General features: G+C 64.0%; 219 protein-coding genes and 7 tRNA genes (2 of these 226 cut by a window edge). 53 read left to right on the top strand and 173 right to left on the bottom strand.

Annotated features, from left to right (window positions below):
- The 27 genes from tpiA to pyrR all read right to left on the bottom strand — a co-directional run.
- Window positions 1-322: the 5' portion of a triose-phosphate isomerase gene (tpiA, locus tag CAPI_RS05330; protein WP_018017010.1), read on the bottom strand. The gene continues 470 nt to the left of window position 1, outside the view; 322 of the gene's 792 nt are visible here — the first part of the coding sequence; the start codon lies at window positions 320-322; its stop codon lies off the left edge, out of view.
- A 13-nt stretch (window positions 323-335) separates the two neighbouring features.
- Window positions 336-1553: a phosphoglycerate kinase gene (locus tag CAPI_RS05325; protein ID WP_018017009.1), complete on the bottom strand. Its 1218-nt coding sequence runs from the start codon at window positions 1551-1553 to the stop codon at window positions 336-338.
- 77 nt (window positions 1554-1630) lie between these two features.
- The gene (gene gap, locus CAPI_RS05320) at window positions 1631-2644 is read right to left on the bottom strand and encodes a type I glyceraldehyde-3-phosphate dehydrogenase (RefSeq protein ID WP_018017008.1); all 1014 of its coding nucleotides are present in this window, start codon (window positions 2642-2644) and stop codon (window positions 1631-1633) included.
- A gap of 103 nt (window positions 2645-2747) precedes the next feature.
- On the bottom strand, window positions 2748-3728 hold the full coding sequence (gene whiA / locus CAPI_RS05315; RefSeq protein ID WP_018017007.1) for a DNA-binding protein WhiA: 981 nt from the start codon (window positions 3726-3728) through the stop codon (window positions 2748-2750).
- Window positions 3729-3764: 36 nt separating this feature from the next.
- Window positions 3765-4730, bottom strand: a complete 966-nt coding sequence (locus CAPI_RS05310; RefSeq protein WP_018017006.1) for a gluconeogenesis factor YvcK family protein — start codon at window positions 4728-4730, stop codon at window positions 3765-3767.
- Between the two features lie 33 nt (window positions 4731-4763).
- Window positions 4764-5639 (bottom strand): RNase adapter RapZ, encoded by an 876-nt coding sequence (gene rapZ / locus CAPI_RS05305; RefSeq protein WP_018017005.1) that lies wholly within the window; start codon window positions 5637-5639, stop codon window positions 4764-4766.
- 26 nt (window positions 5640-5665) lie between these two features.
- Window positions 5666-7672, bottom strand: coding sequence for an excinuclease ABC subunit UvrC (gene uvrC / locus CAPI_RS05300; RefSeq protein ID WP_018017004.1), 2007 nt, complete (start codon window positions 7670-7672; stop codon window positions 5666-5668).
- Window positions 7673-7679: 7 nt separating this feature from the next.
- Window positions 7680-8201: a PH domain-containing protein gene (locus CAPI_RS05295; RefSeq protein ID WP_018017003.1), complete on the bottom strand. Its 522-nt coding sequence runs from the start codon at window positions 8199-8201 to the stop codon at window positions 7680-7682.
- Complete coding sequence (ribH, locus tag CAPI_RS05290) at window positions 8201-8674, bottom strand: 6,7-dimethyl-8-ribityllumazine synthase (RefSeq protein ID WP_018017002.1); 474 nt, start codon at window positions 8672-8674, stop codon at window positions 8201-8203. Before ribH ends, CAPI_RS05295 begins: the two co-directional genes overlap by 1 nt.
- 16 nt (window positions 8675-8690) lie before the next feature.
- Window positions 8691-9956 (bottom strand): bifunctional 3,4-dihydroxy-2-butanone-4-phosphate synthase/GTP cyclohydrolase II, encoded by a 1266-nt coding sequence (locus CAPI_RS05285; protein WP_018017001.1) that lies wholly within the window; start codon window positions 9954-9956, stop codon window positions 8691-8693.
- A gap of 11 nt (window positions 9957-9967) precedes the next feature.
- Window positions 9968-10564: a riboflavin synthase gene (locus CAPI_RS05280; protein WP_018017000.1), complete on the bottom strand. Its 597-nt coding sequence runs from the start codon at window positions 10562-10564 to the stop codon at window positions 9968-9970.
- Window positions 10565-11536 (bottom strand): bifunctional diaminohydroxyphosphoribosylaminopyrimidine deaminase/5-amino-6-(5-phosphoribosylamino)uracil reductase RibD, encoded by a 972-nt coding sequence (gene ribD / locus CAPI_RS05275; protein ID WP_018016999.1) that lies wholly within the window; start codon window positions 11534-11536, stop codon window positions 10565-10567.
- Window positions 11536-12195 (bottom strand): ribulose-phosphate 3-epimerase, encoded by a 660-nt coding sequence (gene rpe / locus CAPI_RS05270; RefSeq protein WP_018016998.1) that lies wholly within the window; start codon window positions 12193-12195, stop codon window positions 11536-11538. Before rpe ends, ribD begins: the two co-directional genes overlap by 1 nt.
- Before the next feature lie 10 nt (window positions 12196-12205).
- Window positions 12206-13609, bottom strand: a complete 1404-nt coding sequence (locus CAPI_RS05265) for an RsmB/NOP family class I SAM-dependent RNA methyltransferase (protein WP_040356553.1) — start codon at window positions 13607-13609, stop codon at window positions 12206-12208.
- The gene (gene fmt / locus CAPI_RS05260) at window positions 13606-14538 is read right to left on the bottom strand and encodes a methionyl-tRNA formyltransferase (protein ID WP_018016996.1); all 933 of its coding nucleotides are present in this window, start codon (window positions 14536-14538) and stop codon (window positions 13606-13608) included. Before fmt ends, CAPI_RS05265 begins: the two co-directional genes overlap by 4 nt.
- A gap of 45 nt (window positions 14539-14583) precedes the next feature.
- Window positions 14584-16599, bottom strand: coding sequence for a primosomal protein N' (locus CAPI_RS05255; protein ID WP_018016995.1), 2016 nt, complete (start codon window positions 16597-16599; stop codon window positions 14584-14586).
- Window positions 16600-16679: 80 nt separating this feature from the next.
- On the bottom strand, window positions 16680-17897 hold the full coding sequence (gene metK / locus CAPI_RS05250) for a methionine adenosyltransferase (RefSeq protein WP_018016994.1): 1218 nt from the start codon (window positions 17895-17897) through the stop codon (window positions 16680-16682).
- 61 nt (window positions 17898-17958) lie between these two features.
- Complete coding sequence (gene coaBC, locus CAPI_RS05245) at window positions 17959-19173, bottom strand: bifunctional phosphopantothenoylcysteine decarboxylase/phosphopantothenate--cysteine ligase CoaBC (RefSeq protein WP_018016993.1); 1215 nt, start codon at window positions 19171-19173, stop codon at window positions 17959-17961.
- 12 nt (window positions 19174-19185) lie between these two features.
- Window positions 19186-19440, bottom strand: coding sequence for a DNA-directed RNA polymerase subunit omega (rpoZ, locus tag CAPI_RS05240; RefSeq protein ID WP_425393249.1), 255 nt, complete (start codon window positions 19438-19440; stop codon window positions 19186-19188).
- A gap of 57 nt (window positions 19441-19497) precedes the next feature.
- Window positions 19498-20085, bottom strand: coding sequence for a guanylate kinase (gmk, locus tag CAPI_RS05235; protein ID WP_018016991.1), 588 nt, complete (start codon window positions 20083-20085; stop codon window positions 19498-19500).
- A 4-nt stretch (window positions 20086-20089) separates the two neighbouring features.
- Window positions 20090-20413, bottom strand: coding sequence for an integration host factor, actinobacterial type (mihF, locus tag CAPI_RS05230; protein WP_018016990.1), 324 nt, complete (start codon window positions 20411-20413; stop codon window positions 20090-20092).
- Window positions 20414-20563: 150 nt separating this feature from the next.
- Window positions 20564-21370: an orotidine-5'-phosphate decarboxylase gene (pyrF, locus tag CAPI_RS05225; RefSeq protein ID WP_018016989.1), complete on the bottom strand. Its 807-nt coding sequence runs from the start codon at window positions 21368-21370 to the stop codon at window positions 20564-20566.
- Window positions 21371-24718 (bottom strand): carbamoyl-phosphate synthase large subunit, encoded by a 3348-nt coding sequence (carB, locus tag CAPI_RS05220; RefSeq protein ID WP_018016988.1) that lies wholly within the window; start codon window positions 24716-24718, stop codon window positions 21371-21373. It abuts the gene before it with no gap.
- Window positions 24719-24732: 14 nt separating this feature from the next.
- Window positions 24733-25878 (bottom strand): glutamine-hydrolyzing carbamoyl-phosphate synthase small subunit, encoded by a 1146-nt coding sequence (gene carA, locus CAPI_RS05215; protein WP_018016987.1) that lies wholly within the window; start codon window positions 25876-25878, stop codon window positions 24733-24735.
- Between the two features lie 9 nt (window positions 25879-25887).
- Window positions 25888-27165: a dihydroorotase gene (locus tag CAPI_RS05210; RefSeq protein WP_018016986.1), complete on the bottom strand. Its 1278-nt coding sequence runs from the start codon at window positions 27163-27165 to the stop codon at window positions 25888-25890.
- Entirely contained in the window at window positions 27165-28085 is a 921-nt protein-coding gene (locus CAPI_RS05205) for an aspartate carbamoyltransferase catalytic subunit (RefSeq protein ID WP_018016985.1), read from the bottom strand. The genes CAPI_RS05210 and CAPI_RS05205 overlap by 1 nt, the downstream gene beginning before the upstream one ends.
- On the bottom strand, window positions 28082-28663 hold the full coding sequence (pyrR, locus tag CAPI_RS05200) for a bifunctional pyr operon transcriptional regulator/uracil phosphoribosyltransferase PyrR (RefSeq protein ID WP_018016984.1): 582 nt from the start codon (window positions 28661-28663) through the stop codon (window positions 28082-28084). The genes CAPI_RS05205 and pyrR overlap by 4 nt, the downstream gene beginning before the upstream one ends.
- A gap of 108 nt (window positions 28664-28771) precedes the next feature.
- On the opposite strand from pyrR, the gene CAPI_RS05195 reads away from it, so the two are divergent.
- On the top strand, window positions 28772-29230 hold the full coding sequence (locus tag CAPI_RS05195) for a YbjN domain-containing protein (protein ID WP_018016983.1): 459 nt from the start codon (window positions 28772-28774) through the stop codon (window positions 29228-29230).
- Window positions 29220-29627, top strand: a complete 408-nt coding sequence (locus CAPI_RS05190; RefSeq protein WP_018016982.1) for a YbjN domain-containing protein — start codon at window positions 29220-29222, stop codon at window positions 29625-29627. Before CAPI_RS05195 ends, CAPI_RS05190 begins: the two co-directional genes overlap by 11 nt.
- Here the strand turns inward: CAPI_RS05190 and CAPI_RS05185 are convergent.
- The 19 genes from CAPI_RS05185 to aspS all read right to left on the bottom strand — a co-directional run bounded on the left by CAPI_RS05185 (window position 29624) and on the right by aspS (window position 48804).
- A complete protein-coding gene (locus CAPI_RS05185; RefSeq protein WP_018016981.1) occupies window positions 29624-30388 on the bottom strand; it encodes an ATP-binding cassette domain-containing protein in 765 nt (254 codons plus the stop codon). The genes CAPI_RS05190 and CAPI_RS05185 overlap by 4 nt on opposite strands.
- Window positions 30389-30397: 9 nt before the next feature.
- Window positions 30398-31393, bottom strand: coding sequence for an ABC transporter permease (locus tag CAPI_RS05180; RefSeq protein WP_018016980.1), 996 nt, complete (start codon window positions 31391-31393; stop codon window positions 30398-30400).
- Window positions 31390-32388 (bottom strand): substrate-binding domain-containing protein, encoded by a 999-nt coding sequence (locus CAPI_RS05175; protein ID WP_026157044.1) that lies wholly within the window; start codon window positions 32386-32388, stop codon window positions 31390-31392. Before CAPI_RS05175 ends, CAPI_RS05180 begins: the two co-directional genes overlap by 4 nt.
- 97 nt (window positions 32389-32485) lie before the next feature.
- The gene (locus CAPI_RS05170; RefSeq protein ID WP_018016978.1) at window positions 32486-33334 is read right to left on the bottom strand and encodes a PPK2 family polyphosphate kinase; all 849 of its coding nucleotides are present in this window, start codon (window positions 33332-33334) and stop codon (window positions 32486-32488) included.
- Complete coding sequence (gene nusB, locus CAPI_RS05165) at window positions 33315-33809, bottom strand: transcription antitermination factor NusB (protein WP_018016977.1); 495 nt, start codon at window positions 33807-33809, stop codon at window positions 33315-33317. The genes CAPI_RS05170 and nusB overlap by 20 nt, the downstream gene beginning before the upstream one ends.
- Window positions 33809-34372 (bottom strand): elongation factor P, encoded by a 564-nt coding sequence (gene efp, locus CAPI_RS05160; protein ID WP_018016976.1) that lies wholly within the window; start codon window positions 34370-34372, stop codon window positions 33809-33811. Before efp ends, nusB begins: the two co-directional genes overlap by 1 nt.
- A 53-nt stretch (window positions 34373-34425) precedes the next feature.
- Window positions 34426-35517 carry an aminopeptidase P family protein gene (locus CAPI_RS05155; protein WP_026157043.1) on the bottom strand — a complete coding sequence of 364 codons (1092 nt, stop codon included), beginning with the start codon at window positions 35515-35517 and terminating at the stop codon, window positions 34426-34428.
- Complete coding sequence (gene aroQ / locus CAPI_RS05150) at window positions 35504-35962, bottom strand: type II 3-dehydroquinate dehydratase (RefSeq protein WP_018016974.1); 459 nt, start codon at window positions 35960-35962, stop codon at window positions 35504-35506. Before aroQ ends, CAPI_RS05155 begins: the two co-directional genes overlap by 14 nt.
- Entirely contained in the window at window positions 35955-37010 is a 1056-nt protein-coding gene (gene aroB / locus CAPI_RS05145; protein ID WP_018016973.1) for a 3-dehydroquinate synthase, read from the bottom strand. The genes aroQ and aroB overlap by 8 nt, the downstream gene beginning before the upstream one ends.
- A gap of 42 nt (window positions 37011-37052) precedes the next feature.
- A complete protein-coding gene (locus CAPI_RS05140; RefSeq protein ID WP_018016972.1) occupies window positions 37053-37592 on the bottom strand; it encodes a shikimate kinase in 540 nt (179 codons plus the stop codon).
- Window positions 37585-38802 (bottom strand): chorismate synthase, encoded by a 1218-nt coding sequence (gene aroC, locus CAPI_RS05135; protein WP_018016971.1) that lies wholly within the window; start codon window positions 38800-38802, stop codon window positions 37585-37587. Before aroC ends, CAPI_RS05140 begins: the two co-directional genes overlap by 8 nt.
- Before the next feature lie 13 nt (window positions 38803-38815).
- Complete coding sequence (locus CAPI_RS05130) at window positions 38816-39223, bottom strand: prepilin peptidase (RefSeq protein ID WP_018016970.1); 408 nt, start codon at window positions 39221-39223, stop codon at window positions 38816-38818.
- A gap of 2 nt (window positions 39224-39225) precedes the next feature.
- Window positions 39226-40038: a shikimate dehydrogenase gene (locus tag CAPI_RS05125; protein WP_018016969.1), complete on the bottom strand. Its 813-nt coding sequence runs from the start codon at window positions 40036-40038 to the stop codon at window positions 39226-39228.
- 9 nt (window positions 40039-40047) lie between these two features.
- Window positions 40048-41205 carry an endolytic transglycosylase MltG gene (mltG, locus tag CAPI_RS05120; RefSeq protein WP_018016968.1) on the bottom strand — a complete coding sequence of 386 codons (1158 nt, stop codon included), beginning with the start codon at window positions 41203-41205 and terminating at the stop codon, window positions 40048-40050.
- The gene (gene ruvX / locus CAPI_RS05115; RefSeq protein WP_018016967.1) at window positions 41202-41693 is read right to left on the bottom strand and encodes a Holliday junction resolvase RuvX; all 492 of its coding nucleotides are present in this window, start codon (window positions 41691-41693) and stop codon (window positions 41202-41204) included. The genes mltG and ruvX overlap by 4 nt, the downstream gene beginning before the upstream one ends.
- 87 nt (window positions 41694-41780) lie before the next feature.
- A complete protein-coding gene (gene alaS / locus CAPI_RS05110; RefSeq protein WP_018016966.1) occupies window positions 41781-44465 on the bottom strand; it encodes an alanine--tRNA ligase in 2685 nt (894 codons plus the stop codon).
- 71 nt (window positions 44466-44536) lie between these two features.
- Window positions 44537-45868 carry a replication-associated recombination protein A gene (locus tag CAPI_RS05105; RefSeq protein ID WP_018016965.1) on the bottom strand — a complete coding sequence of 444 codons (1332 nt, stop codon included), beginning with the start codon at window positions 45866-45868 and terminating at the stop codon, window positions 44537-44539.
- Between the two features lie 13 nt (window positions 45869-45881).
- Window positions 45882-47006: a phosphotransferase gene (locus tag CAPI_RS05100; protein ID WP_018016964.1), complete on the bottom strand. Its 1125-nt coding sequence runs from the start codon at window positions 47004-47006 to the stop codon at window positions 45882-45884.
- A gap of 4 nt (window positions 47007-47010) precedes the next feature.
- Window positions 47011-48804 (bottom strand): aspartate--tRNA ligase, encoded by a 1794-nt coding sequence (gene aspS / locus CAPI_RS05095; RefSeq protein WP_018016963.1) that lies wholly within the window; start codon window positions 48802-48804, stop codon window positions 47011-47013.
- Between the two features lie 129 nt (window positions 48805-48933).
- Between aspS and ypfJ the strand changes: the two genes are divergently transcribed.
- From ypfJ to CAPI_RS05080, 3 genes are all read left to right on the top strand, one after another.
- Window positions 48934-49818 (top strand): KPN_02809 family neutral zinc metallopeptidase, encoded by an 885-nt coding sequence (ypfJ, locus tag CAPI_RS05090; protein WP_018016962.1) that lies wholly within the window; start codon window positions 48934-48936, stop codon window positions 49816-49818.
- A gap of 91 nt (window positions 49819-49909) precedes the next feature.
- Window positions 49910-50503, top strand: coding sequence for a CE1759 family FMN reductase (locus CAPI_RS05085; RefSeq protein WP_018016961.1), 594 nt, complete (start codon window positions 49910-49912; stop codon window positions 50501-50503).
- A 10-nt stretch (window positions 50504-50513) separates the two neighbouring features.
- Window positions 50514-51908 (top strand): L-serine ammonia-lyase, encoded by a 1395-nt coding sequence (locus tag CAPI_RS05080; RefSeq protein ID WP_018016960.1) that lies wholly within the window; start codon window positions 50514-50516, stop codon window positions 51906-51908.
- On the opposite strand, the gene hisS is transcribed toward CAPI_RS05080, so the two are convergent.
- Entirely contained in the window at window positions 51909-53195 is a 1287-nt protein-coding gene (gene hisS / locus CAPI_RS05075; protein ID WP_018016959.1) for a histidine--tRNA ligase, read from the bottom strand.
- Window positions 53196-53206: 11 nt separating this feature from the next.
- Window positions 53207-53854, bottom strand: coding sequence for an MBL fold metallo-hydrolase (locus CAPI_RS05070; RefSeq protein ID WP_018016958.1), 648 nt, complete (start codon window positions 53852-53854; stop codon window positions 53207-53209).
- Window positions 53855-53968: 114 nt separating this feature from the next.
- On the opposite strand from CAPI_RS05070, the gene CAPI_RS05065 reads away from it, so the two are divergent.
- Window positions 53969-54916: a peptidylprolyl isomerase gene (locus CAPI_RS05065; RefSeq protein ID WP_018016957.1), complete on the top strand. Its 948-nt coding sequence runs from the start codon at window positions 53969-53971 to the stop codon at window positions 54914-54916.
- Window positions 54917-55065: 149 nt separating this feature from the next.
- Window positions 55066-55371, top strand: a complete 306-nt coding sequence (locus CAPI_RS05060; RefSeq protein ID WP_018016956.1) for a hypothetical protein — start codon at window positions 55066-55068, stop codon at window positions 55369-55371.
- A gap of 50 nt (window positions 55372-55421) precedes the next feature.
- On the opposite strand, the gene CAPI_RS05055 is transcribed toward CAPI_RS05060, so the two are convergent.
- From CAPI_RS05055 to CAPI_RS04925, 27 genes are all read right to left on the bottom strand, one after another.
- Window positions 55422-57710, bottom strand: coding sequence for a RelA/SpoT family protein (locus tag CAPI_RS05055; RefSeq protein ID WP_018016955.1), 2289 nt, complete (start codon window positions 57708-57710; stop codon window positions 55422-55424).
- 20 nt (window positions 57711-57730) lie between these two features.
- Window positions 57731-58333, bottom strand: coding sequence for an adenine phosphoribosyltransferase (locus CAPI_RS05050; RefSeq protein ID WP_051059689.1), 603 nt, complete (start codon window positions 58331-58333; stop codon window positions 57731-57733).
- Between the two features lie 7 nt (window positions 58334-58340).
- Complete coding sequence (locus CAPI_RS05045; protein WP_245531612.1) at window positions 58341-59915, bottom strand: ABC transporter substrate-binding protein; 1575 nt, start codon at window positions 59913-59915, stop codon at window positions 58341-58343.
- 22 nt (window positions 59916-59937) lie between these two features.
- A complete protein-coding gene (secF, locus tag CAPI_RS05040; protein WP_018016952.1) occupies window positions 59938-61080 on the bottom strand; it encodes a protein translocase subunit SecF in 1143 nt (380 codons plus the stop codon).
- 3 nt (window positions 61081-61083) lie between these two features.
- On the bottom strand, window positions 61084-62877 hold the full coding sequence (gene secD / locus CAPI_RS05035) for a protein translocase subunit SecD (RefSeq protein ID WP_018016951.1): 1794 nt from the start codon (window positions 62875-62877) through the stop codon (window positions 61084-61086).
- 115 nt (window positions 62878-62992) lie between these two features.
- Window positions 62993-64069: a Holliday junction branch migration DNA helicase RuvB gene (gene ruvB / locus CAPI_RS05030; RefSeq protein ID WP_018016950.1), complete on the bottom strand. Its 1077-nt coding sequence runs from the start codon at window positions 64067-64069 to the stop codon at window positions 62993-62995.
- Window positions 64070-64080: 11 nt separating this feature from the next.
- Entirely contained in the window at window positions 64081-64686 is a 606-nt protein-coding gene (ruvA, locus tag CAPI_RS05025) for a Holliday junction branch migration protein RuvA (RefSeq protein ID WP_018016949.1), read from the bottom strand.
- Between the two features lie 16 nt (window positions 64687-64702).
- Window positions 64703-65218, bottom strand: coding sequence for a crossover junction endodeoxyribonuclease RuvC (ruvC, locus tag CAPI_RS05020; RefSeq protein ID WP_018016948.1), 516 nt, complete (start codon window positions 65216-65218; stop codon window positions 64703-64705).
- Between the two features lie 72 nt (window positions 65219-65290).
- A complete protein-coding gene (locus tag CAPI_RS05015; protein WP_018016947.1) occupies window positions 65291-66043 on the bottom strand; it encodes a YebC/PmpR family DNA-binding transcriptional regulator in 753 nt (250 codons plus the stop codon).
- A gap of 77 nt (window positions 66044-66120) precedes the next feature.
- Window positions 66121-66990, bottom strand: coding sequence for an acyl-CoA thioesterase (locus CAPI_RS05010; RefSeq protein ID WP_018016946.1), 870 nt, complete (start codon window positions 66988-66990; stop codon window positions 66121-66123).
- Between the two features lie 10 nt (window positions 66991-67000).
- A complete protein-coding gene (locus CAPI_RS05005; protein WP_245531610.1) occupies window positions 67001-67516 on the bottom strand; it encodes a hypothetical protein in 516 nt (171 codons plus the stop codon).
- Window positions 67517-67521: 5 nt separating this feature from the next.
- On the bottom strand, window positions 67522-68628 hold the full coding sequence (locus CAPI_RS05000) for a glycosyltransferase family 4 protein (protein ID WP_018016944.1): 1107 nt from the start codon (window positions 68626-68628) through the stop codon (window positions 67522-67524).
- Window positions 68629-68634: 6 nt separating this feature from the next.
- Window positions 68635-69528 (bottom strand): phosphatidylinositol mannoside acyltransferase, encoded by an 894-nt coding sequence (locus CAPI_RS04995; RefSeq protein WP_018016943.1) that lies wholly within the window; start codon window positions 69526-69528, stop codon window positions 68635-68637.
- A gap of 10 nt (window positions 69529-69538) precedes the next feature.
- Complete coding sequence (gene pgsA / locus CAPI_RS04990) at window positions 69539-70177, bottom strand: phosphatidylinositol phosphate synthase (RefSeq protein ID WP_018016942.1); 639 nt, start codon at window positions 70175-70177, stop codon at window positions 69539-69541.
- Complete coding sequence (locus CAPI_RS04985; protein ID WP_026157042.1) at window positions 70170-70748, bottom strand: ATP adenylyltransferase; 579 nt, start codon at window positions 70746-70748, stop codon at window positions 70170-70172. Before CAPI_RS04985 ends, pgsA (CAPI_RS04990) begins: the two co-directional genes overlap by 8 nt.
- A gap of 19 nt (window positions 70749-70767) precedes the next feature.
- Window positions 70768-72837, bottom strand: coding sequence for a threonine--tRNA ligase (gene thrS, locus CAPI_RS04980; protein ID WP_018016940.1), 2070 nt, complete (start codon window positions 72835-72837; stop codon window positions 70768-70770).
- Window positions 72838-72928: 91 nt separating this feature from the next.
- Complete coding sequence (locus CAPI_RS04975) at window positions 72929-74143, bottom strand: Dyp-type peroxidase (RefSeq protein WP_018016939.1); 1215 nt, start codon at window positions 74141-74143, stop codon at window positions 72929-72931.
- Window positions 74144-74152: 9 nt separating this feature from the next.
- Window positions 74153-74761, bottom strand: a complete 609-nt coding sequence (locus CAPI_RS04970; RefSeq protein ID WP_018016938.1) for a copper chaperone PCu(A)C — start codon at window positions 74759-74761, stop codon at window positions 74153-74155.
- Window positions 74762-74795: 34 nt separating this feature from the next.
- Window positions 74796-75392, bottom strand: a complete 597-nt coding sequence (locus tag CAPI_RS04965; protein ID WP_018016937.1) for a copper resistance CopC family protein — start codon at window positions 75390-75392, stop codon at window positions 74796-74798.
- A gap of 216 nt (window positions 75393-75608) precedes the next feature.
- Window positions 75609-76091: a peptide-methionine (R)-S-oxide reductase MsrB gene (msrB, locus tag CAPI_RS04960; RefSeq protein ID WP_018016936.1), complete on the bottom strand. Its 483-nt coding sequence runs from the start codon at window positions 76089-76091 to the stop codon at window positions 75609-75611.
- Entirely contained in the window at window positions 76088-77350 is a 1263-nt protein-coding gene (locus CAPI_RS04955; protein ID WP_245531609.1) for a glycosyltransferase family 87 protein, read from the bottom strand. Before CAPI_RS04955 ends, msrB begins: the two co-directional genes overlap by 4 nt.
- Before the next feature lie 51 nt (window positions 77351-77401).
- A tRNA-Gly gene (locus tag CAPI_RS04950) sits at window positions 77402-77477 on the bottom strand.
- Window positions 77478-77505: 28 nt separating this feature from the next.
- Window positions 77506-77580: transfer RNA gene (locus CAPI_RS04945), tRNA-Val, on the bottom strand.
- 21 nt (window positions 77581-77601) lie between these two features.
- Window positions 77602-77672, bottom strand: a tRNA-Cys gene (locus tag CAPI_RS04940).
- 32 nt (window positions 77673-77704) lie between these two features.
- Window positions 77705-77780 (bottom strand) — tRNA-Gly (locus tag CAPI_RS04935).
- Between the two features lie 24 nt (window positions 77781-77804).
- Window positions 77805-77876, bottom strand: a tRNA-Val gene (locus tag CAPI_RS04930).
- A 26-nt stretch (window positions 77877-77902) separates the two neighbouring features.
- Window positions 77903-77975 (bottom strand) — tRNA-Gly (locus tag CAPI_RS04925).
- A gap of 281 nt (window positions 77976-78256) precedes the next feature.
- Between CAPI_RS04925 and CAPI_RS04920 the strand changes: the two genes are divergently transcribed.
- Window positions 78257-78328: transfer RNA gene (locus CAPI_RS04920), tRNA-Val, on the top strand.
- A gap of 66 nt (window positions 78329-78394) precedes the next feature.
- On the opposite strand, the gene hemQ is transcribed toward CAPI_RS04920, so the two are convergent.
- A complete protein-coding gene (gene hemQ / locus CAPI_RS04915) occupies window positions 78395-79105 on the bottom strand; it encodes a hydrogen peroxide-dependent heme synthase (protein ID WP_018016934.1) in 711 nt (236 codons plus the stop codon).
- 107 nt (window positions 79106-79212) lie between these two features.
- Here hemQ and CAPI_RS04910 point away from each other — a divergent pair, with 107 nt between their 5' ends.
- Both CAPI_RS04910 and CAPI_RS04905 read left to right on the top strand, forming a co-directional pair.
- Window positions 79213-79863: a DUF3000 domain-containing protein gene (locus tag CAPI_RS04910; RefSeq protein ID WP_018016933.1), complete on the top strand. Its 651-nt coding sequence runs from the start codon at window positions 79213-79215 to the stop codon at window positions 79861-79863.
- 9 nt (window positions 79864-79872) lie between these two features.
- Window positions 79873-81060: an HRDC domain-containing protein gene (locus CAPI_RS04905; protein ID WP_018016932.1), complete on the top strand. Its 1188-nt coding sequence runs from the start codon at window positions 79873-79875 to the stop codon at window positions 81058-81060.
- On the opposite strand, the gene dxs is transcribed toward CAPI_RS04905, so the two are convergent.
- From dxs to dut, 4 genes are all read right to left on the bottom strand, one after another.
- Window positions 81057-83021: a 1-deoxy-D-xylulose-5-phosphate synthase gene (gene dxs, locus CAPI_RS04900; RefSeq protein ID WP_018016931.1), complete on the bottom strand. Its 1965-nt coding sequence runs from the start codon at window positions 83019-83021 to the stop codon at window positions 81057-81059. The genes CAPI_RS04905 and dxs overlap by 4 nt on opposite strands.
- Before the next feature lie 136 nt (window positions 83022-83157).
- A complete protein-coding gene (locus tag CAPI_RS04895) occupies window positions 83158-84399 on the bottom strand; it encodes a class I SAM-dependent RNA methyltransferase (RefSeq protein WP_018016930.1) in 1242 nt (413 codons plus the stop codon).
- Window positions 84396-85268, bottom strand: coding sequence for a DUF3710 domain-containing protein (locus CAPI_RS04890; protein WP_018016929.1), 873 nt, complete (start codon window positions 85266-85268; stop codon window positions 84396-84398). Before CAPI_RS04890 ends, CAPI_RS04895 begins: the two co-directional genes overlap by 4 nt.
- A gap of 80 nt (window positions 85269-85348) precedes the next feature.
- The gene (gene dut, locus CAPI_RS04885) at window positions 85349-85840 is read right to left on the bottom strand and encodes a dUTP diphosphatase (RefSeq protein WP_018016928.1); all 492 of its coding nucleotides are present in this window, start codon (window positions 85838-85840) and stop codon (window positions 85349-85351) included.
- An 84-nt stretch (window positions 85841-85924) separates the two neighbouring features.
- Between dut and CAPI_RS04880 the strand changes: the two genes are divergently transcribed.
- Window positions 85925-86437, top strand: a complete 513-nt coding sequence (locus CAPI_RS04880) for a DUF3093 domain-containing protein (protein WP_342662599.1) — start codon at window positions 85925-85927, stop codon at window positions 86435-86437.
- A gap of 37 nt (window positions 86438-86474) precedes the next feature.
- On the opposite strand, the gene CAPI_RS04875 is transcribed toward CAPI_RS04880, so the two are convergent.
- Window positions 86475-86768: a DUF4193 domain-containing protein gene (locus tag CAPI_RS04875; RefSeq protein WP_018016926.1), complete on the bottom strand. Its 294-nt coding sequence runs from the start codon at window positions 86766-86768 to the stop codon at window positions 86475-86477.
- A gap of 210 nt (window positions 86769-86978) precedes the next feature.
- Here CAPI_RS04875 and ppgK point away from each other — a divergent pair, with 210 nt between their 5' ends.
- Together ppgK and CAPI_RS04865 are read left to right on the top strand one after the other, a co-directional pair.
- A complete protein-coding gene (ppgK, locus tag CAPI_RS04870) occupies window positions 86979-87812 on the top strand; it encodes a polyphosphate--glucose phosphotransferase (RefSeq protein ID WP_083893899.1) in 834 nt (277 codons plus the stop codon).
- Window positions 87813-88046: 234 nt separating this feature from the next.
- Window positions 88047-89519, top strand: coding sequence for an RNA polymerase sigma factor (locus CAPI_RS04865; protein ID WP_018016924.1), 1473 nt, complete (start codon window positions 88047-88049; stop codon window positions 89517-89519).
- Between the two features lie 49 nt (window positions 89520-89568).
- Here the strand turns inward: CAPI_RS04865 and CAPI_RS04860 are convergent, their stop codons facing one another.
- Together CAPI_RS04860 and CAPI_RS04855 are read right to left on the bottom strand one after the other, a co-directional pair.
- Window positions 89569-91212, bottom strand: a complete 1644-nt coding sequence (locus CAPI_RS04860; protein WP_051059701.1) for a DEAD/DEAH box helicase — start codon at window positions 91210-91212, stop codon at window positions 89569-89571.
- A 59-nt stretch (window positions 91213-91271) separates the two neighbouring features.
- Window positions 91272-91517: a DUF3039 domain-containing protein gene (locus CAPI_RS04855; protein ID WP_026157038.1), complete on the bottom strand. Its 246-nt coding sequence runs from the start codon at window positions 91515-91517 to the stop codon at window positions 91272-91274.
- Window positions 91518-91609: 92 nt separating this feature from the next.
- Here CAPI_RS04855 and CAPI_RS04850 point away from each other — a divergent pair, with 92 nt between their 5' ends.
- The 5 genes from CAPI_RS04850 (at window position 91610) to galE (ending at window position 96680) form a co-directional block, all read left to right on the top strand.
- Window positions 91610-92176 carry a DUF3099 domain-containing protein gene (locus CAPI_RS04850; protein WP_018016921.1) on the top strand — a complete coding sequence of 189 codons (567 nt, stop codon included), beginning with the start codon at window positions 91610-91612 and terminating at the stop codon, window positions 92174-92176.
- A gap of 61 nt (window positions 92177-92237) precedes the next feature.
- Window positions 92238-93740 (top strand): DUF7782 domain-containing protein, encoded by a 1503-nt coding sequence (locus tag CAPI_RS04845; RefSeq protein WP_051059700.1) that lies wholly within the window; start codon window positions 92238-92240, stop codon window positions 93738-93740.
- Between the two features lie 104 nt (window positions 93741-93844).
- A complete protein-coding gene (locus tag CAPI_RS04840) occupies window positions 93845-94840 on the top strand; it encodes a sigma-70 family RNA polymerase sigma factor (protein WP_018016919.1) in 996 nt (331 codons plus the stop codon).
- A 158-nt stretch (window positions 94841-94998) separates the two neighbouring features.
- The gene (locus CAPI_RS04835) at window positions 94999-95703 is read left to right on the top strand and encodes a metal-dependent transcriptional regulator (protein ID WP_018016918.1); all 705 of its coding nucleotides are present in this window, start codon (window positions 94999-95001) and stop codon (window positions 95701-95703) included.
- Window positions 95700-96680, top strand: coding sequence for a UDP-glucose 4-epimerase GalE (gene galE, locus CAPI_RS04830; protein ID WP_018016917.1), 981 nt, complete (start codon window positions 95700-95702; stop codon window positions 96678-96680). The genes CAPI_RS04835 and galE overlap by 4 nt, the downstream gene beginning before the upstream one ends.
- Window positions 96681-96699: 19 nt before the next feature.
- Here the strand turns inward: galE and CAPI_RS04825 are convergent, their stop codons facing one another.
- Window positions 96700-97806: a DUF4192 domain-containing protein gene (locus CAPI_RS04825; RefSeq protein WP_018016916.1), complete on the bottom strand. Its 1107-nt coding sequence runs from the start codon at window positions 97804-97806 to the stop codon at window positions 96700-96702.
- Window positions 97807-98044: 238 nt separating this feature from the next.
- Between CAPI_RS04825 and CAPI_RS04820 the strand changes: the two genes are divergently transcribed.
- The 4 genes from CAPI_RS04820 to hrpA all read left to right on the top strand — a co-directional run bounded on the left by CAPI_RS04820 (window position 98045) and on the right by hrpA (window position 106672).
- Complete coding sequence (locus CAPI_RS04820) at window positions 98045-99133, top strand: PAC2 family protein (RefSeq protein ID WP_018016915.1); 1089 nt, start codon at window positions 98045-98047, stop codon at window positions 99131-99133.
- Window positions 99134-99179: 46 nt separating this feature from the next.
- Window positions 99180-101708, top strand: a complete 2529-nt coding sequence (locus tag CAPI_RS04815) for a DEAD/DEAH box helicase (RefSeq protein ID WP_040356641.1) — start codon at window positions 99180-99182, stop codon at window positions 101706-101708.
- Between the two features lie 89 nt (window positions 101709-101797).
- The gene (locus CAPI_RS04810) at window positions 101798-102754 is read left to right on the top strand and encodes a hydrogen peroxide-inducible genes activator (RefSeq protein ID WP_026157036.1); all 957 of its coding nucleotides are present in this window, start codon (window positions 101798-101800) and stop codon (window positions 102752-102754) included.
- A gap of 15 nt (window positions 102755-102769) precedes the next feature.
- The gene (hrpA, locus tag CAPI_RS04805) at window positions 102770-106672 is read left to right on the top strand and encodes an ATP-dependent RNA helicase HrpA (protein ID WP_018016912.1); all 3903 of its coding nucleotides are present in this window, start codon (window positions 102770-102772) and stop codon (window positions 106670-106672) included.
- A gap of 34 nt (window positions 106673-106706) precedes the next feature.
- Here the strand turns inward: hrpA and nrdR are convergent, their stop codons facing one another.
- Together nrdR and CAPI_RS04795 are read right to left on the bottom strand one after the other, a co-directional pair.
- Window positions 106707-107165 carry a transcriptional regulator NrdR gene (gene nrdR / locus CAPI_RS04800; protein WP_018016911.1) on the bottom strand — a complete coding sequence of 153 codons (459 nt, stop codon included), beginning with the start codon at window positions 107163-107165 and terminating at the stop codon, window positions 106707-106709.
- 78 nt (window positions 107166-107243) lie between these two features.
- Window positions 107244-107597 (bottom strand): hypothetical protein, encoded by a 354-nt coding sequence (locus CAPI_RS04795; RefSeq protein ID WP_018016910.1) that lies wholly within the window; start codon window positions 107595-107597, stop codon window positions 107244-107246.
- 287 nt (window positions 107598-107884) lie between these two features.
- On the opposite strand from CAPI_RS04795, the gene lexA reads away from it, so the two are divergent.
- From lexA to CAPI_RS04770, 5 genes are all read left to right on the top strand, one after another.
- Entirely contained in the window at window positions 107885-108574 is a 690-nt protein-coding gene (gene lexA / locus CAPI_RS04790) for a transcriptional repressor LexA (RefSeq protein WP_018016909.1), read from the top strand.
- 68 nt (window positions 108575-108642) lie between these two features.
- Window positions 108643-109455 carry a transcriptional regulator SugR gene (gene sugR, locus CAPI_RS04785; RefSeq protein ID WP_018016908.1) on the top strand — a complete coding sequence of 271 codons (813 nt, stop codon included), beginning with the start codon at window positions 108643-108645 and terminating at the stop codon, window positions 109453-109455.
- A 62-nt stretch (window positions 109456-109517) separates the two neighbouring features.
- Window positions 109518-110498, top strand: coding sequence for a 1-phosphofructokinase family hexose kinase (locus CAPI_RS04780; protein ID WP_018016907.1), 981 nt, complete (start codon window positions 109518-109520; stop codon window positions 110496-110498).
- 25 nt (window positions 110499-110523) lie between these two features.
- Window positions 110524-112590, top strand: a complete 2067-nt coding sequence (locus tag CAPI_RS04775) for a PTS fructose transporter subunit IIABC (RefSeq protein WP_018016906.1) — start codon at window positions 110524-110526, stop codon at window positions 112588-112590.
- 60 nt (window positions 112591-112650) lie between these two features.
- Complete coding sequence (locus tag CAPI_RS04770; RefSeq protein ID WP_018016905.1) at window positions 112651-112917, top strand: HPr family phosphocarrier protein; 267 nt, start codon at window positions 112651-112653, stop codon at window positions 112915-112917.
- An 8-nt stretch (window positions 112918-112925) separates the two neighbouring features.
- Here the strand turns inward: CAPI_RS04770 and CAPI_RS04765 are convergent, their stop codons facing one another.
- A complete protein-coding gene (locus tag CAPI_RS04765; RefSeq protein WP_026157035.1) occupies window positions 112926-114215 on the bottom strand; it encodes a uracil-xanthine permease family protein in 1290 nt (429 codons plus the stop codon).
- A gap of 47 nt (window positions 114216-114262) precedes the next feature.
- Entirely contained in the window at window positions 114263-115741 is a 1479-nt protein-coding gene (hflX, locus tag CAPI_RS04760; protein ID WP_051059699.1) for a GTPase HflX, read from the bottom strand.
- A 116-nt stretch (window positions 115742-115857) separates the two neighbouring features.
- Here hflX and CAPI_RS04755 point away from each other — a divergent pair, with 116 nt between their 5' ends.
- Complete coding sequence (locus CAPI_RS04755; RefSeq protein WP_018016902.1) at window positions 115858-116604, top strand: hypothetical protein; 747 nt, start codon at window positions 115858-115860, stop codon at window positions 116602-116604.
- 27 nt (window positions 116605-116631) lie between these two features.
- Window positions 116632-117147, top strand: coding sequence for a hypothetical protein (locus CAPI_RS04750; RefSeq protein WP_018016901.1), 516 nt, complete (start codon window positions 116632-116634; stop codon window positions 117145-117147).
- On the opposite strand, the gene dapF is transcribed toward CAPI_RS04750, so the two are convergent.
- Both dapF and miaA read right to left on the bottom strand, forming a co-directional pair.
- The gene (gene dapF, locus CAPI_RS04745) at window positions 117144-117968 is read right to left on the bottom strand and encodes a diaminopimelate epimerase (RefSeq protein WP_245531607.1); all 825 of its coding nucleotides are present in this window, start codon (window positions 117966-117968) and stop codon (window positions 117144-117146) included. The genes CAPI_RS04750 and dapF overlap by 4 nt on opposite strands.
- On the bottom strand, window positions 117965-118891 hold the full coding sequence (gene miaA, locus CAPI_RS04740; RefSeq protein WP_018016899.1) for a tRNA (adenosine(37)-N6)-dimethylallyltransferase MiaA: 927 nt from the start codon (window positions 118889-118891) through the stop codon (window positions 117965-117967). Before miaA ends, dapF begins: the two co-directional genes overlap by 4 nt.
- Window positions 118892-119040: 149 nt before the next feature.
- Between miaA and CAPI_RS04735 the strand changes: the two genes are divergently transcribed.
- Window positions 119041-120393, top strand: coding sequence for a DUF349 domain-containing protein (locus CAPI_RS04735; RefSeq protein ID WP_051059698.1), 1353 nt, complete (start codon window positions 119041-119043; stop codon window positions 120391-120393).
- Window positions 120393-121430, top strand: a complete 1038-nt coding sequence (locus CAPI_RS04730; RefSeq protein ID WP_018016897.1) for a GNAT family N-acetyltransferase — start codon at window positions 120393-120395, stop codon at window positions 121428-121430. The genes CAPI_RS04735 and CAPI_RS04730 overlap by 1 nt, the downstream gene beginning before the upstream one ends.
- A gap of 45 nt (window positions 121431-121475) precedes the next feature.
- Here CAPI_RS04730 and CAPI_RS04725 read toward each other — a convergent pair whose 3' ends face one another.
- From CAPI_RS04725 to CAPI_RS04700, 6 genes are all read right to left on the bottom strand, one after another.
- Entirely contained in the window at window positions 121476-122774 is a 1299-nt protein-coding gene (locus CAPI_RS04725) for a metallophosphoesterase family protein (RefSeq protein ID WP_026157032.1), read from the bottom strand.
- A 167-nt stretch (window positions 122775-122941) separates the two neighbouring features.
- A complete protein-coding gene (locus CAPI_RS04720) occupies window positions 122942-123574 on the bottom strand; it encodes an Rv2732c family membrane protein (protein ID WP_018016895.1) in 633 nt (210 codons plus the stop codon).
- Window positions 123575-123640: 66 nt separating this feature from the next.
- Complete coding sequence (miaB, locus tag CAPI_RS04715; RefSeq protein ID WP_018016894.1) at window positions 123641-125113, bottom strand: tRNA (N6-isopentenyl adenosine(37)-C2)-methylthiotransferase MiaB; 1473 nt, start codon at window positions 125111-125113, stop codon at window positions 123641-123643.
- A gap of 138 nt (window positions 125114-125251) precedes the next feature.
- Window positions 125252-125839, bottom strand: a complete 588-nt coding sequence (locus tag CAPI_RS04710) for a regulatory protein RecX (protein WP_018016893.1) — start codon at window positions 125837-125839, stop codon at window positions 125252-125254.
- Between the two features lie 8 nt (window positions 125840-125847).
- Window positions 125848-126984: a recombinase RecA gene (gene recA / locus CAPI_RS04705; protein ID WP_018016892.1), complete on the bottom strand. Its 1137-nt coding sequence runs from the start codon at window positions 126982-126984 to the stop codon at window positions 125848-125850.
- A 187-nt stretch (window positions 126985-127171) separates the two neighbouring features.
- Entirely contained in the window at window positions 127172-127387 is a 216-nt protein-coding gene (locus tag CAPI_RS04700; RefSeq protein ID WP_083893890.1) for a DUF3046 domain-containing protein, read from the bottom strand.
- Between the two features lie 72 nt (window positions 127388-127459).
- On the opposite strand from CAPI_RS04700, the gene CAPI_RS04695 reads away from it, so the two are divergent.
- From CAPI_RS04695 to CAPI_RS04685, 3 genes are read left to right on the top strand one after another with little or no spacing between them, the layout of a single operon-like run.
- Complete coding sequence (locus CAPI_RS04695; protein WP_018016891.1) at window positions 127460-128053, top strand: biotin transporter BioY; 594 nt, start codon at window positions 127460-127462, stop codon at window positions 128051-128053.
- 4 nt (window positions 128054-128057) lie between these two features.
- Window positions 128058-128756, top strand: a complete 699-nt coding sequence (locus CAPI_RS04690) for an energy-coupling factor ABC transporter ATP-binding protein (RefSeq protein WP_018016890.1) — start codon at window positions 128058-128060, stop codon at window positions 128754-128756.
- Between the two features lie 14 nt (window positions 128757-128770).
- Entirely contained in the window at window positions 128771-129367 is a 597-nt protein-coding gene (locus tag CAPI_RS04685; protein ID WP_040356637.1) for an energy-coupling factor transporter transmembrane component T family protein, read from the top strand.
- A gap of 7 nt (window positions 129368-129374) precedes the next feature.
- On the opposite strand, the gene CAPI_RS04680 is transcribed toward CAPI_RS04685, so the two are convergent.
- The 11 genes from CAPI_RS04680 to dapB form a co-directional block, all read right to left on the bottom strand.
- The gene (locus CAPI_RS04680) at window positions 129375-130220 is read right to left on the bottom strand and encodes a PspA/IM30 family protein (protein WP_018016888.1); all 846 of its coding nucleotides are present in this window, start codon (window positions 130218-130220) and stop codon (window positions 129375-129377) included.
- Between the two features lie 87 nt (window positions 130221-130307).
- Window positions 130308-130691 carry a helix-turn-helix domain-containing protein gene (locus tag CAPI_RS04675; protein WP_018016887.1) on the bottom strand — a complete coding sequence of 128 codons (384 nt, stop codon included), beginning with the start codon at window positions 130689-130691 and terminating at the stop codon, window positions 130308-130310.
- Between the two features lie 8 nt (window positions 130692-130699).
- On the bottom strand, window positions 130700-131257 hold the full coding sequence (locus CAPI_RS04670) for a CinA family protein (RefSeq protein ID WP_018016886.1): 558 nt from the start codon (window positions 131255-131257) through the stop codon (window positions 130700-130702).
- Window positions 131250-131801 (bottom strand): CDP-diacylglycerol--glycerol-3-phosphate 3-phosphatidyltransferase, encoded by a 552-nt coding sequence (pgsA, locus tag CAPI_RS04665; RefSeq protein WP_026157030.1) that lies wholly within the window; start codon window positions 131799-131801, stop codon window positions 131250-131252. Before pgsA (CAPI_RS04665) ends, CAPI_RS04670 begins: the two co-directional genes overlap by 8 nt.
- A gap of 38 nt (window positions 131802-131839) precedes the next feature.
- Complete coding sequence (locus CAPI_RS04660; RefSeq protein ID WP_018016884.1) at window positions 131840-133012, bottom strand: TerC family protein; 1173 nt, start codon at window positions 133010-133012, stop codon at window positions 131840-131842.
- A gap of 153 nt (window positions 133013-133165) precedes the next feature.
- Window positions 133166-136138, bottom strand: a complete 2973-nt coding sequence (locus CAPI_RS04655) for a DNA translocase FtsK (RefSeq protein ID WP_026157029.1) — start codon at window positions 136136-136138, stop codon at window positions 133166-133168.
- A gap of 63 nt (window positions 136139-136201) precedes the next feature.
- On the bottom strand, window positions 136202-136825 hold the full coding sequence (locus CAPI_RS04650) for a TIGR03085 family metal-binding protein (RefSeq protein ID WP_018016882.1): 624 nt from the start codon (window positions 136823-136825) through the stop codon (window positions 136202-136204).
- A 41-nt stretch (window positions 136826-136866) separates the two neighbouring features.
- Window positions 136867-138867: a ribonuclease J gene (locus CAPI_RS04645; protein WP_018016881.1), complete on the bottom strand. Its 2001-nt coding sequence runs from the start codon at window positions 138865-138867 to the stop codon at window positions 136867-136869.
- A 2-nt stretch (window positions 138868-138869) separates the two neighbouring features.
- Window positions 138870-139778 carry a 4-hydroxy-tetrahydrodipicolinate synthase gene (dapA, locus tag CAPI_RS04640; RefSeq protein WP_018016880.1) on the bottom strand — a complete coding sequence of 303 codons (909 nt, stop codon included), beginning with the start codon at window positions 139776-139778 and terminating at the stop codon, window positions 138870-138872.
- 48 nt (window positions 139779-139826) lie between these two features.
- Window positions 139827-140579 carry an FAD-dependent thymidylate synthase gene (gene thyX / locus CAPI_RS04635; protein ID WP_018016879.1) on the bottom strand — a complete coding sequence of 251 codons (753 nt, stop codon included), beginning with the start codon at window positions 140577-140579 and terminating at the stop codon, window positions 139827-139829.
- A 14-nt stretch (window positions 140580-140593) separates the two neighbouring features.
- Window positions 140594-141340 (bottom strand): 4-hydroxy-tetrahydrodipicolinate reductase, encoded by a 747-nt coding sequence (gene dapB / locus CAPI_RS04630; RefSeq protein ID WP_018016878.1) that lies wholly within the window; start codon window positions 141338-141340, stop codon window positions 140594-140596.
- Between the two features lie 97 nt (window positions 141341-141437).
- On the opposite strand from dapB, the gene CAPI_RS04625 reads away from it, so the two are divergent.
- Window positions 141438-142112, top strand: coding sequence for an AMIN-like domain-containing (lipo)protein (locus CAPI_RS04625; RefSeq protein WP_026157028.1), 675 nt, complete (start codon window positions 141438-141440; stop codon window positions 142110-142112).
- A 43-nt stretch (window positions 142113-142155) separates the two neighbouring features.
- Here CAPI_RS04625 and CAPI_RS04620 read toward each other — a convergent pair whose 3' ends face one another.
- The 4 genes from CAPI_RS04620 to CAPI_RS04605 all read right to left on the bottom strand — a co-directional run bounded on the left by CAPI_RS04620 (window position 142156) and on the right by CAPI_RS04605 (window position 146974).
- A complete protein-coding gene (locus tag CAPI_RS04620) occupies window positions 142156-144441 on the bottom strand; it encodes a polyribonucleotide nucleotidyltransferase (RefSeq protein WP_018016876.1) in 2286 nt (761 codons plus the stop codon).
- A 182-nt stretch (window positions 144442-144623) separates the two neighbouring features.
- Window positions 144624-144893 (bottom strand): 30S ribosomal protein S15, encoded by a 270-nt coding sequence (gene rpsO / locus CAPI_RS04615; protein ID WP_018016875.1) that lies wholly within the window; start codon window positions 144891-144893, stop codon window positions 144624-144626.
- Window positions 144894-145010: 117 nt separating this feature from the next.
- Window positions 145011-145970 (bottom strand): nucleoside hydrolase, encoded by a 960-nt coding sequence (locus tag CAPI_RS04610; protein WP_018016874.1) that lies wholly within the window; start codon window positions 145968-145970, stop codon window positions 145011-145013.
- Complete coding sequence (locus CAPI_RS04605; protein WP_018016873.1) at window positions 145970-146974, bottom strand: bifunctional riboflavin kinase/FAD synthetase; 1005 nt, start codon at window positions 146972-146974, stop codon at window positions 145970-145972. Before CAPI_RS04605 ends, CAPI_RS04610 begins: the two co-directional genes overlap by 1 nt.
- Before the next feature lie 49 nt (window positions 146975-147023).
- Between CAPI_RS04605 and truB the strand changes: the two genes are divergently transcribed.
- Entirely contained in the window at window positions 147024-147950 is a 927-nt protein-coding gene (gene truB / locus CAPI_RS04600; protein WP_018016872.1) for a tRNA pseudouridine(55) synthase TruB, read from the top strand.
- On the opposite strand, the gene CAPI_RS04595 is transcribed toward truB, so the two are convergent.
- The 9 genes from CAPI_RS04595 to rimP all read right to left on the bottom strand — a co-directional run bounded on the left by CAPI_RS04595 (window position 147947) and on the right by rimP (window position 157308).
- Window positions 147947-148627, bottom strand: coding sequence for a 4'-phosphopantetheinyl transferase family protein (locus CAPI_RS04595; RefSeq protein WP_018016871.1), 681 nt, complete (start codon window positions 148625-148627; stop codon window positions 147947-147949). The two genes, truB and CAPI_RS04595, sit on opposite strands and share 4 nt — an antisense overlap.
- On the bottom strand, window positions 148624-149427 hold the full coding sequence (locus CAPI_RS04590) for a metallophosphoesterase family protein (protein WP_018016870.1): 804 nt from the start codon (window positions 149425-149427) through the stop codon (window positions 148624-148626). The genes CAPI_RS04595 and CAPI_RS04590 overlap by 4 nt, the downstream gene beginning before the upstream one ends.
- Window positions 149424-150740, bottom strand: a complete 1317-nt coding sequence (locus CAPI_RS04585; protein WP_018016869.1) for an MATE family efflux transporter — start codon at window positions 150738-150740, stop codon at window positions 149424-149426. Before CAPI_RS04585 ends, CAPI_RS04590 begins: the two co-directional genes overlap by 4 nt.
- A complete protein-coding gene (locus CAPI_RS04580) occupies window positions 150737-151705 on the bottom strand; it encodes a DHH family phosphoesterase (RefSeq protein ID WP_018016868.1) in 969 nt (322 codons plus the stop codon). The genes CAPI_RS04585 and CAPI_RS04580 overlap by 4 nt, the downstream gene beginning before the upstream one ends.
- Window positions 151706-151713: 8 nt before the next feature.
- Window positions 151714-152148 (bottom strand): 30S ribosome-binding factor RbfA, encoded by a 435-nt coding sequence (gene rbfA / locus CAPI_RS04575; RefSeq protein WP_018016867.1) that lies wholly within the window; start codon window positions 152146-152148, stop codon window positions 151714-151716.
- Between the two features lie 111 nt (window positions 152149-152259).
- A complete protein-coding gene (gene infB / locus CAPI_RS04570; RefSeq protein WP_040356547.1) occupies window positions 152260-155196 on the bottom strand; it encodes a translation initiation factor IF-2 in 2937 nt (978 codons plus the stop codon).
- Between the two features lie 95 nt (window positions 155197-155291).
- Window positions 155292-155561, bottom strand: a complete 270-nt coding sequence (locus CAPI_RS04565) for a YlxR family protein (protein ID WP_245531604.1) — start codon at window positions 155559-155561, stop codon at window positions 155292-155294.
- 188 nt (window positions 155562-155749) lie between these two features.
- Window positions 155750-156766, bottom strand: a complete 1017-nt coding sequence (gene nusA / locus CAPI_RS04560; RefSeq protein ID WP_018016865.1) for a transcription termination factor NusA — start codon at window positions 156764-156766, stop codon at window positions 155750-155752.
- Window positions 156763-157308 (bottom strand): ribosome maturation factor RimP, encoded by a 546-nt coding sequence (gene rimP / locus CAPI_RS04555; RefSeq protein WP_018016864.1) that lies wholly within the window; start codon window positions 157306-157308, stop codon window positions 156763-156765. Before rimP ends, nusA begins: the two co-directional genes overlap by 4 nt.
- A 31-nt stretch (window positions 157309-157339) precedes the next feature.
- Here rimP and CAPI_RS04550 point away from each other — a divergent pair, with 31 nt between their 5' ends.
- The gene (locus CAPI_RS04550; RefSeq protein ID WP_245531603.1) at window positions 157340-158185 is read left to right on the top strand and encodes a hypothetical protein; all 846 of its coding nucleotides are present in this window, start codon (window positions 157340-157342) and stop codon (window positions 158183-158185) included.
- Here the strand turns inward: CAPI_RS04550 and CAPI_RS04545 are convergent.
- Window positions 158182-159960: a proline--tRNA ligase gene (locus CAPI_RS04545; protein WP_018016862.1), complete on the bottom strand. Its 1779-nt coding sequence runs from the start codon at window positions 159958-159960 to the stop codon at window positions 158182-158184. The two genes, CAPI_RS04550 and CAPI_RS04545, sit on opposite strands and share 4 nt — an antisense overlap.
- 30 nt (window positions 159961-159990) lie before the next feature.
- On the opposite strand from CAPI_RS04545, the gene CAPI_RS04540 reads away from it, so the two are divergent.
- Together CAPI_RS04540 and CAPI_RS04535 are read left to right on the top strand one after the other, a co-directional pair.
- Window positions 159991-160701 carry a YaaA family protein gene (locus CAPI_RS04540; protein ID WP_018016861.1) on the top strand — a complete coding sequence of 237 codons (711 nt, stop codon included), beginning with the start codon at window positions 159991-159993 and terminating at the stop codon, window positions 160699-160701.
- Between the two features lie 85 nt (window positions 160702-160786).
- Window positions 160787-161890: an ATP-binding protein gene (locus tag CAPI_RS04535; protein WP_026157027.1), complete on the top strand. Its 1104-nt coding sequence runs from the start codon at window positions 160787-160789 to the stop codon at window positions 161888-161890.
- Here CAPI_RS04535 and CAPI_RS04530 read toward each other — a convergent pair.
- The gene (locus CAPI_RS04530) at window positions 161887-162867 is read right to left on the bottom strand and encodes a class I SAM-dependent methyltransferase (RefSeq protein WP_018016859.1); all 981 of its coding nucleotides are present in this window, start codon (window positions 162865-162867) and stop codon (window positions 161887-161889) included. The two genes, CAPI_RS04535 and CAPI_RS04530, sit on opposite strands and share 4 nt — an antisense overlap.
- Window positions 162854-163591 (bottom strand): uroporphyrinogen-III C-methyltransferase, encoded by a 738-nt coding sequence (gene cobA / locus CAPI_RS04525; RefSeq protein ID WP_083893888.1) that lies wholly within the window; start codon window positions 163589-163591, stop codon window positions 162854-162856. Before cobA ends, CAPI_RS04530 begins: the two co-directional genes overlap by 14 nt.
- A gap of 24 nt (window positions 163592-163615) precedes the next feature.
- Between cobA and CAPI_RS04520 the strand changes: the two genes are divergently transcribed.
- A complete protein-coding gene (locus CAPI_RS04520) occupies window positions 163616-164752 on the top strand; it encodes a protein adenylyltransferase SelO family protein (RefSeq protein ID WP_018016857.1) in 1137 nt (378 codons plus the stop codon).
- On the opposite strand, the gene mqo is transcribed toward CAPI_RS04520, so the two are convergent.
- Window positions 164749-166242: a malate dehydrogenase (quinone) gene (gene mqo, locus CAPI_RS04515; protein WP_018016856.1), complete on the bottom strand. Its 1494-nt coding sequence runs from the start codon at window positions 166240-166242 to the stop codon at window positions 164749-164751. The two genes, CAPI_RS04520 and mqo, sit on opposite strands and share 4 nt — an antisense overlap.
- A 154-nt stretch (window positions 166243-166396) precedes the next feature.
- Here mqo and CAPI_RS04510 point away from each other — a divergent pair, with 154 nt between their 5' ends.
- Window positions 166397-167410: an alpha/beta hydrolase gene (locus CAPI_RS04510; RefSeq protein ID WP_156806769.1), complete on the top strand. Its 1014-nt coding sequence runs from the start codon at window positions 166397-166399 to the stop codon at window positions 167408-167410.
- Between the two features lie 10 nt (window positions 167411-167420).
- Window positions 167421-168836 (top strand): mycothione reductase, encoded by a 1416-nt coding sequence (mtr, locus tag CAPI_RS04505; RefSeq protein WP_018016854.1) that lies wholly within the window; start codon window positions 167421-167423, stop codon window positions 168834-168836.
- A gap of 5 nt (window positions 168837-168841) precedes the next feature.
- On the opposite strand, the gene map is transcribed toward mtr, so the two are convergent.
- From map to dxr, 5 genes are read right to left on the bottom strand one after another with little or no spacing between them, the layout of a single operon-like run.
- Entirely contained in the window at window positions 168842-169708 is an 867-nt protein-coding gene (gene map, locus CAPI_RS04500; RefSeq protein WP_040356545.1) for a type I methionyl aminopeptidase, read from the bottom strand.
- Window positions 169709-169718: 10 nt separating this feature from the next.
- On the bottom strand, window positions 169719-171566 hold the full coding sequence (locus CAPI_RS04495) for a penicillin-binding transpeptidase domain-containing protein (protein WP_018016852.1): 1848 nt from the start codon (window positions 171564-171566) through the stop codon (window positions 169719-169721).
- A 9-nt stretch (window positions 171567-171575) separates the two neighbouring features.
- Window positions 171576-172739 carry a flavodoxin-dependent (E)-4-hydroxy-3-methylbut-2-enyl-diphosphate synthase gene (ispG, locus tag CAPI_RS04490; protein ID WP_018016851.1) on the bottom strand — a complete coding sequence of 388 codons (1164 nt, stop codon included), beginning with the start codon at window positions 172737-172739 and terminating at the stop codon, window positions 171576-171578.
- 20 nt (window positions 172740-172759) lie between these two features.
- Window positions 172760-173965, bottom strand: coding sequence for a M50 family metallopeptidase (locus CAPI_RS04485; RefSeq protein WP_018016850.1), 1206 nt, complete (start codon window positions 173963-173965; stop codon window positions 172760-172762).
- Entirely contained in the window at window positions 173965-175113 is a 1149-nt protein-coding gene (gene dxr, locus CAPI_RS04480) for a 1-deoxy-D-xylulose-5-phosphate reductoisomerase (protein WP_018016849.1), read from the bottom strand. Before dxr ends, CAPI_RS04485 begins: the two co-directional genes overlap by 1 nt.
- A 123-nt stretch (window positions 175114-175236) precedes the next feature.
- On the opposite strand from dxr, the gene CAPI_RS04475 reads away from it, so the two are divergent.
- A complete protein-coding gene (locus CAPI_RS04475) occupies window positions 175237-175656 on the top strand; it encodes a DUF2631 domain-containing protein (protein WP_018016848.1) in 420 nt (139 codons plus the stop codon).
- Here CAPI_RS04475 and rlmN read toward each other — a convergent pair.
- From rlmN to rpsB, 6 genes are all read right to left on the bottom strand, one after another.
- Window positions 175653-176759, bottom strand: coding sequence for a dual-specificity RNA methyltransferase RlmN (rlmN, locus tag CAPI_RS04470; protein ID WP_018016847.1), 1107 nt, complete (start codon window positions 176757-176759; stop codon window positions 175653-175655). The two genes, CAPI_RS04475 and rlmN, sit on opposite strands and share 4 nt — an antisense overlap.
- Before the next feature lie 43 nt (window positions 176760-176802).
- On the bottom strand, window positions 176803-177666 hold the full coding sequence (locus tag CAPI_RS04465) for a phosphatidate cytidylyltransferase (RefSeq protein ID WP_018016846.1): 864 nt from the start codon (window positions 177664-177666) through the stop codon (window positions 176803-176805).
- Between the two features lie 34 nt (window positions 177667-177700).
- Window positions 177701-178258, bottom strand: coding sequence for a ribosome recycling factor (gene frr / locus CAPI_RS04460; protein WP_018016845.1), 558 nt, complete (start codon window positions 178256-178258; stop codon window positions 177701-177703).
- A gap of 58 nt (window positions 178259-178316) precedes the next feature.
- The gene (gene pyrH, locus CAPI_RS04455; protein ID WP_051059697.1) at window positions 178317-179000 is read right to left on the bottom strand and encodes a UMP kinase; all 684 of its coding nucleotides are present in this window, start codon (window positions 178998-179000) and stop codon (window positions 178317-178319) included.
- A 222-nt stretch (window positions 179001-179222) separates the two neighbouring features.
- Window positions 179223-180041 carry a translation elongation factor Ts gene (gene tsf, locus CAPI_RS04450; RefSeq protein ID WP_018016843.1) on the bottom strand — a complete coding sequence of 273 codons (819 nt, stop codon included), beginning with the start codon at window positions 180039-180041 and terminating at the stop codon, window positions 179223-179225.
- Between the two features lie 181 nt (window positions 180042-180222).
- Window positions 180223-181080 (bottom strand): 30S ribosomal protein S2, encoded by an 858-nt coding sequence (rpsB, locus tag CAPI_RS04445; RefSeq protein WP_018016842.1) that lies wholly within the window; start codon window positions 181078-181080, stop codon window positions 180223-180225.
- Between the two features lie 290 nt (window positions 181081-181370).
- Between rpsB and CAPI_RS04440 the strand changes: the two genes are divergently transcribed.
- Complete coding sequence (locus CAPI_RS04440; RefSeq protein WP_026157024.1) at window positions 181371-181853, top strand: M23 family metallopeptidase; 483 nt, start codon at window positions 181371-181373, stop codon at window positions 181851-181853.
- Window positions 181854-181858: 5 nt separating this feature from the next.
- Here the strand turns inward: CAPI_RS04440 and xerA are convergent, their stop codons facing one another.
- The 11 genes from xerA to rimM all read right to left on the bottom strand — a co-directional run bounded on the left by xerA (window position 181859) and on the right by rimM (window position 191987).
- Window positions 181859-182755, bottom strand: a complete 897-nt coding sequence (gene xerA / locus CAPI_RS04435; protein ID WP_018016840.1) for a site-specific tyrosine recombinase/integron integrase — start codon at window positions 182753-182755, stop codon at window positions 181859-181861.
- Window positions 182756-182787: 32 nt separating this feature from the next.
- Window positions 182788-183972 carry a DNA-processing protein DprA gene (locus CAPI_RS04430; protein ID WP_018016839.1) on the bottom strand — a complete coding sequence of 395 codons (1185 nt, stop codon included), beginning with the start codon at window positions 183970-183972 and terminating at the stop codon, window positions 182788-182790.
- Window positions 183969-185486, bottom strand: a complete 1518-nt coding sequence (locus CAPI_RS04425) for a YifB family Mg chelatase-like AAA ATPase (protein ID WP_018016838.1) — start codon at window positions 185484-185486, stop codon at window positions 183969-183971. The genes CAPI_RS04430 and CAPI_RS04425 overlap by 4 nt, the downstream gene beginning before the upstream one ends.
- Window positions 185473-185847 carry a YraN family protein gene (locus CAPI_RS04420; RefSeq protein WP_018016837.1) on the bottom strand — a complete coding sequence of 125 codons (375 nt, stop codon included), beginning with the start codon at window positions 185845-185847 and terminating at the stop codon, window positions 185473-185475. Before CAPI_RS04420 ends, CAPI_RS04425 begins: the two co-directional genes overlap by 14 nt.
- A gap of 87 nt (window positions 185848-185934) precedes the next feature.
- Window positions 185935-186243 (bottom strand): DUF2469 domain-containing protein, encoded by a 309-nt coding sequence (locus CAPI_RS04415; protein WP_018016836.1) that lies wholly within the window; start codon window positions 186241-186243, stop codon window positions 185935-185937.
- On the bottom strand, window positions 186240-186881 hold the full coding sequence (locus CAPI_RS04410) for a ribonuclease HII (RefSeq protein WP_018016835.1): 642 nt from the start codon (window positions 186879-186881) through the stop codon (window positions 186240-186242). The genes CAPI_RS04415 and CAPI_RS04410 overlap by 4 nt, the downstream gene beginning before the upstream one ends.
- Window positions 186882-187616 carry a signal peptidase I gene (gene lepB, locus CAPI_RS04405; protein ID WP_040356543.1) on the bottom strand — a complete coding sequence of 245 codons (735 nt, stop codon included), beginning with the start codon at window positions 187614-187616 and terminating at the stop codon, window positions 186882-186884.
- Window positions 187617-187661: 45 nt separating this feature from the next.
- Window positions 187662-188009, bottom strand: a complete 348-nt coding sequence (gene rplS / locus CAPI_RS04400) for a 50S ribosomal protein L19 (RefSeq protein ID WP_018016833.1) — start codon at window positions 188007-188009, stop codon at window positions 187662-187664.
- Between the two features lie 115 nt (window positions 188010-188124).
- Entirely contained in the window at window positions 188125-190392 is a 2268-nt protein-coding gene (locus tag CAPI_RS04395) for a Tex family protein (RefSeq protein ID WP_018016832.1), read from the bottom strand.
- Between the two features lie 10 nt (window positions 190393-190402).
- Entirely contained in the window at window positions 190403-191488 is a 1086-nt protein-coding gene (gene trmD / locus CAPI_RS04390) for a tRNA (guanosine(37)-N1)-methyltransferase TrmD (protein ID WP_018016831.1), read from the bottom strand.
- A complete protein-coding gene (rimM, locus tag CAPI_RS04385) occupies window positions 191481-191987 on the bottom strand; it encodes a ribosome maturation factor RimM (protein WP_018016830.1) in 507 nt (168 codons plus the stop codon). The genes trmD and rimM overlap by 8 nt, the downstream gene beginning before the upstream one ends.
- 164 nt (window positions 191988-192151) lie before the next feature.
- Here rimM and CAPI_RS04380 point away from each other — a divergent pair, with 164 nt between their 5' ends.
- Entirely contained in the window at window positions 192152-192646 is a 495-nt protein-coding gene (locus CAPI_RS04380) for a hypothetical protein (RefSeq protein WP_156806765.1), read from the top strand.
- A 459-nt stretch (window positions 192647-193105) separates the two neighbouring features.
- On the opposite strand, the gene rpsP is transcribed toward CAPI_RS04380, so the two are convergent.
- The 13 genes from rpsP to gdhA form a co-directional block, all read right to left on the bottom strand.
- Entirely contained in the window at window positions 193106-193600 is a 495-nt protein-coding gene (gene rpsP / locus CAPI_RS04375) for a 30S ribosomal protein S16 (RefSeq protein ID WP_018016828.1), read from the bottom strand.
- 151 nt (window positions 193601-193751) lie between these two features.
- Window positions 193752-195332: a signal recognition particle protein gene (ffh, locus tag CAPI_RS04370; RefSeq protein WP_040356541.1), complete on the bottom strand. Its 1581-nt coding sequence runs from the start codon at window positions 195330-195332 to the stop codon at window positions 193752-193754.
- Between the two features lie 61 nt (window positions 195333-195393).
- Window positions 195394-195732, bottom strand: coding sequence for a P-II family nitrogen regulator (locus tag CAPI_RS04365; protein WP_018016826.1), 339 nt, complete (start codon window positions 195730-195732; stop codon window positions 195394-195396).
- Complete coding sequence (locus tag CAPI_RS04360) at window positions 195729-197075, bottom strand: ammonium transporter (protein ID WP_156806763.1); 1347 nt, start codon at window positions 197073-197075, stop codon at window positions 195729-195731. The genes CAPI_RS04365 and CAPI_RS04360 overlap by 4 nt, the downstream gene beginning before the upstream one ends.
- Window positions 197076-197306: 231 nt before the next feature.
- Window positions 197307-198731 (bottom strand): signal recognition particle-docking protein FtsY, encoded by a 1425-nt coding sequence (gene ftsY / locus CAPI_RS04355; protein WP_018016824.1) that lies wholly within the window; start codon window positions 198729-198731, stop codon window positions 197307-197309.
- Window positions 198732-198751: 20 nt separating this feature from the next.
- The gene (gene smc / locus CAPI_RS04350) at window positions 198752-202189 is read right to left on the bottom strand and encodes a chromosome segregation protein SMC (protein WP_018016823.1); all 3438 of its coding nucleotides are present in this window, start codon (window positions 202187-202189) and stop codon (window positions 198752-198754) included.
- 62 nt (window positions 202190-202251) lie between these two features.
- A complete protein-coding gene (locus tag CAPI_RS04345) occupies window positions 202252-202536 on the bottom strand; it encodes an acylphosphatase (protein ID WP_018016822.1) in 285 nt (94 codons plus the stop codon).
- On the bottom strand, window positions 202529-204013 hold the full coding sequence (locus tag CAPI_RS04340; RefSeq protein WP_018016821.1) for an alanine/glycine:cation symporter family protein: 1485 nt from the start codon (window positions 204011-204013) through the stop codon (window positions 202529-202531). Before CAPI_RS04340 ends, CAPI_RS04345 begins: the two co-directional genes overlap by 8 nt.
- Window positions 204014-204037: 24 nt before the next feature.
- Window positions 204038-204859, bottom strand: a complete 822-nt coding sequence (gene mutM, locus CAPI_RS04335; RefSeq protein WP_018016820.1) for a bifunctional DNA-formamidopyrimidine glycosylase/DNA-(apurinic or apyrimidinic site) lyase — start codon at window positions 204857-204859, stop codon at window positions 204038-204040.
- The gene (gene rnc / locus CAPI_RS04330; RefSeq protein ID WP_018016819.1) at window positions 204859-205626 is read right to left on the bottom strand and encodes a ribonuclease III; all 768 of its coding nucleotides are present in this window, start codon (window positions 205624-205626) and stop codon (window positions 204859-204861) included. The genes mutM and rnc overlap by 1 nt, the downstream gene beginning before the upstream one ends.
- A complete protein-coding gene (locus CAPI_RS04325; protein WP_018016818.1) occupies window positions 205623-206141 on the bottom strand; it encodes a YceD family protein in 519 nt (172 codons plus the stop codon). Before CAPI_RS04325 ends, rnc begins: the two co-directional genes overlap by 4 nt.
- A gap of 23 nt (window positions 206142-206164) precedes the next feature.
- Window positions 206165-206893, bottom strand: a complete 729-nt coding sequence (locus CAPI_RS04320; protein WP_018016817.1) for a DivIVA domain-containing protein — start codon at window positions 206891-206893, stop codon at window positions 206165-206167.
- Between the two features lie 26 nt (window positions 206894-206919).
- A complete protein-coding gene (gene gdhA / locus CAPI_RS04315; protein ID WP_018016816.1) occupies window positions 206920-208266 on the bottom strand; it encodes an NADP-specific glutamate dehydrogenase in 1347 nt (448 codons plus the stop codon).
- Between the two features lie 196 nt (window positions 208267-208462).
- On the opposite strand from gdhA, the gene CAPI_RS04310 reads away from it, so the two are divergent.
- Window positions 208463-209608: a glycerate kinase family protein gene (locus tag CAPI_RS04310; RefSeq protein WP_018016815.1), complete on the top strand. Its 1146-nt coding sequence runs from the start codon at window positions 208463-208465 to the stop codon at window positions 209606-209608.
- Here the strand turns inward: CAPI_RS04310 and CAPI_RS04305 are convergent.
- Window positions 209578-209970 (bottom strand): hypothetical protein, encoded by a 393-nt coding sequence (locus tag CAPI_RS04305; protein WP_018016814.1) that lies wholly within the window; start codon window positions 209968-209970, stop codon window positions 209578-209580. The two genes, CAPI_RS04310 and CAPI_RS04305, sit on opposite strands and share 31 nt — an antisense overlap.
- Before the next feature lie 31 nt (window positions 209971-210001).
- Between CAPI_RS04305 and CAPI_RS04300 the strand changes: the two genes are divergently transcribed.
- The 6 genes from CAPI_RS04300 to CAPI_RS04275 are packed head-to-tail and all read left to right on the top strand — an operon-like array spanning window position 210002 to window position 218048.
- Window positions 210002-211333, top strand: a complete 1332-nt coding sequence (locus CAPI_RS04300; RefSeq protein ID WP_026157020.1) for a DUF4921 family protein — start codon at window positions 210002-210004, stop codon at window positions 211331-211333.
- Between the two features lie 17 nt (window positions 211334-211350).
- Window positions 211351-212604, top strand: coding sequence for an amidohydrolase (locus CAPI_RS04295; protein ID WP_018016812.1), 1254 nt, complete (start codon window positions 211351-211353; stop codon window positions 212602-212604).
- Window positions 212605-212615: 11 nt separating this feature from the next.
- Window positions 212616-214994, top strand: a complete 2379-nt coding sequence (locus tag CAPI_RS04290) for a glycogen/starch/alpha-glucan phosphorylase (RefSeq protein ID WP_018016811.1) — start codon at window positions 212616-212618, stop codon at window positions 214992-214994.
- A gap of 29 nt (window positions 214995-215023) precedes the next feature.
- Window positions 215024-215476 (top strand): nucleoside deaminase, encoded by a 453-nt coding sequence (locus CAPI_RS04285; RefSeq protein ID WP_018016810.1) that lies wholly within the window; start codon window positions 215024-215026, stop codon window positions 215474-215476.
- The gene (pabB, locus tag CAPI_RS04280) at window positions 215473-217356 is read left to right on the top strand and encodes an aminodeoxychorismate synthase component I (RefSeq protein WP_018016809.1); all 1884 of its coding nucleotides are present in this window, start codon (window positions 215473-215475) and stop codon (window positions 217354-217356) included. The genes CAPI_RS04285 and pabB overlap by 4 nt, the downstream gene beginning before the upstream one ends.
- The gene (locus CAPI_RS04275) at window positions 217347-218048 is read left to right on the top strand and encodes an aminotransferase class IV (RefSeq protein ID WP_018016808.1); all 702 of its coding nucleotides are present in this window, start codon (window positions 217347-217349) and stop codon (window positions 218046-218048) included. The genes pabB and CAPI_RS04275 overlap by 10 nt, the downstream gene beginning before the upstream one ends.
- On the opposite strand, the gene pyk is transcribed toward CAPI_RS04275, so the two are convergent.
- From pyk to hisD, 13 genes are all read right to left on the bottom strand, one after another.
- Window positions 218045-219457, bottom strand: a complete 1413-nt coding sequence (gene pyk, locus CAPI_RS04270) for a pyruvate kinase (RefSeq protein ID WP_026157019.1) — start codon at window positions 219455-219457, stop codon at window positions 218045-218047. The two genes, CAPI_RS04275 and pyk, sit on opposite strands and share 4 nt — an antisense overlap.
- Before the next feature lie 78 nt (window positions 219458-219535).
- Window positions 219536-220396, bottom strand: coding sequence for a prolipoprotein diacylglyceryl transferase (gene lgt, locus CAPI_RS04265; protein WP_018016806.1), 861 nt, complete (start codon window positions 220394-220396; stop codon window positions 219536-219538).
- Between the two features lie 19 nt (window positions 220397-220415).
- The gene (locus tag CAPI_RS04260; protein ID WP_018016805.1) at window positions 220416-221246 is read right to left on the bottom strand and encodes an indole-3-glycerol phosphate synthase TrpC; all 831 of its coding nucleotides are present in this window, start codon (window positions 221244-221246) and stop codon (window positions 220416-220418) included.
- A 75-nt stretch (window positions 221247-221321) separates the two neighbouring features.
- Window positions 221322-221969, bottom strand: coding sequence for a TIGR02234 family membrane protein (locus CAPI_RS04255; protein WP_018016804.1), 648 nt, complete (start codon window positions 221967-221969; stop codon window positions 221322-221324).
- Entirely contained in the window at window positions 221966-222358 is a 393-nt protein-coding gene (hisI, locus tag CAPI_RS04250; RefSeq protein WP_018016803.1) for a phosphoribosyl-AMP cyclohydrolase, read from the bottom strand. Before hisI ends, CAPI_RS04255 begins: the two co-directional genes overlap by 4 nt.
- On the bottom strand, window positions 222355-223128 hold the full coding sequence (gene hisF, locus CAPI_RS04245; RefSeq protein ID WP_018016802.1) for an imidazole glycerol phosphate synthase subunit HisF: 774 nt from the start codon (window positions 223126-223128) through the stop codon (window positions 222355-222357). The genes hisI and hisF overlap by 4 nt, the downstream gene beginning before the upstream one ends.
- 15 nt (window positions 223129-223143) lie before the next feature.
- Window positions 223144-223932 (bottom strand): inositol monophosphatase family protein, encoded by a 789-nt coding sequence (locus tag CAPI_RS04240; protein ID WP_018016801.1) that lies wholly within the window; start codon window positions 223930-223932, stop codon window positions 223144-223146.
- A gap of 27 nt (window positions 223933-223959) precedes the next feature.
- Complete coding sequence (gene priA, locus CAPI_RS04235) at window positions 223960-224709, bottom strand: bifunctional 1-(5-phosphoribosyl)-5-((5-phosphoribosylamino)methylideneamino)imidazole-4-carboxamide isomerase/phosphoribosylanthranilate isomerase PriA (protein ID WP_018016800.1); 750 nt, start codon at window positions 224707-224709, stop codon at window positions 223960-223962.
- 9 nt (window positions 224710-224718) lie between these two features.
- On the bottom strand, window positions 224719-225366 hold the full coding sequence (hisH, locus tag CAPI_RS04230; protein ID WP_018016799.1) for an imidazole glycerol phosphate synthase subunit HisH: 648 nt from the start codon (window positions 225364-225366) through the stop codon (window positions 224719-224721).
- An 11-nt stretch (window positions 225367-225377) separates the two neighbouring features.
- Window positions 225378-226685 carry an MFS transporter gene (locus tag CAPI_RS04225; protein ID WP_018016798.1) on the bottom strand — a complete coding sequence of 436 codons (1308 nt, stop codon included), beginning with the start codon at window positions 226683-226685 and terminating at the stop codon, window positions 225378-225380.
- Window positions 226686-227288: an imidazoleglycerol-phosphate dehydratase HisB gene (hisB, locus tag CAPI_RS04220; RefSeq protein ID WP_018016797.1), complete on the bottom strand. Its 603-nt coding sequence runs from the start codon at window positions 227286-227288 to the stop codon at window positions 226686-226688.
- Entirely contained in the window at window positions 227281-228399 is a 1119-nt protein-coding gene (locus tag CAPI_RS04215; protein ID WP_018016796.1) for a histidinol-phosphate transaminase, read from the bottom strand. Before CAPI_RS04215 ends, hisB begins: the two co-directional genes overlap by 8 nt.
- A 5-nt stretch (window positions 228400-228404) precedes the next feature.
- Window positions 228405-229727 carry a histidinol dehydrogenase gene (gene hisD / locus CAPI_RS04210; RefSeq protein WP_018016795.1) on the bottom strand — a complete coding sequence of 441 codons (1323 nt, stop codon included), beginning with the start codon at window positions 229725-229727 and terminating at the stop codon, window positions 228405-228407.
- A 212-nt stretch (window positions 229728-229939) separates the two neighbouring features.
- Between hisD and CAPI_RS04205 the strand changes: the two genes are divergently transcribed.
- Window positions 229940-230686, top strand: the 5' portion of a protein-coding gene (locus CAPI_RS04205; protein ID WP_018016794.1) for a YbjN domain-containing protein. 312 nt of this gene lie beyond the right edge of the window; the window shows 747 of its 1059 coding nt (coding positions 1-747); the start codon lies at window positions 229940-229942; the stop codon falls past the right edge of the window.

The raw sequence follows: 230686 nt of genomic DNA, 5'->3' as shown, positions 1-230686 counted from the left end.
CATGGTACTGGCGCCGCTCGGAGTGCCCGACGACAACCCATGAGCACCCGAGTTTGGCGAGCATCGTCGCGGAAATGTCCCCGGTGTACGCGCCGTTGTCGTGCTCGGAGACGTCTTGGGCGCCGTAGGTGATGGCCAGCTTGTCGCCGTCGACAAGCGTCTGCACGGAGCGCAGGTCGGTAAAGGGCACCGTCAAGGCGATGTCGACGTGCTCGTACCCGTCTTTCGGGAACGCGAAGGCGAGCTTCTGCACGTTTGCGATCGCCTCGAGGTGGTCCAAATTCATCTTCCAGTTACCCGCGATGAGGGGGGTGCGTGCCATAATTGCGTCCTTCCTACTCGCTGACGACCGTGACGCCGGGCAGCTCTTTGCCCTCGATGAGTTCGAGGGAAGCGCCGCCACCGGTAGAGATGTGGGAGAACCCGTTCTCGTCGAGCCCCAGAGCTCGTACCGCGGCCGCGGAGTCGCCGCCGCCGACGACAGTAAAGGAGTCGTTGGCGCTCGTCGCTTCAATCATCGCTTCCGCAACGGCCTTCGTGCCATCGGCGAAAGCCGGGAACTCGAACACGCCCATGGGGCCGTTCCAGAACACGGTCTTGGAGTCCGCGATGACGGCACCGAAGGATTCTGCGGTGCGGGGGCCGATATCCAGGGACATCCACCCGTCTGGGATCTCGTCGAGCCCGACGATTTTCCTCTCGGCGTTCTTATCAAACTCTGGCGCTGCGGCTAGGTCCTCCGGCAGCACGAGCTTGTCGCCGTAACGCTCGATGAGCTGGGCGCAGGTGTCAACCATGTCCTCTTGGAGTAGCGACTTTTGCACGTTGTGGCCGAGCGCAGTGAGGAAGGTGTAGCACATGCCGCCACCGATGATGACCTTGTCGGCCTTTTCGGCCAGCGCCTCAATGACGCCGAGCTTGTCTGAGACCTTCGATCCGCCCAAGACGACGACGTAGGGGTGTTTGGGGTCGTCCTTCACGCTCTGCAGCGTGTTCACTTCTTTTTCCACCAGGTAGCCCGCGTACGCCGGGAGCTTGCGTGCCACGTCGTAGACGGATGCCTGCTTCCGGTGAACCACGCCGAACCCGTCGGACACGAACGCGCCGTTGTCCGCCGCAAGCGCTGCGAGCTCGGCGGCGAAGGACTCGCGTTCCGCCTCATCCTTGGACGTTTCGCGCGCGTCGAAACGCACGTTTTCGAGCAGGAGAATGTCGCCTTCTGTCAAGCCGTTGGCGCGTTCGTGGGCGTCCTCCCCGGATACATCACCGGCGAGAGCTACGAACCGCCCGAGGCGCTCAGACAGGGATTCGGCGACCGGACGCAGCGAAAACTCGGGCTTGAACTCGCCCTTCGGCCGCCCGAGGTGAGCCATCACGATGACCTTTGCGCCGCCGTCGAGGAGAGCCTTAAGCGTGGGCAGGGACGCATCGATGCGCCCGGCGTCCGTGATCGTGCCGTTGTCATCCAGGGGGACGTTGAAATCGGAGCGGACGAGGATGTGGCGGCCGCGGACCCCCTCGTCGAGGAGCTGCTGAAGAGTCTTAAGGGGCATTGTTTCTCCTTCAATCTAGATTGAAAACACCCGAGCGCGCCGAAGCACGCACCGGGTGTTCACAGGGGTGGAAGCACTTACTGCAGCTTGTCGGCGACGGTCTTGGTCAGACGAATGAGCTGGGAGGTGTAGCCACGCTCGTTGTCGTACCAAGACACGACCTTGAGGACGTTGCCGCCGATGACCTTGGTCAGGCCGGCGTCGAAGATCGCGCCCTCGTTCGCGCCGAGGATGTCGGAGGAGACGATGGGGTCCTCGGTGTAGCGCATGGCCTGCCCGAATCGCGGGTCGGACACGGCCTCCTTGACAGCCGCGTTAACTTCTTCGACGGCGACCTCGCGGTTGACAACCACGGTCAGGTCGGTCGCGGAGCCCGCGATTGTCGGAACGCGCATTGCGAAACCGTCGAGCTTGCCCTCGAGGTTCGGCAGGACAAGGGAAACGGCCTTTGCGGCACCCGTCGTGGTGGGCACGATGTTCTGGGCCGCGGCGCGGGCGCGACGCAGGTCGCGGTGGGGGGCGTCCTGCAGGCGCTGATCGCCGGTGTAGGCGTGGACGGTGGTCATCAGGCCGGAGGTAATGCCGAACTTCTCATCGATGACCTTCGCCAGCGGCGCAAGAGAATTGGTGGTGCACGATGCGCCGGAGATGACCGTCTCGGAACCGGTGTACGCGTCATCGTTGACACCCCACACGTAGGTCCCGTCAACGTTCTTACCGGGGGCGGAGATAATTACCTTCTTGGCGCCAGCGTCGATGTGCGCCTTCGCCTTCTCGCCGTCGGTGAAGAAGCCGGTGCACTCGAGAACGATGTCGACGTTAGCGTCGCCCCATGCGACGTTGGCGGGGTCCTTCTCAGCGGAGACAGCGATGTGGTTGCCGTCGATGATGATCGAGCTGTCGTCGAAAGACACCTCACGGTCGAGCGGGCCGAACGCGGTATCGTACTTCGTCAAGTGAGCGAGGGTCTGGATGTCGGTCAAGTCATTGATCTTGACGACCTCGAGCTCTCCCTCGTACTTTTCCAAGATGTCGCGCAGTGCGGCGCGTCCAATTCGTCCGAAGCCATTGATGCCGATGCGGGTGGTCATTCAGTCACTCCTTGTCGTTGAGATCAGGCCAAGGGTCTTGGGGGTCTTGGGGTCTTGGCCCATCCCCGTCCAGTGTAGCCACGCGCGTCCTCGGCTGCAGGGACTACTTTTCGACGTCGACCGCGTGCGTGTCTGGCACGCCCAGCTCTGCCGCCCGCCGGTCTGCCAGGGACAACAGCCTGCGGATTCGCCCCGCCACCGCGTCCTTCGTCATCTGCGGATCGGCCAAGCGTCCGAGCTCCTCTAAGGACGCAAGCCGGTGTTCGACCCGGAGAATGCCGGCCTCGGCGAGGTGCTCTGGCACGTCGTCACCGAGGATATCCATGGCCCGTTCCACCCTGGCAGCCGCGGCGGCGGCAGCCTGTGCCGAGCGCCGCGTGTTTGCGTCGTCGAACGTCGCCAGCCGTTGCGATGTCTTGACCCCGGCGTCGAGCACAGCCCTCTTCTCGTCCCATTCCAACCGGGCGCGGTGGGCGCCCATCCGACTCAGCAAGACCCCAATGGCTTCGCCGTCGCGCAGGCACACGCGCTCGACTCCGCGGGTTTCTTTGGTCTTTGCCGAAACTGACAGCCGGCGAGCCAATCCGACGAGAGCCAGCGCCGCTTCTTGGCACGGGCTGGTCACCTCTAAGCCGGTGCTGCGGCCGGGCTCCGTGAGGCTTCCCCGCGCGAGAAACGCGCCTCTCCATGCCCCCTCTACCTCCGCCACGTTGCCGGAAATGATATGACGCGGCATTCCAACGACCGCGTTGCCCGCGGGCGTGACGAGCTTGAGTTTGCGCACCACGTCCACCGCGCCACTTCCGAGGAGGACCTCGAACCTAGGCTCCCGCTGGCTCGACGTCGGAGGCGCCGTCGTGATAGAGGCTTGGACATCACACACCGAAAGCAACAACGACACCAAACGCTGCGCAACCTCGCGCTCGGCGAAATCAGCGACGATCGCGAGTCCCACCGGGCCGGGGCGCAACTCTGCGCCAAACCGGATTAGCGCGGCCGCCTCGGCTGCGCGGACATCCGCCGCAGCAGCGTCAATGCCCAGCAACTCATCTTTCGCTAGCGCGGTCAACGCGGATTGCGACACGTGGCACCCTCCCTCTTACACAAAACTCCGCACAGTTTAGCGGCCGCGGTAGACCTCAATGAGGGCGGCAGCTAACTTCTCTGGGTCGTGACTGTTCAGAGGCAGCCCGCGGGAGTCGGCGAGGCGAACGTCCCGGTACTCGATCTGCCCCCCCACTCCGAATGCGGCCCGGCGCAGGTGGCGCCGCTCGCCCTCGGTCGGGCTGAGCTCCTGCTCTGCGATGAAGCGATCGACCTTCACCGCGGGGGCGTGCTGGGAGAGCATGTGTATGTGGCGCTCGGTGGTAAAACCTTGCGTCTCCCCCGCCTCGGGGGACAGATTTAGCACGACCACCACCATTGCCTCAGTTTCGTTCAACGCGGCGACGATCTCAGGGACCAGAAGATGGGGTATCACTGAGGAAAACCACGACCCCGGCCCGATCGTCACAATGTCAGCACCGAGAATGGCATCGATGGCGCGGGGGTTGACCCGAGGAGAATCCGGCAGCAGGCGGACGCGTCGGACCGTGCCGGGGGTGGTCGCCACCGCCACCTGGCCACGAACCGTGCGGAGGACGCGGGGGTCGTCGTCAAGTCCTGCGACTTCCGCCTCGATCTCGAGGGGCTCGGTACACACTGGGAGAACGCGACCGGCCGAGCCTGTCCAGCGGGAAACGACATCGAGCGCATCTTGGACGTCTCCGAGTTCCTCCGTCAGGGCGGCGATGAGGAGATTACCAAGGGCGTGGCCGGCCATCGCCCCGTTCCCCCCGAAGCGATGCTGGAGCGTCTCGCGCCACAGGGCACCGTCCGCGGCGTCCCCGCACAGCGCGGAGAGAGCCATGCGCAGATCCCCTGGGGGGATGATCCCCAGTTCGCGGCGTAGGCGCCCAGACGAGCCGCCGTCGTCGGCAACCGTAACGACGGCGTCGATCGAGCGCGCCCCGGCCTCCCGGGCTGCCAGAAGCGTTTGATACAGGCCGTGGCCGCCGCCGAGGCAGGCGAAGGAAGGTTGGTTCATCGCTCTATTCCGGTTCGTCGTGCGGTCGTTATTTCAGGATCGGTCGAGGTCCCGGTGGAGGACCCTCACCTCGAGGTCGCCGCGTTGTTTGAGCTTATCCCCGACGGCCTCGGAGACCGCGACGGACCTGTGGTGTCCCCCCGTACACCCTATTCCCACCGTGACAAAGTCTTTTCCTTCGTGGCGGTAACCCCGCAGCATCGACGCCAGGAGCTCCACGACCTTGTCGACGAACTCACTGGCGCCGGGTTGAGACAACACGTACTGCGCGACGGGCTCGTCAGTTCCCCGGAACTGCCTCAATCCTTCGACCCAATACGGGTTGGGGAGGAACCGGACATCAAAGATGATGTCAGCGTCCCGCGGGGATCCGTGTTTGAACCCGAACGATTCGACGGTGACATGCTGGCGGTCCGCGGGGAGCTCCCCGACCGATGCCTCCACGGCCCGCCGCAGGTCGTGAACGGACAAGTTCGAGGTGTCGATGATGACGTCGGCGCGATCGCGCACATCCGCCAGCTCGATCCTTTCGCGCTCGATTCCCGCGTGCAGCGTTTCCCCGAGCTGCAGGGGGTGGGTGCGCCTCACGCTGTCGAACCTGCGGATGAGAACGTCGTCGCGCGCCTCGAGGAAGAGAACAAACGGGTCGTAACCGCGCGCCTTAATCTCCTCGATCGTTCCGAGGAGGGAGCCGTTGAACATCCGCGCACGCACGTCCGTCACGAAAGCGATACGGTCGACGGGCGACTCATCTGAGGCCGCCAGATCTATCATTTCCAAAATGAGCTGCGGCGGGAGATTCTGGGACACAAAATACCCCTTGTCCTCGAACACCTTGGCCGCGGTGGACAACCCGCCCCCTGACAGACCTGTGATGATGACTGGCCGGGCGGCGGCTTGACTCAACATGGCGCCTATCCTAGCGGCCTTTCCCGTCATTCTTCGGCGAGATGCAGAGCAATTGCCTCTGCCAGCTTGGGACCGATCCCACTTACCTGCTGAATTTCTTCTACGGTCGCTTCGCGGATCTTCTTCACGCTGCCGAAGTACTTGACCAGGTCCGTGCGCCGCGCTGGGCCGAGCCCGGGGACGCCGTCGAGCGCCGAGGCGCGCATCCGGCGGGAACGCTGGTGGCGGTGGTAGGTGATAGCGAATCGGTGGGCTTCGTCGCGAATCTGCTGGAGCAGGTACATGCCCTCGGAGTTACGCGGCAGGATGACGGGTTCGTCGTCATCGGGGACCCACATTTCCTCGAGGCGCTTCGCCAGTCCGACGAGAGCGACGTCGACAATGCCGAGCTCCTCAAACACGCGCTGTGCGGCGGTGACCTGGGGCTTTCCACCGTCGACAATAAACAGCTGTGGCGGGTAGGCGAAGCGTTTCGCGCCCGTCGTTTCGACTTCGTCTTCGAAAGCGTCGTCATCCGGGTTGGCCAGCTTGTCTTCGTTGTAGCGCTTGAAACGCCGCCGAGTCACCTCGGCGATTGACCCGACGTCGTCGGAACGACCCTCTCCCGCGGCTTCCTTGATGCGGTAACGCCGGTAGTCGTTCTTCTTGGGCAGGCCGTCTTCGAAAACGACGAGAGACGCTACGACATCCGTGCCTTGGATATGGGAGATGTCGGTGCACTCGATGCGCAACGGGGCTTCTTCCAAGCCCAGCGCCTCCTGGATATCCTGAAGGGCCTGCGAGCGCGCCGTAAGGTCCCCAACTCGCTTGAGTTTGTGCTGATGGAGGGCCTCGGCTGCATTGCGGTGCACGGTGTTCATCAGCGCGGCTTTGTCTCCTCGGACGGGCACCTTGACGTGGACAGGGCCGCCGCGCAATTCGCCGAGCAGTTGGGCCACGTCGGCCGCTTCGTCGGGCGCCGTCTCTACGAGAATCTCCCGCGGCACCGGTTGGGAGGGGTGGGCGAGCGCGTGGGACTCTTGGTCTACTCCCCTGCGCCTGATCTTGCTTTCCCGCAGCGCCTCATCCTCAGCCTCTTCCTGCGCCGCACGCTCGACCGCGTCCGAGTAGTACTGCACGAGGAAATCCTGCATGAGAGTCGCATCGGTCTCCTCACCCGTCTTTTCAACGACCCATCCCCGCTGCGCTCGGATCCGACCGTTACGGACCGTGAAAATCTGGACGGCAGCCTCCAACTCGTCGGATTCTATCGCGATGACGTCCGCGTCGGTATCGGCGCTAAGCACGACCGTCTGGCGCTCCATGACCTTGGTCACGGCGCCGAGGTCGTCGCGAAGTCGTGCGGCCTTCTCGAACTCGAGGTTTTCCGCCGCGTCGTTCATGCGGTTCGTCAACTCGCGTACAACCTGGTCGGTGCGCCCCGACATGAACGCCACGAATTCGCGCACCGTGTCGTCGTACTCGCTCTCGCTGACGCGCCCGACGCACGGCGCCGAACACTTGTCGATGTACCCCAGCAGGCAGGGCCGCCCCAGTTTTTTGTGACGGTTGTAGACGCCGTTCGAGCACGTCCGAATGGGGAAGACCCGCGTGAGCAGGTCAAGCGTTTCGCGGACTGCCCACGCGTGAGAAAAGGGGCCGAAGTACCTCACGCCTTTGCGCCGCGGTCCGCGGTAGAAAAACGCCCGCGGGAATTTCTCTCGCACGCTCACGGCCAGCATCGGGTACGTCTTGTCGTCCCGGTACATGACGTTGAACCACGGGTCGAAACGCTTGATCCACGTGTATTCGAGCTGCAGGGCTTCGACTTCCGACGAGACAACCGTCCACTCGACGGACGCCGCGGTGAACACCATCTGCCGGGTGCGGGGGTGGAGCTGGTGGGGTGGCTGGAAGTAGTTATTCAACCGGGCGCGGAGGTTTTTCGCCTTGCCCACGTAAATGACGCGGCCTGTAGCGTCTCGAAACTTGTAGACGCCCGGGCTCGTTGGGATAGTTCCGGGAGCCGGGCGGTAACTGGCGGGGTTGGCCACGAGCCTGCTAATCCTCCGGCATGTACTGAGCTTCGATGCGGCGGAACTGCTCGACAGCCGCAAGCGCTTTCTCGCCGTCTGCGGACTGGATAGCCCAGAGCGGAACGTACTCGAAATCGGGCAACTCCAGCCGAGCCATCCGCGCACCGCGGGGGAACGACAGGCCGTAGATGACCAGCCACGGGTAGAAGCGGGTACCGATGATATTGCGCACCTCCACACCGTCTTCGTTCGCCCGAACGCGCGGTCGCGTCAGCGCGATCCAGGACAGGACGCTGATGATGGCTCCGATTCCAGGGAACGCGAATTGGTCAAGCGTAGTGATGGTGAGGCCGGTGTACCCGACGTTGACAACCGCGCCCATGAAAATGTGCACGGCCATCACCACGGCCACCCATGCCACGGCGACCTTTTTCAGGAAGGGTGAGCGGATCTCCAGTTCCCACGGCTTCATCGACGTCGACGCGTGCGGGTCCGCCGCGTTGAGATCGGCGAGTTCCCGGTCACTGAGTTTGCGACCTTCCCCCACTACTTGCCAACCACCTTGCGCAGCTCGGCTGCCGCTCCGAGGGCGGCGCGCACGGAATCGGCGCCTTTGTCCTCTTTGGCGTCTTCTCCTCCCGCGCGTTCGAAAGCCTGGTCCTCCTCTTCGACGGTGAGGACCCCGTTGCCGACGGGGGTGTTCTCATCCAACGCGACGCGTGTGAGGCCGGCCGTGACGGAGTCACAGACGTAGGCGAAGTGCGCCGTCTCCCCCTTGATGACGCACCCGAGAGCCACAACCGCGTCGTAACGTTGCGCGCATGCCTGCACGACGACGGGGAGCTCCAAAGCCCCGGCGACGAAGTATTCGTCCGGATTAACCCCCAGCTCGCCGGCGGTGGCTACCGCGCGGTCCCTCATCTGGTCGACGATATCGGCGTTCCACCTCGTCGAAACGATGGCGAGAGAAAGCCCCTCGGCCTCTATGTCATACGGCTCGGGTGCTCCGCGGTGTGCCATGGGACGTGTTGCTCCTTTAACGTTGTCGTTCAGATGTGCTGGCGGTGTGGTCCGTCCACTCCTCCACGAGGGGTAGATCGTGTCCAAGCCGGTCCCGCTTCGTGCGGAGGTAGCGGATGTTGTCGTGCGACGGGACAATTTCGATCCTAACCCTGCCCGAAACGCGGGGCCCGTAGCCATGCAGGGCATCGACCTTTTGCGGGTTGTTGGACAGGATTTGCAGGGACGCCACTCCTAGGTCGGCCAGAATTTGACCCGCCACGGAGTACTCACGGGCGTCGACTGGCAATCCCTGCTCTAGGTTCGCGTCCACGGTATCGAGCCCCTGATCTTGCAGGTGGTACGCCTTGAGCTTGGCGAGTAACCCGATGCCGCGCCCCTCGTGGCCGCGCACGTAGACAATGACTCCGCGACCGGCCTCCTGGATTCGCCGCATGGATTCGTGCAGCTGGGGGCCGCAATCGCATCTTTTCGACGCGAATACGTCTCCGGTGAGGCACTCCGAATGCACACGGACCAGGACGTCCTCGCCCTTGTCCACGTCCCCTGCGACTAGGGCGACGTGCTCGGTTCCGTCGACCGTGTTGCGGTACCCGTAGGCAGTAAACTCGCCGAACTCTGTGGGCAGGCGGGTGACCGCGATTCTCTGGATGAGCGGCTCGTGGTGCCGTCGAAAAGCGATGAGCTGCTCAATAGAAATCATCTTCAGCCCGTGGGTATCAGCGAACCGCCGCAACTCGGGGCCGCGGGCCATGTCGGTCGGGTCCTCTTCGGAAACGACCTCGCACAGTGCCCCGACGGGGGCGAGTCCGGCCAGCCGGGACAGGTCGACGGACGCTTCCGTGTGACCGTCGCGGGTGAGCACGCCGCCGCGTCGCGCGCGCAGCGGGACGACGTGTCCAGGACGGGTAAAATCCGCCGGCCCGAAGCCGGGGTCTGCAAGCCGGTAGATGGTCTCGCAGCGGCTCCGGGCCGAAATCCCGGTCGAACCGGTTGCTGCGTCGACCGTGACGGTGTAGGCGGTGGACCGCGCGTCCTCGTTGCGGGCGACCATCGGCGGAAGGTTCAAGTCGTCGGCGCGCTCGTCTTCCATCGCGACACAGATGTAGCCCGACGTGTAGCGAACCATGAAGGCGACGAGTTCCGGGGTCGCCTTTTCCGCGGCAAAAATGAGATCACCCTCGTTTTCCCTGCCTTCGTCATCGACGACGATAACCGCCTCACCGCGACCAATGGCGGTGATGGCGTCTTCGACTGGGTCGAGCGCAATCGCTTCTTTCATGGGAGGTAATGCTAGCCCATTGGTTTCGCAACGAGTTTTTCGATGTACTTGGCCACAATGTCGACCTCGAGGTTGACACCGTCGCCCACTTCGAGTGCCCCCGCTGTGGTATCCCTCAGGGTCGCGGGGATGAGGGAGACCTCGAACCAATCATCGCCGACGGCCGACGCTGTCAAAGATGTGCCGTTGACCGTGATCGAGCCCTTCTCGACAACGTAGTGACTCAGGCCCTCCGGCAGGCTAAACCTCACAACCTCCCAGTGCTCCGACGGGGTGCGGGAGACAACGTTTGCGACCCCGTCGACATGACCCTGCACGATGTGGCCGCCCATCCGCTGTCCAGCGGCGAGGGCTCGCTCGAGGTTGACCGACCTGCCCGGGCGGTAACCGCCGAGCGTGGAGCGGCTCAGCGACTCCGCCATGACGTCCGCGGTAAATACTCCCCCCTCGCTCGACACGACGGTGAGGCAGACCCCGTCGACGGCGATCGAGTCACCGAGCCGGGCATCCTGGGTCACGAGAGGCGCGCGCACGCTGAGGCGAACGGCGTCACCGACATCCACGATCTGCTCGACCCGACCTACCTCTTCCACCAAACCAGTGAACATTTACCTCTCCATTTCAACAAGCACATCATCACCGAGGCGGCGCAGATCAGTCAGAGTGTAGCGCTGCGCGTCCCCGAGGGTTTCCGCCAGCGCCCGGTCCACGACGCCGCGCCCCCCGCCGAGCACCACGGGCGCGAGGTACGCCTGGATCCGGTCGACAACTCCCAGCTCAAACACGCTGCTAAGAAGTCTCGCCCCGCCCTCCACGAGGACATCGCGCGCCCCGCTCTCCCACAAGGCGGCCAGCGTATCTTCCGGCGTGCCATATTGCTCGAAACCGAGGTCGTGCAGGTTTCCGGGGGGCACATCCCGCTTGCCGACGACGACCCGCCGCGGCTGGGTCGCATACAGCGAACCGTCGTTCCGGCGCGCCGTCAGAGAGGGGTTGTCGGCCAACACAGTCCCGCTCCCCACGACGATCGCGTCCCGCTTCGCTCGGTCTCGGTGAACGTAGTCGCGGGCCGCGGCGCCTGTTATCCATTGGCTTGTCCCATCAGGTGCGGCGGTGAAGCCGTCGATAGTAGAGGCGAACTTGGCGGTCACGGATACCCGCTCGTGGCGGACCGACGCCAGCCACGGCTCGAGGGCCGCTACGCGAGACGGCACGTGCGTGGTTTCAACGCCATGGCTACGCAGGAACTCCGCACCACCCGAGGCGAGGGGGTGTGGATCCCGAGCGAGGTAGATGACCGCGCGAATCCCGGCGTCGAGCAAGGCGACCGTGCACGGACCCGTCCGCCCCACGTGGTTACACGGCTCGAGCGTAACGACGGCCGTGGCGCCCCGGGCCGCGGAGCCCGCGGCGCGCAACGCGTTAACCTCCGCGTGGGGTCCGCCGACTGGCGACGTCGATCCCGTTGCGATGACCTTCCCGTCCGGCGAGACGATGGCGCACCCCACAGGGGGATTCGGGCTCGTCGTGCCGCGGGCTCGTTCGCCCGCGGCGAGGGCCTCTTCGACACCCGCGAGCATCAACGCGCGGCTTCGCTTGCCAAAGCGCGCAGCCGTTCAACCGCCTCAGCTGGGTTAGCGGCGCCGAACACTGCAGAACCCGCAACGAACGCGTCGACCCCCGCTTGGGCAGCCTGCGCGATTGTGCTCTCCGCGATCCCGCCGTCGATTCCGATAAGCGTTGCCGCGCCCGTCTGGGCAATCCGATCGCGGAGTGCGAAGACTTTGGATAGGACCTGCGGCATGAACTTCTGGCCCCCGAACCCGGGTTCGACGCTCATGATCAGCACTTCGTCGAAGTCCTCGAGGTCGTCCAGGTAGGGCTCGACCGGCGTCGCCGGTTTAATCGCGATGCCTGACTGCACCCCCACCTCGCGGCACTGTCGGGCGGCCACGCGTGGATCTGCCACCGCCTCCACATGAAACACCAATCTGTCACCCCCTGCAGCGGCGTAGGTGTCAAACCATCTTTCCGGTTGCTCGATCATCAGGTGCATGTCGAGGAACAGGTCGGAGACCCGGTCGACCGCCTTCGTCACATTCGGGCCGAACGACAGATTGGGGACGAAGTGCCCGTCCATGATGTCGACGTGGAGCATGTCCGCGTTGGACACGGCGCGGACGTCCCGCCCGAGCTCCGCATAATCTGCCGCCAGGATGGAGGGCGCGATGTACATCATGCGCTCCACCCTAACGTTCCGCGGGTTTCCGCAGGACGGCGAAGAACATCGCGTCGGTCCCGTGGCGGTGAGGCCACATCTGGACGGACGGGCCAGGACCGACATTGTCCATCCCGAGAACGAAGTCGCGCGCGTCCACCTCTTCCACCTCACCGCCAGCGAGCACCGCATCAACGACGGCTCGCGTTTCGCGCAGATCCGGTGAACACGTCGAATACACCACCACCCCGCCGGGTTTCACCAGCCGGAGCGCAGAGGCGAGTAGTTCGCGCTGCAACTGAGTCAGCCCGACGATGTCACCCTCACTCTTGGTCCACCGGGCTTCCGGGCGGCGGCGCAGGGCACCGAGACCGGAGCAGGGAGCGTCGACAAGAATGCGGTCGTACCCTGGTTCCAGCCCTGGGACGCGGCCGTCGGCCACCCGCACGGCGACGGGCAGCCCGGCCACGGCTTCGCGGACTAGCTCAGCTCGGTGGTCGCTGACCTCGACGGCGTCCACACGTGCGCCGTCGATGCGCGCTAAGGCCCCAATGAGGGCGGCCTTTCCGCCGGGCCCTGCGCAAAGGTCGAGCCAGCGGCCGGAATCACTGTCGACGGGTACCTCGACAAGCGCTCTCGCGATGAGCTGCGAGCCCTCGTCTTGGACAGCGGCTAACCCGTCCCGGACAACGTCGAGCTTGCCTGGATCCCCCTCCGTCAGATAGACGGCGTAGGGCGAGTAGTGTCCCACCTCCCCACCGGTGGCGAGCGCTAGCTCTTCTGCGGTGATCTCACCGGGGCGCGCGACGAGATGAACGATCGGTCGTTCCGAGTCAGCAGTGAGCGCTTCGTCCAGCTCGACTCCGCCCAGCGCGGTATCGAAGGAACGGGCAATCCACTCTGGGTGTGCTGTACGGAACGCGGCCCGGGCAACGCGACCACTCGGGGAAAGCCTCGACATCCACTGCTCAAACGGTGTCCGCGCAATTGTGCGGAGGATTCCGTTGGCAAACCCCGTCGCCTTTTCGTTCCCGCTGGCACTGACGAGACGCACCGACGTATCGACGGCGGCGTGATCGTCTACCCGCGTATACAGCAGCTGGTACGCACCGAGGCGGATAGCCGCCAACACCGCGGGCTCGATGTTGTCCAGCGGACGGGATGAACAGTGGCCTATCACGGCATCAAGCACACCTAACGCGCGCAGCGTCCCGTATGTCAGCTCCGTGGCAAACGCAGCATCTCTGCCGGTAATCGAGCGCTCCCTCAGCAGCTTTGGAAGCACCAGGTTCGCGTATGCGCCCTCTTCGGCGACTCGCAGGACCACGTGCCAGGCTGCTTCGCGGGCGGCGTCGCCTATGGGCGCCTTCCTTGGCGGGGCTTCGGCCGGTTGCGTACGGCGTCTCGCCGACCTAGAACGAAACCCTCCGCTCATTCGAACATCATCCCTTCTCCAGCACTTGGTTTGCCCAACCCCCGGCCCCAGTCTGCGGCAGCCATCATCTTCTTCCCCGGCGGTTGCACGCCACCGAGCTGAACGTCTTTTGTAGCGGTACCGACGGTCACGGCGTGCTTTTCCACTCGAAGCTGGCCCGCGCCTAGCGTGTCAGAGTCGGTCACAGTGACGGGCCCCAGCTTGACGCGCTGGCCGTGGAACGTCGTCCAAGGCCCAGGCGCCGGCGTGTATGCACGCGCCATGCGGTCGATGTCTTCGGCTGGCGAGCCCCAGTGCACACGAGCGTCGTCTTGCGACACTTTCGGGGCGTACGTGCCTTCGGCCGGCTGTGGCTTCGGCGAAGCGCTCCCCCGTTCGAGAGCCGTCATCGTCTCGACAAGCAGGTCTCCTCCCACTCCGGCTAGCCGGTTCAGCAAATCTTCTGCCGTGTCCGTGGGCCGGATCGGGTGCTCCACCGCCCCGAGCACGTCACCGGTATCGAGTCCCTCGTCGATGCGGAATGTTGTCACCCCGGTCGCGGGCTGGCCGCTGTGAATCGCCGACTGAACAGGGGCCGCTCCGCGCCACTCCGGCAGCAGGGAAAAGTGCAGATTGACCCACCCGTGGCGGGGGATTTCCAGCATGTCTGCGGGCACGAGGTTGCCGTAGGCGACAACAGGAATTGCGTCGGGTTGCAGGTCTCGAAGCTGGGTACGGATACGTTCATCGGTCTTGAGCGACTCTGGCGTCAGCACGGGGATTCCTCGCGCCACCGCCAGCTCCTTGACCGGCGATGGGTGGTACGACCGGCCCCGGCCCCGCCGCGCGTCCGGGCGCGTCACAACGCCCACAACGTCGTGCTCGGAAGCGAGGAGCTTGTCTAAAGCCACCGCAGCCGGCTCGGGGGTTCCCGCGAACACAAGTCGCATCCAATTTCCTCTCCGTCGTCAGATTAGGCGCAGGTCAGTCTACCCTCAGCCGATCTGCAGGGGATCCACCTGGATCCGCAGCGGAAGAGCATTCCTTCTCGACGCCCTCCCCACCGCCCCGGCCCGCAGCGCCCGCCCAAGGTCGGAACGCCCCGTCAGCGGCGACCGGACCAGCACGCGCTGGGCCGGACCGAACTCCGTCTTGTCCCACTCCCCCGGCAGATCCACCCCGGCAGGAAGGTCGACCGGGCCGAGGACCTCGGTGTTCTGCGGTAGTTCGACGTGCGCCATGAAGTCGTCGAGTGCGGACCTCGGGCTATCGATCACCGCGATATGCACCGCGGGAGGAAAACGCGCATCCCTCCGCTGAGCGAGCTCCCCCGCCGCGAAACCGGGGGCGTCCCACCGAATCAAGTGCTGGACCGCGGGAATTCCGGGGTCCGCTACGACAACGACCTCACCGTGCTGAGACTGCGACGCCACGAGGGCGCTAGCTGCCATCCATGTGGTGAACGCCTCCTCGGTTGCGCGAAGGTCGGGTCGCCGGAGCAGCGCCCAGGTGTCCAAGAGGATCGCCGCGCCGTAGGAACCGTCCTCGACGTCTGGCTCCGCCCCCGGCGACGCCACGATGAGAGCCGGCTCGTGCGCAATGGTGGAAATGATGCGTTCCCCCCACGACGTCTTCACCGGGGTGCGAGGGAAAGCCCGGCCCAGCTCCTCGGCTGTTCGTTCCGAACCCACGACGACAGCGCGTAGACGTCGGGATCCGCATTCGGGGCACACGTGGACAGGGTCAACGCGACCGCACCACCCGCAGGTGGGAACGACTTGTTCGCCACCGGAGGGCAAGCCCAGCGGCCCATTGCAGGCACGGCAGCGCGCCGGACTGCGGCAAACCCCACACGCCAGAGCGCGCACGTAACCCGTGCGCGGAACCTGGAAAAGGACGGGCGCCCCGCGTTCGAGGGCGGCGGAGGCAGCGCGGAACGCCGCCGACGGGAGCCTCGCGTCACGCGCGCGCGGATCGCGCTCGAGTTCGAAGTCCGAATCCCCCGCCGCGTGGATGCGGGGCGCGCGTCGCCGTAACACCTCCCGGGAAGCGAGTAACTCGTGCATCCACCCGGACTCCACGAGGAGCTGGGTCTCTGCCGTCCGGGCGTACCCCCCAATGAGGATGGAGGCCTGCTCGATCGCGGAGCGGGTCGTGAGAACCTCTCGGGCGTGGAGGTAAGGCGCGCGGGGATCGACAAGGCTCGAGTCCCCGTCGTGTAGGAGGACAACGAGCCGCAGATCAACGACCGGCGCAAAAGCCGCCGAACGCGTCCCCACCACGAGACGCCCTTGGCCGTGGAGCACGGAAAGATACCGGGAGTACCGGGCTTGTGGCCCCTGGGCAGCGGTAAGCGTCGTAATCTGGCGCTTCCCGACGAAGTCTCGCAGCGCCTTTTCACACTTGTCGACGTCCCTCTGATCCGGGACGACGACCAGCACACCGCCGCCATCCGCGGCCACCTTTGTGGCGAGTGCCGCCACGGCCCCCGCCCAGTGTTCCCCCGGCGCTATCTGCCACGCAGCGCGTGCGACTTTGCGAGACAACACCGCGTCGACGTACGACGGGCCCAGCTGGTACGAAGCCCACGGCGAAAGGTCGGGTTCCGCCGCGTCGCCCAACTCGTCCCACGGGGTAGTAGTGTCCGATTCCTCGGCGCGTGCGTGGCGTGCGGGAATAGCGGAACGATAGATGTCGGAGCGCACCCCTGCGTAGCGCTGCGCCAACGCATCGACGAGCGCACGTAACGTGTCCGGGGCCACGACCTCTGGAGAGATCACGCGTTCGATGAATCGGAGGTCACCGTCGTGCTCCGAGGCGGGCTGGCGGGCCAGCACGATGGCGTCGACAAGCCTCCCTGCGAATCGCACGCGAACGCGCACGCCGGGTTGCACCACAGGGCCATCGGCCTCGGTGACTAGGTAGTCAAAGGGCCGATCCAAGTGTGGTAGGCCGAGCATGGGTAAGACGCGCACGACCGGCAGGTTCGTAGCGGCTGGGGATGTCGGCATGGCGCACATTGTAGCGAGAGCCCCGGCCTACTCAGGCGCCGGTTGTGTGTGTACCAGCCAGGCCAGACACGTATCCCCCGCTACAACCCCGCGACACGACGCAGCTCTTCCGCCTTATCTACGTTCTCCCAAGGAAGATCGATGTCCGTGCGCCCAAAATGCCCATACGCTGCAGTTTGGGAATAGATCGGGCGCAACAGATCTAGCTCTTGGATAATCGCAGCCGGGCGTAAATCAAAGACCTTTTCGACAGCCTGCTGAATCGTCTCGTTAGTCTGCCCCTCCGCGGCCGTGCCGAACGTCTCGACGTAGAGACCTACGGGACGGGCGCGGCCGATGGCGTAGGCCACTTGAACCTCCACCCGGTCCGCCAACCCCGCAGCCACGATGTTTTTGGCGACCCACCGCATTGCGTATGCACCCGACCTGTCCACCTTCGATGGATCCTTGCCCGAGAACGCGCCCCCGCCGTGGCGGGCCATTCCGCCATACGTATCGACGATGATCTTTCGCCCAGTCAATCCGGCATCGCCCATCGGCCCGCCAAGCACGAAGGAGCCAGACGGGTTGACCAGCAGCGTTGTATATGCGTCGTAGTACTGCCCAAGACCGGCGTCTTCGATGACCCATTCCACCACGTGGGTACGAACCGCCGCCTCGAGTTCCTCGCCACTGAAACCCTCGTCGTGCTGCGTCGAGATGACGATCGTGTCAAGGTGCACGGGCGTGTCGCCGTCGTACGCGAAGGTGACCTGGGTCTTACCGTCGGGCCGCAGTCCGACCACCTCACCCAGCTTGCGTACTTCGGTAAGCCGACGGGCGAGCCTGTGCGCCGTCGAAATGGGTAAAGGCATGTACTCCGGAGTTTCATTGGTGGCGTAACCAAACATCAGGCCCTGATCCCCCGCACCAGCCTGATCACGCTCTTCGGCAGATGTCTTTTCCCGGTGCTCCTGGGAGGTCGTCACGCCCTGGGAAATCTCCAGCGACTGCTCGCCGATCGCGATGTTGACCCCGCAGGTCCGCCCGTCAAAGCCCACCTCCGAGGACGTGAAGCCAATGCCGCGTAGCTTCTCGCGCACGATCTTTGCGATGTTGGAGTAGGCGGTAGTAGACACCTCCCCCACGACGTGCACCTGACCTGTCGTAACGAGAGTCTCCACCGCAACACGGGCCCACGGGTCCTGGGAAATAATGTCGTCGAGGATCGCATCCGAGATCGCGTCGCAGATCTTATCGGGGTGCCCCTCGGTGACGGATTCGCTGGTGAATAACCGATAGAAGGTGTCGCTAGACAAAGCAGTCAATCCTCACTGAAGTAACGTACGTGTAGTCTGCGACAAATATAGACCAAGCGGTCTAATTTAACAATGTGGATTCAACCGCATCCCAGATGCGTGCGGCAACCACGTGCTTGTACCCGTCGGCAATCTCCGTCACGGAGCCGTCGCGGCCGAGGAGCCATCCCCCGTTCCGCGGCTCGCCAAAGACCTTCCCGCCCGCCACGGAATTCACCATGAGCATGTCCGCGCCTTTGCGCTCGAGTTTGGCGCGACCGTACTCGAGGGGGGTGTCCGTCTCCGCTGCAAAACCAACGATTACAGCATCGGTCTCACCGGCACGTCGCTTATCGACGAGCCCCCGCAACACATCCGGATTTTCCACCAGGTCGATGGCGGTGAGGTCGGTGACCCCTTTCTTCATTTTGGAGGTCGCCTCCATCGCCGGGCGGTAATCTGCCACGGCGGCCGCCATGATGATCACGTCGGCGCCAGCGGCGCGCGCATTCATCTCGGATTGCAGCTCGCGGGCCGAACGCACCCGAACGACCGTCGCCCCGGCAGGAGTGTCCAAATGGTCGGTCGCCCCGGCCACCAGGGTCACATTGGCGCCCTTGTGGGCGGCGATATCCGCAAGCGCGAACCCCTGGCGACCCGAGGAGCGATTGCCGAGGTATCGCACAGGGTCCACGTTCTCCTGAGTGCCACCAGCGCTAATCAGCACGTTGACACCCTCGAGAGTGCGCGGTAGAGCGCCCACCGTGTGGACGGTCCGCGCGAGTTCCGCGATCGTGCTCGGCTCCAGTAACCTACCCGGGCCGGAGTCGGCCCCCGTCAGCCTTCCGTGCGCCGGCTCGAGCACAGTCATCCCCCGCCGCCGGAGAGTGGCCACGTTTTCTTGGGTCGCCTGGTTGAGCCACATTTCGGTGTGCATCGCCGGGGCGAAGACGATCGGGCAGGTGGCCACAAGGATCGTGGCGGCAAGGAGGTCGTCCGCCCTACCCGCAGCCACACGCGCAAGGAGATCCGCCGTTGCTGGGGCGACGACTATGAGATCCGCCTCTTTCCCCACGCGCACGTGCTGCACATCTTCGACGCGCTCAAAAACACCTGTGTCCACCGGGTGCCCAGAAAGCGCCTCAAACGTAGCGGCACCCACAAAACGCAAGGCGTTTTCGGTGGGGACGACACGGACACTATCGCCGCGCTCCGTAAAGTCGCGGATCACATGGCATGCCTTATATGCGGCAACGCCGCCGGACACCCCAACGACGATCGTGCGAGATTCGCTCATGGCGGAAGTGGCCTATTGCCCTTCTTCGTGCTCGAGAAGACCCGCCTGGATTTCCCGCAGGGCGATTGACAAGGGCTTCTCGCCCGCCTCAGGGTTGACCAACGGGCCGATGAACTCGAACACTCCCTCGTCCTGCTCCTGGTAGAAGCTGTTGATCTGGCGAGCGCGTTTGGCCGCAAAGATGACCAAGGCGTACTTGGAGGAGACCTTCATCAGCAGCTCGTCGATAGGCGGGGCCGTGATTCCGTCCGGGGTGTCGTAGACCATCTCCTCGGCGAGGCCGGTGGTCGAGTTGTCAGTTTGGTTGCTCACGTGCACCTGTCCTTATTCATCATTGTTTGTTGTGCCGGAAAGTATCCCTGCGATTTCCGCCACAGCGTCCTCAACGTCCTCGTTGACCACGACGTGATCGAACTCGCCCTGCGCTTGTAATTCCAAGCGAGCGGTCTCCAGCCGCCTCGCGATCACCTCGGAGGGCTCCGTATTCCTCCCTGTCAACCGCTCGACGAGGGTCTCCCACGACGGAGGCGCCAGGAAGACCAAGGTGGCCTCCGGCAGGAGAAGTTTGATGTTTCTCGCACCCGCGAGGTCAACCTCAACGAGGACCGGGCGCCCCTGCTCAAGCGATTCTTTCACGGGGCCTGCAGGGGTACCGGAGCGCTGCAATCCACCGTGGATGTCGGCCCACTCGAGCATCTCACCGGCGTCAATGCGCCGCTGAAACTCTTCGGGGCTCACGAAGTAGTAATCGACGCCGTCTATCTCCCCAGGCCGGGGTTGACGCGTCGTCATTGACACGGAGAAATAGAGGTTCGGCACGTCGGTGCGCAGACGGCTCACGACCGTTGATTTGCCGACAGCGGAGGGGCCGGCCAAGACAACGAGCCGGCCCCGAGTCGCCACGTCCGACACCGATTTAATCCTCGGTGTAGTTGAAACGCTCGAGCAGTGCGCGACGCTGGCGCTCACCGAGCCCGCGCAGCCGGCGAGTCTGAGCGATCTCAAGTTCTTCCATGATTTCGCGGGCTTTGACCTTGCCCACCTTCGGGAGCGCCTCGAGGAGTGCGGATACCTTGGTCTTGCCCACGATCTCGTCAGACTCGGCCTTCGCCAAAACATCCTTCAGCGTGGTGTCTCCGCGCTTCAGGGACGCCTTGAGCTCCGCACGCTGCTTGCGCGCCTCGGCAGCCTTCGCAAGCGCTTCCTTGCGCTGCTCATCCGTCAACTGTGGAAGGGCCACGGTTCCTCCATTGGGTAGTAGTAATTTTCTCCGGATCAGTGTAACACCGGGTCGGACACGTTACGATGACGCCGGTTGCATTTCGGCACGTCATCGCGGTGACGCACCTAAACTACCAACTAAACGTCCAGATAGGAAAAGCGACGCGGGCTATGCGCGCGACAGGCAAGTGGCCACCCGTTTACGCAGGTCGGCAACAGACGGGCCCGCGCTCAGAACGGAACGCGACACGCTGGGGAACACGAGGTCACGGACCCGCCCCGCGACGCGGTCGACGTCCGCGAAGGTTGCCCCCTGTGCTCCCACTCCCGGCATGAGAACAGGCCCGTTAAGGCTTTCGAGGTCGGGGGGCGTCCTGACGGTCGCTCCCACCACGACGCCCACGTCCCCGACACCGCTCTTCCCGGTGTTATACGCAGAGCAGGCATCAACCATGAACTGGGCGATGGTGGTCCCCCCAATCTCCTGGGACTGGAAGTGCTCCGCCTCCGGGTTGGAATTGGCGGCCATCACGAACACCCCCTTGCCCGACACCTGTGCGCGCTCAATTGCTGGCGCCAAGGATCCAACCCCGAGGTAGGCAGTCAGCGTGAGCGCGTCCGCCTCCAGGGGTGAGCCCGGTTCCAACCACGCGCGGGCGTACCCCTCCATCGTGGAGCCGATATCACCGCGTTTCGCGTCCGCGATGCTCAAGCAGTGCGATTCCCGCAGCGCGGCAAGCGTTTCCTCCAAGACGAAGAAGCCGGCGGCCCCGTAGCGTTCGTAAAACGCTACCTGAGGCTTGACTACAGCCACGCGGCCGGCAAACGCCTCCACGCATCGCAGGGAAAAGGCGCGTAGGCCATCGACGTTGTCTCCGACGCCCCAGCTGTCGAGAAGCGCAGGATGCGGGTCGATGCCCACGCAGAGGCGGCCGAGCCGCTGACCGGCGTCGACAAGAGCCTGCCCGAATCCCATCTAGTGGTCCCCCACCGCGTGATCGAGTTCCTGGAGGCTGAGCACGCTGATCGCCGCTGTATCGGGCGCGCGGTAGGCCTCAATAGCCTGCACAGCTGCGGTCGCTCCCTGGACCGTGGTGATGAGCGGGACCCCGCTGGCTGCTGCGGCAGCGCGAATCTCATAGCCGTCGTGGCGAGCACCCGAGGACCCGGCGGGTGTGTTGAGGATGAGGTCAACGTCGCCCTCCTTGATGCGTTGGACGATAGACACCCCTGTGGCCCCGTCGCGCACCTCAGACGCCTTCAACGCGACCTCACACTCGATGCCGTTGCGGCGCAGCATCGAGGCCGTGCCCGCCGAGGCAAGAATGTCAAAGCCCATGGTGTAGAGGCGATGGATCGGAAGGATCAGCGAGCGCTTGTCCCTGTTGGCGACTGAAACGAACACCGTCCCTCCTGTCGGCAACGCCCCGAATGCAGCCGCCTCTGCCTTGGCGTACGCCTGGCCAAACGACGGCGCCAAGCCCATGACCTCGCCTGTGGACTTCATCTCGGGGCCGAGAATGGTATCAAGCACCTCTCCCGCCGGGGTGCGGAAGCGGGTAAAGGGCAGGACCGCCTCCTTCACCGCGATCGGGTGATCGAGAGGCAACGAGCCGCCGTCGTAGGTGGTCGGGATGAGCCCCTCGTCCTTCAGCTCCGCGAGAGTCGCGCCCATCATGATGCGCGAGGCCGCCTTGGCCAGGTGGACTCCGGTCGCCTTGGACACGAAGGGGACCGTGCGCGACGCCCGTGGGTTGGCCTCGATGACGTAGAGCGTGTCGTCTTTCAACGCGAACTGCACGTTCATCAAGCCGCGCACGCCGATGCCGTGGGCCAGCGCCTCCGCGGAGCGGCGCACCTTTTCGACGTCACCCGGGCCGATGGTCATCGGCGGCAAGGCACACGCCGAGTCACCGGAGTGGATTCCGGCTTCCTCGATGTGCTCCATCACGCCGCCAAGGTAGACCTCCGTCCCGTCGCACAGCACGTCGACGTCGATCTCGATGGCCGAATCCAGGAATCGGTCGACCAAAACGGGGTGGTCCGGGGACAGTTCGGTGGCCCTGTTGATGTAATCTTCCAGGCTCGCCTCGTCGTAGACGATTTCCATACCCCGCCCGCCAAGGACGTAGGAGGGTCGGACCAGCACGGGGTACCCGATTCGCTCGGCCACCTCACGCGCCTCAGGGAAGGAAATGGCTGTGCCGAAAGCGGGGGCCGGGAGACCGGCGGCCTCGAGCACGGTGCCGAAAGCTCCGCGGTCCTCCGCTAGGTCGATGGCTTTGGGGCTCGTGCCGACGATGGGTACGCCGGCGTCGGCAAGCTTCTGAGCAAGACCGAGCGGGGTTTGGCCACCTAGCTGAACAATGACACCGGCGACGGTGCCTGACGCCGACTCCGCGCGGTACACCTCCATCACGTCTTCGAAAGTCAGTGGCTCGAAATAAAGACGATCGGCGGTGTCGTAGTCGGTGGATACCGTCTCCGGATTGCAGTTGACCATCACGGTTTCATAGCCCACGCGCGACAGTTCCAATGCCGCGTGCACGCAGGAGTAATCGAACTCGATGCCCTGGCCGATGCGGTTCGGGCCCGAACCGAGGATGATGACCTTCTCCCGGCCGGTGACCGCGATCTCGCTTTCCGCGTTGGGGTCGAACTCGTAGGCCGAATAGTGGTACGGGGTTTGTGCCTCAAACTCACCCGCGCACGTGTCCACTGTCTTGTACACCGGGTGAATATCCAGCGACCAGCGCAGCGAGCGGACTCCGTCCTCCCCCGCGAGCTCCGGGCGCAGGGCCGCGATCTGGGCGTCCGATAGGCCATACACCTTGGCCTCGCGGAGGAGGTCTGCGTCCAAGACGGGGGCGTCGGCAAGCGCGGCCCGAAACTCGACGAGGTCTGCCAACTCGGCGAGGAACCACGGGTCGATGCCGGAGGCCTCGTGAACCTCATCGACGCTGGCCCCGAGGCGGAGGGCGAGCTCAACGTCGTACATGCGCTTATCTGTGGGCGTGGTGAGGTCGCGGAGGACAGCGTCCACGTCCGACTCGCGTCCTGCGGCGAAAGAGGAATCGGGGCGGGTCCAGAAGCCGTTCGGCTTGTCCTCCATCGAACGCATGACCTTATTCAAACCCTGAATGTAGGTTCGCCCAATGCCCATCGCCTCGCCGACGGCCTTCATGGAGGTGCCCAGCGTCTCATCGGAGCCCGGGAACTTCTCGAAGGCGAAGCGCGGCATCTTCACGATCACGTAGTCAAGCGTCGGCTCGAAGGCGGCAGGGGTCACCCCGGTGATGTCGTTGGTGATTTCATCGAGAGTGTAGCCGATCGCCAGCTTGGAGGCGATCTTGGCAATCGGGAAGCCGGTCGCCTTCGACGCCAGCGCCGAGGAGCGAGACACGCGCGGGTTCATCTCGATCGTGATGATGCGACCGTCGACGGGGTTGACGGCGAACTGGATGTTGCATCCGCCGGTGTCCACACCGACCTCACGGATAATCGCGATGCCCTGGTCGCGCATGGTCTGGTACTCGCGGTCCGTGAGCGTCAAGGCGGGTGCCACTGTTACCGAGTCGCCGGTGTGGACGCCGAGCGCATCGACGTTTTCGATCGAGGCGATGACCACGACGTTGTCATCGCCGTCGCGCATAAGCTCGAGTTCGAACTCTTTCCAGCCCAGGATCGACTCTTCGATTAAGACGTTTGCCTCGGGCGAGGCCTCCAAGCCACCGCCGGCGATGCGGTCGAGGTCCTCCATGCTAAAGGCGAGGCCAGAGCCGAGCCCGCCCATGGTGAACGACGGGCGCACGACCACCGGCAGGCCCAGCTCGGCGACGGTGTCGTGGACCTCGTCCATCGTGTGGCAGACCCGCGAGCGGGCGGATTCCCCGCCGATCTTGGCCACGATGTCCTTGAACTTCTGGCGGTCCTCGCCGCGCTCGATCGCCTCGATGTTCGCGCCGATGAGCTCCACGCCGTGCTTTTCTAGGATGCCCCGGCGATCTAGCTGGATCGCCGCGTTCAGGGCCGTTTGCCCGCCGAGGGTAGCCAGGATTGCGTCGACAGGCGTGCCCTGCTCCGCCTCGCGGCTGAGGATTCGGTCGATGTAATCGGGCTCGATCGGTTCGACGTAGGTGTGGTCGGCGAACTCCGGGTCCGTCATGATGGTCGCGGGGTTGGAGTTAATCAGGGTGACGCGCAGGCCCTCCTCCTTGAGCACGCGGCACGCCTGGGTGCCCGAGTAGTCGAACTCGCAGGCTTGGCCGATGACGATGGGGCCGGAGCCGATAACCAGGACGTGGTTGATGTCTGCTCTTTTCATGGGACTCCTCCTGGTTACTTGTTGTTCGGGCTGTGCGTGGTCATGAGCTCGATGAACTGTTCAAAGAGCGGGTTTGCGTCGTGCGGACCTGCCGCGGACTCCGGGTGGTATTGCACTGAATAAGCCATCCCGTTTTCCAATGCCACGCCTTCGACGACGTCGTCGTTGAGGCAGGTGTGGGTCACAACAGCGGGACCGAATTCGGTGTCGAACGTCTCACCCGCCTTGCCTTTTAGAGCGAACCCGTGGTTCTGGCTGGTGATGTCGATCTTGCCAGTGAGGTGGTTCTTCACCGGCACGTTGACACCGCGGTGCCCGAATTTCAGTTTGTACGTTTCCATGCCGAGCGCGCGACCCAGGATCTGGTTGCCGAAGCAGATGCCAAACAGCGGAATTTCGTGCCTGATCACCTCGCGTGTGGCGGCCACCATCTCATCAGCCGTCGCCGGGTCGCCCGGCCCATTCGAGATGAACACGCCGTCGGGTTTGTACTCCGCCACCTTCTCGAACGGCGTATTCGCGGGCACCACGATGGTCTCAATGCCCCGGTCGGCGAAGTGGCGCGGGGTGGCGGTTTTGATCCCCATGTCGTAGGCGACCACGGTGAACCCCTTCTCCCCGCGCGGCTCAACCGTATAGGGCTGCGCGGTAGTGACCTCACCGGCGAGGTCCGCACCAGCCATATCCGGTTGCGCGTTCACCTTTGCAACTAGCGTGTCGACGTCGTCACGCGCCGCCTCTCCAGAGAAGAGACCGGCCGCAATCGAACCGCGCGAGCGGAGGTGACGAACGACGGTGCGCGTATCCACACCCCGGATACCGATGATGCCCTGGTTGGCCATCTCTTCTTCCAGGCTGCGGTCGGCACGCCAGCTGGACACGCGCTTTGCTAGGTCGCGGATGACTAGGCCAGCCACCCAGATCTGCTTGTTGCGGGACTCGTCGTCCTCATCATTCCACCCGGTGTTGCCGATCTGCGGGGCTGTCATGACCACAATCTGGCGGTGGTAGGACGGGTCGGTCATCGTCTCCTGGTAGCCGGTCATCGCGGTGGTAAACACCGCCTCTCCCAGCACCTCTCCCTCGGCACCGAAGGCGTAACCGGGGAAGGTGGTTCCGTCACCGAGAACGAGGACGGCGGGGGTCTTCTTATTCGTCATGTTGGGTCCTTAGTTCTCGAGGAGGTGGGTCACGGTGCCACGCAGCATCGTCAGGGCTACGCGAGCTGAAAAATCGGATCCCTCAAAGGGGGTGTTCGACGCCTTGGAGGCGAGGTCGTTGCCGCGCACGGTCCATGGGGCGCGCGGGTCGACAATGGCGAGATTTGCCGGTTCCCCCACTGCAAGGGGGCGGCCCTGGTCCTGTAGCCCGAGAATCTCAGCAGGCCGTTCGCTCATGACCTTCGCCACGAAACGCCAGTCTGCCAACCCGGATTCAACGAAGACCTTGGCAACCACCGCCAGCGAGGTCTCCAACCCGAGCATGCCCGGCTTGGCGTGCTCGAATTCCACGCACTTATCCTCCGAACCGTGAGGCGCATGATCTGTGGCGACGACGTCGACGGTGCCGTCGAGAAGTGCGTCGCGCAACGCACGGGCGTCGCGGGACTCGCGGAGGGGCGGGTTCACGCGGAAGACGCCGTCGTAGCTCTCCAACACTTCATCCGTGAGAAGGAGGTGGTGGGGGGTGACCTCGGCGGTGACGGAGATGCCCTGCGCCTTCGCCCAGCGCAGCAGCTCGACCGTGCCCTCGGTGGAGGCATGGCAGATGTGCAGGCGGCCGCCGTAGTCTCGGGTGAGCAGCACGTCGCGGGCGACGATCGACTCTTCGGCGACGCGTGGCCATCCGCGCAGGCCCAGCCGCGCGGCAACGTCTCCCTCGTGAGCGGACGCCCCCTCGGTCATCCGGTGGTCCTCCGCGTGCTGAGCGATGACAACACCGTGGGCCGAGGCATACTCAATGGCCCGGCGCATGAGTTGCGGATCCACCACGCAGCGCCCGTCGTCGGAGAACATACGCACATGGGATTGGCTCATGAGGCCGATTTCCGACAGCTGCGTCCCCGCGAGGCCCTTTGTAATCGAACCGACCGGGTACACGTCGCACGCGCCGTACGTCTGCCCCTTGTTCCAGACCGCGTCGGCGAGAATGGGCTGATCGATTACCGGGTTGGTGTTTGCCATCGTGAAGACGGCGGTGAAGCCACCACGCGCGGCAGCGTCAGAGCCACTCGCGATGGTCTCGGTGTCTTCCCTCCCGGGCTCACGCAAATGCACGTGCATGTCAACAAGACCCGGCAAAAGCACCTTGCCCTCGGCATCGTAACCGTTGTCCGCGCTGCGGGCGTCGACGTCTGCACCCAGCGCGGCGATGATCCCGTCCTGAATGAGTACGTTAACTTCGTCTCCGCCGTAGGGCCGGACGTTTGAAAGACCGAATGTGGACACTAGTGCTCCTCTCCCGCCAGCAGCGTGAACAAAACCGCCATGCGGGTGTACACGCCATTTGAGACTTGTTGCAGGACGGCCGTATTCGTCCCGTCTGCGACCTCGAAGTTGATTTCCATCCCCCGCAGCATCGGACCGGGGTGCATGACGAGGGCGCCGGCTTTCATCCGCGCGGCGCGGTGGGCGCTCAACCCGTAAAGGGCTGCATACTCCCGGCTGGAGGGGAAGAACCCGCCGTTCATCCGCTCGGCTTGAACGCGCAGCATCATCACCACGTCAGCCTCCGGCAGCTCCGCGTCGAAGCTGTCACCCACGCGCGCGGGCCAAGAGTCGACCCCGAGCGGGAGGAGCGTGGGAGGCGCGATGAGAACGACCTCGACACCGAGTTTCGAGAGCAGGTCCACGTTTGAACGCGCCACCCGGGAGTGGAGGATGTCGCCGACGATGAGGACGCGGCGCCCCGCTACTTCTCCGAGCTTTTGGCGGATCGTGACGGCGTCAAGAAGCGCTTGCGTCGGGTGCTGGTGAAGGCCGTCGCCTGCGTTGACGATGGACACGTCGGGAAGCCATCGGCTCAGCAGCCGCGGGGCGCCGGAGGAGGGATGGCGCATAATAATCGCGTCGGCACCGAGCGCAGCGAGAGTCGACGCGGTGTCTTTCAGAGATTCGCCCTTTTGCACGCTGGACGAGGACGCCGAAATGTTGATCACGTCGGCGCTCATCCACTTGCCAGCCGTCTCGAAGGAGGCACGAGTTCGCGTCGAATTTTCGTAGAAGAGGGTGAAGATCGTTCGCCCGCGCAGCGTGGGGAGTTTCTTAATCTCCCTGCCCTCGAGCGCTTCGCGGAAGCGGTCCGCTTCATCCATAAGGCCCGAGATGTCCTCGGCGGTGAGGTCATTGATATCGATAAGGTGTTTCACGCACCTGTCTCCTGCCTGGTCAGGGACACCGCGTCCGTCGCGTCGATCGGGGCGAGGGTGACAACGACATCCTCCCCCTTTGCGGTGGGGATATTCTTGCCGACGTAATCCGCGCGGATCGGCAGCTCTCGGTGGCCCCGGTCCACGAGAACCGCCAGTTGGATGGCCTGGGGGCGCCCGATGTCGCGTAACGAATCGAGAGCGGCCCGGATGGTGCGGCCAGAGTACAAGACATCGTCGACAAGAATGACCACGCTGCCGGTGATGTCCGCGGGAATCCGCGTGGGCAGCAGCGCCCTGTGTGGGCCGACCCGCAAATCGTCACGGTAGAGGGTGATATCGAGGCTGCCCGTCGGTACCTGAACCCCGGAAAACTGCTCGATGGCCGTGGCGATGCGCTGAGCCAGAGGGACTCCCCCCGAGGGGATGCCCAGAAGAATGACGCGGGGAGCGCCTTCCGAATCCAACGCCGTCTTTTCAATAATTTGGTGCGCGATGCGTGCGATTGTGCGCGCGACATCCCGGGCGGACAGCAGCTCTACTGCCTGCCCCGTTGCCACGTTTCCAACTTCACTCATCGGACCTCCTTCCCCGCCTCTCTGTGCGGAATTTAAAGGATGCCGAAACTTCTCCCGCTGACTGTACCACCCCGCACCGCGCGGCGGACGGACGGTATTGTCGCCTGAGTGACAGTAGACGAGAAGCGCGACAACCTCGCGCCCGCGGACATCGAAGCGGTTGCCGGAATCCTCCGCGAGGAGGGCCTGGAATACCGGCTAGAAGAAGGGGTGCTTCGCACCGGGTTTGTCAACGCAGCAATTGTGTGCGCCCGCGACGGCGATTCCCTCATTTTCGAGGCGATCTGGCGAGGTGCGATTCCCCGTGACCTCGCCGCGACGGCCATGTTCGCGTGCAACGAGTACAACCAGACGCACTTCGCGCCCACCCTGCGCTTCTTCGAGCGGGGTGACGAGCACCTCGCCGTAAGCGCTGTGCGCGCCCTGAATGTAACCCACGGCGCGTCTTTCAACCAGCTGGGCTCGTTTGTGGTCAGCTCTATTCAGGCAACGTTGGAGGCCTTCGACTTCCTTGCCGCCACTTTCCCCACCCTGATCACATGGGAGGATCCGCACGATGAGCACTAATGCGCCCGTTACGGTTGACCGCATCATTGCGGCCGCCTCAGACCAGGGCATCTCGCTTGTCGACGACCCCACTGGACGCGTCGCCCGCGGGCGCGAGAACGACCTCGATTTGCTGTTCGTTTTGCTCGATTCGGTGCTGATTGTTCGCGCCGACACGTCCACGGAGGTGCCGTCGAACTCCGCACAGGCGCAGTTCTATCTCGCCGCGAACCAGATCAACTCTGGCCGCCCGGGACCGCGGGCTATCGTTGCTAATCGGGGGGACACGCTGGTGATGCGCGCCGAGGCCGAGCTGCCGGTGACCGCCGGTCTCACCGACGAACAGCTCGCCACGGCTCTCAGCGAGGGGGTCGGATCCGTGGTTCGGACGCAGGACGGTTTCCGCGCCCTGCTCTAGGGTTCCCGCCGCAGCTCGTGGCTGAGCTCCTCAAGCTCGCCGCCGCCGGCCATGCGCAGCGTGAGGTTGTCCAGCGATACCTCCCTGCGGGGAACATCGAGCTCTTGACGGCCTAGCTTGAGGATGGTGAAGTGGTCCCCCACCAAGTATGCGTGATGGGGATTGTGGGTAATAAGCACCACTCCCACCCCTCTGTCGCGTGCCGCCGCGACAAAACGCAGGACCACGCCGGACTGCTTGACCCCCAATGCTGCGGTGGGTTCGTCGAGAATGAGCACCCGCGCCCCGAAGTACACGGCGCGAGCGATGGCCACAACCTGGCGCTGGCCACCGGACAGGGTGCCCGCCTCGACGTCAACGTCGGGGATGGAGATACCCATTTCTCGAAGCTGCTCGCCGCAGATCCTGCGCATCGACTCTGCCTTGAGCGTTCCCAGCGGCCCGGTGATTTCCTGGCCGAGGAAGAAGTTACGCCACACGCTCATCTCGTTGACGATGGCCAAATTTTGGTGCACGGTTGCAATCCCGCGCGCGATCGCGTCGCGGGGGCTGGAGAAGCGGACGGCGCTGCCGTCGACAAGAATCTGTCCGCTCGTCGGCTCGTGCAGGCCCGACAGGACCTTGATCAGGGTTGACTTGCCCGCTCCATTGTCACCTAGCACACACGTCACCTCGCCCTCGTTAATGCTGAGGTTGATGCCCTGAAGCGCCTGGAAGCTGCCGTAGGACTTGGAAATGTCCCGCAGTTCAATGATTGCCATACGTGCGCCTTACCTGCTGTGTGTGTACTTCTGGAACGCCGTGTTGGTGAACACCGCGAAGAGCAGCATCACCCCGAGGAAGAACTTAAACCAGTCGGGGTTCCAGCCTGCGTAGACGATGCCTTGATTAGTTAGCCCGAAAATGAGCGCGCCGATCGCAGTGCCAACAGCCGTTCCCCGGCCGCCGGTGAGCGCGCAGCCACCGATAACTGCCGCGATGATGTAGAGGAACTCATTTCCGACGCCTTGGCCAGCCTGAATAGAGTCGAACGCGAAGAGGGTGTGCATTCCGACAAACCAGGCCGCGAAACCGACCGTCATGAAGAGGATGATCTTCACTCGTCGAACCGGCACGCCGACAGCGCGCGCGGCTTCTTTGTCCCCACCCACGGCAAAGACCCAGCCGCCAAAACGCGTCTTAAACAATACAAAGGTGGCGATCGCCACGAAGAGAACCCACCACAAGACTGTGACGCGCAGGTGGACCCCGCCTACGGAAAGGGTCCCTGCAAAGAACGCGTGGGCGGAGTCAAACCCCTCCATGTTGGAGATGCTGGGGGTGGCCACGCCACCCGTCACCAGCTTGGTCACCGCAAGGTTGAGCCCCTGCAGCATGAGGAATGCGGACAGAGTAATAAGGAAGCTGGCAATGCCGGTGCGGGTGACAAGGACGCCGTTTAGGGCACCGATGCCCAGCGAGATGGCCAGCGCCAGCGCGGCGCCAACCCACGCATTGAGGTGCAGGTTGTAGTTGAGCATGGTCGCTGCAAGCGCCGAGGTGGTGACAGCGACACCCGACGACAGGTCGAACTCGTCGCCGATCATCAGGAGGCCGACAGCCAAGGCCACGATGCCCAGCGTCGAGCTGGCGTAGAGAACCGTTGCGAAGGCATCCAGGGAACGCAGCGCGGGGGCAACCAGCAGGAAGAAAACAAGGATGGCCACGAAGCCAAGCAGGCTAGCGAGCTCGGGGCGCCGGGCCAGCCGGGTGAGGCCACCCGTCATCGCAGGCCAGCTTTCGCGGCCTCGGAGATGTTCGCCACGTTAGACGAATCGACGAAGCTAGGCCCCGTATAGACCGGCCGGCCCCCGCCGAACGTCCCCCCGTTGCGCTTAGCTACCCATAGGGAATCTACTGCGAGGTAACCCTGGAGGTAGGGCTGCTGATCCACCGCCCACGACACGCGCCCGTCCGCAATAGCGTCCACCAGTTCGGAGTTCGTATCAAATGTGACAATCGACGCCTGTGAGCTAGCCTCCTCGACGGCTGCCGTCGCACGCATCGCGACGGGGGCCTGCAGCGCGAGAAGAGCGTCGTAGCTCGCATCCTGCGCAAGCTTCGACTTGATAGTCGCCTGCACCGACGTGAGGTCCTGCCCGTTGACGTAAAGCAGCTCTACCTGCCCGGTGGCACCCAACCCCTGCTGGGCGCCCGCGCACCGCGCCTCCTGGGAGGAGTTGCCCTGCTCGTGGATGACGCACAATACGTGCTTCTTCCCCTCGTTTTTGAGGCGCTCGCCGGCGGCGGTGCCCGCCACAGTCTCGTCCTGTCCGAAGAAACCGGAAATGCCGTAGGTGGCGTAGTCGTTCATACCTGAGTTCAGTCCGACAACGGGGATGCCCTTATCGACGGCTGCCTTTGCGGCGGGCCCGATCGCATCGGCGTTGGGTAGCGTCACCGCGATGCCGTCCACATCGGAGTCGATCGCGGATTGGACGAGGTTAGCCTGGTTCGGCGCCTGGGGGTCCGAGGAGTAGCGCAACTCAATGTTGTCTTTGCGCGCCGCGTCCTCAGCGCCCTTGCGCACCAAATCCCAGTAGGTGTCACCCGGTGCCCCGTGCGTCACCATGGACACGACGTAACGGGGGGTGTCTACCCCGCCGGCCGACGAGCCTGAACCCGAAGTTTCGGGTGACCCGCCCGTAGACGAGCACGATGTGAGAGCGGCCGCGGTCGAAAACGCGACGAGGAGAGCTGAAGCCTGAAGATTTTTTCGCACCCGTCGATAGTGGCTTACCCCCTGTGACCTCGTCAAATAGGGGTGTCCCTACGTGAATCGATACAGTAGCGATACACTGCGCGGATGCCGGCAGAATCTACGCGTTTTCTAGGCGGCGCAGCTCAACTTCGGGGTCGAAATCGGCTTCTGGCCACGCGAGGTCTAGCGACGAGAGGGCGTCGTAAAGCAATGTCTTGACAACGGTCCTGCAGTAGCGCTTGTTGTCGGACGGGATGCAGTACCACGGCGCCTCGTCGGTCGAGGTCCGCCGCACTGCGATCTCGTAGGCCTCCATGTACTCGGGCCACAACGCGCGGTCCTCGATGTCGCCAGGGTTGTACTTCCAAAACTTCTCCGGGTTACACAGACGCTCCCGGAGGTTCTCGGCCTGGTACTCGCGGGAAATGTGGGGCATGACTTTGATCACTCGAGTGCCCGAGCGCGCAAGACTGCGCTCGAACTCGACTATCGCGTTGTAGCGCCGATCGATTTCCTCCGGCGGCGCCATCTTTTTCACGCGTTGAACCAGCACGTCTTCGTAGTGGGAACGGTCCCACACCGCGACCTGCCCGGGGCGGGGCAGGTGAGGCTGGAAGCGCCACAAAAAATCGTGACGCGCCTCCTCCTCTGTGGGGCGGCCGAATGAGGCGAGGTGCACGCCTTGGACGTCCATAACCTCCCCCACGACGTGGCGGACAATTCCTCCCTTTCCGCTGGTATCCATCCCTTGGAGCACCAGGAGTACCGCGCCTGCGTCGTCGTCCCCGGCCCGACCGCGCGCGTAGAGCATTTCCTGCAACCGCGCGATGTCCTCGTCGTAATGACTAAAGGCATCCTCGAGGCCGTCGGCGTCCACACCGGGCGTGGCAGCGGGGTCGATTGACCCGATGGCGAAGTCTTCACCGGCCCTAAACCGGCGGGCCTCCTCAACCGAGATCTTCGCCACTGTTCGCCTCCTCGTGCTCCTCCTGCTCGCCGGCCGGAGATTTGTTCTCCTGGGCGATGTCGTCGAGCACAGCGTGGATGTAGGGGGGCGCCGCATCCCCCGCGTAGTCGGTAGCGAGGAGCAGCGCGTTGGAAATCGCGATTGGCGCGTCGACCTCGTCGTTGAAAGAGATCTCCCAAGCCGCCACGCGCAGGATCTGCCGGTCAACGACCGGCAGGCGATCAAGCTGCCAATTTTCGGCCAAGTAACGCTCAATCGAGTCATCGACGTCGTCGAGCCGCTCCGCTACGCCCGAGACAATCTGGCGGGTGTATTCGGCGACGGGGGCTACGGCATTCTGCGGGTTCAGGGATAGCTCCGTCCTGTCCGCGACGATTTCCACGGGGTCGATGTCGCGAGTCTCCGCCTCGAAGAGAATGTCCACCGCCCTGCGCCGGGCACCGTACCGCGCCCCACGGCGCTTGTAGTCAACCATTAGTTGTTAACGCGGGAGAGGTAGTCACCCGTCCGGGTATCCACCTTCACCACGTTGCCGGTCTCGAGGAACAGTGGCACCTGGATCTCAGCGCCGGTCTCAAGCGTTGCGGGCTTGGTGCCACCCGTTGAGCGATCACCCTGCAGACCCGGCTCCGTGTGCTGGATGGCCAAATCCACCGACACTGGCAGTTCTGCGAACAGAGCGTCGCCGTCGTTGAACGACACCTGGAGGCGCATGTTCTCCAGAAGGAAGCGCGCCGCGTCACCGAACTTTTCCGCGGGCAGCTCGTACTGCTCGTAGGTCTTATCGTCCATCACGACGTAGTTGGTTCCGTCGTTGTACAGGTAGGTCATGTCGCGCCGATCAACGGTGGCCGTTTCCACCTTCACGCCGGCGTTCCAGGTCTTGTCCACGGTCTTGCCCGAGACAACGTCCTTCAGCTTCGTGCGCACGAAGGCCGGGCCCTTACCCGGTTTGACGTGCTGGAATTCGACGATCTGCTGCAGCTTGCCGTCAACCTTGAGCACGAGGCCGTTCTTGAAATCAGCTGTGGATGCCACGCGAAATTTTCCTTCTCGGGTAGATGGACGTGATCAAACACAGCAATGCTACATCAGAGAGTGACAAGCTCCCGCGTCCACTCGGTAATGGCACGCGGCGCACCGGCCGTAATGACCAAAGTATCCTCAATCCGCACACCACCCCGCCCGGGAACGTAAATCCCCGGCTCGATGGTGAGCGTCATGCCCTCCTCTAATTCACCGGTCCCGGATGTCGCGGCGTAGGGGGCCTCGTGGACCTCCAGCCCGACCCCGTGGCCCGTCGAGTGGACGAAGTACTCTCCGTACCCCGCGTCCTCGATGAGGCTTCGGCACGCCTTATCGACGTCGACGAGCGCCGCCCCAGGCCGCGCCGCGGCCATACCTGCCGCCTGCGACGCCTTGACGACGTCGTAAATCTCGCGCAGGAAAGGGTCGATCTCTCCGACAGCGAAGGTGCGGGTCATGTCCGAGTTGTACCCGCGCCGGTGCGCCCCGAAATCAATCGTGACCAGGTCGCCCTGTTCGATAACGCGGTCGGATGCGCCGTGGTGGGGCATCGCGGAATTCGGGCCGGAGGCGACGATGGTGTCAAAGCTCACGCGCTCAGAGCCCAGGGTACGCATGCGGTACTCCAGGTCCGCAGCAACCTGCCGCTCTGTTCGCCCCGCGCGGAGTTCTCCGGCGTTCAGCAAGCCCTGCAGTGCCTCCACTCCGAGCTGGGCGACGTCCTCCAACCTGCTTACCTCGGTTGCGTCCTTAGTTAAGCGGATGCCTTCGATCACGCCACTGACGGGAACGAGGGTGACGCCCTCCGGGCAGGCGGCTTGCAGGGATTCCAGCTGACTGACGGTCACATGGTCTGCTTCGTAACCGACACGGTGGCCGTCGACAACCGTGCCCAGAAGAGCGTTGGCGACCTCTCGGGTGATCGTCGCCTCGATATCGGGTACCTCTTGGGCGATCTGGGTGATGTAGCGGCCGTCCGTGGCGATACGGGCGGTCCTGTCCTTGGAGACGAGCAGCGCGCCGTTGGACCCGCTGTAACCCGACAGGTAACGCACGTGAATCAGGTTTGTCACCACCATGTCGTCGATTCGCTTCGCGGCCAGGGTGCTCGCCAGCGTGCGCCGACGCGTTTCGAATCGAGTGTCAGCCATTCCCATTGTTCCTCCTCGCAAAATATTCGAGAGCTAGCTCGTAACCGAGCGTTCCCAGACCCGCCACGACCCCTTCCGCGATCTCCGAAAGATAGGAGTGTTGCCGGAACTCTTCCCGGGCGTGGACGTTTGAAATGTGGACTTCGACAAAACCCGCGCCGTCGGCTACTTCCGCCAGCGCATCCCGCAACGCGACGGACGTGTGGGTCCAGCCGCCGGGGTTGATAACCACGGCCCATCTGTTGTCGGCCGCCTCATGCACCCAGTCGAGCAGGTCGCCCTCGTGGTTGGATTGTCGGAAGTCAACGCCAAGCCCGAGGTTGCTCGCGCGAGTACGCACTCGCTTCTCGACGTCCGCGAGCGTCTCAGCCCCATACACCTCGGGCTGCCTCTTCCCCAGCCTGTTGAGGTTCGGCCCGTTCAAGACGAGGACGTGGTGCACGTTAACCACGGTTAACCTCCTCGTAGGCCGCCCGCATCTCCTCCACCGACGCGTCCTCGAGTCGAGCACACTGGCCCAGCCCGCTGAGGACGACGAATCGGATCCGGCCGTCTCGGTTCTTCTTGTCGTGCTTCATGGCGGCGAGGAGGTCATCGAAGGCTCCGGGGTCATAGGTCGTCGGTAGACCAGCACCCGCGAGGACTGTCCGGTGAAGACTGACGAGTTCGTCATCGATGAGCCCCCGGTTGCGGGCGAGGTAGGCGACGAACATCATCCCCACGGCCACGGCGTTGCCGTGGCGCCACTGGTAGTTCTCCCGGCGCTCAATCGCGTGTCCGAGGGTGTGCCCGTAGTTGAGGATTTCGCGCAGCCCCGATTCCCGCAGGTCCTGGCTGACCACGCCCGCCTTGACTCGTACGGAACGGGTCACAAGCTCCTCCCAGTGGCTCTGCGGATCAGCTCGGTAAAGGTCAAGGATTCGGGGGTCCGCGATAAAGCCCGTCTTGATCAGTTCAGCGGATCCCGACACGATCTCTTCTTCGGGTAGCGTGTAGACGCGGTCAAGATCGACTAAGACGGAATCGGGTTCGTGGAACGCCCCGACCAAGTTTTTCCCCGCAGGCGTGTTGATTCCGGTTTTCCCCCCGACTGCGGCGTCCACCATCGCGAGAAGGGTCGTGGGCACCTGAATCACCCGTATCCCGCGCATCCAGGTGGCAGCGACGAACCCGGCCAGGTCCGTAGCTGCTCCCCCTCCGAGACCGACGATCACGTCTTGTCGGGAGAAGTTGTGGGTTCCGAGCACGTCCCACAGCTCCGCCGCCACCTCACGCGTTTTCGCCTGCTCGGCATCCGGGACTGGAGCTAGGACGTATTCGAGGTTTGCCACCTCCAACTCGCGCGCGATGTGGCGCGCCACGGCGGCGAGGGGCTTCTGGTGGATGATCGCCACCTTGCGCGCACCCAACGACGCCGCCCGCTCAGCCACCTGCCCCGTTACCCCGTGGCCAATCGTGACCGTATACGGGTTGGGGCCGGTGACCTCTACGACTGACATTGGCTGCTTCCTCTCGTTGTTAGCGGGTGTATGTCCCGGCCGCTACTGAGCCTCGATGATGCCGAGCACTTCGGCGACAACCCGCTGCGGGGGGCGCTCGTCCGTTCGCACACGGTAGTCGGACACCTCGCGGTAAAAGGGCTCGCGTGTGGCGAGCAAGTCGCGGTAGTGCTGCGCAGGGTCCGCGGCGGCAAGGACGGGACGCGTCGTCTCGTTCGCGGTGCGACGGATGCCCTCCTCCGCCGTCACGTCAATCCAGACGACCGTGTGGTTGGCCAGCAGCTGCCGGGTTGCGGAATTAAGAACGGCCCCTCCCCCGAGGCTCGCAATGCCGCCTGAGGCAAGGGCTTCTGCGACGTAAGCCGCCTCCAGCTCCCGGAAGGCTTCCTCACCCCGCTCGGCGTAGACCTGCCCGCATGGTTTGCCCTCCCCCGCTTCGATGAGCAAATCGGAGTCCACCAGCGGGAGGTTGAGGGCGCTGGCCAGCCGCCGACCGATCGTCGATTTGCCGGCGCCCGGAGGGCCGACAAGGACGACCCGAGGGCGGGTGTGAACGACCTTGACCGAGGTGGACTCAGCCATCAAGACCTCCGAAGCTCAAGCGGCGGGAAACGTATTCATTGTACGAGAATATGTTCCGCTTCACTTCCGCGAGGCTGTCGCCTCCGAATTTTTCCAACACGGCCCGCGCCAAGACCAAGGCGACCATCGCCTCAGCCACGACGCCACCGGCCGGAACCGCGCAGACGTCCGAACGCTGGTGAATGCCGGTTGCCACCTCGCCGGTGGCCATGTCTACGGTTTTCAGCGCGCGCGGCACCGTCGAGATCGGCTTTAACGCCGCGCGCACTCGCAGCTGCTCACCGTTTGTCATGCCCCCCTCGAGTCCGCCCGCCCGGTTGCTCAGGCGGTGCACTCCGCGCCCGTCGCGCACCATCTCGTCGTGAGCCTGGCTGCCCCTGCGACGCGCCTCCTCGAAACCGTCTCCGACCTCCACTCCCTTCACGGATTGGATTCCCATGAGCGCCGCGGCGAGCTGGGCGTCAAGGCGGTGCTCGCCCGAAATGTGAGAGCCGAGGCCGACCGGCAAGCCATTGACGACGACCTCGACGACGCCCCCTAGGGTGTCGCCGTCTTTTTTTGCTGCGTCGATGCACGCCACCATGTCCGCCTCCGCTTCCTTATGGAAGGCACGAACGGGCGAGGAGTCAATCGCGTCGATATCGGCGGCGGCGGGAGCCGGCCCGGTATACGTTGCCGACTCACCTATCGAGATGACGTGCGAGATGACGTCGACACCGAGCGCTTCGCGCAGGAAGGATCGCGCCACGGCACCCGCGGCGACGCGTGCGGCTGTCTCGCGCGCGGAGGAACGCTCGAGGATCGGCCGGGCGTGGTCGAAATCGTATTTGATCATTCCTGCGAAGTCAGCGTGCCCCGGGCGGGGTCGGGTCAGCCGCGCGCCGCGCCCAGAATTCAGGGTCTGCGCGACATCCGGATCCGTCTCGTCTACTTCTTCGGGGGACATGATCGTGGTCCATTTCGGCCACTCGGTGTTGCCGATCATCAGCGCAATGGGGCTACCAAGCGTCGTGCCGTGCACCACCCCGGACAGGAGCGTGAGCTCGTCTGCCTCAAACTTCATTCGCGCTCCGCGGCCGTACCCGAGCCGGCGCCGCGCAAGTTGGTGGGCAATGTCGTCTTTACTGACGGGCACGCCCGAGGGCATGTTCTCGACAAGCGCGATGAGAGCCTGGCCGTGGGACTCCCCGGCCGTAGTCCAGCGAAGCATGGCGCTCATTGTGTCACAATGGCCAGGCTTCGCTGCCTACTAGCCCAGCGATCCACGCCGCGCCACTCATCGCTGGCCCGTGTGGGAGGGAGTGCCTCCCCGTCAGCCGCCCGACACCATAGGTAAGCAGGGCAGCGACAAAGATGGCGCCAATGACGCCGCCCGCGCCGGAGGCGAGGGCGACGCCCACCCCGAGCGGGACAGCCAGCTTGACATCTCCCCCGCCGATTCCGCCTGGCAGCGCGATGTAGAGGGCCGGCCACATAAGGCCCCAGAGCCCGGCGGGGTGGACTACGCAGAAAGCGAGGGAAAGCGCGGCCGCGGGAAGGGTGAGGAGGTTGGGAAGGCGGCGCGTCGTGGCGTCGATAAGCGAAAGCGCACAGCTCCACGCCGCTGCCGCCAGTATCCCCCCGGTGAGCACACCTACAGCATATGGCGCAACAGCGCGTCGCGCATCGCGTCTCGTGGTGCGGCGACGCCGGTGAATTGTTCGAACTGCGAGTAGGACTGCGCGGCCAGCATGGACAACCCTCCAACCGTGCGGTACCCGTTGGCGGCTGCGGATGTGGCAAGCGCGGTGGGCCAAGGGTCGTAGATGACATCGAAAACTGGGGCGTGTCCGAGCGCGGAAGCGTGGGCGTTGAGCGCGGCGGCCGGCACCGTGGAGACGATGACGTCGGTAGAGACGGCTAGCGCCCGAAGATCCGCGTCGTAGCTGACAAATTCCAGCTCGGCGGCGCCCACCACGGGGGCGATGTCCTCCGCCCGATCAGTGCGGTTGAGCACAGTGAGCTTTTCGACGCCCCTTTTCTGCAACGCCCACAGCGCTGGTCGCGCCGTCCCCCCGGCCCCGATTACCAAGGCGGAGGACACCGGGGAGCCACCCAGCAGCTCGTCTAACGCGGCGTCTACTCCCTCACAATCGGTGTTGTCGGCGCGCCACCCGCCTGCTGTGCGCACCAGCGTGTTCGCGGAACCGATGGCCGCGGCGCGAGAACTTACCTCATCCGCGAACTCGAGTGCGGCGAACTTCGCGGGCATTGTGACGGAGAAGCCTCGGAACGACTCGTCGGCGCCGCGCACGACGTCCGCGAGCTGGTCCGCGGTGCATTCGATACGCGTGTACTCCCAGTTACGTAACCCTGCGGCGGCATAACCCGCGGCATGCAGCACGGGCGAAAGCGAGTGCGCAACCGGGGAGCCAAGAACCGCCGCGCGGCGGGTGATCGCGTCCACTTCTGCCACCTAGCGGTTGGAATCGAGGACGCCCGCCTCTTGGGCGCGTTGGACGTCGGCGAGGTGTTCTTCGAAGGAGTTGTTAAACACCGTCGTGCCGTTCTTGTCCACCGTGACGAAGAAGAGCCAGTCGCCCTGAGCCGGGTTTTCCATGGCTTCGATGGCCTCCAATGAGGGCGAAGCAATGGGCGTCTCAGGCAACCCGTCCTTGGCGTAGGTGTTCCAGGGGGTCACGCGCTGACGGTCCTCGTTGGTCGTGGCCACTTCGACCGAGGTGAGACCGTAGTTCACCGTCGAGTCGAACTCGAGGCGCATCGGGGCAGCGAGCCGGTTGAGGATCACGCGCGCGACCTTATCGAACTCACCCGCCGGAGACTCCCGCTCCACCAGGGACGCCGACGTAAGCAACTCGTAGGGCGACAACCCGATCGCCTGTGCGCGTCCAGTGATGTTCGTGGATTCGTACAACGACGCTGAGCGGGTGATGAGGTCGGTCAAGATCGATTCCGCTGATGCCTGGGGGTCCACGATGTAGTCACCCGGAGCAATGAGCCCCTCGAGGCGTTTTGCGTCACCCGCTTTGGCGGTCACCGCAGCGCGCGCCCACTCGGGCACGCCCAACGTTGCCGGGTCGGCCGTCGAGGCGACACGAGTGAGGTCGTCCATGGTCACGCAGCTGGACGAACCGCTGGTGTCGCAGGCGACCTGACGAATCAACGAAAGAATGCCAGAGCGGGTCTGACCACCAACCACGGTGACGTCCATCAGCGTCGCGCCGCCGTAGACCTGAAGCGGGGTGACGCGGTTTGCCGGGTCGAGCAGTGCCGTGACCGCCGCCTGAGCACTCATTCCCTTCTGCAACCGATAGAAACCGGGCTGGATGTCGTCGTAGTCCGAGCTGGATAGCGCGGCCGTTTGAAACGCCGCGTTCGTCTTTACCACGCCCAGCTGCTCCAGGTTGGGACCGAGCTCAGAGACAGAGGATCCCTCCGGGACCTCCACGATCTGCTCCTCGCCTGTTCCTTCTCCGTGAAAGTCCCCGCCAGCGCCGTTGGAACGCGCAACCGCAATCCACGCAACGAGGCCGATTATCAGCAAGACAGAGACGACGAGCACTGCTGTGCCGCGGGTTCGCGCTCTTGAGGACTGACGTGCAGATGCGTTCACTTCGTCTCCTTCAGGTAGTTCGTCCGTCCGTCGAGCCAGGACTGGAGGATTTCGACGGCGGCAGCCTGGTCTATAACCCGTCTCCCGGCTTTCTGCTTGACGCCCGCGCTGCGCATCGCCCGCGTTGCTACGACAGTGGTGAGACGCTCGTCGGCGAAGCGAACCGGCGCCTCGCACCGCTTTGCCAAGCGGGAAGCAATGTCCTTGGCATCCCGGACGCTCGCCGAGCCGTTGCCTTTAAGGTCACGGGGCAGGCCGACAACGATCTCGACGGCTTGGTACTCCCGCACGAGCTGCGCGAGCCTGTCAACATCCGCCCCGTCTGGGTCGCGGTGCCGCGTCACCCGCGGCACCGTCTCGACGGGCATCGCCAGCGTGGCGTCCCGATCGGACGCGGCCACCCCGATGCGTGCGGTGCCGACATCGATTCCAAGACGTCGCCCCGCTCCCGGGTCGTCAACCCCCGGAGTATCAGGCTGCACCTTCATCGGCTGGTCGTCGCTCCTTCGGGGATTTCGGGGGTGAGGAAGAAACAGGCCGGGCGATCCAGCCCATTTTGTTTCCGTTTTGTTACCTTACCTGCTCCCCCCTTCACGTGCCTGCAGGTCCCCTCGAACAGCCTGGAGCGCGGCGTGGATCCCGGCAGCGTCAGTTCCAGAGCCCTGCGCCATGTCGGGCTTTCCGCCACCACGACCCGCCACGTGAGTACCGATCACTTTGACCAGTTCACCGGCCTTGACGCCGAGCTCTACCGCCGGGGCGGTGACCCCGACGACGAAGGGGACTTTGTCCCCCTCCTGGCTGATCAGGGCGACTACGGCCGGGCGGGTGCCGAACCGCCCGCGCAGATCCGTCGCGATCGAGCGAACGTCGGCGGCCGCGGTGCCGTCGGGAAGAGCGACGGCGAGCAACGTGACCTCACCGATTCGCTCGGCCTTTTCGACGAGCGCAGCCGTCGCCCCCGCGAGCTGCTCGCGGCGCAGCGCCGCCACTTGCTTTTCCGCGGCGCGCAGGCGCTCCGTTAGCTGGGCGATGCGGTCCGGAAGCTCGGCGGTGGGCGCCTTCAGCTCGGCGGCGAGTCCAGATGCCAAAGCCGCTTCTTTGGAGAAGTAACGGAAGGACTCCATGCCCGAGTACGCCTCAATGCGGCGCGCACCCGAGCCCACCGAGGATTCCCCTAGCACCGCAACCGGGCCGATCTGCGATGAGTGTTCGACGTGGGTTCCGCCACACAATTCGATAGAGAAAGGGCCCCCGATCTCCACAACGCGGACGCGCTCGCCGTAGTTCTCGCCAAACAGCGCCAGCGCACCCATCGCCTTCGCACGGTCAAGAGAGGTCTCGATCGTGTTGACGGTGAAATCAGCGTCCACAGCTTGGTTGGTGATCGTGGCGATGTCGTCGAGCTGCGCGGGAGTGAGCGCCTCGGTGTAGTTGAAGTCGAAACGCAAGTACCCGGGCTTGTTTAGGGATCCCGCCTGCACGGCAGTCGGGCCCAACACCTGCCGCAGCGCCCCGTGAATGAGGTGCGTGGCGGTGTGGGCTTGGCGGGCTCCGTGACGCCACGCAGCGTCTACCTCGGCGGTAAGTGACGTGCCGAGGTCAATCGCCCCGCTGCGAACGGTCGCCTTGTGCACCCAGAGCTTCTTGCCTACCTTTTGCACATCGCTGACCTCAACGAGGGTGTCTCCCACCACAAGGCGCCCGCGGTCACCCATCTGGCCACCCGCTTCGGCGTACATCGGGGTGACGTCGAGGATGACCTCGACGTCCTCACCCGCTTCAGCCTCGTTCACCTTCGCTCCGTCGCGCACGAGGCCCACCACCGTCGCTCCGTGAGTCAGGTCCTCGTAGCCCACGAATTCGGTGGCGTTGTTGTCAATCCACTCGCGGTACAGGGACTCGTCGACGTTGCGGTGCTTCTTCGCTTTGTTATCGGCCTTAGCGCGGGCGCGCTGCTGATCCATTTCCAAACGGAAGGCCGCCATATCGACCTCCAGGCCCGCTTCGCGCGCCATCTCCAACGTGAGGTCGATGGGGAAACCGTAAGTGTCGTGCAGCTCAAATGCTTTCTCACCCGGCACCACGGACGCGCCCGCGGCCTTCAATTCGCTCGCTGCCTCGTCGAAGCGGTTGGTCCCCGACTCAAGGGTTTTCAGAAACGCCCGCTCCTCAGCCGCAGACACGCGGAGGATGCGTTCGCGGTTGTCGGCGATTTCGGGGAAAGAGGGGGTCATCGTGTCCATGATCGTGGTCATGAACACCTCTAGGACGTTGCCGCGCGCACCGAGCAGGTGGGCGGAGCGGATGATGCGTCGCATCAGGCGGCGGAGGATGTACCCGCGCCCCTCGTTCGACGGAGTGACGCCATCGAGAATGATCATCATCGCGGTGCGGGAGTGGTCGGCGATCACACGGAAGCGCACGTCATCCGCGGGGCTGCCCGCGTCGTAGCGCGTTCCGGTCAGCGCGGCTGCGGCATCGATAACGGGCCGCAGCAAGTCGGTCTCGTAGACGTTGTCGACGCCTTGCAGCAGGCAGGCCAGGCGCTCTACGCCGAGCCCGGTGTCGATATTCTTCTTGGGCAGCTCGCCGACGATGTCAAAGTTGCCCTTCTTGTCCCCGTCGCCACGAATGGACTCCATGAACACCAGGTTCCAGATCTCCATGTAGCGGGTGTCGTCCACGGCGGGGCCACCCTCCGCGCCGTGTTCCGGGCCTCGGTCGTAGTAGATTTCCGAGCACGGACCGCATGGGCCAGGGATGCCCATCGACCAGAAGTTGTCCTCCATCCCCATGCGCTGGATGCGCTCTTCCGGAATGCCCACGACGGTGCGCCAGATCTCGGCGGCCTCATCGTCGTCGTTGTAAACCGTCACCCACAGCCGGTCGGGGTCGAGGCCATAGCCGCCGTCCTCCACCGGGTTTGTGAGCAGCGACCACGCCTGGGTGATCGCCCCTTCCTTGAAGTACTGGCCGAAGGAGAAGTTCCCGGCCATTTGGAAGAAGGTGTTGTGCCGGGTTGTGACACCCACTTCCTCGATGTCGAGGGTGCGCACGCACTTTTGGATGGACGTAGCCATTCCACTTGCAAACGGGGGGTTCTGCTGCCCCAAAAAGTAGGGCTTGAATGGCACCATTCCGGCGTTGACAAACAGCAGGGTCGGGTCGTCGAGGATCAGCGAGGCACTCGGCACGGGCACGTGCCCGGCCTTCACAAAGTGGGCGGTGAAGCGCTCTCGGATCTCATGTGTCTGCACGGGTGGCGTCCTCCCAGAATGAGTGCGGAAGTGTAAAGAGTCCCGTGTAACTCTACCCCGTCGCCGAGTTGCTACCTTCCCCGCACCATTCGTCGGAGTCTGCCGATGTATTCGCCGATCCGCTTCTCGTTACCGTGCTCGGAAGGTTCGTAATAGACCGCCTCGTCCAGCCCTTCGGGGATGTAGCGCTGCGCGACCACCCCACGCGGATCGTCGTGCGGGTAGAGGTAACCCACCGCGTGCCCGAGCTTCGCCGCGCCCTCATAGTGCCCGTCGCGCAAGTGAGCTGGGACCGGGCCCGCCGCGCCAGCCCTCACGTCGCCTTGGGCCCGCGTGATCGCCGTGACCACGGAAGCCGACTTAGGGGCAGTGGCCAGGTGGATCGTCGCTTGCGCGAGGGGAAGGCGGCCCTCTGGCATGCCAATGAACTGCACCGCTTGGGCCGCCGCCATAGCCACCTGGAGGGCAGAGGGGTCTGCCATTCCGATGTCTTCGGCAGCGTGGATGACTAGCCGCCGCGCAATGAAGCGGGGATCCTCCCCCGCCTCGATCATTCGCGCGAGGTAGTGCAAGGCGGCATCGACATCGCTGCCCCTGATCGACTTGATGAAGGCGGAGACCACGTCATAGTGCTGGTCCCCATCCCTGTCATAGCGAATGACCGCCCGGTTCACGCTCTGCCGAACGGTGTCCAATGTCACCGTTCCCCCTTCACCCGCCGTCTCCGCGGCGACTTCCAGGTAGGTCAAGGCGCGACGCGCGTCGCCTCCTGCGAGAAGAATGAGCTGGTCGCGCGCGTCGTCGTCAAGCGAGACCGTGCCTTTTAATCCCCGTTCGCTGACTAGCGCCCGCTCAATGACCGTCCGAATATCGGCGTCACCGAGAGGTTCGAGCTGCAAGAGCAAGGACCGCGAGAGCAACGGGGCAACGACGCTAAACGACGGGTTTTCGGTCGTCGCCGCCACGAGCAACACCGTGCGATTTTCCACGGCCGCGAGCAGGGCATCCTGCTGGGTTTTCGAAAAGCGATGGACCTCATCGATGAAGAGAACCGTTTTCTCACCCCGCGCGAGGCCGCGACGCGCCTCGGCGATGACCTCACGCACTTCCTTCACACCCGCCGACAGGGCAGACAGTGCAACGAAATGCCTGCCCGTGGTCTGCGCGACGAGCGACGCAATCGTCGTCTTTCCCGTACCGGGCGGGCCGTAGAGCACCACTGATGCGGCGCCGGAACCCTCGATGAGCCGGCGCAGGGGTTTGCCCTCCGAGAGGAGGTGGCTTTGACCGGCAACCTCGTCGAGGGAGCGGGGGCGCATGCGGGCCGCAAGCGGCGCATCGTCTCTGGCGGCGAAGTAGTCACTACCCCGGGTCTCGCTATTGCCGAAAAGCCCCTCCTGCATTCTGCCGAACCCCCTACGCTAGACGCGCGGCGACGCCCCGGGCCCAATCAGCAATAACCAAATAAGCGGTATCGCGTCCGGTGCCGGAGTAGCGCGCGAGCGCGTCGAAGGTCTCGTAGAGATCGCGACGCAGCATGCGTTCATCGTCGTCGAACGGGCCCTTCGAGCGCAGCCGGAACAAGTCCGCTTCGTGGCTCATCCCCACGCTGGACAGAGCCCAGCAGAGAAGAGCCGCCGTCATGCGAGCTTGGAGGGTGTCCTCGTGCCGGACCGCGGGCCAGAGCTTTTCCACCTCGCGAACCCACGCGTCGATGAAAGCGCCCGCCTCGTTATCGCTGATCGGGTAGGACAACACGTGGTTGGGGAACCCGGCGATAACGAAAGCGACGTCGAAGGTGACGTCACGGAACCCCGCCCACTCGTAATCGAGGAACTGGGTGCGATCCGCGTAGATGATGTTGTCGGGTGCGAGGTCGAACGACGTGAACGCGCGGCTTCCGCCCTTGAGCAACCGGGTTTGTGTGTTGGCGGCTGCGATGGACACCTCGGTCGGCAACGTGATGCCGGCCGCCTCGAGGGCTCGCGCCCCAGTTTCCATCCGGTCCACCAGCAGTTTGTCCCGCTGCTGCTGAACCCGCTTTCCGTCCGGGTCGCCTTTGACCATGCGCGCTAACAGCGTGTCGTAGGACACTTCCTTGCCTGCAGTGCCGGCATGCATTCGCCCCAGGGCGGTTCCCAGGTTGCGCAGAACCTGCACCCGGTTGTCCTCATCAGCCGAGTTCAGCAGCGTCTCCAAGGTGTCGCCGTCTCCTGAGTCGGAGATGATGATGAGGCGCCGCGAAAGGTCGTACCCCAGCAAGACCGGGCCCGGACGCACGTCCTCGCTAAGCGATGTTGTGAACTGGTAGGCAACGACCTCCCGGATAAACGCCCCGTCCTCGAGGGCGTCGCCCGTTTCCGGTGACTGCTTGACAACGACAGACCGGTGCTGGAGGAACGGGCTGGTGGCCACGCGGGCGCGGAACACCCCCGCGGAGCCGGAGCCGTAGAGCCGCGTGGCGTCGACAAGCTTCTGCGACCCGCCGTAGCGGTGGGTGAGAACCTCCTCCGCCGCGGCGATGACCTCGTGCTGGTCCATAAAGTTACTCCTGGGACGAAGATCCCGTTTTCGGCTCCGCATCCACGCCGCTTTCTTTCCGCTGGGCGGCGGTGATCGGGGCCGGGGCGTCGGTCAGCGGGTCGACGCCACCGCCCGACTTCGGGAACGCGATGACGTCGCGGATTGAGTCGAAACCGCCGAGCAGGGAGACGATGCGATCCCAGCCGAAGGCGATCCCGCCGTGCGGGGGCGCCCCGTAGGAGAAGGCGTCGAGAAGGAAACCGAACTTCTCGCGCGCCTCCTCTTCGCTGATCCCCATGACACCAAAGACGCGCTCCTGTACCTCGCGATCATGAATACGAATCGACCCACCGCCGATCTCATTGCCGTTGCAGACGATGTCGTAGGCGTAGGCTAGCGCCTCACCCGGCGCAGAGTCGAAGGAGTCGAGGTGCTCCGGCTTGGGCGAGGTAAAAGCGTGGTGCACGGCGGTCCACGAAGAGTTGCCCAGGGCGACATCGCCGGAAGCCGTGGCGTCGGCGGCGGGCTCGAACAGAGGCGCATCGACGACCCAGGTAAAGGCCCAGTCTCCCTCCTTGATCAAGCCCAGCTTGCGGGCGATTTCCCCACGCGCGGCGCCGAGCAGAGCGCGCGAGCTCTTAGTGTCTCCGGCAGCAAAGAAAATGCAGTCACCGGGCTGCGCACCGACGTGCGCAGCGATGCCGGCCTTTTCCTCTTCCGTGATGTTCTTGGCGACCGGCCCGCCCAGCTCGCCGTCTTCACCGACGAGGATGTAGGCGAGCCCCTTCGCACCACGTTGCTTGGCCCACTCCTGCCAGGCATCGAGCTGGCGGCGCGGCTGGGAGGCGCCGCCCTCCATGACGACGGCGCCGACGTACTCGTTCTGGAACACGCGGAAGGTGGTGTTGGCGAAGAACTCGGTGCAGTCCGCCAGCTGGATGTCGAAGCGCAGGTCCGGCTTGTCGGAGCCGTACTTCTCCATCGCGTCCTTGTAGGTCATGCGCGGGATCGGGGTGGTGATCTCGTAGCCGATGAGATTCCACAGCTCGACGAGGATCTCCTCGGCCAAGGCGATGACATCGTCCTGATCGACGAAGCTGGCCTCGATATCGAGCTGGGTGAACTCGGGCTGCCTGTCAGCACGGAAATCCTCGTCGCGGTAGCACCGAGCGATCTGGTAATAGCGCTCCATGCCGGCGACCATGAGCAGCTGCTTGAACAGCTGTGGGGATTGCGGCAGCGCGTACCACGACCCGGGGCGCAGGCGGGCCGGGACGAGGAAGTCGCGCGCACCCTCCGGCGTCGAGCGAGTCAACGTCGGCGTCTCGATTTCGGTGAAGTCGTGGCGGTTCAGCACCTCGCGCGCGGCACGGTTTACGGCGGAACGCAAGCGCAGCGCGTCGGCTTGCCGTTTCCTGCGCAGGTCGAGGTAGCGATACTTCAAGCGCGTCTCTTCGCCCACCTCGGCGGAGGAAAAGTCCTCTACCTGGAAGGGAAGCGCAGCGGACTTGTTGAGCACTGTCAACTGAGTCGCGTTGACCTCAATGTCGCCCGAGGCCAGGTTCGGGTTGGCCGACCCCTCCGGCCGCGGCTCCACCACACCGGTAACCTGCACGCAGTATTCACTGCGAAGGTCATGGGCTACCTCAGCCACCGTGGACTCGCGGAACACCACCTGGGCGAGCCCCGAGCGGTCTCGCAGGTCGATGAAGATCACGCCGCCGTGGTCACGGCGCCGGGATACCCAGCCGGTCAGGGTCACCGTCTGGCCGTCGAGTTCTTTGCGGAGGTCCCCCGCAAGGTGAGTGCGCAGCACTGTAACGTCCACGTCCTTCCACGTGAGAGCAGTAGTTAACGCCTGCGAGTCTACTCGCGACCTCAACACCGGCGACCGCGAGGGCGAGAGTCGCTCCGATATCCCCCATTCTTTGGCAGTATCACTGCCATGACGTTCAAAAACAGTTTCAGCCAGGGCGGGGGCGGCCGCGTAACGACGAGCTCTGGCGGGGGTGGCGGCCTTCCCATCGTCGTCGGCGGAGGCGGGATTGGGACGCTCGTTATCCTCGCCCTCGTCTATTTCCTGGGTGGGGGGACGGGGACCGAATCTCTGCCTTCGGCGGGCCACTCTTCCAATCCGGGCTCTTATAACCTGGACCACTGCCAGTCGGAGGGGGCGGCGAACGAGTACGACGACTGTCGGGTCGAGGCAACGATGTATTCCGTCGACGCGGTGTGGCAAGCGGTGCTGCCGCAGCAGGCCGGGATCGAATACACCCAGCCTGGCATGCACCTGTTCGAGAACAGCGTGGCGACGGGCTGCGGCAACGCCTCCGCGTCAACCGGCCCCTTTTATTGCCCCTCGGACACCACGGCGTACCTCGACGTGAGCTTCTTCCAACAGCTCGGCCAGCTGGGCGGGAGCAACGGCCCGCTGGCGCAGGAATACGCCATCGCCCATGAGATCGGCCACCACATCCAAAACCTGGAAGGGACTCTCGGGCTAAGCGACTACAACAACCCGGGTGAGGACTCGGCGGCTGTGGCCATTGAGCTGCAGGCCGACTGTTATGCGGGCCTGTGGGCCAAGCGCGCCTCCGAGGGTGAAGACGCGATGCTCGAGCCCATCAGCCGGAAGCAGCTCAGCGAGGCCCTGCAAACCGCCCGCGCAATCGGGGATGACAACATCCAGAAGCGCTCCGGTGGCCAGATCAACCCGGACGCCTGGACCCACGGCTCTTCCGAACAGCGCGAAGATGCATTTATGGCGGGGTACGAGTCTGGCGTGATGTCATCCTGCGACTTCCTGCACCGGGGCGGTTACTCGTCGTAAAGCCTGCACTCGGGAATAGGTGATCTGTCACCGTTGTTGCTCGAGACGTACCGCACGCGCCCGTCCGCCCCCTCGGGGCGAAGGAGAATCGATGAAACACCTGGTGGTCCTCACTGCCGGCCTTTCCACCCCGTCGACAACTCGGCGCGTTGCCGACGAGATCGCCGGCGCAGTCATCGCGGAAGTGCCCGCGCTGGATGTCACCACCATTGAGTTGAAAGACTTTGCGCACGACCTGGCCGATGCCATGGTGGCGGGGGTGATGTCCGCCCAGCTCGCCGACGCGATCGAGCTCGTTTCCCGGGCCGACGGTTTGGTCGTTGTGACCCCGGTGTTCAAGGCCAGCTATTCCGGTTTATTCAAGATGTTCTTCGACGTCCTCGATAGCGACGCGCTGCGCGGCACCCCAACAATCATCGCCGCCACCGCGGGAAGCCAACGCCACACACTCGTCGCCGACCACGCGCTTCGGCCTCTTCTGTCCTACATGCACGCTATCGTCGTGCCGACATCCTTGTTCGCCACTGCCGAGGATGTGGGAACCGGGGGCGCAACCGCCTTTTCCGGCCGCGTGCGGCAGGCCGCGGTGGAACTGGCGTCTCTACTCCAGCGGCGCGGGCCGCGGTTGAGCAGGAGCAGCGGTCCGATCTCCGGCGCCGTCCGATCCGTCGGGTCGGTGCGGTAGCATCGCCTCCATGCCAGATCACACCGTCAGCGTCATCGACCTGTTCAGTGTCGGAATCGGCCCCTCCTCATCACATACGGTCGGGCCGATGCGCGCCGCCATGGCCTTTATTGCGGAGCTCGGTTACATCCCCGCACGCGTCAAGGTCGAGCTGCGGGGTTCGCTCGCGGCAACGGGTGTCGGGCACGGCACGGACCGCGCCGTGCTGCTCGGACTGGTTGGGTGGACCCCCACGACAACGACTCCGGACGTTGCACCAAAACCGGGTGAGCCCGTTGCCCCACGCGGCGTCATCGAGGGCCCCGACGGCGCCGTCGAATACGAAGTGGAATTCAACCCAACCCCGGTAGCTCGCCACCCAAACTGCGTGATCTTCGACGCATGGAATGCGGACGGGGAACGCGTCGCAACTCGCAAGGAGTACTACTCGGTCGGAGGTGGCTTCATCCTCGACCGCGACGGGATGGAGGCCCAGCGCAACCGCTCCGGCGTGGACACCGCCCGGCACGGAGAGACCGTGCCCTTCGAGTTCCACACCGGAGCGGAACTCATGCAGCTGTGTGAGGAGCACTGCTTGAGCATTGCCGAGATTATGCGCGCCAACGAGGAAGCGATGCACGGCTGGGATGCCGTGCGCGATCACCTCGACACGGTGTGGAACGTCATGCAGGAATGTGTTTCCAACGGGCTCAAGTCCGAGGGGACGCTCCCCGGGGGTCTGGGAGTGTCCCGTCGCGCGCCACGCCTCTACCGCCTGCTCACAGCCGAATATGAGGCGTCGACGTCGCGCGGCTTGGACGCGATGGAGTGGGTTAACCTCTATGCGTTAGCAGTGAATGAGGAAAACGCCGCCCATGGTCAGATCGTCACCGCTCCGACCAACGGCGCCGCCGGCATCATCCCCGCTGTCATGCACTACTGCCGGGACTTCACTGACGGGTTCAACGCCGAACGAGCCCGCGATTTCCTCCTCACCGCAGGGGCGATCGGGGTGATTATCAAGACGAACGCGTCGATCTCCGGTGCTGAGGTTGGGTGCCAGGGCGAGGTGGGCTCCGCATCCTCCATGGCCGCGGCGGGCATGTGCGCGATGTTGAACGGCACGCCTCAACAGGTGGAAAACGCCGCCGAAATCGCACTCGAACACAACCTCGGCCTGACCTGCGACCCCGTCGGCGGCCTCGTCCAGGTCCCCTGCATCGAACGCAACGCGATTGGTGGGGTCAAGGCGATCAACGCCGCCCGTCTGGCCAAGCTGGGCGACGGGACAAACATCGTCACCCTCGACGACGTCGTGGAAACCATGGCGGCGACGGGCCGGGACATGATGACGAAGTACAAGGAGACGTCAATGGGCGGCCTGGCCGTGCAACTGGGCCTGCCCGTCAACATCACCGAGTGCTAGTTACTGGCGAACAACCCGTGCTACAGCGGCGGCGTCGAGCTCGACTTCGACCTGCGTGTGGTCAGCGAGGTTCTTCACTGCCACCCGGTCTGCCTCGAGCTCACGATCGCCCAAGACCAGCGCGTACGTCGCACCAGCCCGGTCGGCGCCTTTCATGGCGCCCTTCAAACCGCGCTCGCCGTACGCCATGTCGGCGGACACCCCGGCGGCACGGAGGGCGTCGATAAGTCGCGCCATGCGCGAACGAGCCTCGTCACCAATGGCGACGCCAAAGACAGCCACACGCTTGCCGACGCCCTCCGGCCGCACCCCCTCAGCCTCCAGCGCGAGGACCGTCCGGTCGACCCCGAGACCAAACCCGATGCCGGAAAGGTCCTGCCCGCCGATCTGGGCCATCAGGCCGTCGTAGCGCCCGCCGCCGCCGATACCCGACTGGGCGCCGAGCCCGTCGTGCACGAACTCAAAGGTGGTCTTGGTGTAGTAGTCGAGGCCGCGGACCATGCGAGGGTTGATCACGTAGGAAACCCCTAAATCGTCCAAGGTCGCCGTCACGGTCTCGAAGTGGGCGCGCGACTCATCCGACAGGTGGTCCAGCATCAGGGGTGCGTCGCCCAACATGTCCTGCACCTCGGGACGCTTGTCGTCGAGAACCCGCAGCGGGTTGATCTCCGCACGGTGGCGGGTTTCCTCGTCGAGGGGGAGCTTGAACAAGAAATCCTGCAGCTTCTCGCGGTATTGGGGCCGGCAGGAATCGTCGCCCAGGCTGGTAAGTTCAAGCCGGAATTGGGTAAGGCCGACGGCGCGGTAGCAGCGGTCCGCGAGCGCGATGAGCTCGGCGTCGATGAGCGGGTCGTCAATACCGATCGCCTCCGCACCGACCTGCTGCAGCTGGCGGTACCTCCCTGCTTGCGGGCGTTCGTAGCGAAAAAACGGGCCATAGTAACTGAGCTTGACGGGCAGGTAACCGCGGTCCAGGTTGTGCTCGATCACCGCGCGCATCACGCCGGCCGTGCCCTCCGGGCGCAGGGTTACAGACCTGTCACCGCGGTCTTGGAAGGTGTACATCTCCTTGGAGACAACGTCCGTAGACTCGCCTACGCCCCGCGCGTAGAGGGCAGTATCCTCGAACACAGGCAATTCGATGTGCTGGTAGCCGGCGAGCCGCGCCTGGCGAGCGAATTCGTCGCGCACGTAGATGAATTCACCGGATTTCGGCGGGACATAATCCGGGACCCCTTTTGGCGCCGACAGGGCACGAAACTGCTCGCTGGTCTTGTTCTCGCTCACGCCGGTCGAGTCTAGCGACCAGCCCGGGCAGCGAGGAGATATGGGTTGGTCGCCTTTTCCTGCGCCACCGTCGACGTCGGCCCGTGGCCGGGAAGGAGCGCGAGGGAATCGTCGAGTTCCCACACGGGCCCGCGCAGACTCTCGTCCATGAGGTCGGCGTCCGAAAACGGCAGGTCGGTACGCCCAATCGTTCCACGGAACACGACGTCACCGGCAAAGACCGCGCCTTCCCCGCTGAGGAGCACACTTCCCGGGGAGTGCCCTGGGGCGTGGCGCACCGTGAACTCCAGCCCGGCAACCGCCACGGTGTCGCCGTCGTGGAGGTGCCGTACTTGGGTCACTGGTGGCATCGACTGGACGTCGAAAAGCAGGCGTGACCTCTCGGGAACCCCCTCCCCCGCGGCGAGCATGAATTCGTCCGCAGGGTGAATGTAGACGGGCACCCCGAATGAGCCCGCGTCCCGCGTGTGGTCGATGTGGCCGTGCGTCAGCAGCACAGCGACAAGCTCCGCGCCCTCCTCGACGAGGATGCGGTTCACCCTTTCCGCCGCCCCGAGGCCGGGGTCGACCACGACGGCGCGGCGCGACGTGTCGCCGTCGTTGATAACGACGTAGCAGTTAGTGCGAAACGGGCCAGCCGGGAAGCCGGAGATTTTCATGCGCATACCCTAGCCCGGTTTGACCCGGCCCAGCCCCCTCAACTCGCGCTGTTACGATAGGCCCTTCGTACGGACATTCCGTTAACAGTGTTGACGACAGTGAGGAGCCACACCGTGGTGGACAACAAGCAGCGGGGCGAGCAGGCGCTGGACAGCCTGAAGAAAGAACTGGCAGCGCGAGACAGGAAGGAGTCGTCCACGCCTTGGAAGATCGCAGCCCTCTCGGCGGCGGTCCTCATCGCCGCCGGTGGCGGGATCTACTACCTGGCGCGGCAGGGCGACGAAGGCTCCGTCTCCGCCACAGGTGAAAGCTCCGCAAGCTCGACGGCAGAAGCCACGACGTCCGAGGCCGCCCCCGCCGAACCCCTGGCGTTGGCCCGGGCCACCGCACTGCCCGCGACCGTCACGTGTTCCTACCCCGCCTCGACGTCCGCGGCGAGCAAGGACGCCGGCACCCCTCCCACGGAGAACATCGCCGCGACGGGCACCGCCACGGTGAAGCTGGACACCTCCGCCGGCGCGATCGGCATGGAGCTGGACCGCTCCGTGTCTCCCTGCACCGTCAACGCCATCGAGTACTTGGCAGGCAAAGGTTACTTCGATGACAGCGTCTGCCACCGACTGACCACCTCGGAGGGCCTCAAGGTCCTCCAGTGCGGCGACCCCTCGGGGACGGGCTCGGGGGGCCCCGGCTTCCAGTTCGCCAACGAGTACCCGACAGATGAAGCGCTCGATAAGATAGACACGTCGACTCTGCCGGAGGGGATATCCGAGAAAGAAGCGAACAGCTACACATCCCAGCTGCTCCAGTACAGCGGGTCCGTGACTTACCCCCGCGGCACCATCGCTATGGCGAACGCGGGCCTGGGTACGAACGGCTCCCAGTTCTTTCTCAACTACGGCGACTCTACCCTGCCCCCGCTGTACACTTACTTTGGCAAGATTAACGACGAAGGCTTAGCCACCTTGGACGCAATCGCCCAAAAGGGAGCCGAGGGCGGCACCGCCGACGGAGCCCCGGCCGAGGAGGTGCGCATTCGTACCGCGACGGTGTCGGGTTAACCCTTCCAGGTAGCTGGAACGCAGCTGGAGTATCCACGGGGTTAATGCTGGGTGAATTGTCGAGCGCACCCATTGCGCAGCTGTGAAGAGCGTGGGTACGCTAACGCTCGTCAACGAGACGACTTCCCTTAACGTAAAGGATTCCTCCTATGAAGCTGCGTTCCTCCCTGCTCGCGGTCGCTACCGCTGCCTCCCTTGCCGTCGCTGGCGTTGCCACCCCGGCTCACGCCGCGACTCAAGCCGAGACCGGGTCCTCCGCGTCTATCACCAAGCTGTTCGAGGGCTCCTCAAAGTCCGATGCGCAGTCGGCCGAGGCCGCCACGGGAGACTCTAGGACTTCCTCGATCGATAATGAAGCGATCAAGACCGCTACCGCGGTCATCGGTGTTATCACCACCGCGGTCAGCGCAGCCTCCGCCATCTACTCCTTCGTCATGAAGATCATGCCGAGGTAAGACCCTGCGTGGACCCACACCGCCCGGCCATCCGGGCGGTTTTTCCCGTTCTAGGCCGTGACGCGGTAGACGTCGAAGACGCCCTCGATGTTGCGCACCTGATTGATCAGTGAGCCGAGCTGCTTCGTGTCAGACACTCCCACCGTGAAGCGGACGTTTGCCACGTAATCGTCTCCGGTACGCGAGGACAACGACATGATGGGCAGCTTCTGCTCGGACAGCGCGCCAGTAAGCTCGGCGAGAAGGCCCTGCCGGTCGAGGGCCTCGACCTGCAGCGTCGCAACCGACGCTCCCCCAGCGGACGAGCCGGCGGACCACGACACCCCGATGAGTCGTTGCGGCTCGTCCTTCAGCTTGGTCGCGTTTGTGCAATCCGTTCGGTGCACTGACACGCCGCCGCCTCGGGTGACAAAGCCAAAGATGTCGTCACCGGGGACCGGTTGGCAGCATTTCGCCAACTTCGCCATCACGTCGGGGCTTCCCTCAACGAGGATCCCCGGCCCGGGTCCGCGCACCGCGGTCCTGACCAGCTCCGACATCGGCGTGCGCGCGGCGAGCGCGTCAACCGCGTCTTCGACGTCGCCGAACATGTCGGTCAGCATCTTTGCCACGTGCTGCGCCGAAACGTTCCCGGCGCCGATTGCGGTGTACAGCGCATCCACGTCTGGGTAGTGCAGCCGGTTGGCCACTTGACGCATCGAGTCGGAGGTGAAGAGGCGGTGCAGAGGTAACCCACCGCGCTGCACCTCCGCGGCCAGCGCGTCCCGCCCTGTCTCCAGGTACTCTTCGCGACGTTCCTTGGCGAACCACTGCCGGATCTTCGTCTTCGCGCGCGGTGACACTACGAAGTCCTGCCAGTCGCGGGACGGCCCGGCATTTTCGTCCTTGGACGTAAAGACCTCTACCCTGTCACCGGACTTGAGCTCCGATTCAAGGGCGACAAGCTTGCCGTTCACCTTCGCGCCGATGCACCTGTGTCCGACCTCGGTGTGCACGGCGTAGGCGAAGTCAACCGGGGTGGAACCGGCCGGGAGGTTCACCACGTCCCCTTTCGGGGTGAAGGCGAAGATCTGCTGGCTTGTCAGGTCGTAGCGGAGCGAATCGAGGAACTCGTTCGGGTCCGCCGCTTCCTTCTGCCAGTCCAGCAGCTGGCGCATCCACGCCATCTGGTCAACCTCGGCCTGGTCCCCCTTATGCGAGCCCTTCGTCTCCTTGTATCGCCAGTGCGCGGCGACGCCGAACTCAGCATTGTAGTGCATTTCGTGCGTGCGCACTTGAACCTCGAGAGCGCGGCCGCTGTCCGTCATTACCGTGGTGTGCAGAGACTGGTACACCCCGAACCGCGGGTTGGAAATATAGTCTTTGAATCGCCCTGGCATCGCGGAGTACAGGGCATGGACGACGCCGATTGCGGCGTAACAGTCGTGCACATTATCGACGAGCACCCGCAGACCCACAAGGTCGAAAATCTCGTTGAAGTCGCGGCCCCGCACCACCATCTTCTGGTAAATCGACCAGTAGTGTTTCGGGCGGCCCATGACCTCGGCCTCGATGTTGTTCGCCTTGAGTTCCGCCTGCAGCTGCTGTGTAATCTCTTTCAGCGCCCGGTCGCGGGACGGGGCGCGATCCGCCACCAGGCGAACGATCTCTTCGTACTTCTTCGGGTAGAGGATGGCGAAGGCGAGGTCCTCCAGCTCCCATTTGACGCTTGCCATTCCCAGGCGGTGAGCGAGAGGCGCGATGACGTCGAGGGTCTCGCGCGCCTTCTTCGCCTGCTTCTCCGGCGGCAAGAAACGCATGGTGCGCATGTTGTGCAACCGGTCCGCTACCTTGATCACCAATACGCGCGGGTCTTCCGCCATGGCCACGATCATCTTGCGGATCGTCTCCGCCTCAGCCGCCGCGCCCAGGGCGACCTTGTCGAGTTTCGTGACGCCGTCGACAAGCCTGGCCACTTCGGGGCCGAAGTCTCGGGTGAGGTCCTCGAGGGAAAAGTCGGTGTCCTCGACGGTGTCATGGAGCAGGGCCGCCACCAGCGTGGTGGTGTCCATGCCGATCTCCCCGCAGATGGTCGCCACCGCCAGCGGATGCGTGATGTACGGGTCCCCCGATTTCCGGTACACCCCCTCGTGGAGGCGCTCGGCCGTCGTATAGGCGCGATTGAGTAATTCGGCGTCCGCGCGGGGGTGGTAACGTCGGTGCACGGACAGAAGGGGGTCGAGGACAGGGTTGACCTTGACGCGACCGCCGCCCGTGAGGGAGCGAGCGAGGCGCGCCGATACACTGCGCACGCTCGGCACACTGGAGACCGGCCGTTTCGAGCTCTTCTCGTTTGCCATCTGCGCCCTTCCGTGTGCTGCTAGCTGTCCCCGCCCGGCTCGCTGGCTAGGACGGCAAGAGGCGCATCGCCGAGCCTCTCGCGACCGCCCAGCCCCTCGACTTCGAGGACAACGACGTATCCAACGACGCTACCACCCGCCCTCTCGATGAGGTCGGTCGCCGCAACGAGGGTGCCGCCTGTGGCCAGGACGTCGTCGACAAGGACGACCTTCTTGCCCCGCAGGTCGACTCCATCCGCGGGAATCTCTAGCGCCGCAGTGCTGTACTCGGTGACGTACTCCTGCGTCAACACCGGCGGGGGAAGCTTGCCCTTCTTACGGATAGCCAGAATCCCCAGCCCCAGCTCGTAGGCCACGGCGGAGCCAAGAAGGAAACCGCGCGCGTCGAGCCCGCCGATGACCTCAGCTCCGAAATGCTCGCTAGCCCGGGCGAGGTCGGCGATAACCCGATGCAGGGCGGGACCGTCGGCAAGAACGGGCGTGAGGTCCTCAAAAACCACGCCCTGGTCCGGGAAATCGGGGACGCGCCTGATCTTGTCGGCCAAAGCTTCGGCTGCGGAGGCGTACGTCTTCTCTGGGCCGTGTGTCGTATGTTTCGCTGGTGTGGAAGGTGTCGTTGCCACGGGGTCCTCACTTTTCCGATGCGGTCGAACCGCTGTTGTCTGAAACTGCCTGCCAGCGGTCCATGTTCCACCCGATGCCGGCCGAGCCAGAATACTCAACTACGTTACCGACGCGCCGGTCTACAGCGAAGTTGCGCGGGTGGGATGCTAGCGGGAGCGTATCTAGGATGTCCCACAGGCGGGTCTCTTCCCTGCGGAGGGCGTCCAAGTCCTGCGCCCTGCTCGTCGGCCCCGGATACTCGGTTGCTGGGTCGACGGGTTGCAGGAGCACATCGGCCGCAGCGCCCTCCCCCGTCAGACTTTGCCGGGTCATGTTCGCACCGGCGTCGACCACGGAAATCCCTGCTGGTTCGCACGACGCACGGATTGAATCGACGATCGCCGCCTCGCTTGTCGACGCACCCGCGCGCCCGATCCTCACCGTCGACCCCGCGAACGCTGCCGCGCTGGCAATATCCACCGCCGCGCGCGGTGTCACGATGTCATCGAAGCGGCGCGCCAATGCGTCGTTCGGCGACACCAGGTGAACCTGGTGAGCCGCAACCTCGACGCCGCTCGCTGCTCTCGAGGCAGCCGCGGCCGCGCTCGGGTCCACGCACGCGGCAAGCGCCCGCCGCGCAGCCGGCTCCGACCAGTGGCCTGTAGTGCTGAATATCAGGCTGTCTGTGAGCTCTCCTGAGGCGGAGACGACCTCGAAGGGGTTGCCCTCCACATTGAGGTCTAGCCACGCAGGGTCGGGCTCCGTCAACTCCGCTACCCGCACGGCGCCCGCCTCACGCAACGCAGCGGAATCCGAGCTAGCGGGCCATACGACGATATTGGGGATGCGCGCGGCATCACCGTAGTACGATTCGTTCGCCACGAGCTCAACGTCACCCGAACTGCCGACGGATTCAATCCGGTACGGCCCAAAAGAAACCTGCATGGCCGAGTCGAATGCGCGAAGCGAAAAGGCATCGCGCCACACGCTCGCGATCTGGCCTAATTCTTCCTCATCGCCCTCGCTGAGTCGCGCATGGAGATCCTCAACGGTCATACCCAGTCGAGCGGCGACTGCGTGAGCGGGCACGACGGTTCCCCCGCTGAAAAGGCCCCGCCAGCGCGCACCGCCACCTTCCTTGAAGACCACCGTGAACTCTTTCGAGTCTGGGGTACACGACATGCTCTCGGCTTCGGAATACAGGGGCATGTGGGAGCCAAACACCTCAGGGCGTTGGCCGGCTGTAAAGGCGAGAAAATAGTCCGTACAGGTCACCGGCTCACCGTCGGAGAACGTCGCCTCATCCGACAGCGTGTAAACCACCCTCCGTTGTGTTCCGGGAAGAACCTGGGTAGTGACCAAGTCGGAATTTGGAATCATCTGGCCGTTTGGACCGGGAACGAACACCCCAGGAAAAAGTCGGCCTGAGACCTGCTCGGCCATCTCCGAGTCACCAACCTCGGTGCCGGCGTTAGTCGTGGATAACTCCCCGGCCAGCTGGTACCCAAAGTGGTCGAGGTTCGACTCCTCGGTTCCCATAGGCCGGGAGCACCCGGCTAGGGCAACGGCGATCAACGCGAACGTGGCAGATGCCTGTCGCACAAGACGATGGATGCTCACGGCGCTATCGCGAGGTGGGACGCCACGAGGCGGTCGTCGTCACCGACGGGGCGGCGACGGTGCGCTTGACCTCGGAAGTATCGGAGGGAGCATCGTCTGATGCGCCGGAACGATACGCCTCTACCGCGGCATTGTGATCCCGGTGCGCCTTTCGCCGGTTAATCAAGGTCACCAGCAGAGGGGTGGCCAAGAACAGGGAGGAGAAGACGCCTTCGATGACGCCAATGAGCTGGATCAAGGCTAGATCTCGCAACGCGCCGACACCCATCAGCCAAACGGCGACGACCAGGAGGGCGATGATGGGTAAGGCCGATATGACCGTCGTGGAGATTGAGCGCATCACGGTTTGGTTCACCGCTCGGTTGGCCTCTTCGGCGTACGTGGATCGCCGCGAACCGAGCACTCCCGCGGTGTTCTCTTTCACCTTGTCGAAAACGATGACGGTGTCGTAGATCGAAAAGGTGAGCACGGTCAGCAAGCCGATCACCATCGCGGGCGTTACCTCCAACCCGAACAGCGCGTAGGTGCCCAGGATGAGCACTCCGTCGACGAGAAGCGCAACCATCGCGGCGATCGCCATTTCGCGCTCTAGTCGCAGGGCGACGTACGACGTCGCGGCAACAAGGAAGGCGGCCATCGCAAGAATCATCCGGTTGGTGATCGTCGAGCCCCAGCTCTCCGAAACGGTTGAGTCTCCAATCGCGTCCGCGGTGGCCTGGCCCTCCGAGTTCACCGGGCGGTACTTTTCATAAATCGCCTGACGCGCGGCGTCGATTTGCTCTTGGCTAAGGTGCTGCGAGTTGATTTCCAGGACCCTGCTATCCCCCGCGCCAACAACCTGCGTCAGCTCTGGGTCTACCCCGGTGGCCTCGGAGAACGTCGACTCCACCTGCTCAGCTACCAGGTCACCGGCGGGCATGCTCAGTTTCGTCCCGCCCTCGAAGTCGATGCCGAGGCTGAAACCTCTGAACACGATGGCGAGGATCGACACGGCGAGGAGGGCGGCGGCGATGGTGTACCACAGCTTGGAGCGGCCGATGAAGTTGATTGCTCCGTCGCCAGAGTAAAGGCGGTCATATCTCGACCTCGCTGCCGGCACGGGTGTGGAGACGGTGGCGCCTGAGGTGGCTGACGTAGACGTACTCATTGTTTAGTTCTCCTTCACGGGAGCGGTGGCGGCGCGGTTAGCGTCGGCAAGATTGAAGACCTTGCTCATTCCGTTGACCGCGGGCCGAGACCAGAAACGATTTCGGGACGCCAAGACCATCAGCGGCGCGGTGACCAGGAAGGTGACCACGAGGTCGAAGATAGTGGTCAAACCCATCGTGAATGCGAAACCTTTGACGTCCCCGACTGCGAGGAAGTAGATAATCACCGCGCCGATCAACGTGACCATATTGCCTGTAACAACAGTTTCACGTGCGCGCTCCCAGCCGCGGGCGGTGGCGGAGCGGAAGGTTCTGCCGTTGCGTACCTCGTCCTTGATGCGCTCGTAGATGACCACAAAGGAATCGGCCGTGGTACCGATACCGATGATCAACCCAGCAATGCCGGACAAGTCTAGGGAGTAACCGATCCACCGTCCCAGCAGGACAAGGCTGCCGTAAACAACCACCCCGGACGCGACAAGCGTGAACAGAGAAATGAGGCCGAACAGCCGGTAATACGCGAAGACAAACAGCGCCACTAGGACGAGGCCTGCGAGACCCGCGTACAGGCCAGCCTTGAGCGATGCGAGACCCAGCGACGGCGGGACCGTCGTCGCTGTACCACCGGGCTGCCCGTCCTCGCCGACGAAGGACAAGGGCAGCGCACCATATCGCAGGTTGTTGGCCAGGTTCTCCGCCTCTTCCTGAGTGAAATCACCGGTGATCGACGTGGCGGATCCCACCGGGGTGGCGCCTTGAATGACTGGGGCCGAGATGACCTGCGAATCCAGCGTGATGGCGACTTGCTGCCCAATCATCTCGCTGGTGAGCTGGGCCCACGTCGCGGAGCCGTTGGAATCGCCCTGCTGGGAGAACGCAAAGCTGATTTCCATCTGGCTGGTCTGCGGGTTAAAACCGCCACTGATGGTGCGGCCGGTGTCAATCTGGTTACCGGTCAGCCGTTCCCCATTTGGGGCGGTCTGCCCGTTGAGCAGGGGCACCTCTCCGAGGAGAAGAGGCTGCTTGGATGTCGAGTCGCATGCGACAAGGGGCAGATCGGGGGCATCTGATCCAGCCATCGCGTCGGAGGTGGAGGAAGCGGTGGAGGAAGCACAAACCCCGGACATGAGAGTCAGTGCCGCGAATTGCACAGTGGGATCCTGGGATTGGCGCGTCTCGCGCAGGACCTCGGCGGTCTCCGACCGGCGCTGCGTTGCGGCGACCGGCCCGTCCGTGGCCGGTAGGGGTTGCGCATCGACCGGGCGCGATTGCGCTTCCCCACCCGCCGCGAGCTGGGTGGACAGCTCGTCAACGACGGTCTGCGCCTCGTCCTTGGCGATAATGCCATACTTTACCCACGTAGAAGCCGTGTCCGCAGTGACGTCGAGAACCGTGGCCACGTCGGGAGTGGGACTGGTCAGCACCGGGCGGAATGCAAGCTGCGACGTCTGACCGAGGGTGCGGATCGCGGAGGTATCATCCCCCGCCGCGGTGATAACGAGAGTATTTCCGTCGACGACAACCGATGCCCCACTTACCCCCATCCCGTTAACACGGTTTTCAATGATGGTGCGGGCGTCCTCCAGCTGATCCCGCGTCGGTTCACCCTGCGGCACCAACGTCACGCGCGTGCCTCCCTGCAGGTCGATGCCTAACTTCGGTGTCGCGGCGCGATCCCCCGTGAAGAAAACCAGCGAGTATAAAGCCACGACGAGGAGCGCGAAGCCGGCTAGGGCCCTAACAGGCCACGCCCGCTTCGATTCCGCGTTTCGTGAACGCGCTTTGTTTACGGACACTGAGGTAACTCCCCTTGCTCAACTCATCCTTACCGTGCTGATCGTGGCGCTAGGCGCACATCGGGACATGCTACGTCATCGACCTTGGACGACCTACACGCGGAGGGACTGTGTACTACAGAAGATTCAGTTGTCCGGGCGCGTCCGGCGGCGGGGTGAGACCAAGGTGGTGCCATGCGGAGGCAGTTGCCACACGACCGCGCCCGGTACGCGCCATCAAGCCAGCGCGGACGAGATACGGCTCGCACACCTCCTCCACGGTGGCGGGTTCTTCACCGACGGCGATTGCAAGCGTGCCCACGCCGACCGGACCACCCCCGTGCCCGCGGATGAGCGAATCAAGCACCGCACGGTCTAAGCGGTCGAGACCTAGTTCATCGACGTCGAAGACGTCTAAGGCTGCGCGTGCGGCGGCAATATCTACCCTGCCGTCACCGTTCACATCTGCCCAGTCACGCACTCGGCGCAGCAACCTGTTGGCAATGCGCGGCGTCCCGCGCGAACGGGAGGCGATCTCGACCGCCGCGTCGGGGGTGATGAGCACCCCGAGGATTCCCGCGGCCCGGGTAATCACCCGCGTGAGATCATCAACGTCGTAAAACTCCATTTGCGCGGTGAAACCGAACCGGTCCCGCAGCGGGCCGGTCAGCATGCCTGCGCGGGTGGTGGCCCCGACAAGGGTAAAGGGGGGAATCTCCAGCGGGATCGACGTCGCCCCGGGGCCCTTTCCGACGATGACGTCGATGCGGAAATCCTCCATCGCCATGTAGAGCATCTCTTCCGCCGGCCGGGCAATGCGGTGGATTTCGTCAATAAAGAGGACATCGCCCTCCATGAGATTTGAGAGCATCGCTGCGAGATCGCCTGCGCGCTCAAGGGCGGGGCCCGACGTCATGCGCAAGGACGTTCCCAACTCCTGCGCGATGATCATTGCCATAGTCGTCTTGCCCAACCCGGGCGGCCCGGACAGCAAGATGTGGTCCGGGGTCACCGCTCGCCGGCGCGCGCCGGCGAGGACGAGGTTGAGTTGCTGGCGGACTTTCGGTTGCCCGATGAACTCGGTGATTGACTTCGGGCGTAGCGACTTTTCGACGTCGCGCTCGTCGCCAGTCTCCGCCGGCTGAAGCGGCGAGTGTACAGGCCGGCCTGAACCGGCGGGGAGGGAGAACTCGGTTTTCTCCACGTCAGCCATGCTTGTCCCCCCTACTTCTTACCCAGCTGATTGAGCGCGGTGCGCAGCAGCTGCGCCGATGTTGCCTGCGGGTTCTCGGCTGTCACACCGTCGACGGACGAACGCGCGGCTCGATCCGAAAAGCCTAGGCCGACGAGGGCTTCGATGACCTGCTCAGCCGCAGGCGAGGAACCGCTTGACGACGATGACAGGCCCGGCTGCCCGGGGGGAGTGTAGAGCCCTGCGACTTTATCGCGCAGCTCCAGAGCGATGCGCTCAGCCATCTTTTTGCCCACGCCGGGTATCGCCTGGATCGCTTTGGTATCCCCGGCACTGATGTGCTCCCCCAATGTGGCCGGTTCATAAACAGAAAGGCATGCCAATGCGAGCTTCGGACCGAGACCCGTCACCGTCTGAAGGGTGCGGAACAGGCTTCGGGCTTGTTCATCTACAAACCCGTAGAGCGTGACACCGTCGTCCTTCAGGGTCATGGCAGTGAGAATCCTCCGGGTCTCACCGCGCGTGAGCGTTCCTAACATGGGGGGAGCAGCGAGGAAACGGTAGCCGACACCCCCGCACTCTACGACCGCGTGGTCGAGCCCGATAGAGATGACCTCGCCGTTGAGGGAATCAATCATGAGTTCCGTTTCCTCCTTACGCGATACCCGCGCTGCGGGCGATCATCGGGGCACGCCAACAGTGACACACGGCGATTGCAAGGGCGTCCGCCGCGTCGGCTGGCTTCGGGGGCTCCGCGAGGCCAAGCACGCGGGTTACCATGTTGGTCATTTGCCGCTTGTCGGCTCGTCCGTTTCCGGACACTGCCTTTTTCACCTCGGATGGTGTGTACATGTGCACCGGGATATCCCGCTCGGCCGCGGCGAGGACGAGGACCCCGACGGCGTGAGCGGTGTGCATCACGGTTGAGACGTTTCCGCGCTCGAAAATCCGCTCCATGGCGATGACGTCGGGGCAGTAGTCCCCGATCCACTCCGACACGGCGCGGGAGAGTCGGAGGAGCCGCTCGGAAAGGTCGGCTTCCGTCGGCGTGCGAACGACCCCGACGGCAACGGGAAGGACTTGGCGGCCCCTGCCGGCCTGCACCACGGACAGACCACAGCGGGTCAGCCCAGGGTCGATCCCCATGACGCGCAGGCCTTCGAGTTGCATGCGAGACGTCCCTCCTCGTTGGGAGCCCTTCCCGAGCCGGAATTCTAACACATATGTTCTACCGTGAGGACGCTAGTCTTCGAGCTGTGCGGCGACCTCGTCGGACACCGTCATGTTTGTGTAGACGTTCTGGACGTCGTCGGATTCCTCCAGCGCGTCGATCAGCCGCTCCATCTTGCGAGCGCCATCGACATCGAGCTCGACCTCCACGGACGCGCGGAACTCTTGGTCGGCGTCCTCGACGCTCATCCCCTCGGCTGTTAGCACGTCGCGCACGGCAATGAGATCGGTGGGCGCGCAGATAACTTCGAACACACTTCCCAGGTCGTTGACCTCTTCGGCCCCGGCTTCGAGAACAGCCATGAGGACGTCGTCCTCACTAAGGTCGCCCTTTTCAACGGTCACCACGCCGGTGCGGCTGAACATATAACCGACGGAACCAGACTCGCCCAGGTTGCCACCGTTCTTTGACATCGCGGTGCGCACCTCGGTCGCCGCGCGGTTGCGGTTATCCGTCAGACACTCGATGAGGACCGCGACGCCATTGGGTCCGTATCCCTCGTACATGACAGATTCCCAGTTGGCACCACCGGCTTCCTCGCCGGAGCCACGGCGGCGGGCGCGCTCGATGTTGTCATTGGGCACCGAGGCCTTCTTGGCCTTCATGATCATCGTTTCGAGCGTGGGGTTGCCCGCCGGGTCGCCCCCACCCGACCGCGCGGCGACCTCGATATCTTTGATCATCTTGGCGAAGAGCTTGCCTCGCTTCGCGTCGATGGCCGCCTTCTTGTGCTTTGTTGTTGCCCACTTTGAGTGGCCCGACATCAGTCAGCTCCCTTTTGTGTACGACTTCACCGTGGAATCCTAAGAATAACGGTCTAACAGTATACGCAGCGTGCGCCTTAGCTTGTCGACGCACCCGCGCGGGGCACGGCCGTCGCCCCTTTTCTGAGCGTGCGCGTCAACCCCTCCTGAACGGTCACCGCGACCAGGTTGCCGTCGACGTCGTAAATCTTGCCCTGCGTGAGCGCTCGTCCATGGTGCGCCGAGGGTGATGATTGGTCGTAGAGAAGCCAGTCGTCGGCGCGGAATGGACGCAAGAACCACATGGCGTGGTCGAGCGAGGCCATCTGAACTTCTTCACCGGGGTGCGGAACCATGGACGTATGCAGAAGCGTCATGTCGGACATGTACGCCAAGGTGCACACGTGGAATGCGTCGTCCTCGGGCAGACGCGACGTGGACTTGAACCACACGAGCTGCTGGCCCGACGCGCCCGGGTCGGGCTCGAACGCGCCGGGAGGGACGGGGCGCAGATCCCAGTCGGTCCATTCGCGCGCGAGGCTGGCAATCAAGCTGCCTTCCGCTCCCGTTGCTCGAACCAGGGTATCTGGGAGGGGGACCTTCGGTTTGGGGTCCTGGTGGTCGGGGCCGCGGTCCGTCGTGACGTGAAAGCTCGCCTGCATGGAAAAAATCACCTCCCCGTCTTGGACAGCCTCGACCGTCCGCGTGGCAAAGCTACGGCCGTCGCGAGGACGGGCGACCTTGTACACCGTTTTCTCGTTCGCGCGCCCCCCGCGGAGGAAGTACCCGTGCAGCGAGTGCACCTTCTTATCCGGGTCGACCGTCCGCGTTGCGGCGACGAGCGCCTGACCCGCAACGTGCCCCCCAAAGGTGCGAATGAAGACATCGGAATCCATCGCCTGGCCCCGGTAAATATTGCGATCGATGCGCTCAAGGTCCAAGATCGTATGAATGTTCTGTGCGCTCATGGGCTAGACATTACCCACCGTAGCCAGCATAGCCACCGTCCCCACAGCGTGCCCCGCCCTCCTCCAATGAGCTCTCAGGCGCGTGACGCAGGGCGCAAAACTGTGGCATCGCCGCCGTACCGCCGAGGCGGAGGGTGCGAACAACCGGGTTGAGACGCAGTGCCCGCGTGTCCGCCACCGCCTCGTTGTAGAACCGAAGCGCGAGGCTCACGCGCGTATCCGCGTCCGCCAGGTCTGCTTTGCCGCTTGACGACGCCTCCTGTCGCTCCAGTGCAGCCCGCAGCTCGTCCTCGGCGGCAAGTCGGTCCAGCACGTTGCGCGGCCGCAAACGCACCTCTTCAACCCGACGCGCGCGGGAGGCGAGATCCGGGTAGCACGCAGCGATCACCGCGCAGCGGCGATCGAGCGCCGCCTGCAACGCGTCCCGCGAGCGATCAAGGCGGATGTGTAACCGGTCGAGGCGTTGCGTTGTGGCGTACGCCCACGTAATCAGAACCGTCACGCTCACCGCCACCACGGTCCACATCGCCGTTACCACTTAGCCACCGTCACTTTCTCGCCTTGCGCCCCCGATGTCACAGTCTCGTAGACCGTGACTATCTCGGAGGCGACGGTAGACCAGTCGTAGCGAGCTGCGCGCGTTGTCCCCGCCGTGATGATGTGGTTGCGCAAGGCGGGCGCGTCGATAAGGAGGCGAAGGCTACGCGCAAGGGCGGGCGAGTCTCCGACCGGGAAAAGCACCCCGGCGGGCGAGACGGAGTCCGCAGCGCAGACGGCGGCGAACGCTTCAAGATCGCTCGCAACAACGGCGCAACCGGCCGCCATCGCCTCGACGAGCACGATGCCAAAGGACTCCCCTCCTGTGTTCGGCGCGACGTAGATGTCGGCGCGGCCGAGGATGCGCGCCTTGTCTTCGTCGCTGACCCGGCCCACGAAGTCCACGCCGGGAACCGAACGCAGGGCGCCGCCCCCGATGACCGTGACGCGGGCCCGGCGCCCGACCTGCCCCAGGGCGTTGAGCAAGATGTCCAAGCCTTTACGAGGTTCGTCGAGCCGACCGAGGAAGACGATTTCGACGTCGCGGGTGGTGTTCCGCGGCGCGCGGTAGCGTGAAAACAGCTCGGTGTCAACGCCGTTCGGGATCAAAACCGGGTCCGCGCCTACCTGCTCCACCTGCCATCGGCGGGCCATCTCGCTGACAGCGATCCCACCGCGGATCTTCTCCAACCCGACGCGCAGAGTGGGCAGGGCCGCTCGAAGGGCGAGCGAGCTTGCTGCTGACGCATGGTAGGTAGCCACGATTGGACCGGCCGCTAGGCGCAGGGCGGCCATTGAGTAGCTCGGCGCGTTCGGCTCGTGGAGGTGGAGGACATCGAACTGGCCGTTGAGGAGAAAATCGCGGGTAACGCGGCGCACGCGCGGGCCCAGTGCGAGACGAGCGACCGAGCCGTTGTACGGAATCGGCACGGAACTGCCTCCCCGCGTCACCCATTCCGGGAGTGCCGTTCCCTCCGAGGCTGGCCCCAGCACGCGAACGTCGTGGCCCCGTCTGAGAAGCTCCCGGGCGAGGTCAAGGACGTGGGCTTGTACCCCGCCAGGTTCATCGAAGGAGTACGGGCAGACGATGCCGATCCGCACAGACGGTCACCTCCCGGCCCGGGCCCAATCTCGGTCCGCCTGCCAAACTGGCTGCAGCATGTGCCAATCTTCGGGGTGAGCAGCGATGTTCGCCGCGAAGCGGTCGGCCAATCTCTGTGTGGTGTCCACGACGTCGCCCACCTCGATCGGGGCCTCTGCCTTCAGGCCCCAGCCCTCGCCCGCAAACCATGAGTGCGCGGGAAGCAGTGCGGCCCCGGTCTCAGCGGCGAGCTTGGCGGGCCCAGCCGGCAGCGACGCCGGCTCACCGAAAAACGTGACGCGCACCCCACGGGGTGTCAGGTCGCGCTCCCCCATGAGGCACACAATCCCGTTGCCGTGGAGAACTTCTTCCAGTCGAGTGTACGGCCCGCCCGCACCGGCGTGGGGCAGAACCTCGAAGCCCAGGGAGGACCGGTACTGCACGAACTTCTCGTAGAGGATCTCCGGCTTGAGTCGCTCCGCAACGGTAGTGAACTGACCATATGCGCTGACGAGCCACATTCCCGCCATGTCCCAATTGCCCGAGTGGGGCAATGCGATGACAACTCCGCGTCCCGCAGCGCGAGCCTGGTCGATGTATTCGCGGCCCTCGACCGCTTTGTCCAGCGCCGCCACGTAGCGTTCGTCGCCCGCGATACGAGGTAAGCGAAATGCCTCGCGCCAGTAGCGGGCGTAGGAACGCGTCGCCCGGCGGATGAGGTCGCGGGTGACATTTTCCGGGCCGACAACACGGGTGAGGTTGCGGCGTAGCATCTCCATCCCGCGCCCGCTATCTGAGGCGACATCCGCGCCTAGGTCGAACGTCGCCTTGGCTAACCGCTCCGGCATCACCCCGACGGTTTTCCACCCCGCCAGATAAGCCAGCGTGGCGGGGTCAAGGCGCTCGTTTCTAGTGGTCATCGCCCTAGCCCTACTTCGCCCCTGGCGGTGGCGCAAGCGGGGCGCTCGCGCGCTCGTCGCGCCCAGCAATGCGCAGCCGCTGGACCACGGTGACAGCCGACCCCAACGCGAGCACCCACAGCGCCACCTCGATAGCCCGGGGCACACCGAATCCCTCAAGGCCTAGGCCTAGGAGGGCGAGGATCAGGCGCTCGGGGCGTTCAATCAAGCCGCCAACAATCTTCAAGCCCCCTGCTTCCCCACGCGCCTTCACGTAGCTGATCACCTGCGAGAGGACAAGCACGACGAGCCCCGCCGCGACCGTTGCCCGCGGGGCACCATCGACGTAGACGAGCCAAAAGACGATCGCTCCGAATAGTGCACCATCCGTCAACCTGTCGCACGACGCGTCGAGAGTGGCGCCGAAAGCCGTCCCACCCCCGCGCAACCGCGCCATCGTTCCGTCGACCATATCGAAGGCAGCGAAAAATGCAGAGAGGAATGCCGCCGCCACGAGATGGCCCATGGGGATCAGCACCACGGCGACAGCTATCGTGGCCAGGGTTCCCATCACGGTGATGGCATTCGGCGTCAGGCCGACCTTCAGCAGCGCCCGGGCTAGCGGCTCAACCACTACGGCCGCGGGCCTGCGCCCGTGGACGCTAAGCATGAGCTTCCTCCTCCGTGATTTCAGCCCAGCCGGCAGCGAGAAGTTTCCGGGTCTCGCGCAGCAGCTGTGGTAGTACTTTCGTACCGCCGATGACCGTCATGAAATTCGCGTCTCCCGCCCACCGCGGGACGACGTGGACGTGAAGGTGGTCTCCTACCGAGCCCCCGGAAGCCTTACCAAGGTTCAAGCCTACGTTGATCGCTTCGGGCCGCGACACTCTTTTCAGTGTCTGGACCGCTCGGCGTACGAACGTCATGAGCTCCGCGGATTCCGCACCGGTGAGGTTTTCCAGCTCCGCCACTTTTCGGTAGGGCACCACCATGAGGTGACCAGAATTGTAGGGATACAAGTTGAGCAGGGCGTACACCGTTGTGCCACGCGCGACGATCAGCGCGTCTTCGTCGGAAAGCGTGGGCGCCGCGAGAAAGGGATCGGCATCGCGTCTCGACGCCTCCCCTCCGCGTTCCGACGCCATCGACGCGATGTAGGAAGAACGGAAGGGGGCCCACAGGCGCTCGAGGCGGTCTGGGTGGCCCACCCCGCTATCCACGTACGGCTTCCCAGGGCCCACACTAGTGCCTTGAGTGTCTTCAGCCTCTTCGCGCCGCAATGGAGTCCTCGTTCGGTTGCTCGTTGACTTTGTCTCGCACCCACGCCTCGATGAGTTCAACGGCCTCGGGGACCGGCACGCCGTTGATTTGGGTCCCGTCCAAGAATCGGAAGCTCACAGCGCCGGCCTCGGCGTCGCGGGCCCCCGCCAGCACCATGAACGGGACCTTCCCCGTCGTGTGGGTGCGGATCTTCTTTTGCATGCGCTCGTCGGAGTGGTCGACCTCCGCACGGATCCCTTTTCCGCGCAGCAGGGCGGCAACCTCATCGAGGTAGGGCCCGAAATCCGCCGCGACCGGAATGCCCACAACTTGGTGCGGAGCCAGCCACGCGGGGAAAGCGCCTGCGTAGTGCTCCAACAGCACGCCGAAGAAACGCTCGATCGACCCGAAAAGCGCGCGGTGGATCATCACCGGTCGCTTCTTCGTTCCGTCGGGCGCCGTGTACTCTAGGTTGAAGCGCTCCGGCAGGTTGAAATCCAACTGAACCGTCGACATCTGCCAGGTCCGCCCAATCGCGTCCCGCGCCTGCACCGAGATTTTCGGCCCGTAAAACGCCGCCCCCGCCGGGTCGGGTACAAGCTCCAGGCCGGACTTTTCCGCCACCGACTGTAGGATCGCGGTGGAGCGCTCCCAGATCTCGTCGTCACCGATGTATTTTTCCGGGTCCTTGGTAGACAGCTCGAGGTAGAAATCATCCAGGCCGTAGTCCTTGAGCAGTGAGATAACGAACTCGAGGACGCTGGTGAGCTCTTCTTCCAGCTGGGCTTCAGTGCAGTAAATGTGGGCATCGTCCTGCGTGAACCCGCGGGCCCGGGTGAGCCCGTGGACAACCCCGGACTTCTCGTAGCGGTAGACCGTGCCGAACTCGAACAGCCGCAGCGGTAGTTCGCGGTAGGAACGCCCGCGGGACGCGAAGACCAGGTTGTGCATGGGGCAGTTCATCGGCTTGGCGTAGTAGTCCACCGGCTGCCGCGTGCAGTTGCCCTCGTCGTCGTATTCGCCATCGAGCTTCATCGGCGGGAACATTCCGTCCGCGTACCAATCGAGGTGACCGGACTTCCTAAACAGGTCCCCCCTGGTCACGTGGGGTGTGTTGACGAAGGAGTAACCGGCGGCGATGTGACGCTGGCGAGAGTGTTCCTCCATGGCCATGCGCACGGTCCCGCCCGCCGGGTGGAACACAGGTAGACCGGAGCCCACCTCGTCCGGGAAGGAAAACAGGTCGAGCTCCGCGCCAAGTCGACGGTGGTCGCGCTTTTCCGCCTCGGCGAGCATCGTCGTGTACTCGGCGAGCTTCTCCTCAGACTCCCAGGCCGTTCCGTAAATACGCTGCAGACCGGCGTTTTTCTGGTCCCCCCTCCAGTACGCCGCGGAGGAACGCGTCAGGGCGAAGGCGGGAATGTATTTGGTCGTCGGAACGTGAGGGCCGCGGCACAGGTCGCGCCATTCGACCTCCCCCGTACGGGGATTGACGTTGTCGTAATGGGTGAGGTCGCCTGCGCCCACCTCCGTGGCTTCGTCGGAGTTGGGGTCCACGCTTCCCTTGTCGTGGACGAGTTCGAGTTTGAACGGCTCGTCGGCAAGATCTTTCTCCGCATCCTCCGTGGAGGCGTAGACGCCGCGGACGAAGCGCTGGCCCTGTTTGATAATTTTCTTCATCCGCCGCTCGAGGAGCTTGAGGTCGTCCGGAGTGAACGGCTCTTTAGCGTCGAAGTCGTAATAGAAGCCGTCCGTGATCGCGGGCCCGATGCCCAGCTTGGTCCCGGGGAACTCCGCCTGGACAGCCTGGGCGAGGACGTGGGCGCAGGAGTGCCGGATGACCGAGCGGCCCAGTTCGGAAGATGCGGGCACGGGGATGAACGTAGCGTCGTGGTCGGGGGTGTGAGACACATCCCGCACGTCCCCATCACGGTCTTGGACGGCGACGACGGCGTCTGGACCCTTGTTTGGCAAATTCAGCTCCCTCATCGCCACGCCGACGGGAGTGCCCGCGGGAACTTCAAAGGGTTCGAAGGTCGGAGATGCTGAGTGATCCGTATGCGGGGCCATGTGGTGCGCTCCTTTGCACTCGTGGGGGCGGCATACCGGGCCGCTCCCCCGTCATTGGGGTGAATACTTCGCGCCACAGCTTACCGGACGGCTACCCCATGACCGATTGCCCCCAGAAAGCATCGCCGCTTGGCGACGCCCCCGGCGGCACCCAGTAGACGGCCGACCCGATATGGGTGATCCAGGTGTTGAGCCGGTCAACCTCGTCCAACCTAGCTTGCACCGGCGTGAATTGCCTGTCCGGGTCCTTTTGATACGCGATGAAGATCAACCCGGCGTTGGAGAGCTTGCCAGAACCGGGCTCAGGCGGGAGGTTGTAGTTGTACGGGCGGCGCCGAAATCGCTGCTCGGGGTGGTCTTCTGGGGGCATCGCCCGGGCCATATGGGAGTTTTTGTCGATGACAGGTAGACCGAAATCGTCCACCGCTTCCATATCGGCGGGTGCGAACTCGCCGCCACCGGTCAGGGGCGCGCCGTCGGCAAGCGAGCGCCCCACAACCACCTCCCTCGAGCGTCGATCGAGCACCTCCCACTCGTCAAGGTCCATCGCGATGCGGCGAACTACTAGCGACGTCGATCCTGCAAACCCACCTGGCCCGTCGATCCACACCTGCTCCTCGTAGGCTTCATCTGTGCGGGGGTTCACTGTGCCATCTACCTGGCCGAACAGATTTCTCGGCGTTGTCCCCTCAGCGAGCGAACCGGAGGCGTTCATGAATCCCTGCTGTACCCAGCTCGGGCGGACGTAATCCATTCCCGCCCGCGTCATGTGGCGCAACGCCCAGGCACACGTCAGCGGATCATCCGAGCAAATCTGCAGTACGAGGTCGCTTTGCCCCCACGCCGGATCAAGCCGATCCCGGGAAAAGGCCGGCAGGTCGTGGAGCCATTGCGGTTTCGCATCAGGCGCAGCGAGATCGAACACCCGCTCCCCGATGCCAGCTGTAATAGTGAGGTTGGCCGGCCAAGCGTTCATTTCCGGTTCGAGGCTGCCCACGGGGGCGGACCCCGTACAGAGTTTCCGCGCGTCTTCCGTCCACAGCCGGAGCAGCCGAAGGATACCCGGTTTCTCGACTCCCTCCTTTAGGTTAAAGGCGGCGAGATTGAGGTGCGCCTGAGTCGCCGTGGCCACACCGGCCTGGCGCAGCCCGTCAAAGCCGACGACGGCAGTGGCGAGATCCTTGTGCTCCGGCGCGGAGCTGCTCACCGGGCCATCCGCCTCCACGTGACTGCACGCGGCGGCGAGACCCGCCGCGGCCGTCGCGGATGCCGACCCCGCTAGGAAAGTACGGCGCGAGACGCGCATAGCAGGCTCCTAGTGGACGTGCGTTGCTTCCGCACCAGATGACTCGCTGGCGGAACTGTGGTCGGCGTAATCCTCATAACCAGGAATGAGGGTTCGTACGGCGACATCGGGGATCACGATGTCGGAGCCGTCTGCAGCGTGCAGGGTAAGCGTTACAGTGTCCCCCGCAGCGATCTCCGCCGGGTAATCCAGGACCATCAGGTGGCTGCCACCAGGCGCGAGCTCGTACGTTCCGTAAGCGGGGATGACAAGGCCACCTTCCATTTCGCGCATCGTCCCGTCGACGGTTTCGTGCAGTTCGTATCGGGCCTGGCCTAGCGACGTTGTGAAACCGGTAATGGTGATGTCTTTGTCCGTCGTATTGCGCAAGGTGCCGAAGATCGCCGTCATGTCCATTCCGTCGGCGCCTTTTGCTCGCACTGTGCCGTTGTCCAAGACAACAGCCGGGGCGTCGGCGTCGGCAGTCGTCAAGGCGGTTGAGGTCGCAGTGACGGGCACGGTGACGGGCACGGTGGACGTTGAAGCGGACGTCGAGATGGACGCTTCATCTGAGGGGGAGCACGCGCTAAGAGCGGCCCCCGCCACAAGGATGAGCGCAGCGGCGGCATAACGGTTCATCACGGGTCAAACTCCTTTAATCGAGGTGTGGGAACTACTTCGAGTCCGTGGCTGACGATGTGTCCTCGGAGGCCGACACGTCAGAGACGGGCTTTGAACGTCGCATCGCGGCGAGCGCAGCGGTCAGCGCTACCGCGGCGAGTGTGGCACCTCCGGCCAAAAGCCAGGGAAAGGTGGAGCCATCGTCACTCGCGCCCTCAGCCTGCTGGTCCTGCTGGGGAGCGTTCTGTGCACTCGGCACAGCGGGCGCAGCACTGCCAGAGGGCTCGTAGGAGAAGGTGGTCGAGCCTTTGGTGGAGTGGCCGTCAGAGGAGACGATCTGGTACCCGACTCGGTACTCACCGGGTTCGACTGTCAGCTCCTCGGGCAGGTCCAACGTGACTTTAGTGCCGTCTACGAAGGGTTCGCCGCTGTAGAGGACTTCTCCACTGGCCGCGTTTGACAACGCGAAGGTATTAAAACCGTTCTGCACCAGCCCGGAGAACTCGAGCGTCAGCTCGTGCGGGAATTCGCTCACCACCGCGCCATCTGCTGGATCGCCCCCCACAACTGCGTCATGGGCCTGCGCCACGGGCGCGATAGCGACAGCCAGCGCGGCTGCTGCGGCGGCGGTTCTTGCAACGAGGGGCATCTAGTATCTCCTTTTTCAGCCCGGGTGTCTCCCGGATATGTCCAAACTCGGGATGCGGATGGGCCCGTACCAGGCCGAACCGATTAGGGGATCATCCCGTGAAATTCTTAGTCGCCCCCGGAAACCGAATAGTTCCCGCCAGACGTTTACCGGGAATTTACCTCCCCTCAATCGGGGCCATGCCGCGCGGGTCGGCGAGATGCACCGGACTCTTGCTTAGTGCGGCTCGCCTGCCCCGGCGGGAGCTGAACTATCAAGTGTCATGGAGATCGAGTTGATGCAGTAACGCAGGTCCGTCGGAGTGTTGTATCCCTCTCCCTCGAAAACGTGGCCTAGGTGCGAATGGCACCGCGCACACAGCACCTCCGTGCGGACCATGCCGTGTGACCGGTCAACTCGCTCGATCACCGAGTCGCCGGCTAGCGGGCTGAAAAACGACGGCCAGCCACAATGAGACTCAAATTTCTCTGTTGATCGGAACAGCTCTGCGCCGCAGGCCCGGCAGCGATAAATTCCCTCTGTTGCGGTATCGGTGTATTCGCCGACTCCGGGGGCTTCAGTGCCCGCCAAGCGCAGGACACGGAATTCCTCGGGCGTGAGTTTTGCGCGCCACTGCTCCTCCGTCCACTCGGCGTAGTTGGCGTCGTTCGTGGTGTCGTTCGTGGTGTCGTTCGTGGTGTCGTTCGTGGTGTCGGTCATAGATCAGTCTCCTTAGACACTATGGTTTCGGTTGTGTTGGCGCTTTTGGCTGGCACCCGTCCGGCGTGGATTGCCATTGCCAGCGCCCAAGCGGCAATGGTGATGATGAGCAGCGCCCACCCAGCGGTGGGGAGGAACGTATCCGCCCAAGCCCCGACGACCGGTAGGCGGGTACTTACCCACTTCAACGGTGCGAGGCAGAGCAAGATTCCCACCCACGGCAGGCCCTGGTGGAAGGGACTGCGGGTACCTAAGACGGTGAAAACCGCGGGGAAAAGCATCATCGAGTAATACGCTTGCCCGAGGGAAGAGAGCAGGCAGACGCCCGCCATGAAGACCCCTGAGCTCAGGCACGCCCAGACCCACGGATCGGTATAGCGGAACCGCCCAAGCACAACGACAGCCACCACGACGAACGCAGCAAGCGCGGCAAAGACACAGATGGAGAGCCACGCTGGCATGCCGAAGTACACGGCGAAACCCGGCAGCGAGGAGTTTGCGTAATCGCGCGTCTGCGCAAGGTACGGCAGGAGGCGCTCGCGGAAATCACCCACCCCCGGGGTTAGGGGCCACGCCCCGATGTTGAGCGCGAGGGGCACGCCGATTCCCCCGAGCAGAACCTTCCACTGCAGTCTCATCGCCGGGAGCACCAGCAGAGGCGCGAACATCGGCTTGACGACGATCGCCAAACCGGCCACCACGCCAGCTGCGAAACCGCGGTTGGTAACCAGGAGCCGAAGGAACGCCACGAGCGCTAGGAGAAGCACCCCGTTGATGTTGGAAAACACCAGCGTGTTTGTGACGGACTCGGAAAGGAACGCGAGGGCCAATACCAGGGGGAACACCGGGTGCCGCAGGCTAAAACCCGACGCGCGGGTGAGCCAGGCGAGGGCGAGGACGATCGCTATCGCGTTGAGTCCGACGAAGATTACCCGTGCGATGGAGACGTCGCCAAGAAAGCCGAATGGGGAAAGGAGAAGCGTCGCACCGGGGTTGTAAAGGTAGTGCGGGTCGACGTAGTGGTAGGTCTCGTTGTAGACCGGCACCCGCTCCACGAAGCGCCGTGCGGCCGACCAGACCGTTGTGAAGTCGTCGGTAAGAGAGCCCGGCCACGCCAAAGCAACGAGGCGGTGCACGATAACGAACAGCGCCAGTGGCCACGCCACTGAGAGAGCCACTTTTTCGTGCACGGGAGTGCGCCCCACCGCAGTCAGAGGCACGGGCGATACCCACAGTTTGCACATGCGTTGCTCGACCACGGTGACTACCGTACAGTGCTGCTCCCGCGTGAGACGCAGGAAGGGGGGACGTGGAGCGGATGACGAGACTCGAACTCGCGACCCTCACCTTGGCAAGGTGATGCGCTACCAACTGCGCTACATCCGCGCGCCGAGCAGGACCCAATGATGCGTCCTGGTGCGCGATACTGGGATTGAACCAGTGACCTCTTCCGTGTCAGGGAAGCGCTCTCCCGCTGAGCTAATCGCGCCGTGGCCTATTAGCGGCCCGGAGGTGGATACGGGAATCGAACCCGTGTACACGGTTTTGCAGACCGTTGCCTAACCACTCGACCAATCCACCGCGGAGTTACCCACCAAAGTACTAAAGGTACTTGGAGCGGATGACGAGACTCGAACTCGCGACCCTCACCTTGGCAAGGTGATGCGCTACCAACTGCGCTACATCCGCATTGTGGAGGGTTCTAACCCTCGGTGCGCGATACTGGGATTGAACCAGTGACCTCTTCCGTGTCAGGGAAGCGCTCTCCCGCTGAGCTAAACGCGCTTTACACATGGACCGTGGAGATCCCGAGCGGATGACGAGACTCGAACTCGCGACCCTCACCTTGGCAAGGTGATGCGCTACCAACTGCGCTACATCCGCACGCCGCCAACTCCGGTGGACACTGTCGCATCCGCCGTGCTTCGTGCGAGAGTACACATTATCCGCCGCCGCAGGCATAACCAAATCCACAGCTCAGCGCAACGATTGCCCCGCCGGTACGGTGTCGCACCCAGACATCAGGCTCGAGCTGCTGCTTGTCGACGCCTCAAGCGAGCCAACCGGCCCCGCAGCGACAGGGCGCCTTACCTGCGGATTAGGGGCTGCAGCCGGCTGCGTGTAAGGTGTGTTCGCAGCGCGTTACAGCGTAGCGCACTACATGCGGTCCTATGGCTCAGTGGAAGAGCGTTCCGTTCACACCGGAAAGGTCGCTGGTTCGAACCCAGCTAGGACCACAAGATATCAGTACACGGTTCAGGCCACCCGCATAGCGGGGCAGCCTGAATCTTCTTTTTAACTGCCTACGGCAGGATGTCGATGATCTCTCCGATATCTTCGACCCTCCGACCGGTCTGGAACGGCACTTCCTCACGCACATGCAGCCGCGCCTCGGTGTAGCGCATCTTGTGCATGAGGTCTTCGATGCGGGCTAGGTCATCCGCCTCGAACGCGAGCATCCACTCGTAGTCGCCCAAGGCAAACGAGGCCACGGTGTTGGCACGCACGTCGCCGTGATGCATGGCTGCTCGACCGTGCTCGGCGAGAATGCGACGGCGCTTCTCGGGTTCGAGGATGTACCAGTCGTACGAGCGGACGAACGGGTAGACCGTGATCCACTCGCGAGGCTCCTCCCCCATAATGAACGCCGGTAGATGCCCCTTGTTGAACTCCGCGGGGCGGTGCAGGCCGTTGCCAATCCACCCCAATTCGAGGACCTGACCCAGCGTCGTCGTCCGCCGAAAGTCCGCGAGCGCCTTTTGGATAAGCTGGAAGTGTTCTGCGTGCCACCAGATCATGACGTCGGCTTCCGGCCGAGTCCCGGTGACGTCATAGAGTCCGCGAACTGCCACGTCGCCGTCTTCAGCGAGCCGGGTGAAAAAGTCCCGCGCCTGCGCCACGACATCCTCGCGCTGGCCGCCCAGCGCCCCCGGAATGGCGCGGAACGTCACCCACTGGGTGTACCGCTGCACTTTGTTAAGGGCCTCGATGTCTGCCCCGGTGAGGTCTGCCATGTGACATCCTTTCTCGCCCCGCCACGCGGGACGCATCAAACTAAAGTCGGAGGCGATTGTACGCCTCGGGGGTCGCTCGGCGCGCCTTCCCGGGACATCCGGCCCGCATGGTTACGGTGAACGGCGTGACGAATTCGGACACTCCCACCCACAGCTTCGGCGCAGCGTCCGCCGCGGGGACGGACAGCGGCAATCCGACACCTGCGGAATTTACCGCTGCCGCTGAGTCCATGCACCGCGCCTCCCTTCGGCCCGAGATCACCCTCGGTGAGATCCGGCCCCCGCAGCGCCCGGCCCCGTTTAGCCATGCCATTGGGTTGGAGGTCTCCCGCGGCAGTGAATCGCACGTTCCCGCAGATTCGGAGGGGGATGCCTTCGGCCGCCTTATCCTCCTTCACTCCCCTGCCGCGGAGGAGACGTGGGAGGGTTCGATGCGCCTTGTTGCCTACATCCAGGCCGATATGGACGACGCCGTGGCGTCGGATCCCCTACTGCCCGATGTTGCGTGGCAGTGGCTGACCGAATCGCTGGCCGGAAATCGCGCCGGTTACACCAACCTGGGGGGAACCGTGACCTCCACCGCCTCGGTCCGCTTCGGGGAAATCGGCGGGCCACCGCGTGCATATCAGCTGGAAATGCGGGCATCGTGGACCGCGAGCGGGTTGGATCTGTCCTCGCACGTGGAAGCGTTCGCCGGCGTTCTCGCGCACGTCGCTGGATTGCCTCCCGAGGGAGTGGCGGAACTGGGTCAGCGGTAAGCTCCTTACGTGGTTTTCACCCCCGATTTCGAGCTCGCGACCTCGCCCGACAGTTTTCGACGATGCGCCGCTGCCCTCTCTCGTGGCCGGGGCCCCTTCGCCCTCGACACGGAACGCGCCTCTGCGTACCGCTACGATGACCGAGCCTTCCTCGTGCAGGTGCACCGCCGCGGGTCGGGGACCTTTCTCTTCGCCCCGGAGGGTCACCGGGATGCGCTGCGCGATGCCCTAGCCCCAGTTCTCAACGGGAAAGACTGGATTCTCCACGCGTCCGGCGAAGACCTGCCTAGTCTGGCTGATTTGGGCCTGCAGCCAGGAACTCTTTTCGACACCGAGCTCGCCGGGCGGCTTGCAGGTTTTTCACGCCCGAACTTGGCCGCGATGGTGACCGAATTCGTGGGCGTCGATCTTGAGAAGGGCTACGGGCGGGAGGACTGGTCGCAGGTTCCCCTCCCCCACGAGTGGCAGGTCTACGCGGCGTTTGATGTTATCTACCTCAACGATCTCGCCGAGGCGCAGGCTGAGTATCTGGACGCAAGGGGCAAACTTGCTCTTGCTTCGGTGGAGTTCGAACACCTCACCCGCCGAAACCGCGCGCGGCCGGGGAAAACTTGGCGCGATCTCAAGGGGGTCTCCGCACTGCCCGAGGGTGAGAGCCTTCACGTGGCGCGCGAGCTGTTTCGAGTTCGAGACACTCAGGCGCGCCAGCGCGACGTCGCGCCAGGTTCGCTCCTGCCGAGCAAAGTGCTTGTCGACATCGCCCGCACCCTTCCCGAGACACCCAGTGAGCTCGCCCGACTCGGCGGCTTTCCTCGTAGGCGGCGCGGCGCTGTCGAAGAGTGGTTCGACGTCGTGCGCGACGCGCGTCGCGTTCCCCGCGACCAGTGGCCGCTGCGCGATGTGCCTGACTCGCCCGTTCCTGGGAAATCCGCCTGGCAGCGCCTCCACCCAGACTCGTGGGCGGCGCTCCTGCGTGCGCGTGAGGCCGTGGCCGCACGCGCGGCTGAGCTTTCTATGCTGCCGGAGGTCCTTGTTCAATCTTCTGTGCTGCGCCAGGTGGTGTGGGACGTTACGGAGGAAGAGGCGTGGCGCCCGCCCCAGACGGATACGCTCGTCCGGCGCCTGGCCTGCGCCGGTGCACGCGAATGGCAAGCCGAGGCCGTCGCCTCGTCACTCGCCCGCGCGCTGCGCAGCTAGCGGACGGGTGCTGCAGCCGCCCAGGCGCGGATCCGCCGCGCCGCGCTACTGGGGTCAAGGTTGTAATCAGACAGCACTTCCGATCGCGAGCCGTGCTCCGGGAACACCGCCGGGAATGCGAGGTGACGGACGGGGACGTCGATCTCAGCGCTAGACATAGCCTCCGCGATGGCGGAGCCGACGCCGCCTCGCGCGATACCGTCTTCGTACACGACAACCAGGTCGTGGGACGTCGTCAAGCTCACAAGCTCCTCGCTGACCGGGAACACCCAGCGTGGATCGACGACGGTGAGGGAGAGCGAGTCGTTGCTGAGCTCATCTGCGACCCGGAGCGCGTCGGCGCAGAACCCGCCGATGGCCACTAGCAAGACCTTGACCTTGTCCGGGACCTTGTCCGGGACCTTGTCCGGGACCTTGTCCGGAACCTTGTCCGGGTCGTCGTGGGCCGGCTTCGCGAGGATGTCAGTTCCGCCCGCGAGGCGCTCGATAGCGTCGATATCGTCTCCAACGCTGCCCTTCGGGAAGCGCACGACCGTCGGCCCATCCTCCACGGCGATTGCCTCGCGGAACTCCTCGCGCAGCCGCGCCGGGTCTCGTGGCGCGGCAACGCGGATGCCCGGGACCATTGTGGTGAGGGACATATCCCACACCCCGTTATGGCTCGCCCCGTCCGAACCCGTCACCCCCGACCGGTCGAGCACGAGGGTGACGGCCTGGCGAAGAAGGCCGACGTCCATCAAGAGCTGGTCAAAACCGCGGTTGAGGAAGGTGGAGTAGATCGCGACGACGGGGTGAAGGCCACCCATCGCCATGCCGGCCGCCGAGGTGATTGCGTGCTGCTCGGCGATACCGACGTCGAAGAACCGCTCGGGAAACTTGTCGGCCAGCGGCTGCAGCCCCGTCGGCCCCGCCATGGCGGCGGTGATGCCGACGATGTCGTCGCGTTCGTGCGCCGCTCGGAGGAGTTCTTCAGAGAAGACCGCGGTCCACCCGGGCGCGGACTGCGCGAGCGACTCCCCTGTGACGGGGTCGATCACGCCTGTCGAGTGCATCTGATCCGCGTCGTCGTTGACAGCGGGGGCGAACCCGTGACCCTTCTCCGTCACGACGTGGATGATGAGCGGCCCGTCGTAGGAATGGGCATAGCGCAGAGCCTGCGTAAGGGCTTTGAGATCGTGTCCCTCGACCGGCCCGACGTATTTCATGCCCAGCTCGGGGAACATCTCCGTGGGGAGGACCTGGTACTTCACACCCTCCTTGAGAGCATGAAGGGCATCGAAGGCGCGTTCTCCGACCCATCCGAGCGACTTGAGAGTCTTCTTCCCAGACTCCATAACTTCGTCATACCCCGGCTGTATACGGATGGCCGCAAGCTGGTCCCGCAGGCGCGTGAGATTGTTGGCAAAGCCGCCGATGGTGGGTGAATACGACCTGCCGTTGTCGTTGACGATGACGACGACGTTTCGGTCCGCCGCTGCGATATTGTTCAGGGCCTCCCAGCACATCCCGCCGGTCAGCGCGCCATCACCGACAACCGCGACGACCTTTTCGTGCCCGCGACCTGCCAGCTGCTTCGCCTTGGCCAATCCATCGGCAAAGGACAACGCAGCCGAGGCGTGGGAGGACTCCGTCCAATCGTGCCGCGACTCTGAACGGGAGGTGTAGCCCGAAAGTCCACCCTTTTTGCGCAGCGTATCGAACTGGCCGGCTCTGCCAGTAAGAATCTTGTGCACATACGACTGGTGGGAGGTATCGAAGACGATGGGTTCTCGCGGCGACTCAAACTCGTAATGGAGAGCGACGGTGAGCTCTACCACGCCGAGATTTGGCCCGAGGTGCCCACCCGTTGCCGACACTTTTGTCACCAGCAGCTGCCGGATCTCGGCCGAAAGCTCTTCTAGCTGCTCGAGCGACAGTGCTTTGAGGTCATCGGGCGAAGTAACCGTATCCAGAAGTCCCACGTACTTTCGCACTCCTTTGACTCAACCCGGGCATGGGGCCGACGGCCCGCATTCCAGACAAGTTTACACGCCACCTCGCTTGCGCGAAGAACCCGCTCGTCGTGTTTGCGCATGTCGCGGGCGAGCCGGGCGCGACCTAAACGGTTTTGGCTCCACGGTCTAGTTGGGCGATTACCTCGAAGTGGTGTGTGCCCGGGAAGGCGTCGATAAGCGTCATGCGAGTGACGTTAAAACCACCCTCGCGCCACTGTGTGATATCCCGCGCGAACGTCGCTGGGTCGCACCCAATGTGGATTACCCGTTCCGGTTCGCGCTTCGCGATCGCCGCGATCACCCCGGTACCCGCCCCGGCTCGCGGAGGGTCCAGAACGACCAGGCCGGGGTCGGCTAAGTCATCGAAACCCAGCTCAACCTTGCGGTTGTGCGTTGTTATGCTCATCTCGGCGCTTCTTTGCGACGCCTCCACCGCCGCCGGCGAGTAATCAACCGTATCGACGTGCGCCCCTCCCATGGCCTGAGCAATGGACGGAGCGAACAGGCCGACCCCTCCGTACAGGTCCCACCCAGTCCTCCGGTCGTAGGTACTCTCCCCCCACTTCCGAACGATCTCGGTGTAGGCGGCCGGCGCCTCGATGTGGGCTTGCCAGAACGCGGTGGCCGGGAAGGAAAACTCCGCCTCACCGACGCGCTGGACCACGGTTCCGCTCCCCTCGCACACTGTCGTCATGCGCTCCACGCGCCGGCCCCTTTGAGCTCGGGCGGTTTCTACCACGTGGCGCTGGCCGCGAGAATCCACTACTGCTACGACTTCGGCCCCCGGGGTGAACGTGCGAGCGCCCTCCCCCACGAGACCGTCGAGTAGGCCCGGGACGGGTTGGCTGCACGCTACGTCGGTGAGAAGCTCGCGCGACCGCAGCATCCTCACCCCGGCCCGGCCCTCAGCGTCCACGCCAAGGCGGACGCGGGTGCGCCACCCCTGCACGGGTTCAAGACGCACCGCGCCTAGCTGCGTGGGAGCATCGAATCCTCCCAGCGAGCCCGCGAGTGAGGCTAACTGTCCAAGAAGGATGTCGCGTTTGAGGCCGAGCTCGGCGTCGGGATCGACAAACGCGAAATCGCAGCACCCGGCCCCGCGAGCTGCCGCCGGGCAGCGCGATGGGACCCGCACGGGCCCGCCGTCTAAAACCTCGCCGAGCTCGGCGCGTGCCCACCTCTTTTTCACAGTTCCGATGACCGCCGCAACCCGATCCCCCGGGAGGGCGCCACGGACGAACACCACCCGGCCGTCGGGTGCATGGCCGATCCCTTCTCCCCCATGCGCGAGTGTGGATATGTCAAGCTCGATGCGGGCACCGGGGGCTAACTCAGGGTGCGTCATGCCTTTGAAGTCCCACCGTTCTCGTCCGCGCCTTGGGCGTTTCGGCGCACGAGCTCTTCGACGGCCTGGGCCAGTGCCGCGGGGTTCCCACCCTGGCCCGGTTGCCCCGCGCCCGAGTTCTGTTGCACCTGTGCGTTGCGCTGAGCGACGGCCTGCTGGACTTGGGCGGCCAGCTGCTGGGGCAGCACAACGGGCAGGGAGTTTCCGGCCAAAATGGGCTCGCTTCCGCGATAAACAAAACTGCGGGCCACGATCTGGCGACCGATTTCCGCCAACGCCGCTTCGCTCCCGCTCGGGGCCGCAAGTGTCACGCGGTAGAGCCAGCGGGGACCCTCAACGCCGATGATGCGGATCACGCCGTTGGTGCCCGTTCCGACAACCTCTCGGCCCCATGGGCCGGTTTCGAATGAGACGGGCATCCCCTCGTTGCGCATACCCTCGGCGATCTCCGTCGAGGATTCCTCCCACAACCCACCTGTCCGCGGCGACGCGAACGCAACCGGAGTCGCGCGGCCATGCCGGGTAACAATGTGAACCATTTTGGGCCCCGCCTCCCCCATTTCAACCTGGACTTGGGAGTCCGTGGGGAGAGGAATCTTCATCGAGCCCAAATCGAGGACCACCTGGGAAAAGTCGCTAAAGTCGAACTCCTCGAAGTCAACGGCGTCGCCGTCGAAAGGCCCCGATTCCCCGCTCACTGGGTCGTGGGGAATGACAACGGGGTCTGACGGTTGCGCGTCGTGCGGGGCGCCCGCGGTGTCAGTATCGATTACGCGCCCACCCGCAGCCTCGACCGCAGACCCGGCCTCACCTCGTTCCCCCACCGGGTGAGCCGCTTCTTTCTTTTTGCTAAAAGGCCACTTCGCCATCTTTCTACCTTTCGCTGGTTCGTGCGTTGTCACCACCATATTCCGCACCCGCGTCGCGGGCCGCCAGGGCTTGAACCGCCCTAGTGGGTTCCCGTTGACCCGTGGCCCCCGGCCCCACGCTCCGTCTTAGAGAGCGCGTCAACCTCGACGAACCCGGGCAATTCGACGCGCTGAACGACGAGCTGGGCAATGCGCATCCCGCGCGTGATCTCGACGGGTGTCATCGCATCTGTGTTGTGCAGACAGACCTTGACTTCGCCACGATAGCCCGCGTCGATGGTCCCAGGCGCATTCACGATGGTCACACCGTGTTTCGCGGCGAGCCCTGACCGGGGGTGAACGAAACCCGCGGTGCCCACGGGAAGCGCCAGTGCGATTCCCGTGCCAATCAGCGCCCGCTGCCCAGGCTGAAGAACCACGTCTTCGGCCGAGTGTAGATCCGCTCCAGCATCGTCGGGATGGGAGCGCCGCGGCAAGGGAATATCGCGGTCAAGTCGGACTACGGGAATGTCGAAGCTAGGGGGTTCGGAAGTGGCGGCGGGATCGCCGCCACGAGCGCTGGTTTCAGTCACGTTCTCACCCTACCGGCCGTACCCCTGCGGTTCGGCTCCGCCCGAGGGCGCGTGGGCTCCCAGTCCTGAACTAGAGTCGTTGCCGTGCCAGATCTTCAACCGCAAAACACGCCGATGGGTACTGGCCCCTCCACGCCACAGCTCCTTTACAGCGAGCGCCAGTGGGCTCCCTGGTACATGTGGCTCGCGGGGGCCGGCCTCACCCTGTTGCTCGCCGCCCAATTTGCTCATAACCGCAACATGTGGTGGTTTTTCATCCCGCTCATCGTGATCGGCGCCTTGGTGGCGTGGTTCTTGTCGTGGCTTTCTGCGACCGTTGTCCGCGTCGAACAGGATGCAGATGGCACGAGGTGGCTTCTTGTCGACGGAGCCGCGCTACCCCACACCGCCGTCGCCCGCTCCATGGTCGTGCCAGAAAGCGCCCGACGCAACGCGCTGGGCCGACAGCTCGACCCGGCGGCATTCCTGGTCACCCACGGCTGGGTAAAAAAGCACATGCTCATCGTGCTCGACGACCCAGAAGACCCGACGCCCTACTGGATGATCTCCTCGCGTAATCCAGCCGCGGCGTTAAACGCCTTCGTCCCTTCGGAGTAGTCCCAGCTCGTCACGGGGCTTCCCAGTAGGTCCGCGACTATTCGCAGTCGAGGCAGATCTTCGACCCGTCGCTGTCCACATAGGCGAGCCGGTTGTTTTTCTGGACCAAGAAGCACGAAGCGCACGTGAACTCGTCTTCCTGGCGGGGCACGACAGTGACATTGAGCTCTTCCCCGGACAAGTCCTGCGCCGGAATCTCGAATGAGTCGACGATCTCGCCGTCATCGTCCATGCTGCTGCCCGCCACTTCCGTGGCTTTCAACCCTTCGAGCGAATCGGTCTCGATGTCGTCTTCCATTCGGCGACGCGGGGCGTCGTAATCCGTTGCCATTGTGGCTCTCCTTTTAAGGGCAGTGGACTTGTCGCGCGGCCAGCGTCCAACCTGCGGAAACCGACCATTCAGATAGCATTGCAGCGGAATAGTAAATCATGTGACGTGCGATGTCATCTTCGCTGCTCCACGGCATAATTACAGCATAATCGGGGCATAATCACGGCACGATCAGGCTACAGAGCCGCGGCCTTTTGTATGCTGGCGCGCATGAATCAAGCCAACCCCGCACGCGCGTCTGTCGATAAGCCGGCGCACGACGCCTCCCCCACCGATTCCGAAGGGCAGACGCTGGGTTTTGGGGTGGACGTGGGAGGTTCTGGGATTAAGGGGGCGGTCGTCGACGTGTCGACCGGCGAGTTCGTGGGCGACCGCATCAAAATCATCACTCCTCAGCCCGCCACCCCGGACGCTGTCGCGCAGACGGTGGCGGAGATCGTCTCCCAGGCCGGGTGGACGGGTTCCGTCGGTGTCACTCTGCCCAGCGTCATAATCGACCAAGTCGCCATGTCCGCCGCGAACATCGACGAGGAATGGGTGGGCACGAACGTCCACGACCTGTTCACCCGTCACCTGGCACCACTTGGGTCCCCGAGCATCGCGGTGCTTAACGACGCCGACGCTGCCGGCATCGCCGAAGTCGCATTCGGTTCAGCGCAGGCACGGCGGGGAGCGGTGCTTTTCCTCACGTTCGGTACCGGAATCGGGTCAGCCTTACTGAACGACGGCGTCCTTGTTCCCAACACCGAGCTCGGCCATATGCTCATCGACGGTGTCGAGGCCGAGGAACAGGCGTCTTCCGCTGCCAAGGTTCGCGACGACCTCTCTTACGCACAGTGGGCGAAACGCGTCGACAAGGTTCTGCACGAATACGAACGTATTTTTAGCCCCACTGCCTTCGTTGTCGGGGGCGGGATCTCTCGCAAATCTGACAAGTGGGTGCCCCTACTCACTACACGGGCCCCGGTGCACGCGGCGCAGCTGCGCAATAGGGCTGGGATCGTCGGGGCAGCGTTAGCCGGGGCGGGTTCTCTTGCACCGTAGCGGGAGGGAATAGATGCCGTGCCGCGAGCGTTAGTAATATCCGTCTGATTGCTGCAAGGCATGTCGAACGTGAGTTGTCAACCGTTTTTGCGTATCGTGGGGTATCCGCTTGAGCGGGCGCCGAGTCACCGCGTGTCGCACGGTAGCCCGCGCTCGGCAGCACCCCCTCGGTGTTTGCCGGCACTTTTCCATTGATCAACATCAAACCTGTACCTACGAGGCGAAAGGGCGTACGTGGCCACCAGCGAGACACCCGTAGAGACCACCCGCACTAAATCGGTCGACCCGGAAACGGGTGCCGCGGCGGGCACCGGCGCACGCACAACAGCAAAAAAGACAGCAAAAAAGACAGCGAAAAAGGCGGTGAAGAAGACCGCGAAACGAACCGCCAAAAAGACAACCACAAAGACAACTAAGAAAACGGCCCGCACAACGACAACCAAGCCCGCTGCTCCCACGGACGCCGAAGAAAATACCGCGCCCATCGAAGCTGGCACTTCTGCCGGTGACGACACCGAATTCGACCCCGTGATCTCCGGGGAGTCCGATGACGCGGCAGAGCTCGACGATGTTGACGATGTCGACGATGCCTTCGCAGTCGACCTGGAGGGTGACCTCGACGTCGAGGAAGAGGATGTCGATGACGACAGCGCCACAGATGGCGACGAGGACGAGGAGGGCAGCGACGAGGCTGACGACGGCTCTTCGGTGTGGGACATCGAGGAATCCGCTGCCTTGCGCCAAGCGCGCAAAGACGCCCAGCTGACCGCCTCCGCGGACTCAGTTCGTGCCTACCTCAAGCAGATTGGCAAGGTCGCGCTCCTCGACGCTGAGCAAGAGGTGTCGCTGGCAAAGAGAATCGAGGCCGGCCTCTACGCCCAGCATCGGCTCGACGAAATGGCCCGGGCCGCGGCCGAGGGTGATAAAGAAGCGAAGCTCACCCCGGCCGTCAAGCGTGACTTGCGGGCCGTGGCGCGCGACGGCCGCAAGGCAAAGAATCACCTGCTTGAGGCCAACCTCCGCCTCGTCGTTTCCCTCGCGAAGCGTTACACCGGCCGCGGAATGGCATTCCTCGATCTCATCCAGGAAGGTAACCTCGGCCTCATTCGCGCGGTGGAGAAGTTCGACTACTCCAAGGGGTATAAGTTCTCCACCTACGCCACGTGGTGGATCCGCCAGGCCATCACCCGCGCGATGGCGGACCAGGCTCGGACGATCCGCATTCCCGTCCACATGGTGGAGGTAATTAACAAACTCGGCCGGATTCAGCGCGAGCTGCTCCAAGACCTTGGCCGGGAGCCAACGCCCCAGGAGCTGGCAAAAGAAATGGATATCTCCGAGGAGAAGGTCCTGGAAATCCAGCAATACGCCCGGGAACCGATCTCCCTCGATCAAACCATTGGCGACGAAGGCGACAGCCAGCTCGGCGACTTCATCGAAGACTCCGAGGCGGTCGTCGCCGTCGATGCGGTGTCGTTTACTCTCCTGCAAGACCAGCTACAAGACGTTTTGCACACGCTGTCGGAGCGTGAGGCCGGCGTGGTCCGCTTGCGCTTTGGACTGACGGACGGCATGCCCCGGACCCTCGACGAGATCGGACAGGTCTACGGCGTGACCCGAGAGCGCATCCGCCAGATCGAGTCGAAGACGATGTCGAAGCTGCGGCACCCCTCTCGGTCCCAGGTGCTGCGCGACTACCTGGACTAATTGCACTAGTTGGACTAGTTGGTCTAGCCCACGCGGCCGGCGAGTACGACTACCAGCCGCGGAGATAAGCAATCCGGTCGCGCAACTGCTGAGCGGTGCACAGGGCCGTCGGCGGCCCCCCGCACGCGTTGCGGACCTCGGTATGAATCGCCCCATGGGGGCGCCCAGTCGAGCCCGCCACGATCGACACACGGGTGTTGAGCTCCTTGCGCAGAGCCGCGATCTCGTCAATCGCGGGCCTGTCGTTCTGCGCGGGCTCGGATTGCGGCGCCGCCGTTTCCCGACGTGCCGGCTCCGCCTCGCACGCGTCGAGCTGCGCCGACTGCCGTTTGCTTAGCAGCAGTCTCACCTGCTCTGCGTCGAGTAACCCCGGGAGCCCCAGAAAATCTTGCTCTTCGGCGGACCCGCTGGCGGTGGCTGTGCCGTAAGTGGAGCCGTCGAAGATGAGGGAGTCGAGCTCGGCAGAGGCACCAATGGACTCGTACCCCGGAATCTCATCCGGCTCGTTTTGCGTTCGATTCGCCTGCTCCAACAGCTCATCCGACCAGCCGGACTCGCGGTGCGGCTTGCCCAGCACGTGATCGCGCGAGACCTCCATTTCCTCCGCCAGTCGCAGAAGAACTGGCACCGAGGGGAGGAAGATAGAGGCGGACTCTCCAGGCATTCGGGAGCGGACAAACCGCCCGATGGCCTGCGCAAAGAACAGCGGGGTCGACGCAGATGTGGCGTACACGCCGACCGCGAGCCGGGGCACGTCGACACCTTCCGAGACCATGCGGACCGCCACCAGCCATTCTCGGTTCGAAGCGGAGAACTCGTCGATGCGCGCAGAGGAACCGGGCTCGTCCGACAGGACAACGGTCACCGGGGTGGAGCTGATCTTCTCCAACATCTTGGCGTAGGCGCGGGCGGTTACCGTATCCGTCGCAATCACGAGACCGCCGGCATCGGGCATGTTCGCGCGAACTTTCTGTAAGCGGGTGTGCGCAGCTGTCAAAACGGCCGCGATCCAATCCCCCTTGGGGTCGAGCGCTGTCCGCCATGCCCGCGCGGTGTGCTCGGGGCTCAGCGGCTCCCCCAGCCGAGCGCTGTACTCCTCGCCCGCGGAGTCTTTCCATTGCGCTTCTCCCGAATACGCGAGGAAGACAACCGGACGAACGACACCGTCGGCAAGGGCATTGCTGTAGCCGTAGGTGTAATCGGCCTTGCTTACTAGATGACCTTCCCCGTCTTCCTCGTAACGCACGAAGGGGATCGCGGAATCATCAGATCGGAAAGGGGTGCCCGTCAGCGCGAGGCGGTGCTCGGCGTCGTCATAGGCCTCCCTCACACCGTCACCCCAGCTCTTCGCGTCGCCCGCGTGGTGGATCTCGTCGAGAATGACAAGCGTTCGCCGTGCCGACGCAATTGCGCGATGCTTAAACGGGTGCATCCCGACCTGGGCGTAGGTGACCACGATGCCGTCGAAAGCCGGGTTCACAGCCGAGGAGTTCGTAAAGTCGGGGTCGAGAGATAGCCCGAAACGCTTAGCCGCCTCAGACCACTGGTGCTTCAGGTGCTCCGTGGGCACGACAACGATGATCCGGTGCGCCGATTTATCGTCGTAAAGCGAGCGCGCAAGGGATAGCGCGAAGGTCGTCTTGCCCGCCCCCGGGGTAGCGACGGCGAGGAAGTCGCGCGGTTTCGTCGCCATAAACAAATCGAAGGCCTCTCGCTGCCAAGCGCGCAGCGAGGGCCCGGGTACCCGCGACGTCACTTCCGGCGCAACCCCTTGTAAATACGCTCGCAGTCGGGGCAGACGGGAGAACCTGGTTTGGCCTGCTTCTTTACGGGGAATGTCTGCCCGCACAGCGCGACGACCATCTTGCCTGACACGGCTGAATCAACGATCTGGTCGCGCTTGACGTAATGGAAGAACTTGGGGGTGTCATCCCCAGTTGTGGACGTCGTTTCTTCCCGCAGGCCGGGTCGCTCGAGAGTCTTCGTCGTCGTAGTCACGCCCTCTATCATGCCCCACTTCGGGCGAAATCTTAAGCGGGAAGCATGCGCGCGAGAGCGTGGTACATTGAGCCCCTGGCGGAAGGAAGTGTATGAACGGCGAGTTTCCCAACAGCGCACAGTTCGGTGATAACCGCCCCGGTGACGATGCCGTCGATGCCGTCGATGCCGTCGATTCCGTCGATTCCGTTGATGCCGGATCCGAGGATGCCAAGCACGAGGGACACAACGCCCACCGTCCGCACCGCTGGCGCCTGGCCCGCCGCTCCGAGCGCCACCTGATTACCGACGCGGTGCGTAGCCCCGAGCAGAACATCCGCAGCCGCGAGCGGCGCTACATCGCGATTCAAAGCCTTCGACTGCCGTTTATCGCTATAGCGATCCTGGCCGCGCTCGGGTGGCATAACTGGTGGATCGCTGGCGTCATGTTCACGGTGTCCATTCCCCTCCCCTGGGTGGCTGTCATGATTGGTAATGGCCAAGGGGAAAAGCGGGACCCGCGAGCCCGCAATGTGTATAAGCCCGCCGCCGCCCGCGAGGCGTACCGCGTGGAAATGGAACGCCGTTCCCAGCTCGACGCGGGCGGGCCCGAAAGCGCACATTCTCAGCCCGCTATCATTGACCATGTTGAATCGGCTGATCCCGACAGCCCCACCTAAAACGGAAAGCGCAGTTCACCTGCGTAGAAAGGATCCCCGCGTGGGCGACCTTACCCAGGCAATGGCGGAACTTACCCCTGCGCTCCTCCGCGCCTCGTACACCGCCGAAGGAGTCGCCGCCCACCTCGGACCTGACGCCACCGAGGCCCTCTACAGAGGCGAGCCCGGGGTGGTATACGAGGCGAGCTCGGACGACTCCCGGCTCAGTTTCCTCATTCGTTTCTTTCTCTTGCGCGTTCCCGCCTCCTGCGAAGAGCTCGCACATGCGCTATCTTCACGTCTTGCGCTGACGCTTCTCGACGCTCACGTGATCACCCGCCTCCCCTCCGGCGAGGTCCACGTCGCATTGGATATCCGGCCCCACATTATCGCTGGCGAGAACCGGATTATCGTCTCAGACCTCGACGCGTCGACAACCGAGGTCGTGCCGGGCCCCGACCATGTCCTCGGCGTGGGAGCCGCCTCCCTCTCCCTGCTCTCCGCGACACCCTGCTCTCCCGTGGAGTCCGTACTAGATCTCGGGACCGGTTCAGGCGTTCAGGCGGTCGCCCAATCTGCCTCGGCGGTGAAGGTGGTGGCCACGGACGTGAGCTCGCGAGCTTTGGCCTATGCTCGGGCGACGCTCGCCGCGAATGCGTTGTCGAATGTAGACCTGCGCCAGGGTCCGTGGTTCGAGCCCGTGGAGGGCGAACTTTTCGACCGTATCGTTGCAAACCCCCCGTTTGTCGTGGGTCCCCCAGAAGTGGGCCACGTCTACCGGGATTCCGGCCTCGCGCTTGATGGAGCGACGGAGCTCATCGCCGGAGAGGCACCGCGCCACCTCTCTCCCGACGGTACCGCGTACGTTCTCGGCTCGTGGGTGCACACGGTGGACGGATCTTGGCAAAACCGGGTGGCATCCTGGCTGCCGCCGACGGGCGTGTCAGCGTGGGTCCTCCAGCGAGACGTCGCAGACCCCGCTCTTTACGTCTCCACCTGGCTGCGGGACGAATCGATTGACCCCCGCTCGCCCCGCGGCGTCAGCCTCACCCGCCGGCGACTCAATTACCTGACCGAGGAAGGCGTCACCGCCATTGGTTTCGGCTGGATTTTTCTGCGCGATATTGGCGACGCCCCTTCCGAGGTGACGGCTGAGGAACTCACGCACCCCTTCTCCGACCCTCTTGGGCCAGAAGTTGAGGAGTACTTCGTGCGCGCAGCGTGGTTGCGGGAGAGCAGCTCCGCCGACGTTCTCGCGTCCCGCTTCTTGGTGCGCCCTGGTGTCGCCGTAGAGCAGGTCGAGTCAGCGGACGTGGAGACCGGGATGGGGTTTGCCCCGCGCGTTATCCGCCTCGCCAGGACCGACGGGCCAAGATTCAGCCACGAAATCGACGACGGCCTCCTCTCGATTGTTTCGGGGTTGCACCCCCGTGGCCTGTCCCTCCAGGATGTCGCCGGGCTGTGGGCGACGGCCCACGCAGTGGCCGAGACGGACAAGTTTTACTCCGACGTAGCGCGCGCGGTGGTGGATTTGGTTCGACACGGGGTTCTTATTCCGGCTGACATCGCCGAAATAGTTCGGTGATGTACGCGGAGATCGCTGCGTCAGCTCCTTGCCTGACGGGAACAAAGAGGCGCCGTCGCACGTTACAAACCTAGATACACACCGTTCCCAGGAGGCATTCACGCATGACTCAGCCGGACCACGCTCAGGCCGACGACAACGAGGAGATCGTTGACCGTGGCAGTCGCCGGAACCAGACTAATGACAACCCGTCAGCGGACCTCGTCCGTGTGTACCTAAACGGGATCGGTAAGACGGCTCTGCTGGACGCCGCGGAAGAGGTGGAATTGGCCCAGCAGATCGAGGTTGGTCTCTACGCCCAGCACTTGCTCGATGATCCTGAAACCCAGCTCACTCGGGCCCGGAAGAGGGACTACAAGATCCTCGCGCGCCAAGGTCGTAAGGCCCGCGCCCACCTTCTCGAAGCAAACCTTCGCCTCGTTGTTTCCTTGGCCAAGCGTTACACGGGTCGGGGAATGCCCCTGCTCGATCTCATCCAGGAGGGCAACCTCGGGTTGATCCGCGCTATGGAGAAGTTCGATTACTCCAAGGGGTTCAAGTTTTCTACCTACGCCACGTGGTGGATCCGCCAGGCGATCACCCGCGGCATGGCCGATCAATCGCGGACAATTCGCCTTCCCGTGCACCTTGTTGAGCAGGTCAACAAGCTATCTCGGATCCGTCGCGAGATGTACCAGTCACTCGGGCGGGAGCCGTCGAACGAGGAACTCGCGGACGAGTCCGGTATCGACGAATCGAAGATCGAGATGCTGCTGCGCCAGTCGCGCGACCCCGTGAGCTTGGACATGCCGGTCGGTGCCGATGAGGAAGCACCGCTCGGCGACTTTATCGAGGACGCGGAAGCAACTGACGCGGAAGATGCGGTTGTCTCCACCCTCCGCCACGACGACATTCATGACATCATCGCGGGCCTTGAACAGCGCGAGCAGGATGTCATCCGTCTCCGTTACGGCTTGGATGACGGTGTGCCACGCACCCTCGATCAGATTGGCCGCCAGTTCAGCCTGTCCCGCGAGCGAGTTCGCCAGATCGAACGGGAGGTCATGGCGAAACTTCGCGTCGGTGACCGGGCCGAGCGGCTACGCGATTACGCGATTTAACAGGGGATCTGGGCAAACTCCGGCCCAGCCGTATGGCACGTTTGCCTCCTAGCGGTGCGCTAGGATGTGAACGTGCTTTCCTGCGTTTCGGCAGGGAATAGACGTATTAGGTGCTGACCCTGCGGGCAGACGCGAAAAGACGAGTAAGGATAGTCATCGTGCGCGATCTAGTAGACACAACGGAGATGTACCTCAGGACGGTGTACGAGCTTGAGGAAGAAGGTATTACCCCCCTTCGCGCGCGCATTGCGGAGCGACTCGATCAGTCGGGCCCGACCGTTTCGCAGACGGTCGCCCGCATGGAGCGCGACGGACTGATGGTCGTCGAGCACGACCGCTCCCTATCCTTAACTCCGCTGGGACGAGCCAAAGCGACGGCGGTCATGCGGAAGCATCGCCTTGCAGAACGCTTACTTACCGACGTTCTCGGGCTTGACTTGACCCAAGTTCACGAAGAGGCGTGCCGCTGGGAGCACGTGATGAGTACGGATGTCGAGAAACGACTCGTTGACATCTTGGATAACCCAAGCCGGTCCCCTTTCGGAACTCCCATCCCAGGCCTCGTGGAGTTGGGCATAACGGGGGCTGAGGCGACCAACATCGGTGTCCGCCTCAGCGATCTTGACCTAGCCACCCCCGTCACGGCGACGGTCGAGCAGATCAGTGAGATCCTCCAGTTGAATAAAGAGCAGTTCAACGCCATGCACGACGCCGGGATCCGCGTTGGCAGCGTGGTTACGGTCTCCCAAGCTCCCTCCAAAGGCAGTGTCACCGTGTCGAACGGCGAGGGGGCCAACATCGTGCTGCGGCCCGAATTGACTCACGCGTTTCGTGTCAACGTCGATGGGACGCTCGAACGATGAATGTAGTTGTAACGGGCGGCGCGGGATACGTCGGCAGCGTGTGCGCGACGGTCCTTCTCGAGCAAGGCCATGAGGTCACCATCATCGACGACTTTTCCACCGGCAATCCCGATGCCGTTCCGGACGGGGCCACGCTTGTCGAAGGCAATCTTGTCGACGTCATCGGCGACGTGTTGTCCGGTGGCCGGTACGATGCCGTTTTGCACTTCGCTGCCCGATCATTGGTCGGAGAGTCCGTGGAAAAACCGGACGAGTACTGGCGTGACAACCTCGTCGTTTCCCTTGCGCTGCTCAACGCCTTGAGAGAGCACGGGGTCACGAACCTCGTGTTTTCCTCCACCGCCGCGACCTACGGTGAGCCCGAATCCGTACCGATTCGCGAAGATGCTCCGACTCGCCCGAGCAACCCCTACGGTGCAACCAAGCTCTCCATCGACCACGCGATCTCATCGTATTGCGCCGCGTTTGGCCTGGGGGCGACGAGTTTGCGCTACTTTAACGTGGCGGGCGCGTACGGTTCAGCGGGGGAAAACCACAAGACGGAGACGCACCTTATCCCCTTGGTCCTTCAGGTGGCGCTTGGTTTCCGAGACGAAGCTCTCATCTACGGTGACGATTGGCCGACCAAGGACGGGACTTGCGTTCGCGACTACATCCACGTGCGGGATCTAGCCGATGCCCACCTTCTCGCTCTTAAGAGCAATGTGCCGGGGTCTCACCGCATATACAACCTCGGTTCGGGCGATGGCTACTCCGTGCGAGAGGTTATCGACGTTTGCCGCACCGTAACCGGGCACGAGATTCCGGCCCGCGTCGCGCCTCGCCGTGCGGGCGACCCGGCCGTCCTCGTCGCCTCCTCCGAAAAGATTGGCCGCGAGCTCGGCTGGGCCCCGTCCCGCACAGCGCTTCCCCGGATTGTTGAGGATGCCTGGGCGTTTACGCGAAACCTTGGTACGGCTTCGCACTGCGCTCCATAGGCGTGCCCACCTGCGCCTCTCACTTTTTCGGTTCCCAGTGCGCACCTACCCCGTCTTTCGCCGCTTGTAGCATCGTGCTGACGTTTCCGCTGCGCATTAGCCAGATGAAGTAACACGACATAGTGTGCTCCGGTACTTCTCGCAGCGCCGCCGCGGCGGCGGCCGTCGCCCATGAGGCAAGGCCCCTCTCTGCGGCGATGAATGCCCAGATACACAGCGCGTTGGCGCGAATGACGCCCGGAAAAGTTTTCGAAATGCGAAGGAGGGCGGCGCCCGCGGGCAGCGGGTTGTCCACCGCAGTGGAAATCAACAGGTCCCGCAGTTTGCTCGTGCACAGCAGCGTGGCCACAGCGAGCTGGTCATCTTCCTCGGGAAGCGCCTCCGGGTCAAACCTCCTGTCGGACCGGATGAGGGGCCCGGGCGGAGCCGATCGCAACAACTCGCGTGCGTGCTCGACAGCCACTTCTCCCCCGGGTTCTCCGAGGTCGAGCAATCTTTCCAAAGCGAGGCTCCGGGTCTGAGCCACGCGGGCTAAGGCAACGCGGTCCTCGACAGCGTACGGTTGGTCCGCCGGGGCCGGGTCGAAGTACGTGAAAGTGTGGTCCCGATCCAGCTCAGGCAGGGACCCGTCCTCCCGCAGCGCCCCCATGGCGGGCGAGGACATCACCGAGGACACCGAGCCCCGGAAAAAGTTCTCGCTCAGTTCGCCGGATCCTGAGAATTGCCGGCCGGGTCCGAACATGAGCGAGTACGGGGTTCCGGTCGCGATTTCCGAGACATGCCAGCAAGCGTCAACGAGGTGTAAACCGGTGGCGCTCGTGGCGTCGAAAAGAAGTGCTTGGGTCTCCCCGACGATTGTGGACTCCGGGATACGGGTGACGATAACTGCGTAGAAGGCGAAGCACTCCTGGGCGGCGAGCTCGCCCGCGACACTGAGCAACTGGGGCGTGTGCGTGAGGTCGGCGCGAAGGACGGGCCCGAGAGTAACACTGTCTAGCGGCCCCTCGGAGTCGCTGCATAGGCCGAGAAGAATGGTTGATTCGTGGGGGTAGAAACCGAGGATTCCGGGTAGAGCGGCGATGAGGTCCGCGGGCCCGACAAGGTTATCCGATGTAGAAGTGGTCATGCTCTTTTGGACTGCCTGGTTCGGCGGACGGTTCCACGCCCGCGTGCGCGGCGTATCGCTGGGGATGAATGTGCGTTCACACGCGGGCGTTATCCACAGGCCGCGTGCAATGCCGGTAGCGAAACGGAGACAATTCGGACATAATTGGTTGTTTTCAGCAGTTCGCCTCGGGAATGAACTCCGTGGCGCCGCCGTTATGGGAAGCAACGTCAGAAGGCCGGTTAAAGGAGGACACACCATGTCGGACTCGGACCGCACTATGTATGAACTGGAGTACCCTGCCCCGGCGGTGCCGGGTTCTGCTTCGGCGGGCCCGGTTTTGATCGTGGCGATGCAGGGCTACGCGGACGCTGGTCACGCTGTAGAGGGTGTGGCGCAGCATATCAAGAGCGCGCTCGAATCGCGCGCAGTGGCGACGTTTAGCACTGACGAGCTGATCGACTACCGCTCGCGCCGCCCGATGGTCACCATCGCGCACCACGAGATCTCCAGCGTCGAGGACATCCAATTGGATATGCGCGTGGTTCGCGATTCATCGGGAACTTCCTTTCTCCTGCTTTCGGGGCCGGAGCCCGACCTGCGGTGGGACGCATTCAGCCATGCCGTTGCGGACCTCGTGGATCGGTTCGGCGTGGACAAGACCATCTGCGTTTACTCAGCCCCGATGGGCGCGCCGCACACTCGTCCCCTGGTCGTTTCCGCGCACGGAAACGACCGCGACCTCGTTGGGTCGATGTACACCTTCGACGGGATGGTTTCAATCCCCGGGTCCGCCGCCATCATGATTGAGCGCGAGCTCCATGAACGGGGTCGATCGGTAGCCGGTTACACCGCGCATGTTCCGCACTACGTCGCCGCGTCCCCCTACCCCTACGCGACCTACCAGCTCCTCCAGTCGGTCTCAGATGTCTCCGGCCTCGATTTCCCCCTGCGCTCCCTAGAGCGGGACATGGACAGGGTGTCGCGCCAACTGGCCGAGCAGACTCACGCATCAGAGGAGATCTCCCAGGTCGTCGAGGCCCTCGAAGAGCACTACGACCGAGAGATGCAGGAATACAGGCAACGCAACCCCGAGGCGATGATGCCGGGAGAGGCGCAAACTCCCACCGGCGAACAAATCGGGGAAGCATTCGAGAACTTCCTCGCCGCAATCGCTGACAGGGATGCCGATCGAGGCGGTGACCCGGAGACGAGGGGACTGCCCTTTGGAGGGGATGCCGCTCGGTTGAACGACCACTTCTCCCCTGGTTCTTCCGAGGAGCCCGGGCCGGAAGATGGCGGGGACTCGGAGGATGAGCCGGGCGAGGGCGGTTCAGGCCGAGCTTAGGCTCCCCGGCCTGTCGGCTACGGTTGGGGGCGTGAACCTCGCCGACATGATCTCCGACCTCGCCGACGTCCCAGCACCGCTTCTCGACGACGTGATTTGGGATTCTTTCGTCTCATGGACGCAATCGCGCGGCATCACGCTCTACCCCGCGCAGGAAGAAGCGACTCTCTCCCTCGTTGCCGGTGAAAACGTCATTTTGGCCACCCCGACGGGCTCCGGAAAATCGATGGTGGCGAACGCAGCCCACTTTGTGGCGTTGGCGCGCGGCAAACGCAGCTTTTACACCGCGCCTATCAAGGCCTTGGTGAGTGAAAAGTTCTTTGCGCTGTGTGAGATCTTCGGGCCGGATAACGTTGGCATGATGACGGGCGATGCCACCGTCAACGGCAACGCCCCGATCATTGCGGCGACGGCGGAGATTGTTGCCAACATCGCGCTGCGGGAAGGCAAGAACTCCCCCATCGACCAGGTCGTGATGGACGAGTTCCATTACTACTCGGAACCGGACCGGGGCTGGGCGTGGCAGGTCCCTCTGCTGGAGCTACCCGGGTGCCAATTCCTCCTCATGTCCGCCACCCTCGGCGACACACGCTGGCTCCAAGATGACCTTTCCCAGCGAACCGGCCGAGCAACCACGTTCGTCGGCGGGTCGCAGCGCCCCGTCCCGCTTGATTTCCACTACGTCTTCAGCCCCGTCCACGAAACGCTAGAGGACCTACTTGCGACGGGCAAAGCCCCCATTTACGTCGTCCACTTTTCGCAGCGGGAGGCGACTGAGCGCGCTCAGGCCTTGACCAGCATGACGATTGTCACGCCTGAAGAAAAGAAGCGCATCGCCGACGAAATCGGCGCCTTTCGGTTCACGACGTCCTTTGGGAAGACGCTATCTCGATTGCTGCGGCGCGGGATCGGCGTTCACCACGCCGGGATGCTGCCCAAGTACAGGCGCCTCGTGGAACGCCTGTCCCAGACAGGATTGCTGAAAATCATCTGTGGCACCGATACACTCGGCGTCGGGATCAACGTCCCGATCCGAACCGTGCTGATGACCGGCCTTGCCAAGTACGACGGCTCCCGCCAGCGCATCCTCAAATCACGCGAATTCCACCAGATAGCCGGGCGTGCCGGGCGCGCCGGCTTCGACACCGAGGGAACCGTCGTGGTGGAGGCGCCGGAGCACGAGATCGAAAACGTCCGCCTCCGCCGCCGCGCAGGCGACGATCCCCGCAAGCTCAAGAAGATACGAAAGAAATCCGCCCGTGAGGGCGAGGTCTCCTGGTCTGAGAAGACATTCCTCCGTCTAACGGAGGCGGAGCCCGAAGAGCTAACCAGCCAGTTCAGCGTGTCCAATTCCATGCTGCTCAACGTCGTCGCGAGGCCCGGCGACGGCTACGACCACATGCGGCACCTGCTGCGGACGAACCATGACGGCAGAGCCAAGCAGAACAAGGACATCCTCACCGCGGTTGAGCTATTCCGCGGGCTGATCGCCGCGGGCGTTGTGGAGCGTACTCCTGACTCGCCAGCCATGCGCCCTTACACACTCACCCGGGAGCTCGACCGCGATTTCGCGCTGAACCAGCCCCTGTCGCCCTTCGCGCTCGCCTTCTTGACTGTCCTTGACCCTGAGTCCGAAACGTACACGCTGGACGTCCTCTCTACGTTTGAAGCGATTCTCGACGACCCCCGGCAGCTGCTACAGGCCCAGCAAACTCAGGCGCGGGCTGAGGAGATCGCCGCGCTCAAAGCGGACGGCGTGGACTACACCGAACGCATCGCGCTTATCGAGGAGGTGACGTACCCGAAACCGCTAGAAGACGAGCTCGAGGACGCCTACGAGACGTATGTAAAGGGCAACCCGTGGGCAGCCGACTTCACGTTATCGCCCAAATCCGTCATACGCGACATGGTTGAACACGCAATGACCTTCTCGGACGTCATTTCCACCTATAGCCTGGCACGTTCGGAGGGGGTTGTTCTGCGGTATCTCACGGATGCCTGGCGCACCCTGTCGCACTCCCTCCCGGAGTCCTATCTCAACGACGAGTTGGAAGACATCATTTCCTGGCTGGGTGAGCTTATCCGCCAGGTCGATTCCTCCCTCATCGACGAGTGGGCCCACATGGCCGATGACACCACCCCAATTTCCACTGAGACGCTCGAACTTGAGCTCGCCATTGGGGTGGAGGACCCCACCGCCCTGACGTCCAACCGACGGGCGTTTCGTGTCATGGTCCGCAACTACTTCTTCCGCTTCGTGGAGTTATTCGCGCTAGAAAAGGAAGAGCAACTGGATGCGATGCTGGAATACCTGGACAAGGCGGACCGTCCCGAATGGCCCACTGCGCTCGACGATTACTTCGACGAGTACGACGACGTTCTCACCGACGCGGATGCCCGGGGCGCCGAGTATATCCGCGTGAGTGACGAGGACTCACGGCTGTGGAGCGTCGTCCAGACGATCAAGGACCCAGCCGGTGACAACGCTTTCCAACTCCACGGCGTCGTGGACCTAGACGCTTCTGACGAGGCGGGAGAGGTGCGTTTGAAGTCTCTCGCGCTACTGCAGGCGTGAGGGGGACGCGCCGGCGTCGAAAAGATTTGATGAGCAAATTCTCCCTTTTAGCGATTGGGGCCCTATCAGTGTCTTGTACTGTAATAGGCATGGGCAATAAGGAATACCGGCCGACATTGTCGCAACTGCGCACCTTTGTCACGATTGCCGAAAACCGACACTTCGGCACGGCCGCCAACAAGCTGCACATTTCGCAGCCGTCACTCTCGCAGGCTCTTGTTGCCCTCGAATCCGGGCTGGGTATCCAGCTGATCGAGCGTTCGACGCGCAAGGTCATCGTGACCCCCCTCGGGGAGTCGCTTCTCCCCTTCGCGAAGGCTACGCTCGAGGCCGCGGACAGCTTCGTCGCTCATTCCCGCGGTGCCCACGGGCGCCTGTCGGGCCCGCTCACCGTGGGCATCATTCCCACACTGGCCACCTACATCCTGCCCGACTTCCTCCACCTCGCCCGGGAACACTACCCCGATCTGGAGCCCCGCCTCGTTGAGGAACAAACTGGTCACCTCATGCAGCAACTGCGCGACGGACAAATCGACATTGCCGTGTTGGCGACGCCCACGGACACCACGGGGATGATTGAGTACGAGCTCTTCGACGAGGAGTTCGTCGTAGTCACCCACGACGGCCACCCGTTCGCGGGCCGCCGAGACCTGACACTAGACGTGCTCAAGGACCTCGATTTGCTCTTGCTTGACGACGGTCATTGCCTGCGCGATCAAATCGTCGACCTGTGCCGAGTTGTTCACGCAGCTCAGCCCGCATCGGCGGAATCGGCGGCCCGCGCCTCCTCGCTCACAACAATCATGCAGCTTGTCGTAGCCGGACTTGGGTCAACCTTAGTGCCGGTCTCTGCCATCGCTACGGAATGCACGCGCCCGGGGCTTAGCCTGGCCACTTTCGATAACTCGGTCATCGCCCAGAGAACTGTCGGTCTGGTGTGCCGCTCCAGTTCAACCCGCGCGGCGGAGTATGAAACGCTCGGGGCGCTGGTGACGCGGGCGTTCCATATGACAGTCGACCGGGGGCGTGTCTTGATCGGCAATTAACATGGGTAGGCAGTTATGAACGACTCTGTTACCCGCCCATCACGCGCCGACCTCTTCGCCCGCCTCGACTCCGTACCGCTGGCCGACGTCAGTCGCTTCCAGCGTCGTTTGAAAAAGGCCCGGGCACCACAGGCGCTGGCTTCCATCGCGGCGGACATCGAGCGCGCCGCTGGCATCGTCAGTGCGCGGGACGCTGCCTTGCCACCACTTACGTACCCGGACGGTCTTCCCGTCTCCGCACGGCACGACGATATCGTCGAGCTGCTGCGGGACAACCAGGTTGTTATCGTCGCCGGGGAGACGGGCTCGGGCAAGACGACCCAGATTCCGAAGATGCTCGCGGAGCTCGGGCGGGGCCGGCGGGGGGTCATTGGCCACACTCAACCGAGGCGCCTCGCAGCGCGCACTGTCGCGGAGCGCGTCGCGGAGGAGCTGGGCCAAAGCGTTGGCGAGTCGGTGGGTTACTCCATCCGATTCGACGATCACGCCTCCCCGACCACCGCCATCAAACTCATGACCGATGGCATCCTGCTCGCCGAGATGCAGCGAGACCGGCTTCTCATGGCTTATGACGCCATCATTGTTGATGAGGCGCACGAGCGCAGCCTGAACATCGATTTTCTACTTGGGTACCTAAAGCAGCTCCTTCCCCGACGCCCAGACCTCAAGGTGGTCATTACCTCCGCGACTATCGACGTCGAAAGGTTCGCGGCCCACTTTGCCGATGCCGCAGGCAAACCCGCCCCCGTTATCGAAGTGTCGGGGCGCACCTACCCGGTGGAGGTACGGTACAGGCCGCTCGTCGCAGACATCGACGGTAAGCAGGTCGACGTCGATATGATCGACGGCCTCGTGGACGCCATCTCTGAGCTGATGCGCGAGGGTGAGGGAGACATTCTCTGCTTCTTCGCTTCAGAGCGGGACATTCGCGACGCCGCAGAGGCGATCGAAAAGAAGCACTGGCGCGGGGTCGAGGTCACGCCGCTGTTCGGCCGGTTGTCCAACGCGGAGCAGCACCGTGTCTTCTCACCGCATGCGAAGCGACGAATCGTGCTGGCCACCAATATTGCAGAAACCTCGCTGACCGTCCCGGGTATCCACTACGTCGTGGACACGGGTCTGGCGCGCGTGTCGCGCTACTCCACCCGAACAAAGGTGCAGCGCTTGCCGATTGAGGAAGTGTCACAGGCGTCGGCCAATCAGCGCGCGGGTCGCTGCGGTCGCATCGCCGAAGGCGTGGCAATACGGCTTTATTCGGAAGAGAATTTTGCCGCCAGGCCCGCGTTCACGGACCCTGAAATTCTGCGTACCAACCTCGCGAGCGTCATTCTCACCATGATCTCGCTCCGGCTCGGCGATATCTCCGACTTTCCTTTCATTCAGCCCCCGAGCCCTAAGTCGATCCGCGATGGCCTTGCCCTCTTGCATGAGCTTGGGGCCATCACCGATGAAGAGCACGACGGCGCGCCCGCCCTGACGCCGATCGGTCGAGATGTTGCGCGCATACCCGTGGATCCCAAAATGGGGCGCATGCTCGTCGAAGCCAACAGGCTAGGTGTGCTCGACGAGGTTACCGTCATTGTCGCCGCGATGACGATCCAGGATGTGCGCGAGCGACCACTCGACTTTCAAGCTCAGGCGGACCAAGCGCACGCTCGTTTCAAGCACAAAAGCTCCGATTTCCTCTCCTCCCTGGCGCTGTGGGACTACATCGCCGGGTCTCGCGAAGAGCTGTCAGGCAATGCCTTTCGATCCCGGATGAAGCGGGAGTATCTCCACTACATGAGGATCCGCGAATGGTATGACCTGGTGCGGCAGCTGCGGGACGTCGAGAAACAAATGGGCTGGTCGCGCGCCGCTGACGTCGGGGGTGAGCGCGACGCGGATTCCATCCACAAAGCTCTGCTCACCGGGTTGCTGTCGAACATCGGCGCGCGGATCGGAGATTCCCGGGAATTCCAGGGGGCGCGGGGAACGAGGTTCATGGTCTTTCCCGGTTCATCTTTAGCGAAGCGCCCGCCCGAGTTCCTCATGGCAGCGGAGCTAGTAGAAACGTCGCGGCTGTGGGCGCGCGACGTGGCCTCAATCGAGCCCGAATGGGTCGAGCGCGCAGCGGCAAGCCTATTGCGGCACAGTTACTCCGACCCCGTGTGGTCGCGGAAGCGTTCCGCAGCCATGGTCCATCAACATTCTCAGCTTTACGGGGTCCCCATCGTCCGCGACCGCCTCGTCCCCTACCACCGAATCGACGCCGAGGGGGCCCGGGTGATGTTTATCCGCCACGCTCTCATCGAAGGTGATTGGAACCGACATCACGCTTTTATTGAGCACAACGAGTCGATGCTTGCCAGGGCCTCAGAGATCGAGGAGAAGCTGCGCCGGCGGGGCATTCTTGTCGACGACGACGCGCTCTACGACTTCTACAACTCAAAACTGCCCGCCGAGGTAACAACCGCCCGTCATTTCGACTCGTGGTGGAAGAAAAAGCGCCACGTTGACCCGCACTTTCTGGACTTCAACCCCGCCGACCTCCTCATCGAAGACGTTGACGCCGCCGAAGGTGCGTTTCCCGATACCTGGCGACAGGGGGGCATCGATTACACCCTCTCCTACAAGTTCGAGCCGGGTGATCCCTTCGACGGCGTTACCGTCGCCGTCCCAGTACCGCTGCTTGCTGGGTTTGACTCCCACGGTTGTGACTGGCTTGTGCCAGGCCTGAGAGAAGAGCTGGTCACCGAGCTGATTCGGACCCTGCCCAAAGCGCTGCGTCGCTCCGTCGTTCCCGCGCCAGATTTCGCGGTGCGCGCTCTCCCCCTTCTGCAACCCCTTTCCGCTCCCCTAACCGAACAGCTCGCCTCCGTGCTCCGCGGCCTTGGGGGGTCCGGGATCGACGGCTCCGACTTCAACCCAGACGCTCTCCCGCCCCACCTACGCGTCACATTTGCGGCAATCGACAAGCACGGTGACATCATCGACCACGATAAGGACCTGGCGAAACTCAAAGCGCGCCAGGCCCGACACATTCGCTCCTCGGTTTCTCGGGCAGGACGGCGCTCGGAGACCGCCTCCGTGTCGGATTGGACCGCCGACACGCTGGGGGTTATACCAGAGGCGATCGAAACCACTATCGACGGAAACCACGTGGAGGCGTACCCGGCGCTTGAGGCGACCCCCGGCGGCGTCAAGGTCACGGTGCACCCAACGCGACAGGCCGCTGACGCCTCGATGTTGACCGCGTCGCTCACGCTCCTTTTGCGACGCATCACCGTGTCCGAAGCTCAGATGACGAAAGGGCTTCCGCTGCGCCAACGGGTGGCCGTGGACACCTATCCCCACGGTGGAGCTAGCGGGTTGGTCAATGACGCCCGCGTTGCTGTCGTGCGAGATCTTCTCCTCGCCTGCGGCGGCCCGGTCCGTGATCCTGCTCAGTTCGACGCACTCTTCAAAGAAGTCGCTTCCGCCGCGGCGGGTGAGGTGCGGCGCACAATAGTCGGCATCGCGCCCGCGCTACCGCAGTATCTTGACACCCTCCGCGAGCTCGACAAGTGGGAGGGCCCGGCAATCGATGACATCCGTACGCAGATGGCGTTCCTCCTTCCCGAGAACGCGATAACGAAGCACGGCATGGAACGCTTAAAGCACCTACCCCGCTACCTGGAGGCGATCCGTCTGAGGCTAGAGGACATGGCCCTAGACCCGGAACGAGATGCACAGCGACAAGACATCGTCGACTCAGTCCGCTCCCGCCTCGACGCCAAGCTCCGCGAATTGCCCACGAGCCGCGGGCGAGGCAAACTGTACAAAGATATCCTCTGGGCTATCCAGGAGCTGCGGGTGAGCATTTTTGCTCAACGCCTTGGAACGCCACGCCCAGTTAGCCCGAAGCGGATTGAGAAAATGATCTCGCAGCTCGCCTAAGATCGGGCGGGTTTGCTGTGTTCGCTGCGTTCACTCAGACGGATCCCCTGTCACGCCGTCGCATGAGCCTGATCTCTTGCTCGAAGTCATCGGCGGAGTCGAAGGACTTGTAGACCGAGGCAAAGCGAAGGTACGCGACCTCGTCTAGGTGCCGGAGCGGCTCCAGCACCGCCAGACCGATGTCGTTTGCGTCCACCTGGGAGCTGCCGTGGGACCTGACAGTCTCTTCAACTTGTTGAGCGAGACGCTTGAGCGCGTCATCGGAGACGTCCCGCCCCTGGCACGCCCGCTTAACGCCGACGATGAGCTTATCGCGGTCAAACGGCTCGATAACCCCGTTACGCTTGACGACAGTTAAAATCGCTTTCTCCAAAGTGGTAAATCGGCCTCCGCAGCTGGGACATTCGCGCCTCCGCCGGATAGCCGAACCGCTATCGACGACGCGAGAATCCATCACTCGCGACTGCTCGTTGTGACAGAAAGGGCAGTACACGGCAGTTCCTTTCGCTCGGTTCTCCACCGAGACCCCTCGGCTTTCCCAGACTGCCAATCCTACCTCCACGCCCCGTGATTAAGGCAGCCTGGCGAGCTCACGTGTGACGTCGCTAGCCGCGCCCGCCCCCTGCCCTTCACCAGCGAAGACCCCGCCGAGCGCCGAGCCAATAATCAATGCGAGACCGAGGCAAGTGCTCAGCACGATGCTCATCCGGCGTTCGAGGGGGGATTCGAATTGAGAGGGCGCGACAGCAACGTCTTCCACGTTGTGTGCAGTGACGGGACCGTATTTTCGATCAACCGGTTCTAAGCTCCGTATCTCGAAAAGGTCCGACTCCGGATTTGTCGTTTGCTCCACGTCCCACCACATCCCGGGGGCCGAGGTGAAGCTTGCGTTCCGAGTAGAAAAGGTAGAGGTCACAGCCGTCATCGTTCTCATCCTTCTGTGCTTTAATGCATACCGTATACCTTCGTCACGACACGTCGGGAGGGTATGCGATCGAATGTTCGAACACACCAACGTGTTCGATTTCTAGCACACCCTTGCGATGGTGTCCACCACTCGGAGCCATGCCTCGAAATCTCGAACGTGCTTGCCATCTCTGGTACGTTGAGAGGAAACAAGCAACCCAGCCTCAACCCCGTTCGATGTTCCCGCGCCCGACACGAGTCGGCCTGCGCTTACCGCTCACACACCCAGCGAGGAGAAATGTAGAAATGGCCCGAAAAAAGGACGACCGCGGTGGCCCTGATCTGAGCAGCCTGTCCGCTAGGCAGCGACGCATCCTCGAAGTCATCAGAGACGCCGTGGTGCTTCGCGGGTATCCGCCGAGTATCCGCGAAATTGGAGATGCCGCGGGCTTGCAGTCAACATCTTCCGTGGCCTACCAGCTCAAGGAGCTGGAGAAGAAGGGTTTCTTACGCAGAGACCCCAATAAGCCCCGCGCCGTTGACCTGCGCCACCTGCCCGGGACCCCTGCGACCGGAAAGCAGACTCAACAAGAGTCCGCGCCGGTTCCAGAGGACGCGTCTCAGCCCCGTTTCATACCGGTAGTGGGCCGAATTGCCGCCGGAACGCCCATTCTCGCCGAACAAAACGTGGATAGCTACTACCCGTTGCCCACTGAACTGCTTGGCGACGGTGAGCTGTACATGTTGCAGGTCGTTGGGGAATCCATGCGGGATGCCGGAATCCTAGACGGTGACTGGGTCGTGGTTCGCGAGCAACCTGTCGCGGAGGAGGGCGAGTTCGTAGCCGCTCTACTCGACGGCGAAGCCACCGTTAAGGAATTCCACCGTGACTCCAGTGGCGTCTGGCTCCTGCCGCACAACGACGCGTTCGCACCCATTAAGGGGGACGAGGCGGAGATCATGGGGCGGGTTGTGTCCGTGTTCCGCACGCTCTAGCGCCCCGTTTGTCACAATTGCGGTGCGCGGCGTGAGCGGCGCCCAGACACCGCCTCAGAGGAGGAGCTATGTACGCAGAAGAACGGCGTCGCCAGATCGCCTCTCTCACCGCGGTGGAGGGGCGCGTCAACGTCACCGCTCTCGCGGAGAAGTTTGGGGTGACGGCGGAGACAATCCGTCGCGACCTCGCCGCGCTCAATCGCGAAGGAGTCGTGCATCGCGTTCACGGAGGAGCGGTTGCTAGTCAGTCGTTTCAAACCACGGAGCTTCCTCTCGACGCTCGCCTTCGCACCTCGCCCGGGGCAAAGTCCGCGATTGCCCAGGCAGCACTGCAATACCTTCCGTCGAATGCGAACGGGGGAATCTTCCTAGATTCCGGAACAACCATCGCGACGCTGGCGGGGCTGATAGCTCACGATAGGTCGAGCGTCTCACACCCCATCGTGACGAACTGTCTTCCCATTGCGTTAGAACTCTCTTCCGCTGGGCTGCCCAACGTCCAACTCCTCGGGGGCTCGGTCCGAGCCATCACGCAGGCTGTTGTCGGCGACACCGCACTTCGGGCTCTGGCGTTGATGCGCGCTGACGTCGCGTTCATCGGTACAAACGCGTTGACGGTTGACCACGGGCTCTCGACGGCTGATGCGCAGGAAGCCGCCGTAAAATCCGCCATGATCACCAACGCCCGCTCGACGGTTGTGCTGTGCGATTCTACAAAGCTCGGGAACGACTATCTCGTCAGTTTCGCCACTCTGGCAGATATCGATGTAGTAATTACAGACACCGGTGCCCCGGGTTCGTTTGTCGAGGAACTGCGGGAAAACGATATCGAGGTTGTGACTGTCGGGACCTCAGTGTCGAATTCCCACACAGACCGTTGACCATTCGGACATAATCGGACATACTGGGGTTAATTCTCCACATATTGAGAGGGCATGATTCCGTGATCATCACTCTGACGCCCAACCCAAGTATCGACGCAACGCTCGAGCTCGACTCACTAGCCCGTGGCGGTGTGTGCCGTGTTTCCAGCGCCCACCGCGAGGCGGGAGGCAAGGGAATCAATGTCGCCCACGCCGTCGCCAAGGCGGGAGAGCAGTCCCTCGCCCTGGCACCGGCAGGGGCTGATGACCCTTTCCTCACTCTGGCCCGCGCTGCTGGAATCCCCGTTACAACCACCCCGATTACGGGCGTGGTGCGAACAAACACAACGCTGACCGAGCCCGACGGTACGACCACCAAGATCAACGAGCCGGGTCCAGAGTTGTCCCGTGCCGAATCACGCGCACTCGTCACCTCCCTGGAATCGAACGTGGCAGAAACGAAAGCGGACGCGGTGGTTCTCGCTGGGTCTCTGCCCTCGGGTGTCCCCGAGGATTGGTACGCCGAACTCGTGGCGGCTGCCCGCGACTCGCGAGGCGAGGCCATTATCGCGGTTGATACCTCGGATGCAGCGCTCATCGCACTCGGCCGCACCCTCGACGCGGATCCCCGGGCCCCGTTGCCAACCGTCCTCAAGCCGAACGCTTTCGAGCTCGGTCAGTTGACCGGACGCGATGGCGTCGCACTAGAGGAAAGCGCCGAACGGGGTGACTTCGGGGAGATTGTCGTTGCGGCCCGCTCGCTCACGGCCTTGGGCGTGAAGGAAGTACTTGTCACCCTCGGGGGAGCTGGAGCCTGCCTGGTGACAGGTGACGGCGCGTGGGGGGCGACTCCCCCGCCCATCGCCGTTCGCTCCACAGTCGGTGCTGGTGACAGCTCCCTAGCCGGGTACGTCATGAGCCGGGTTCGTGGTTCCTCGCATCAGGACAGTCTTCGCACCGCGGTTGCTTACGGCTCGGCCGCCGCCTCGCTGCCCGGGACGGGCATTCCCTCGCCAACTGACCTCGACATTCCGAACACGCACGTTTTCCCAGTTACCTAAGCCTCTTGAAGGAGGAAGGGCAGTCATGAACTCCCCTGTAATATCCGCCCCCCTCGTGGCGCTGGACGTCGATTACGGCGCCGCGCCCCAGGACGTTATTCACCACCTCGCCCAACTCGTCGAAAAGTCCGGGCGCGCGTCGAGCGCCGAGCTTCTCGCGGCCGCTGCAACGGAACGCGAAGGGAAGGCCCCGACGGGAGTGAAAGGCCGCGTCGCGATCCCCCACTGCCGCACGTCAGCGGTCACGGAGCCGACCCTAGCTTTCGCGCGGCTAGCGCGGCCTGTGGATTTTTCCGGCCCGGACGGGGACACCGATCTTGTGTTCCTGATCGCCGCCCCCGAGGGCGGAGGCAAGGAACACCTGAAGATCCTCTCGAAGCTCGCCGGGGCCCTCGTCCGCGGGGATTTCGTTGATATCCTACGCTCGGTGTCAACCCCCGACGAGGTTGTTCAGGCGGTCCTCGAGGTTGTCAACGCTGCCCCGAAGGCGAAAAAGGCCCAGGCGGCCCAACCAGGATCCTCGGCGAAACGCGTGTACCGCATCGCCGCGGTGACCTCCTGCCCCACCGGGATCGCCCACACGTACATGGCCGCCGACGCGTTGAGCCAGGCCGCATCCAAGCGCGATGACGTCGAGCTCGTCGTCGAGCCGCAGGGATCTTCCGGCGGCGACCGACTTGACCCCGCTTTCGTTGAAAGCGCCGACGCGGTGATCTTCGCCCACGAGGTCGCCGTTCGCGACAAGGCTAGGTTCGCCGGCAAGCCGGTCATTGACGTCCCTGTCAAGCGCGGTATCAACGAGGCCGACAAGCTTATCAACGATGCCATCGCCGCCGCCAACAACCCCAATGCACCCCGGATCGCGGCTGCGTCATCCTCGACGGCTGCGGCAGAGGGCGCCACGGATGCGTCGGAAGGCGAGAGCTGGCCCCGCCGTATCCAGCAGGCCGTCATGACCGGCGTGTCGTACATGGTCCCCTTCGTCGCAGCGGGCGGGTTGCTCCTCGCCCTCGGATTCCTCGTCGGCGGCTACGACATGGCAAATGGGTGGGAAGAGATTGTCACCCAGTTCTCACCCGCACACCTTCCGGGCCACGAAGTTCTTGTCGACGGCTCCGCGGTCACCTTTGATCGCTCGGGGCTCGCCCTCTACCTCGGCGCGGTGCTCTTTGCCACGGGACAAATGGGCATGGGCTTTGTGGTCTCTGCCCTGTCCGGGTATATCGCATACGGCCTCGCAGGCCGCCCAGGCATCGCGCCCGGGTTTATCGGTGGCGCCATTTCGGTCATGGTGGGTGCCGGGTTCATCGGTGGCTTGATCACTGGCCTGCTTGCGGGCTTGATCGCTCTGTGGATTCAGGGGTGGAAAGTTCCACGCTGGCTCGGCTCGCTCATGCCCGTCGTGATCATCCCTCTGCTTACCTCCCTCGCGGTCGGTCTCGTGATGTTCCTCCTGCTCGGCCGCCCGTTGGAAGCGATCATGAACGGCCTGCAGAACTGGCTGTCCTCGATGAGCGGATCTTCGGCGGTCCTGCTCGGCATCATCATCGGCCTCATGATGTGTTTCGACCTTGGCGGGCCCGTGAACAAAGCCGCCTACCTCTTCGGCACCGCGGGTTTGTCCGCGGGCACGGAGGCCAGCTACCAGATCATGGCCGCCGTCATGATTGCCGGCATGGTTCCCCCCATCGCGTTGTCGATTGCGACATTCATCCGGAAGAACCTCTTCACACCGGCCGAGCAGGAAAACGGCAAGTCGGCGTGGCTACTGGGCCTATCCTTCGTCTCCGAGGGTGCCATTCCGTTCGCGGCCGCGGACCCCTTCCGGGTGATTCCTTCCATGATGCTGGGCGGGGCGACCGCCGGAGCCGTCTCCATGGCCTTCCACACGGGTGTCCGGGCTCCCCACGGTGGGATTTTCGTGATTTTCGCCTATGACCCCTGGTGGGCAATGTTCATCGCACTCGCCGCAGGCGTCGCGGTCGGAACCGCAGCCGTACTCCTGGCAAAGCAGGTCTGGCCCAACAAGGCGATTGAAGAGGCCGCCGTAGATGCAGCAGAAACACCCTCGGAACAACCGGTGGCGGCCTAAGGCGCAACGGCTCTAAACTGGCGGGCGTACGTCAAACTAAGTAGAAAGGTGCCTCAATTCATGGCTTCCAAAACCGTTATAGTTGGCTCCACAGTCGGGTTGCACGCCCGCCCAGCTACGATTATCGCAGACGCCGCTGGCGAATACGACGAGGAAATTATCCTTACTTTGCCGGGCGGAGACGAAGACGATGAAACCGACGCCGCGTCTTCCCTGATGATCATGGCGATGGGTGCTGAGCACGGAGACGAGGTCACCGTTACTTCCGACAACACTGAGGCCGTCGAGAAGATCGCGGGCCTTATCGAGCAGAACCTCGACGCCTAGCGTGACGTCTAGCTAAACGACCGGGCGTGCCGTCCCTCCCCGAGGGTACGGTACGCCCATCGCATTAGCGGGTAAAGAACGATAATCCCTACCGACCCGAGTGCGATCCCGCCCAGGGTGACTGCTCCGAAGGAGAGGGAGAGATCCCCAACCCCCGCGGTCAAAGCTACGGCAGCTGCCGTCAGATTGACGGGGTCGGTGAATGACACATTGTTCTCCTGCCAGATCCTCACGCCCAGCATTCCGATCAGCCCGTAGAGCACGAGGCACGCGCCTCCTAGCACTCCCGCTGGAATCGTAAAGATAACCGCCCCGAACTTCGGGACGAATGCCAGCACGACCGCGAACGCGGAGGCCACCCAGTAAGCAGCAGTTGAATAGACGCGTGTTGCTGCCATGACCCCGATGTTCTCGGCATACGTCGTCGTTCCCGACCCGCCGAACGACCCGGCCAGGGTCGTCGCGATGCCGTCGCCAATCAGAGCTCGACCCTGAACGTCGTCGAGATTGCTCCCGGTCATTTCAGAGACCGCCTTGACGTGACCAACGTTTTCCGCAATCAGGACCACGACGACGGGCAACGCCACGAGAATAGCTGAGAGATTGAACTCCGGTGTGTGGAACTGGGGCACACCAAACCACGGAGCTGCGTCGATGCGCTCTACCGCGTCGTCGGCCAGGCCGCCCGTCATCGCCGCGGCAACCCAGCCCGCGATCACCCCGATTAGGATGCTGAGGCGAGCGACCATGCCGCGAGTAGCAACCGTCGAGAACGCGATGCACGCGAGTGTGATGGCTCCGATAAGGGGCTGGGATTGGAAGTTGGCAACTGCCGTTGGGGCTAGGTTGAGCCCGATGAGGGCGACAATCGCCCCGGTGACTGCCGGGGGCATTACGGCGTCAATCGATCGCTTGCCCACCCGGTCGACGATCGCGCCCACGACGATGAGCAGCAGGCCGCTGGCCAGCACCCCGCCAAGTTGGGCGCCGATCCCGTAATGAGCCGAGGCGGTAAGCGGGGCGATGAAAGCAAACGACGAACCGAGGTATGAGGGCAGTGTGTTGCGTGTGAGGAGAAGGAAGATCATAGTGCCCAGCCCGGAGAACAACAACGTCGTGTTCGCTGGGAAACCGGTCAGAGTTGGCACCAGCAAGGTGGCGCCGAACATCGCAACCACGTGCTGCATCCCGATACCAAAGGTACGAGGCCAGCTCAATCGCTCCCCTGGAGCGACTACTTCACCCGGGGCAACGTTTCGTCCGTCTCCGTGCAGGGTCCATCCACGCAAAATGCTCACGGGGGGTTAGCGTATTGGACCCGGACGCGTTTAACGCGCATTAGGGCCTAAACAACGAACTCCGCGAACTGGTCGGCGAGGACCGGGGGCAGGCGGACGTCGAGAAGCGTTCCCTCCGCCTCGTACGACTCGGCGCGCACAGTTCCCTCCTGGTGGACCCGGCTCACGATATCGCCACGCGTGAATGGCACGAGCAGCTGCACGCGCGTCTCGATGCTGTTGAGGAACATCTCGATGGCACCCTCAAGTTCAGAGATCCCTTCCCCCGTCAGCGCCGAGACGAAGACTGCGGTCCGGCCGGCCTCGTCGAAGGCGTGGCGGAGCTGGGCAAGCACTATGCCGTCCGCCTGATCAACCTTGTTAACCACGATGATTTCGGGCGGAATGGTCTCCCCGCCGTCTCGGGTGATGCTCGCGAGCACGTTATTGACAGCTTCGACCTGCTTAAGGGGGAACAGGTCGGACCCGTCAACGACGTGGAGCAGCAGGTCAGCGCCCGTCACTTCCTCAAGGGTGGACTTGAATGCTTCGACGAGCTGTGTGGGCAGGTGGCGGACAAAACCGACGGTATCGGTGAGCACGACAGTCCGCCCGTCTGCAAGTTGCGCGCGCCGGGTGGATGGGTCAAGCGTGGCGAAGAGCGCGTCTTCGACGAGGACACCAGCATTGGTCATCGCGTTGACCAACGAGGACTTACCAGCGTTGGTGTACCCGGCGATCGCGATTTTCGGCGTCGTGGCGCGCTGGCGTCGTGCCCGCTTGATCTCGCGGGCCGTCTTCATCCCGCGCAGCTCGTGGCGCAATTTGGCCATCTCTGTCCGGAGTCGGCGCCGGTCCGCCTCGATCCGAGTCTCACCCGGGCCGCGCAGTCCCACGCCTCCGTTTGACCCCGCCCGGCCACCCGCCTGGCGCGACAGGTTACCGCCCCACCCACGCGTGCGGGTGTACAAGTACTCCATCTGCGCGAGGCTGACCTGGGCCTTGCCCTCTTTACTCTTTGCGTGCTGGGCGAAAATGTCGAGGATAAGCATGGTCCGGTCGATGACCTTAATTTTCAGCGCCTCTTCAAGCGCTACCATCTGACCGGGTGAGAGTTCGCCGTCGAAAACCGCGGTATCGGCGCCGGTCGCGTCGACAATCTCTTTGAGCTCCTTGACCTTGCCCGAGCCGATATAGGTGCCCGGGTCCGGCTTGTCTCGCTTCTGGTAGAGGAGCTCGAGAACTTCCGCACCGGCCGTCTCCGCTAGCGCAGCGAGCTCGTTCATGTTGGCCTCGATGGCTGCGATGCTCCCCTCCGTCCACACGCTCACCAGAATGACTTGCTCCAGGCGGAGCTTGCGATACTCCACCTCATAGCCGGATTCCGGGTCCTCGGAGCGCAGCTCGGTGGAGCGGTTGACGCGTCGGAAAGAATTACGTTCTTCGAGGTCCAAGTCGCCGACGGTGGGCGCCAAAGCCGGAGATTCTTGGATGTCGAAGTCCTCGCCGATGGAAAGGTGACTGTTGCTGGGGATAGTTCGTGTCATTGAGCCCTTAGTGTAGAGAAAGATATCGGCGCACCACAGCGCGCCACGCATGTCTGATCAACACACTCGCGGCCAGCTTTCTTCCCAGCGGTCCGCAAAGGTTAGAATTGTGCGTCATGAGCGATACCATCAGCACCGACCTGTCTAGCATCGGCCTTGGGTTTACCCGCTGGCAGGACGCGGTCGAGGCGGCCATCACCACTAACCGTCTTGAGGTCACGGGCGAGGTCCGAGGAGGCCAGCTCATCCAGTACAGCGACCCCTCGGGGGCGCAGCTGAACATCCTCGCCGTCGAGCCGTTCGCCACGTTCGCCGGTTTTCAGGCCGCGACGCGTACCTTTGCGCACATCACGATGCTTAACGACGTCGTCGCGCTGGCCGACATCGTCGACCCCCACGGAAACTCCATTGCGACGGTGACTGTCAATCTGGCCCAAGGCCCGCTGATTGCTGAACAGCCCACCCTGCGGTGGCAGGAGCTGAGCATCACCGCGCTTGGTCTCGACGTGCGGCTCTACGACAGCGTCGACGACTTCCTCACGTCGACCACGGATACACTTGGCGAGGTCTATTCCACCGGCGCCGCTCTCATCAACGCCGGTACCGCGACGACCCCCGACGCCGGGGCGCGCTTTTCCGGGCGTGTTCTCGAGGCCGAGTACCGCACCAGCGAGCTAACCGGTCAGCGTTTCATTCACGTCTCCATCGACGGGGCGTTCCCCTTCGAGGTGTGTATTCCAGACGGCGAACTCCCGGCCCGGAATTCCGTTGTTGCTGGCACCGCCCTTCTCGCCGCCTCGATCCCCGCTCCCGCCGGAGGCGGCTGCGGCTGTGGCGGATCCTGTGGCTGCGGCGGACATTAGTCGCCTGATCGAGGGAGGCTGACGGCTGTGGGGTCCTCAAGGCGCGACCTAAGCTGGGCGCTCGGAGCGGCATTCATCCTCGCCTGCGCGGGGGTCCTCGTCACCGCGCTTCGCCTTCCGGGGTTTGTCTTGGCGCTTCTCCTGCTTCTTGGGTTTGCCACGCTCAGAACAAGAATGGGGGCCGACCCCGAGGTCGCGGCCTTGCGGGCATCACTCGGCATCGCGCGCGACGACATCGCCGACGTTCTGGCGGAGTTCGACGAACTGCTTCATGGGCTGACCCCTGAAGCAGTCGCCGACCGGACCTTGCACTTCCCTGCCCTAGCCGACCCGTCTACCACCAACCCCGTCATTCAGGACTTCCACCTGCGCGCGGCGGCCGCTCAGCGCTTTGTGGCCCGGATTGACGCGCATTGTGCGTCCCATGATCTTGACCGGGGCAAGCTAGAGAAGCTCATCGCCATCGCCGACGAGCGCGCGCTGGCACTGGCGGCGTCGTGGAAAGACGCGCGGCGCGCGGCTCGAGAGCTGGGCAGCGCCTAAAGGTCGACGGTTCCCCGCGCCACAATTCGCGACGGCCCCGTCATCACGGCCTTGGACTCGTTGATATCCACGCGGATCTCACCGCCGGGCACGTGGACGAGGACCGAGCCGTTGACAATTCCTTTGTCAGCAAGCGCGGCCATGGCCGCTGCGACGGTGCCCGTGCCGCAGGAGCGAGTCTCTCCCACGCCCCGCTCCCAGACCCGCATGTGCACCTCTCCGTGTGTGAGCTCGGTGAGGATCTCTACGTTGACTCCGGCGGGGAAGAAAGCATCGTCGTAAACCGGTGCCACGAGTTCGAGATTTCGCAGCTCTTCCTCGGTAAGCCCAGGAATGACGGCTGCCAGATGGGGATTTCCGACATCCACCCCCAACCCGGCGAACGCGAGCTCCCCCATCTTCGCCGTGGAGACGCCCGTGACCGCAATCTGGCCCATGTCCACCTGCACCGTCGCGTCGCGACGCGTCGCGTTATTCACAACTACCCGCTTCGCGCCCGCGCGAGTGTCCACGTCGAACTCGTCGTGGTCTTCCAAACCCTCAGCTCGCAGGACGTGGGCAAAGACGCGTATCCCATTGCCACACATTTCCGCCACAGAACCGTCGGCGTTCCGGTAATCCATACACCACCGGCCGTCACGACGCACGATCCGGAGGAGGCCGTCCGCCCCGATCCCGGTTCGGCGATCGCACAACGCGGCAACGGTGGCCGCGTCGAGATCTACCTCATCAGACGGATCGGGGATGACGACAAAGTCGTTTTCGGTGCCGTGCCCTTTAAGAAACGGCACCGCTTGTCGCTGCAGGTTCTGTTCTGTCACGGCAGCGAGTGTAGCGCGAGGTGTCGGAGGTCCGGCGCGTCCGCCGGCAGCCAGGTGATCCGGCCGTCCCGGTTGAACCAGGAACGCTGGCGCCTGACATAGCGGCGGGTGCCGCGTTCGGTCGACTGCTGCGCCTCGTCAACGCTGAGACCCCCGGCTAGGTAGTCCAAGACCTGGGCGTAACCAATCGCCCGCCCCGCCGTGGAGTCCGCCCGCAAGCCTTGGCCCACGAGGTGCTTGACCTCGTCGACGAGCCCCTGGGAGAACATCTGTTCGGTGCGACGCGCGATGCGGGGGTTGAGCCACTCCGGCGAGGTGCGGAGGCCGAGAATGCGAGTACCCCACCGCGGCGGCGCATCACGCGGGGGCTGGGAGGCCTGGAAAGGTTGGCCGGTCAGCTCGATGACCTCGAGGGCGCGCACTGTGCGGCGCGGGTCTTTATCTTCAATAACGGCAGCCGCGCCCGGATCGAGCGTGGCCAGGCGGGCATGCAATGCATCGATGCCCACCTCCGCCAGCTCAGCTTCCCACCGGGCACGAATAGATGGGTCCGTGGGCGGGAAGCTCCATGCGTCGAGAAGCGATTGCACGTAGAGCATCGACCCCCCTACGAGGATGGGCACTTTCTCGCGCGACATGATCTCCTCGACAGCTGACACTGCGAGGGATTGGTACTCAGCGACAGACGCTGTGACGGTCACCGGCCAGATGTCCAACAGGTGGTGAGGAATGCCCTCCCGTTCCTCCACGGGGAGCTTCGCGGTTCCGATGTCCATTCCGCGGTAGAGCTGCATCGAGTCCACGTTGACGATCTCGCCATCGAGCGCGTGAGCAAGCGAGATACCCAGCGCAGACTTGCCGGAAGCCGTCGGGCCGACGACAGCGACAGGGGTGATGTGGCGGGGCTGTGCGGAAGCGGTCACAGCGCAAGCCTAGTGATGCCCCTGCCGGGGGAATGCGGGCAGTGCGCCACGGGTGTCAGTAAAATTGTTGCAACATGCGGGTGGACGATGCAGGCGCCACCTCGCTGGCAGCCGTGTCGCGCGGCACCTCGACCCGAAAGGACCTCATCATGACGCAGCCTTCAACCTCGGCAGCGGGTTCCCCCACCCCCACCCCGGGCGCACTGCCCAGCCGTAAGCCGGGTCCGCGTCCGGGTCCCCTTTCGACCGCACCCCCGGTGACGCCCGCGCCTGCGCACTCATCTCGCGCCCCCGAGACGTTCGGCCGGGTTGCCGAAGACGGAACTGTCTACGTCTCCCGCCGCGGAGCTGAGCGCGTTATTGGTTCGTGGCAGGCCGGCACACCCGAAGAGGGCGTGGCGCACTACGTTCAGCGCTTTGACGATGTGGCCACGGAGGTTGCGCTGCTGGAAACCCGGTTGTCGGCGCACCCCGAAGATGCCGATACCCTCCGTTCCCAGGCTCAGTCCCTGAAAGACTCCTTGGATGAGCAGGCCGTAATCGGAGACCTCGACGCTCTAGAGAAGCGCCTTGACAGCGTCATCGAATCCTCGGGGAAGGCCAGGGAGGCCGCAGCCCAGGCCAAACAGGCCCGCCGAGCAGAGGCCATCGCCCGCAAGGAAGCGCTTGCTGTCGAAGCCGAGGAGCTAGCAGAGAACTCCACGGAGTGGAAGGCCGCTGGTGACCGCATTCGGGCCATCCTCCACGAATGGCGCACGATCCGAGGCATCGACCGTGCCACCGACGACCTGTTGTGGAAGCGCTATTCGCGCGCACGCGATGTCTTTAACCGTCGCCGCGGTTCACACTTCGCGGAGCTGGACCGCAACCGAGCGGCTGCCCGTAAAACCAAAGAAGACCTCGTGCGTCGCGCCCAAGCCCTCCAGGATTCGACCGACTGGAACGACACCGCACGCGCCTACCGCGATCTCATGACGGAATGGAAGTCCGCCGGGCGGGCGCCGCGCGACGTCGACGATCAGCTGTGGGCAGAGTTCCGCGCCGCCCAGGATCACTTTTTCGCGGCCCGAAACGCGATCAACGCCGAGCGCGACCGCGAGTTCGAGGCAAACGCCCAGGCAAAGGACGCGCTCATCGCCGAGTACGATTCCTTGGTTGACCCCGCCAGGGGGTTGGGTGCAGCTAATGCCAAGCTGCGCGAGCTGCAGGACAAGTGGGAGGAGATCGGTTTCGTCCCGCGAGGCAAGGTGCGCGAGTACGAGGAAAAGATCGGCGCGATCGAAAAGCGTGTCGCGGACGCGGAGGAGTCCCGCTGGCGCAAGTCCGATCCCGCAGCCCAAGACAAGGTGAATCAATTTCAGGTCAAGGCCGATGACCTGACCCGCCAGGCGGAGGCAGCCGAGGCGCGGGGGGAGAGTGCGAAGGCCGCGGAGCTACGTGCCCAAGCTGACCAGTGGCAGGAGTTTGCCGACGTCGCCGCGAAAGCAGTCGACGGCAGCTAGTGCTTACCCCGCTCGTCGTAGGTCGCGCCGGGACGTCCGATTGTGAGGAGGCGGTCGCGGCCTACGTATTCTCCGCCACGCTCGCCATCCAGGACATCACGGGGCTGGCGTCATCCGGGGTGACAGCCTCGCACGTTGCAAAGCGACTCGAGGGTTCCGCCGAGTCTCGCTCCTACCTCTTCGCACTGTCCTCGCGCACCGCTCCTCGCCCGCTCGGCGAGCTCGGCTACCCCGCCCTTACCACCGCTGACCTTCTGGACAGCGAAGCCTGGGTGTTCGTTTCCCTTCCGCTGTTAGAGGACCTCGCAGTTATCGAGGCCCATGTCACCCTCGATGCCGCGATCGCCCCGCTGCCCGGCGAGGCCATTCCCTCGGACCCGTGGAACTCCGCACTGTCGCTTCTCGACGCCCTGTCAACCGCCCTCGACAGGCCTATCCGCCAAGTGTGGGTCACCGGCCAGGCCCCTTCCTGCCTGAACGATTTCGGCTACGAGCCCGCGTTCACCGAGGTCCAGGCAGTTTTCGGTGTGCCCGAACTGCCGGCAGGCTCGTGTGACGTGGTGGCCGACATGGCGTTCTCCCTCGCCGACCTCGCCGGGCTCCGCGGCGTCCTCACCTCATCTTCGCGCCACTACCCCTGCGGTGACCTGATCATGGACACCGTGGACTGGAACGAGGCACGGCTTCGCGATGCCGGCGCGCGCCTGCTTGACCGCGGCGGCGCCCAGCTCACGGCGCTGGCGCGCGATGACACCGGTCGCGTGACGGGCATGGCCGAGGTGGTGCACTACGACTCAGACGCTAACAACCTGTGCGAGCTCGGCCTGATTTACGTGCTCCCCGACCATCGCCGCCGAGGCCACGGCACGCGGATGATCCGCTCCGCGCTCGCCGCAGCGCGCGAGCGCTGGCCGAAGGTCGATACCGCGTATCTCTCCTACCCCGCGGGAGATTCAGCTGCGGAGGCGGTGGCGGCCTCCCTCGGAGCGCGCGAGGTGTCCGCTACCACGGCGTGGCAAAAGGCCGGCGGATCCTGAGCCGACGGTTCCGTGGCGGCGCAACTGACGGAGCTGAGGCAGAGCTTATCCCCGCGGCAGATTCACGTAGTCCGGCAGCGGCAACGGGGCGTCGATAGGTTGTTTGGCGGGGTTCATGTCTATGCCTAGATCCTTGGCAAAGATAAGGCGGGTCGATTCGTAGACGCGCTGTGAGTTCTCGTTGAGCTCAAAGACGCGCGCGCCACGCAGCGTGTTCTGCATCCACGTGCCGTCGTGTAGGCCGTAGGGGGCGAATCCCGTGCCCGGGCAGTAACCGAGCTCTACTCCAAAGTAGTCGCCCTTGTAGCTGTTGATGTGGTCGTGGCCGCAGTAGATCCCCAGCACGTCCCCACGGTCGCGCACCGCCGCGTACATGCCAGAGTTGAAGGAGCCGTAGTAGACATCCTCGTTTTTTACCCCGTCGATGCCGAAGGTGTTCTTGGCCTTGATGTGGTTGACCTCTGCGTGGTTCGCGGGCCCTCCATACCACATGTCGCGGTGCTCGTAGGTGGGGATGTGGAAGTACATCAGGCCCGGGATCGTACGGCCGAAGCGCTGCTCGGTCTCCTTTGACGCGGCGAGGTACCAGTCGATCTGTGCGGGACGAATGTAGTCGTAGTGCGGCACGTCGTCGTTGTTCTGGACCGGGTCGGCCTCCGGCAGGTAGTTGCCCGAGTCGAGCAGCCAGATCGCGAACTTGGCGACGTCCCGCTCACGCGACCCGGCCACGAGCAACTGCGCGTCCGAGTGACCGTACGGGCGATCGCCGGCGGGCGGGTTGAGGTTGTGCTTGTACTGGCGCACGAAGTCCGCCATGTGGCGTTCGTAAACTCCGGTGCCTGCGGCTTCCACGGAGTCCTCGTCGTGGTTGCCGAACGTCACTGCCCACGCGACCTGACGGTCCTCCACCGGGCGCACCACATTGTTGATCGCCTGGTAGACCTCCGCGGGTGTTGTGGGCCCGTCGGTGATGACATCGCCGTTGATGAGAGCAAAATCGGGCTTTTCTCGGTCGAGGACCTTACCCATGAACTCGATGGTCCGCTTATCCGTCAGGTGATCGTCCTGGGTGCCGTTGAACTGGACGATTTTGAAACGGCCCTCCTCGTTAAACGCTAGCGGTAGCGCCGCCGGATGGGTTGTGCCCGGGTCCGAGGTGCCGCTGGACTCGGCGATCGAGCTTAATCCCGGCAGCGAGGACATCGAGGACATCGTAGTCTGCGCCCGCGCCGGGGCTCCGAGGCCCGCCATTGCGGCGGCAACCGCTGCGGCGCCCCCTCCCCGCAAGATTGCTCGGCGCGACAGGTGGCGGTCTTTGTCGTTGCTGGGCTGCTCGGAGGTCATCGATGTCCTTTCCGGGTTGCGGTCTGTCTTCCGGGCCGCCGCGGACATTAGACCTCCCGGATACACCCCGGATAAACCCCGGATGGACCCCGGATGGACCCCGGATGGACAGGGAGCAAACTCTCGGTAAATTCTCCTAACTCACCCGCGTGCGTGGGACGCTATGCCTACTGGAAGCGGCGGTGCCTCTCAGCGGCGCGGGCGCGGCGGTCGTCGACAAGCAGGGGGTTGCTCTTCCCGCGCGAGATCGCTGCGCTCGCCTGCGCCCGGGCCACGTCGTCGTACTGATCGGCGTTGCGCAGCTGCTCGGCCAGCTCCCTTTGGGCCGGGGTTCGTCGCACGACCACGGGGATGTAGGAAAAAACAGCAACGGCCACAGCGGCGATAGCCAAATAAATGCCGGGGCCGTGGTGCAGCCCGGCATCGAAGGCAGTGCTCGATCGGCGCAACCAGATGGCGAGCAGCGCTAGGACCAAAGAGAGCGTCGTGACCATCCACGCCGGGGCAGCAATCGCAAAGCGCCGCGTCGCGACCACCAGAGAGGTCAGCAGCGCGAGCCCCAAAAAGCTGGACCATACGAAAAGCAGCTCCGTGACCTTGGCCTGCGCGGCGTGTGCTGCGTCGCTCGGTACCAGCAGCTGCCAGCCGCTAGCTTCCCCGGCGAACGGCAGGAACAGAGCCACCACATAGGCAACAACGCACCCCGTCAAGACCCAGCGCGACGAACCGAGCTCAACGCTTATCGACGCTTCTCTTTCGCGCCGCGCCAACTCCTGCGCACTTACGGGCGATTCGCTCATCCTCTGCCTCCTCGGTTGTCAACCCTGGCCCTGAACCCTGGCCGTGGACTCTGGCCCTCACCGGCTCTAATTTTTCGTGCCACAGCAGGCCGAACCCGCGGGCGATTCCGCAGGTGCGGGGCGGCCTATCGTCGGCAAGCCTAGGCCAACTCCGATCGGTGCCGTCGTGGGGCGGGTGCCCACCTCCGCGTTGTCCCCCGCCTTGGTACGCCGATGACTGCGCACCCCGGAGTCGGCGATGAGGAAATGCGGCTTAGAGTCGGTTATCTCGACGCATACAACGTCGCCTGGGCGAATCTGCCCGTCAAGGTTTCCCTCGGCTCGGAAATGGACCAAGCGCCCATCGCGGGCACGCCCCGACATGCGGTGGGTTTCCCCGTTCTTGCGCCCTCCCCCGGCTTGGACAAGCAGCTCCTGCTCGGTGCCGACCAGCTTCGCGTTCTCCTCCGCGCTGATACGCTCTTGGAGTGCCACGAGGCGCTCGAACCGCTCCTGTACGACGTCCTTCGGGACCTGGGGTTCCATCGCTGCGGCCGGAGTGCCCGGGCGCGGCGAGTACTGGAACGTGAAGGCCGAGGTAAACCGCGCCTTTTCCACCACATCCAGGGTGGCTTGGAAGTCCTCCTCCGTTTCACCCGGGAAGCCGACGATGATGTCGGTGGTAATCGACGCGTGCGGCAGATTCTCGCGCACCTCGTCGAGGATGGTCAGGAACTTCATTGAACGGTAAGATCGTCGCATCTCCTTGAGCACTCGATCCGAACCCGACTGCAGCGGCATGTGCAGCTGCGGGCACACGTTCGGGGTTTCTGCCATAGCCTCAATGACGTCGGAGGTGAACTCGGCGGGATGCGGTGAGGTGAAGCGCACCCGCTCTAAGCCCTCGATTTCACCGCACGCGCGAAGCAGCTTGGAGAAGGCCGAGCGGTCTCGCTCCAGCTCTGGGTCAACGAAGTTGACGCCGTAGGCATTGACGTTCTGGCCCAGCAGCGTCACTTCGGACACGCCCTGATCCACAAGCGCCTGCACCTCAGCGAGAATGTCGCCGGGCCGGCGATCGAGTTCTTTGCCGCGCAAGGAGGGCACGATACAGAACGTGCAGGTGTTGTTGCACCCGACGGAAATGGACACCCATCCGGCGTAAGAGGACTCACGCTTCGCCGGCAAAACGGACGGGAACACCTTAAGCGACTCAACGACCTCGACTTGAGCTTCGTCGTTCACACGGGCCCGCTCCAACAACGCGGGCAGCGCAGACATGTTGTGTGTGCCAAACACAGCGTCGACCCACGGCGCTTTCTGAACCACTCTGTCGCGGTCCTTCTGGGCGAGGCATCCACCGACTGCAATCTGCATTCCCGGATGGCGGTCCTTAGTGTGCTTAAGGTGCCCCAGCGTCCCGTAGAGTCGCTGATCCGCGTTGTCCCGAACTGCGCATGTGTTAAATACGACGAGGTCGGCCTCTCCACCGTCCGCGACTGCAACGTACCCTGCCTCCTCGAGCATTCCGGACAGACGCTCGGAATCATGGACGTTCATTTGGCAACCGAAAGTGCGCACCTCGTAGGTCCGCTGATCTCCGGGTTTCGTTGACGTTGTCACGGTCGAAGATTCTAACGCTGCCGCGGTCGCGGGCATAAACCGTGGAGGGGCAGTTAGCGGGGCGTTCTCAACGCTTTACTCCACATCGCGCAGACGAGCATTCAGAGCGTCGCGCGCGGTGCGCAAACTCAGTGCGCTATCGTATCCTCGCCGGGCTAGCATACCGACAACGCGACGAAGCAGCTTGTCGTACTCCGCGCGGTCCGCAGGACGCTGGCGGATGGTATTGACCTTCTTCTCCGCGATATGGCGCGCCGCAGCTTCTTCGTCTTCTCGAGTCAGTTGCGCCAGAGCTTCTTGTCGCGCCTGCGCCGCAACTCCCTTTTGCTTTAGCTCGTTGTCAAGCGCGGCGGCTGCCTTGCCTCGATGCGCCGCGCGTTGACGGACCCATTCACGGGCGAACGCCGTGTCGTCGATAAGACCGCTACGCTCGAGACCGTCAAGAACGTCATCAACGAGCTGCGGGGCGAATTCCGCGGCGCAGAGTCTGTCCCTCAATTCACTGCGTGACCGGGCTCGCTGATCTAGAAGGCCGAGGGCCCGCGCGCGGATCGGGGCGAGCGCCTCCTCCCGGGGGCGGTCGAAGAAATCACCCTTGTACGTCTCCACATCTTCAAGAGCGGTGCGGAGACGGGCGATTTTTTCTGGGTCTGGTGCAGGCATAGGCACACCTATTCAGAGACGCTGAGGCCGAGACCATCCTCATCATCGTCGTCGAAATCGATGCTGGGGACCATATCCACGGGATCGTCAGTCAGAGCGTCCGCGTCGACGGCGGCGTTGGCGTAGTTACCCACGCCAAGTTTCTCGAAGATCTTGTCCTCGATTTCATCAGCGAGCTGGGCGTTGTCCTTCAAATACAGACGCGCCTTTTCCTTACCTTGCCCCAGCTGGTCGCCCTCGTAGGTAAACCAGGACCCCGACTTCTTGACGATGCCGTTGTCGACGCCCATGTCAATAATGGAGGACTCTCGCGAGATCCCTTCCCCGTACATGATGTCAAACTCCGCGATCTTGAACGGGGGCGAGACCTTGTTCTTGACCACTTTGAGTTTTGTCCGGTTTCCGATCGAATCCTGGCCATCCTTCAACGTTTGGATACGACGGACGTCGCACCGCACGGACGCGTAGAATTTCAGCGCCTTGCCGCCTGTAGTCGTTTCCGGCGAACCGAACATCACACCGATCTTTTCGCGTAGCTGGTTGATGAAAATGGCGGTCGTGCCCGAGTTGTACAAAGCTCCGGTCATTTTCCGCAGCGCTTGCGACATGAGGCGGGCTTGGAGACCAACATGCGAGTCACCCATTTCACCTTCGATCTCAGCTTTCGGGGTAAGCGCTGCCACCGAATCGATGACAATGATGTCAATTGCCCCGGATCGGACGAGCATGTCGGCGATTTCCAGGGCCTGCTCACCCGTATCCGGCTGGGAGACGAGGAGGTTGTCCGTGTCCACGCCGAGTTTGCGCGCATAATCCGGATCGAGCGCATGCTCGGCGTCGATAAACGCGGCGATGCCGCCCGCACGCTGTGCCGAGGCGATCGCATGCAAAGCCACGGTTGTTTTACCTGAGGACTCTGGCCCGTAGATCTCGACGATTCGACCGCGCGGCCACCCGCCGATGCCGAGGGCAACGTCGATCGCGGTATTGCCGGAGGAGATCGACTGGATCGGCGGACGGTTCTCCTCGCCGAGCCGCATAATCGCGCCCTTGCCAAAATCTTTTTCGATCATGGCTAGCGCCGCGTCAAGCGCGTTCTTGCGGTCATCTCCAGTCGCGGCTGTCGCTTTCTTCTTCGTGGCCATTGTTCTCCCTTTAACGATGTGCTGTCCCCAGCGTGGTGCTATCTACTCAGCTATTTAGACTGCGGTTACCCCGTCAATGGTTCCCCTTCGGGACCATTAAACTGATTGCCCTTCACTATATTGGGCAGCCGGACAAGCCCCAATATTACGCGCAAACACGTTCGAAATTCAACCGAGATGACCGAGATTATTTCCCCGGTCGATCGACGCCTAACCTGCGCGCTTCAGGGACGTCGAAGGCATCGCACAACCGCTCCCATACATCGCGCGGATCGACCCCTTTTTCGACCAGTTCGCCCGCGGTTAAATTCTCCGGCGGAAGGACGTGTGAATCCACCACCCAGCGGGCTCTTGCTAGGCCAAACTCATCGACCACAAGTCGCTCAAATTCCGTTAGCCGCATGGGCGACAATGATACGCGCTCACTGAGGGCCCCTGCGGGTCGGCTGAACAGCGTTCAAGTATACTCCCGCCCATGACTACAACTGCCCGCAGTGCATCCTCGCGCACGTCCGACGTGGCGTACATAGCTGTCTTCGCCGCTCTTATCATCGTTCTCGGCGTGGTCTCCGTCCCAGTCGGTGTGGCCGGCATCCCGATTGTCTTGCAAAATGCCGCCATCCTCCTTGCTGCCCTCGTTCTCGGACCTCGCCGCGGTTTCCTCACCGCCGCGCTCTTTCTTCTCATCGGGATAGCGCTGCCCGTCCTCGCGGGAGGCCGGACGGTCCTCCAGGCGGCGGGCGGCCCGTCGGTGGGCTACCTCCTCGGCTACCTCATCGCGCCACTCGTCGCGGGTGCGATCGCCCTTTTCGCGGCGGGCAAGAGCAAACCTGCGCAAGTCCTGTGGTTTGCTATCGCCGGAGTCGCGGGCTTGGCGATCCAATACCTCTGCGGATCCGTCGGTTTGATGGTGCGAAGCGACCTGAGCCTGGGAGCTGCCCTCGCCGCGCAGCTGCCTTTCCTACCCGGTGACTCCATCAAAGTGGTAGCGGTGGTGCTTATCGCAGCTGGCGTCCATTCGGCGTTCCCGCGGCTCTTGGCGGTGCACTCCCGCCGACGCGAACTCTAAGTTCATGCCCGAAATCAGATTTCAGGGGGTCAGTGTTGTAGCCGACGAGCCCCGGGCAACCATTCTTGAGTCGTGCAGTTTGACCCTCACGGAGCGACGCATCGGGATCATCGGCTCGAATGGATCGGGTAAGTCGACCCTCGCCCGCTGCATTAACGGCCTCGTCGAACCAACGACGGGCACTGTCCTTGTCGACGGCCTTTCGACCGCCCGGGACGCCAAGCTCATTCGTCGAAAAGTGGGCTTTGTCTTTTCAGACGCAGAGTCCCAAATCGTGATGCCCCGAGTAGCTGATGACGTCGCCTTTTCCCTTCGTCGATTCCGGCTCTCCAAAAACGAGGTGCGGCGGCGCGTCGATGCGATGCTTGACCGGTTCCAGCTAAGCGACAAGGCCGACAACTCCCCGCACACCCTATCGGGCGGCGAAAAACAGCTGCTCGCGCTCGCGGCCGTACTAGTGATCGAACCGGAGGTTGTCATCGCCGATGAGCCAACGACGCTTCTCGACCTACGCAACCGGAAGCGCATCATCCGGGAATTCGAAGCGCTCGAACAGCAGCTTATCGTCGTGACCCATGACCTCGAGATGCTCAGCGGGTTTGACCGCGTTATTTGTCTCAACGACGGAGCCATAGCTTTCGACGGCGGGCCTGCCGACGCCATCTCCTTCTACCTCGACCTCATGGAAGCCCAGGCGTCGTGATTACCGAGCTACCTATGGGGCGCTATGTCGCGGGAAACACCCCGCTCCACCGCCTGCCCGCGGCCGCCAAGTTCATCGCGCTCGTTACCTTCGTCCTCGCGGTCACGATTGCACAGTTGGAACCGTGGGAAGCGACGCTCGTCCTCGTCTTCCTCGCGGTCCTTTACGCGTTCGCGCAGATACCCTTTGGGCTGGCGATGCGCCAACTGGCCCCGGTAGTGCCCTTCCTCGTGGCGCTTTCCATGTTCGTCTGGTGGCAAAACTCCGCCGCCGCTGCGTGGTCGACTGGTTTGAGTCTTGGTGCAACGCTTGCTGCGGCGAACCTCCTCACCCTCACAACAACGATAGACGAGCTCCTTTCTTCTCTCGAGCACAACTTGCGCCCGCTTGCTCGCATCGGGTTGCCCGTCGAGGCAGTGAGTTTAGCTATCTCGTTGACCATCCGCATGATCCCCGTGATGCTCGGCACCGTCGCAGAGGTGCTAGACGCACGAAAAGCCCGCGGAGCGGGCTTTTCCATCAGGGCGTTCGGCACTCCGCTGATTATCCGGAGCATCCGGCGTGCGGAACGCGTCAGCGAAGCGCTACTTGCCCGCGGAGCGGGCGATTAGCCTCGCGCTATACCTCACCGCGAAGCTCGCGCATGCGCTGGGCCACGGCGTCGTCTGACGCGGCCGGTGCGGCAAGCGAATCCCCTGCCTCACCGGCAGCGGAAGATTCAATCGCGGGCTTGGACCCGGATGTGAGTTCACCCGCCATTTCCGCGCGGATCTGCTCAAGGCGGCCGTGGCCAGCCATCTGAATGCCCGCCTGCTCGACCTCAGCCATACGGCCTTGGATGGAGTTCTGCGCGAGCTCCGCTTGGCCGAGCGCGTTGGCGTAACGCCGCTCGATCTTCTCGCGGACCTGCTCCAGGTTCGGCGAACTCGACGTCAAGGCGTTCATCGACTGCATGGTCTCCGACACCTTTTCCTGCATCTTCGCCTGCTCAAGCTGGGACAGCAACTTGGACCGCTCGGCGACCTGCTGCTGCAGGTGCGCGGCGTTGCGCTCGACGGCCTGCTTCGCCTGGGCCGCTTGCTGCAGCGCCTGGTCGTGCAGCTGCTTGGTTTCCTCGACGGACTGCTCAGCCGTCACGAGCTGCGCAGCAAAGGCCTCCGCGGCGTTTTCGTACTCTTGGGCCTTTTGGGCGTCACCCTCACTACGGGCCTTATCAGACAACTGCAGGGCCTGGCGGGTGTTGGCCTGCAGCTTCTCGACGTCTTCGAGACGGCGGTTCAACTGCATCTCTAACTGGCGCTGGTTGCCGATCACCGCGGCAGCCTGCTGGGAGAGCGCTTGGTGCTGACGCTGAGCCTCTCCGATGGCCTGCTCGATCTGGACCTTCGGGTCGGCGTTTTCTTCGATCTTGTTGTCAAAGAACGCCATGAGATAGTTCCAGAACTTGGTAAAGGGGTTAGCCATGCTGACCTGTGACCTTTCGTTGGTACGAGTGTATGAACCGTTCACCAATCGTAGTAAAATTTGTCGCCCGCCACGACAGATAGGGAGCTAAACGCGGACGGGAACCGACTGCTCCAGCTCATCCTGCACGGCTCCAAGCGACATATTTGCCACGGCTTCCAGCATGACCTCCGCCACCGTTGTCTCAAGCGCGGAGCAGATCGATTGGAGGAGCTCAGAGGACACTTCCTTGCGCCCTCTTTCAAGCTCGGACAAGTAGCCCGGAGAGACCCTTGACTGCGCAGCTAATGATCGCAGGCTGGTTCCCTTGTCAGCGCGGAAAGAGCGCAAGGACATTCCGAGAGCTTCACGCAGTAACGGCTCACGGTGGTCGTGGCGCCGGGGCGCTGCTGCGCGTTCATAGGGCGCTAGGCCTTCCGACCCAGCCGTGAGGTCGGACGGCTTGTCCAGGAGAAGAGTTGTCGTTGCCATCGAAGGATTCAACGGTTAGCGGGAAGCTTTTGTTCCCTCAACCCCGCGAGCGCCGCCGCCAGAGCCGCTTGCACAGAGGTGCGCCGGATCTGCGCGCGGTCCCCAGCAAGGAGACGCACCGGAACAGGTGCGCCGGGTACTAGAGCAAATCGGCTCCACTCCGCGTCGACAAGATCGGCTGCGCTAGACGACGCCGTCCATCTCGGCCCCGACAACCCGACCCACACCTCTCCAACAGGGTGTCCATCTTGCGCGTCTGGCCCCGCCACGCCGGTCACAGACACTGCCCAATCTGCACCACACGCGCGGCGCGCCCCCCGCGCCATCTCACGCGCAGTCACTGGAGAAACCGGGCCCTGCTCTTCGAGGATGGCGGGGGGGACATTGGCGAGCGAGGCTTTCAGATCCGTGGCGTAGGTGACGAGCCCACCTCTGAGGACCATCGACGCCCCCGGTATGTCCGCCACGGTCGCTGCTGCTAAACCGGCGGTCAGCGACTCGCAAAAGCAGATGGTCTCGTTACGGTTCCGCAGTGCGTCGACAAGCGACTGCGCTAGCTCACGCATTGGCCCTCCTTGCATCTACGAGGTATTGGATACCCGTTCCAACGGTGAGAACAACGGCGACCATCATGACGGCGAACTTGACCCATTCAAGCGACGAGGGCAGCGGACACAGGTAGAGCGCAACGGCCAATGTCTGGAATGCCGTTTTGAGTTTGCCGCCTTTCGAGGCGGGGATGACGTTTCCTCCGCGCAGCATGACCATCCGCCAGAGGGTGATGCCCAACTCACGGACAACGATGACCACAGTGACCCAAATTGGGAGGGTCGAGGCGATGTTGAGGGTGACAAGGGCGGTGATCATGAGCGCCTTGTCAGCGATCGGGTCGGCGATCTTGCCGAAGTCGGTGACGAGGCCTCGCGCCCGCGCGATATCGCCGTCGAGTTTGTCCGTCGCCATCAAAACGACGAACGTCCCAAAAGCCCACCACCAGTGGTGCGAGAGGACCAGCCAGGCGAAGACCGGGATGAAGATAATTCGCAGCGAGGTGAGGACGTTCGGAATGTTCCAGTTCGAAGGTGCATCCTCGGGTTGGGGTGAACTCACGCCATCCACATTACCCACAGGGCCGGGTGGTGGAGTTACTACCGCGTGCCGTTTCTTTTAACGTCGAGGTGGGCCGTCTCGCGAGAACCCGTCGCCGTGTGGTCTCCCCGGCCGGATGTTGCCGGGTCGTCGATCCACTCAAGGTGGTTGCCCGCGCTATCGACTTTGCGACGGTTACCGTGGTCGTCGTAATCGATGTGCCACTTCGGGCCGGACGTATCCGTCCGCCCCGCCGCGATGTCGATCCTGTCCTTAATGAGCGAGGCAATAACGGTGACGACGAGAACCCCCACGATGACACCCAGGGACGCGACGGTTCCAACCTCCGGCACGTGAACGTTGCTACCGCCGTTAATAAAGGGAAGGTTGTTTTCGTGCAAGGCGTGCAGCAGCAGCTTGACGCCGATGAACCCGAGGATGACGCCAAGGCCATATGGCAGGTAGACAAGGCGATCCAGCAGTCCGGACAGGAGGAAGAACATCTGCCGGAGCCCCATGAGCGCGAAAGCGTTAGCCGTGAAGACAATGAACGCCTCGGACGTGATTCCGTAGATGGCGGGGATGGAATCAAATGCAAACATCACGTCGATGAACCCGATCGCCAGCAGCGCGACAAACAGTGGGGTCGCGGCGCGTTTGCCTGCCGCGGTAACCGAGAAGAGCTTGTCGCCGTGGTACGACTCCGTCACCGGGATCAGCTTCCTTAGGCCCTTCACCACAGCCATATCGTTCGGGTCGGACTCGGGCTTGTCCGTCGCTTCATCCCAAATCAGCTTGATCGCCGTGTAGAGAAGGAATGCGGCAAAGAGGTAGAAGATATCCGACCAAGCCTGGATCAGCGCTGCCCCGAGGAGGATGAAGACCAGCCGGCACGCCAGCGCGATGAGAATGCCGAGCGACAGCACCTTCTGCTGGTACTTCCGCGGAATTCGGAAAGAGGCCATGATCAGCGCGAAAACGAAAAGGTTGTCCACGGAGAGAGCCAACTCGGTGATGTACCCCGTGAAGTACTGGATGCCGTGCTCGGCGTCCCAAAGCCACCAGATGATCCCACCGCACACGGCAGACATGGCCATGTAGAAGAGGGTCCAGAAACCCGCTTCTTTGAGGGAGGGCTCATGTGCCTGGCGTGAGTGGGTGAGAAAGTCGAAAGCAAAAAGACCCAGCACGGCAGCACCAGTGACGAGCCAAATCCATACGGGTACGTCCATTGAGAACCTCCGGTCAGAAAAGGACAGTGAGTGACCGGAGGTCTCTCCCACCCGATGCAAGATAAACCGGGCCGCCCTGACCGGGGCCCACCGGGGCTCCGTGATGACGATCGAGGGCGTGTTCGGGGTACTCCCCTCCAAGCGGCTCCTATCTTACACTGCCCCGCCGGTCGGGTTGTAGGTCGCCGTAACAACCCGCGTGTCACCAACGCTATCTGCGTCTGGCTCCGCACCTGAATCCTCGTCGGCGTCCCGCGGCGCCTCGGCGGGATCTGCGCCCTTGACCATCCAGAGAATGGTGTCCAACTCCTCGGGCTTGACCAAGACCTCCCGGGCCTTTGATCCCTCAGAGGGGCCAACCACGCCGCGGGTCTCCATCAAGTCCATGAGCCTGCCCGCCTTAGCAAAACCGATACGCAACTTCCGCTGGAGCATGGACGTCGAACCCAGCTGGGACGTGACGACAAGTTCAATAGCTTCGAGCAGGTCGTCCATGTCTTTGCCGATTTCCTCGTCGACGACCTTCTGCTCCGCCTGCTTGTCGTCGGTCACCCCTTCGACGTAGCGCGGTTCATCTTGGGCCTTGGCCGCTTCGACGACCGCTTGCACTTCGTCGTCCGTCACAAAAGCGCCCTGCAAGCGCTGCGGTTTGCCGGCGCCTTGCGGGATAAACAAACCGTCGCCCATACCGATTAGCTTCTCGGCCCCGCCTTGGTCGAGGATCACGCGTGAATCCGTCAGCGAGGACGTGGCGAACGCGAGCCTCGAGGGCACGTTGGTCTTAATCAGGCCCGTGACGACGTCGACAGAGGGCCTCTGCGTGGCCAGCACTAGGTGAATGCCGGCAGCGCGCGCCTTTTGAGTGATACGCACGATCGATTCCTCGATCTCTTTCGGTGCCGTCATCATCAGGTCCGCAAGCTCGTCAACGACACAGACGATAAACGGGTAGGGTCGCATCTCCCGCTCCGAACCGGGAGGTGCCTGCAGCTCGCCCGAACGGACCTTCCGGTTGAAGTCCTTAATGTGGCGCACGCGCGCGGACTTCATGTCCATGTAGCGCTGCTCCATTTCTTCTACAAGCCACTGCAGCGCGGCTGCCGCCTTCTTCGGCTGGGTGATGATCGGCGTGATCAGGTGGGGAATGCCCTCGTACGGAGTGAGCTCCACCATCTTCGGGTCGACCAGGATGAGGCGGACCTCCTCCGGCGTAGCGCGGGTCAGAAGCGAGACCAGCATGGAGTTGACGAACGCGGACTTACCGGAGCCCGTCGACCCGGCCACGAGAAGGTGGGGCATCTTCTGCACGGAAGACGCGATGAAGTCACCCTCGATGTCCTTGCCCAGCCCGATCAGCATCGGGTCGTCCTCACCCCGAACATTCGGGGCCTCCAACACGTCGCGCAGACGCACCATCTCGCGGTCCTGGTTCGGGACCTCGATGCCCACCGCGGACTTTCCAGGGATTGGGGTGAGCAGACGCACATTGTCGGTTGCGGCCGCGTAGGCGAGGTTGGACTGCAGGTTGGTGATTTTCGAGACCTTCACGCCGGGCCCGAGCTCAACCTCGTAGCGAGTGACCGTCGGACCGCGGGAGAACCCGGTGACCTGTGCATCGATTTTGAACTCGTCGAAGACGTCTGTAATCGCCTCGATCATCAGGTCGTTTGCTCTAGTTCGAGTCTTCGGCGCGACCCCGGGGATCAACAAGTCCGTCGACGGGATCTCGTAATTGGAAGTGCCCGCACGCTCGGCGGCCCGCGCGCTACCCTCATTGTCCGTCTCGACTTCCGGTACCTCACTCCGCGCGAGGATCGCACGGCGCACGGCCTCACGGGATTGCTCGACGGCGCCTTTCGCTTCTCGACGCCCCTGCCCCGGATCTGCCGGCATCTCGGGGGCAGCGGCCGCCGGCTCTAGGACCTTCGTTTCCTCGGCCTGCGGTGCCCGCTGGCCGACCGCACTTGTCTCATCTTCGGATGACGCGTCGGCTTGTCCAAACAGCGACGACCCAGGGCGCGCGCCCGCCTTTTCATCCGCCGGGTAGTTATCCAACGGGGTGCGTCGCGGCGCGGTGACAGAAGTGCGACGCAGGGGGCGGCGGGTGGAGCCTTGGGGGCTTGTCAGCTCGGGCCTCACCGGCCGCGGGGCGCTCGGCTCGCGCCCAGCTGCAATGTCTTCGAGCTCGTCGTCCACAAAATCGTAGGGATCGTCTGATTTTTCGCTCTCGCTGGACACCGAGACTCCAGAGAGGGCGGAGCGCAGCGAGTCATATGCCTCTCTGACGGTAATTCCCGTAGTTTTCAGCGCCCCGTACACCAACACCAGCGCGAGAAGAGGCAGGGCCACGAACGACGAAAATCCGGCCGCCAAGGGGCCGCCGACCAGAGCGCCAATCGCGCCTCCCGCCGTGCGGCGTCCCTCCCAGTCCTCGGGGTTGCCGGCGAGGACGTGCACGGTACCTAGAAGACCGAGTGCGAGGATGCACACCCCCACCGCGAACCGCGTTCGCACAGACCGCTCGGGCGCAACGTTGAGCATCAGGGCGACAGCCGCGGCCGCCAAACCGACGGGGAGGATGAGCGCCCCGGCGCCGATTGCCCAGTGCACTCCGGATGCGATGACCCGACCGATGGGCCCCGCAGCGTTCGCCCAGACTGACGCCCCCAACACGATGGCTAATCCAATGAGGGCGAGCCCCCGCAGGTCTGCGCGGTTGCTTACTCGCACAGGCCCGTCCTCCCCCGGCTCGACGTGGTCCGTCTCATCGTCCGGGAAGACGTCATCTAGCTCCCTTTCATCCCCGTCTTCGCCGGACCCGGCCTCGGCCGTGCGCAACTTGCCTGCCCACCCGCCGAAGCGGGACGCTAGTGATCCAAATGAGTGTGCCGTGCCTCGCGCAGCCGCCCCTAGAGAATCCCCGACCACTCGGTACGCAGACCCCACGCGTTCATGCGACGTGTGCGCGGCGACCATCGTCGAGGTCTGCGGGTGCATCATAGACGCTGGGGCATCAGAACGCCCAGTGCGCCCCGAACGCGGGGACCGGGAGCGCGATGTGCCCCCATGTGACCCGCGGGGGCCCTTCTGCGAAGGCGCTCGAGACGATCGGTTGCTAACAGACATGTGATTAACACTAGTATCTTCCGCCACATCTTCCACATGCGGCACACTGCGCGGCGGTCGTGTTTACAAGGCCCGCCTCAGCTTATCGATATATGGCTTGTCGCCTTCAACACGCACGTCCGCTACCCTGCCCGTCGTCCAAAGTAGCAGCTCTCCCGGCATGCCGAAGACCCGGACGACATCGTCACCTCGGCGCGCGACACCTCGCTTCCCTCCCGCGGTGACAGGAGGGTCGTGGGGAGGTGTGAGGATGACGGGAACCGGAGAAGAATGCAGCGCCATCACGCTGAATCGCTTGACCATAGTCAGAAGGAGCGAATTGTCCTCCTGGGAAAACTCGCGCGGATGCGGGTGCCCGTCCCCGCGCCTCACGTCCTCGTGATGAATAAAGTTCTCTCCCCCGTTCATGACCGCATCCACCGGCTTGAGGAAAGCCGGGGGCCCAGCGGACCAGTCGCGCACGACGTCTTCGTACGGGCGCTGTTTCTGCCGCTCGACTTCCTTGTTCAACGTCCCTGCGAACGCGGGAACGAAATTACCGAACGTGGCAGGCACCTTGTGCTCGCGAATGAAGAGGTGGATGGCGAGATCACGGGTGGTCCACCCCTCGCACTGGGTCGGGGCGTCGGGCCCGACGTCGAGAAGCAAGGTGCCCAATGCGGCGCGCTCTTGTGCGGCGAAAGTCATGGCCCCAGCATAGCGCTGGGGCCATGACGAGGTCGGTGGGCTTAAAGCGACTCGCGCGACGCTGCCACGTCGTCATCGTCGACGGGGCTATTTTCGGCTGCCATCGGCACGACTGTCGGGAGGATGACGGGTTCGCGCTTGTACTTCTGCTCGATAGCGCGAGACACCTTGCGGCGCAGCGCCTGAACCATGCGGTAGGGGTCGTTCTCCCCCTCCGCGGCTAGGTCGTTCATCACCGATTCCACACCGACGATAACTCGCTTGTTAAAGTCGCGGTCGTCGTCGGAGAAACCGGTCGTCGAGACGCGCGGGCTTTCCAGCAATCGACCAGTCCGGTCGTCGACGACGCAGGTAATGGACACGACACCGCCGGAGGCGAGGCTGCTGCGGTCCGCCAGAACATCGGGGTCGACATCGCCCATGGTCTCACCGTCGACGTAGAGCTGGCCGACCTGGTACTGACCAACAACCTCGATCCTGCCGTTCACCATATCCACAACGACGCCGTTCTGAGCCAGCGCCGTATTTTCGGGCTTCACACCCGTAGAGATGGCCAGGTCCTTGTTTGCGCGCATGTGGCGCCACTCGCCGTGCACCGGCATAGCGTTGCGGGGCCGCGCGGCGTTGTAGAGGAACAACAGCTCGCCGGCGTAACCGTGACCGGAAGCGTGGACGTGCGCATCGGCGTTCGTGACGACCTCGGCGCCGATCTGGGCCAAATTGTTGACCACGGCGAAGACCGCTTCCTCGTTGCCCGGAATGAGCGAGGACGACAGAATGATCAAATCGCCATCGCGCACGGTGATTTGGCGGTGCTCGCGGCGCGACATACGTGATAGCGCCGCCATCGGCTCACCCTGGGTACCGGTGGTGATCAACAGCACCTTGTGAGGGGCCATCTTGGCAGCCTCCTCGATAGGCACGATCGTGCCCTTCGGGGCCTTGAGCAAACTCATCTTCTCCGCGATTTCCATGTTGCGCAGCATGGAACGCCCGTTGAAAGCGACCTTGCGTCCGCTGGCCACGGCAGCGTTGACCGCCATTTGAACGCGGGAGACATTGGAGGCGAAAGAGGCGATGATCACCCGCTGCTTCGCTTTGGCCACGAGCCGCGTGAGCGTCTCTTCAATGCCAGCCTCGGAACTAGAAATACCCGGTACCGTGGCGTTTGTGGAATCGCACATGAACAGGTCGATGCCTTCGTCGCCGAAACGGGACAGCGCCGGCAGATCCGTTGGCTTGCCGTCGTAAGGGGTCTGGTCCAGCTTGATGTCACCCGTCATCACGACGTGGCCCGCGGTGGTCTTAATCGACACGCCAAGGCACTCGGGGATCGAGTGGTTGACATGCCAAAAGCGGATACGGAATGGGCCCAAAGTGAGCTCCGAATCCTTATTCACCTCGTGCAGCTGAGGACGCTGGCGGTGCTCCTGCGTCTTGGCGGCGATGAGGGCGTTGGTGAAGCGCGAGGAATAGATCGGAATGTCCGGCCGGAGCTTGAGCAACCACGGAATCGCCCCGATGTGGTCCTCGTGGCCGTGGGTAACAACGAGCGCTTCGATTTTATCCAACCGGTTCTCAATCGGACCGAAGTCCGGGAGGACAAGGTCCACACCGGGCTCACCCGAGTTCGGGAAGAGCACCCCACAATCGACGACGAGCAAGCGGCCGTCAAATTCGAAGACCGTCATGTTGCGGCCGATTTCAGAGATCCCGCCCAAGGCATAAATGCGCAGGCCATTGTGAGGAGGCTTGGGTGGCGACGGTAGCCGTTTGGTCAGGTCCGCACCCTGCATGGACTTCATGGGGTTGCGGCGGTTGCCTCCGCCGGTGCCACCGTTGTTCCCATTGCCGCCCCGCCCGCGACCGCGGCCACGACGGTTCCGGTTACCGCGACTACTGCCGTTGGAATCGTGGCTGCTGTCGGCGCCTTCCGCTGGGGCGCTACCAACGGGGGCTTGGAACACGGGTTGCTGGTCGGTTGCCTCCGGCGGCCCGGCCTTGCGGGACACCTTTCGCGCGCGGTTGCGGGGTTCGTTCATATTTAAAGGACTCCAGCCTTTCGCATGTCTTCTCGGAGGTCTTCGATCTGCGAATCCGTCGCAGGTACGACGGGCAAACGAGGATCTCCCACTTCAATGCCCTGCAGGCGCAGGGCCGCTTTTGCAAATGTGGCACCACCGAGGACGGCTTGCTGTCGCGCAAGGACATCGATGGTGTTGGCGTTGATTTCCCGCACGCGGGCGAGGTCGCCTTCCTCGAAGCTTGTAATCATCTCTCGCAACAAACGCGGGGCGACATGTCCGATAACCGAAATGACGCCGGTGGCACCGACAGACAACCACGGCACGTTGAGCGGATCGTCTCCAGAATACCAGGCCAGCCCCGTCTCCCGAATTAAGGGGGCCGCTTCGAAGAAATCCCCCTTCGCGTCTTTAAGGCCTAAGACAGTAGGAAGTTCGGCGAGCTGACGGATCGTCGGCGCGTGGAGCGGCACCCCAGAGCGGCCCGGGATGTCGTAGAGGCAGATCGGGGCGTCCGTGGCGTCGGCGATAGCCGTGAAGTGGGCAACGAGACCTGTCTGGGACGGCTTGGAGTAGTAGGGAGTGACCACTAGGAGCGCGTCGGCACCGGCGTTTCGTGACGCGATAGCGAGCTCTACCGAAGAACGCGTATTGTTGGTTCCGGCTCCGGCGATTATTCTGGCTCGGTCACCCACTTCCTCCTTTACCGCCTTGAGCAGCGCGATCTTTTCCTCCGCCGTCGTCGTCGGGGATTCCCCCGTGGTGCCGGCTAGCACGAGCGAGTCGATGCCGTTATCCACCAAATGGGATGCCAACTTCCGGCCCGCGTCGAGGTCCAGCTCCCCTGTTGAGGTGAACGGGGTCACCATGGCGACGGAGGTGGTGCCGAAAATCTCAGCACCTGTCTGCGCTTTCAAAGTCGTGCCCATGGCAAACCAGATTACCCGCTGCCCCTGCGTGTCGCGTTATGACACTGCTCAGGAGACGTAAGGGCTCGTGGCCATCCTTGTCCCGTCGGAGAGTTCGCTGACAAGGAAATCGTCGAAAAGCGACGGCGCCGTGCCGCGCAGAAGATCAAGGCAGGCTACCGCCAGAGCTCGAATTTCTACGTCTGCGTGTTCGGACGCCCGCGCAGCGATGAACTGCCGCCACGCACGGTAGTTTCCAGTTACAACGAAGCGGGTCTCTGTCGCATTCGGCAGTACTGCCCGCGCTGCCTGGCGGGCTTGCTTGCGGCGCAGAAGCGCGTTCGGCTCGCTGGCCATGTTTTCCTCCAAGGCAGCTAGTAGCTCGTCGTACACGAAGCGTGCGTCATCGACGGTCCGGAGGAACAGTCGGCGCAGATCCTCGTCGGCCGCGATCGCGGGGGGAACGACGACTTTACTTGCCCCGGAATGAACGAAGCGCTGGCTGAGCTGGGAGAAGGAGAAGTGGCGGTGGCGCAGAAGCTCGTTGCCCGCCGCTCGTGAGAGGCCGCGAATGTAGATCGTCGCTGTCGCGTGTTCGAGAAGGGCGTCGTGCCCGACGTCGATAATGTGGTGCAGGTACGAGGCATTCGTCGCGGTGTGCGGGTTCGGGCGGTCAAAGGTTTCGTAGCAGGCGCGCCCGGCAAACTCGACGACGGACTCTGCGTCTGTGGCTTGGTCCTCGGGCGCCCACTCGAACCCCGGGGGCGGGGCGAAGGACGTGGACGCGATGAGCTGGACTTCCAGTGCTGGTTCAACCGCCATCGGTATGCGACCCCTTACAACCCGAGGTACGTGTCTAACCCGACAGTAAGGCCCGGGTGTTCGTGGACCTGTCGAACCCCGGTGAGCACGCCCGGCACGAATGACTCGCGCCCGTAGCAGTCCTGGCGGATGGTGAGGGACTGATCCGTGGTTCCAAAAATTACTTCTTCGTGCGCCACCATTCCCGTCATCCGCACAGCGTGAACGCGCACCCCGTCGACCTCGGATCCACGAGCTCCCTCCAGGGATTGCTCGGTGGCGTCCGGCATGGTGCCGAGACCAGCCGCGCGGCGGGCGTCGGCAATTGCTTGCGCGGTCTTCGTAGCGGTGCCCGAAGGTGCATCGAGCTTGTTCGGGTGGTGGTACTCGACCACCTCGGCCGATTCGAAGTAACGGGCCGCCTGTCGCGCGAAAGCCATGGTCAGTACCGCGGAGATCGCGAAATTTGGCGCGATGAGCACGCCGACCGCCTCGTTGACCTCTAGCCACGACCGCACCCGCTCGTAGCGCTTCTCGTTGAATCCCGTCGTGCCCACGACGCAGTGGATGCCGTGATTGATGCAGTACTCTAGGTTGCCCATCACGGCATTGGGCGTGGTGAAGTCAACGACAACCTCAGCGCCGGAAGCGGAGAGCTCCGAGAGAGAATCCGAACGGCCCAGCGCGGCAACTAGCTGTAGATCTGTGGCAGCCTCAACCCCGGCGACGACGGCCGAGCCGACACGCCCCTTTGCTCCAAGGACGCCTACCTTGACAGACACTCATGCTCCTTCCGGTTCAGCCAGTACGTACCTCGGCTACTTTAGCGCCCGCTAACTGTGGGGTGCGTCCTCTGCTCCGCCCAGTACATTGGAGGCTATGAAACATCTGCCTCGCACGATCATTGCTGCCACATGCGTTACACCGCTAGCACTCGCCGCCTGCGGGTCCGAAGAAAACGCAAACCCGTCGACGGCCCCGCTTCCCTCGTCGAGCACGACAACGGTCACCTCTTCGACCTCCGCTGCTGCGTCGCCGACACCCGCCGATCCCGCCTCACCCCCGTCGACCCTTCGGGTTGCTGAGACGGCAGGAGACGCCCCAGCCGGCTTACTCTTCACCTCTGGTCAGGCAATGCAGAGCCCGGCCCCGGGCGCAGAACTCGCCCTGCAAGACATCCGTACCGGCTCCCACGAAGGGTTTGACCGCGTCGTCTTCGAGTTCTCGGGGACGGGGGTGCCGGGATTCATCGCGGGGTACACTGCCGAACCCCGGCAGCAGGCATCCGGCTACCCGCTTGACGTCGCGGGCAGCGCCTACCTCCAAGTAATGGTCCAGGGCACGCCGATGGGGATGACCTCCGCAACCACCGCCCTTGACACGCCCGGCCGCCTCGATGTCGCTCCGGCCGGGTCAATTGTCGGCCTCAGCAGTGGCGGTACCTTCGAAGCGGATACGCAGTTCGTGATCGGGCTGGACGCGCAGCGACCGTTCCGCGCCTACACGCTGGAAAACCCGACACGAGTTGTCGTTGACGTAGAGACCACGGCCTAGGGCCCGCGCCTCTCTTCCGTGAGCGTGGCCCGAGGCCTGTCCTCTAGTCCTCGTCGGTGACGGGAACCAGCGAGATCTTGCCGCGGTTATCGATGTCAGCGATCTCGACTTCCACCTTTTCGCCGACGTGGATGACGTCCTCGACATTCTCCACGCGGGTGTTGCCGCCGAGCTTGGAGACGTGGATGAGCCCATCAGTTCCCGGCAGGATGGACACGAACGCACCGAACGCCACGGTCTTGACGACAGTGCCCAGGTAGCGCTCCCCCACCTTCGGCATCTGCGGGTTCGCAATGCCATTGATACGTTCGATGGCCGCGTCTGCCGCGCTGCCCGAGGCGGCGGACACGTAAATCGTTCCGTCATCCTCGATGGAGACTTCGGCCCCCGTCTCCTCCGTGATCTGGTTAATCGTCTTGCCCTTCGGGCCAATGACCTCGCCGATCTTGGATACCGGAACGCTGATCGCCGTGATCTTGGGAGCAAGCGGGCTCATTTCGTCGGGGCCCTCGATGACCTCGGCCATGGTGTCCAAAATGGCTTCACGTGCGTCCCGCGCCTGATCCAGCGCCGACGCGAGCACGTCGGAGGGAATGCCGTCCAACTTCGTATCGAGCTGCAGGGCAGTGATGAACTCGCGGGTGCCCGCCACCTTGAAGTCCATATCGCCGAAGGCGTCCTCGGCACCGAGAATGTCCGTCAACGCGACATATTCGGTTCGCCCGTCGACCTCGCCGGACACGAGGCCCATCGCGATGCCCGCAACCGGGGCTGCCAGCGGGACACCCGCATTGTAAAGAGACAGGGTAGACGCGCACACGGAGCCCATGGAGGTCGAGCCGTTGGAACCGAGCGCCTCGGACACTTGGCGGATGGTGTACGGGAACTCCTCTTTGGGGGGAATGACAGGCGTCAACGCGCGCTCGGCAAGTGCCCCGTGGCCGATCTCGCGGCGCTTCGGGGAACCGACGCGGCCCGTCTCACCTGTGGAGTACGGCGGGAAGTTGTAATGGTGGATGTAGTGCTTGGACTTCTCCGGGGAGAGCGAATCAATCGTCTGCTCCATCTTGAGCATGTCCAACGTTGTCACGCCCAGAATTTGCGTCTCTCCGCGCTCAAACAGAGCGGAACCGTGCGCCCTGGGAATGAGCTCCACCTCAACCTCGAGGTCACGAATGTCCGTCACACCGCGGCCGTCGATGCGGTAGCCGTCACGCAGGATTTTCTCGCGGACGAGGGACTTCATGAGCGCGTTGTAGGCAGCTCGGATCTCCTTCACGACGACTGCGGTGTCCCGGTCATCGTCGTCAAGGTCGAACTTGTCCAACAGTTCTTCCTCGACCTCCGCCATATAGGCATTGGTCGCTTCGTCGCGCTCTTGCTTGCCGCTGATAGTCAACAGCTTGGAGAGCTTCTTCGACGCTTTCTTTTCCACGGCTCCGTAGGTGCGGTCGGAATAAGCCGGGAAGAGCGGGAATTCGCGGGACTCGCGCGCCGCTTCCTCCGCCAGAGCCTTCTGGGCGAGGCAGAGCGTGCGGATGTACGGCTTCGCCGCCTCGAGCCCCTGGGCCACGGTCTCCTCGGTCGGGGCCGGGGCACCCTGCTTAATGTGCTTGACGACGTCAACGCCAGCACCGGCCTCCACCATCATGATGGCGACATCGTCCTCAGATGTGCGTCCCCGCTTGCGCTGGACCACACGGCCCGCGACCACCATCTCGAAGAGGCAGCGCTCGTGCTGGGCTCGGTTCGGGAAAGCGACCCACTGGCCCTCCGGGTGCTTGTCATCCGCAATCAGGGCCATTCGTACGCCACCAACCGGGCCCGACACCGGCAAACCGGACAGCTGCGTCGCGGCGGAAGCACCATTGATGGCCACCACGTCGTAGTACTCGTCCGGATTCATGCTCAGCACCGTGATGACCACCTGCACTTCGTTGCGGAGGCCCTTGACAAAAGTCGGGCGCAGCGGACGGTCAATGAGGCGGCACGCAAGAATCGCTTCCGTGGAGGGGCGGCCCTCCCTGCGGAAGAAGGAACCGGGAATCCGGCCGGCCGCGTACATCCGCTCCTCGACGTCGACGGTGAGCGGGAAGAAATCGAAACCTTCCCGCGGCTGGTTGGACGAGGTGACGGTGGCCAGCATCATCGTGTCATCGTCGAGGAAGGCGGTCACGGAACCGTCCGCCTGACGCGCGAGCTGCCCAGTCTCAAAGCGGATGGTGCGGGAGCCAAAGTCGCCGTTATCGAGGACGGCGACCCCCTCGGTGATTCCGTAGTCCTCGTCCACGTGGACGTCGAAGGAATTTTTGGGGGTAAAAGTGGTCAAAAGGTGTCTCTCCTCGTTTGGTCCGGCGATCGTCGGTGCCGCCGTGTTTCGTCATCTAGTCTGTTGCGTCTGGGGTAGCGCAGCCATTCTACCAGGTACTCCCCCGAGTGTCCCAGCCGAGAACGCGAAAAACCCGCCTGCCACCGCGGGGTAGGCGGAGAGGCGGGTTAAGGCGCGAGCTGCTAGCGGCGCAGTCCCAGGCGGGAGATCAGGCTGCGGTAGCGCTCCACGTCGTTCTCGCGCAGGTACTTCAGCAGGCCACGGCGCCGGCCAACGAGAAGCAGCAGGCCACGGCGGGAGTGGTGGTCGTGCTTGTGGAACTTGAGGTGCTCGGTAAGGTTATTGATCCGCTCGGTCAGCAGGGCGACCTGGGCCTCGGGCGAGCCCGTGTCCGTCTCGTGGAGGCCGTAAGCGCCGAGGATCTCGGACTTCTTTTCGGTAGTCAAAGACATGGTGATACTCCTTATTTCAGTCCGCACTGCGTGTGCTCCGGGCGTAACTGCTGCGGACCACAGTCGATTTCCTCTTGCCCGGAACTTCAGCAGGTGAGAGTACCCCAGGCCTGTTGGCTAGCCCAAATCACCTGCGGCGAGCCCCGTGATCCGGTCCATGAACTCGTCTAAGAACCTGGCCACATCCACGGCCACGGCAACGTGGGCGGTCTTTACCGGGTCGTTGAGCCGGGTTTCGTCGCCAATCGTGCGCCCCCGCGTCGGGCCCTCCACATCCGTCTTCATGTTGATGTCGAGGAGCGTGACCAGCGACGGATCGATGGCCACCGCGACCGCGAGAGGGTCGTGCAGGCCGCACCCCCCCAGGTGTGGTGCGGTGGTGTCATACGCCTTGATGTAGTAGTTCGTCGCTTCTGCGAGGAAGTCTCCGGCCGGAGTACCCAGGGCTTCCCACTTCGCTGTCTCCTCTCGGGTCAACAGCGTCTGCAGGGTGACATCAAGACCCACCATGGTGACATCCGCTGCGCTGCGAAACAGCAGGTCCGTCGCCTCAGGGTCCTGGTTCACATTGGCCTCCGCCCACGGAGAGACATTGCCGGGCACTGTCAGCGCCCCTCCCATCATGATGATGTGGGCGTTGCGTGCGAATGCCGCGGACCGCTCAGCGGCGGCTGCGATTGTCGTGGACGGACCGGTCGGGACGATGACGAGGTCGTCGCCGTAGCGTTCCGTAGATTCGATCAGAAAGTCCACCGCGTCCCGCTCTTCGACCGCCCTGGCGGGATCGGGAAGAAGCGCCTCGCCGATGCCGTTTTGGCCGTGAATGAACGCAGAAATGTCGAGCACCTCGAACCCGTCCTTAGCGCGGGCGTGGTCCGGTCCAGCGAAGACAGGAACATCGGTGCGCCCAAAAAGCTCGAGGATGGCAAGCGCGTTGCGCACCCCCGTGCTGACAAGCACGTTTCCGTACGTTCCTGTCACCCCGATCAATTCCAGCTCCGGGCTTCCCAGTGCGTAGGCGAGAGCCAGCGCGTCGTCGATGCCGGTGTCGAGGTCAAGAATTAGCTTGCGTGTCACTATTCGCTCCAGTCCTTCTCAGGGTGTTGGGCAATGCCGAGGATGTCGCGGGTCCGATTTACGTCGCGCGCCATGTTTCTGAGCAACTCGTCCACGGAGTCAAACTTCACCATGTCTCGAACCTTCCCTACGAATTCGACGCGAGCCACGTGGTCATACAAATCGGCGTTCCGGTCGAGGACAAACGACTCGACGCTGCGACGACAATCCCCAAAGGTGGGATTCGTGCCCACGGAGACGGCGGCGGGATAACGGACATCCGCAAGCATGTCCCCTTTCAGCTCGGTCTCGCTGCCCAAGATGGTAAACCACCCCGCGTACACGCCGTCGGCGGGTAACGCGGAAATGTACTCGACGTATTGGTTTGCCGTGGGGTACCCGAGTTCGCGGCCCCCGCGCCCCGCGCCCCGTTCTACCGGAGCGGTGACAGAGAAAGGCCGTCCCAGATACGCGCGAGCAGCCTCGATGTTCCCGGCGGCGAGCTCGTTTCGGATCGCGGTAGAGGAGATGCGCGCGGAACCGTCGTCAAGGAGGCTGACCACCGTTACTTCGACGCCATTCTTATGGCAGAGGTCGACCATCGTCTCGGCCGTGCCGCGAGCACCGGCACCGAACGTGAAGTTCTCGCCCACGACGACGTGTTGAGCGCGCAATCGCCCCACGAGCGTGTCTCGAACGTATTGCTCGGGGCTGTCTCCCGCGAGCTCCGCACGGAAATCGATGACGACGAGGTGGTCCACTCCGAGCTCCCCGATGAGGCGAGCTCGTTCTTCGAAGGTTGCCAGTGCGCGAGGCGTGTCCTCGGGAGAAAAGACGGATACCGGGTGTGGGTCAAAGGTCATAACGACGCTCGGCAAGTCTCGCAAACGCGCCTCCTCGACAGCACGGTTGATGAGCAACTGATGGCCGCGATGGACTCCGTCGAAAACCCCGATGGTTACTACAGTCCCGTCCGGCTCACCAAAGCCCGCCGGCACTTGGCTCAGGCCGCGCAAAATATCCACGTGGCTACCCTACGTGATGCCGTTTCGGGGTCGGGCATACTTGGTCGCTATGACAGCTCTCAGCTCCGACCCCCTCGCGACATCTGGCCTCGTTATCGTCGACAAGCCTGCTGGCATGACCAGCCATGACGTTGTCGCTCGCCTGCGTCGCATCTACCAAACGCGGAAAGTCGGCCACGCGGGGACCCTAGACCCCGCCGCCACTGGGGTTCTCGTGGCTGGCATCGAACGAGGCACGAAACTGCTCACTCACCTCGTTGGAGAGGACAAGGTCTACGCGGCAGCGATCCGACTCGGCGCGTCCACGACAACTGACGACGCCGATGGCGACGTCACCGCCCGCGCGGACGCACAAACTCTCGCCGGAGTGACGGAGGAGGCGGTGCGCGCGGGCGTCAACAAGCTCACTGGCCCCATCTTGCAGCGGCCCGCGGCCGTTTCCGCGATCAAGATAGGCGGCCGGCGTGCCCACGAGCTGGTTCGCGAGGGCGCTGACGTGGACCTGCCCGTTCGCCCGGTGACGATCCATTCCTTCGACATCATCGACATCCGACGGGGCGAGTTCATCGACGTCGACGTCCGCGTGCACTGCTCGTCCGGAACGTACATTCGCTCCCTCGCCCGAGACCTCGGTGCAGACCCACTCGTGGGAAGCGTGGGAGGTCACCTCACTGCGCTGCGCCGGGAATCGGTAGGCGTCTTTTCACTTGACGACGCCCAAACTCTGCCCGACCTCGAACTCAACCCCCGTCTAAGCCTCACGCTGGACGAGGCGCTCACGCGGGTATGGCCCGTCCTGCCCGTGTCGGAGGCCGAATACGCAGACCTCGCCATGGGAAAGTGGCTCGAACCCCGGGGCCTCAGCGGCACCCACGCCGCTATCCGCGCCGACGGACGCGCCGTAGCCCTCGTCCGAGAATCCGGCTCGCGTCTCGCGTCCATCTTCGTCGCGCGGCCGTCTACCTTGGATACCTAGTGAATGAACCGGGCTGCGTGCTCAGCGGTGACAAACGCCGAGGTCACGATGAAGCCGGCGCGCTCCTTCCATCGACCTTCGAAGAAGGGGACAGGCGCCGGGCGGGCGAGGATGTAAGAGGTGAACGTCCCGTCCGGGTGAACCTCGATCTCGGCCCCGTCGAAACCCAGCCATCTGCGCGAGAGCGGGAACCAGCACTTATACGTCGCTTCCTTGGCGCAGAAGATGAGTCGATCAGCCCACTCGATTCCGTTGGAGCGCATCGTGTCGATTTGCTGGCGCTCTTGGGAGCGGGCAATCTGATCGACGACCCCTTCCGGCAGCGGGCCCGCTGGCTCGCAGTCGATTCCCACGGAGACGAGGTGATCGACGGGGGCGACGACCGCGGCGCGGAAACCCTCGGTATGCGTCAGCGAGCCCGAGACCCCGTCGGGCCAGAGGGGCATTCCGCCCTCGCCCCGCAGAATCGCTTCACTGGAACCATAACCGAGCTCGGCGAGCGCCTCGTGGGCGCACCAGCGGGCATCGCCGAACTCCGCTTTTCGACGGTCCACCGCGCGGCTGACCAATCCTTTTTCTTCGGGATGGAGTTGGTTGAAATTAGTCAGGTCGACCGCGGAGTCGGTACGCATGTAGACATACCGCGCCGCGCGTGGAAAGAGGTCGCGCTCAATCATCGCCCACCCCATTCCATAACCGGGTAGGGCCACGGCTGCGTGCCCGCCCTGCTCTGCCACTCTCGCGGGTAACCGAGCGAGACATCGACGTGGGCGACGCCATCGATCATGGTTGTCCCGGGCATGTGCAAGTGGCCGTAGACGACTCTGCGGGCGTTGTAGCGGGTCGCCCAACCGTGGGTGTGGCGCGTCCCGCTCCACAGGGAAATGTCCGACAACCTCAGACGAGTGGTCGGTTTCCTTTCCAAGGGCCAGTGGTTCACCAGAACGGTGGGACCATGTATTCGGGACAACCGCTTGGTGGTGTACGCCAACCTCTCCCAGCACCACGCCCGGATGTCGGCGAACGGGGCGATGGCAAACTCATCCGTCAACACCACGTTCCTTTCCCGTGCCCCCTCTAGGGCCTCCTCAACGGTGACGCCTGCCGGCCGAAACGAGTAATCGTAGAGGGTGAACAACGGAGCGATTGTGACACCCCCGAAGAGCGGGTACGGGTCTTCGGGTGTCATGACTCCGAGGCCACGGATGACGTCGACAAGTTTTGCGTATCTCTCTCGGCCCCGGTAACGGTCCGTGGAGCGGGAAAAGAGCTCGTGATTGCCAGGGGTCCAGATCACGGTGTCGAACCGCTCGGCGAGGGATCCCAGGGTCCGGGCGACCAGACCCATGTTTTCGGCGACGTCGCCGGCGACAATCAACCAATCCCCAGGGTTTTCGGGAGCGAGCCCCGCAATCCGCGGTCCGTTCGCGCCGACGGCCGCATGCAGGTCAGACACCGCCCAGAGTGTCACGCTCATGTCATTGATCCTTGACGCGCCCACCTCGAGGAACGGAACCGCCACCCATCCCCCGCAGCTCTAACGACGAGAGACATCAGGTGCCCGACCCAGATACCGGTTAATCCCCAGCCGGCGACCCAGGAGACCGCGATAAGCGGGAGGAATGCGCCGATGACCCCGCCCGCAGTGAGGTTCCGCAGGAAAACTGCGTCGCCGGCGCCGAGGAGCACACCGTCGAGCGCAAAGACCACCCCGCCCACCAGAATCATTGCTACCATCAGCCACCAGGGCATGCTCAATTCCGCTAAGACAGCGCTGTCTCGCGTGAAAATCTTCTGTATCGGCCCGGCAAGAACCGCGAAGATCAGCGCAAGAACCACCGCGAGCACGGTGCACAAGCGTGTGGCATACGCACCGAACTCCCGCGCCTGTCCAACTCTCCCCGCACCGAGCGCCGCACCGGTCAGCGTTTGGGCTGCGATGGCAAGCGAGTCGAGGACGAGGGTGAGGAAGTTCCAAATCTGAAGGAGAACTTGGTGTGCGGCAAGGACCGCGACCCCGGCCCGACCGGCCACCGCGGCCGCTGCGAGGAACGACACCTGGAAACTCAAGGAACGGAGAACCAAGTCGCGCCCGAGGAGGAGCTGGGAGCGGATGACCGACCACCGCGGCGCCCAAGAACCCCCGCCCCGGCCGTGCTCGCGGATCAGCACAGCGACGAAAGGTACCGCCGCAAGGCCCATACCCAGAAGGTTAGCGTAGGCCGACCCCACCAAACCGAATTTGCCAACGAAAACCGGTAGCGCGAGAGCACCCGGTATCAGGCCACACAGAGTGAGACGAAATGGCAAGCCCGTGTTGTGCACACCCCTCATCCAACCGTTCCCGGCCATAACCAGAAGAGTCAGCGGAATCGCTCCCGCAGCAACGAGCATCCAGTTAGCCGCCTCACGGGCGGTGTACTCGTCGGTGGTAAAAATGCCAGCGAGCGGACGCGCCCACAGCACAACGACGAGTGAGAGCGCGATGCCGACGAACAGGGCAACCCATGAGGCCTGCACGCCCTCCTCGACGGCGGCATCGCGTTTGCCCATTCCATACAAGCGGGCCGCCCGCGCTGTCGTCCCATACGACAAAAACGTCAGCTGTGTTGTCACTGTCGACTGGACAGCGGCACCCGCGGCGAGCGCCGCGAGCTGGGCGGGGCCCAGTGACCCCACGACAGCGGTATCTAGCAAAAGGTACAGCGGATTCGCGGCCAAGACCCCCAGAGCCGGCAGAGACAATGAGAGAATCTGCCGCGCCGAAGTGCCTGTTGTCAGCTCGCTCACCGGATCGCCGCCAACACGCGATCGATCACGGCTTCACGCGTCCCGTGCGCCGACAACCCGGCTGCCGGCACGTGACCGCCGCCGCCCAGCTGCTCCGCAACAACTGCCACATTCGAGCTATTCGACCGGAGGGAGACGCTCCAGTAAGTCTGTGCCTGTTGCTTGAGCACTACCCCTATGTCGCAACCCGAAACAGAGCGGGCGTAATCGATCACAGTTTCCACCGCGGTCTGGCTCATCGCCCGCAGTGAAAGTTCACCGATCGTGAACACGCCTACACGGTGGCCCCCCGCCTCGCAGATCTGCATGCCGGCAAGCACGTTACCGAGGTGGACGAGATCCGAAGGGGTCATGGAGTCCATCAATTCCAGGGTGATGGACCGAGTGTCCAGCCCAAGGCCTGTCAATTCGGCGGCAAGAACATGCATCCGCTTCGTGCCCCACCGGAAATTTCCGGTGTCTGTGACCAAACCGGCATAGAGGCAGTGCGCGAGGTCGCGGTCAAGGGCAACTCCCATATGCGAGAGCAGTTCCCGCACCATCATCGTCGTGGACTCGGCTCGTGCGATGAGGTTGAGGCCGCCGAACCTGGGGTTTGTCGCGTGATGATCGACGACGATCACCCGCGCAGGATCGGCGGCGAGCGCGTCCGAAAACGCACCCGTTCGATCCACCGAAGCGCAGTCCACGGTCACGACGAGGCCCGCGGTGGGCAATTCGTGGCCGTACACAATGTCCCCAACCCCCGGGATACCTGCCAAGTTCGCTGCATGGGGCATTGTTTGCCCAATGCGTACCTCCGCCCGCTTGCCCCGCCGACGTAACCCTGACGCTAGAGCGCAGGCGGAACCCACCGCGTCGGCATCGGGCTTGATGTGGGCTACCACCGTGATGTTCTCAGCCTCCACGAGGGCACGCGACACGGCAGCGAACTCCTCGCTGAGGTCAGGAAAAAGCAAGGCCACGAGGCGCCTTATGCGTCCGGCGTCTTGTAGGGGTTGCCTTCGCCCGCGAACGTGGCGTTTTCCCGCAGCTTCGCCAACTCCTCATCGCGGGCGCGCGCACGGTTAAGCAGCTCTTCCATTCGTGCGGAGGATTCCGGCACTGTATCGAGCTCGAAGGAAATCGTCGGGGTAAACCGTACTCCTAGTTCATCACCGACAATCTTGCGGATCTGCCCGCGCGCACGACCGAGCGCTTCTTCCGCCTGGTCGTAGTCTGGTTCGTCGTCGATCGCGCGCCCGCGCACCGTATAGAACACCGTTGCGTCGTGAAGATCGCCCGTAACTCGCGCGTCGGTGATGGTGACGAGCTCTAGGCGGCGATCTTTGACCTGCCGCTCGATCGCACTCGCCACGATTGTCTGAATTCGCTTGGCTAGCCGCTGGGCGCGTGAATTGTCAGCCATGACTTCTCCTTAGAGATCGGGGCGAGATGGTCCGTCCATATCCTACCGCTTGACGACGACACGCCCGCGAGCTGGCCGAAGCGCGCTCGCGGGCGTGTGTCAGTGCACGTACTAGGTCCGAGGAACCTCAACCATTTCGTACACCTGAATCACGTCGTCGACCTGGATGTCGGGGTACGACAAGACCATGCCGCACTCGTAACCCTTGTCTACTTCGGTGACATCATCCTTTTCGCGCCGGAGCGATTGGATCGTCGCTTCCGCCGCGATCACGTTACCGTCGCGCACGAGGCGAGCCTTCGAGTTACGACGCACCTTGCCGTCCGTCACCATGCAGCCGGCGATGAGACCAACAGAGGACGCCTTGAAGATCTGGCGAATCTCGGCCGAGCCCAAATCGCGCTCCTCGTAGATCGGCTTGAGCATGCCCTTGAGCGCAGCCTCGACGTCGTCAATGGCCTTGTAAATCACGGAGTAGTACCGGATTTCCACGCCTTCGCTGTTCGCCTCTTCCGTCGCCTTGCCCTCAGCGCGAACGTTGAAGGCGACGATAACGGCATCCGACGCGGCGGCGAGGACGACGTTGGTCTGGGTCACAGCACCGACACCACGGTCGATGATGTTGACCTCGACTTCGTCGTCGATCTCGATCTTGAGAAGCGCCTCCTCCAGAGCTTCCACCGAACCGGCGTTGTCGCCCTTGAGAATGAGGTTGAGCTGGCTGGTTTCCTTGAGCGCCTGATCCAGGTTCTCCAAAGACACACGCTTCTTGGTTCGGGCCTGCATCGCGGAGCGAAGGCGCGCGTCGCGCTGTGCCGCGATCTGGCGAGCAACCCGATCGTCCTCGACGACCAACAGGTTGTCGCCCGGGCCCGGAACGCCGTTGAGGCCCTGAACCTGAACCGGACGTGACGGGCCAGCTTCCTCGACGTCGTTGCCCCATTCGTCCAGCATGCGCCGGACGCGGCCATAGTTGCCACCGACCACGATCGAATCGCCGACGCGCAACGTACCGCGCTGGACAATTACCGTAGACACCGGACCGCGGCCACGGTCGAGGTGGGACTCGATCGCGATACCCTGAGCGTCCATGTCGGGATTCGCGCGCAGGTCGAGCGCGGCGTCCGCTGTGAGCAAGACCGCCTCCAGCAAGTCGTCGATACCCGTGCCCTGTTTGGCGGAAATATCGATGAACATGGTGTCCCCGCCGTACTCCTCCGGGATGAGACCGTATTCAGTCAGCTGCCCACGGATCTTCTCGGGCTGCGCCTCAGGCTTGTCGACCTTGTTTACCGCGACGACGATCGGCAGATCGGCGGCCTTGGCGTGGTTGATCGCCTCGACCGTTTGCGGCATCACGCCGTCATCTGCAGCAACGACAAGGATCGCCAAGTCCGTCGACTTGGCACCTCGGGCACGCATGGCGGTAAACGCCTCGTGGCCAGGGGTGTCCAAGAAGGTGATCTGACGCGGCTCGTCCTCGAGCGAAACCGTGGTCTGGTACGCACCGATTCCCTGGGTAATGCCGCCGGCCTCGCCGGACCCAACATTGGCGCGACGAATCGTGTCCAACAACCGGGTCTTGCCGTGGTCGACGTGGCCCATGACGGAGACCACCGGGGGACGCTGCTGGAGCTCCTCGTCACCTCCGACGTCCTCGCCGAACTGCAGGTCGAAGGACTCGAGCAGCTCGCGGTCCTCGTCTTCCGGAGAGACGACCTGAACGTCGTAGTTGATCTCGGCTCCGAGCAGCTGAAGGGTCTCCTCAGGCACGGATTGCGTCGCCGTTACCATCTCACCGAGGTTGAACAACGCCTGGACCAGGCTCGATGCCTCCGCACCGATCTTTTCGGCGAAATCCGACAGGGTCGCGCCCTGGCGCAACCGCACAGTCTTTCCGCCGCCGTCGGGCAGACGCACACCACCGACAAGGTTCGGAGCGTGCATCTCCTCGTACTCGTTGCGCTTTTGACGCTTTGACTTACGCCCGCGCCCTGGAGCGCCACCGGGGCGACCGAACGCTCCAGCCGTTCCACCCCGGCGCCCTCCGCGCCCGCGGAAACCGCCGCTTTGAGCCGGTCCGCCCTGGCCCGGCCCGCCTTGGCCGCCACGGCCGCGAGAACCCGCGCCCGCGCCCGACCCGCCTTGGCCACCGCGGCCGCGTGCTCCAGACGCCGCCTTGGACGGCATCTGGCCTGGGCTGGGGTGGGCCGCCATATCGGAAGGGGACGGGCGTCGCTGGCCACCCGGGCGAGGGCCGCCGGGACGCTGGCCTCCCTGCGCGGCACCCTGGCCACCCTGGCCACCTTGTCCACCACGGCCACGCGCACCCGCGCCACCGGATCCACCGGGTCGGGGCGTGCCAGGGCGCGGAGAGGACGCACCCGAGGAGAACGGGTTGTTAGCAACGCGAGGACGCCCACCCGGCTTGGGAACCGGACGGGGCATGGCATTAGCCGGCGTCGGACCTGCGGATGGCTTGGGACCAGCCGGCTTGGCGCCGGCATTATTTGCGCCGGGAGCTCGCTGAGGAGCAGGTTTGGCACCGGGCCGCGACGTAAACTCCGGCTTCGCAGCGGGTGACTTCGCGACGGGCGGCTTGGGGGCCGCGGGTTTCGGTGCGCCAGGCTTAGGTGCTGCGAACGCCGGTTTGGGGGCAGTCTGAGCCGGTACCGTCGGGGCTTCGGCAGCCGCAGCAGGTTTTGTCGCTACAGGCTTCGGTGCGGCCGGCCTCGCAGCGGTCGGCTTTGCGGAGGTGGGCTTCGGGGCGGACGCCTGCGACGCCTCAGGCTTCGGCGCGGCGGGCTTCGGCGCTGTAGGACGCGCTGCGCTCGCAGCGCCTGCGGGCTTTGCAGCGGGTTTCGCTGCACCGGTGTTTCCACCGGATTTTTCCTCGTAAAAAGCCCTCATCTTCTTCACCACCGGGGGTTCGATGGTGGATGAGGCCGTTTTCACGAACTCGCCTTTCTCTTTCAAGGCGGCGAGCAATTCTTTGCTCGTGATGCCTAGTTCCTTGGCGAGTTCGTGTACGCGTAGCTTTCCGGGCACGTGTCTCCTCTTAGTTTGGTGCCAGAGGTGGTACCCGGAAACGTCCGGTTACTTACCTCGTGGCGTTGTCAGTGACTGTCATCGCTGATGCTGCTTCACGGTTGCGTACTCATCAGTGTTCGGTCTTCCTTACGTTTTGGTTCTTTCGCCACCCCGGCGATGTAAGCGCGGACGTCACGCACATCCGGCGGGGCGGTAAGACGAAGGGCGCGGCCAAAGGCGCGTCGTTTCTCCGCCAGCTCGAATGCCTCCAAGGTGGGGGTAATCCACGCTCCGCGCCCAGGAAGTGACCTGGACGGATCTGGCAGCACCCGTCCCGACCCATCAGGGGCGGCGACAAGGCGCAGCAAGTGGGTATCGTGCATGGGTTTTCGTGTAGCGATGCAGGTGCGAATGCGGATGCGTCTGGAACTCATCCACGTCCTTCCCGTCCATGTGTACACCTAACACAGCAAAACCCGCCCATCATGCAGGCAAGCGATAAGCCGTTGGTCAGTCTACGCCATCAGCGCTCGAAAACGTAGTCGCCTCTTCTGCTGATCTGGCGCACCATCTAGGCTTCGCGGTCGGCTGCCTCACTATCGGCATGAATGTCGATCTTCCAGCCCGTCAACCTAGCCGCAAGGCGAGCATTCTGCCCCTCCTTACCGATGGCGAGGGAAAGCTGGTACTCCGGCACCGTCACTCGCGCGGACTGGGCTTCCGCGTCCACAACGTCAACACGTACGACCTTCGACGGCGCGAGGGCGTTGCCGACGTACGTGGCGGGGTTTTCTGAGAAGTCGACGATATCGATTTTCTCACCCCCGAGCTCCTTCATGATGTTCGATACGCGGGCACCGCGCGGTCCGATGCACGCACCCTTGGCGTTCACGCCTTTGACGTTGGCCTTGACCGCCACCTTGGAGCGGTGTCCCGCTTCTCGGGCGATGGCGACGATTTCGACAGAACCGTCCGCCACTTCGGGGACCTCCAGGGCGAACAAGCCGCGCACCAGCTCCGGGTGCGTCCGGGAAAGGTTGACCTGGACGGCGCGGTCACCCTTGTTCACGCCCACGACAAATGCCTTAACGCGGTCACCATGGGTGAGACGCTCCCCCGGGATCTGCTCTGCCGGAAGCAAGATGCCATCTTGGGGGTCTTGCTCGGTACCGAGTTGAACCACGGTAATTCCCCGGGACTCCGCCGGCGCGTCCCGCTGGACGACACCGGAGACGACGTGACCCTCGATTTCCGAGTAGGCGCTGAAAACGCGCCCCGCCTCAGCCTCACGCAACCGGTGGAAGATTGCGGAGCGAACTGCGGCCGCGCCGATCCGAGAGAAGTTGAGGGGAGTGTCGTCGTACTCGGAAACGACCTCGCCGTCGGCGCCGAGCTCGCTGACGATCACGGCGACATCACCGGTCGTCGTATCAATGTCGACCCGCGCCCGCTCGTCGTCCGGCGCGGGGGTCTCGCGGTATTCCCGGTACGCCCCGAGTAACGCTGCGCCGATCGTCTCAAGCAGCTCGTTCACGGCAATGCCGTGCTGCGACTCAATCGCTTTTAACGCGTTGACGTCGATATTCACTTGTCTACCTCTCCATCGACGGCCAGCTCGCTGGCCTGATCAAACGACTTTTCCACCAGCTCGAGCTCCCCGGCCGGCGGCGTATTGAACTCAATTTCTACCACTGCCCCGTGCAGATCCGAAACTGCCCGGACATGCACGGCCTGGGCGCCCGCCGAGATGAGAACGACGAACGTGCCCTCGTTGTTCAGTGCGCCGATCCGGAACGCGGCGCCGTCTACTTCGATCCGCCGTCCGCGGTTGCGCCGCCAGTGGCGGGTTTCCGTCAAGGGGAGGTCAACACCGGGGGTTGTGACCTCCAACCTGTACCCCGCTCCGAAGTTGAGGTCCTGGGCGTCTTCTTTGGCGTCGAAAAGATCGCTGAGCTCGTTGGACAAAACTTCTAGCTCGTCGAGAGTAGGGTGCGAGTCCGAATCAACCGACACCACAACCTGGGATTTGGCCCCGGCCTTGACCACCCGCACGGCGTCGACGTCCATGCCGTGGCGCCGGGCAACCGGCTGGATGATGTTGGTTAATTCTTCAACTCCGGGAAAGGCCATGCGGGAAATCCTATCGTGTAGCCTTTCCGGCGTGAAAAGACTGCTCGTGGTGCTTCCCGCCGCCGTCCTCGTGTCATCGTGTTCGGTGATGGACATTCTCGGCCCGCGGCCCAACGCCGAGATCATGGCGCTGGCCAAGCAAGCATCAGCCGATGGTATTTCGCTCATCGGCGACGGAGCCGACCCTGCGACGGCAGCAACGCTGCGCCGCACCCAGGCAGATCAGCTTGTCGAGGAGGCACGTCGCCTGTGTGGGACCGACAGCTCCGGGCAAGCACCCACCTCCTGCCCTACCGGGTACGGCGATACGGATCTTCCAGCCGGCGCTGTTGATGAAGCGTCGTTGATTGACCAAGTACGCGCGGGCGCGGTGGCAGCGGCGGAGAAGGTCCCGGACGATTCGGTTGATCTGGTCGTAGCCCAGGCGGTGGACGTTGTCGCCCTGCAGCCGGTGGACCTTTCAGGTGACTCCAGCGACTCCAGCGTCTCCAGCGTCTCAGTGTCGGACACGTCCGACCTTGCCGCCGCACACGCTCTGCTTCACCGCGAGTTCGCCGTCGAATACGGGCTCGACATGGCGGCGGCGTTCGCGGATTCCGAGCTGGCGGCCCGCATTGAAGCGCTGCGCGCAGCGTCGATGCAGCGCCGAGCCGCGTTGACCGCAATCCTTGAACCCAGCGGGGACGTGCCCCTTCCGGCAGCCGGCTACGAGCTCGTTACGGGTGGCGCCCCCACGGGCACCGAACAGGCGAGGGCTCTTGTCGACGAGCTTCACAGCCAGCTTGTCACCGCATGGCGTGAGGCAGCCGCTGACGCGCTCAGCGCCACGTGGCGTAGGGCGGCCATCGATTTGGCGGCCCACGCCCAGCGCAGCTAGGCGCGAACGAGCCCGACCAGCTTATCGACGACCTCCGTGGCGGGCACTTCGAGCGTTTCCCCGCCGCGGATCCGCAGTTCGACAACCCCGTCCGCGAAGGAGCGGCCCAGGATCACAATGAAAGGCATTCCCAATAGTTCGGCGTCCTTGAATTTGACACCCGGGGAGACCTTCGGACGATCGTCGAAGAGGACCTCAATCCCCGCCGCGTCGAGCTGTTCGACGAGCGCCGCGCCCGCCTCCATCGCCGCCGCGTCCTTGTTGGCGACGGCCACGTGCACCTGGTAGGGCGCGATCTCGACCGGCCACACGAGCCCTTTATCGTCATGGCGCTGCTCAGCTACGACCGCGACCATGCGCGAGACGCCGATACCGTACGAGCCCATCGTCGGGGTGGCGCGCTTGCCGTTCTCGTCGAGGATGCTCACGTCCATCGCCTCGGTGTATTTGCGGCCCAGCTGGAAAATATGGCCCAGCTCGATACCGCGGGCGATCTTTACCGTGCCGTTCCCGCTCGGCGAGGGGTCGCCCTCGCGCACCTCCGCAGCTTCGAGGAAGCCGTCGGGCTCGAAATCGCGGCCGGCGATGAGGCCGACAATGTGGCGCTGGGGTGCGTCCGCCCCAGTGATCCAGGAACTACCGCGCACAACCCGCGGGTCAGCGTAAACCTTGACGCCGTTGGATATGAGGCTGCGGGGACCTACGTATCCCTTGACCAAGAACCCGGACTGAGCGAAGTCCTCGTCGCTGGCTAGCTCAAAGGTCGCCGGCTCAAGCGCCGCCTCAAGCCGCTTCTCGTCCAGCTCACGATCCCCCGGGATAAGGACGCCAGTGAGCTGGGGGCCGGCGGGCTCGCCATCGTCGTTAAGGTTGCGCGGGTCGGTCACCTTGATGACCATGCACTTCAGCGTGTCGGACGCTTCGACTTCGCGCCCGTCCACCTTAATCCCTTCGTCGCGCGCCCACTGGACAAGAGCGTCAATCGTCTCGGACTTCGGAGTGTCGTACTCGCGCGCCTCGGGCAATCCCTCGACCGTGCTTTCTTCCGGCGCGACCGTGGTGACCGCCTCCACGTTCGCCGCGTAATCGCCCGCCGTGGACACGACAAAGGTGTCCTCACCGTTTTCGGAGTAAGCGAGGAATTCCTCCGAGGCCGACCCTCCCATCGCGCCCGACGTGGCCTGGCAAATCTCGTAGCGGATGCCGACACGGTCAAAGATGCGGGTGTAGGCCGCGCGATGCGCCGCGTACGATGCGCCGAGGCCCTCGTCTGTCATGTCAAAGGAATAAGAATCCTTCATTACGAACTCCCGCCCGCGCAGAATTCCCGCCCGCGGGCGCGCCTCGTCCCGGTACTTCGTTTGCACCTGGTAGAGCGTGACCGGAAAATCCTTGTACGAGGAGTACAGGTCCTTGACGGCGGCAGTGAACATTTCTTCGTGGGTGGGGCCCAGCAGCATATCCGCACCCTTCCGGTCTTTTAACCGGAACAAATCATCGCCGTATTCCGTCCAGCGGTTTGTCGCCTCGTATGGTTCCCGGGGCAGCAGTGCCGGGAACAGCAGCTCCTGGGCCCCCATAGCGTCCATCTCCTCGCGCACGATCGCCTCGACTTTACGCAGCGTACGCAGGCCAAGAGGCAGCCAGGAGTACACACCCGGCGCGGCGCGGCGGACGTACCCCGCCCGCACGAGGAGTTTGTGGCTGGGTACCTCAGCGTCCGCAGGGTCTTCGCGCAGCGTGCGCAGGAACAGCTGAGATAGGCGTGTAATCATGCGGGACATCTTAGCGTTAGGGTGTGGGGCATGCTCATCGTGCTCCCACCCTCTGAGACGAAGGCGGACGGCGGGGAAGAAACCGCTTTTGACCTCTCTTTTCCCGCCCTCGACGGGGTCCGGCAGTCGCTTCTCGACGACCTCCGCGCCCTCGACGTCGACACGATGATGGCCTCCCTCAAACTGCCCGCCTCGAAACGCGCCGACGCTGAGCAAAACAGGTCGCTCCGCTCAGCCCCCGTCATGCCCGCGATCCTGCGGTACACCGGGGTTCTTTACGACGCCCTGCGTGCCACCACCCTTCCCGCCCCCGCCACAGCTCGCCTAGCAGTCGGGTCCGCTCTTTTCGGGCTCGTCCGCGCCGGCGACCTCATCCCCCGGTACCGCCTCTCCGCGTCCTCGAAAGTGCCTACGCGCGATGGGCGTGCTGTGACTATGAAGGCGCGCTGGGGGACGTCGATTAGCGACGTGCTATCGGAGGAGGGGTTCATCGTCGACCTGCGTTCGGGTTCCTACCTCGCCCTCGGCCCGTCCGCGGGTGCCGTGACCGTGCGGGTCGAAACGCTCGTTGGCGGCGCCCGTAAGGTGGTCAGTCACTTCAACAAGAAATACAAGGGTGAACTGGCTCGCGCCCTAGCTCTCGGGCCGGACTGCGGGTCGGTTGACGACGTGGCCGTCGTCGCACGTGACGCCGGGTTCGAGGTCGAGGCGTCCGGCACTCAGCTCACTGTGGTTGTTTAAGGAACACGTCACCAGCCTCCGACGTAATTATCAATTTATCAACGGCGTCCGATTATCAAATTATCAATCGCCTACACTGGGGCGCATGTCGAACCCGTTCCGCCCCACCTTTGGAGCCAGCCCCCGTGTGTGGGCCGGCCGCGAAGCCGTGCTCAGCGACTTCGACCGCGCCGTGGCCAACGGGCCGGGCGACCCGCACCGCAGTCTTATCGTATCGGGTTCGCGGGGCATCGGTAAGACCGTGCTGCTCACCGAGCTGGAGGACCGGGCAAGGAAGCAGGGGTGGCTCGTGGTGCGAGCATCTGGACGCGAGGGGATGGCACAGACCCTCACCCTCTCCACCATCCCTGAAACCCTCTCCGAGCTCGAACCCCAACCGGACCGCAAGCTAACGGGGTTCTCGGTGGCCGGAATCGGGTCGGTGAGCAGCGAGCTCACGGAGGAGGCCCCTCCCGTGCCGCGCCTTACCTCCGCGATGCGAAAACTCCTCGCCGCCATCACAACTGGGGTTCTGATCACCATCGACGAAGTCCAAGACGCCGACCCAGCTGACCTCTCCCACATCGCCGTCGCCTACCAGGACCTCGTCCGAGACGACGCCGATGTCGCCCTCGCGATGGCCGGCCTCACTCGGGGGGTCAACCGCTTGCTCGACCTCCCGGGGGCGACGTTCATGCGCCGTGCGCGCCATTATGAGCTCGGCCCGCTCACGCTTGACGACGCCGCACGGACCCTTACCCAGACCGCCTTCGAAGCGGGACGCTCGTTCACGCCCGGTGCCGCCGAGGCCGCCGCACAATTCACCCAGGGATACCCCTTCCTCGTGCAGCTGATCGGCTACCTGGCATGGGACACTTCATCCGGAGAGATAACGGAAGGGGTGGTACATGGGGTGCGCCAAGAAGCCGTTGAGCGACTGGGTACGCAGATACATCAACCCTCGCTTCGCGACGTCCCGCCCCGCCAGCGGGAGTACCTCGACGCGATGGCGGGGCTAGACGGTCCGGTGGTAGAAACGTCGGTGATAGCAAAGACGCTGGGCCGACCTCTTTCAGCCGTGAGCGACACCCGCAGCAAGCTCATCGAGCGTGACCTCATCATGCCCGCCGGCTGGGGCCGGGTAGCCTTCGCCCAGCCATATTTGGGCGACTTCATCCGCAGCCACCGTGGCCCGCGACGGATCAGCTAGCGGGCGGTGGCGCGCAGCACGGTGTAGCGCTGGTTGCGGGCGACCTGCTCGACGGATCCAAGCCTGCGCTCCACCTCCGGCCTGTAGCGCAAATGCGAGTTGTGTACAAGGTAGAGGCAACCACCCGGAGCGAGGAGGCGGGCGGAGGCGTCGAGAAGCGATGAGACGAGCGTCGCGTCGACCGTGGTTCCCGCGTGGAAGGGTGGGTTGAGGGCGATCGTGTCGAAAGTACCCGCCGGGAAGCGCGAGCCCGCGTCGTCCCAGGTCGTGCTGAGCCCGATAGCGCGGGCTGAGAGGACGGCATCCGCGTCCGAATCGGTCGCCGTGATGTCACCGTCTAGGCCCCGAGACACCGATCCGTTCCCACACCCTAGGTCAAGGAATCGCCCGAGCTGGGCGGGTAGCGCGGAGCGTAAGAGCTCGCCTCCGTGGTCCGCGCGGGCACCACTGAAAACACCGCCGACAGCGACGAGCCCGTCTCCGGCCGCTGGCTCGTAGGTGACATTGCGCGGCCCTGTGGCGACGAGGCAGCGAAACTTCCCTCGCCCGCGAGACGCGGATACTTCCTCGAAAGACGTCGCAAGCGTCTCGTTCATTGAGCGCGCGAGGTGCTTGTTGTTCGCCCCGAACACGCACGTAACAGTGTCAAAACCGGCGCCGGCGATCGAACGGGCCAGGTAGTCCAACCGGGACAGTGACTTCGGCATCTCCCCGACCGCTACAGCCGAGCCATTCGACCCCGCCAGGAACTCATCGAGACGCCGGTCCCCCGCGATCTGCGCGCCCAGGGAGATGGCTCGCTGGCACCGTGAGTAATCGGAATCGAGCACGACAACCCTACGGCCAGACCCGCAGGCTGCAGCCGTCAAATCCCCGGTCGGGTCATCGCAGACGAGGATCGTGTCCGCGGTTGTCAGGCTTCCCGCATCCGCTCCACCGGAAATCTGGTCGAGGATGAGGGAATCAAGCGTGCGCAAGACCCGCCACCTCCCCGATTACGTACACCGCCGGGGACCCCACCGACTCGCGTTCGAACAAGTCGGGCAGGTCCGCGAGCGTGGAGCGGAAGGTGCGCTGAGCGGGTGTTTCACCATTTTGGATCACAGCTGCGGGGGTGGTGGGGGGAAGGGCCGCGTCGATCAGCGCCTCGGCGATCGCGCGCACGTTGCGTACACCCATGATGACAACGATCGTGCCACCGACGCGGGCGAGGGCGTCCCAGTCGACGAGGGAGCGGGCGTCGCCGGGCGGCAGGTGACCCGAAACTACCGTGAACGAGTGCGCCACCCCGCGCTGGGTAACAGGCACGCCGCCAGCCGCGGGCACGGATACCGAGCTTGTGACTCCCGGGACGACAGAACACGGGACACCGGCCGCCGCGCACGCTTCTACCTCCTCGTAACCGCGCCCGAAAACGAAGGGGTCACCGCCTTTCAGGCGCGCGACGGCGCGACCAGCGCGGGCATGCTCGACGAGGAGGGCGTTGATACGCTCCTGGGCAACCTGCTTTCCGTAGGGCAGCTTCGAGACGTCGATAATCTCCTTGCCCGTGAGATCCATAAAGTTGTCCAACTGCGCGGCCGGACCCAAATGGTCCGCGAGGATGACGTCGGCTTCTTGCAAGGCTCGCGCCCCGCGAAGTGTCAGGAGATCCCAGTCCCCCGGCCCGCCTCCCACTAAAGTGACCCGTCCACTACCCATGGGCACCAAGTCTAGGCTGGTGCCATGAACGCCCCGGACCTCGCCCACACATTCGCCGAGCACCTGCCCGAGATGGCTGTGCCCGGGCAGGCGGCCACGTTTCCCACTCCCCGCATCGAAGTGCTCAACGAACCGCTCGCCCGCGAACTCGGCCTCGACCCTACGTGGTTGCGCACCGAGGAGGGGACGGGGTGGCTCGCAGGAGCCACCGGTGGCCACGCCACGGCTTACGCGGGCCACCAGTTCGGCCAATTCGTGCCCCTTCTTGGCGACGGTCGCGCCCTGCTCCTCGGCGATGTCACCGGCCACGAGATCCAGCTCAAGGGATCAGGCCCCACCCCCTTTTCCCGCCCCGGCTCCGACGGGCTCGGCGCGCTCGGCCCGATGCTACGCGAGCACCTTGTCAGCGAATTCATGCACGCTGTCGGCGTGCCCACGACACGCTCTCTCGCGGTGCTGAGCACTGGGCAGAAGATCATGCGACGACAGGGCGTGGTACCGGGCGGGATTGAGGTGCGCGTAGCTCGCTCTCACCTGCGAGTCGGGTCAATCCAGTACGCGGCGATGCGTTCGGCGACGCTGCTCAGTTCGGTCGTCACCGCGGCGGGGTTCTCCGGCCCCGATGAGCTCCTCAGGGAGGTCATTGAACGGCAGCTCAGACTTGTCGCACAGTGGATGCGCCTTGGATTCGTCCACGGGGTGATGAACACGGATAACACGACGTTGTCAGGTGAGACGATCGACTACGGCCCCTGCGCTTTCACGGAAAACCGGAACCCCTCCGCTGTCTTTTCTTCGATTGACGTTGGGGGCCGCTACGCCTTTGGAAACCAGCCCGCGGTCATCGCCTGGAACCTCACCCAGCTCGCCGAGGCACTCCTCCCCCTGATTGGCGAGCGGGCAGCTCAAGGCGCCTTGTCCACCATCGACGAGCGTTGGGATCACTACTGGTTGTCTATCCCCGAGCAGCAACCCGTTTTTCTCCCGAGAAACTGGATGCTGGATCGCGCGTTAACGACGGCGGAGCGCGACGGTGATCTCACCCCATTCCTCGAGCTCCTCGCCGCGGTCACCGACCCCTTTAACCCCGATGCCGGTCCCGGCTGGATGGCCACCCCCGAGTCGGAGGATGGCCAGTTCATTACCTACTGCGGTACTTAGACGAGATCGAGCGTCTTCTGCGTCCAATCCCATTGCTCTTGAAACGCCGCGGCGTCGGTTTTCAGGGACTTCCCGTAGGAGGGGAACATCGCGCGGAGCTTGTCGGACCACCCGATCATTCGCTCGCCGAAGCAACGGGTCAGCAGTTCGAGCATTGCTGCGGGAGTGATCGACGCACCGGGCGACGCGCCGAGGATACCCGCGATGGTCCCGTCTTGGTCGTTGACCAGCGCGGTACCGAACTCGAGGGACCCGAAGGCCGGAGCGGCCGCGGGCTTGATCACCTGCACGCGCTGGCCTGCGACGACAGTGTCCCAGTCCTTCGGATCAGCATCAGGGTAGTACTCGCGCAGGGTCTCCATTCGCCCATCGAAGTCCTTGAACACCTCCTCGACGAGGTACTTAACTAGGCCGAAGTTCGTGGCTGCGACGCCGAGGTAGGACGGGGTGTTGTCCGGGCGGATGGACTTGAACAGGTCGAGGTAGGAACCCTTCTTAAGGAACTTGGGGCTCCAGCCACCATAGGGGCCGAAGAGGAGGGACTGCTCTCCTTCGATCACGCGCAGGTCGAGGTGGGGAACGGACATCGGCGGGGCGCCAACCTTCGCCTTGCCGTACACCTTCGCTTGGTGCTGCTGGACCAGCTCTTGGTTTGCCGTGCGAAGCCAGAGGCCGGAAATCGGGAACCCAGCGTAGCCGCGAACCTCTGGAACGCCGCCCTTCCGAAGTAGGTCGAGCGCGTACCCGCCCGCACCGACAAAGACGAAGCGCGCCCGAACCACCTGCTTGTCACCGGTGTTTACGTTGCGGACGGTCACCTTCCACCCGCTTCCATCGCGCTTCAGGTTGATCACCTCGTGGCCGTAGCGCACGACGGTGCCGTTCGCCGTAGCGGCATCAAGGAACTGGCCGGTCAGGGCCCCGTAGTTAATGTCGGTGCCGGCATCAATCCAGGAGATTGCCACGGGCTCGGACTCGAAGTCTCGACCCTTCGCCATGAGCGGGAGCTTCTCGGAGAAGACGGACGCGTCATCGGAGAACTGCATATCGGGGAACATGTGGTTCTGGGACAACACATCGTAGCGGCGGCGCAGGTAGTCGATTTGGCTTTCACCCTGCCCGAAAGACACGTGCGGAACGGGGTTGATGAACGCCTTTGGGTCGGACAACTGACCCGTTTCGAGTTGGTGGGACCAGAACTGGCGAGAGAGCTGGAACTTCTCGTTAATTGCGAGGGCCTTGGTCACGTCGACCTTGCCACCGATTTCGGGGGTGTAGTTGAGCTCGCACAGGGCGGAGTGCCCGGTGCCCGCATTGTTGAGCGGGTAGGACGACTCCTGTGCTGGCCCGTCGAGACGCTCGAAGATGATTTGGGACCAACCCGGCTCCAGATCCCGCAACATTGCGCTGAGCGTGGCGCTCATGATTCCGGCCCCGATGAGCAGGACGTCTGCTTCGTCCCCAACCTTTAAACCGTCTAGATCAGACATCCGTTTCATCCTCTTCGCTGTGAATTGCCATAACTCCAGACCCCCGCCGGGGCCGGTCACTGTCGACTTGACCTGAAAGTTTACGCCCTTTTGCTCCCCGGGTATTAATAAGTCACGTCCGCACGAACCGGCGCGTTTGCCTACTATCATTCATATGCACAGCGGTTCAACGCCCCAACGACTCACGGACCTGACATGGGAGGCGGATATTCTCGGCCCCGGTTACGAAAGTGCCCACCTTGAAATGGCCAATAATGAACAGGCCACCCTGGTTCGGTCGATTCCCGATGCCCCGACCGGAAAGCCGGCCCTTCTCTGGGTCCACGGGATGTCCGACTACTTCTTCCAAACCCACGTTGCGGACTATTTCACATCACAGGGCTACCCGTTTTACGCGATCGATTTACGACGGTGCGGCCGCTCGCATCGCGGCGAGGAGTTATGGCATTACACGACCGACCTCTCGGAGTACTTCCCCGAGCTGACAATTGCTCTCAACCTGCTGGCGGAAAAACACGGCACCGTCGTGCCGGTGGCGCACTCGACCGGTGGCCTGATCGTGCCCATCTGGGCCGACGAGCTGCGTCGCCGCGATGTCCGCTCCCACAGCAACCTGGCGGGCCTCGTGCTGGACAGCCCGTGGCTTGACATGCCATTTCCCGGCTGGACCGTACTGCTCTTGCGGGGCCTGGTGGCGCTGCTCGGGAAACGGTTCCCCACCATTCGCCTCCTGAAAGGCGGAACGGGCACGTACGGCAGATCCATCTCGGCCTCCGAACACGGCGAGTGGGATTTCGACCCCCGCATGAAGCCGGTCAAAGGGCATAACGTGGAGCTCGGCTGGCTCCGCGCGGTCTTCCTGGGCCAAGAAAAGATCCATTCGGGAGAGGTCGACACGGGCGTGCCGATGCTAACGTTGTGTTCCTCCCACTCCTATTTGAGTAAGCCGTACTCGGCTGCCGCCGACACCGCGGACACGGTCCTTGACGTCTCGCAGATCCGGAGGTGGGCTCCCACGCTCTCCTCCGATGATTCCACCGTCGAAGTCATCAACGGCGCCCGCCACGACGTGTTCCTTTCGGAAAAACACGCCCGGGAGACCGCTCTGACCACGACATTGTCGTGGCTGGAACAGGTAACCGCCGACTCCAGTGACGAAGAGGCCTAACCTGACTTCCATGTCTGCTCCCTCTTACGACGAAGTCGCCACCCCAGATGCCCACTTCGACCTCATCATCATTGGCGCGGGATCCGGCAACACGCTCATCGGACCCGATTTCGACGGTCTCTCCATTGCCGTCATCGAAGAAGGCCGGTTCGGCGGGACCTGCCTCAACGTCGGTTGTATTCCCACCAAAATGTACGTCAAGGTCGCCGACCTCGCCTTCGAGGCCGCCCACGCCGGACGCCTCGGCCTTGACATCGAGTACAAGAGCGCGGATTGGAACGCCATCGTCGACCGCGTTTTCACCAAACGGATCGACCTCATCGCTGCAGGGGGCGAGGAGTACCGCCGCGGCGACGGCTCCCCCAACGTCACGGTCTTTGACGGCCACGCGACGTTCGTTGCCCCCCGCACTCTGTCGACGGCTCAGGGCAGTCAACCCCGCGTCATAACGGGCGAGCGCATAGTCATCGCGGCTGGGGCGCGGCCCGTCGTTCCTGAGTGGGCCCAGCAGGTCCCCTACCACACGAGCGACGACATTATGCGTCTGAGCCATCAGCCGGCGTCTCTCACGATCGTCGGCGGGGGATTCATCGCGATGGAATTTGCGCACATTTTCCAATCGCTAGGCGCCCGAGTGACGGTGGTTAACCGCTCTCCCCTCCTTCGACGTCTGGACCGCGACCTGTCGGAGCAGTTCAACTCCATTGCGGCAGGCACCTATGACGTTCGCACCGGGCGGACGGTAGACAGGGCCGATCACGGACCTGACGGGGTTACCCTCACTCTCGACGACGGGTCCAGCGTCACGTCGGAAGCGCTCCTCATAGCGGTCGGCCGCCGCCCCAACGGCGACCTGCTCGACGTCGACAAAGCCGGCGTCGAGCTACTCCCAGACGGCCGGGTGCGAGTGGACGAATACGGCCGTACGACAGCCGAGGGTGTGTGGGCGCTCGGTGATGTCAGCTCCCCCTACCAGCTTAAACACGTGGCGAACGCGGAAACCCGCGCCGTCGCCCACAATCTGGCACACCCGGAAGACCTTGTCCCCCTACCCCACGACCACGTTCCTTCGGCTATTTTCACGCACCCGCAGATCGCTACCGTCGGGATGACAGAGGCAGAAGCTCTCGACGCGGGCCACGACGTGACAGTCAAGGTGCAGAACTATGGCGACGTGGCATACGGGTGGGCCCTCGAAGACACCACCGGGGTGGTCAAACTCGTGGCGGACCGGCAATCGGGCCGCCTCCTTGGCGCGCACTACATGGGTCCTCAAGCCTCCACGCTGATCCAGCAGATGATCACGGTCTTGGCCTACGACATCGACCTGCGCGGTTTCGCCCGATCCCAGTACTGGATCCATCCTGCTCTTGCAGAGGTGACAGAAAATGCCCTGCTGGGCTTGGAGTTCGACGAAACCGACTAAGCCGCTTAGACCGTCGGCAGCGTGAGAATGTCGTTTCCCGAGTCTGTGATGACGATCGTGTGTTCAAACTGCGCAGTGTACTCACCGTCGAGGTTTTGCACGGTCCAGTCGTCATCCCAGATCCGGTACGGCAGGGCTCCCAGGTTGATCATCGGTTCGACCGTCAACGTCATACCCGGCTCGAGGATCGTGCGGTATACATCGGAGTCGTAGTGGAGCACAACCAGTCCGTTGTGGAACGTCGGACCGACACCGTGTCCCGTGAAATCTGTGACCACGTTGTAGCCGAAGCGTTTCGCATAGGACTCGATGACGCGCCCAATAACGTTGATTTCACGGCCGGGCTTGGCCGCCTTGATGCCCCTCATCGTTGCCTCGTACGTGCGCTCGACGAGCAGGCGGTGGCGCTCCTCTACCTCTCCGGCGAGAAACGTGGCGTTGGTGTCGCCGTGAACGCCGTTTTTGTAGGCGGTGACGTCGATGTTGACGATGTCGCCTTCCTCAACCACCGTCGTGTCGGGGATGCCGTGGCAGACGATCTCGTTGAGCGATACACAGCAGGACTTCGGAAAATGGCGGTAACCCAGACAGGAAGGGTAGGCGCCGTGGTCGAGCATGTATTCGTGTGCAATGCGGTCGATCTCGTCCGTCGTGATACCGGGCGCAACAGCGGCCCCAGCGACGGCCAGCGCGTTCGCGGCGATTGTCGACGCTTCCCGCATCTTTTCAATCGTCTCGACGGTTTGCACAAACGGCTCCCCGACGTTTTCCTGCACCTCGTCCTTCCACGCGTACTCCGGCCGCGGTATTGACGCGGGAACGGTACGAATAGGGGTGGGGGTACCAGGTGACAATAATCCTCGACGGTTCATGTGCTCAATGCTAGTTCGGTGCGCTTTGCCGGGACGCGTCGAGGTTGAGGAACATCCGGTTTGTCGCCGCGACGGCCGATTCGGACCCGCCTCCAAGCACGATCAGGGTGGCGAAGGCGATGTCGTCGTCGACCCGGTACCCGGTAAACCACGCGTGGGAGCCTTGGTTTATTTCGGCTTCTCCGGTCTTGCCGCGGATATCACCGCCCGCGCTCATCCCCGCTGCAGTCCCGCCCGGTGCGGTCACTGCGGCCATCAGCCGTCGCAACTGCTCAATGGTTTCGGGGCGCGGCGGGTCGACCTGCTCGTCCACGTGCGTCACCTGGCCGTCAATCAAATAAGGCACCGGCATCGCGCCGCGCGCGGCCGTGGCGGAGACGAGCGCCATCCCAAAGGGGCTGGCGAGGTCCGCGCCCTGACCGTACCCTGCCTCAGTGCGTTCCAATTCCTCTTCCCCAACAGGAATGGAACCGGTCAGAGTGTCAATGCCCGGAATCGTCATATCCACACCGAGCCCAAATTTCTTGCCGACGTCCTTGAGCTGCCCCGGCGCCAACTGGGTCGAGATGTCTGCGAACGTCGTGTTGCACGACCGCGCAAAGGCACTCTGCAGGGGCACATTTCCGAGCGAAAAACCCGCGTAATTCGTCACGATCCTTCCGTAAATGTTCATCGATCCCGGGCAAGGCACGATCGAGTCTGGGTTGAGGCCCTGCAGCTCCATTCCGGCCGAACCCGTGATGATTTTGAAAGTGGACCCTGGCGGGTACTGGCCCATCGTGGCGAGGTTTCCCTGCTTGTCGGCCGCAGGAGTCTGCGCCACGGCGAGTATCCCGCCGGTTGACGGGCGAAGAGCCACGATCATTGCCTGCTGTCCTGCAAGGGGCTCAAGTGCCGATTCCGCGGCCTTTTGCACCGCGTAATCCAAGCTGATGTGCACCGCAGGGGCGGGGCGCGGGCTCTCGCCGGCGAGTTGCTCGAGAGCCCCGCCATTTTCATTGACGATGTTCACGCTCCACCCCGCGTCACCCTGGAGCTGGTCACGCACCAGGTCGCCCACGCGGGATACGATGTCAGGCGCGAAGTCGGGGTTGACGGTCACCATCGCCGCCTCTTCGTTCAGGCGCACCCCCGCCACCCCGTCAAGGGCCTGACGCACAGTCGGCTGCGCGGCCGAGGACACGACGGCTGCCGAAACTTCGCTTTTTTCCGACGCCACGGCGCCCGCCAACCATGCCTCATCGAGCTCAGGAACTGACGCGTCCACCGCGCGGGCCTGCGTCAGCGCCGCCGACACGCGCGAGGCCACGGCTTTCGGGTCGCCTGCGGCGGCCGGGTCCACCAATACCCGGTACGCGACCCCCGGCCGCACCAGGTCCACCCCGTCAGACGACACTGCGCTGGCCTGGTCCGCCGGAACGGACCGCAGCTCGAGGTGTTGGCCAGAGCCAAGGCGCGTGTTCAGAACCGCCGGCTGCCAGCGCACTGTCCACGTGTCCCCGGCCCGCGTCAAGGTCATCCGAGCGTCGGAGGAGAAATGGCGCTCCCGCGGTAAATCCCACGTCAGCGTGTAATCGACCGTGGCCACGTTCCCCTGCTGGCTGACCTGAGCGATCGTGTAGTCCATGCCCTCGGCCTGAAGACCATCCCACGTAGCGTCGACGGAAGTCGACGCGGTGCCGGGGTCGTCGACAAGCGAGGACATGCTTCCCGTGTCACGCTCCGCCACCGCATCGAGGAAATCTTCTGCCGTGGGGCCGGCCTCTTCGGGTTTGGGGGTGCAGCTCGGAAGGGGACCGAGCGCAAGGGCCGCGGCAAAGCCGAGCGCCACTACCCGCTTGTGCGTCGGGATACTCACAGGCTGGGCCTAAATCGTCACTTTGACGTCAGCTTTCGCCCCCGCGATTTCCTCCAAGCCCTCCTCCTCGGCGATGCGCAGCGCGTGAGCAATCAGCGTTTCGACGATCTTCGACTCGGGCACGGTGTCGACCACCTCACCCTTGACAAAGATCTGTCCCTTGCCGTTACCGGATGCGACTCCCAGGTCCGCGTCACGCGCTTCACCGGGGCCGTTGACGACGCAACCCATCACGGCGACGCGCAGGGGGAACTCCATGCCTTCCAAGCCAGCCGTCACTTCCTCCGCCAGCTTGTACACGTCCACCTGAGCACGTCCACAGGAGGGGCACGACACGATCTCGAGCTTGCGGGGCCGCAAGTTCAGCGACTGCAGGATTTGGTCGCCGACCTTGATCTCTTCAACGGGGTCCGCCGACAGGGAAACCCGAATGGTGTCGCCGATGCCCTGCGACAGCAGCGCCCCGAAGGCGACCGAAGACTTAATCGTGCCCATGAACTTCGGCCCGGCCTCGGTCACGCCGAGGTGCAGCGGGTAGTCCGTTACCTCGGCGAGCTGCCGGTACGCTTCGACCATGAGCACGGGGTCCGAGTGCTTAACGGAAATTGCGATGTCGCCGAAACCGTGCTCCTCGAACAGGCCGGCCTCGTAGACCGCGGATTCCACCAGCGCCTCTGGGGTCGCCTTCCCGTACTTCTCCAACAATCGCTTGTCCAGCGATCCGCCATTGACGCCAATGCGGATCGGGATGCCGGCGTCACTGGCAGCCTTGGCCACCTCTTTGACGCGGCCGTCGAACTCTTTAATGTTGCCGGGATTCACGCGCACGGCAGCGCACCCAGCTTCGATCGCGGCGAAGATGTACTTCGGCTGAAAGTGGATATCCGCGATCACCGGGATCGGGGACTTCGCCGCGATGGCGGGCAGCGCTTCGGCATCGACCGTCTTCGGGCATGCCACTCGGACGATGTCACATCCCGCCGTTGTCAACTGCGCGATCTGCTGCAGCGTCGAGTTGATGTCGTGGGTCTTGGTCGTCGTCATCGACTGGACCGAGATCGGGTGTTCCGAGCCAACGCCCACTCCCCCGACCATCAACTGGCGGGTCTTGCGCCGGGGCGCGAGTGTGGGCGGCGGGCCGTCGGGGAGCCCGAGAGCGATCGGCTGGTTCATAGCCTCACACCTTAGCACCGCTACCCGAACACTCTGACCGGGTTAACCACGTCTGCAACCATCACGATGGCGCCCACGATGAGCAGCGCCGCCGCCAATGCGTAGGTCAGTGGCATTAGCCTGCGATAGTCCACCGCACCTCCCGGCGCGAGGCCCCGGGCGCGGCGGACACCATCGCGCAGCTTCTCGTACACGATGACAGCAATGTGTCCGCCATCGAGAGGGGGCAGAGGCACCAGATTGAACAAAGCGAGGAAGAAGTTGAGGGATGCGAGCATCATCCAGAACGCCACCCACATGTTGCGCTCAGCCAACTCTCCGCCTGCGCGCGACGCCCCGATCACGCTCACCGGCCCCGCCTCATCTCGCTGAGCGCCAAAGACGGAGGCGACAACACCCGGAATCTTCGCGGGGAACGAGGCGATGCCTTCGACCGTGGACCCCAGCATCTGCGCGGACAGGCGCAGGGAAGCAGGAACTGCCTCGAGGGGGCCGAATCTCTTTGTCGCGTCAGCGACGGGACGACTTGAGACTCCGATCGCTCCCGCCTCGTAGCGCTGCCCGGAGGGATCGAGGCGCACGACCGTATCTACGACGACGGGGACATCGATCTCGGCCCCATCGCGTTCCACCTTTAACGCAATCGTGGCCCCGGGGCGTTCCTGGACGTACGCGCGGATCTCGGTGAACGCTCGGACGGGGTGCCCGTCGACAGCAAGAATGCGATCGCCCGACATAATCCCGGCCTTACCGGCGGGCCCGGTCCCCTCGCAGGGCGAGAGCGTGTCGTGATCGACCTGATCCGACGTGCACGAAACCTTGCCGACCGTGGGGGTGAAATCGGCGTAGGGGTTGGGTACCGCAGCTGTCGCCGCCGTGCAGTAGATGATCATGAAACCGAGGAAAAGATTGACAACCACACCGGCCACCATGACGATCACGCGCTGCCACCACGGTTTGCGGTACATCGCGCGCGGGCGTTCCTCCGCAGTGAGCGGATCCTGCGGGGTCATGCCCGCGATATCGCAGAACCCGCCAAAGGGCAGCGCAGCCACGCCGTAGGTGGTCCCTCCCCGTCGCAACTGCCAAATGGGGGGCCCGAAACCGACGAAGAACCGGCGCACATGCATCCCGCAGGACCGAGCGGCAATCATGTGTCCGGCCTCGTGCAGGGCAATAGTCGCGGCGATGCCTAACGCGAACAGGAGGACGCCCACGGCCGCCACTAGCGTCCCCACTTTCTGACCAGGCGTCGGGCCTCTGACCGAGCTTCGTCTTCTACGGCGACGACCTGCTCGAACGACTCGGGGTGGGCCGAGGTCCCGACCTTAGCCAGCACCTCGAAAACCGCATCAACAATGCGCGGGAACGCAAGGCCGTTAGCGATAAAGGCCGCGGCGGCCTCCTCGTTGGCCGCGTTATAGACGGCCGGGGCGAGCCCCCCGGTCTCTGCGGCAGCGCGGGCCAGCGTGACTGCGGGGAACGCCTTGTCGTCTAGCGGCTCAAAATGCCAGTCGAAGCACTGCGAAAAATCGAGGGCAGGCTGTGCGCCGCTCACTCGGTGGGGCCACGCAAGCGCGTGTGCGATAGGGAGAGCCATGGAAGGCGGCGAGGCCTGGGCGATCGTCGCCCCGTCGGAAAATGTCACCATCGAATGAACGATGGACTGGGGGTGCACGGTGACGTCGATAAGCGAGGGTGCAACGTCGAACAGCAGGACGGCCTCGATGAGCTCCAGACCTTTGTTGACCAGCGTGGCTGAGTTGAGCGTGTTCATCTGCCCCATCGACCACGTGGGGTGGGCCGCGGCTTGCTCGGGCGTCACGTCCCATAGATCCTCGCGGCGACGGCCTCGGAAAGGCCCACCGGAAGCAGTCAACACGAGGCGGGCCACCTCACCGCGCGCACCGGAGCGAAGACATTGAGCGATTGCGGAATGCTCCGAGTCCACCGGGACAATTTGGCCCTCCGCGGCCCGCTGCGTTACCAGGCGCCCGCCCGCCACTAGCGATTCCTTGTTGGCCAGGGCCAGCGTCGCACCCGTCTCTAGCACGGCCAACGTTGAGGCCAAACCAAGCGAGCCAACAAGCGCGTTGAGCACCGTGTCTGCCGGTTGGGCTCGCACCAGGTCCACAGGATCACGCAGAACCGATCCGCCGAGTGCATCGGATACCTGGGCCGCCGCAGCCTTGCGGGAGACGGACACTTGCCCCGGGCCAAGCCCAAGGACACGCGCCTGCTTTACGACGGCGGCTGGGTCACTGCCACCGGCGGCGATGCCTACAACCCGGAATGAACCGGGGTTGGCCGCAACGACATCGAGGGCCTGGGTGCCTATCGAACCCGTCGACCCCAGAATCAGTACGTTTCTCACTCGGCCATTGTGCCTTACAGAAAGGGGTGATTATTTTGGGGGTAGTGGATCACACGCCCCCGGGCTGGTGTGGGAAGATGGTCGGAGATATCGGTTCGATCGGCCTTTTCTAAGGAGACTGCAGTGGCGCAATCGGCTCAGGGCAACAAGGCACCCCAGGTGTACAACGGGGTCTCGGAGGCTGACGTTCCCTCCGCCAAGTTCGGCTGGAGCGAGCTCACCCCGGGCGCAATCCACATCGCCGGGTGGATCTCAGTTCTTATCCTCGTGGCGTACAACTTCGGTAATCACCGTGGCCACGTGGAAACGATTTGGCTGGTTGCCCTTGCGGTCCTCATCGCCCTCGGCCTGATCCTTTTCGCCGTGCGCCCCAAGCTGAACCAGGTGCGCACCGTGACCGCCCACAACAAGCCGACGGGCCACCAAGAGCCGGACTGGGCCTACGACCAGGCCACTCTTTCCGGCGCTTACGCCGACCTTGATGAGCGTTCGCTGCGTGCGCTCAACATCGACCCCCAGCGCGTTTCCCACTTAAGGGGTTAAGCGCCCTCTCGCTCGTCCGCCGCCAGCTGACCGCAGGCGGCGGCAATTTCTTGCCCTTTTGTATCACGCACGGTGCACGTGACTCCTTGTGCCCGGACACGGCGCACAAACTCATCCTGGCGAGCACGCGGCGACGCGTCCCACTTCGACCCAGGGGTCGGATTCAAGGGAATCAAGTTGACGTGAACGAGGGACCCCAGGGCGTCGTGAAGCTTCTTGCCCAGCATGTCGGCGCGGAAATCCTGATCGTTGATGTCCCGGATCAAGGCATACTCAATGGACACTCGCCGACCGGTTCGATCGGCGTAGTAGCGCGCCGCGTCCAACACGTCGGCCACGGGGAAGCGGTTATTCATAGGGACAAGCTCGTCGCGAAACTCGTCGTCCGGAGTGTGCAGGGACACGGCGAGGGTACACGAGAGGTCCTCATCCGCGAGCCTGCGGATCTGGGGAGCGAGCCCGACCGTCGAGACAGTCACGTTGCGTTGGGAGATCCCAAACCCGTCCGGCGCCGGGTTTGTAATCTGGCGAACTGCCGAGACGACGCGGTTGTAGTTCGCCAGCGGCTCCCCCATCCCCATAAACACCACGTTGCTGAGACGGGAACCCTCGCGCTCCATCGTCGACGCCGCTTCCCGAACTTGGTCAACGATCTCTGCCGTCGAAAGGTTTCGGTCTAGCCCGCCCTGCCCGGTCGCGCAGAACGGGCACGCCATACCGCACCCCGCCTGAGAGGAAATACACAAGGTTGCCCGACCCGGGTAACGCATGAGGACGGACTCAAGCAAGATGCCGTCGTGGAGACGCCACAGCGTCTTCGTGGTATCGCCCTCGTCGGTCTCTACCGCGCGCACGGGAGAAAGCAGCGTGGGGAAAATCGAGTCTTTCACCAGCTCGCGCTGAGCGGCGGGCAGGTCGGTCATCGTGAGCGGGTTGGCTTCGAACTTGCCGTAGTAGTGTCGCGCGATTTGGTTGGCGCGAAACTTGGGCAAGCCTAGCTGGCCCAACGCCTCAACGCGTTCGGTAACGGATAGGTCAGCAAAGTGCCGCGGCGGCATACCGCGCTTCGGCGCAAGCAGCTGGATGTGGGGAAAATCGTTCATGTCGTTCCCCATCTTTGCACGTCACCGCGCCGTGGGCGAATCCCTACAAATCCGAGACAACAGTTATCACCGTCAGCACGAGCCACGTCGATGCCGCGGCTGGGAGCAACCCGTCCAAGCGATCCATCAAACCCCCGTGACCTGGCAGGAGCCCAGACATGTCCTTGATGCCGAGCTCCCGCTTGAACTGGCTCTCCACCAGGTCGCCCATCGTTGCACAGACAACGAGCGCGACCCCAAGAAGGACCCCCCACCACCAGGGGCCGTCGAGAAGAAAAACGACGACGACCACCTCCGCAGTCACGCCCAGAAGAACGGACCCCGCGAACCCTTCCCAGCTTTTGTTCGGGCTGACCGCGGGGGCCATCGGGTGGGAGCCGAACATGACGCCGCTGACGTACCCACCGATGTCAGACGCGACCACCCCGAGAGCGAAGGTGAGGATGAACAACCCGCTGTCCCTGTCGCCGTCGACAAGAGAGATCATGGCGGCGAAAGAACCGAAAAGCGGGATCCACGAGAGGACAAAGATGCCCACGGCGGTGTCCCGCAGGTAGTTTTCCGGTTTCTCGTGCCGGCCGTTGTGAAACAGCCGGTTAAACATGAGGAAGAGCACGCTGAGGGAAAACCCCGACACCAAACCCGTGACCCCGAACCGGGACGAGGCCCATAACATAGCCTGCCCGAGAATGATGAGCAGGGTGCGGGGTTGCCGATACCCGGCCTCACGCAAGCGGGTGAGCACCTCCCACATCGCCAACGCCACCGCGGCCGCCACAAGCGGATACCAGGCGCGGGGACCCACCCAGGCGGCGAGAAGCACCAGCGCGCCGAGCGTCACACCCGTCGCGATTGCTTGGGGGAGGTTTCGCCCCGCCTTGTTCCGAGGCTTGGGAAAGGTTGTCACCGGTTGCTCTTTCTGGGCGTGGCCGTTAGGGAGGTTAGACCTCCATCAATTCCGCTTCTTTGCGCGAAACGAGCTCGTCTACCTGGGCGACGTACTGGGCCGTTGTCTTATCCAGTGCCTTTTCCGCTGTGGTGACTTCGTCTTCTCCCGCGTCGCCGTTCTTCTGGATCTTCTTCAGGGACTCCATCCCCTGGCGGCGCACGTTGCGAATGGCGATCTTGCCCTCTTCACCTTTTTGCTTCGCCTGTTTCACCAAATCGCGACGGCGCTCTTCCGTGAGCTGCGGGATAGTCACGCGGATGACCTGACCGTCGTCCGTGGGGTTGACGCCCAGATCCGAGTTCCGGATTGCGTTCTCAATCTCCCTCAGCGTCGACATGTCGTAAGGCTTGACCAGGAGCATGCGCGGTTCCGGTACGGAAATTGTGGCCATCTGGGTGATCGGCGTGGGCGCTCCGTAGAACTCTGCGATCACGCCGTTGAACATGGCGGGATTGGCCCGGCCCGTGCGGATAGTCACCAGCTCGTCGCGGGTGTGGTCGACGGAGTTGCTCATGCGCTCCTCGGCGTCCAAAAGTACGTCATCGATCATGGGGGTCCTCACTTCGCTTTCGGGAACGGGTCCAATTTACCAGGGCGGTTTCAGGCGGCTAGCGCACGAGTGTGCCGATGCTCTCCCCGGCCACAGCGCGCGCGATGTTGCCCTCTTTCAGGAGATTGAACACGAGGATCGGCATGTTGTTGTCCATGCACAGGGAAAAGGCGGTGGCGTCTGCGACCTTCAAACCTTTCTCGATCACCTCGCGCGGTGTTACCTCTGCGAACAAGCGCGCGTCGGGGTTTGACCGGGGGTCGGCGTCGTACACGCCGTCTACTGCCTTGGCCATCAGGAGGACATCGCAACCGATTTCCAGGGCCCGCTGAGCTGCCGTCGTATCGGTCGAGAAGTAGGGCATGCCCATGCCCGCTCCGAAAATGACCACCCTGCCCTTTTCGAGGTGGCGAGAGGCCCGCAGAGGCAGATAGGGCTCAGCGATTTGGGCCATGTTGATAGCCGTCTGCACCCGGCAATCGACTCCCTTCTGCTGCAGGAAGTCCTGCAGGGCGAGACAGTTCATGACAGTGCCTAGCATGCCCATGTAGTCGGAACGCGCCCGATCCATTCCGCGCTGCTGGAGTTCCGCGCCGCGGAAGAAGTTGCCGCCGCCGATGACAACCGCAACCTCCGTACCCGACCGAGCCACCTCAGCGATCTGGGTTGCCACGCTGTCGACTACATCGGGGTCGATCCCGACGTTTCCGCCGCCGAACATCTCTCCCCCGAGTTTGAGCATGACGCGCTTATACGCACCGGTCCCAGGTCGCTCCTCCGTCTGGGCAGCGGGCGGGGTTGCTGGCACTTCAGCCACGAGCAGGTCTCCTTTTCCTCAGTAATACATATGGCATTCTTTGGCGCTATACCTCGGGAATACGCCTCAAGATACATTCAAGGGAAATCATAGCGAGGCGCGGAAAACGCCCCGCACCTCTCAGGGCGGGGCGTTCGTTTACGGTCCTTAGGCCTGGCCGACCTCGAAGCGGGCGAAGGCGGTGACCTCAATGCCGTTTTCATCGGCAAACTGCTTGACCGTCTTCTTGGAGTCGGCGAGCGAGGGCTGATCCAAGAGGACAACGTCTTTAAAGAAGCCTCCCATGCGCCCCTCAACGATCTTGCTGATCGCCGCTTCCGGCTTGCCCTCGTTGCGGGTGATTTCCTCCTGCACCGCGCGCTCCTTCTCGATTACCTCAGCCGGGATATCCTCCTGGCGAAGGTACCGAGCCTTCATCGCGGCGATCTGAAGAGCAACCTGGTGCGCAGCATCGGCGTTGTCACCGGTGTAGGCCACCAAGACACCGACAGCCGGCGGCAGGTCGGCAGAACGCTGGTGCAGGTAGTGCGCCAGGTTCTCACCCTCAAGAGTCGCGGCACGGCGCAGCTCGAGCTTCTCCCCAATCTTGGCGGAAAGACGCTCGAGGACGTCGTGCGCGGTCTCACCGTTGACGTCGGCGTTAGCCAACTCTTCCGGGGAGTTCGCCCGAGCTGCGGCTGCCGCAGCAGCGATCTGATCCGCAACGTCCTTAAACTCCTGGTTCTTAGCCACGAAATCGGTCTCGGAGTTGATCTCCACGATGGTGTTGCCGGAGACGGCGATCAAGCCCTCCAGAGCGTTGCGCTCGGCGCGCTTGCCCACGTCCTTGGCACCCTTGATACGAAGGATCTCAACGGCCTTCTCGAAGTCACCGTCGGTTTCTTCCAGCGCCTTTTTGCAGTCGAGCATGCCGGAACCAGTGGTTTCGCGCAGCTTCTTTACGTCTGCAGCGGTGTAGTTCGCCATAAGGGGCGATCCTCCTCGTGTCGGAACGTAGCAGCCCCCTATTTTTCGGGGCCGACTCTCTTGAACGGTTTACAACAGTAGCGGACGGCCGGTGGTCCGGCATGCCCGGCTACAGCACGAAGCCCGCGCCTGTTCGCGGCCGACGATGGCCAAAGCTGAACATGACGCGGGCGGAGAAAGACTAAGCCTGGGGAGCTTCCGCTGCAGCGGTCTCGACGGACCCCTCAGCTTCAGCGGCTGCGGGGGCCTCGAGGGCCTCAGTGCTCTCAGTGGTCTCAGTGGCCTGGGCAGACTCCTGAGGGGCGGCGCTGTCCCCAGCGGCCTCACGAGCGGCAGCGAGCTGACGCTCTTCGCGCTGCTGCTTGCCGGCCACGATCGCCTCGCCCACGATGTGGGTTAGCAGCTTGACTGCGCGAATGGCGTCGTCGTTGCCCGGGATTGGGTAATCGACCACGTCCGGGTCGCAGTTCGTATCAAGGATGGCGACCACCGGAATGCGCAGCTTCTGCGCCTCGGCAACAGCGATGTGTTCCTTGTTCGTGTCCACGATCCAGAGTGCCGACGGGGCCTTGGTCATGTCGGAGATACCGCCGAGAACGCGTTCCAGCTTGATGCGCTCGCGGGTGAGCATCAGAACTTCCTTCTTGCCGCGGCCTGCGTAACCGTCCTCGGCCGCGTCCATGGCCTGCAGCTCTTTCATGCGGGCGATGCGCTTGGAAACGGTCTGGAAGTTCGTCAGCATGCCACCCAGCCAGCGGTGGGTCACGTACGGCATCCCGACCCGCTCGGCCTCTTCCTGGATTGGCTCCTGGGCCTGCTTCTTCGTACCGACAAAGAGGACGGTGCCGCCGTGCGCAACCGTCTCTTTCACGAATTCATAAGCTTCGTCGATGTAGGTCAGCGTCTGCTGCAGATCGATGATGTAGATGCCGTTGCGGTCGGTGAAGATGAAACGACGCATCTTGGGGTTCCAGCGACGCGTCTGGTGGCCAAAGTGCACACCCGCGTCGAGGAGTTCGCGCATGGTAACAACTGCCATGGGAAGTATCTCCTTCGGAGAAGTAGTTCGGTTGATGTGGTACTGCGCGGGGTTTTATCCCGCGCCCTGGCACCGGGCCAGCTCCGCACCCCGCCGCGTAGAGCGGGGACCGTTGCTGAGCTGGGTTTTCTCGGCGCGCGAAGTCAGTCATAAGACTGCCGGGTAAAGTGTAGTCGGCGCTGGGGCGTTTCGCTAATCAGACCTCGGGAGTATCCACATACCCGGGTTTATCCACAAGGCCCTTGCTTTTTGACGGCCACGTGGCCGGTCCATCCATTACAACGGGCGGCATGCGAGTTCTCAGAGCACTGGCCGCGGCTGCCGTTGTATGTGTGACCACCGCCCCCAGCGCGCATGCCTGGGTCGACCCGACGACTGGCGCACCGTCCGCGCGGCACGTCACAAAGAGCGCAGAGATACCCCGACAGAACTGGCTGCCCGGTCATCGTGGTGTCGATTTAGGCATGGAGCCGGGAGCGGAGGTGCGATCTAGCGGCCCGGGAGTCGTCGCCTTCGCGGGCACAGTTGCCGGAGTCCCCGCGGTCTCGATCGATCACCCGGGCGGGATACGGACGACTTACCAGCCGGTTCACCCGCGTGTTGAAACGGGAACCATAGTCGAAGAAGGTCAGGTCATCGGCATGCTCGGGCACTCCCCAGAGCACGACGGTCTGCACTGGGGTGCTCGCACGGGGCCAGATTCCTACATCAATCCGTTGACTTTGCTGGCCGCGCCCACAATCCGCCTCAAGCCGGTGGGGGCAGCTCGCTAGGCACGCTAGGCCCTGGGGTGCGCCTGGCTGTACGCATTCTTGAGACGCTGGGCAGATACGTGCGTGTAGATCTGGGTCGTCTGCAAACTCGAATGCCCCAGCAGCTCTTGAACAACGCGCAGGTCCGCGCCGCCTTCGAGCATGTGGGTAGCGGCACTGTGGCGCAGCGCGTGAGGGCCCACCCTTGCGGTTCCCGTTCGCGTTGCAGCCCGCTCCACGACGCGTCGTACCTGTCGCGGGTCAATGCGCCGACCCCGCGACCCCACGAACAAGGCCTCCGGGTCGCGGGTGAGTTCATGACGACCGCCGGCTAGCCATGCGCGGATGGCCTGCGCCGCCTCGTGCCCAAAAGGGACGACTCGCTGCTTGCTGCCCTTTCCCGTTACTTGCACCACGCCTCGGTCCAAGTCGACATCTCGGACGTTCAACCCGCTCAGCTCCGCAACCCTTATGCCGGTTGCGTACATCAACTCAAGCATCGCTCGGTCTCGCATTCCCTCGGCCCCGTGGGACTCGTCGTTGATCTGTGCTTCAACTAGATCCGTGGCCGACGCTTGGCTCAACACCTGAGGCAGCGGGCGGTTTATTTTGGGAGATTTCAGTCGCGCCGCCGGGTCGGAGGGCACATAGCCCTGTTTATACGCCCAGGCGGAGAACGCCCGAACCGACGCGGATCGGCGGGCGAGCGTAGAGTTTGCCATTCCCCGCCCCACAGCGTCGGACAACCACGCGCGTAGGGTCGGCAGCGTCAGCTGCTCGAATGACTGCGCGAAGGGAAGGAGCGTAACCAAATCCGAGCGGTACGCCTTCACCGTGGCGGGAGAGCGCCCATCAACTAATTCGGAGTGCTCCGCGAAATCCTCAATGGCCTCAGCAAGCTGGCACGACTGGGATCCGCTCATGTGAAAGATGCTACCCCGCCCAGCGCCAGGGATTAATCTTCCTCAACGCGGTGCCACTTTGTTCCAGCCCGCCGCACCACCCCTCGCGAAGCCAGCTCTACAAGAATATGGACACTCAACCCCATGCTCAGGCCCGAGGCTGCCGCGATGTCCGCGGCAGCGAGACCAGCTGAGGGGTTTGCCGGCAGCGCGTCGTAGACCCGCAACTCATTACGGCTGAGTCGTTGCACTGACGTTGCGGCGAAGTCGAGCTCGCGTTGCCCGTCAGCATCAAGCCCGTTACCCTCTCCCAGCGCGGACAGGGTGTCATGGACGTCCGTCGCGTTGAGCACCATTGCTGCCCGGCCGTCGCGAATGGCTAAGTTCGTGCCCAAGGACCCAGCCCCGAAAATCGGGCCAGGCACGGCCATGACGTGTCGGTTGAAGTAGTTACCCCAGCTCAGCGTGTTGAGTGCCCCCGAACGAAACGCCGCTTCCACAACAACGCACCCCTGGGTCAGGGCAGCCACGAGACGATTGCGCGTCAGGAACCGGTGCCGGTCCGGGCTCACCCCCGGCGGGTACTCAGTGACCACGGCGCCACCAGCCTCCACGATGCGCGCAAAGAGCTCCTCGTGCCGGCGCGGGTAGGTCACACCCGGCCCGCACGCCGCGACGACAACCGTCGTGGCGCCGTGGGTGAGAGCGGTCTCATGCGCCACAGCGTCGATACCCACCGCCCCGCCGGACACAATGGTGTAGCGGCGGGAGGCGAGCCCAGCAACGAGGTCTGCGGTGGCGTTGTTGCCGTAGGTTGAGGACGCGCGTGTCCCCACAATCGACACCGACTGCGCGAACAGGCCCGCCAGGTTCGTCGACCCCGCTACCCACAAAGCGTGAGGAGCCACTCCCCCGTCGCGGAAGGTGTCCCCGCCCGCCAGGCTCATAGACACGCCCGTGCCGAAAGAGCGTTCCATCTCGGTTGAGGGCCATCCCGCCATATCCGGGGTGAGAAGCTGAAACCCGGCCGCGGTGGCGTCGAGAAGATCCTGCTCTGTGCGCTCCCACGCGAAACGGGACTCTGTCTCCCGCGCGAGCCCACCGAGCCAGCTGCTGCGTTTGCGCACTCCCTCCGCGATCTCGTCAGCGTCACGCCCGGCGCGCAGCAACTGTTGGAGGTGGTAGCTTGGCCCCTCAATGACGCGGCTGAGATATGCCCAGGATTCCACAGTGCTCATACCAACGACCCCTCGTGGGTCCCGCACCGAAGCCCGACGGCGCGCGCGACGTGATCGAGGTCGGGGCGCGATGCGCCCTCAAGGTCGGCGATGGTCCAGCTCACTGCCAGGACCCGGTCCACTCCGCGCTGCGTGAGCACGCCCGTCGAGAGGTAGGCCCCGATCAACTCCATGGCGTCGTCCGCCGCCGGGTAGGACCTCCGTACCACCGGGCCCGCGATATGCGCGTTGAGCTCACCGGGCAGCCCGGCCTGGGCCCAGCGAAAGGAGGCACGCTCTCTCGCCGCTGCCACGCGGTTGGCGATGTCCGCGGAGGGTTCAGCGTCCCCGTCGCTGACAACGCCCCCGCACGATTGAGGGGCGAGTGAGATATCGATGCGGTCCCGGAGCGGCCCTGACAGGTTCTTCAAGTAACGCGCCCGCTCTGCCGCTCGACACGCGCACGCCATTGCGTCAACAGCGCCGCACGCGCAGGGGTTGGCCGCCGCAATGAGTTGAAAGCTGGCGGGAAAGACGGTGTCCCTGCGCGTGCGGGTGATCCTGACATGGCCCAGCTCGAGTGGGCCGCGAAGTGCGTCGAGCACCGCAGCCGATATCCCCGAGACCTCGTCAAGGAAGAGCACCCCTCGGTGGGCGAGGGTGACAGCCCCGGGGCGAGGGTTCCCCGATCCCCCGCCAATCAAGGCCGCTTTACTTATCGACGGGTGCGGCGCTACAAAGGGCCGGCACGGAGTCAGCCCCGCTGCGAAGGAATTGGCGACCGAGTGAATGGACGCAACCTCGATTTGTTCTGCGAGCGAAAGTGGCGGGAGGATGGTGGGGAGGCGCTCCGCCAGCATCGATTTCCCCGATCCCGGGGATCCGACCATCAAGACGTGGTGTCCTCCCGCAGCTGCCACCTCTAGGGCGAAGCGCTCCGGGGCAAGGCCGGAGATGTCGGCGAAATCCGGCCCGCTCGGCCTTACGGGTGGTTCACTTCGTGGCTGCGCGTGGCTGAGCCGGCGCTCTCCGAGCAGCCAGTTCCATACGTCGCTCAGCGTGTCGGCGACGTGCACCCGATCGTCGCCGAGAAGGGCTGCCTCCGCCTCGTTTTCCTTCGGTATCACGATGGCGTCGACGGTGTCGGGTGCAGCGATCAGCATGGGCAACAGTCCCTCCACTCGGCGCAGCCGCCCGCCGAGCCCGAGCTCCCCGAGCGCCATGACGCTTCGACCCCGCCGCAGGGCCCGCGGGTCCGTTGTGGCCACGACAGCCAAAGCCGCAGGAAGATCGAAGTGAGAGCCTGATTTGGGTAGGTGCGCCGGTGACAGCGAGACCATGATCTTGGTCCGGGGCCACGGCAGCGTGGAGTTGGCCACGGCGGTGCGGATTCTATCGCGCGACTCCCTCACAGCCGCGTCCCCCAGCCCGACCATGTGCACACCCGGCAATCCCGGACCTACATTCGCCTCCACCGTGACCGGACACGCGCTGATCCCCTCCAGCGTGGCCGCCTGGATACTAGCGAGAACCATCTTCGACCCCCTCGAAGATGCGAGCGCTCAATCCGCCATCGACGGAAAGAATTTCCGCGACATCAAACCTGAGCTCCGAATAACCAGCTTCATTGTGAGCCGCCAGCCACTCGCTCGCGCAGCGGCGCATCCTCCTCAGCTTGGCGGAGGTCACAGCCTCCGCCGCCCCGAAGGCGAGCCCGCGTCTCGTTTTGACCTCGATGAACACCAAAGCGCCACAAGGCGCGCGCGCAACGATGTCGATCTCCCCCGACGGGGTGCGCACGCGCGCGCCGACGAGCTCGTACCCCTTCCCCCGGTACAGCTCCGCGGCGTAGTTTTCGCCCGCGACCCCCAGGGCGGTGTGCCCCTCTACATCCATATCTCGTCCCCCGAAAGTCAGCCCTTATACAGTGTGGCACCCCTATTGGACTGCGCTCCGGGCCTCGAGGTTCCCCGGGGGACGACATTAACGGTCGGGGAAGGTCAGATCGGGTTTGTCGAGCTCTTCGATGTTGACGTCTTTGTACGTGATGACGCGAACGTAGCGCACAAATCGCACGGCACGGTACATGTCCCACACCCAGCAGTCGGACATGCGGACCTCGTAGTAGACGTCCTTGCCCTCTTGGTGCGGGATGAGCTCCACGGCGTTGGCGAGGTAGAAGCGCCGGTCGGTCTCGACAACATAGGAGAACTGGCTCACCACGTCCCTGTACTCGCGATACAGGGACAGCTCCACCTCCGCCTCGTAGTTGTCAAGATCTTCAGCGCTCATTGTGACCTCTCGAAAAACTCGTGGGCGATCCGGACGTTGGCATAACTATAACGGTGCTCCGGGCTCGCGCCGTGGCGACGCACCGCAGCCATATGCGCCTTCGTTCCGTACCCCTTGTGCGTTTCCACCCCGTAGGCGGGAAAGGACCGTGCCATCTCGGTTACGAGGCGATCACGGCTCACCTTTGCCAGGACGCTGGCCGCCGCGATGCAGCGGGCAGTGTAGTCCCCACCCACGATTGGTAGCTGGGGAATGGCTAGGCCGGGGACGCGGAACGCGTCGAGGAGGACATAGCCGGGGCGCGCATCAAGCTTCGCGACTGCCCTGCGCGCGCCGTCGAGGTTGGCGACGTGTACCCCGCGCCTATCTATCTCCGCAGCGCTGACATGCACGACGGCGTAGGCGAATGCGACGTCGCGGATCGCGTCGAAAAGCGATGCCCGCCGGAGGGGCGAAAGCTGCTTGGAATCGGTGAGTCCCTCCAGCGATGTGATGGGGCGGGGAGGAAGCACGCACGCAGCGACCGTCAGCGGGCCGAAGCACGCGCCACGTCCGGCCTCGTCCACCCCGGCAACAGGTCCGAGCCCCGCTTTGTCCAGAGCTACCTCGTGGGTGCGTAGTTGAACGAGGCGTCTCACCTATCGCTGGATATCGGGGTCGGCGACTGCGCTCATGCGGTCGAGGGGGAAGACAATGGCGACGACCTTGCCTCGCACATTCTCGCGCGGGATGGTGCCTTGGTACTGGTCGCCGAGGTGGTAGCGCGAGTCGAGGGAATTCGTCCGGTTGTCCCCCATCATGAAGTAATTGCCTTCGGGGACGGTGATGGGGCCGAAGTAGGCACCGCCGCACTCCTCCGAACCCGTGGCCCGGTCGATCGGGTAGGCCGCGGGCTGCAGAATGTAAGTCTGGTCGATCGGCGCACCGTCAACCATGACGGCTGGGTCACCAGCCTGGCAGGATACGGTTTGCCCACCGGTCGCGATGACGCGTTTTACCAGATCATTCTCATCAGGGGGGACAAGACCTGCCCACGTGCCCACCTGCTGCAGACCGGCGACGAGGGGGTTGGAGGAGCGATTGGAAACGTACTGCGTGTTCCACGAGTCCGTTCCCTTAAACACGATGACGTCGCCCGGCTGGGGGTCATCGAAGTAATAGCTGATCTTCTCCACCGCAATGCGGTCGCCCTTGCCCTTGAGGCCATGCAGCGTTGGCTCCATCGACGCGGAGGGGATGACGTAGACGCGGCCGATGAAAGTCTGGATTATGAAAATGAAAAAGAGGGTCAAGACGATTACCGCTGGCATCTCGATATACCAGGGAATCGCCTTGCCCTCTTCGGCCGGGCGGCCCGCGCGCTGTGTGCTCATCACCCGCAACACTCTAGCAGCGCGGCAGGTCCCCCCTCCTAGCCCCTAGCGGCGCTCCTTGATGCGGGCAGCCTTGCCGCGCAGCTCGCGCATGTAGTAGAGCTTCGCGCGGCGGACCTTGCCACGACGCAGAACCTCGATCTTCTCGATGTTCGGAGAGTGGACCGGGAAGGTGCGCTCGACACCGATTCCGAAAGAGATCTTTCGGACGGTAAACGTCTCGCGGATTCCCGAGCCCTGGCGGCGCAGGACGAAGCCCTCGAACAGCTGGGTACGAGTGACGGAGCCCTCGATCACCTTGACGTGAACGCCTAGGGTGTCACCGGGGCGGAAGTTCGGGATGTCGTCGCGCAGCTGGCCGGCGTCGACAAGATCAATGATTCCATTGCTCATGAAAGCAATCCTTTACGTTTAAGGACAGAGGACCCTAGCGGCGTTTCCCCGCGCTGGGGCGCTCGGCCGGTTCGTGTCGCCTACAACAACCTGTGCGATTCTACATACGCGCCGGTCAGTTACCAAATCCGGCCTTCTTCAGTGCGTCGGCCATGGAGCCGCCCGCTTGCCGACGCCCTCCCCCGCGGCCCTTCCTTCCCCCGGCGCTCCCGCCGCGCTTCGGGGCGGGTGCGCCCGGCTCGTCGTTCAGCCTGAGGCTCAGCCCGATGCGCTGGCGCTCCACGTCGACGTCCATGACCTTCACCTTCACCACCTGGCCGGATCGGACCACGTCGCGCGGGTCGGAGACGAACTTCTCGCTCATGGCGGAGACGTGGACGAGTCCGTCCTGGTGCACCCCGACGTCGACGAAGGCGCCGAACGCGGCGACGTTGGTCACGGTGCCCTCGAGGATCATGCCCGGGATGAGGTCGGAGACCTTCTCCACCCCCTCTTTGAAGGTCGCGGTGACGAACTCGGGGCGCGGGTCGCGGCCGGGCTTGTCCAGCTCGGCGATGATGTCGGTGACGGTGGGAACGCCGAAGGTCTCGTCAGCGAACTGCGCCGGGTCGAGGCGGGCCAAGACCTGCGTGTTGCCGATCAGCTCGGCGGTGGCCAGCCCGGTCGCGGCGGCGATGCGCTCGACCACCGGGTAGGCCTCGGGGTGCACCGCAGACGCGTCGAGGGGGTTCGACCCGCCGCGGATGCGCAGGAAGCCGGCCGCCTGCTCGAAGGCCTTGGGGCCGAGCCGAGCCACCTTGCCCAGCTCCTTGCGGGTGGTGAACGAGCCCTTCTCGTCGCGGTAGCCGACAATGTTCTTCGCGATCGTCGGCGAGACCCCGGCGACGCGCTCGAGCAGCGGGACGGAGGCGGTGTTGAGGTCCACGCCGACGGCGTTGACCGCATCCTCGACCACCGCGTCGAGCGCGTGGGCCAGGGCAGCCTGGTTCACGTCGTGCTGGTACTGCCCCACCCCGATGGACTTCGGGTCGACCTTCACCAGCTCGGCGAGTGGGTCCTGCAGGCGGCGGGCGATGGAGACCGCCGAGCGCAGGGAGACGTCCATGTCGGGGAACTCGGCCGCGGCGACCTCGGAGGCGGAGTAGACCGACGCCCCGGACTCGGAGACCACAACGGGGGTGGGCCGCGCCCCACCCGCCCGGGCGATGAGGTCGGCGACCTCACCCGCGAGCTTTTCGGACTCGCGCGAGGCGGTGCCGTTTCCCACGGCGATCAGTTCAACGCCGTGGGTGGCCGCCAGCGAGGACAGCTCCTTAACGGCCTCGGACCAGCGGTTCTGCGGCTGGTGCGGGTAAACGATCGTGGTGTCCAGCACCTTGCCCGTCCCGTCGACGACGGCGCACTTGACCCCGTTGCGGTAGCCCGGGTCGAGCGCCAGCGTCGCGCGCTGGCCGGCGGGAGCGGCGAGCAGCACGTCGCGCAGGTTGGTGGTGAACACCTCGAGCGCGCCCTGCTCCGCCTTCTCCCGCAGCCGGGTGCGGGTGTCGAGGTTGGAGGAGACCTGCAGCTTGGTGCGCCAGCCCCACCGCACCGCCTTGGCCAGCCAGGCGCTGGTGTGCACGTCGAGGTCGAAGCGCCCGGCGATCATCCCCTCGTAGACGGCGTCGTCTCCCGGGTCGAGGTCGAGGGTGAGCACGCCCTCGGATTCGCCGCGCAGCAGAGCGAGGATGCGGTGGCTGGGCAGGGAGGAAAACGGTTCGGAGAAGTCGAAGTAGTCGCGGAACTTCGCGCCCTCGGTTTCCTTGCCTTCCACGACCGAGGCCATCATCGTGCCGGTGGCGTAGAAGCGCTCGCGGACCTCCCCGACCAGATCGGCGTCCGTGGTGAAGCGGTCGACGAGGATGGCGCGGGCGCCGTCGAGCGCGGCCTTCGCGTCCGGGAAACCCTCGCTGGTGAAACGTGCGGCGAGGGCCTCCGGGTCGGCTTCGGGGTCGTCGACAAGCAATTGCGTAAGCTCGTCGAGCCCGGCCTCGCGCGCGATGTCGGCCTTCGTCTTACGACGCTTCTTGTACGGCAGGTAGAGGTCCTCCACGCGGGCCTTGGTGTCGGCCTCGGCGATCTGGCGGCGCAAGTCCTCAGTGAGTTTGCCCTGCTCCTCAACGGCGCCGAGCACCACCTCCTTGCGCTCGGCGAGCTCGGTGAGGTACGCGTTGCGTTCCTCGATGTGGCGCAGCTGGGCGTCGTCGAGCCCGCCCGTGGCCTCCTTGCGGTAGCGGGAGATGAAGGGGACGGTGTTGCCGGCGGCGAGCAGCTCGAGCGCCGCGGCCACCTGCCTGTCCGCCACCCCGAGTTCTTTCGCGATGATGCCTGCGATGAATGCCATTCGTGTAACTCTAGCCCTCTTCGACCGTGCTCCCCTCCCAGTGCCCCTTCATCCCCGCCGCCCGCGCGACGGCGGCGGTGGCCTCCTCGCAGCCGAGTGCGGTGCGCCCGCTGACCGTCACCTCGCCCTCCCCAAGGGTCACCTCCGGGTCGCGGTAGCCCGCCCTGCGCAGCTCGCGGCGCATCCGCTTGACGACGTCCCCCTCCCGCCCCCAGGGCACCTCCCCGCGCAGGGTGGTCACCACGTCCCGGCCGTGTAGCGCAAAGACGTCGTCCTCGTCGAGCTCAACGGTATCCAGCAGCTCCGGGCGCACCCGGCGGGTACGCAGGAGCGACTGGTCGCGCCGCCACCGCCGCACCCTGGCGTGGTCGCCGGAGAACAGGACCTCGGGGGCGTCGAACCCGCGCCAGGAGCGCGGCCGGGTGTAGGACGGCCCCTCGAGCAGGCCGTCGGAGAAGCTGTCCTCCTCGTGGCTCTCCGTGTTGCCAAGCACCCCCGGAATGAGCCTTGTGACGGCCTCGGCGATCACCAGCGCCGCGACTTCGCCGCCGATGAGCACGTAGTCGCCGATGGAGACCTCGCGCACCCGGTAGCGCTTCTCCGCGTCCTCGAAGACGCGCTGGTCGATGCCCTCGTAGCGCCCGCAGGCCACCACGATGTGCTCCTCGCGCGACCATGCACGGGCGTCCGCCTGCGTGAACAGCGCGCCGGCCGGGGTGGGCACGAGGAGCAGGGGCCGCGCGCGGTTCTCCCCGGAGTCGGCGTAGGGCCGCGGGGCGACGGATTCGACGTCGTCGTGGCGCGGCCTGTCGTTGCGGTGGGGGGCGGCGGAGGCGAGGGCGCGGCCGGAACGGCCGGCGGCGACGTCGTCAAGCGCCGGGCCCCACACCTCGGGCTTCATCACCATGCCGGGGCCGCCGCCGAGCGGGGGCGCGTCGACGGACTTGTGGTTGCCGGCGGCCCAGTCCCGCAGGTCGTGGACCCCGACCTCGACGATGCCCTGCTCGATCGCCTTGCCGAGCAGCGCATGGCGCAGCGGCTCGAGGTACTCGGGGAAGATGGTGATGACGTCTAGGCGCAGCCGCGGGCTAGACATCGAGCAGCCCCTCGGGCGGGGTGATGGTCAGGGTGCCGCCGTCCAGGTCGATCTCCGGGATGAAGTCGATGACGAAGGGAACGAGGACCTCCCGGCCCGCGTAGTCGATCTCGAGGATCTTGCGGTTCGGGGTGTCCACCACCCCGGTAACCTCGCCGACCTGCGTGCCCTCGTGGACCACCTTCAGGCCGATCAGCTCGTGGTCGTAGTACTCCTCGGAGTCCTCCTCACGCTCGAGCGGGGCGGCGAAGAACTGCATGCCGCGCAGGCTGTCCGCCTCGTTTCGGTCAGGAACCTCGCGGAACTTCACCAGAAGGCGACCCTTGTGGGGTCGGGAGGACTCCACCGTCAGCTTTCGTTCCCTGCCAGCCTGAGTTCCATTGAGCTCGGCGCCATCCGCGTAGCGCACTTCCGGCGCGTCCGTCATCACATCGACAAGAACTTCGCCACGAATCCCATGCGACTTCATGACACGGCCCACTTGCACCTTCATGGTCACTGAGATTACCTGCGCGCATCGTGGCGCAGTCCTCCGCCGCCTATTTATCAATGGGATGAGACGGGGCGAGATGGGAGGTACAACTTCCGACCCAACCGAAAACCACACTACGGCGTCCGGTCCAGCGCGAGCAACTCAGAACCATTCCACACCATTCCACGCGGTTGGCAGATGCCACCACCAGCCCTAACGAGGCACCTCTGATCCGGTCAATTGAAGAAAAACTGACGAGCGGGACCCTTCCCACCGAAGGATCTCCTGACCAGCTGAACTTGGCACAAGTCAAGGTAACGACCGCGCAGAATGAAGAAGGTAAGGAACTCGACTTCGTGACGGTGCCGTACAAGAACGATGGTGACTACAACTATCAAAGCAACGTGACGGTTGCGTTTGACCCCTCGGATACAGATGCTCCTGTAACGCGCTCGGAGACGCTGTACTCAGAGAGTAGAGACGGAAAGTTCAAAGTGGAGGTCTTCCAGAACGGGAAAAAGGTCAAAGACGAAACCACTGATGTCGACTATGTCGATGGTGAAACACTCGAAGCCCATTCGACTGCGCCGGTTGCGGACCCTAACAGCCTAGAGTTACAAGGATGGGGAACTAAAGTCGCATGCATTGGAGCAATACGTGGCGTTAACGCCACTGGAGCTGGCTGATTACTTCTACTTACGTGGGCGCGCGCACCACCGAGCCTGTTGGCTTCACACTCTGTGCCGCATGTGTAAGCGGAATCGCGGTGGTCGGGTCTGCCGACATCGGTGACATCGTAGAGTGCTTCACGTTTGAGAGGTGATTCTGTAATGAACGCTCTTTCAACTTTTCTTGGAATGGTTTTTACCGCCGAGACAATCCTACTAGTGCCAGGTTTGTTCGTTTCGCCTTCGGATATGCGATCTGCGGGATTTGTGGTTTTAGCACTTTTGAGCGTCGGTGCTTTCCTGACCGCGCGTCTTTCGAGAAGTTCTCCACATTAATGAGAGCTGTCCCCTGAATCACCGGAGGGTTTCATCTTTTTAGATCGACAGGGTTAACTCTCCGACAACGTCCTGAAACCTCAAAGAAAAACCCGCGCACGATATGGTGCGCGGGTGCAACGTCTGAGAGAGGCTTCTGCCTTACTTCTCCTCGGACGCCTCGGCGTCGGCGGACTCAGCCTCATCCTCAGCAGCCTCGGCGGCGGCAGCCTCGGCCTCGGCAGCAGCCTTGGCCTCCGCCTCCTCCTTGGCCTTCTTGCGCTTCTCGGTGATGGCCTCGGCGGACGGGCCGTTGTTGGCCTCCTCGAGAGCCTTGTTGAACAGCTCGAGCTTGGACGGCTTCTCCTCGGCGACCTTCAGGGTGCCCTCGGCGCCTTCGAGGCCCTTGTGCTTCTGCCAGTCACCCGTGACCTTCAGCAGCGCGAGAACCGGTTCGGTCGGCTGGGCGCCGACACCGAGCCAGTACTGAGCGCGCTCAGAGTTGATGCGGATGAGCGAAGGCTCTTCCTTCGGGTGGTAGATGCCGATGTTCTCAATGACCTTGCCGTCGCGGCGGGTCCGAGCGTCGGCGACAACGACGCGGTACTGGGCGTTACGGATCTTGCCGAGACGCTGGAGTTTGATCTTGACAGCCATGGTGTTCCTCTTCCATGTCACTGGGCAGTTCAGACGCCCGCCGCGGTGTGGCGGGCCGGTTCAACCCTTACTTCACGTGCGTGTGACTGGCCGGGCGAGCGTACTCGGTTCCGGCGCTGACGCAGCGCATCGAGTGTACCGGGCGACCCGGCTAGAAGCCAAAACGCTTGTCCTTGCCCAACTGGTTGAAGTCGATGCCGGACAGATCCAGGCCCTCGAACCCGGGCGGCATCTGCTGCTGCATCTTCTGCATGTCACCGAGGTCCGGCATCCCACCCGGCAGCTGAGGCGCTCCCGCGGTTTTCTTCTTCACCGGCTTGCGCTTCCCGCCTTTGGTCTTGCGCCCCTTGGGCTTCTTCTTGGTAGCCGATCGCCCGCCGAAGTTCCCGGGCAAGCCGAACTGGCTGGCCATGTGGCCCATCATCTTTTTGGCTTCGAAGAAGCGCTCGACGAGCTGATTGACTTCCCCGACGGAGACGCCAGAACCTCGGGCGATACGTTTGCGACGAGACGCGTTGAGGATCTTCGGGTCCTCGCGTTCCGCCGGCGTCATACCGCGGATGATGGCCTGGATGCGGTCGAGCTGCTTTTCATCGACCATATCGGCCATGTCGTTCATGGCCTTGCCGCCCGGCATCATCTTAAGCAGGTTGCCAATCGGCCCCATGCGGCGGACCATGAGCAGCTGGTTGAGGAAGTCCTCTAAGGTCAGCTCACCGGATCCAAGCCGGGAGGCGGCCTGTTCAGCCTGCTTTTCGTCGAAAAGCGTCTCGGCCTGCTCGATGAGGGTAAGCATGTCACCCATCCCGAGGATGCGGCTGGCCATCCGGTCCGGATGGAAGACATCGAAATCGTCGAGCTTTTCGCCTGTCGACGCAAACAGGATGGGCTTGCCGGTAACGTCGCGGATGGACAGTGCCGCGCCCCCTCGCGCGTCGCCGTCCAGCTTGGTCAGGACGACGCCGGTGAAGTCAACGCCGTCGGCGAAAGCCTGGGCGGTTGTCACTGCATCTTGGCCGATCATGGCGTCGATGACGAATAGGACCTCGTCTGGGTTAACAGCATCGCGGATGCTGCGCGCCTGCGCCATGAGGACTTCGTCGATGCCGAGACGACCGGCGGTATCGATGATGACGACGTCGTTTTTGTTCTGCCGGGCGACCTCGATGCCCTGTTTCGCAACGCTCACCGGGTCCCCGTGAGACGTGCCCATCTCGTGGCCCAGCGAATCGATGGACGTGCCGGGGTCCGGAGCAAACGTGGTTACGCCGGCGCGCTCACCGACGATCGTGAGCTGCTGAACTGCTCCCGGACGCTGTAAGTCGCACGCAACTAGGAGCGGGGTGTGCCCTTGCTTAGCTAGGTGCCGTGCGAGCTTTCCGGCGAGGGTCGTCTTACCCGCGCCCTGCAGGCCGGCAAGCATAATCACGGTGGGAGGGTTCTTCGCCAGTGCGAGGCGGCGGGTCTCACCACCGAGGATGCCGGTAAGCTCTTCGTTGACAATCTTGACGACCTGCTGCGCTGGGTTCAGCGCGGCGGAGACGTCAGCACCCAGGGCCCGTTCTTTCACCCTCTTAATAAAGGCACGGACCACGGGCAACGACACGTCTGCCTCAAGCAGGGCGAGTCGGATTTCCCGGGCGGTGGCGTCAATGTCCGCCTCTGTGAGCTTGCCCTTGCCACGAAGGCCCCCAAGGGCTGTTTGTAGGCGATCGGACAGTGACTCGAACACGGTTAGCTCCCCTTTAGTGGACATCGAGCGGTGTATAGCTCGTTACAGCCTAGCGTGTGTCTTAGACAGCGTTGTCGTCGGTTTCGCCTGTCCGGACCCGCACGACTCGCTCGACTGGGATGACCCAGACTTTCCCATCGCCGACCTCACCGGTGCGCGCAGCGCGCACGATTGCTTCTAAGGCGCGCTGCTCCTGCTGGTCGGTGACGAGGACTTCGATCTTGATTTTAGTTACAAAGGCGGACGAGTATTGCGCCCCGCGGTAATACTCGACGCTGACGGGCTGACGCCCTCTGCCCTGCGCCTCGGTAACGGTGATGCCGTGTATTCCCTCGCCTTCAAGGGCAGAGAGAACGTCGCTGAGAGTGAAGGGCTTGACTACTGCTGTGATGAGTTTCATCGCTGCGTCTCCTTGCCTTGCAGGACGGTGAAGTCTGTGGCACGAACTCCTGGGCCTCCGAGGTCGTAGCCAGTTTCGCGGTGCACCGAGTAATCGACCCCGCTGAGCTCTTCTTCGTGAGTGACCCGCCAGCCCACGGTCCTTTTGATCGCAAAGGCGATGAGAAGAGTCATTCCTCCGGAGAAAAGCATGGACACTAGAGCTACGAGGGCCTGAACGACGAGCAGCTTCCAACCATCTATTCCTCCGCCGGTGAGGATCCCCCGGTCAGTGGCGAACAGGGCGAGCCCGATTGTTCCCCACAAGCCCGCCACGAGGTGCACGCCGACGACGTCGAGCGAGTCGTCGTAGCGGAAAGTGTATTTCAGTCCGACCCCGATGCAGGCGAGAAGACCGCCTACAAAGCCAAGCACAATAGACCATGCGGGGGTGAGAGCGCCAGCGGCAGGCGTGATGGCAACCAACCCGGCGACCGCACCCGAGGACGCGCCAAGGGAGGTCGCGTAACCGTCGCGAATCTTCTCCAGCAGCAACCAGCCAAGCATGGCAGCCGCTGCAGCGACGGTTGTATTTACCCACGCAAGGCCAGCTAGGCCGTCTGCCGAGAACGCCGAACCTCCGTTGAAGCCAAACCAGCCGAACCAGAGCAGCGCCGCACCCAACATCACCATCGGCAGATTGTGAGGCCGCGAGTTCGACGTGGGGAAACCGTGCCGTTGGCCGATAACGAGGGCAAGAACGAGGGCCGCCGCCCCAGCCGAGATGTGGACGACGGTGCCGCCCGCGAAGTCAATTGGGGCGATGAGGGCCTCCTGGCCATCCGTACCGAAGACCCACGCTGCCAGGGAGGACTCCGAGTGTCCGAGGATTCCCCCACCCCAGACCATGAAGGCAAGCGGGAAATAAACGAAAGTCGACCACAACGCGCTAAAGAGCAGCCAGGACCCGATCTTTACCCGGCTGGCCAAAGCACCCGAGATGATCGCCGTGGAAATCGCCGCGAAGGTGAGCTGAAACCCAACGTCGATGACATTGGCGTAGCCATTGACGCCCACAATGTACGCCCCGCTCGCGTCGACGACGGAGCGACGCAAACCGAAGAACTGGAACGGGTTTGCCACGATGCCACCCAAAGACTGCGTTCCGTAAGACATCGACCAGCCCCACAGGACGTAGACAACCGACACGACGCCCAAGGCCGTAAACGACATCATCATCATGTTCAAGACACTTCGCCGCGAAGACATTCCGCCGTAAAACAGAGCCAACGCGGGCGTCATGAGTAGCACCAGAGAGGCTGAGACTAGGACCCAGCTCGCATTCCCTGCATCCACACCACTCACCCCTTCCTTTTCTATCGAGCAATTGGTAGTTACCGGCCTAACTGTAGAGCGACCGGTATCAAACACCAAGCAGCCGCAAGAAAGTGGGATAGAAATCACACAACCCCGCCTCTGCGGGGCGGGGCTGGGAAGGTCGTGGCCCGCGGGGTTGACGGGACCGGAGGCTAGGGTCTGGGGCTAGGGTCTGGGGCTAGGGTCTGGGGCTAGGGTCTGGGGCTAGGGTCTGGGAAACTACCCTAGGAGCGCGTCGACGAAGCTTTCCACCTCGAAGGGCGCCAAGTCATCCGCCCCCTCCCCCAGGCCTACGAGCTTCACCGGCACCCCGAGCTCCTCCTGAACCTGGAAGACGATCCCGCCCTTCGCGGTACCGTCCAACTTGGTCAGAACAACGCCGGTGATGTCGACCACCTCACGGAAGACCCGGGCCTGCGCGATGCCGTTTTGACCCACGGTTGCATCGAGAACCAGCAGAACCTCGTCCACAGTGGATTTCTTTTCGACGACACGCTTGACCTTGCCCAGCTGGTCCATCAGACCCGTTGCCGTGTGGAGGCGACCAGCGGTGTCGACGAGAACGACATCCGCTCCCTGCTCTACACCCGTGGCGACTGCATCGAACGCGACGGACGCGGGGTCCGCACCCTCCTTCCCACGCACGGTGGTCGCGCCGACCCGCCGACCCCACGTTTCGAGCTGGTCAGCCGCCGCCGCGCGGAAAGTATCGGCCGCCCCCAGGACAACGCTGTGTCCCAAGGACACAAGCACACGCGCCAACTTACCAGTCGTTGTCGTCTTACCCGTGCCGTTGACGCCGACAACAAGAACGACCGCCGGCTTGCCCTCGTGCGGGACTGCCTTGATGGAACGGTCGAGGTCGGGGCGGGCGGCGTCGATAAGAGTCTCGCGCAGCATGGCCCGCGCCTCCTCCTCGGTGGAGACCCCGCGCTCAGCGATTTTCTCGCGCAAAGACTCCGTGACCTTCATCGTCAACTGGGAGCCGAGGTCGGCCATGATGAGGGTGTCTTCAATTTCCTCCCAGGCATCCTCGTCGAGGTCGCCGGCCGTGAGGATGCCCAGCAGGCCGCGGCCAATGGCGCTCTGCGAGCGTGATAAGCGGCCTCGCAGCCTGCCGATCCTGCCCGCCGCAGGAGCGATATCTTCGACGGGAGCCGGCGGCTGCGGCTGAACGGTGTCAGGGGCGGGCGTTTGTTCGAGGGCGGTCTCCGCCGCCCCGACGGCCTCGGCCGCCGCTTCTGCGGCCTCTACTGCTTCTTCTGCCTCAGTGGACTGAGCTGCCTCAGCTGCTAGAGTTTCCCCACTTGGTGCGTCCACAGGTGCATCGGCCGGCACTTCCGCCGGCTTTTTACGTGGCTCCTCCACGGGCTCCGTTTGCGGCTCTTTTTCCCTCGACATGTCGGTCGTGAGACCCTCGTTCCGGTCGACGGGGACAGGTTCCGGTGCCGCGGCCGGAACAAAATTGAACTCGCCTTTCGCCTGGTACTCGCCGGGCTGGCGTGTCAGCTCCTTTTGCTCGGAAAACGACACCGTCTTCGCTTCCCTGCGCCTGTTACCGGCCACCACCACGCCCACGACGATCAGGGCGAGGACCACGACCGCGATTAAGATCCACACAAGGGTCATATTCATGGCACCCATAGTGCCAAAGAACCCCCTCTCTACGCCGGTGAGGGGCTCATCCGCTGAGAGATCACGCGAGTGACACCATCGCCGCGCATCGTCACCCCGTAGAGGACGTTTGCCACGTCCATGGTCGGCTTTTGGTGGGTGATGACGATGAGCTGGGAGTCCCGCCGCAGCTCTTCTAGGAGGGCGATGAGCCGGCGCAGATTGACGTCGTCAAGTGCTGCCTCGACCTCGTCGAGAACGTAAAAGGGGCTGGGACGGGCGCGGAAGATCGCCACGAGGAAGGCGAGCGCTGTGAGGGACTTTTCGCCACCGGAGAGGAGGGAGAGGCGTTTGACTTTCTTCCCGGGCGGTCGTGCCTCGATCTCGATGCCGGTAGCGAGCAGGTCACTTGGGTCGGTCAGGACAAGCCGCGCCTCGCCGCCCGGAAAAAGGGTCCTGAATACTGCGGGGAACATTTCCTCGACATCGCGCCAGGCGACGGTAAACAACTGCAGGATGTGGCGATCGACATCGGTGATGACTTGCGTGAGATCCCGGCGGGCGCGAAGGACGTCATCTAGCTGGGTGGAGAGGAACGTGTAGCGCTCCTCGAGGGCCTTGAATTCCTCGAGGGCCAGCGGGTTCACCTTGCCCAGTGCACGCAGATCCCGCTCGGCCTGTTTGAGTCGGCGCTCCTCGGCGCCCCTGTCGAAGTCCGGCGCCGGAGTGTAACCCTCGACCAGGTCGTTGACGGGCAGCCCCAGCGACTCACTTGCTTTGGCCTCTGCCTCGTCCACCCGCACCTGCGCTTCCGATCGTTCGAGATCGGCCGCGTGCGCCCGCTGCGTGAGGCGTTCCGCGTGCTGCCGCGCCGCGCTGACCTCTGAGCGCGCTGCCTGCAGCTGTTGGCTCAGCTCAGCGGAGCGCTGCGCTAGCTGGTCACGACGCTGCATTGCGCGCTCGAGCGCGTCCTGCGCGCGGGCAACGATGTCGCGCGCATGCTTTTCGACGGCACGCGCCACCTCCGCCTGCGCCATCCTCTTCTCCTGGGCGGCATCGTGGCGCGCCTTCGCCTGACGCTCTCTCTCTGCGTGACGGCGCAGGCTGTCGCCCCGGCCCGCGATCGCCTGGGCGTCGCGCTGCGCGGTACGGTAGGCGACGGTAGCTTCCATCTCCATGGCCCGTACCTGGGTGAGCGCCTCCCGGGCATTATCGCGTGGCGCCGTCGATGGTTCTGCGGGGGCTTCGGTGTCCTCGACCCGCGCGAGCCTATCCAACGTTTCTTCCAAGTCCGCCCGCCGCCGCGCGAGACGCGCCTCCGCCTCAGTCACTCGCTGGGCTGCCCGCTCATGCTCGGATTTGTTCGCCGCCACGTGCTTGGCCAGGCGTGCGTGCTCGCGCCGGTATGACTCGACCGACGCGTCGTGTTCCCGCAGCGCGGCCTTTGCCCCCGCCGCGACCACGCGGGCTTCATCGGCCGCGATGCGCGCTCCCTCCAACGTCCCCGTCAGTTCCTCGAGTCGCGCCCGGGCGGTGTCCAACTCGCGGCGCGCTCGCTCCACAGCGCCGGTGACCTCCACGGATGTCGGTGACCCCGCCCCCGCCGCGACCCAGCCCTCGCCGATCAGCACGCCGTCACGGGTCACGGCTCGCAAGCGCGGATCGGCAGCGACGATCTCCTGCGCGGTGGCGACATCGGGAGCGAGGGCAACGTCGACGAGCAAACGCGTGACCGCTCCCCGAACTTCCTCGCCGATGGTGACGTGGTCGAGCAACCAGTCCGCCGCGGCGTCCGAATCGAGCCGCCAGGAGTCACCGCCGCGCTCGTCTATGACGACCGCGCGGTGGGCAGCGCGAAGCGTCTCGACGGTCCCCGCATCCACCACGCCGCACAACGCCTCTGCGTGGGGGCCGAGCGCGGCGGCGAGCGCAGTGTCAACCCCGTCGGCCGCAGAAATCCGACCCGCGAGGGAGCCGAAACCGGGGCCCAGCTCAGCGGCCGGTGCCGGGGCCTGCTCCTCGAGCGTCGCAATCCTCGACTCCAGCGCGTACACCGCCCCCTCTCGTTCGCGCTGGGAGGAGCGCAGCTCGTCGAGGCGCCGCTCGGCCGCGGTGGATTCGGAATGGGCCTGCGCGTTGGCGTCGATAAGCGGGGCCCGCTGATCCTCACACCCCTCGATGCGCGCGGCGGCCTCCGCAGCGTCGCGCTCAGCGTTCAGAACGCGCCTCCGCGTCTCCTCCAGCACTTCGAGGAGGCGAGCGAGATCCTCTTCGGCCGTCTGCGTGGCCTGCCGCTGGCTTTCACTTTGAGCCACGAGCCGCACGACGCCTTCGCGCCTGTCGGCTATAGCACGCACCTGGGCGGCGTGTTCGCGCTCCGCGTTTTCCGCCTTGGCCTGCAGCTCTTCCGCTTCCTCGCGAATCGTCTCGAGTCTTTCCGCTGCGGCTTCCGCGCGTTCGGTCGCCGCCTCGAATTCCTCGTCGGCGACGGCGGCTTGCGCGGCGAGGTCGTCCGGGTCCGGGCCGGCGTACGCGAGCCGATCCCCCGTGTTGGCCGCCCGCTCCTGTGCGATACGAACCGTCGCGCCGACCCGCTCAACCAGCGCTGACAGATCCAGCCACTGCCGCTGGGCTTCTTCCGCCTCCGGCTGTGCCTGCTGTTGTAACTCCTCGAGGCGTTGTTGGCCGAGGTGGGCCCGCTCGAGGGCCTGAGTCGCGTGGCCCGCCTCTTCGGCAGCCACTCGGCTCGCGCGTACAGCCTCGTCGCGCACGGCCCGGAGAGTGACAACCCGGTCCCCGGCCAGCTTCAGTCGTGCGTCGCGAACCGTGGACTGCACCGTCGCCGCGCGCTGGGCCGCCTCCGCTTGGCGAGCCAGCGGTTTGAGCTGCTTGGCCAGTTCGTCGGTCAGATCTTGGAGGCGGTCAACGTTGCCCTGCATCCCGGTGAGCTTGCGCTGCGCCTTTTCTTTTCGACGACGGTGCTTGAGCACTCCGGCGGCCTCTTCGATGAACGCGCGGCGCTCCTCCGGGCGCGATTCGAGAATGTCGGACAGCTTCCCCTGGCCGACGATGATGTGCATCTCGCGCCCGATCCCCGAGTCCGAGAGGAGCTCTTGGACGTCCATGAGCCGTGCCCGCGACCCGTTGATCTCGTACTCCGACGCACCATCGCGGAACATGCGCCGCGTGATGGCCACCTCGGTGTAGTCAATGGGGAGGTGCTGGTCGGAGTTGTCGAAAGTGAGAGTGACCTCAGCCCGGCCAAGCGGTTTGCGGTCTCCGGCCCCGGCAAAGATGACATCCTCCATCTTTCCACCGCGGAGGTTTTTGACGCCCTGCTCCCCCATGACCCAGGCCAGGGCGTCGACCACGTTCGATTTGCCCGAGCCGTTTGGCCCCACGACGGCGCAAATGCCGGGCTCGAACTTCATCGTGGTCGCGGACGCGAAGGACTTGAAGCCTTTCAGCGTGAGCGACTTGAGGTGCATTGCTGCGATTTTACAGAGCTACGGCCCATTCGTCGGGACCCGCGCTAGGTGGGTCTAGCGCCTCAGCGCTCCTCGAAGCCCCGCTCGCCGCGGACATCCCCGTACTGCTCGACGACGAGGTCAACACACCCCGGCCGCGACCGCGACGAGGGTTGCTCCCGAATAAGCTCAAGGAGCTTTTCGACGTCACCCGCATCCCCCTCGGCCACAACGCACACCCTGCCGTCGGCAAGGTTTGTGGCGTGGCCCGCAAGGCCGAGCTCCAGCGCACGCGATCGCGTCCACCACCGGAATCCAACCCCCTGGACGTTGCCGTGGACGAAAGCGGTCAGACGGATCCTAGCCATGGTTCTTCTCTTTGATGCGGTCTTCCCGGCTACGCCGCGTCACCGGGTCGCTACCGTCCCACGCCTCCACGTTTTTCAACTCGGGCAGCATGTCGCGGTGGAACACCGGGTCCATGCCGCTGCGGCGCTGCTCATTGAAGTTTTTCAGCAGTTTGATGGCTACCCCGCCAAGCGGCACGATAGCGATGATATTGATGGTGGCCATGGTGCCGGCCATCGTGTCGCCGAGCGCCCACACGAGTGGCACCGAGCCAAACGCACCGAAGAAGACGAATCCGATGACGCCAAGGCGGAAGACTACCATCACTGCCTTGGAGCGGGAGAGATATTCGACGTTCGCCTGCGCCAGGTAGTAGTTCCCGATCACCGAGGAAAACGCCAGGAAGAAGAGGATAAAGGTGATGAAATGGGTACCCCACGCACCCACGGAATCGGCCAGAGCGGTCTGCGTCAGCGACGCGCCCTGGATATCCTCCTTGCCGTAGGCCACCTCGGGGCCGAGCAGGACGATGAACGCGGTGATAGAGCACACCACCAGGGTGTCGAAGTACACGCCAAGGGTTTGTACCAATCCCTGCTTGACGGGGTGAGACACGGTCGCTGTTGCGGCGGCGTTCGGCGCGGAGCCCTGCCCAGCTTCGTTGGAAAACAGGCCGCGGCGCATCCCCCACATAAACGCCATTCCAAGTGTTGCGCCCGAGACCTGCTGGAGGCCGAGAGCATGGCCGACGATGTGTTCGATCATTCCCGGGACCTCGCGAATGTTCAGCACGATGACGAGCACCCCGATCAGGATGTACGCCCCAGCCATGAACGGCACGATGATCTGGGTAGCGTTGGCAATGCGCGTCACACCCCCGAAGATGATGGCCGCGGTCAAGGCGGCGATAATCACCGCCACGGCCAGTTTGAGGGCGTTTGAGTCGTTGTTCAGCGACCCACCTACGGCCTCGACGATGGAATTGGTCTGGATGGCGTTGTAGACAAACCCGTAGGTGAAGGTCAGTGCCACGGCGAACACGACCGCCAGCGGCTTCCAGCCCAGCCCCCGGGTCATGTAATAAGCCGGGCCGCCCAGGTAGTTGCCGTTGTCGTCCCTGGTCTTCCACAGCTGCGCCAGCGTGGATTCAACGAACGAGGTAGCGCCACCGATGATGGCGATCATCCACATCCAGAAGACAGCACCGGGGCCTCCCACGGAAATCGCGAGAGCCACGCCCGCGATGTTTCCCGTTCCGACGCGCGACGCGGCCGAAATGGTGAAGGCCTTGAACGCGGAGATTCCGCCGAAATCCTCGTCCTCGTCGTGTCCCTTCGGCGATTCGGTGACGGCGCGCAGCATGGCTGGGAACAACCGCACCTGGACAAGCAACGTGCGCAAGCCGAAGTACGCCCCCGCAGCGATGAGCAGCCAGGGGACTAGGTTCCAAATAAAGCCGTTGACGGTACCGTCAACGAACTCGGTAGCTTTGTCCATTGTGGGAATACTACGGCACGTCGCTTAAAGCACTTGACATTTAGGGCAGTAGTAGCTCGATCTTCCGTTCACTACCGTTTTCTCGATCGGAGTTGAGCACCGCGCGCAGGGCTCCCCGGCCTGCCCATAAGCGTGCAGGGATCGGGAGAAGTAACCCGAGGCGCCGTTGACGTTGACGTACAGTGAGTCGAAGCTCGTTCCCCCCTGCTCGAGCGCGCGGGCCATGACGGAACGCGCCTCGCTGAGCAACGCGACCGCATCGCGCTGGCGGAGCGCACGGGCTTTGCGCGTAGGTTTTACACCTGCGGCCCACATCGCCTCGTCGGCGTAAATCGATCCGATGCCGCTGACCACCGTCTGATCTAGCAGAACCGTTTTCACCGCAGAGTTTTTCCGCCGGATGCGGCGCGCCACGGCAACGGGGTCGAAACTGGGCTCGAATGGGTCCGGGGCGATGTGTGCGACCGGGGCGGGCAGAGCGTCGATAAGAGGTGCATACTGCCACGAGCCGAATGTGCGCTGGTCTACGAAATCCAGTTCGACATCGCCGAGGAGGGCGCGGATACGTAGGTGCGGGCTTTGGACCACTCCCGGCGCGCCGACCAACATCTGGCCGCTCATGCGCAGGTGAACGACGAGTGCCGCCTCGTTTGACAGGGTCAGCCACATAAATTTGCCGCGCCTGCCCGTCCCGGTGATCGTCAGGCCGGGAAGGACCTCAGATAAGGAGACAGTATTGGTACGCACCGCGCGCGGGTGGAGGATGTCCACCGCATCGAAGGTGCGCCCAACAAGGTGTTCGTGAAGACCACGGCGGACGACCTCAACCTCGGGGAGCTCGGGCACTAGCCGATGCTCGCGGGGTGGTCGCGGAGGAAGAAGACGGCCTCGCGGGCCGCGTTTTGCTCAGCTGTCTTTTTGTTCTGGCCTCTCCCGACCCCGCGTGGCGTGCCGCCGATGAGCACCTCTGCCGTAAACACCTGTTCGTGTTCCGGGCCGGTGACGGTGGCGCGGTACTCCGGTTGCGGGCCGGCAAGTTCCGCAACGCGCTCCTGCAGGACAGTCTTCCAATCGCGGTTCCAGTGCGCCGCGTCGATTTTGGCCGCGAAAAGGCGCAGGATGACCGCGCGCGTGACCTCGAATCCATTTTGGCGGTAAATGGCTCCGAGGAGCGCCTCGGTTGTGTCGGCCAGAATCGATTCTTTGGCCCGGCCGCCGGTGACCTCCTCCCCCTTGCCCAGCAGGATGTGGTCTCCCAGCCCGATCTCGCGAGCGACGTCCGCGAGCGCATAGCGGGAGACCACACGGGAGCGCATGGGTGACAGATCCGACTCGGGCCGCGATGGGTGGCGGTCGAACAACTCGTTGGCCACCGACAGACCCAAAACGGCGTCGCCGACGAACTCGAGCCGCTCATTGTTGGGTAGGTGGTCATGCTCGTTGGCGAACGAACGGTGCGTCAGCGCGAGACGGAGCAGCTCTGGGTCCACCGGTGCGCCGAGACGCGCTAGGAGGGGCGCGTGATCCACCGCCAGGAAGGCGGCCTCCCACGCTTCCTCGGGGCTGACCTTGTCCTTCCGGCCCTTCCGGTCCTTCCGCGAGCGTGTGCTCACAGGAACTTCTCCAAACCGGCCCAGCGCGGATCGACGAGGTTGTTGCTCTCTCCCGAGACCCCGTCTGGGCTGGGCATATCCTCACTGTTGGCGCATTCGGGCTCACACGTGGGGTTGAAAGGCAACGTCATTCCCAGTTCGTCAACGAATGCCTGCTCGAGGTCGACCGTGTCGCCCACCATCGCTGGGACGTCCTCCTCATCGGAGGGGTCACCCACAATGAAGTCCTCGCTGCCCGAGAAGACCTGGCTTACCGTGGCGGAAAAGGACGGGGTCAACGGGGCGAGGCAGCGAACGCATTCGCCTTGGAGGGTGCCGTGCGCGGTGGCGTCGACAAGCACGCCCGAGCCAAGCGGGGTAACGGTGGCCTCGACGGTGACCTCTCCCCCTTCGGGCAGTGCGATCATTTCCGGACCGATCCGGGAGGGGGAAGGGCCGGTCTGCGTGAGCGTCTCCGGCATCCCGTCGCTGTTGATTACCTCGGCGACGTTAAAAACGAAGGGATTCGTAGCCATAACAGCCACTACCCTACAACGGTTTAGTAGTCCTGCTCATCCCGGCGACGGCGAGAGGGCCCACCGGAGATACCGGCGCCCCGTCGCAGTGCCGAACGGTCCGAACTAATGGTTCGCAGAACCGAGGACAGCGACTCCTCAAACTCGGCGAGCTTAGCGTCGACGAAGTCGTCGCATTCCGCGCGCAGGCGAGAGGACTCGGAGTGGGCTTGCTCCACAAGACGGTGCGCTTCCTCCTCGGAGCGACGCACGACCTCGGAGTCGCTGATGAGGCGTTGCTGCTGCGCCAAACCCTCGTCGACGCTGCGCTGGTAGTGCGCGTTGCCGTCCTCGATAAGGCGATCCGCTTCTGCCCGAGCGCTGCTCACCGTCGAGTCCGCGTCGGCGCGGGCACGGTCGACCGTGCGGTCCGCGGTGTCTTCGGCATCGGAGACAAGCTGGGTGGAGCGTGCCTCGGCGTCGGAAAGCATGCTCTCGGTTTGATTGTGGACGTCGGCCATGATCCGCTGTGCTTCATCCTCGGCGTCCCCGATGAGCGTGTCCGCCCTTTCCTGGGCCCCGCGCAGAATTTCGTCCTGCTTGTCCAACACGTCCTGAGCGTCATCCACTTCTACCGGCAGCGCATTGCGGATGTCGTCGAGAAGAGCGAGGACGTGGTTACGCGGCACCATGCAGTTGGAGGTCATGGGCACGCCATAGGCCTGCTCCACGGTCTGGACGAGTTCGTCGAGGGCTTCGAAAACGCGGTACATGCTCTTTACAGTACTGTGCTCGTGTCCTATACCACGCCCTGAGCGAGCATCGCGTCCGCAACCTTCTTGAAGCCCGCGATGTTTGCACCCACGATGTAGTCACCCTCGCGGTCGTATTCCTTCGCCGTCTCGTCGGACATCGTGAAGATGTTGGACATGATCCTGTGCAGGCGGTCGTCGGTGTACTCGAACGTCCACGAATCGCGCGACGCGTTTTGCTGCATCTCGAGGGCCGAGGTGGCCACACCTCCGGCGTTTGCCGCCTTGCCCGGGCCGAAGCTGACCTTGTTCTCGCGGAAGACCTCCACGGCTTCCGGCGTCGACGGCATATTGGCGCCTTCGGCGACGTATCGCACGCCACCCGCGACCAAGTTGCGGGCGTGGTCGCCATTCAGTTCGTTCTGCGTCGCACACGGCAGGGCAACGTCGGCCTGAAGGTCCCAGATACTGCCCGAATCGTGGTAGGTCGCACCCTGGGTCTCGGCCGCGTAGGTAGAAACGCGCTCACGGCGGGTTTCCTTGACGTCTTTGAGCAGGGCGACATCAACGCCTTGAGGCGTTTCCACCCAGCCGGAGGAATCCGAGAAGCCGATCACCGTAGCGCCGAGCTCCTGTGCTTTCTCAATGGCGTAGATGGCCACGTTGCCCGAGCCGGAGACGATGACCCTCGCGCCACTGAGGGACTCTCCGCGGGCCTTCATCATCTCGTCGGTGAAGTAGACGCAGCCGTATCCGGTGGCCTCCGTGCGTACCAAAGACCCACCCCAGTTCAAGCCCTTACCGGTGAGGACGCCGGATTCGTGCTGGTTGGCAAGGCGACGGTACTGCCCGAACAGGTAGCCGATTTCGCGGCCACCGACACCGATGTCACCAGCTGGGACGTCGCGGTACTCACCGATGTGGCGCCACAGTTCGGACATGAAGGACTGGCAGAAGCGCATAATCTCGCCCTCGGACTTACCCTTCGGGTCGAAGTCCGAGCCACCCTTGCCTCCGCCGATGGGAAGGCCAGTCAGCGAGTTCTTGAAGATCTGCTCGAATCCGAGGAACTTGATGATGCCGAGGTTAACCGAGGGGTGGAAACGCAAGCCGCCCTTGTACGGTCCGAGCGCAGAGTTGAACTGGACGCGGAAGCCTCGGTTGACGCGGACGTTGTTGTCGTCATCCGTCCACGGGACGCGGAAGATGATTTGGCGCTCCGGTTCGCAGAGCCTCTCAATCAGACCGTAATCGGCGTAGTGCGGATCCTTGGACAGGACGATCTTGAGCGAATCGAGGACTTCCGCGACCGCTTGGTGGAACTCAGGTTCGGCAGGGTTGCGCTGCAGGACTTTGTCGTAGTAGCCAGCTACTTCCTGTTCGATCGAGGACATAGAGGGCGCCTTTCTACTTGGCGGACAGTGGGTAAACCGAATACCTAACAAACGGCAGGTTTACGACGTTGCTCACAATACGCGGTCTAATCGAATGCGCAATAGGTATTCACTTTATGCTCGCCCGCCAGCAGTCAACCGCCTCCACGCTAAAATGGTTTAACCACAGGTTTCACACTTTTCTACGGAAAGAATTATGACGCAGATCACTTCCTCCGACGCGCCCTCTCCCACCGTCATCGTCGCGCCCGATGCCTTCAAAGGCAGCGCCACCGCCGAAGAGGCCGCCCGGTGGATCGGCGAAGGCGTGCGCAGCATCATCCAGGACGCGCACATCACCATTGTTCCGATGGCCGACGGCGGCGAGGGCACCTCCTCGCTTTTCGACGGCGAACGCATCACCCTTCCCACAACCGATGCGGCGGGTCGCCTAACCGAGGCGAGCTACACCTTCAACCGCGAGGAAGCCACGGCCTACATTGACGTGGCAGCGGCCACCGGACTCCCGGCGGTACAGGACGCGCTCGAGGATCACCCCGTTGCGACCACCGGTGATACGTACGGGACGGGGGTTCTGATCGCCGACGCCGAAACGCGCGGGGCCCGTCGGATCGTGCTCGGTCTCGGGGGGAGCGCCACCGTCGACGGCGGAACCGGCATCCTCGTTGCTCTGGGTGCTCACCCTCTCGATTCCGCGGGCCATCCGCTGAACCAAGGCGGCGCCGCCCTGGTCGACCTCGCGGATTTCGACACCGCCCGTGTGAACATCCCCGCCGCCTCGATGGAGTGGGTGCTTCTTGCCGACGCCCTCGTCCCCGCCACCGGGAAGCGCGGAGCGGCACGTATCTTCGGGCCGCAAAAGGGCGCGGACGCCAACGACGTTGAACTGCTCGACCGGGCCCTCGGCCACTTGTGCGACGTCACCGGTGTCGACCCGCAGGCCGCTGGGTACGGCGCCGCGGGCGGGGTTGCCATCGGACTGACGTGGCTGTCCGCGCTCATGCACGGGAACACCGAGCACATCACCGTCGTCTCCGGCGCGCGGGTTGTCGCCGAAGCCGCCGGTATGGCGGAGCTCGCCCAGAAGGCCTCGCTGGTCATCACAGGCGAGGGGCGCTACGACGAGCAAACGGCCGAGGGAAAGGTGGCCTCTGCCGTGCTCGACATCGTGCAGCAAGCTGGGACCACCGCCGCGGTAGTCGCTGGCTCGTTCTCCGTCGAGGTCCCAGACGGAGTCCTCAGAGTCGAGCTGAACGATGATCCCTCCCTAGAGGAGCAGCTGCGACGAGCAGGGGCGGATGTGGCGATCGCCTACCTCAACACGGCCACGGTCCAGGGATAAACCGCCGGGACCTCAAAACGCTCCTGATCCATCAGCGCGGCGGGGTCAGCGGGAAGCGCCGCTTTCGGCGTGAGCACGCGAGACAGGCCCATCGCCAGTTTGTTGTAGCTCGTGGCCCCTTCGGCACTGATGCTGTAACGGTGAACCCGCGCATCACCGGGGTCCTCTCCACGCTCCTCCGCATACGCCCTTTGGAGCTGGGCGGTCGTATCGGCGTCGAGAAGCGGGGCAGGCTCGTGGCTGACCTCGCCGGAGATGAGCGCACCGCGGCGGACGAGGATGTCACACGCCCGTTGGAACGCTTGCGCTACCTCCGCGGAAGCGGCGTCGGGGACGAGGACGTCGAAGTGGATGGACGGCATGCAGCAAGGCTAGCTAATACCCTCGGTGGGCATGAACCAACCCGTGCACTCGTTCCGAGACGCGCTGACCACCATGGCCGACGGCACAATCAAGCAAATCAACCCGTTTTCTGGCACCGAAGTGTGGACTATTCCCGGGCGGGCCCAGCGCCCGCTCAGTGTGCCGCCGCGTACACCGCGTCCGCTCGATCCCGGGGAGGAAAAATGCGCCTGCAGCTTTTGTCAGGACAATCTCCTGCGCACCCCGCCCGAAAAGTCCCGTATCGTCCGCAATGGGGCGTCCTGGGAGATTCTGCGGGGGTTGCTGCCCCACCAGCTGGGTGACACGACGCCCGAGTTTCGGCGCGTGCCGAACCTTTTCGAAATCGTCTCCTTCGACTACTGGCGGAAAAACTACGGCTACGCCATGAACGACAGCCAGAGAGAGAGGATGGAAACCTACCTCGCTGATCCCACCGGGCGCGAGCACGTGGGCGACATTGTGCGCACCCGGCTGAAGGCTAGCGGCAAGGAGCCGAATGGGGAGCTCAGCGGCGAGGATATCGCGAACTTCGCGCCCTCGTATTTCGCCGGCGGGCACGACGTCATTATCGGCCGACGCCACTTCATTGACGGTGCCGTAGACGACTCCCAGCTCGCCTCCTCCGGCTCACTGACCCCCGAGGAGCACTACGCATTCATCGCCTTGACCATCGACGCGATGCGGGATCTCTACGACAACAACCGCTACGCGCCGTACGTGGCCGTTTTTCAAAACTGGCTAGCCCCGGCCGGCGCGTCCTTCGACCACCTGCACAAACAACTCGTGGCAATCGACGAGCGGGGGGTGCAGACCGAAATGGAGATCTCGAAGCTGCGCCGAAACGCGAACCTCTACAACGAGTGGGCTGTAAATTACGCCTTCTACAACAACCTCGTTATCGCAGAGAACGACCACGCGATCATGCTGGCCGGCATCGGGCACCGCTTCCCCTCCCTGTGCGTGTATTCCAAAGCGGCGGCCACGGAACCGTGGGACCTGAGCTCTGAGGAGATGAGGGACTTCTCCGACATGCTGCACGCGGCGCATGCCGCTACCGGGGCCGACGTGGCCAGCAACGAGGAGTGGCACTACAAGCCCATCGACCTCGACCTCCCCATGCCACTGCGGGTCAACGTGAAATGGCGGGTGTCCACCCTCGCTGGCTTCGAGGGGGGCACCAAGATCTACGTCAACACCTTGTCCCCCACCGATATCCGCGATCGAACGGTCTCGCGCCTTTACGCTCTTCGCGACGCTTCAGCGGTTGCCGGATCCATCCGCATTGCCACCGAATGTGCGCCCTCTCGGAACTGCTTGCGCTACAACCCCGCCCTGGGGTGAGCGGTAGGTTAGGCGACATGAGCGCACTCCCCGGCATTCTTTCCTCGTACGAAGTCGACCCCGTTTGGCAGCGCCGTCTCTACGAAATCCTCCATTCCAACCCAGAGCTGTCTATGCACGAGGCGGAAACGCACCGGCGCATCCTGACAGAGCTCAAGCGGTTCGACTGCCAGGTCATCGCGCCGGTGGGGACACACGGGATTGTCGCGGTTTTCCGCAACGGGCCCGGCGCGACGGTGTTGCACCGCGCCGACTTCGACGGCCTCCCCGTGACGGAGGAAACCGGAGCACCCTACGCCTCGCACAAAATTGTCGACGGTCCCGGCGGGCAACCAGTGGGCACCATGCACGCATGCGGTCACGACATTCACACCGCCGCGCTGCTGGGTGCCTGCGACTTTTTGGACCACACCCGCGACAAATGGAGCGGGACGTTCATCGCCTTGTTCCAGCCCGGTGAGGAAACCGGCGAGGGCGCCCAGGCGATGGTCAATGACAACCTGGTGGGCCTGGTACCCCGTCCCGAGGTGTGCTTCGGTTTACACGTCATGCCGGGACGCGCAGGTCAAGTCATGAGCAAGCCGGGCCCACAGTTCGCCGCGTGCGACTCCGTCCGCGTCCGCATCCCGGGCCGCAGCGCTCACGGCTCGATGCCACACAACGCGATCGACCCGACCTTTACCGCGGCGATGATCATCACCCGGCTCCAAGGCATCGTCGGGCGGGAGGTTGACCCAGCCGACTTCGCCGTCGTCACGGTGGCCAGCATGCGAGCCGGGACGACGAACAACATCATCCCTGGCGAGGCGGAACTCACGCTCAACTGCCGCTTCTACAGCGATAAAACGAAGGCGAAGGTCTATGCGTCAATCGAACGCGTGGTCCACGCCGAGGTTCTGGCCTCAGGAATCACCGACGCGCCCACGATCGAGTATTTCGCCCACGGAGAGCTGCTCACTAACGACGCGGTGGTCTACAACCGCGTCCGACCCAGTTTCGACGAGGTATTCGCCAACGAATCCGTCAAGGCGCCACGCAAAACGGTCTCGGAGGATTTTTCCAACATCCCGGCGGCTTTCGGAGTGCCTTACTTCTTCTGGCTCATCGGGTGCACCCCGGCCGAACAGTGGGATGGGGCGGTTCGGTCTGACAGGGTTACCGAGGACATCCCTGTCAACCACATGCCCACCTTTCTGCCAGACTACGAACCGACCATCACCGCAGCGACGCGTTCCACGCTCGCGGCAGCGCTCACGTACTTGACTCGGTAGGCTCTCGGGGTGTGACCTCGCAGCCATTTGAAACAGCCGCCCCCGGCCACATCAGGGGGTTTTCGGGAGCGTCCCCGGAAAACTCAACCGTCAAAAAATTCTGGACTGGACTGTCAGCCGCCGTTATTGACCAGATCGCCGAGGATTGGGACAACACCAAGCGCGCCTACGCGGCAACCCGGCAGCAGGCGTACTTCTCGGCCGAGTTCCTTGAGGGGCGGGCCCTGCTTAACAACCTGACCAACCTTGGCCTCGTCGACAAGGCGAAGCAGGTCGCCAGCGAACACGGCCGTGATCTGAGCGACGTCTTGGAGGCGGAACACGACGCCGCGCTGGGCAACGGAGGCCTCGGCCGCCTCGCCGCGTGCTTCCTCGATTCGGCGGTCACCGGCAATTACCCAGTCACCGGTTATGGGTTGTTGTACCGCTATGGATTGTTCCGCCAAGAGTTCGACAACGGGTTCCAGAGGGAATACCCCGACGCGTGGAAAGAATCCTTCTACCCCTTCATCGTGCGTCGTGGCACCCAGCAGCGCACCGTCACCTTCGACGACATGAGCGTCCGCGCCGTGCCCTACGACATGCCGATTACCGGTTATGGCACAAAGAACGTCGGCACGCTGCGGCTGTGGGACGCGAAGCCGATGGAGGAATTCGACTACGACGCTTTCAACTCGCAACGCTTCTCCGACGCGATTCTGGAGCGCGAAGCGGTCCACGACCTCACCCGCGTGCTGTACCCCAACGACTCCACGTACGCCGGCAAGGTCCTGCGGGTGCGGCAGCAGTACTTCTTTGTCTCTGCGTCGCTGCAAGAGATGATCGATAACTACGTTGCCCAGCACGGTGACGACCTGCGCGACTTTCACCGCTTCAATTCCATCCAGCTCAACGACACTCACCCAGTGGTGGGCATACCCGAGTTGATGCGCCTGTTGATGGACGAGCACGGGCTCGGTTGGGAGGACGCCTGGGCGGTGACCACCAGGACCTTCGCTTACACGAACCACACCGTCCTGCAGGAAGCGCTTGAGACGTGGGACGCGGGCATCTTCAAGCAGCTTTTTTGGCGCATCTGGGAGATCGTGGTGGAAATCGACCGCCGCTACCGCAAGGACATGGAAAAACGGGGTGTCGGCCCAGAGGAGGCAAACCACTATTCACCGGTCCACGACGGGTCGGTGCACATGGCGTGGATCGCCTGCTACGCCGCCTATTCGGTCAACGGCGTGGCGGCGCTGCACACGGAGATTCTCAAGCGGGACACCCTGAAATTCTGGTATGACCTCTACCCGCAACGCTTCAACAACAAGACCAATGGCGTGACCCCCCGCCGCTGGCTGCGCATGTGTAACCCGCGCCTGTCCGCGCTACTCGATCGGCTGTCCGGGTCCGACGAATGGGTCACGGATTTGGACAAGCTTTCCGAGCTGCGTTCCTACGTCAGCGAAGACTCGGTTATGGAGGAGCTCCGCGAGATCAAATCTGCCAACAAGCGCGACTTCGCTGAGTGGGTGGCGCGGACCGGCGGTGTTGAGATCGACACCGACTCGATCTTCGACGCCCAAATCAAGCGCCTGCATGAGTACAAGCGTCAGCTACTCAACGCCCTGTACATCCTTGACCTGTACTTCCGCATCAAGATTGACGGCGAAACGGACGTACCCAAGCGCACGTTCATCTTCGGCGCGAAGGCGGCACCGGGCTACACGCGGGCCAAGGGCATCATCAAGCTGATCAACACGATTGGCGACCTTGTCAACAACGACCCCGAGGTCTCCCGAACCCTCCGCGTCGTGTTCGTGGAGAACTACAACGTCTCCCCCGCCGAGCAGATTATCCCCGCGGCCGATATTTCGGAGCAGATCTCCACGGCGGGCAAGGAGGCCTCCGGAACTTCAAACATGAAGTTCATGATGAACGGGGCGCTCACGCTGGGCACCATGGACGGAGCGAACGTCGAAATCGCCGACGCCGTCGGGGAGGACAACGCCTACATCTTCGGTGCTCGCGAGGACGAGCTGCCTCGCCTCCGCTCCACCTATAACCCGGCAGCCGTCGCAAAGCAGGTCCCTGGGCTCAAGCGCGCGCTTGACGCTCTTATCGACGGCACGCTTGACGACGCTGGGACCGGCACCTTCCACGACATCCGCGGTTCCCTGCTCGACGGCAACGGGTGGGAAACCCCCGACGTTTACTACGTGTTGGGGGATTTCGCGGACTACCGCGCGACGCGCGACCGCATGGCGCACGAGTACGTCGCGGACCCACTGCACTGGGCACGGATGTGCTGGGTCAACATCTGCGAGTCCGGCCGCTTTTCCTCCGACCGCACCATCCGCGACTACGCCACCGAGGTATGGAAGATCGACCCCACCCCCATCCGCTAGCAACTCGCCGGCAGGTTAGCATCGGCGGAATGGACTTCTTAGAACGCGCCGTCGAGATAGCAACCACCTCAGCTTCGGGGGACGGGGGCCCGTTCGGGTGCGTCGTCGTCACCTCGGACGGCGCTGTGTACGAGGGCCGTAATGAGGTGGTGACCCGCCGCGACCCCACCGCGCACGCCGAGATCCAGGCGCTGCGCGCCGCGGCGGCCCACCATGGCCATGATCTCAGCGGCGCCACCCTCTATTCCTCGGCGCGACCCTGCCCCATGTGCTTCGTGGCAATTCATTGGGCGAATGTGGAACGCGTCGAGTTCGCTGCCCGCTCGGACCAAGCCGCCGCGGCGGGATTTGACGACGAGTGGTTAGCCCGCGTCACCAGCGGGTTGGAGGCAAGCCCGGTGCAGTTTCGCTACCGGCCCTTGCCCAGCGACAACGCGCCCTTCGAAGCATGGGCGGCTAACCCGAACCGGGTGGACTATTGATCCTTCTCATCGACAACCGGGACTCGTACACGTATAACCTCGCGCACTTGATCCACGCTGCTGCCGGGGAAGAACCCCTGGTGGTACGCGCGGATGACGTCGAGAAGTATGATCTGGCGCGCCGTGTTGAGGGTGGGGAGTTTTCGCACATCGTCATCTCCCCGGGACCTGGTACGCCTGCGGACGACGGCGATTTCCGCGGCTCCCGCCTCATAATTCAGGCCGCAGGCGAGACACCCGTGCTTGGGGTGTGTCTGGGGCACCAGGGTCTGGCCCACCTTGCCGGCGCGTCTGTGCAAAGGGGTGCTCCCCACCACGGCGCCACCAGCACCATCACGCACTCCGGTGAAGGCATCTTCGCCGGCCTGCCGCAGGGCTTCACCGCCGTGCGCTACCACTCCCTCACCGTCTCCGAAGCGCCGGGCGTGCGCGTTCACGCCCGCGCCGAGGATGGCACTGTGCAGGGGCTCGAGGTCGTCGGCCGGCCGCACTGGGGCGTGCAGTTCCACCCCGAATCGGTCCTCACCGACTGCGGGGTGGAACTGCTGCGCAACTTCCTCAGCCTCTCTCAGCTCCGCGTGGAGTACCAGTGTGTCGACGTCGACCTTGACACCGAGTCGACGTTTCGCGCGTTAGCGGGTGAGAGCGCTGAGGCGTTTTGGCTCGACTCTGCTACCGGTGAGGGTTTTTCCATCCTGGGCACGGACCGCGGTAGTCTGACCCGCTCCCACACCTTCCGCCTCGGCGAGGACGACATCCTAGACACACTGGGGGCCGAACTTGCGGTGCGAGTAGACACGTCTCCCCTCCCCGACCTGCCCTTCACCGGCGGCTGGGTTGGTTACCTCGGCTACGAGTGCGCCACCCTCACGCTGCCGCGTTTGACTCCCTCCGCCCCTTCGGCCTACCCGGACGCGTGGTGGGTGCGACCCCAATCATTCATCGTGTACGACCACTCCGCCCAGCGCGCCCATCTCATGGTGCTGTACCGCGGTGCGCCGGACGAAGAGACGCGGTGCCTCATGGGCGAACTGGTCGCTGCTACGTCAGCGCGCGCTAGCGAAGGGGAAATCGGGGTGGGTGTCGAAAAGGGTTCGTGGCGCTTGAGCCGCGAGGACTACCTCGCCCGCATCGGGCGGATCAAGGAGGCCCTGGCCAGCGGGGATTCCTACGAGGTGTGTCTGACGGACACGTGGTCCGCTCGCACGTCATCGGCAGGGATCGATTTGTACTCGCGGCTGCGCAGGTTCAATCCGGCGCCCTACGCGGCGTATTTCCGGATCGAGTCAGTCGAAGTTTTGTCCTCCTCGCCGGAGCGTTTCCTCACCGTACACGGGCGGGACGTCGAAACTAAGCCGATCAAAGGCACGATCCCCCGCGAGGAGGACCCGAGCGCGTTGCGTACCGACGCCAAAACCCGCGCCGAGAACCTCATGATCGTCGACCTCCTTCGCAACGACCTCGGGCGCGTCTGCGAGCCAGGTACGGTCACCGTACCCAAGCTCATGCACGTGGAAACCTACGCGACGGTTCACCAGCTCGTGTCGACGGTCAGGGGCGTACTCCGGCCCGGCACCACGCTCATCGACCTCCTCCGGGCCGCCTTCCCCGGCGGATCCATGACGGGCGCGCCGAAAGAACGCACGTGCGCCATGATCAGCGAACTAGAGCCGGGCGCTCGAGGAGTGTATTCCGGCGTCGCGGGCTACCTCGGTTTCAACGGGCGGGCCGACCTGTCCATCCTCATCCGCACTGCTGTTAAGCAAGGAGACACCGTGGAGGTTGGGGCGGGCGGGGCCGTCGTCTGGGCCTCTCATCCCGCCGCCGAGTACGAGGAAAAAGAGCTCAAAGCCAGGGCGGTGACCGCGGCGTGGCAGTAACGGTCTACACCTGGGCCGGCCGATGGGTGCCCAGCCCTCACGGACCCCGCATCATCGACCGCGCCGAGTCGTGGCGCCACGCCCACGGGCGCGCCCGATTTCTCGAGCTGCACATGGAACGATTTGGGCCGGCCCCGCCGGGTCTGTGGGACGAGGCCCTTTCGCTTCTCGACGCCCCCGCGGACCTTTTCCCGCGCCTCGCCAGGGCGCAGGGCCGCTTCTACCTCGAAGTCCGTCCCGCCCCGGCGCGGCGTGAGCGGACCCGCCTCGCGCTGGTGGACGCGCCCGACCCGCGCCGCTCTCCCACTGTTAAGGGCCCCGATCTTGCCCGGTTGGCCGCCCATCGGCAGCGCCACCTGCCCGCCGGCACCGACGACGTCGTACTCGGCACCTTCGCCGAAACCACGACCGGGGCTCTGGTGGGGTGGCGGGGTACGACGCTTGTCACCCCCCGGGCCCTGCACCTACCGAGCACGACGCAAAAAGCCGTGGTCGCGCGGGCGCGCTCGCTGGGCCATCCCGTTATCGAGGGCGAGCTGGACCCCTGCGAGCCGCTGTGGTTCTGCAACGCGCTGCACGGCATTAGCCCGGTCAGCACCATTGTGTCGGCAGGCGACCTGCTTAGCACGCCGCGCTTCGGCGGCGAGGGCGAGTGGGTTGGCTGGTGGGCCGACCCCATGAGCAGGTCCTAAGCATCCTCGCCGAGCTGGTGGACGCGGATGGTGTTCGTCGTTCCACTAATTCCGGGCGGGGTGCCAGCGACAAGAACCATCGTGTCGCCGGCCTGGTAGTCGGCCATGCTGAGCAGGTGCTCGTCGACAATGCGGGTCATCTCGTCGGTGCCCTTAACCGGCGGGCAGAGGAAGGTCTCCGCACCCCACGTCAGCGCGAGCTGCGAACGCACCTGCTGGACGGGGGTGAACACGAGCAGCGGTAGCTCGGGGTGAAGGCGCGCGACGCGGCGAGCGGTATCCCCTGTCGTGGTGAAGGTAACAATCGCGCGCGCGTTGAGGCGGTTGGCGATGTCGTTCGCGGAGTAGGAAATCACGCCGCGCTTCGTCCGCGGGATGTGATTGAGCGGCGGGACGCTGCCCATCGACTCGGCGACGCGCACGATACGGCTCATCGTCCGCACCACGTTGTGGGGGTCCACACCCACCGAGGTCTCACCGGAGAGCATGACCGCGTCGGCGCCGTCGAGAACCGCGTTCGCCACGTCGGAGGCTTCCGCTCGCGTCGGCCGAGAGTTGGCGATCATCGAATCGAGCATCTGCGTGGCCACGATGACGGGCTTGGCGTTCTCGCGCGCGATCTGGATGACCCGCTTCTGCACCAACGGGACCTGTTCGAGCGGGATCTCGACACCCAGATCACCGCGCGCGACCATCACGGCATCGAATGCGAGAATGATCGACTCGAGCGCCTCGACGGCCTCGGGCTTTTCCAGCTTCGCAATAACCGGCACACGGCGGCCAACCTCGTCCATGATCTCGTGGACGAGGTCGGCGTCCGCCGGAGAGCGCACGAAAGAAAGCGCAACTAGGTCCACACCAAGCTCGAGCGCAAAGCGCAGGTCGTCCTTGTCCTTCTCAGAGAGGGCGGGCACGGACACGCTCATTCCCGGCAGCGAGACACCCTTGTTGTTGGAGACGGGCCCGCCCTCGGTTACCTTGGCGACGACGTCGTTGCCGTCGACCTCTTGGACAACCAGGGCGACTTTTCCGTCGTCGACAAGCAACCGGTCCCCCGCTTGCGCATCTTGGGCGAGCTGCTTATACGTCGTAGAGACCCTGTCGTGCGTGCCGACAACGTCCTCAACGGTGATGCGGACGACCTCACCGGTCTCCCAGACCGTCGAGCCGTCCTCGAAGCGGCCGAGGCGGATTTTCGGCCCCTGCAGATCTGCTAGGATGCCAACGGCGTGGCCGGTAGCGTCCGTTGCCTCGCGAACCCATCGGTAGTTCTGCTCGTGGTCTGCGTGATCACCGTGCGAGAAGTTCAGGCGCGCGACATCCATTCCGTCGCGGACCAGCCCCAAGATGGCGTCTGCATTTGCCACCGCGGGACCGAGTGTGCATACGATCTTTGTTTTTCTATCCACGTCCACCCAACCTACATTCAAACCGCGTCCAACCGAGCTCCACTGTTCGAGCTGTGGTTATTCGCGATCGGCCTCTTTTTACGTTCCGTGCGCCACCGTACTACTCTCACGCCCGCGCGGCAGGCGGAGAAAAGCGACCACCGCGATGACGAAGAGGAAGGCGCTCACCCACGTGTTTACTCGGAGTCCCAAAATCAAGGTGGCCTCGTCGGAGCGCATGAGCTCAATCACGAAGCGACCGAGGGTATAACCCGCGACGTAAAGGGCGAACACTCGCCCGTGGCCGAGCGTGAAACGGCGGTCCGCCCACAGCAGAAAGACACAGACGGCGACGTTCCAGAGCAGCTCGTAGAGGAAGGTGGGGTGCACGCTGGCCACGATCTCGCCGGTGGAGTGGCCGCTCAGCGGCGCGAAGTTGCCGTTGGAGTCGACTCGGTAGTAGATGTCGAGCGCCCAGGGCACGTCGGTCGGGCGGCCGTATAACTCCTGGTTGAACCAGTTGCCTAAGCGCCCGATCCCTTGCGCCAGCACGATGCCGGGCGCGGCGGCGTCGGCAAACGGGCCAAGCGGGATGCCCTTCGCGCGGAGCAAAAGCCACACCGCCAAGGTCCCCAGGGCAATCGCTCCCCAGATTCCCAGCCCGCCTGCGGCGACGTTGAACACCTGCAACGGGTCCTTGCCTGGCCCGAAGTACTTCGCGTGGTCGGTGATGACGTGGTAGAGGCGCCCGCCCACAATCCCCGCCGGTATGGCGAGAATGAGCGCATCCCACACGACGTCGGGATCCCCACCGCGGGCGCGGTACCGGCGTTGGGTGAGCCACGCCGCGACAACGATGCCGGTGATAATGCACAGCGCGTAAGCTCTGATTGGCACGGGTCCGATGTGCCATACGCCCTGGGGCGGGGAGGGAATGTTTGCCAAAATCAACGTCTCCACGCCGACCAGTGTGCCCTACCTACCTCCGCGAGGGGCAGGCGGGGTGCTGGCCCGCGGCGGCGAGTCGGCGCGTGGCAGTTTCGATGTCGTCCCTACTCATGACGGCCTCCGCGGCGAGGACCGCGTCAGCTCCGGCTGCGGCGGCGTCGATAAGATCTCTCGCGTTGCGCACGCCGCCGAGACTGATCCTTACGACGTCTGAGGGCAAGCCCGGCGCGATCTCGGCGAAGGCGTCCCTGTTCAGATCGTTGGAGGCAAAGCTCCACGAGTTGACGCCAACCACCGTGGCCCCCGCCCGCAGAGCCCGGTCTGCTTCCTCGGGCGTGCGCACCTCGGCCATGACGACCATCCCCAGGCTTTCCGCGCGATCGAGGAGCGCCTCGAGGCGGGGCTGGTCCATGATCCCGACCTGCAGGGGGATCAAATCCGCACCATAACAGCGGGCCTCATGGATCTGGTACGGGTCGACGATGACGTCGCGGCACACCATCGGTAGGGACACCGCAGCGCGGGCGCGCGCCATGTCAGCGAGGGAACCGTCGAACCTCAGCTTCTCGGTCTGGCACGCGATGAGGTGCGCTCCTCCGCGCTCTATAGCGTCGGCGACCTCCTCCACTGTTAACCCGGATGCCGAAAAGGGCGCAGTCGGGCCGTGAACCGGGGAGGTCCGCTTGATCTCCACGATGACACCGCACCCCCCGCGCAGCAACGCGGCGCGCACGTCGCGCGTCGGCCCCATCGCCCGCGAGCGGGCCTTAATCTCCTGAAAGGGCACGTCCGCTTCTCGACGCCCCACCTCACGGAGCACACCGGCGAGGACGCCGCCCGTTGCATCGGTTGCCTGCGCCATCGCCACCCCTTCCCTCGGAGGCAAAGAATCAAGGTCTTGCGCTTAGGGTAACGGGATACCGGTGCTGCGGAGAAATCAACCCCGCGGCGGAGAGGTATCGGTGGGGTCGATATCGACGTCGAGTGCGTCCCACATGACTCGCCCTGAGTCGGGGGTCGACTCCAAGTCGCTATTGAGCCTGCTTCGCCGCACCGCATCCGTCTCATACTTGTTCAACGTGGCGGAATCTTCCCCAGGACGGCTTGCCACGAGCGCGCCGCCTCCCGCCGCCAGCAGAAAACCAACGATAGAAAGCGCGACCCAGGCGGGGTGCACGACGGCATCGGTAATCTGCGACCACCCGGCGATGGCATCCGAATTCGCCTGCGTGTCCTCGTACCCAGCGGACAAGATGGCCAGCACCCGTTGCTTGTCCGCACCATCTACGAGCAGGCGCACTGGCGATATCGCGGCCCCCAGCGCCGCGATCGCCGCGATCGCGCCTACAACGCGTCGACCAACGCGCCGCAGCACAAGGGTGGCAATCGCCGCGACGATGAGCAAAATAGACACCGCTGCAGACTCTGCCGACCAGTCGGAACCACGCAAGGTGGACACGCCACCGCCTGCACGGTCATCGAAGTAGGAGGCCGTGATCCACGGGGTACGAGTGAAGGCTGCAACCACAACGCCGCCAGCGCCCAGCAGCGCGGCGCCGATACGGGAGAAACGCCGGCTGCTCATCGGCCATCCTCTCCCAGCAACACGTTCGCATCGAAGCAGGTGAGGTCCCCAGTATGGCAGGCAGCGCCAGTTTGTTCCACCGTGACCAGCAACGTGTCGCCATCGCAATCAAGCCGAACGCCGACCACCCGCTGCGTGTGCCCGCTTGTCAAGCCCTTAACCCAGTACTCGCCCCGCGACCGGGAGAAGTACGTACCCTGCCTGGTAGAGAGCGTGTGGGCGAGGGCGTGGTCATCCATCCAGGCCATCATGAGCACCGCACCGCTGTGCGCATCCTGCACAACCGCGGGAACGAGGCCCGCGTCATTGCGCTTTAAGCGGGACGCGATCGCCGGGTCGAGGTCGAACTCCGCGGGGTCGGTCTGATGTTCAATCCGTGGTTTCGTCACCGCACGACCTCCCCCGCGGCGCGCAGCGCATATTTGACCTCAGCGACCGACACCTCGCGGAAGTGGAAAACCGATGCTGCCAGAACGGCGTCCGCCCCCGCGGCCACGGCCGGCGGGAAGTGCTCCGCGGCACCTGCCCCACCCGAGGCGATGACCGGGATGGAGACTGCTTCGCGGACGAGCCGGATCAGCTCGAGGTCAAAGCCCTCTTTGGTGCCGTCTCCATCCATGGAGTTAAGCAGGATCTCACCGACACCGAGCGCCTCGGCGGTACGGGCCCACTCACAGGCATCGATACCCGCCGACCGGGTGCCACCGTGGGTTGTGACTTCGAAACCGGATGGTTGCGGCGTCCCTCCGTGCGGCACTCGTCGGGCATCGACGGACAACACGATGCACTGCGCACCAAACGCCTCCGAAAGCTCCCGCAGCAATTCGGGACGGGCGATCGCCGCGGTGTTAACGCTGACCTTGTCCGCTCCGGCGCGGAGCAGTTCGCGCACATCGTCAGCGGTGCGCACGCCGCCGCCGACGGTGAGGGGGATGAAAACCTGCTCGGCAGTGCGACGAACAACGTCGAGCATGGTGCCTCGGCCCTGCCGGGACGCGCTGACATCGAGGAAAGTGAGTTCGTCGATACCCTCCCGGCCGTACACGCGCGCCAGCTCCACGGGGTCGCCCGCGTCGCGCAAATCGGCGAAGTTGACCCCCTTGACAACGCGCCCTTCGTCCACATCGAGGCAAGCGATGACGCGCACTGCGACACTCACGGCGACTCCTTCCCGCTACTTGAAAGCAACGGACTTCATCGTACTCAGCGCGATTTTGTGGGCCCGGCGGGACCCGGCGATCGCACCGATCGACTGCATCGTCCACGGCTCCCCGTCTGGACCCGTCACAACGGCGCCCGCGCACCGCGTCAGGCAAATTCCCGCCGAGTTGTCCCAGAGGTGGGGCGAAAAGCTCAAGGCGGCCTCGTAAATCCCCTGGGCCACGAACGCGAAGTCGACCCCGACGGAGCCGGAAATGCGGGGCCGCAAGTCGGTTTCGGCGAGCGTTGACATGATATCGAGGCGCGCGCCCGCGGGATAGCGCTCCGAATCCGGTGAGCGCACCGAACCGACGCCTACCTGCGCCCCGGGGGAGCTTTCCCCAATCGGTGGCAATGCTGTGCCGTTGAGCTCTACCGGGCCCCCCTCGATGCCGGTCAGGCACATGTTCATCAGCGGGATGTCCGTTACGGCCAGCACTGGCTGCCCGTTGCGGATCAACGAGACGAGGATGGCGCAGTTCGGGTTTCCCGACGAGTAGTTGGACGTCCCGTCAATAGGATCCACGACCCAGCAGGCCCGCGAGTTGAGATCGCCCCCCTGCTCCTCGCCGTAAACGGGGATGCCGGTCGCTTCCGTCAACCGCCGGCGCAGCAGGGTTTCAATGGCCATATCTGCCTCGGTAGCGAAGCTGCCGCCCTCCTTAAATAACGCGGGCGCCGCTCCGAGGTGGGATACGAACAGCGTGCGGGCCTCTCCGACGATCTCTTTCGCGATCTCGAGGTACTTCCCGTACGAGTCCATAACGACACCTTAGCGTCAACGCGCGCCCTATAGGTTCTTTTCGGACCTCTCTACGGCGCGCAGTGCCTCCCGCAACGTGAACCGGCCCTCGTAGAGCGCCGTGCCGATGATGGCGGAATCAATCCCCTCGCCCTCGTACTGGGACAGTTGGGAGACGTCGTCAAGCTGGGCAATCCCCCCGCTCGCGGTGACGAATGCATCAGTAGCGGCGGAGATCCCACGCAGCAGGTCGACGTTAGGCCCGGTGAGGGTTCCGTCGCGGCTGACGTCGGTAACAACGAAGCGGGCGCACCCAGCCGCATCGAAGAACTCCAGGACCTCCCAGACGTCCCCGCCGTCGGACGTCCACCCGTCGCCCTTGGTCCGCCACTGGCCGTCTTCTTCCCGCACGGCGATGTCCACGGCGATCGCGTCACCGTGCCGGCGGATCATGTCCGCCGTCCACTCCGGCTCGCGCAGAGCAGCTGTACCGATGTTGACTCGGCGAGCCCCCGTCCCCAGCGCGCGCTCCAGCGACGCGGTGTCCCGTATCCCCCCGGTGAGTTCTACGTCGATCCCGATAGTGCGGGTGATCTCCGCCATCAGCTCGTGGTTTGAGCCACGGCCAAAGGCAGCGTCAAGGTCAACGAAGTGGAGCCACTGCGCGCCCTCATCGCGCCAGCGTCGCGCCGCCTCGAGCGGGTCGCCGTAGTCCCTTTCGGTCCCGGCCTCGCCCTGGTCGAGCCGCACGGCGCGACCATTCACCACGTCAACCGCCGGAAGGAGCGTGAAAGTCATGGGGCAAGTCTAGCGAAGCCTGCGAACCCAGTTGGACAGCAGCGCGAGCCCCGCCTCCCCCGATTTTTCCGGGTGAAACTGCGTTGCCCACAGCGGGCCATTCTCAACCGCGGCGACGAACCGGCTCTGCCCGTGCACAGCCCACGACACCAGCGGTGCGGCGATGAATTCGTCTTCGTGCATGACCCAGTCTCGCACGCCGTAGGAGTGGACGAAGTAGAACCGAGTGTCGGGGTCCAGGCCCGCGAACATCGCAGAGCCCTCCGCCGCCTCCACAGTGTTCCACCCCATGTGCGGCAGAACCGGGGCATCCAGCTTGTCGACGACCCCGGGCCACTCCCCTAAGCCAGCCGTGTCCACGCCGTGTTCAACGCCGCGGTCGAACAACACCTGCAACCCCACGCACACACCCAGGACGGGCCGCGAACCGGCGAGCCTCTGACCGATGATGCGCGGGCCGCCGATGGCTCGCAGGCCGCGCATGCAGGCGTGGAAGCTGCCGACGCCGGGGACAACCAATCCGTCCGCATCCAGCGCGGTATGCGGGTCCCCGGTGACCGTCACCTGCGCGCCGACGTGCTCAAGCGCACGAGCGGCAGAGCGGATGTTTCCTGCCCCGTAGTCCAGCAGGGCGACGCGTGCACCGTGAGAGCTCATGGCCGCTTAGTTTAGCGGCCACCCCGGCGGTAAAACCGCGGGGCCTGAACGGAACGCAAACGGACCGACAGGTTGTTGACCTCGGAGACGCGGTGGCGCCCCAGCACGCGGTCGGCCACGGTGACAACCACTCCCACGGCGATAACGGCGCCGGCAATACCAAACATGGGCGCCATGGACATCCCCGCCAGCATGAGGCCGTAGATCGTCGACCCGAGACCCGTGCCCGCATCGAAAGCGATGTTCCACATCGCCGAGGCCTCGGAGGCTTTCGAGTGTGGCAGACGGTAGAACAACTGTGTGAGAGATTCGTTTTGCACCGCGCCGAACCCAGCCCCGTAAAGCAACGAGGCGGGCACAAGCCACCACACGGACGCCTCTGTGTAGAGGACCGCTGCCGTCGCAAGTATCCCGAGCGCTGCGCTGATCTGGAACGGGATCATCACCGTCCCAGGAACACCGCGCCGGTCTAGCATTGCTCCGGCGAAGTAGCGCGCGAGCATCGCCGCGAAGTTCACCACCGCCAGCAGCACACCTGCGAAGACGGCGCCGGAGGCCGGGTCCAATTCGCGCACGCCGGCAGGTAGGAAGGTGGTCACAGCTCCGTAGGCAGTAGTCACGAACGTCAGCGCGAGCATGGGCACCGCCACCAGACGCCACACTGGCACCTGGAGACCGGAACCGTGTTCTCCTTCTGCCTCGGGCTGCTGGATTGCGGGGATCCAGAGACATGCGGCCATGCCGACCGCCCCGATTACGGCGGCTAGGACATAGACCGGCCCGTAGCCCACGATCCCAGCTAGGCCCAAGCCAGCCGGAAGTGCTGCCATCTGCACCGCGCCCACAGCGACGCCAAAAATGCCGGTGGTGCGCCCGAGGAGGCGCCAGGGCACCAACTGCGCGATGGTCGCGGACTCCGCGACACTCAAAGCGCCGAACCCGATCCCCCGGATAACACCGATGCCGAGGACAAGCGGCGCGCTCATTCCCGCGATGTAACCCAGCGCGGGGAGGCTGAGCAGCACGGAGGCGACGAGGATGACGCGCCGGTAACCGTACTTCCGCAGCAACCGGGGTACGAAGACCTGCGTGGCCACCGTGGAGAACATGAACACGCCCGTCGACATTCCGGCAAGGGACTCGGAACCCCCAGCGTCGATCACGGCTGTAGGCACGACGGGGAGAAGGAGCGACCACGCGCCGAACGCCGCCGAGATAGCGACGAGCGCCGGGATCAGTCCGCGAGCTTCCCACGGGCTGGTCACGGCGTCGACTTCTTCTGCCGTGAGTTCCGCGGCTGCGCGACCCAACGCGACCATCTAGAGTGCTCCCTTGGTCGACGGGATGCCTCCAACCCGCGGGTCCTTCTCCGCGGCTGCACGCAACGCCCGAGCCACGGCTTTGAACTCCGCCTCGGTGATGTGGTGAGGGTCGCGCCCGTAGCGGACGTTGAGGTGCAGGGTGAGACGTGCGTTGAGCGCCAGCGTCTCGAAGAAGTGCCTGTTGATCACCGTGGCGTAGTGTCCGCCGATCATCTGCCACGCCATGTAGTCTGGCTCGCCGTTCATGACGAAGTAGGGGCGGCCCGAGAAGTCCACGACGGCCTCTACGAGTGTTTCGTCCATGGGCAGCAGCGAGGAGCCGAAACGCGTGATCCCCTCTTTGGCGCCCACCGCCTCCGCGAGTGCCCAGCCGAGTGTGATCGCGGTGTCCTCCACCGTGTGGTGAGCGTCAATGTGGGTGTCCCCGGAGGCCTGGATACTCAGGTCGAACGCCCCGTGGGTTCCAAACGCCGTCAGCATGTGGTCGAAGAAAGGCAGGCCAGTTGAGACGTCGACCCGCCCCGCCCCGTCCAGGTTGAGCTGCACGCAAATGTCCGATTCCGACGTCGTCCGCTGGGCGCGGCCGATCCTGTCAGTCATGTCCCACATCCTTTGCCGCCCTGAGGAAGGCGTCGTTTTCATGGTCTAACCCAATTGTCACGCGGAGGTACGACGGCACCCCCACGTCGCGGATCAGCACCCCGGCGTCCAAAAATGTTTCCCATGCCGCGTGCGAGTCGGCGAAGCGCCCGAAGAACAGGAAGTTCGATTCGCTCGGCACGACATCGTAACCCATCAACGCGAGAGCGGCCTCGACGCGCTCGCGTTCGCGCGCCAGCTTCTCGACGGTCGCGAGCGTCTCCTCCGCATGGCGCAGCGCCACACGCGCGGCCGCCTGGGATAGTACCGACAGGTGGTACGGGAGGCGGACCAGCATCACCGCCTCGACGAATGCGGGCGCGGCCACGAAATACCCCAGGCGCACCCCCGCGAAGTCGAACGCTTTGGACATCGTCCGCGAGACGACGAGCGATGACGGGTAGTCCGCAATGAGCCTGGTCGCGGACGGTGACGTAGAGAACTCGGCGTAGGCCTCGTCGACGATGACGATACCCGGCGCAACCCGCAGAATCCGCTCGATGTCGCTGAGGGGGGTGACATCCCCAGTTGGGTTGTTCGGGGTGGTGAGGAAGACGATGTCAGGTTGGTGGAGCTCGATGGCGGCCAGCGCGGCTTCGAAGTCGAGGCGGAAATCCGCTCCCCGCGGCACGCCAATGAACTCGGTCTGCGTGCCCGCGGCGAGCAGCGGGTGCATGGAGTAGCTCGGCACGAAGCCTAGCGCCGTTCGACCCGGCCCACCGAACGCCTGGAGGAGCTGCTGCAAAATCTCGTTGGAGCCGTTTGCCGCCCAGAGGTTGTCACGGCTCACCGTCACCCCGGTTTGCCGGGTCACGTACGCGGCGAGAGCCTCGCGCACCTCGACGGCGTCTCGTTCCGGGTAGCGGTTGAGCTGGGCCCCGAGGGATGAGACTTCCGTCACGAGGTCATCGATGAGAGCTTGCGACGGGGGGTACGGGTTCTCATTGGTATTGAGGGCCACGGGAACGTCGAGCTGGGGCGCCCCGTACGCGGTTTTGCCGCGGAGCTCGAAGCGCAGCGGGAGGGCGTCGAGAGGCGTGCTGCCCGCGATGGTGCCTGGTTGACATTCCATTGCTTCTACACCTCACCCCTGCGCACCTTCACGGCCTCGCCGTGTGCCGGGAGTTGCTCGGCGTTGGCGAGCGCGACGATGTGATCGGCGAGCTCGCCCAGCGCGTGCTCGTCGTACTCAATAAGGTTGACGGGACGCAAGAAGGTGTGTGTGGTGAGACCCGAGGTGAACCTTGCCGTGCCGGAGGTCGGCAAGACGTGGTTGGACCCTGCGGCGTAATCACCGAGCGGCACCGGCGAAAACGGGCCGATGAAGACGGCGCCGGCGTTACTCACGCGTGCGGCCACGGCGCGCGCGTCGCGTGTGTGAATTTCCAGGTGCTCAGGCGCGTAGGCGTCGCTGACATCGATGGCGTGCGCGATGTCGTCGACAAGCACGATGCCCGATTGCTCCCCACCGAGCGCCGAGGATGCGCGCCCTGTGTTCAGGGTCGCCCCGGCCAGGCGCGTCACCTCTGCGGCAACGCTCTCGGCGAGTTCCTGCGAGGGGGTGATGAGGACCAAGGCCGCCTGCTCATCGTGCTCGGCCTGAGAGACCAGGTCGGCAGCGACGAAGGTGGGATTGGCGGTGTCATCGGCGATGACCGCGATCTCGCTCGGACCCGCCTCGGCGTCGATCCCCACAACCCCGTTGACGACGCGCTTTGCAGCCGCCACGAAGATGTTTCCGGGACCGGTGACCATGTCCACAGGCTCGAGCTGCCCCGCATCGTCACTTGTGTCATCACCGTAGGCCATGAGCGCCACGGCCTGCGCTCCACCCACCGCCCACACTTCGTTGACACCGAGCAAGGCGCACGCGGCTAGGGTCGTCGGGTGCGGCCAGCCGTCGAACTCCGCCTGCGGTGGGGAGCACACCACCAGGGAAGAGCAACCCGCCTCCTGAGCGGGAATGACGTTCATCAGCACGCTTGACGGGTATACCGCCTTGCCCCCGGGGACGTAGAGCCCCACCCGGCGTACGGGCCTGAACACCTCCGTCACCGTCGCACCCGGCGCCAGTTCGCAGGTGTGAGGGGCAGGCTTCTGGGCGGCGTGCACGGTGCGGATCCTCTGAGCGGCCTCGTCCAACCCTGCTCGGACGGCGGGATCCAGACCTTCCAAGGCGGCGGCGATCACTCGGCCTGGGACGCGCACGGATGCTGGGCGGACCCGGTCGAAAGCCTCACCGTGGTCGAGTGCGGCCCGCGCGCCACCGTCCCGTACAGATTCGACGATGGGGGCTACCGCGCCCAGAACCGAAGTGACGTCGACTCCCCCGCGGGGCAGAACCCGGCGCAATTGAGTCGTTGTGGGGCGCTGCCCTCTCAGGTCGGTCACCGTCAGCATCTGCTACTCCCGCCGTGATCTATTTCGTCTTTTTTCTCGTCGGAGCCATTGTAGGCACCCCGTCCCGCCCGGATTGGCCCGGACTGGCCTGTATTGGCCTGGATTGGCCAGGATTGGCCAGGATTGGCCAGGATTGGCCAGGATTGGCTCAGAGGTCGGTGCCGTTGTCTAAGCTCGACGTAAGTATCGACTGCTGAGCAACGGAGGCGAGCATGGCTAAGCATCGAGCCCCGGACCACCGGGGATCAGACGCACCCGCCGAGGTCACCCTGGCTCGCGCGGCCGAAGCGTTGGAAGGGCTCGGGTTTGAACCCCTCCAACGCCCCGACAGGCTCGTGGTTTCCGCCTACGCCTACATCGCCACGGTGTGGGAGAGTTTCGATGCGCCCCTGTCCCTCGTGGTGGATTGTTCTCAGCGCATCCCCGTCGAGTTCGAGCGGGCGGGTGAGCTCGCCGCCTTCCTGAACACGTGGAACCATGACCGCATTGGGCCCGTCGCGTCGGCGCACCTCATGGACACCGGGGACTTCGAGGTCCACCTCCGCGCGTCCGTGCGCACCAAGCACGGTCTTAACGACGACCAGCTGGCCAGTGAGCTCGCGGATTGCATGGAGTACTGCGCAGCTTTTTCTGTGGAGCTGCGCAGCCGCCTTGTGCCGCCGGAGTGGGACCACCCGCTGCCGCCCCCTCTGTCCCGCGCTCAGGACGCGGAGGCTCTTCTGGGCCGCCACCCCAGCGAGCGCCACCTACCTCGCGGCGGCGAAGCGGAGGTCTTCGAAGCCCCGGATTCCTTCGCCGGCCCGAGCGGCGACCAGCGCGACATCGTCCGAGCGGTAGAACTAGCCCGGCTGGAAGAGGCGTTCGACCTGTTGGACTTTTCCTACGGGCTCACCCCCCAGGACGTCATCGCTACCGGGGTCAACGGAGTGCCTTTCGCCGCCTGCCTCGACGGGGACGCG

Source organism: Corynebacterium capitovis DSM 44611 (genome assembly GCF_030440535.1).
Lineage (GTDB): Bacteria > Actinomycetota > Actinomycetes > Mycobacteriales > Mycobacteriaceae > Corynebacterium > Corynebacterium capitovis.
Note: the sequence above shows the minus strand (reverse complement) of the source record. Positions and strands in the feature narration are given on the sequence as shown.

What these genes read in the sequence shown, in the direction of transcription:
- sugR (WP_018016908.1), top strand. Translation starts at nt 108,643, where the DNA reads ATGTACGCAGAAGAACGGCGTCGCCAGATCGCCTCTCTCACCGCGGTG.
- ppgK (WP_083893899.1), top strand. Translation starts at nt 86,979, where the DNA reads ATGAATCAAGCCAACCCCGCACGCGCGTCTGTCGATAAGCCGGCGCAC.
- CAPI_RS04720 (WP_018016895.1), bottom strand. Translation starts at nt 123,574, where the DNA reads ATGAGCGAATCGCCCGTAAGTGCGCAGGAGTTGGCGCGGCGCGAAAGA.
- rimP (WP_018016864.1), bottom strand. Translation starts at nt 157,308, where the DNA reads ATGGCCTTTCCCGGAGTTGAAGAATTAACCAACATCATCCAGCCGGTT.
- galE (WP_018016917.1), top strand. Translation starts at nt 95,700, where the DNA reads ATGAATGTAGTTGTAACGGGCGGCGCGGGATACGTCGGCAGCGTGTGC.
- rpe (WP_018016998.1), bottom strand. Translation starts at nt 12,195, where the DNA reads ATGATGTACATCGCGCCCTCCATCCTGGCGGCAGATTATGCGGAGCTC.
- CAPI_RS04305 (WP_018016814.1), bottom strand. Translation starts at nt 209,970, where the DNA reads ATGCCGTCCATCCACTTCGACGTCCTCGTCCCCGACGCCGCTTCCGCG.
- ruvX (WP_018016967.1), bottom strand. Translation starts at nt 41,693, where the DNA reads ATGAAGGTGCAGCCTGATACTCCGGGGGTTGACGACCCGGGAGCGGGG.
- CAPI_RS04300 (WP_026157020.1), top strand. Translation starts at nt 210,002, where the DNA reads ATGAACCAACCCGTGCACTCGTTCCGAGACGCGCTGACCACCATGGCC.
- CAPI_RS04395 (WP_018016832.1), bottom strand. Translation starts at nt 190,392, where the DNA reads ATGGCATTCATCGCAGGCATCATCGCGAAAGAACTCGGGGTGGCGGAC.
- CAPI_RS04820 (WP_018016915.1), top strand. Translation starts at nt 98,045, where the DNA reads ATGTCGGACTCGGACCGCACTATGTATGAACTGGAGTACCCTGCCCCG.
- CAPI_RS05080 (WP_018016960.1), top strand. Translation starts at nt 50,514, where the DNA reads ATGCCAGATCACACCGTCAGCGTCATCGACCTGTTCAGTGTCGGAATC.
- hrpA (WP_018016912.1), top strand. Translation starts at nt 102,770, where the DNA reads ATGAACGACTCTGTTACCCGCCCATCACGCGCCGACCTCTTCGCCCGC.
- cobA (WP_083893888.1), bottom strand. Translation starts at nt 163,591, where the DNA reads ATGGGTAGTGGACGGGTCACTTTAGTGGGAGGCGGGCCGGGGGACTGG.
- CAPI_RS04975 (WP_018016939.1), bottom strand. Translation starts at nt 74,143, where the DNA reads ATGCGCGTCTCGCGCCGTACTTTCCTAGCGGGGTCGGCATCCGCGACG.
- CAPI_RS04995 (WP_018016943.1), bottom strand. Translation starts at nt 69,528, where the DNA reads ATGACCACTAGAAACGAGCGCCTTGACCCCGCCACGCTGGCTTATCTG.
- pgsA (WP_018016942.1), bottom strand. Translation starts at nt 70,177, where the DNA reads ATGCTTAGCGTCCACGGGCGCAGGCCCGCGGCCGTAGTGGTTGAGCCG.
- CAPI_RS05285 (WP_018017001.1), bottom strand. Translation starts at nt 9,956, where the DNA reads ATGAAAGAAGCGATTGCGCTCGACCCAGTCGAAGACGCCATCACCGCC.
- CAPI_RS04595 (WP_018016871.1), bottom strand. Translation starts at nt 148,627, where the DNA reads ATGATTGAGCGCGACCTCTTTCCACGCGCGGCGCGGTATGTCTACATG.
- CAPI_RS04340 (WP_018016821.1), bottom strand. Translation starts at nt 204,013, where the DNA reads ATGGACAAAGCTACCGAGTTCGTTGACGGTACCGTCAACGGCTTTATT.
- CAPI_RS05310 (WP_018017006.1), bottom strand. Translation starts at nt 4,730, where the DNA reads ATGAACCAACCTTCCTTCGCCTGCCTCGGCGGCGGCCACGGCCTGTAT.
- hflX (WP_051059699.1), bottom strand. Translation starts at nt 115,741, where the DNA reads ATGACACGAACTATCCCCAGCAACAGTCACCTTTCCATCGGCGAGGAC.
- CAPI_RS04320 (WP_018016817.1), bottom strand. Translation starts at nt 206,893, where the DNA reads ATGTACCGCGTTTTCGAAGCCCTCGACGAACTCGTCCAGACCGTGGAG.
- CAPI_RS04520 (WP_018016857.1), top strand. Translation starts at nt 163,616, where the DNA reads ATGAACGCCCCGGACCTCGCCCACACATTCGCCGAGCACCTGCCCGAG.
- CAPI_RS04840 (WP_018016919.1), top strand. Translation starts at nt 93,845, where the DNA reads ATGACTCAGCCGGACCACGCTCAGGCCGACGACAACGAGGAGATCGTT.
- CAPI_RS05265 (WP_040356553.1), bottom strand. Translation starts at nt 13,609, where the DNA reads ATGAGCGGAGGGTTTCGTTCTAGGTCGGCGAGACGCCGTACGCAACCG.
- trmD (WP_018016831.1), bottom strand. Translation starts at nt 191,488, where the DNA reads ATGTCTAGCCCGCGGCTGCGCCTAGACGTCATCACCATCTTCCCCGAG.
- CAPI_RS04310 (WP_018016815.1), top strand. Translation starts at nt 208,463, where the DNA reads ATGACGCAGATCACTTCCTCCGACGCGCCCTCTCCCACCGTCATCGTC.
- rapZ (WP_018017005.1), bottom strand. Translation starts at nt 5,639, where the DNA reads ATGTTGAGTCAAGCCGCCGCCCGGCCAGTCATCATCACAGGTCTGTCA.
- CAPI_RS04860 (WP_051059701.1), bottom strand. Translation starts at nt 91,212, where the DNA reads ATGGCGACGAAACCGCGCGACTTCCTCGCCGTCGCTACCCCGGGGGCG.
- CAPI_RS04755 (WP_018016902.1), top strand. Translation starts at nt 115,858, where the DNA reads ATGAGCGATACCATCAGCACCGACCTGTCTAGCATCGGCCTTGGGTTT.
- recA (WP_018016892.1), bottom strand. Translation starts at nt 126,984, where the DNA reads ATGGCCACGAAGAAGAAAGCGACAGCCGCGACTGGAGATGACCGCAAG.
- CAPI_RS04910 (WP_018016933.1), top strand. Translation starts at nt 79,213, where the DNA reads ATGGTTACGGTGAACGGCGTGACGAATTCGGACACTCCCACCCACAGC.
- CAPI_RS05325 (WP_018017009.1), bottom strand. Translation starts at nt 1,553, where the DNA reads ATGCCCCTTAAGACTCTTCAGCAGCTCCTCGACGAGGGGGTCCGCGGC.
- CAPI_RS04660 (WP_018016884.1), bottom strand. Translation starts at nt 133,012, where the DNA reads ATGGACGTACCCGTATGGATTTGGCTCGTCACTGGTGCTGCCGTGCTG.
- CAPI_RS04850 (WP_018016921.1), top strand. Translation starts at nt 91,610, where the DNA reads ATGAACGGCGAGTTTCCCAACAGCGCACAGTTCGGTGATAACCGCCCC.
- pyrR (WP_018016984.1), bottom strand. Translation starts at nt 28,663, where the DNA reads ATGAGTGAAGTTGGAAACGTGGCAACGGGGCAGGCAGTAGAGCTGCTG.
- CAPI_RS04965 (WP_018016937.1), bottom strand. Translation starts at nt 75,392, where the DNA reads ATGCCCCTCGTTGCAAGAACCGCCGCCGCAGCAGCCGCGCTGGCTGTC.
- CAPI_RS05155 (WP_026157043.1), bottom strand. Translation starts at nt 35,517, where the DNA reads ATGGGAATGGCTGACACTCGATTCGAAACGCGTCGGCGCACGCTGGCG.
- CAPI_RS04215 (WP_018016796.1), bottom strand. Translation starts at nt 228,399, where the DNA reads ATGGAATGTCAACCAGGCACCATCGCGGGCAGCACGCCTCTCGACGCC.
- CAPI_RS04680 (WP_018016888.1), bottom strand. Translation starts at nt 130,220, where the DNA reads ATGGCTAACCCCTTTACCAAGTTCTGGAACTATCTCATGGCGTTCTTT.
- secF (WP_018016952.1), bottom strand. Translation starts at nt 61,080, where the DNA reads ATGAGTACGTCTACGTCAGCCACCTCAGGCGCCACCGTCTCCACACCC.
- CAPI_RS05105 (WP_018016965.1), bottom strand. Translation starts at nt 45,868, where the DNA reads ATGCAGGAGGGGCTTTTCGGCAATAGCGAGACCCGGGGTAGTGACTAC.
- CAPI_RS04845 (WP_051059700.1), top strand. Translation starts at nt 92,238, where the DNA reads ATGGCGGAACTTACCCCTGCGCTCCTCCGCGCCTCGTACACCGCCGAA.
- CAPI_RS04295 (WP_018016812.1), top strand. Translation starts at nt 211,351, where the DNA reads ATGAGCGCACTCCCCGGCATTCTTTCCTCGTACGAAGTCGACCCCGTT.
- CAPI_RS04420 (WP_018016837.1), bottom strand. Translation starts at nt 185,847, where the DNA reads ATGGATGTAGAGGGGCACACCGCCCTGGGGGTCGCGGGCGAAAACTAC.
- xerA (WP_018016840.1), bottom strand. Translation starts at nt 182,755, where the DNA reads ATGAGCGGATCCCAGTCGTGCCAGCTTGCTGAGGCCATTGAGGATTTC.
- thyX (WP_018016879.1), bottom strand. Translation starts at nt 140,579, where the DNA reads ATGGCGGTTGAACCAGCACTGGAAGTCCAGCTCATCGCGTCCACGTCC.
- CAPI_RS04430 (WP_018016839.1), bottom strand. Translation starts at nt 183,972, where the DNA reads ATGAGCACTGTGGAATCCTGGGCATATCTCAGCCGCGTCATTGAGGGG.
- CAPI_RS04875 (WP_018016926.1), bottom strand. Translation starts at nt 86,768, where the DNA reads ATGGCAACGGATTACGACGCCCCGCGTCGCCGAATGGAAGACGACATC.
- ribD (WP_018016999.1), bottom strand. Translation starts at nt 11,536, where the DNA reads ATGCTCGCGGGTGTCGAAGAGGCCCTCGCCGCGGGCGAACGAGCCCGC.
- CAPI_RS05100 (WP_018016964.1), bottom strand. Translation starts at nt 47,006, where the DNA reads ATGGACCAGCACGAGGTCATCGCCGCGGCGGAGGAGGTTCTCACCCAC.
- carB (WP_018016988.1), bottom strand. Translation starts at nt 24,718, where the DNA reads ATGAAAAGAGCAGACATCAACCACGTCCTGGTTATCGGCTCCGGCCCC.
- CAPI_RS05140 (WP_018016972.1), bottom strand. Translation starts at nt 37,592, where the DNA reads ATGGCTGAGTCCACCTCGGTCAAGGTCGTTCACACCCGCCCTCGGGTC.
- tsf (WP_018016843.1), bottom strand. Translation starts at nt 180,041, where the DNA reads ATGGCGAACTACACCGCTGCAGACGTAAAGAAGCTGCGCGAAACCACT.
- truB (WP_018016872.1), top strand. Translation starts at nt 147,024, where the DNA reads ATGACAGCTCTCAGCTCCGACCCCCTCGCGACATCTGGCCTCGTTATC.
- CAPI_RS04440 (WP_026157024.1), top strand. Translation starts at nt 181,371, where the DNA reads ATGCGAGTTCTCAGAGCACTGGCCGCGGCTGCCGTTGTATGTGTGACC.
- lepB (WP_040356543.1), bottom strand. Translation starts at nt 187,616, where the DNA reads ATGAGCACACAGCGCGCGGGCCGCCCGGCCGAAGAGGGCAAGGCGATT.
- CAPI_RS04710 (WP_018016893.1), bottom strand. Translation starts at nt 125,839, where the DNA reads ATGCCTGCACCAGACCCAGAAAAAATCGCCCGTCTCCGCACCGCTCTT.
- CAPI_RS04895 (WP_018016930.1), bottom strand. Translation starts at nt 84,399, where the DNA reads ATGACGCACCCTGAGTTAGCCCCCGGTGCCCGCATCGAGCTTGACATA.
- CAPI_RS04510 (WP_156806769.1), top strand. Translation starts at nt 166,397, where the DNA reads ATGCACAGCGGTTCAACGCCCCAACGACTCACGGACCTGACATGGGAG.
- CAPI_RS04795 (WP_018016910.1), bottom strand. Translation starts at nt 107,597, where the DNA reads ATGACGGCTGTGACCTCTACCTTTTCTACTCGGAACGCAAGCTTCACC.
- aroC (WP_018016971.1), bottom strand. Translation starts at nt 38,802, where the DNA reads ATGCTTCGCTGGACTACGGCCGGGGAGTCCCACGGCCAGGCTCTCATC.
- coaBC (WP_018016993.1), bottom strand. Translation starts at nt 19,173, where the DNA reads ATGAGCGAATCTCGCACGATCGTCGTTGGGGTGTCCGGCGGCGTTGCC.
- CAPI_RS04645 (WP_018016881.1), bottom strand. Translation starts at nt 138,867, where the DNA reads ATGAACGAACCCCGCAACCGCGCGCGAAAGGTGTCCCGCAAGGCCGGG.
- gap (WP_018017008.1), bottom strand. Translation starts at nt 2,644, where the DNA reads ATGACCACCCGCATCGGCATCAATGGCTTCGGACGAATTGGACGCGCC.
- CAPI_RS05180 (WP_018016980.1), bottom strand. Translation starts at nt 31,393, where the DNA reads ATGACGGGTGGCCTCACCCGGCTGGCCCGGCGCCCCGAGCTCGCTAGC.
- CAPI_RS04565 (WP_245531604.1), bottom strand. Translation starts at nt 155,561, where the DNA reads ATGCACGATACCCACTTGCTGCGCCTTGTCGCCGCCCCTGATGGGTCG.
- CAPI_RS04415 (WP_018016836.1), bottom strand. Translation starts at nt 186,243, where the DNA reads ATGAGCGCTGAAGATCTTGACAACTACGAGGCGGAGGTGGAGCTGTCC.
- CAPI_RS04700 (WP_083893890.1), bottom strand. Translation starts at nt 127,387, where the DNA reads ATGCGGCTAACGGAATTTGAGCGACTTGTGGTCGATGAGTTTGGCCTA.
- CAPI_RS04260 (WP_018016805.1), bottom strand. Translation starts at nt 221,246, where the DNA reads ATGGCGCAGGCAACCGATGCAACGGGCGGCGTCCTCGCCGGTGTGCTC.
- mqo (WP_018016856.1), bottom strand. Translation starts at nt 166,242, where the DNA reads ATGTCTGATCTAGACGGTTTAAAGGTTGGGGACGAAGCAGACGTCCTG.
- rpsB (WP_018016842.1), bottom strand. Translation starts at nt 181,080, where the DNA reads ATGGCAGTTGTTACCATGCGCGAACTCCTCGACGCGGGTGTGCACTTT.
- thrS (WP_018016940.1), bottom strand. Translation starts at nt 72,837, where the DNA reads ATGGCCCCGCATACGGATCACTCAGCATCTCCGACCTTCGAACCCTTT.
- CAPI_RS04425 (WP_018016838.1), bottom strand. Translation starts at nt 185,486, where the DNA reads ATGGTTCTCGCTAGTATCCAGGCGGCCACGCTGGAGGGGATCAGCGCG.
- fmt (WP_018016996.1), bottom strand. Translation starts at nt 14,538, where the DNA reads ATGCGACTTGTGTTCGCGGGAACCCCCGAGCCGGCTGCGGTGGCTTTA.
- CAPI_RS04770 (WP_018016905.1), top strand. Translation starts at nt 112,651, where the DNA reads ATGGCTTCCAAAACCGTTATAGTTGGCTCCACAGTCGGGTTGCACGCC.
- ypfJ (WP_018016962.1), top strand. Translation starts at nt 48,934, where the DNA reads ATGACGTTCAAAAACAGTTTCAGCCAGGGCGGGGGCGGCCGCGTAACG.
- CAPI_RS05190 (WP_018016982.1), top strand. Translation starts at nt 29,220, where the DNA reads ATGAGCACTAATGCGCCCGTTACGGTTGACCGCATCATTGCGGCCGCC.
- CAPI_RS04725 (WP_026157032.1), bottom strand. Translation starts at nt 122,774, where the DNA reads ATGACCTCCGAGCAGCCCAGCAACGACAAAGACCGCCACCTGTCGCGC.
- ruvB (WP_018016950.1), bottom strand. Translation starts at nt 64,069, where the DNA reads ATGGCTGACGTGGAGAAAACCGAGTTCTCCCTCCCCGCCGGTTCAGGC.
- CAPI_RS05255 (WP_018016995.1), bottom strand. Translation starts at nt 16,599, where the DNA reads ATGCCGACATCCCCAGCCGCTACGAACCTGCCGGTCGTGCGCGTCTTA.
- msrB (WP_018016936.1), bottom strand. Translation starts at nt 76,091, where the DNA reads ATGACCGACACCACGAACGACACCACGAACGACACCACGAACGACACC.
- CAPI_RS05015 (WP_018016947.1), bottom strand. Translation starts at nt 66,043, where the DNA reads ATGTCGGGCCACTCAAAGTGGGCAACAACAAAGCACAAGAAGGCGGCC.
- nusB (WP_018016977.1), bottom strand. Translation starts at nt 33,809, where the DNA reads ATGGTTGACTACAAGCGCCGTGGGGCGCGGTACGGTGCCCGGCGCAGG.
- ribH (WP_018017002.1), bottom strand. Translation starts at nt 8,674, where the DNA reads ATGGCACACCGCGGAGCACCCGAGCCGTATGACATAGAGGCCGAGGGG.
- CAPI_RS04650 (WP_018016882.1), bottom strand. Translation starts at nt 136,825, where the DNA reads ATGACTTTCGCCGCACAAGAGCGCGCCGCATTGGGCACCTTGCTTCTC.
- CAPI_RS04685 (WP_040356637.1), top strand. Translation starts at nt 128,771, where the DNA reads ATGGGGCGCTATGTCGCGGGAAACACCCCGCTCCACCGCCTGCCCGCG.
- CAPI_RS04675 (WP_018016887.1), bottom strand. Translation starts at nt 130,691, where the DNA reads ATGGCAACGACAACTCTTCTCCTGGACAAGCCGTCCGACCTCACGGCT.
- CAPI_RS04735 (WP_051059698.1), top strand. Translation starts at nt 119,041, where the DNA reads ATGACGCAGCCTTCAACCTCGGCAGCGGGTTCCCCCACCCCCACCCCG.
- smc (WP_018016823.1), bottom strand. Translation starts at nt 202,189, where the DNA reads ATGCACCTCAAGTCGCTCACGCTGAAAGGCTTCAAGTCCTTCGCGTCC.
- ruvC (WP_018016948.1), bottom strand. Translation starts at nt 65,218, where the DNA reads ATGCAACTCGAAGGCCTGCGCGTCATGGGGATCGACCCTGGGCTGACC.
- CAPI_RS04670 (WP_018016886.1), bottom strand. Translation starts at nt 131,257, where the DNA reads ATGCGTGAGCTAGCGCAGTCGCTTGTCGACGCACTGCGGAACCGTAAC.
- gdhA (WP_018016816.1), bottom strand. Translation starts at nt 208,266, where the DNA reads ATGTCCTCGATCGAACAGGAAGTAGCTGGCTACTACGACAAAGTCCTG.
- CAPI_RS04285 (WP_018016810.1), top strand. Translation starts at nt 215,024, where the DNA reads ATGGACTTCTTAGAACGCGCCGTCGAGATAGCAACCACCTCAGCTTCG.
- CAPI_RS04690 (WP_018016890.1), top strand. Translation starts at nt 128,058, where the DNA reads ATGCCCGAAATCAGATTTCAGGGGGTCAGTGTTGTAGCCGACGAGCCC.
- CAPI_RS04590 (WP_018016870.1), bottom strand. Translation starts at nt 149,427, where the DNA reads ATGAGCGTGACACTCTGGGCGGTGTCTGACCTGCATGCGGCCGTCGGC.
- rplS (WP_018016833.1), bottom strand. Translation starts at nt 188,009, where the DNA reads ATGAGCAATGGAATCATTGATCTTGTCGACGCCGGCCAGCTGCGCGAC.
- dapA (WP_018016880.1), bottom strand. Translation starts at nt 139,778, where the DNA reads ATGGGCACGACTTTGAAAGCGCAGACAGGTGCTGAGATTTTCGGCACC.
- CAPI_RS04540 (WP_018016861.1), top strand. Translation starts at nt 159,991, where the DNA reads ATGCTCATCGTGCTCCCACCCTCTGAGACGAAGGCGGACGGCGGGGAA.
- CAPI_RS04655 (WP_026157029.1), bottom strand. Translation starts at nt 136,138, where the DNA reads ATGTCTGTTAGCAACCGATCGTCTCGAGCGCCTTCGCAGAAGGGCCCC.
- priA (WP_018016800.1), bottom strand. Translation starts at nt 224,709, where the DNA reads ATGACTTTCACGCTCCTTCCGGCGGTTGACGTGGTGAATGGTCGCGCC.
- CAPI_RS04775 (WP_018016906.1), top strand. Translation starts at nt 110,524, where the DNA reads ATGAACTCCCCTGTAATATCCGCCCCCCTCGTGGCGCTGGACGTCGAT.
- carA (WP_018016987.1), bottom strand. Translation starts at nt 25,878, where the DNA reads ATGACGAATAAGAAGACCCCCGCCGTCCTCGTTCTCGGTGACGGAACC.
- pyrH (WP_051059697.1), bottom strand. Translation starts at nt 179,000, where the DNA reads ATGCTCAAACTCGGGGGAGAGATGTTCGGCGGCGGAAACGTCGGGATC.
- rlmN (WP_018016847.1), bottom strand. Translation starts at nt 176,759, where the DNA reads ATGAACGATTTTCCCCACATCCAGCTGCTTGCGCCGAAGCGCGGTATG.
- CAPI_RS05010 (WP_018016946.1), bottom strand. Translation starts at nt 66,990, where the DNA reads ATGAGCGCACAGAACATTCATACGATCTTGGACCTTGAGCGCATCGAT.
- hisD (WP_018016795.1), bottom strand. Translation starts at nt 229,727, where the DNA reads ATGCTGACGGTGACCGACCTGAGAGGGCAGCGCCCCACAACGACTCAA.
- CAPI_RS04345 (WP_018016822.1), bottom strand. Translation starts at nt 202,536, where the DNA reads ATGGCTAGGATCCGTCTGACCGCTTTCGTCCACGGCAACGTCCAGGGG.
- CAPI_RS04970 (WP_018016938.1), bottom strand. Translation starts at nt 74,761, where the DNA reads ATGAACCGTTATGCCGCCGCTGCGCTCATCCTTGTGGCGGGGGCCGCT.
- CAPI_RS04325 (WP_018016818.1), bottom strand. Translation starts at nt 206,141, where the DNA reads ATGGCTACGAATCCCTTCGTTTTTAACGTCGCCGAGGTAATCAACAGC.
- CAPI_RS04255 (WP_018016804.1), bottom strand. Translation starts at nt 221,969, where the DNA reads ATGAGCAGCCGGCGTTTCTCCCGTATCGGCGCCGCGCTGCTGGGCGCT.
- ftsY (WP_018016824.1), bottom strand. Translation starts at nt 198,731, where the DNA reads ATGGGTGCCATGAATATGACCCTTGTGTGGATCTTAATCGCGGTCGTG.
- CAPI_RS04695 (WP_018016891.1), top strand. Translation starts at nt 127,460, where the DNA reads ATGACTACAACTGCCCGCAGTGCATCCTCGCGCACGTCCGACGTGGCG.
- CAPI_RS04890 (WP_018016929.1), bottom strand. Translation starts at nt 85,268, where the DNA reads ATGGCGAAGTGGCCTTTTAGCAAAAAGAAAGAAGCGGCTCACCCGGTG.
- CAPI_RS05055 (WP_018016955.1), bottom strand. Translation starts at nt 57,710, where the DNA reads ATGGCAAACGAGAAGAGCTCGAAACGGCCGGTCTCCAGTGTGCCGAGC.
- hisB (WP_018016797.1), bottom strand. Translation starts at nt 227,288, where the DNA reads ATGACTGACAGGATCGGCCGCGCCCAGCGGACGACGTCGGAATCGGAC.
- map (WP_040356545.1), bottom strand. Translation starts at nt 169,708, where the DNA reads ATGAACCGTCGAGGATTATTGTCACCTGGTACCCCCACCCCTATTCGT.
- hisH (WP_018016799.1), bottom strand. Translation starts at nt 225,366, where the DNA reads ATGAGCTCTCACGGTGCACGCGTCGCCCTGCTGGACTACGGGGCAGGA.
- frr (WP_018016845.1), bottom strand. Translation starts at nt 178,258, where the DNA reads ATGATCGATGACGTACTTTTGGACGCCGAGGAGCGCATGAGCAACTCC.
- rpsO (WP_018016875.1), bottom strand. Translation starts at nt 144,893, where the DNA reads ATGTCTTTGACTACCGAAAAGAAGTCCGAGATCCTCGGCGCTTACGGC.
- mtr (WP_018016854.1), top strand. Translation starts at nt 167,421, where the DNA reads ATGTCTGCTCCCTCTTACGACGAAGTCGCCACCCCAGATGCCCACTTC.
- hemQ (WP_018016934.1), bottom strand. Translation starts at nt 79,105, where the DNA reads ATGGCAGACCTCACCGGGGCAGACATCGAGGCCCTTAACAAAGTGCAG.
- CAPI_RS05085 (WP_018016961.1), top strand. Translation starts at nt 49,910, where the DNA reads ATGAAACACCTGGTGGTCCTCACTGCCGGCCTTTCCACCCCGTCGACA.
- CAPI_RS04810 (WP_026157036.1), top strand. Translation starts at nt 101,798, where the DNA reads ATGGGCAATAAGGAATACCGGCCGACATTGTCGCAACTGCGCACCTTT.
- CAPI_RS05280 (WP_018017000.1), bottom strand. Translation starts at nt 10,564, where the DNA reads ATGTTCACTGGTTTGGTGGAAGAGGTAGGTCGGGTCGAGCAGATCGTG.
- aroB (WP_018016973.1), bottom strand. Translation starts at nt 37,010, where the DNA reads ATGTCAGTCGTAGAGGTCACCGGCCCCAACCCGTATACGGTCACGATT.
- CAPI_RS04815 (WP_040356641.1), top strand. Translation starts at nt 99,180, where the DNA reads ATGATCTCCGACCTCGCCGACGTCCCAGCACCGCTTCTCGACGACGTG.
- ispG (WP_018016851.1), bottom strand. Translation starts at nt 172,739, where the DNA reads ATGAACCAGCCGATCGCTCTCGGGCTCCCCGACGGCCCGCCGCCCACA.
- CAPI_RS05185 (WP_018016981.1), bottom strand. Translation starts at nt 30,388, where the DNA reads ATGGCAATCATTGAACTGCGGGACATTTCCAAGTCCTACGGCAGCTTC.
- CAPI_RS04365 (WP_018016826.1), bottom strand. Translation starts at nt 195,732, where the DNA reads ATGAAACTCATCACAGCAGTAGTCAAGCCCTTCACTCTCAGCGACGTT.
- CAPI_RS04825 (WP_018016916.1), bottom strand. Translation starts at nt 97,806, where the DNA reads ATGACCACTTCTACATCGGATAACCTTGTCGGGCCCGCGGACCTCATC.
- CAPI_RS05060 (WP_018016956.1), top strand. Translation starts at nt 55,066, where the DNA reads ATGAAGCTGCGTTCCTCCCTGCTCGCGGTCGCTACCGCTGCCTCCCTT.
- rbfA (WP_018016867.1), bottom strand. Translation starts at nt 152,148, where the DNA reads ATGGCTGACAATTCACGCGCCCAGCGGCTAGCCAAGCGAATTCAGACA.
- pyrF (WP_018016989.1), bottom strand. Translation starts at nt 21,370, where the DNA reads ATGGGATTCGGGCAGGCTCTTGTCGACGCCGGTCAGCGGCTCGGCCGC.
- CAPI_RS04240 (WP_018016801.1), bottom strand. Translation starts at nt 223,932, where the DNA reads ATGGACTCGTACGGGAAGTACCTCGAGATCGCGAAAGAGATCGTCGGA.
- CAPI_RS04535 (WP_026157027.1), top strand. Translation starts at nt 160,787, where the DNA reads ATGTCGAACCCGTTCCGCCCCACCTTTGGAGCCAGCCCCCGTGTGTGG.
- ruvA (WP_018016949.1), bottom strand. Translation starts at nt 64,686, where the DNA reads ATGATTGATTCCCTCAACGGCGAGGTCATCTCTATCGGGCTCGACCAC.
- lexA (WP_018016909.1), top strand. Translation starts at nt 107,885, where the DNA reads ATGGCCCGAAAAAAGGACGACCGCGGTGGCCCTGATCTGAGCAGCCTG.
- CAPI_RS05005 (WP_245531610.1), bottom strand. Translation starts at nt 67,516, where the DNA reads ATGTGGACCGTGGTGGCGGTGAGCGTGACGGTTCTGATTACGTGGGCG.
- CAPI_RS04545 (WP_018016862.1), bottom strand. Translation starts at nt 159,960, where the DNA reads ATGATTACACGCCTATCTCAGCTGTTCCTGCGCACGCTGCGCGAAGAC.
- CAPI_RS04225 (WP_018016798.1), bottom strand. Translation starts at nt 226,685, where the DNA reads ATGGTCGCGTTGGGTCGCGCAGCCGCGGAACTCACGGCAGAAGAAGTC.
- CAPI_RS04625 (WP_026157028.1), top strand. Translation starts at nt 141,438, where the DNA reads ATGAAACATCTGCCTCGCACGATCATTGCTGCCACATGCGTTACACCG.
- CAPI_RS05070 (WP_018016958.1), bottom strand. Translation starts at nt 53,854, where the DNA reads ATGAAAATCTCCGGCTTCCCGGCTGGCCCGTTTCGCACTAACTGCTAC.
- rpsP (WP_018016828.1), bottom strand. Translation starts at nt 193,600, where the DNA reads ATGGCTGTCAAGATCAAACTCCAGCGTCTCGGCAAGATCCGTAACGCC.
- rpoZ (WP_425393249.1), bottom strand. Translation starts at nt 19,440, where the DNA reads ATGGTCTACGACACCCCGGACGGAATCACGGCCCCGCCTATCGACGAG.
- miaB (WP_018016894.1), bottom strand. Translation starts at nt 125,113, where the DNA reads ATGAACGTCCATGATTCCGAGCGTCTGTCCGGAATGCTCGAGGAGGCA.